The sequence below is a fragment of the Brucella sp. RRSP16 genome (genome assembly GCF_052246815.1).
GTDB classification, from domain to species: domain Bacteria; phylum Pseudomonadota; class Alphaproteobacteria; order Rhizobiales; family Rhizobiaceae; genus Brucella; species Brucella intermedia.
Window position 1 is genome coordinate 1 of record NZ_JBQQAM010000011.1, and the last position, 181,495, is coordinate 181,495.

Below are 181,495 nucleotides of genomic sequence, written 5' to 3' on the forward strand. Positions count from 1 at the left end.
TGATCCTGCCGGTTGCCGACAAGCTGGGTGCCGCAGTCGGCGCCAGCCGCGCAGCCGTCGATGCCGGCTATGCGCCGAACGACTGGCAGGTTGGCCAGACGGGCAAGGTGGTTGCACCGGATCTTTACATCGCGGTCGGTATCTCCGGCGCGATCCAGCATCTGGCGGGCATGAAGGACTCACGCGTCATCGTCGCCATCAACAAGGACGAGGAAGCGCCGATTTTCCAAGTCGCCGATTATGGGCTGGTGGCTGATTTATTCCAGGCTTTGCCTGAAATGGCTGACAAGGTTTGAGGAAGATCAACATGAAACGTTCAGTGGTTATTGCCTCCGGGGTTCGCACACCAATCGGAGATTTTGGTGGTTCTCTCACAGGTATTCCTCCGTGTGAACTGGGAGCCGCGGTGGCGCGCGGGGCGATCATGCGTGCTGGCATCGAGCCCGATCAGGTTGAGCAGACAGTCTTCGGCAATGTCATTCACACCGGACCGGAAGATATGTATATTTCGCGCGTCGTTGCGGTTCGTGTCGGGGTTCCTCACACGTCGCCTGCGTTGACTTTGAACCGCTTGTGCGGTTCAGGCCTTCAGGCGGTCGTTTCCGTTGCTGAGCAAATTGAGCTTGGCAAAGCCGATATCGTGTTTGCTGGCGGTGCGGAAAGCATGAGCCGCTCCGGCCGTTTACTGACACAGGCGCGCAACCGTCAGAAGATGGGCGATGTGACCGCGATTGATATGATGGTGGGCGCTCTGACCGATCCCTTCGGTCACGGTCACATGGGCATGGCCGCCGAGAATATTGCCAGCGGTCTGGCATAGATCGGGCAAAGCAGGATGCTTTCGCGGTTGAACCGCACCGTCGTGCGGCAGCTACAATCGCAGATGGCCGATTTAGCGGCTAGATACTGCCAATTACCGTCAAGCAAGGTCGGACAGAAAAACTGTTTGATACGAATGAACATGTGCGCAGGAATGTCTCTCTGGAGGATATGGCCAAGCTGCGCCCTGCTTTTAGCAAGAACGGCACCGTAACGGCGGCAATGCATCGGGTCTCAACGATGGCGCGGCAGCTCTGGTTCTTATGGAGGAGGGGTCGCTAAGGCCCATGGCGTCAAGGCATTAGGCTGCATTATCGCAACCGGACTTGGTGGCATCGCACCCGAGGTAATGGGTATGGCCCCGTTCCTGCCAGCCGACAGGCTTTACAGCGGGCCAGTCTGACCGTAACCGATATGGAATGTGATCGAATCCAACGAAGCGTTTGCGGTGCAGGCCTGTGCGGTCAGCGTGGAATTGGAGTTTCCGGAAGATAAGGTCAATCCGAATGGTGGCGCCGTTGCTCTCGGCCAGCCGGTAGGGGCGTTAGGAGGAAGCTTCCACTCAACGGCGGCCGTTCCGGGCTGAAGGCAATCCATGAAAGAAAAACGTTCTCGTCGCGGGCTTGCTGCTGCGATCATGGCAAGCATGGCTGTGATCGCCGTCGAAGCAACGATTGGGGCAACCGCAATGCTACAGATCGCGGCGCAGCCGGGTCACCTCAATCTTTTCACGTAGTCCTTGCCAGTGCGCTTCAACTTGTATACTAGAATATATCAAGCCAGAAGGAGTGCTGGCCATCGTATGGGAGGAGTGATTTCAATGAAAAAGTTGTTATGGGCGGTGGTAGCCGCCACAGCTATGAATATAGTGCCTCTGGCTGGCATGGCGCAGGCGCAGGAAGTTCCAGCACCCGGTAAGAGTGCGCGTATCGACGCGATCAAGAAGTCGGGTGAATTGCGAGCTGGCGTTCTCGCCAATCCCCCGTGGCTTGTGGAAGACACCACCGGTTCCGGCCAGCCATGGCGCGGACCGGCCTGGACACTTGCGCAGACCTATGCCGAGAAGCTTGGTGTCAAACTGGTTCCGGTTCTCGTTTCGCACGAAACCAAGGTGCCGGTTCTGGCTGCCAATCAGGTGGACATGACGATTTCGCCACTCTCCATGACGAAACAACGGCAAGAAGTCGTTGATTTCGTCACTTATTCGCGCACGGCTCTGTGCGTGTTCGGCAAAGCGTCCAACCCCAAGGTTTCGGGCGCCAAGTCGGTTGATGACTTCGACAAGCCGGAAGTGACCATTGCCTATTTCACGGGTGGCGGCGAGGAAAACTGGGTCAAGGAACGTTTCCCCAAGGCTACACTTCGCGGCGTGACGAGCGCTGGAACAGCAGCCCCAATGGAAGAAATCATGGCGGGCCGTGCGGACGCGGCGCCGATCAATCGCATTCCCTTCGTGGCTCTCAGCCGCAATGTGAAGGGCCTTGAAGCGCTGCCGCGTGAAAATAACTGTCAGGACAGCACCGAGGCCGTCAATGAAATCGGTCTGGCTATAGATAAGAACCAGCCAGAATATCTCGCATGGCTGAAAGCCGTGGCCGAGCCTATGCTCCCAGAACTTCTCAAGGAAGAAGAAGCAGAAGTCTCCAAAATGTAAGCCACATGGACTTTGCGCGCGTCGGGATTTGGTGCGCGCAAATCATGTTCTGTTCAGGCAGAACTTTCAGGGTCCCGGATCTCTGGATATTGACACATGGAATTCAATTTCAGCGCTATTTTTGATAGCTGGCAGTTTCTGCTCAGCGGCTTGGTGGTGACGCTTTTGCTGGCCGCCAGTGTGAGCGTGTTGAGCTTCTTTCTAGGGCTTCTGCTCACCGTCGCCCGCCTTTATGGACCGAAATGGCTGAGCCGCATCACGATCTTCTATATCGATACCATGCGCGCCATTCCGGTTCTGGTGGTTCTCGTCTGGGTTTATTTCGCCTTGCCGATCACTACTGGAATCAATCTGCCGCCATTCTGGTCGGCGCTGTTCTCGCTGTCGCTGCATCTGGCCGCGTATGTTGCCGAAGTGATGCGCGCTGGCATCCAGTCCGTGCGCCCCGGTCAGGTTCGCGCCGGTCTTGCGCTCGGCATGTCGCAGGCGCAGGTCCTGCGCAAGATCGTGCTGCCGCAGGCTTTCGTGCGCATGCTGCCATCATTTGGATCGCTGCTGTCGCTTGCGGTCAAGGATACGGCTATAGCCACCGTGATCGCCGTGCCGGAACTCATGCGCCGCGCCGAAGCCATTGCCGGTCAGAAATACGCGCCTGTCGAGGCCTATACCACTGTCATGATCCTCTACTTCATCATCATCTTCCCGCTCACCCGAGGCGTCGACATGCTCTATCGCCGCATTTCCTTCCTGGGGCGCTCATGAGTTTCGACTGGTCTATCATATGGACAAGCCTGCCCGCATTGGGTCATGGCGCCTTGATCACCATCGCGCTGACCGTGCTGACGATGCTGCTCGCAACGCCTTTGGGGATTCTGATCGCGGTCATGCGTGAATCGCGCTTCAAAATCGTCGCGCTGATTGCGACTTGCTATGTGGAACTGCTGCGCAATCTGCCAATCATTCTGGTCGTCTATTGGGCGTTTTATGTGCTGCCCATGATGAGCGGTCTTGCACTTTCGCCATTCCTGACCGGACTTGTCGCGCTGGTCGCCAACAATGCCGCCTATAATTCGGAAACATTCCGCTCTGGTATCCGTTCAATCCGTAGGGGGCAGACCGAGGCAGGCCTGGCTCTGGGAATGAGCGAATGGACGGCTTTCCGCAAGATCGTACTACCGCAAGCTTCGCGCCGCGTTTTGCCGGTGCTGGCAACCACATGGGTCACGCTGTTCAAGGACACGTCGCTGGTATCGGTGATAGCCGTCGGTGATCTGGCGCATACAGCGCTGCAAATCCGCTCGCAGACTTTCCGCGTGATCGAACTTCTGACCGCAATGGCCGCGATTTACTGGCTACTGGGCTATCCGCAGGCCAAAATTGTTGACTGGATTCACCGCAAATACGGGGTTACCGAATGACATCTTCCACCATAGCACCCGTAAAGACTGGCGACGTTGTCATTGAATATCGCAATGTCCGCAAATCCTATGGCACATTTGAAGCTCTCAAGGATGTCAGCCTGAAAGTGCATCGCGGCCAGGTGGTGTGTCTCATCGGCCCGTCCGGCTCTGGTAAATCCACGCTATTGCGCTGCACCAATGGTCTGGAAGCCATCAATGGCGGCGAGATCAGGATTGATGGCATCGGGCTTACGCAGGACCCCAAACAGGTTCGCGCCATGCGTCAGCGTATGGGGATGGTATTTCAGAACTTTGAGCTTTTTCCGCATAAGAATGCGCTCGGCAACATCATGATGGGGCCGACCACCGTTCTGGGCTTGTCGGAAGTAAAAGCAAAGGAACGCGCACTGGCTTTGCTCGCCAAGGTGGGGCTTTCAGACAAGGCGGAAAATTTCCCGTCCAATCTGTCTGGTGGGCAGCAGCAGCGTGTCGCCATCGCCAGAGCCCTTGCAATGGAACCGGAAGTCATGCTCTTTGACGAACCGACATCGGCGCTCGACCCCGAGACGATCGGTGAGGTGCTCAATGTCATGAAACGGCTGGCGGATGACGGAATGACTATGATTGTCGTGACCCATGAAATGACCTTCGCCCGGCGTGTTGCCGATCAGGTCGTGGTCTTTGCCGATGGCCAGATCATAGAACAGGGGCCACCGGAGCAGATTTTTGAAAATCCGAAAACTGCGCGCACGAAGGATTTTCTGAGCCATCTCGGCTGGGACGGCTGACGTATGGCGGTGCTTCCCGGATCGACGCATAATCCTGAAAAGCCGGTGCCCGGCGCGGGTGCTCCCCCCACGGTGGGGAGCATTCTCGACGCCATTCGCAACGATATCATCACACTGCGCCTCATGCCGGGCAAACGGGTTTCGGAAAACGAACTCGCCCGACATTTCGGTACGAGCCGCACACCGGTCCGCGAGGCCCTGTTGCGCTTGGTCGATCAGGGACTTGTGGAAGTCTGGCCGCAACGCGGCACCTTCATCATGCCTATTTCACTGGCCGCCGTGCAGCGCGCGCGTTTCGTGCGCAATGCGGTGGAAGTTGCGGTTTTCAAACGCGCAGCAGAGGAAGGGCTTGCTGCGCCCATCATGGCCGAACTTGACGCGATTATCGCGATGCAGGAAGGTTCGAAGGGTTCTCCTGAGGATTTTACCATCGCCGACGATGCCTTTCACCGCACTGTCGCCAATGGCATTCGGATGGGCGACATATGGAGCCTGCTGGAGCGGGAAAAAGCGCAGTTTGATCGCTTGCGCTTTCTGAGCCTGCCCAATGTGACCCCCGTGGAATTGCTCATCGAGCAACACAAAGCCATGCTATCAGCCGTCAAACACCGCGATCCGGTTGCTGCGGAAGCCGCCGTGCATGTTCATCTTTCGGAAGTTTTGAAAGTTACCGAACACCTGGCGCAACGTTATTCCGATCTCATCGTCAACGACCTTTGAACGGCCTGGTCAACAGGTCGCTGCTTCATGTTGGATAGCGGCGACTACGCCATCGGCAAGCATTCGATTGAGACGTGAAACTACCTCGTCGGCAAATGGCGCTTTTTTCAATGCGGGCGGCAGAAGACCCTGCAACGCGGCATAAGCGGCAAATATATCCGATGCGGACTTTGTATTGGCCAGTGCTGTGGTGATTTCTTCACCACGTGGATCATTCAAAGGATATCGCTGGCCGTTCTCATGATGGCCCAAACCGTAACGCATCCATGCCGCTGTGGCGAAAGCGAAAGGCGTGGTGTCACCGCCTCGTTCAATCAGTTCGACGGCTGGCGCAAAGATGCGCTGCGGCATTTTTTCTGTGCCGTCTATGGCGATCTGGCGCGTTTCGTGCGCGATGGCCGGATTGGCAAAGCGAATGGCCAGTGCCTGGGCATAAGCGTCCAGATCGGTGTCCATTGCGGGCAGGGTCTGTGCCGCCGCGAGCAAATGGCGCTGCACCAGCCTGCTCAGCGCCGCGTCCGCCATTACATCGCGCACATAGGTCTTGCTCGAAAGAAACCCGGCATAGGCCAGCATTGAATGACTGCCATTGAGCATGCGCAGTTTCATTTTTTCAAAAGGGCGGACGTCTTGCGTAAAGGTCGCGCCCATCGCCTCCCATGCCGGACGTCCAGCAGGAAAATGATCCTCGATCACCCATTGCGAAAAGGCTTCCGTCTCAATTGCAGCCTCGTCTTCGTAACCGATGGCTCGTGCGGCGTCGGCGTGGGTCCGGTCGGTTGATTGCGGCGTGATGCGATCCACCATCGTTGCCGGGAAAGCAACCTTTTCCGCGATGCGGTTCGCCAGTTCAGGGCCATGCGCGCGCGTCGCAAAATCAATGATCGCGGAGCGCAACAACGCGCCATTATCCGGCAAGTTATCGCAGCTTAAGACGGTAAATGGCGGCCGGTCCAATTCGAAGCGTCGTTTCAGACCCAATGTGATGAGGCCAAGCACGCCTCTGGGGTGGTCAGGTGTTGCGAGGTCGGCCTTGACTGCTGGATGCGCTGGATCGCAACCACCGTTGCGTAATAGACCATAACCTTTTTCCGTCACTGTGATACTGACAATCCGGCACTTAGACTCTGCCATGAAAGTCAGCGCTTCAGTGCTGGCGGTCGGCCCGGCAAGCACCTGTCTCACGGAACCGATGACGCGGCTTTCCTCACCACGCACGATCAGTGTGTAATAGCCATCCTGCGGATTAAGCGCTTCGGCCACGTCGGTTCCACGCAACGAGACGCCGACGATCCGCCAGTCAGACGGTACTTGCGTCAGGGCAGCGTCAGTGTAAGCGGCCAGATGCGCACGGGCAAAAGCGCCCAGGCCGAGATGCAAGATACCTGCACCAAGAGCCTGTGGATCATAAGCAGGCCACGTGGCCCCATCCGTTGGAGTGCTTTTGCCCGACAGTCTCATCACGCGTTCCCCGTCGTCAGCGGATGCTCTAGCGCGGTCATGATTCCCCGCAGTTCCGCCAAACCTTTCAGGCGACCGATGGACGGATAGCCCGGCTGCCCGCGTCGTCCAAGATCGTCCAGAATATCCTGCCCATGGTCGGGGCGGAACGGTATTTGCCAGTCTTTGCGACCTGCTGCCTTGCGGCGGCGTTCTTCGGCCAGAATGGCAGCGACCATAGCGACCATATCCGTGCCGCCTTCCAGATGGCCTGCCTCATGGAAAGAGCCGTACTGGCCCCCATCTTCAATGGTGACATTGCGAAGATGCAGGAAATGGACGCGACCGCCAAGACGCTGCATCATTCCGGGCAGGTCGTTGTCGCGCCGTGTGCCAAGCGAGCCGGTGCAAAGCGTGATGCCGTTGGCTGGAATATCGACGGCCTCCATGATCTGACGGTAGTCCTCCTCTGTGGACATGATGCGCGGCAGGCCCAACAGTGGGAAAGGCGGGTCGTCCGGGTGGCAGCACAGACGCATGCCAAGTTCCTCCGCAAGCGGAGACACTTCCGAAAGAAAATCAATGAGATGACCGCGCAGCCTGTCCGGGCTGATATTGTCATATTTGGCCAGATGGTCCCGTACATCGGCAAGAGTGAAGTTTTCAGCCGCTCCCGGCAGACCGTAAACGGTATTGGCGCCAAGTTCCTCCCGCCGTGCGTCGCTCATCGTTGCAAAGCGTTCTTTCGCAGCAAGCACCACATCGGCGGGGAAGCTCTCGGCAGCGCCTTTGCGTTGCAATATGTGAATGTCGAAAGCGGCAAAATCGATAAGATCGAAGCGCATACATGTCGCGCCGCTATCCAAACGAAAGGCAAGGTCCGTGCGCGTCCAGTCCAGCACTGGCATGAAATTATAGCAGATCACCTCTATGCCAGCGCGGCTTAGATTGGTCATGCTGGTTTTCCAGTTGGTGATATGTGTCTTCCAGTCGCCGGTTTGCCGTTTGATGTCTTCGGATACTGGAAGGCTTTCGACTACTTCCCAAGCGAGTTGGGAAGATGCGCCGTCATTCATGCGAGCGATTTGAGCCTGCCGCAGCGCAATCTCATCCGTAGTCCAAACCTCGCCGGTCGGCACGTGATGCAGGGCTGAAACAACCCCCTCCACGCCTGCCTGTCGCATATCGTCAATTGATGTCAAATCCTTTGGACCAAACCATCTCCAAGTCTGTCGCACGTTTTGCCTCCATATAATAAGCTCTGATTACCAGATGGTGGACTAGTATGGAAGATGAAATACGTCGAGACAGCCTAATGAATGGCAAAGTGAGCTACCTGGTGTTGGTGGTCCGGGTGGAGGCCCGAATGTGAATTCACTGCGTATCAAGCGGAAAAAACGATTCATCTTGCTATCATGGCTATCACGCCAGCATATCAAGGTTACGCGTGAGTTGGGTATGAACCCAATCGGCTTTCTGATGATGTCGCGCATGGCCGAGCCGGAAGAGCTGGCCGAACAGACGAAGCTGACGGAAAGCTATGGCGAGGAACTCAGCAGGCGCGCTATTGCCGGAGCAATATATGCTTCGCGTGCAGGCGCTGCGTCCGGAAACCGAAATCGGCGTTCACTGATCGATTCGAGAATTGGCATTTGCGACTGTCTATGATGTTCCATATTGACACGCGGGCCTGATTTATTCAAAGGCCTCCTGCTTGCGCCCAGTGGCTTTCATGTAACTTAAGTCTAATAAGGCTTTCAATTCTGCTATTTGCGGTTGACTTCCCCGGATCTATTTTGCAATCCGCTCCTATTATTTTGATTGAGGTGCCTGCTTCCCGGCGAGGGACGGCAGGAGAAATAGGGCGTGGCGATTTAGCCATGGCATCAGCATTTTATTGAAGTCGTTTGCTCACCGACTTCATGACCAACTCTATCACAGGGTCCATCCTACAAGGTTTGGGTGGAGTCACCGGAGGAACAGGCGCAGCGTATGTGGGCAATTCATATCAGAACAATTATCTCAAACGTGAAGAAATCCTCGCTTACAACGACGAAATGAGGCAATGCGGCGAGAATTCGAATTGCCAGTATCGAGTCTTCTCAGGGCATTTTCGAGATTTCGGCAAATCGAAATGACGAAATCGCAGCCTGCGAGACTGAGGAGTGTCGTAAGAAGCACTATGACGAATTCGTGAAGGCGAAAGAAGTCGCTAATCTGATCTTGAACCCTTTCAATAATAGAAACGAATCATATTACACAGCGCTGTTTGCGCTGCAGTCGCATGAGTTCAACTCTGCGGTCAATGAAATTGCGATGGCGCGTACTCAGGCGCGAAATGACGCAAGGGATGAGTGCGGCGCTGGTGATAGTTGCACCCAACGCAAAGCCGTCGAGTATTTTCAATTATGGAGTGATGAGAAAGACAATAAACAACTTCTTGGCTTCATAGCAGGCGTTGTGCTTGGTCTAAAGACTGGGAGCAGTTCCGGTAACGACCAGATCAAGCCACCGTCTAGCTGTTTGGTCCCAGCATGTGATGGTGCGGTTTGACGATAAAGGCCTCTGGCTTTGATTTCCAGAGTTCGTGAACCGCTTCATAGGGTGTCTTGAACTTCAAGGCTTTGAGTTGTTTGGCAAAGTTGTATGCAGTCAGCCAATCCCGCACATGCCGGCGCATTTCGTTGATCGAGCTGCAGTGAAAGGATTTGACGTTCAGCGGGGAATTGTTCGCCGGATCAATTCCTGTTCCGCTTCACTTTCCTTGATCGTCCGCACCATCCGCTCGGCCTGACCATTGGTCCACGGATGATAAGGTTTTGTCAGCCGGTGCTCAATGCCGTTTTCAAGAGCTACCCGCCCAAAGATGTGCGGGAAAGTGAGGCTTGTAGCTTGCTCCTGCTGAATAAATTGCACGCCATTATCCGTCAGGATTGTTTGGATCCTGTAAGGGACGGGACGGTTCTAATCAATGACTTCAGGAACCCGGCTGCCGCCAATTTTGTGGCCTTCCGATATATCCGGGCGAACACCAGCTTGCTGGTCCGATCAACCGCAACAAAGAGAAAGCCTTTGCCGCCTTCATGGCGGAGCTCGGCAATGTCAATGTGGAAGTAGCCAATCTCGTAGTCTTTGAACTTCCTGGGCTTTTCCCAGTCGCCTTTCGGCGGACGAGATATGCTGCGGCGCTCTTTCGGACCCATTGGCATATCTTCGACAGAACGCCTCTTGCGCCACTTCAGGACTGTTTTCTCGTTGACCTAGAACCGCGCGGCGAGCTGCGCGGCCGGAGCTTTCGATCGCTGTAGCTCGAATGGCGTGCGTGGTCTTGGGGCCGCCGTAGAATTTGGCCCATAGCTCCCTCCGCTGTGCCGGTGACAATTCTACACCATCACATGCTGGGACCAAACAGTACGAGTGGCCCTTTGTGGTAAAAGGGCCGTTGCCAGATTTGAACATGAGCGCTTTTCGAGCTTCTTCGCGAAGTTGGGACAGGTACCCATGGCACGAGCCAGGGCAGAATGACCTTCCGCAGGACATAGCCGCGCGGAGCTTTCACACTTCGCGCGCAGGTAAGGATTATCCGTGGACGCCACTATTCTACCTCTCTCATCCGTGTTCAAGCGCGTTCGGGACCGGTTGCGACCGGGCGTGTCGGATCGGCGCTCCACGCCGACCAGGAACCTGGAAACAGTAATGTGTCGTAGCCGGCGAGGGTAAGGGCAGCAATTTCATGCGCCGCTGCGACACCGCCGCCGCAATAAACGCCGATGGTCTTGTTTTCAGGCAGTCCCTCTGCCGAGAAGCGGGCGAGAAGGGCGGCCTCCGGCAGGAATTTTCCTGTTTCTGGATCGATGTTGCCACCGGTCGGCAGGTTGACCGCACCCGGAATATGGCCGCCGCCATCCGCCCCACTATAAGCCTCCTTCCCGTGCGCATCCACCAGAATACCGTCGCGGGCAAGGGCGGCCGAACTGTTGGCGTCGAGTGTACCGAGCTGTCCGCCGGTCAAAACGATGTTTCCACGCGGCGGCAGGGGCACGTCTGTCGTCACCTTGCCGCCCGCGTCGCGCCATGCGCCGAGGCCGCCGTTGAGAAGCCGCACGTGTTGTGCGCCGCCCCAGATCAGCGTCCACCAGCCACGAGCGGCTTGCCTGCCGGCGTTGTCATCATAAAGAACAACCAGGCTGTCGTGACGGATACCCCAGCGTTGCGCATCGCGGGTCAGATCTTCGGGCCGGGGCAGGGGCCGCTTTCCTGCAGTACCCCCCGCCTTTCCGGCAAAATCCGTCGCAAGATCAGCGAAAACGGCATTTTGCGCGTGTGCGTCAAGATAGGCAACTCGCCCCTCGTCGCCCAGCCGGACATCGATGAGGACAACATGACGCGTTTCCACCTTCAGAAGCGCCAGCAATTCGGTAGCTTCGATCAAAACTTCCGTGGGCTTTATGCTTACCATGGTGCTACGCCTACGCCGCGCCGACGATTTGGTCGGGTTTGCGTCGTGGAGCCTTCGGCCTCAGTTCTCCTGCAAGCCGAAGTTTCCGGAAACTATTCTCGGGCTTTTACTTTTGTCGCGACGTGTTCCGGCTCTCAGCCCAAGGTTTTCCCGTAATGTCGGGCCATCATAATCTCTGCGGGCAATCCCGCGGCGGCGTAGCTCCGGCAGAACCAGCTCGGCAAAATCTTCAAGACCGACTGGAAAGATCGGTGGCATGACATTAAACCCATCTGCGCCGTAGGTTTCAAAACGCTCTTCGAGTGCGTCGGCCACGTCTGTTGCCGTGCCCACGATTTGCAGATGACCACGAGCGCCTGCAACCCTCAGATATAGTTCGCGGATGGTCAGGTTTTCGCGCCGCGCCAGTTCAAACAGGAGCTCCTGTCTGCTTTTGCTGCCTTGGTTTTCTGGTAATTCGGGCACGGGGCCGTCTAGATCAAATTGGGAGAGGTCCGGACCAGACCAGCCTGAAGAAAGAATATTGAGCCCCACTGATGGGTGAATGAGGTTCTGCAATTCGTCAAATTTATCCTGGGCCTCCTGCCGGGTGCGGCCAACGACCGGAAAAATGCCCGGCATGATTTTGATGTCGTCGGCATCACGGCCATAGTGCGCTGCACGCTGTTTGACATCCTTATAAAAGGTGGCGGCTTCTTCAACTGTCTGCTGTGCCGTGAAAACGACATCCGCACTTTTCGCCGCCAGTTCCTTTCCAGCCGCTGATGAACCAGCCTGCACCGTCACAGGATGTCCTTGCGGCGAACGAGGTACATTCAACGGTCCTTGAACCGAGAAGTACTTTCCCTTGTGATTGAGCACGTGCCGCTTGCTGGGGTCGAAGAAACGCGCCTCTTCCTTATCATAGAGGAAGGCGTCCTCTTCCCAGCTGTCCCATAGACCCTTGACGACATCTGCAAATTCTTCTGCCCGCTCATAACGGTCAGCATGTTCATAATGCCGGTCGAGATTGAAATTGCGCGCCTCAAAATCGCTCGCGGAAGTCACAAGGTTATAGCCCGCACGTCCACCGCTTAAATGATCAAGTGACGCAAATTTTCGTGCGATGTGAAAAGGCTCATTGAAGCTCGATGAGGCGGTTGCAACTAAACCGATATGGCTAGTGACAGCCGAGAGCGCGGACAAAAGCGTAAGGGGCTCGAACTGTGCTACATAGCTATGCGCGGTGCGGCTCAGAATTTCGAGATTGTCGCCGCGAGTTCCCGCACCATCGGCGAGAAACAGCAGATCGAATTTGGCTGCTTCTGCCAGCGAGGCAACGTTGCGGTAATAGTCGAAATTGATGCCAGCATTTGCGACAGCATCCGGGTGTCGCCATGCCGCAATATGGTGGCCGACAGGATAGACGAACAAACCAAAACGCAGAAAACCCTCACGCTTTGCCATTTCAGGCGCTCCGGGCCTGAGACGGTGTGCTAACAGATAAGGGCGGCAGTTCCAGATTGGCGCGGAAATCTGCTCCGATGTAATCTGCATCAATCAGCGACCGGCGTCGAAGCTCCGGGATCAGACCATTTAGAAGCAGATCTTCCTGATCGGGATTACCAATGCCGTGCAGCGTGAGAACGTCAACGGCACCCGTATTGAAGCGTTCTTCAATCGCATCGGCGAGTTGTTCTGGCGTACCTGCAATCGACCAGTGGCCGGTTTCCTGCGCCTCGATGATCAACTGACGCAAGGTCAGGCCTTCACGTGCATAACGGCGAAACACTTCGACACGGCCCCGGCGACGGTTAATGCTGGTGATTTCCGGCAAGAGGTTTTCTGGCAGCGGCTTGTCAAGCGGCAGATCGCCCAGATCGATATGCCCGCCGAGCATATCAGCAAGCTTGATCCGTCCCTGATCATAGTCGATTGCCTCGTGCTTGTCTTTCAGGCGGCGGGCAACATCCGCTTCAGAAGAGCCAATCAGCGAATGAAGCGAATTCATGATGAATGGCAGATTGTTACCGCGGCCAAACTGTGTCGCGCGGCGGCGCAGCTCGGTGGCAAAAGCCCCTGCATCTTCAAGCTTTGGCTGTGACGTGTAGACGACTTCAGCATAGCGCGCGCCAACCGTGATACCGGCATCGGATTGACCAGCCTGAAACTGAACCGGACGACCCTGCGGCAGAGGTGGCACATTCAGGGGGCCTTCGACGCTGAAATGCTTGCCGTGATAGTTGATAGGGTGAAATTTTTTCGGATGGACAGAGATATTACCTGACGCTTTGCGAGTGATTGCATCGCGTTCATTGGCATCATAGAGGGCGTTGACGATCTCAATAAATTCTGCAGCCCGTTCATAGCGTTCTTCCGGACTTGGCAGATCGCCGCCGAAATTCTCTTCGCCGACCGAAGAGGTCACGGCATTCCAGCCTGTTCTGCCACCGCTCAAATGGTCCAGCGTTCCGATCTGGCGTGCAAGATTGTAAGGATGCAGAAATGTCGTTGAGACGGTCGCAATAAGCCCGATATGCGATGTGGCATGTGCCAACGCTGCAAGGGCGATAACCGGGTCCTGTGTGCCGGTGGTGCCTGCAAGACCCACCGGATCAAGTTGCAGAAGGTCGGCTGTAAAAAGGCCGGTGATTTTCTCGGCTTCAGCCTTCTTTGCCAGCTCTATTGCGCGTTTGAACCCAAAGGTCTTGTCCTGGTCATTATCCGCGGAAACAACGTTGCTGGCACCAAACAGGGTTTTCAAGCGGCGGGTACGTGTTCTGGTCATTGTGTTATCCTCGTAAATCAAGCGGCGCTTATTGTTGGAACGGCATCCAGCAATGCGCGTGTGTAATTGTGTTGTGGTTGGGAAAAGACGCGTTCAACAGCGCCGCTTTCAACGATGCGACCGTCCTTCATCACCAGAACACGGTCTGTCAGATGATGGACGACGCCAAGGTCGTGGGAAATGAACAGAAGCGACGTGCCGGAGGCAGCTTGTAGCTCAGCCAGAAGGTCGAGTACCTGAGCCTGCACCGATACATCAAGCGCGCTCACAGGCTCATCAGCGACCAGAAGTTTCGGACGAGGTGCGAAGGCACGCGCGATGGCAACACGCTGGCGCTGACCGCCAGACAACTCGCGGGGATAGCGTTTAAGAAACTGCGATCCCAAACGCACGGCATCCAGCACTTCTACCACGCGCTTGCGGCGTTCATCACCATAGACATGAACCGAGTCAAGGCTTTCACCGACGATCTTTTCAACCGTATAACGCGGGTCGAACGAACTGAGCGCATCCTGCGCAATCAGTTGCATATGCTTACGTTGCGAGCGGCGTTGTTCCTCGCGCAGATTGCTCCACAGCTCGCCATCAATATACACCGTGCCTTGATCGGGTTCTGTAAGCCCGAGAACAATCTTGGCGACGGTGGTTTTACCTGAGCCGGATTCCCCAACAATGCCAAGCGCTTCACCCGCTTTTAGCGAGAACGAGACATCATTGATGGCCAAAGGCGTGTTGGCCTTACCATAATGTTTAAAAAGCCCTTTGGCTTCCAGAACATTGGTGCTTTCATCGATGCGCTTTGCTGGCAGGGCCACCCTGACTTGCGGGTGGTGCGGCTGTACGGGCGAGAGGCGATAGCCGCGCGATCCCGCCGACGGTACGGCTTCAAGCAAATGTCGCGTATAGGCTTCCTTCGGTGTGTTGAGTATCTGCCTTGTTGGGCCTTCCTCAACTATCCGCCCATTGTGCATGACCAGAATGCGATCGGCCATCTGTGATACAACCGCCAGATCGTGGCTGATCAGAAGAAGCGTCTCGCCAGCCCGGCGGCGCTCCGCAAGAAGATCAAGAATCTGCTTTTGAACCGTTGCATCAAGCGCTGTGGTCGGCTCGTCGGCAATGAGCAGCGAAGGCGAACGCGCAACCGCTGTTGCGATCAGCGCACGTTGTCGCAAACCGCCCGAAAGCTGGTGTGGATATTGCAGCAATCTGCGATCAGGGTCGGGAATGCCGACCGAGCGCAGCAATGCCTTGCTGCGGTCCGTGACATCCGGCCTTCGGAAGAAGCCCTTGACGCCGAACGCATCGGAAAGCTGTTGCGAGATACGACGTAGCGGATCGAGCGAAACCAGCGCGTCCTGCAGGACAAAGCCGATTTTGTTGCCGCGCAAACCCCGCCATTCCTTATCGCGGTAATCAAGGACACTCAGACCATCGATCTCGAAAAGGTCAGCCTTGACGACAGCGCTTGGGCCTGAAAGTCCGATCAGTGCTCGTGCCGTCACCGATTTGCCCGAACCGGACTCTCCGACCAGCGCCACCGTCTCTCCTGGATGTATGGTCAGATTAATGCCTTCAACCGCCTTCACTGATTGATCGTCACGCCGAAAGCTGATGGACAAATTACGGACTTCGACAAGGGGCGTTGTCATGACTGCCTCCGGCCTTCAAAGGCAAGCTGCCAACGGCGTCCGAGAATGCTGATGGAGATAACGGTGAGTGTGATGGCGAGACCGGGCCAGACGCCAATCCACCATGCAACACGCAGATAATTGCGTGCTTCTGAAAGCATCGCGCCCCATTCGGGAGCTGGCGGTTGCGGTCCCATACCAAGAAAGCTCAAGCCCGCAGCGCTGATGATTGCTGTGCCAAGTCCTATTGTTGCAAGGATCGGCACTTGTGCGATTGCGTGAGGCAATACGTGCCGCAGCACGAGGATGTGACGCTTCAGCCCAAATGTTTTGGCCTGCTCGACATAACCGCTCTGCGCGACGACAAAGGTCTGCGCACGCACGACGCGGGCAAAACGCGGAATGATGGCCACGCCAAGCGCAAAAATCAGATTGACGGTGCCCGGCCCCGTGAATGAGATGAAAACAAGAGCCAGCAGCAGATCGGGAAAGGAAGACACCACATCGAGAAAACGGGAAACTGCTTCATCAATCAGGCCGCGCGATAATCCAGCAAGCAGCCCGAAAAAGGAACCGGCGACAGCACCGATTGCCACAGCGCTAAAGCCTATCAGAACGGAATAACGCGCACCGTGAACCACGCGTGAAAACACGTCACGGCCCAGATGATCAGTACCAAACCAATGATCTACCGAAGGCGGCAATTGTGCCTGTAGAGGATCCGCTAGCAATGGATCGGCTGTTGTAAGTAAACCCGGCCAGAGCGTTGCAACGGCAATTAGCGTTAGGAAGAGCGTTGGTAGTGCCAGTGTCGGGCGCGAAAGGACCAATCGGACCTGTTTAGGTAAGCTAGTGGCAGCCGGCTTTGCCGCCGGGCGTGGTTCAAGTGCGGGGGTGACACTCATGGCTTATCTCCGGCCTTCGGTTCTCAGGCGCGGATCAATCAGCAGGTAGAGAACATCAACGATGGTGCTCATCACCACATAGATAAACGCTGAGAAAATAGCGACAGCCAGCACGACCGGCAGGTCGTGATAAAGCACTGCATCAACCGTGATGCGGCCAAGACCGGGACGCCCGAAGACGGCTTCGGTGATAACAGCACCTGAAAGAAGCCCACCAATCAGCCAGCCGGTGAGTGTTACGGCTGGCAGCGACGCATGGCGCAAACCGTGCCTCAGCCGCAACACAAGATTGCTGGTCCCCCAGCTGCGCACCGTGAGGGCAAAGGGCTCCTCCAGCGCGCGCTCCAGGCCTTCGCGTAGAACCTGTCCAATGACAGCGCCCAAGGACAAGCCCAGCGAAAGCGCTGGCAGGATGAGTGCCGCAAAATTCCTGTCCCCTGACACCGGAAATAGCTTGAGCGTGAAGGAGAAGACGAAAAGGAGGACAATACCGAGCCAGAAGGATGGTGTTGAAATGAGCACCAGTTCAACGCCTGCCGCGATTGAGCGCGGCAGCTTTTTGCCGGCTGTCAAAACAGCGCTAACAGTTGCAAAGACGATTGCGACGACAAGTGCTGCACCGGCAAGTTTCAAGGTGGGCCACATCTGAGAAAACAGAAGCTGCGAGACATCCGTCTGCAGGTAGTAGGAGCGGCCAAAATCGCCATGCAGAATACGTCCGAGATAGGACAGGTATTGCACGAAGATCGGATCATCCAGCCCCCATTCTGCGCGGATGGCCGCTTCAACTTCAGGCGTGCGCAGTTGCTCGCCAATCAATATGCTGACAATGTCGCCGGGTGCGAGATGGACGCTTGTGAAGCTCAGGGTGATTGCCGCCCAAAGAACCAGCAGGCCTGAGCTTATGCGAAGAAGGATTTGTCCCATAAGACTGTTACGCGGGACTCCGAAACGCCGGGGCAACCAGCTCGCAGGTGCGCGACCGATGGTCGTGGTATTTTCAGCTTCCATGATCTGTAAGCTCCTCTGTGCCGAAATCCGCGGGAAGACGTAGCTACTCGCTGCGCCATACGTCGTACGCGCTTTCAGGAAGTTGCTTGAAGGGACGGAAGCTGATGCCCTTGACATAGCTTGCAGCAGCAATCTGATCCTCTGGCTCATAGAGCGGCAAGGCATAGGCTTGATCCAGAATGGCGAAATTCTGCAGCTTGCTGTAAAGTTCAAACCGCTTGGCCTGATCGAGCGTTGAGGCGGCTTCATTCAGCCATCGCGCCAATTCAGGTGCTGAAGCGCGGCTGTAATTGATATAACCACCTTTATCGAGTGGCAGGTAGTGCAGTTCTATGTCGATGGCGTCGGTTGGCGTGTTGGAATTGGCAATCGAGCCAAAGTCACCTGTCTTGCGGCGGTCTGTGTAGGTCCCGGCATCAACATAAACAATCTTCAGATCGATACCCGCGCTCTGGCGCGCCTGTGCCTGCAAAGCCTGCAAGAGAACATCGCGCTGGTCACGCACCGTTGCCTGCGCCTGAATAACTTCAATCGTCAGCGGCTTACCATCCTTGGTGCGGAAGCCTTCCGCATTGCGTTCGGTCCAGCCCGCTTCATCGAGAAGTTTGTTGGCAAGTTCTGGATTGGCCCCGTATTTTCCTTCGATGCTTTTGTCGTAAAACTGCGGATCAATCGGCGAAGTGATGCCCCATGCGCGAGTGCGCTCACCCCGATAGACGGATTTGAGTACGGCATCGACGTCGATCGCAGCAATGAGCGCTTTGCGGACATTGAGCTCCTGCGTCGGACCCCGTTCGACATTGAGGAAAAGCGAATAAGGTGTGCCGGTGTTCAACGCTGTCTGATAGGTGAAATCAGGATTGTCCTTGAACAGCGCTGCATCATTGCCGGATACACCTTCAATGACATCAACCTGACCAGAGGTAAGCGCGCCGGTTCTGACCGATGACTCGCCCAAGAAACGGTAGGTCACTTCATCAAGGTAGGCTGGACCCTGATGACCCGCATTCGCCGGTGCCCAGTTGTATTCCGGGTTCTTTACGAAATTGAGTTCCTGTCCTTTGGCATAACGCTTCAAAATGAAAGGACCGGTTCCTGCAATCTCAGGTCCGCCGGATTTGATTTCTTCGGATTTGAATGCAGCAGGCGAGAGAATTTCCAGGCTGGCAATATAATCGAGAAATGGCGCGTAAATGCCTTTGAGCGTGAAACTGACGGTATTTTCGTCAAGCACCTTCGCTTCTGCAATGCGCGAAACAGGCCCGGTGCTTGTGCTGCCTGAATAAGCCGGGTCTTTGAGCGCCGTAATGTTGGCTACCACGGCTTCCGCATTGAACTTTTCGCCGTCCGTAAACTTTACATCGTCCCGCAGTGTGAATGTGTAGGTTTTACCGTCTTCCGAAATCTCATGGTCTTTCGCCAGCCAGGGCACGTAACCGCCTTCAGCGGTGCGCGCAAGCAGCGATTCATATGAATTTCGCAGCAGGAGTTTGGTCTTGTCCTGACCGTTGAGCTGCGGGTTAAGGGTCGCTGGCTGGGTTTCAACACCCCAGACCAGCTTGCCGCCTTCAACGGGTTTGGCATCTTGCGCGAAAGCGATTTTTGGCAGTGCGACTGCCGCAAAAAGTGCAGTTCCGAGCGTGAGAAAATAACGGCGATTGAGCATGTATCGGTTTCTCGTAAGCAGGGTGAAATTAATCTTGAAGCCAGATGTCGTAGGCGTTTTCCGGAAGCCGCTTGAAAGGGCGGAAACCGATGCCTTGAACGCGAGATGATGCGACGATCTGATCGGCAGGCACATAGAGCGGCAGGCCATAAGCCTGATCGAGCAGCGCAAAACGTTGCAGTTCTGCGTAAGTTTCAAAGCGCTTTTTGGAATCGAGCGTGGAAGCGCCTTGGTCCAGCCATTCGGAGACTTTCGGGTCTTCTGTCCGGCTATAGTTGATCGAACCGCCCTTATCGCGGGGCAGATAGTGGAAGTAGATGGTGACGCCGTTTTCCTGCGTCGTCGTCGAATTTGGAATGATGCCGTATTCGCCGTCTTTCTGGCGGCTGGAATAGGTTCCCGCATCAACATATTGCAGCGCAATATCGATGCCGGCATTCTGCCGGGCCTGCGCCTGTACGGCCTGCAAGAGAATATCACGCTGATCGCGCACGGTGGATTGCGACTGCACGACCTCGATTGTCAGGCGCTTGCCGTCTTTGTTGCGAAATCCATCGGTATCGCGCTCTGTCCAGCCAGCATCATCAAGAAGCTTGTTGGCAAGTTCTGGATTAAAGCCGTAAGTACCTTCAATCGACTTGTCGTAAAAGTCAGTGTCGGCGGGAGTGAGGATGCCCCAGGCGCGTTCACGTTCTCCGCGATATACCGACTGAATAATGCGTTCTACATCAATTGCAGCCAGCACGGCCTTGCGCACGTTGACATCAGAAGTGGGCGCACGATTGACGTTAAGGTAGAGCGTATAAGGCGTTCCGGTGTTGATCGAAGTTTGGTAGGTAAATTCCGGGTTATCCTGGAAAAGTTGCGCGTCATTGCCGGAAATGCCTTCAGCTGCGTCGATCTGGCCGGAAGTGAGTGCGCCGATACGCACCGAAGATTCCGGCAGGAAGCGATAGGTCACATCATCCAGATAGGCTGGACCTTGATGGGCCGCATTTTCAGGCGCCCAGTTATAGTCCGGGTTTTTGACGAAGCGGATTTCCTGACCCTTGATATAACGGTCGATTATGAATGGCCCGGTTCCCGCGACTTCTCTTCCACCGGCCTTTAGCTGCGCAGACCCGAATGCTTTGGGTGAGATCAATTCAATGCCAGCCGCACCATCCAGGAAAGGTGCGTAAACGCGGTCAAGCCTGATGACGAGTGTGAGCGGGTCAACGGCGGTGACTTCGCTGACACGCGCGACGTGGCCCGCACTGATGCTTCCCGAATAGGTAGGTTCTTTGAGTTTGGTAAAGTTGAGCGCAACGGCTGCTGCATCGAATTTCTCGCCGTCCCAAAATTTCACGCCATCGCGGAGCTTGAACGTATAGGTCTTGCCGTCTTCTGATACTTCATAGCTCTTGGCGAGCCAGGGCACGTAACTACCGTCCGGCGTGCGTGCCAGAAGGGATTCATAGCTGTTACGCAGGATGAGCTTGGCTTTGGCCTGACCGTTCAAATGGGGATTGAGGGTGCTTGGCTCCGACTCGACGCCCCATGTGAGCGAACCGCCCCTCACGGGTTCGGCACGCGCTTCCGTCAAAGCGATTTCAGCTCCGGTGGCGATAGTTAGAACAATACCGCTTGCGCCAGCCAGAAAATCTCGTCTCGTAATCACGTTGAATATCCAGTGTCGGGAATTGGGAGAGTGTTATGCCGCGATTGCAGGGCGACTATTGGCAAGCAGCTCAATGGTTTTGAGACGTTGGCTGCCTTCGGAAACAGGGCAGTCGATAACGAACTCAGCGATACTCAACTCGCGGTGCAGACGTTGAAGTTCCGTGTGAACTTGCGAGGCTGTTCCACGAATGACACGGGGCGTGCGCTCTTCGATGCTGTATTGTGTGGCGCCGGCCTGTCGCACATATTCGAGCGCCTGTTCGTGACTCCCCACATTGACCGGCTGCAGGCCTTCGACCGCAACACGGAAGCGGCGAATATCACCTGCCAGTTTTTCTGCCTCAGAGTCGCTCTCAGCAACGATAACGCTGACCGCTAACACGGCAGGACGGTTCGCGATTGCCCGATAGGCGTCAACCGCTTCTTTGATCGCTGCCGGATCGCCCTGAATATGGCCGGCATAGACGAAGTTCCAATCAAGGTGAGCCGCAAGTTCAGCACTTTCGACACTCGCACCCAGCAGGAAACGTTCAGGTTTTTGCGGCGGCACCGGATATGCGGCGATGCCCTTATCATCATCTGATTTTTCAGAACCATGATCGAGAAAGCCATCGAGCTCTGCGAGTTGCTTTTGGAAGGATGGTTTTCGGTCCGGGTCATAAGCGCCTTGCAAGGCGCGGGTTGAAAGCGGCAGACCTCCGGGCGCTTTTCCGACCCCCAGATCGACCCGTCCAGGGGCAAGCGAAGCAAGAAGGTTGAAGTTCTCAGCGACTTTATAAGCGCTGTAGTGCTGCAGCATCACACCGCCCGAACCAATCCGGATATGCTGGGTGTGGGCCAGCAAAAAGCCGATTAGTACCTCCGGTGACGAACTGGCAAGCCCCGGTGAGTTGTGGTGCTCTGCCACCCAGAAACGGTGAAAGCCTGCAGCTTCTGCTTTCTGCGCAAGCTTTATCGTGCGGGTCAGCGCCGCCTGGGCTGCTTCGCCATCATGAATGGGACTTTTATCGAGAAAACTGAGCGCGTAGGGCATTTGATCCTCACCAACAACTTCAATGAGGAGATAATCTATGTTTTTTATAGAATATTAATCGAGCAACGATCTTCCAATATTTGCACGCTCATTAAACGTTCATGCCGTGCAAACGGGCGAGCAACGAGGCACCGTTAAAGGAGACCCTGTTCGATGGCGGCCTTTGCCTCCACACAACACAGGTTGGACAGGATTTGTTTCAGCGGAGGCTTTCTATGGTTGATATTATCGTCCAGTCTTCTCTTTTGGACCCTGCCGCACAGCCGCTTATTGACGGTCTGGTTCATGAATATGATAGCCGTTATGCGAATCTGGATCGGCCGGGCGGGGCGCGCAGTGAAATTCTGCGCTATCCCGCGGAGGTGTTTGCGCCGCCACTTGGCGGTTTCCATTTGCTGCAGCGCGATGGTGAAACCATTGCCGGTGGCGGCTATATGAGCCATGACGAAGAAACCGTCGAACTCAAGCGAATATGGACCGCACCGCATTTGCGCAGACAGGGGCTGGCGCGCCGTATCGTTTTGGCGCTTGAAAAAAGTGCCGGTGATCTGGGTTACACGCGCGCCTATCTCTCGACCGGCTTTCGCCAGCCCGAGGCAACAGCGCTTTACATTTCACTCGGTTATCGCCCGCTCTTCGACACATCGTTAGATGTTCAGCAATATCGCTCGCTGCCTTTTGAGAAGCACATTGGTGCCAAGCTGGGCCAGCCGATATCGTCGCCGCTCTATCCCGCATCGGCTTCATTTGAAGAGGCAACGCAGCGCGTGCAAGAACGCAAGGCGGAGCAGGAAGCAAAAATTCTTGCGCGACTTCAGAGCTATCGGGAAACCGCTGCGTGAGAAGGGAATCAAGCCATGCCCCTTTCACATATCGAACATTTCGCCTTTCTCATTCCGGGCAGTCATCAGGAGAATGATCCCGCAAGGGGGCTAGAGGATACGCTCCAGCTTTTCGAACATGGAGAGCGACTGAGATATAACAGCGCATGGGTGCGTCAGCGCCATCTGGAGCGTGGTATTTCTTCTGCTGCTACCTTTCTCGCTGCCGCCTCGCAGCGGACGAAACGCATTGGTCTTGGCACTGCCGTTATCCAGCTCGGCTATGAAAACCCGTTCCGGCTCGCCGAAGATCTTGCAACTGTGGACCTGCTGTCCAACGGCAGGCTGAATGTTGGGGTTTCAGTGGGTGCGCCGCCTTTCGCTCATCTTATCGCAGATTTCGTCGATGCCGCACCCATTGCCGATTACAGCCATACGCGCGCAGAAAAACTGGCACAGGCACTGCGATCAGAACCGCTTTCGGGCGAAACCGAAGCGGGCAATGCCGCCAGTGCGCAAATTCCCCGTTTGAGGCCTTTTGCCGAAGGGCTGACCGACCGCTTGTGGTATGGAGGTGGATCACAGAATTCCGCACGCTGGGCGGGTCAGGCTGGGTTCAATCTCCTGACAGGAAACATTGTCAGCGGTGAGAACACGGATGATTTTCTGACGGCTCAGAAAGCACTCATAGAAAGGTTCCGTCAGGAATGGGTGCATGAGCGTGCACCGCGTGTCGCACTTGGCCGGGTGATCCTGCCCACGGACAGCGCAAGTCCCGATGCGCGCCGTCGCTATGCGGAATTCGCCTCCGAACGCGACAAGCGAACGGGTTTCGCCCATGGTCCGCGCCGCACTTTGTTTCTGCCCGATATTGTGGGCAAGACAGAACAAATTCTGGAAACACTCGCAGCCGATCCTGTTTTGCCGCTTGTCTCCGAATTTCGGTTGGAGCTGCCCTATGAGTTTCATGCCGAGGATTATGCGCAAATACTCACGGATTTTGCGCGGCTTCTTCCTGCGTCGGCCCCAAGCAAGCCAGAGCTGAGCGTTGTTCGCGCTGGCTAGGTATCCAAACCATTCAACTACGATCGGAATTCAATCATGACGCAGTCTAAAGCCCTGCTTCTGGGTGTGGGTCTCAGCGCCGCAATCGCACCTCAAACCAGCCTCAAGCAATCGCCGCAGTTCTGGACGGAGCTGACAAAATCGTTCGATGGTGCCGTTACATTTCTGACACTGGAAGATGAGTTTGCACACAAGGGCGGCGATGGGCTGGACGCCCTCTTGCTGGCAAACTGGCTTGCACCGCGTCTTAGCAATATTGGTGTCATCGCCGGTGCTCCGGTGAATTTTCTGGAACCGTTTCACGTTTCGACCGCCATTGCGACGCTCGATTATGTCAGCGAAGGGCGTGCTGGACTTCTTGTCCAGCAGCTCGCAAACCAGCGCAATCTGGAAGCCAGCAAAGCGCTGGGTGCATTGAATGGTTATCCTTCGCTTGATCAACAGGCGCTTAAAACGGACACTCAAGACGCAATCGAAGTTATTCGGAGGCTTTGGGATAGCTGGGAGGATGATGCCGTTATCCGTGACAAGAAAACGCAACGTTTTCTGGATGCATCCAAACTGCACTACATCAGCTTTGAAAGCGACAATTTCCGGGTTCTTGGGCCTTCAATCACCCCGCGTCCACCGCAGGGCCAGCCGATTGTAGCGGCCGCACTTTCAAACCTTGATGAGCTGAACATCGCTCGCAGTGCGGATGTGGTTTTAGTTCCAGCAGATGAACAGCTTATCAGAGCTGCGGGCGCATCCGTGCATGATCGCCCGGCGCCGTTTGTCGTCACCGACATCACGCTTTCTGACAAACCGAGTGTTCAGCAAATAATTGATGCGGTTACTGAGAGCCAAAAGTTGGGCGCTTCAGGCATACGGTTGCTCTTGTCTGATCCGCAATCGCAAAGCGATTTCGTTCTCAAAGAACTGCTGCCCGCATTGCAGGTTCACAAGCTCGTTCACAACGGCGAAGGCACTACGCTGCGAGCGCGGTTCGGTTTGCCGGAAGCAATCAATCGTTACTCCACAGCCGCATGAGCGAAGGAACCGGGAAAATGACAAAGCTGAAGCAGGTTATTCTTGGAGCGCAATTTCCGGGCGTCAACAATTTCATTGTATGGAGTGATCCGGCAGCGGGTAGCCAGATCGAGTTCTCGTCGTTCAAGCATTTTGCCGAAACGGTTGAGCGCGGGAAGTTTGATTTCATCTTTCTTGCGGAAGGCTTGCGCGTGCGCGAGCAAAAGGGAAAGCTTCACGAGCTTGATGTTGCTGGCCGTCCCAATACGCTGGCTATTCTTACCGCGCTCGCTGCGATCACCGAAAATGTGGGGCTGATCGGCACACTGACGACCACGTTCAACGAGCCTTATGCGCTTGCGCGGCAGCTGGCGACCTTTGACACTCTCTCCGGCGGGCGGGCTGGCTGGAATGTGGTGACATCGCCAGGCGCGTTTACTGGCGCAAACTTCCGGCGTGGCGATCATTTGCCTTTCAAGGAGCGCTATGAGCGCGCGCGAGAATTTATCGACGCCGCGCAGAGAATATGGGCTGGCGGCGATTTTGCTTTTAAGGGCAAGCATTTCGACATCGCCGGTCGCTCAGATCTGGTGCCGCCACAAGGCGCGCCGGTCATTGCGCAGGCGGGCGACTCGCAGGAAGGGCGGGAACTTGCCGCAAGCCACGCTGATGTCATCTACTCCCGTCACGGAACGCTGGAAGCAGGGCAGGCGTTCTACCGCGATGTGAAGAAGCGTTTGGCTGGCTACGGGCGCAGCCCGAATTCACTCAAAATTCTCCCGGGAGCAACCTTTGTCCTTGGTGACACGCAAGAGGATGCGGAGGAAAAGCTGCGCGAAATCCGTTTGCAGCAGGTCAGCCCGAAATCCGCGATCACCTTTCTGGAGCAGGTGTGGAACCGCGATCTTTCCGCTTACGATCCAGATGGGCCGTTGCCGGAACTGGAGCCGGATGTTGCGCATGAGCAGCTGGCTTTGGGTCGTGCAGCACGCTACGATGACCGCATTGAAACCGCTCGAACATGGCGCGAGTTGGCAGAGCGGGAAAAGCTCAGCATTCGTGACCTTATTATCAAAGTAACAGCGCGTCAGCAGTTTGTCGGCACCCCGCAGACAATTGCCGAGGAAATCAACGCCTATGTGCAAGCGGATGCGGCAGATGGGTTCGTGTTTGCGCCCCATCTCACGCCTGGTGGCTTCGACGAATTTGTCGAGAAAGTCGTTCCAATTCTTCAGGAAAAAGGCGTGCTTCGTGGCGAGTATACCGGAGAAACACTGAAAGAAAATCTCGGCTTGTCAGCGTGATCACCAAATGCAATTGGTAGCAGCGCAATCGCGTCACCCTACATTCATAGTATTGCCAGCAAAAGGGCGAAGCGCACGGACGGGAAACCAGTTCACCGGACTGATTTCTGGTCCTGCTTCGATGCGTCGGATAATGCGTAAAACGATGAATTAGAGCGGTTCCCGTGAACCTGTTTTTTGACCGGGCCCGCTTTCATTCTGTTTTAGCTGTAGGCTTTAATTTTCTACAAAGTCAGTAGAATATAGAAAGTGCATTCTCGGCCAATCTTCCGGTCGCTGCTACCGTGCAGGGAATGGTAAATCGGGAGTAAAATACAGACATGGGATCAACGGTTACATATCTCCGCGAAAGTATTGAGCAATATATCGAAGAACCGGTAGATATCGAAGTTTCTCCAGGTGAGCTCAAGGCAGCAATGCGTCAGCTTGCAGGCGGCGTGAGTGTTGTTACAGCGGGTTTCGATGAGGGGCGCACCGGGGCGACTGTAACGTCAGCCACTGCGCTTTCGGTTGAGCCGCCTACGATTATCGTAAACATTAATCGGGGTTCGTCGGTCTGGACGGCGATTAGTCGCCATAACCATTTCTGCGTGAATGTGCTGTCTTCCGGCCAGCAGTCCATTGCCGATCGTTTCGCTGGCAAGGGTGGCATCAAGGGCGTTGAACGCTATGCGGATGCTGATTGGTATGCGCTCGAAAGCGGTGCGCTGGCTCTTGCCGGTGCGTTGGCTTCGGTTGATTGCGCCGTGGAAGATGTCATCGAGCGGCATACCCATGCGATCTTGATCGGGCGCGTTCTGAAGATCGTTACCGGCTCAGGTGATCCTCTCCTCTATCACAATGGGGGCTATCGCCTTCTCGATGCGCTCTCAGGCACTTAGCTGCGCCCATGCGGGTGCAGAACCGTCATCTTCCAGCCCGCCATTGCGTGCAAACTGTTCCAGCGTCATTGTGTCAAGAACGCCAGCTATTGCTTCGCGCACAAGCAGCATGGAACGGCGAACCTGACAAGCGCGATGATCCTCGCAATCGTCGCATGGCTCGTAGGCCGTGCGGCTGGCGCAGCGGATTGGCGCCAGCGGCCCATCGAGAACGCGGACGACTTGCCCGATGGTAATTTCGGACGCCGGTTTGGAAAGACTGTAACCGCCGCCGGGACCTTTCTTCGACCGCAGAATCCCATCATTGCGCAACTCCAGCAGGATGGCGTCGAGAAACTTCTTGGAAATATTGTTCCGAGTGGCAATTTCCGCGACAAAGGCGCTTTCACCCGGCGCAAGCGCCGCGAGGTGAGCCAGAGCCTTCAAACCATACTTGCCCTTCTTGGTGAGCATGTGCACTCCGCCGATGTTTCGCCAGGCTGCTTTTGCATGAAATCGAGAGAATTAATAGCCTACCGTAATTGGCCGAGTGTCGCAGTAGCGCGGGTTTGGCCGATTTCGCACGGTGAGGGCGACATATAATAATAAAGCAGAGACGATGATTATCGCGCTTCAATGATGAAACGGAGCAACGCGATGATGAAGATGCAGGTATAGCTCGTATCGATGTTTGAAAGGGGCGCTGAGCGCTCTGCCTCAAGGATGAGACGCCTCGATATCCGCGTTTTTCAGTCTGCTTTTCCTGAACCCGTTACCCCGCAAAAAAGAACGATCTCACAATCTCTCTCCCAGATTGGCTCCATTCTATTCTGCACCGCACCGCTTCAGGCTGCCTCGCAATTTCAAAGTATATAAAAATTATAGAATTACTTTTCTTACGGATGCGCGAGTGTGTGTTTAGGCTGTTTTAGATGGAAAACGGCAAGCCGCGCGGTGCGATTGCGGCGCCACCGGAAGCCCCGAGATGGACGCCTGGCGTCGGAACAATTCCTTGGAGAAACGACATGAGTGGACGAAAACAAATCACGTTTGGCGTCATGCTGCAGGGACCTGGCAGTCACATGAACGCATGGAAGCATCCCAGCGGCCCTGCCGATGCGAGCACCAATTTCGAGTTTTTCGTCAATGCCGCACGCAAGGCGGAGGCAGCAGGGATCGCTTTTGCGTTCGTTGCTGATGGACTTTACATCAATGAGCAGTCGATACCGCATTTTCTCAATCGTTTCGAACCGATTTCGATCCTTTCGGCACTCGCGGCCTCCACATCGAAAATTGGCTTGGTCGGTACCGTATCGACGTCCTACAGCGACCCGTTTACCATTGCACGCCAGTTTGCGTCACTTGATCTGATCTCTGGCGGACGCGCCGGATGGAATGCAGTCACGTCACCGCTGGAAGGCTCAGGCCGCAATTACGGGCGCCCGCATCCCGAGCATGAATTGCGCTATGAAATAGCAGACGAATATCTCGACGTCATCAAAGGGCTATGGGATTCCTGGGATGACGATGCCTTCGTCCGCGATCGCGAAAACGGTGTCTATGTCGACAAGAATAAGTTACATCGCATCAATCACAAAGGGCGTTTTTTCAATGTCGAAGGCCCGCTGAATATCAGTCGCTCCAGGCAGGGGCAGCCGGTGGTGTTTCAGGCTGGATCGTCGGATTCCGGCATCCGGCTTGCCGGTAAACATGCCGATGCAGTGTTTACGAACGGCACCAAGATTGAGGACGTGCGATCCTTCTACAGGCAGGTAAAGCAAAGCGCGGTCGCTCAAGGCCGCAGTTCTTCTGATGTTGGGATTTTCCCCGGTATCGGCCCAATTGTCGGGCGTACGCAGGAAGAAGCAGAGGAGAAGTATCAAGCCATCCGTAATCTGGTTTCGGTTGATGAGGCGCTGCTTTATCTCGGTCGCTTCTTCGACCATCACGATTTCAGCATCTATCCGCTCGACGAGCCTTTCCCTGAACTCGGTGAAATCGGCAAGAACAGTTTCCGCGCCACGACAGATCGCATCAAGAAGACGGCAAGGCAAACCGGTGCCACATTACGCGAGATCGCACTCGATGTCGCGACACCACGCACTGCCTTCATTGGAACTGCGGACGCTATCGCCAATGAACTGATCGATTGGGTGGAAAGCGAAGCTGCCGATGGTTTCATTCTCGGCTTTCCCGTCATTGCGGAAGGTCTCGACGATTTCATTCAACATGTACTCCCGATCCTGGAAAAGCGCGGCTATTTCAACCCGGAACTGCCCGGTGAAACGCTCCGCGATCATCTGGGGCTGCCGTTCCGCGAAAGCCGTTATTCGTCGGCTGTGGATCAACCGGTAAACAAGGCTGCGCGGGCCTGAGGAGCCGGTTTCATGGATGTTACCTCCCGACCCCGCAACAGGCTTGATGCCGCGAGAGAAGCCATTGCCGCGCATCTCGATGAATTCATAGCGCTTCGCCATGATATTCATCAGCACCCGGAGCTCGCTTTCCATGAGCATCGCACGAGCCGTCTCGTTGCGTCAAAACTCGCCTCCTGGGGTTATGACGTCACGACGGGAATTGCGGGAACCGGCGTGGTAGCGACCTTGCCCCGGGGGGAAGGTCGGCGCCGTCTCGCGATCCGGGCAGATATGGATGCTCTGCCGATAGAAGAGGCGACGGGGCTTGACTACGCCAGCCGAAACAAGGGTGTGATGCACGCTTGCGGCCATGACGGGCACACGACGATCCTGCTTACGGCTGCGCGATATCTGGCCGAGGCGGGGAATTTCAGCGGTACGCTCGATCTTGTTTTTCAACCGGCAGAAGAAATCGGTGCCGGAGCACGCAAGATGATAAGCGAAGGGCTTTTCGAACGGTTTCCCGCCGATGCGGTGTTCGGATTGCACAACTGGCCGGGTGTCACCGGAGGACGTTTCGGGTTTGTCGCCGGACCGGCGATGGCATCTGTAGACAAAGCTGTCATCAAGATCGTCGGCAAGGGTGGTCACGGGGCTGAACCGCACAATGCTGTCGATCCTATTGTCGCCGCTGCGTCTCTCATTACTGCCTTGCAGAGCATTGTTTCGCGCAATGTCGATCCGCGTGAAATGGCGGTTGTCACGGTTGGCTCCATCCATGGCGGCGAAGCTTCAAACGTCATTCCTGGTTCGGTGGAACTGCAACTGACGATCCGTTCCTACAGCGAAGAGGTGCGGCGCGGATTGCAAGTACGTATCCCGGCGCTTGCTCGCGCTCAGGCTGAAAGTTTTGGTGCCGTTGCGGAGGTCGACTATAGGTTGGGCTTTCCTTCTGTCATCAATCCGGTTGAGGAGACCGCATTCGCCCGCAAGGTTGCAGCCGATGCGTTCGGGGATGATGCCCTGGAGGGCGCATTTGCGCCGCGCACTGCCAGCGAGGATTTTGCTTTCTTGTTGCAGGCAAAGCCTGGCAGCTATCTCTTCATCGGTAACGGCGACAGCGCGCCGCTGCACAGTGCCGAATACAACTTCAACGATCAGATCATCGCGCCAGCCGCTCTCTATTGGGTGCAGCTCGCCGAAGCCTTTCTCAATGAAAACAGACGGTGATGATGATGAGCGATGTCTTTCTGTATACCAGTTCTCTTGATCCGCGTGCAAAGCCGCTCATCGATGAACTTCTGTATGAATATGACAGCCGTTACGGCACATATTTCAACGCGGAAGGTGCAGCGGCGGAAATGAACCGCTATCCGCCCGAAGCATTTGCGCCACCCAGCGGTAATTTTTTGCTGTTGATCCGGGACGGTGAAACCATCGGCGGCGGTGCCTTCAAGGCTTTTGATGCACGTACTGCGGAGTTCAAGCGTATCTGGACCCGGTCGGATCTGCGGCGACAGGGGCTGGCGCGCAAGCTTCTCGTGGAACTGGAAGAGCAGGCAGCAAGACAGGGCTATTCCCGCATCTACCTGACGACGGGCTTTCGTCAGCCGGAAGCCGTAGGTCTCTATCTCAACAACGGGTATACGGCGCTTTTCGACACGAGTGCAGATCCTGAAATTTACAAGACGCTGCCCTTTGAAAAGGAGATCGGCCATCTGTGCGCTCCGCTGGGGCGCGGCACTGATCATCGCATCACGGACCGTCAACAAATCGCCAACCCGTGAATTTCATCACAGGGCTGAAGGCCAAGGAACGACCAGATGGCAGTAACGACAGAATTCACAAACGTGCAGATTGCAACCCGTTCGGTGGAGCGCAAGCAGGACTATTCGCGCTACAGGATCGTTCCGGCAAAGCATCCAGCACGCTTTGCCGGCAGCGTGTTCGCGGCCATCGTGATCGGCCTTGTGCTCTATTCGATCTTTACCAATCCACAGTGGGGCTGGAACGTTTTTGCGGAATGGTTCTTTGCCGAACCGGTACTGGTCGGCCTCGGGCGAACACTGCTGTTAACAGCGCTCGCGGCCGTATCAGGTTCCATTCTCGGTACGCTGCTGGCATTAGCCCGTGTATCGAGGTCGCCTCTGCTTTCGGGTCTGTCCTGGGGCTATATATGGTTGCTGCGCTCCATACCCCTTATTGTATTGCTGCTCATCCTGAATAATCTCGGCTACCTCTATGCGAACATCACGCTGAGTGTGCCTTTCACGGATCGCGTATTGTTCGATTACCCGACGGTGCAATTGTTGACGCCGTTTGCAGCTGCCTTTCTCGGTCTGACGCTGAACCAGTCCGCCTTCTTCGCCGAGATTGTGCGCGGCGGCATCCTTTCCGTCGATCAGGGGCAACATGAAGCCGCTGCGGCGCTTGGCCTGCCGCGCACCCGTCAAGCCTTGCGAATTGTTTTGCCACAGGCGATGCGCTCCATCCTTCCGACGGGTTTCAACGAGATTATCGGTCTCGCCAAGGGCACTTCCATGGTCTATGTGCTCGCCTTGCCTGAGCTGTTCTACACGGTCCAGGTGATCTACAGGCGCAATCTGGAAGTCATTCCGCTGCTGATGGTCGCGACCGTCTGGTATCTGGTCATCATGACCGTGCTTTCTGGGGCGCAGTATTACATCGAGCGCTATTTCGCGAAGGGCGCGGTTCGCAATCCCGTTCCCCTGCCATTCCAGGCCTTCTTCAATCGCTACAAGCGCTCCTTGCCGTTGACCTCGGGGCTGTCGGGACAAGTACACAGGACGGTTCCAGTCGCCGGTTTCCGCGATGCCGGCACAATGTCTGCGGGCGCACCTATTCATATCCACGATATTTCCAAGCGCTTCGGTACGAACACGGTGCTGAACCATGTGGAACTGTCCCTTCCGGCAGGCAGCGTGACGGCAATTCTCGGCCCGTCCGGTTCCGGTAAGTCCACGCTACTACGCTCGATCAATCATCTGGAGCGTGTGGATGAGGGCTTCATTTCCGTTGATGGGGCACTGGTCGGTTACCGTCAAGATGGAGATACGCTCTATGAGCTGAAGGAAAAGGACATTCTAAAGCGTCGTGCCGATATCGCGATGGTGTTTCAGAACTTCAATCTATTTCCGCACATGACGGTCCTGGAAAACATTATCGAAGCGCCGATTCAGGTGCGCGGCCTTGCACGCGATGCAGCGATCCGGCTGGCGCTTGATCTGCTGGCGCGCGTTGGCCTCGGTGACAAGGCTGAAGCCTATCCACGCCAATTGTCAGGAGGGCAGCAGCAGCGCGTGGCGATTGCCCGGGCGTTGGCGCTTCGTCCGAAGGTTATCCTGTTCGACGAACCGACGTCGGCGCTTGATCCGGAACTGGTTGGCGAGGTGCTCGACGTCATCAAGGAACTTGCCCGTACCGGGACCACGCTTGTGATCGTCACCCATGAAATCGGCTTTGCGCGCGAAGTTGCGGACACGGTTGTCTTTATGGAAGCCGGACAAATTGTGGAGGCCGGTCCGCCGTCCAGCATTTTCAACGACGCGCAGCATCCGCGCACACGCGAATTTCTGGCCAAGGTTCTTTGAACCGGTGCCGGAAGAACTGACACAACAAGGAGACGGGAAATGACATTTATCAGAACGGCACGCTACTGGACCGCCGGGATTATCGCGATCGGGCTGTTTGGTTCCGGTATTGCGCGAAGCGAGGGGAAATTCGATCTCAGCCCGGAACAACCGAACCGGCTGCGTGTCGAAAAGATCGACAAGCGCATTGAGGAGATCAAGGACTTCAAGTTCGTCAAGGATGGTGTTCTGACCATCGGCATCAGCACCAGCGGACATCTGCCGTTACATGACTATGCGTCGGATTCAAAGACCGTCATCGGTTATGACGTCGATCTGGCGCAGATCATCGCCGATAGTCTGGGTCTCAAGCTGGAACTGGTTTCTGTCGCATGGGCCGACTGGCCGCTGGGGCTTTCCTCCGGCAAGTTCGACGCGGTGATTTCGAATGTGACGGTGACGGAAGAACGCAAGGAGAAGTTCGATTTCTCCACCTATCGCAAGGATGAGCTTGGCTTCTACGTGAAGTCGGACAGCAAGATCAGCGAGATCAAGTCTCCGGCAGATATTGCGGGCCTCAAGGTTATCACCGATGCTGGCACCAATCAGGAGAAAATCCTGCTGGAATGGGATCGCCAGAATGTCGCTGCCGGTTTGAAGCCCATCGAGGTTCAATATTACGATGACGATGCGGTCAAGGATCTCGCCGTCCAGAGCGGACGCGCCGACGCCGTTTTCAGCGTAAATGCGACGCAAGCTTACTCTGCAGGCATTAACGGCAAGACGAAGCTCGTCGGCACTGTGAGTGGGGGCTGGCCAATTACGGCTGAAATCGCTGTCACGACGCGCAAGGGAAGTGGCCTTGCCCAGCCGCTGACCGACGTTCTCAACGATCTGATCGCCAGCGGGGCATATCAGAAGGTTCTGGAAACCTGGAATCTCGGACCGGAAGCAATCACCGAAGCCAAAACCAATCCGCAAGGACTGCCAAAGAGCGGCTCGTAAGTTGAAAGGTGAGGGGCGGGTTGGTTTGAGGGGACGCGAACCGACCCGCATATTTCTGCGATATTGGAGAAATTTACATGAGAGCAGGAGCTCTGTTAATCGCGGCCCTTGCGTGGGTGGCATTTCCGGTTCTGACGGCAATGGCAGGGGACGGTTTCGACCTCTCTCCAGAGCAACCGGGTCGTATTCACACGAAGAAAATTGTGGAGGCCGGTCCGCCGTCCAGCATTTTCAACGACGCGCAGCATCCGCGCACACGCGAATTTCTGGCCAAGGTTCTTTGAACCGGTGCCGGAAGAACTGACACAACAAGGAGACGGGAAATGACATTTATCAGAACGGCACGCTACTGGACCGCCGGGATTATCGCGATCGGGCTGTTTGGTTCCGGTATTGCGCGAAGCGAGGGGAAATTCGATCTCAGCCCGGAACAACCGAACCGGCTGCGTGTCGAAAAGATCGACAAGCGCATTGAGGAGATCAAGGACTTCAAGTTCGTCAAGGATGGTGTTCTGACCATCGGCATCAGCACCAGCGGACATCTGCCGTTACATGACTATGCGTCGGATTCAAAGACCGTCATCGGTTATGACGTCGATCTGGCGCAGATCATCGCCGATAGTCTGGGTCTCAAGCTGGAACTGGTTTCTGTCGCATGGGCCGACTGGCCGCTGGGGCTTTCCTCCGGCAAGTTCGACGCGGTGATTTCGAATGTGACGGTGACGGAAGAACGCAAGGAGAAGTTCGATTTCTCCACCTATCGCAAGGATGAGCTTGGCTTCTACGTGAAGTCGGACAGCAAGATCAGCGAGATCAAGTCTCCGGCAGATATTGCGGGCCTCAAGGTTATCACCGATGCTGGCACCAATCAGGAGAAAATCCTGCTGGAATGGGATCGCCAGAATGTCGCTGCCGGTTTGAAGCCCATCGAGGTTCAATATTACGATGACGATGCGGTCAAGGATCTCGCCGTCCAGAGCGGACGCGCCGACGCTGTTTTCAGCGTGAATGCTACCCAAGCTTACTCTGCGGGCATTAATGGCAAGACGAAGCTCGTCGGCACTGTGAGTGGGGGCTGGCCAATTACGGCTGAAATCGCTGTCACGACGCGCAAGGGAAGTGGCCTTGCCCAGCCGCTGACCGGCGTTCTCAACGATCTGATCGCCAGCGGGGCATATCAGAAGGTTCTGGAAACCTGGAATCTCGGACCGGAAGCAATCACCGAAGCGAAAACCAATCCGCAAGGACTGCCGAAGAGCGGCTCGTAAGTTGAAAGGTGAGGGGCGGGTTGGTTTGAGGGGACGCGAACCGACCCGCATATTTCTGCGATATTGGAGAAATTTACATGAGAGCAGGAGCTCTGTTGATCGCAGCCCTTGCGTGGGTGGCATTTCCGGATCTGACGGCCGTGGCAGGGGACGGTTTCGACCTCTCTCCAGAACAACCTGGTCGTATTCACACGAAGAAGAATGAGACCGCTGTGACAGCCGTTCCCCCCGGCTTTAAATTCGTTGCGCCGGGTAAATTTACTGTAGCCGTGGCTCCGGGTGGCCCGCCCCTGGCCACTTATGCCATTGATGCGCGAACGGTCGTCGGCGCGGACCCGGAATATGCTTCTGCGATCGCTGAAAGTCTGGGTCTGCAACTGGAGCTCGTTCCGGTGGCATGGATTGACTGGCCGCTGGGGCTGGCTTCCGGCAAGTATGATGCCGTCATCTCGAACGTTGGCGTGACCGAGGAACGCAAGGAAAAATTTGACTTTTCGACTTATCGGCAGGGCCTGCATGGGTTCTTCGTCAAGTCGGACAGTCCGTTCACCTCCATCAAAGAACCAAAGGATGCTGCTGGTTTGCGCATCATCGTTGGGGCGGGGACAAATCAGGAGCGCATTCTCGTAAAATGGAGCGAGGAGAATGTGGCGGCGGGTCTGAAGCCTATTGATCTTCAATATTACGACGATGAGGCAGCAAGCCTGCTCGCGCTCCGGTCGGGCCGCGCGGATGTGATCGTGCAACCCCACGCCCAACTCGTTTTCATTGCAGCACGTGACAAGAACATCAAAAGGGTCGGGACGTTGAGCGCCGGGTGGCCGGATCGTTCTGATGTTGCGATCACAACCCGCAAGGGAAGTGGCCTGGCTGACGCGCTGACAGTCGCCACCAATGGGCTGATTGAAGATGGGACCTATGCCAAAATTCTCAAACGCTGGCATTTGGAGGAAGAAGCGCTTCCCCGTTCCGAGACAAATCCGCCTGGATTGCCGAAGTTCAACTGAACCGGGACATTATTTCCCTGCAATTGAAGGATCGAAAGTGACAAAAACTATTGAGTATTTCTTTTCCGTCGGGTCGCCGTGGTCCTATCTCGGACTAGATACACTGGAAGAGCTGGCCGCAAGGCATCTGGTCGAGATCAAGCCGTATCTGACTACTATCATTGAGGAGAATGGCGGGATTTTCGCCAGAAACCGTCCCGACGCGCGCCGTGCCTACGGCTCTCGTGATCTGAAACGATGGGCGAAGTTTCGCGGTAAGCCCTTGCTGGTGGAAAATCGTCCTGCGCTGGGAGACCCGACGCCCGCATCTTATCTAGTAATAGCTGCTTATCTTGACGGCCAAAACTGGTTGCAGCTAGCGCGGGCACTGCAACAGGCCTTCTGGGAAGAAGCGAAGGATATAGGGCAATCAAATGTGCGAGGCGCGGTGGCCGATGCCTTGGGCTTCGACGGTGATCATCTCTTGTCACGGGAGCAGGATAGCGACGTTCAGGAAAAATGGCGAAACGATCGTGAGATCGCAACCCAAAAAGGCGTCTTCGGATTTCCGACCTACATTTATGACGGCGAAATTTACTGGGGCCAGGATAATCTGGGTTTCCTGTCGAGCCATCTGCGCGGCGAGGCGCCCTAGATTTTCAGATCAGTTCACGCATGTGGGAAACGGGATTGCGTTGTGAAGCATCTTCGCGATCCTTCCTGGTGCTTTTCCAGACGGCGATTAGTGATAGATGGCCTTATGAAGATGGTTCCGATAAAGATACCGACGTTTGAAAATATAAATTCAGATTATACGATAGCGAAAGTCGATTATATTTAAAAACAATTTCCAATTGATCTGGAGATTTTAAATATAAATTTCTGACATATTTTTAATTGTATCAATAAGATAAAATATATAATTTTAATTGGGGTGAATTAATGGCTTCCGACAGTAAGAAATATCATCTTTCCCGGCGTTCTTTTCTGGGAATTTCTGCGGCTGGCGTTGGTGCGGTAGCAATTGGCGGTTCCGGTGGCCTGGTGCGCAAGGCCTTTGCACAAAGCACTTCATCATCACCGAGAGTGATCAAGCTGGCGTGGGGGCAGACCGCTGTTTGTCAGTCGCCAATTTCGGTTGCGCTCAAACAGGGGCTGTTTGAAAAATATGGTCTGACTGTTGAGCCGGTGAATTTCTCCGGTCCGACAGATCAGTTGCTACAGGCAATCGCGACCGGCAAGGCGGATGGCGGCATCGGCATGGCGCTGCGCTGGCTCAAGCCATTGGAGCAGGGTTTTGACGTGTCGCTGACAGTCGGTACGCATGGAGGCTGTATGCGCCTTCTCGCAGCGCCGGATTCCGGCATCAATTCGATTGCGGACTTGAAGGGCAAGAAGGTTGCTGTCAGCGATCAGGCAAGCCCGATCCGCAATTTCTTCGCCATTCAGGCCGCCAAGCAAGGCATTAATCCCGATACCGAAATCGAATGGCTGCAATATCCTGCCGACCTCTTTGCAGAGGCCTTGAAAAAGGGCGAAGTGCAGGCGGTGGCTGGCGATGACCCTCATGCCTTCCTACAGCGCGAACGCGATGGTCTGAAGGAAGTCGCAACCAATCTTGATGGACAATATGTCAACTCGGCGTGCTGCGTGCTTGGCCTGCGTGGCAGCCTCGTCCGCGATGAACCGGAAGTCGCTGGAGCGCTTTCGCGTGCCATCGTGGAGGCTCAGGCATGGACTGCGGCCCATCCTGATGAAAGTGCGGAAATCTTCGCTCCGTTCGTTCCGGGCAATGTCTCTGCAACTGATGTGGCGCGTATCCTGCGCAGCCACACGCATGATCACCATTCAACAGGTGACGCGCTGCGTAAGGACGTCGCTTTGTTCGTGGACGAACTCAAGATCATCAATGTCATCCGGCCAAATACCAATACGGATGCATTTGCCGAAAAGATCGTCGCCAATGTCATCACCTGACACAGTCTATATCTCGTCCAAGGGCGATGCGCGGGAGGCTCTGCCCTCCGCACTTCGCCGCTCGCTATGGCCGTTTGTGGCGGTGGTCGCCTGGGCTATCGTCAGCGCGATTTCCTTCTTCCTTCCCAATGTGGTGGTTGGCTTTGCAGAGCCGCTTTACGTTCGCGAAACCAATGGCCTGTTCATCGGCTGGACGATCCTTCTGGCAGTCGGTGCGGCATTGGTTGCGGTCCATCCGGTATTTGGCAAACGGCTGGTTTACTGGTCGCCATGGCTGACGGCTCTGGCGATATTTTTTGGTGTATGGGAATTGCTTACGGCCAAGTTTGCAGTGCTCCCGGTGCCGTTCTTCCAACCGCCATCATCTCTGCTGGAGGTCTATCTCGATGACTGGCCGCGTCTGCTCGACAGCCTGTATAACTCGTTCAAGCTGCTGGCCTCCGGCTTTGTGCTTGGTGCAATTGCCGGCTTTCTGACGGGTGTTTCCATCGGCTGGGTCCAGGCAATCGGTTATTGGGTTCATCCGGTGTTACGGTTTCTGGGGCCAATTCCATCGACTGCACTGTTACCAATGGCATTTTATTTCTTTCCATCGGGCTTTTCAGCCGCTGTCTTTCTCATCGCGCTTGCAACATGGTTCCCGCTTACGGTTCTGACATGGTCGGGTGTGGCGAGTGTCGATAAAGCCTATTACGATGTTGCCCGCACTTTGGGCGCCAGTCAGTTGTTCCTGATCCTGCGCGTCGCAATTCCCGCAGCATTGCCGCATGTTTTTGTCGGTCTTTTCATGGGGTTGGGTGCATCTTTCTCGGTGCTGGTCGCCGCCGAAATGATGGGCGTCAAGTCCGGTCTCGGCTGGTATCTGCAATGGGCGCAAGGCTGGGCGGCCTATAACAATCTCTATGGCGCGCTTATCATCATGGCGATTGTGTTTTCCGGTCTGATTACGCTGCTCTTTACTGTGCGTGATCGCGTTCTGACATGGCAGAAGGGGGATGTGAAATGGTGAATGCTGCCCTCAAACAAACGCCCGCCACTTCCGTTAATGAAAGCCGTGGCTTTCATATCCAGGTTGAAAAAGTAAGCCATCGCTTTGGTCTTGAAGGCAAGTCATTGCCAGTTCTCAACCACATCGAGCTTGATGTGCAACCGGGTGAGTTTGTCGCCATTCTGGGGCCGTCGGGCTGTGGTAAAAGTACGCTTTTGCGGCTCGCTGCCGGGCTGGAACCGCCAAGTGAAGGGCGGATTCTGGCCGATGGCGAGGAAATCCTCGGTCCTAATCCGTCGCGCGTGGTGGTCTTCCAAGACCCTACACTTTATCCATGGCGCACGGTGCGGGACAATGTGGCTTTGGGGCTTCAGGCGCGTGGCGTGCTTAAAACTCAGGGACACCGCATCGATGAAGCAATTGAGCTGGTGGGATTGTCGGCTTTTGCCAATGCCTATCCGCGTCAGCTTTCGGGCGGCATGGCGCAGCGTGCAGCCTTGGCGCGTGCGCTCGTCAATGATCCGAAATTGCTCATTCTGGACGAGCCATTGGGGAAACTCGATTCCCTGACGCGGCTTGCCATGCAGGCTGAGCTTCTCGATCTTTGGCAACGCAACGGCTTTACCACACTGCTCGTCACGCATGATGTCGAGGAAGCGATTTTCCTTGCGCAGCGGGTCATCATCTTTGGCAACCGTCCGGCAAGCATCGAAGCCGAACTTAAAGTGGATCTCAGCTATCCGCGCCATCGCGGCGATCCGCGACTGGCGGAACTGCGCAGGCAGGCGCTTGCGCATCTTGGGCTGGATGCAGACTGGTAAAATCAGGAAAGAAAAATGTTCAAAAAACCAATTCTTACAGCGGCCCTTTTATTGGGGTCGATGACGCAACTTTATGCTCATGCTCATCTCGCGCAGTCCGAGCCAGCCGAAGACGCTGTGCTCAATAAAACGCCTGCCACTGTTTCCATAGAATATACCGAAGCGCTGGAACTCGGCCTTAGCAAACTTGTCCTCAAGGATGAGAGCGGGGCAACTATCGAGACCAGTAAGCCTGAACATATTGACGGCAACACCAAGACACTTTCCGTCACGCCGCCGGCATTGAAGCCGGGTACTTATACGGTCGAGTGGGGCGCTGCATCGGTCGATACGCACCGCACCGAGGGCTCGTTCAAGTTTAAGATCATTAATTAAGGTTGCCGGGCGCAATGACTGGAATTGATATTGTCATTGCGCTTGTGCGATGCCTCAATCTTGCTGGCCTTGCCACGTTCGCAGGCGCGGTATTTTTGCGCATATTGGTCGTTCCAAGCGTAAAAAGCGAAGGCAAACCGACGGCTTTTTTGAGAATGTGGTGCCGATTTTGTGGCTATTTCGTGGCGGTCAGCGCTTTCGGACTGGCCCTGTGGGTACCACTTCAGTTCTCACTGCTATCTGGTGCGAATAGTTTTTCTGATGCATTAGCTTTTCTCCCAAGCGGACTGTTGGGCACAGCGTTCGGCATCGCATCGTGCCTGCGGGCCTTGGCAATCGTGCTCCTGGTTTTGCTTCTGCCTCATGCAGAAAAATCTCCGACCATACGCATCCTGTTGTTTTTGATAGCTGTTTTGGCGTTAGGCCTTCAGATGCGCATGGGTCATGCCGCTGCCGCCGACGGCCTTTGGCTGCCATCAGCCGTAGCAGCCCATGTTATTGCCGGATCATTATGGTTCGGATCGCTGCTGCCGCTGTATCTGCTTCTGCGCGTTTCGCGTGATTCAGGTCTTCAGGTCGCGCGGCGCTTTTCCCGGTTCGGCATTGTTTTTGTTACATTTCTTATTGCCGGAGCCGCCATTGCCGGATGGGTGCTGACCGGTGGAGTTCCGGGATTGATCGGCACCACTTACGGCAAGATCATTATTATAAAAGTCGTTCTGCTCGCCTTCATGCTTATGATTGCAGCGCTTAATCGCTTCCGGTTGAGCGCCGATGGACGCAGCGGGCAGGGACTTCGTTATGCTCTGATCTTTGAGATGATAATCGGCCTGGCTGTGTTTTTCGCCGCCTCTCTTTTGGCAACGCAGCCGCCTGCTGTGCATGAGAATATAATCTGGCCGTTTGACTATCGCCTGCGCGACAATATTCTCAGCGATCCGTTTCTTGCCGATGCAGCGTGGCGCAGTTTCAAGCCGCTGCTGGTGGCGTTATTGATCGGTATTGGCTGTCTGTTTCTGCCCAAATGGCGGTGGCAGGCGCTTATCGTTGTGGCATTTGCCGGTCTGATATTTTTCCACCCGCCACGAGCCGAATTGTTTCTTCAGGATGCCAATGAGGCGAGTTTTCTGCGCTCGCCCACATCCTATACCTCCATTGCTATTTCGCGCGGCGCCGCGGCCTTCAACATGCGTTGCGCGTCCTGTCATGGCAATGATGGGCGCGGTCGCGGGGACAAGGCCACTGGTGATCCGGTGTGGCCGCCTGATCTCACAGCGCCATTTTTTGCGGATCGAAGCGATGGCGAAATCTTCTGGATGATAATGCATGGCAAGGAGTTGCAAGATAGTCGGCAATCCATGCCCGGTTTTGAATCGGTGCTGGATGCAAAAACCGCTTGGTCGCTTGTGGACTATATTCGCACGATTGCGTCTGCCCGGACAATCAGCCTACCAGCGCCGGATGGCGCGGTTTACCCGGCATCCAGCCCGCGGATTGCGGTCTATTGCGGGGGAAAGCTCCATGAAGTCGGGCGGCAACGCGACAATTTCTGGCTGCTTCTTCTTGAGGACAAACATCTTGAAGTCTTTGCTCTCGATAGCAATGGCATCACGACAGAATGTGATGTTTCCGACCAGACTGCGGCTGTGGTCATGCGGCTTCTGACACCTACTACCGATGGGGCGAGCTTTCTCGTGGATCAGAACGGCTGGATACGGTTCCGATGGTCGGGGCGTGAAAAGCCGGAACCCTCGGTTCTTAAGGCAGCGGTCAGCAAGGTTCGTACTAATCCGGTCAGTCTATCGAATAGGAGACATCATTCTTGATGATCCAAGTAGCGTCGACACGTGAATATCAATGCAAATTGGCTGTCCGCAATGGGTTGCAAATCTACGCGCCTGGCAAACTAAATAAATAATTTTCTTAATAAAATTCATTGGATGGTGGAAATTAGGCGCCGAATATTGATGTTAGTCACCTAAAGGGAGTGGAGCGTGGGTAAGATATATAATGGCATTTCGGAGCTTGTCGGTGATACACCCCTTGTTTCATTCTCGCGGCTGCAAAAGAGCAATGAAATATCAGCGCGGCTTCTTGCAAAGATCGAGTATCTCAATCCAGCTGGTAGCATCAAAGATCGTACAGCGTTGGGGATCATTCGGGATGCGGAACGTGCCGGTAAAATCAAACCGGGTGATCTTCTGGTCGATCTGACAAGCGGCAATACCGGCATTGGCATTGCGGCCATTGCCACTGCAAAGGGCTACCGGGCAAAGTTTTATCTGCGCGATACGATCAGCGAAGACAAGATTAATATTCTCCGTCAGTTCGGATCTGAAATCGTGCTGATCGATAATGATGAGTTGCTGGAGCCGGGAGCGCTGCAAAGGGTGCTTGATCGCATTCGCAGCGAAAATCCCGACGCATATTATACTGGCCAGCGTTCCAATCCTGCCAATCCGGCGATCCATTTTGAAACCACGGGACCCGAGATCTGGCGTGATACGGATGGGGCGGTGGATGTTCTGGTGAGTACGGTCGGTACGGGCGGCACCATTTCTGGTACGGGTAGATATCTCAAGGAAAAGAAATCATCCCTTCGTGTTATCCTTGTGGAGCCGACTGCGGATTCCGTGCCCTCGATCGATAATCCGCGCGCTGAAACCATCGAGGGTGTCCATAAAGTCACCGACATCGAAGAAAACGTTCTGCCTGAAAACTACGACAGGACCGTTGTTGATGAAATCATCGCTGTGACCACGGAACAGTCCCGCCGGGCGGCCGTGTCGGTTGCGCGTGAAGAGGGCTTTCTGGTCGGTACGTCTTCAGGTGCAGCGATTGCTGCTGCGCTTCAAGTTGCAAAGCGGCACGAGAATGCGGGAAAGACCATAGTCGCTGTGTTGCCCGATAGTGGAGAACGCTATTTGTCGCTGTTTCAAAGCCCGATCATTGCGGAGTAGGACCGCTGACGGCTGAGGGTGAAAAGACGTCAAGAAGATCCGCTGCGAACTGACGCTGACAAGGCGCTGGAGAGAGCTTTTGTTTATAGCTAGGGCAAGGAATTTCCCAAAACGGGCAAGAAAGCGCAACATGTCCTCTCTGGGCAACGTTGTCTGTGCGGAAGGGGCGGTAATTGCGTGAGCCATCACTCAGTTCCGGGCGGGCATGATCGAGCTCATCGCAAGGCTGATGCAACCAGCGCGGCTGCACGGCGGTCGAAAAACGCTCGTATTTCGCGTTGAGCACAGTAGCCTACCTGACCAGTTTGTCTGCTTAAGAAATGAATTCTCAGCGTACATGTATCATAGTGCAATTTAAATCTCTGATTTTCGAAATCAAATGGTTAGCGAGACGAGGGTCATCGTCTGTTTTCATTATGCGGATCGATCGTTGGCTGGTAGGTGCGCGGATTCTGACTGGCAATCGGTTCCTGACGGCCTTACAGAACACCAGCATCTAAGGTCATCAATGCACGCTTGTCTGAATCGAGATCCCTTTTACCGCACATAGCTCCGATACACACAATGGTCAGGAGTTGGCTAAAACCGCCACGTTGCTCCCAGAATCGGGCCATTCAAACGCGAATCGAATACATAATCGTTGCGGTCATAGTCAACATGCAGCGCCTTATAACCCGCCGAGACCGACAGGTGATCGGTGAGCAGATAATTGACCGTACCAAGCACCGACCAAGTCAGCTCAGATCCTGCACCGAAGCCGCCAATATCCGCCTGTGCCTGCATGGAGAGCTTGTCCGTGAGACGCAGATGCGCCCGCGTACCCACCACCGGATCGACCCAGTTGAAGCTTTCGCCATAGCTGCGCGACAGGCTGAGCGCGCTGACCGTCACATCGTTGGAAATATGCCAGAAGCGGATGCCGCCCAGCGCATCGAGCGTGAATTTGGGCGTATCGACCACGCGATAGCCAGCTTGCAGCGTGGCCATGAACTGTTTGCTGTCCACATCGCCCTTGACGACCGTGCCCTCCGGAATGGTGATGGGCAGCGGCGGCAGGTTGCCATAAGCGTGGCTTTCAGTCGTATCGACATACATCATGTCGCCGGAGATGACGAAACGGTCATAGCGGCCCCAGACATTGACGAAGCCGCTGAAATTGAGATCGCTCAACACATCGGAAAAGGACTTTTCAATGCCGATGGTCGGTGCGCGCTGGAAGGGCGAAATATCACCCTTGAGACCCGCAGCCCAGACATAGGGCGTGATTTGCAAGGCCCAGCGCTGACTTTCCACCCCGGATGGCGCTTCCGGCGGAACGGTAACCGCATCGGCAGCACTGGCGGCCTCTACGCCCCAAAGGGATAGGGCGACAGCAAAAGCATAGGTGTTCAGTCTATTCAAAAGCGCCCCCTCAGGCCGAAAGCGTGTTTTTGTGAATGCGCCCATCCTTCATGATGAGCTTCATGGTGCGATCTGGATCGGCAATCAATGAAATATCGTCGAGTGGATTGCCTTCCAGCACGAGAATATCGGCATAGGCTCCCGCTTCGATACGGCCCAGCTTGGCGGGATAAGGATTGCGCGGCCCCGAAAGCGCAACCAGATCGGCATTGCCGCTGGTCAGCATGCGCAGCACCTCGGCATTGTCATACCAGCGCGCAAATTTCGCCAACTGCCTGCCTTGGGTCGCAGTGCCCTTCGGGTTGAACAAAATGTCGGTCCCGAGCGCCATCTTGACCTTGTACTTCCGGCCAAGCTCGATTGCGCGCACGGTGCCGTCAGAAATCTGCTGCTGTTGCTGACGCTGCACCGGGTCTGATTTCGGATTGGCATCCTCGTCGGAAAGAAACGGCTGAATGCTCCACCACGCATCGGCATCGACTATGCGCTTGACGGTTTCCTCATCGGCAAGCTGGCCATGCTCGATGGATTTCACGCCGCAATCCAGCGCCCGCTGAATGCCGGCGGATGTATAGGTGTGGATACAGACATAGGTGCCCCAGTCGGAGGCGGCAGCGACAGCCGCCTTGGTCTCGGCTTCGGTGAACTGGATACCGTCGATCGGGTCGTAAGATGAGGAAACACCGCCGCCGCCCATGATCTTGATCTGGCTCGCGCCGAGCATCAGCTGCTCGCGCACGCGGCGCAGCACTTCCGCCTCGCCATCGGCAATGGCCGATATGCCTGCCCGTTCCGCCACGCTTAGATCGCTCTGCGCACTTCGCGGCAGATCGGTGCGCATGCGGAAATCGCCGTGACCGGAGGTCTGCGAAATCATGGCGCCCGATGGGTAAATGCGTGGGCCCACCACGCCACCCTCGTCGATGACGCGCTTGAGCGCGAAAGATGGCCCGCCAACATCGCGCACCGTCGTGAACCCGCGCAGCACCGTGCGTTCGGCTTCCTGCGCGGCCACCAGATGTACATAGGGAATATCGGCGGTCATGGCCGCCATCTGGGAAATTCCGGCCAGAATGGAATGCCAGTGCGCTTCGATCATGCCCGGCATCAGCGTGCGACCACCGCAATCTATAACGTCCGCGTCTGCGACCGTTTCCTGCGCGCCGACTAGCGCCTTGATGAGATTTCCTTCCACCAGAACGTTCTGGCCTTCGATGAGCTTGGCGCTGGTGCCGTCGAAAATCTTCACATTGGCCAGGAGAACTGGTTTGGCCGGGGCTTTGGTCTGCGCCAACGCCGTGCTGGTCAGGCCCAGCGCCGATACGGTGAGCGTTGCGGCGGCAGCCTTGAGCAGATTGCGGCGCGACAGCTTCTTTTCCATCCGTGCCATCAGTTGCAGGGCTTGCGCGCTATGGCAGGCGCAGCTCCATCCGTGAACAAGGTGTCCGTATTTTTGACCAATCCGTATCGACAAGACGCACCTCTTCTTTTCGTTTGCGAAATATAGCCCGCGGAAAGCTTCAGGAAACCGAAGCGATGACTTTCATGCTAGAGGATTCTTCAAAAAAAGCACCTCGAATTTGCCGATTACTTCCGGAAAATAAATCTTTCGTTTGTGCTACTCGATTAGAATGCGCATTGAATTCCCGGAAAGTCACGGAAATAAGTATCACCACCGTCCTTACTCAGCACTTGCAAATATATTATCAATAATATCCGTTTGGTTTCCTTGACAGGGGTTTCTCAACTGCATCATTATGCCGTTCTGTTCGACTGGGAACCTTTTTGAGGGAGTGTTTGATGGGCAGCTCAATTGATAATCGGACCAAACGGATTACCCCATCACCAGGCTCCAGCGCCTTTCGGTTCAAAATGCCCATACCGGTCATCGCGTTTCTTCTTCTCTTCCCATATACAGAAACGGCGCTTGCTGATTGCACACCTGCCGCGCCTGCGTCGGGCGACACAGTTGTCTGTAACGGCAATCCGAACGGGTACAGCACCAGTGGGCTCGGCAACCTTAATGTCGTGATCGAGCAGAACACCAATCTGAATGGCCCGTTCACGGCCAGCAGCATGGGGGCGCTGACGGTTGATCATTCGGGCAATATGCAGAGCGCTGTCGTAACCGATGTGAGCAGCCTCGTCTTCGACAATCATGCCACGATCAACGGTGGCCTGACGGTGAGCGGCAACGGCACCTATGTCGTTCACAATTACGCGAATTCACATATCAATTCGGCGTTCAGCTTCACCGGCAACAGCACAAATATCATCACCAATGATGGCACCTTGAACAATGGCGTCACCATCAATGGCGATGGCGCGTCCAATATCCTCAACACCACGGGCGCTTCGTTTAACAATGGTATTTTCGTCAACGGCGCCAGCCAGACCTATGTGCAGAATTACGGCACGATCCAAAGCACGATTGCGCTTGGCTCCGGCAACGATACAATCATTAATTATGACCCCGGCCAGATAAATGGCAGCGTTTCGCAAGGGGCTGGCGACGATCTGTTAGACATGCGCGGCGGTCGTGTCAGTGCGACGGTCAATCAGGATGACGGCAATGACCGGTTCCTGCTGTCCGGCGGCGAAGTCACCGGCTCGCTGATGGCAGGCACGGGCGCCGACTATATGCTATGGACCGGTGGTCTGATCGGCCGCATCGATATGGGCTCGGAAAATGACGTAGCCGTGTTTCGAGGGCTGACTGACACGCAGTTGAAAAGCATCCAGATCGATGGCGGCCTTGGCTCAGATCGCCTTACCTGGCAGAATACCAGGGGCAGCAATCCGCAGCGTCTGGTGAACTGGGAACTCATCGAGCTTCAGAACGCGTCGGAATTGACGATGAACAACAATCTGACGCTTGGTGACAGCAGTACCTCAACCGGTGCGCTCGCCATCGATTCGACCAGCTATCTGCGCGCGGGCAGCGGCACCTGGACCATCAGCCCGGCTGTCGGCGGCAGTCTCACGCAGGTGGTGAATGCAGGAGTCATCGATCTGACGAACGGCTCCGGTTCTACATCGGACAGCCTCACTATCGTCGGTAGTTACCAAGGAAATTCCGGTCAACTCTGGTTGAATACGGTTCTGGCCAGTGACAATGCGCCATCCGACAAGCTGGTCATTTTAGGCGGCGCGGCGACCGGCTCAACCGGCATCGTGGTCACCAATGTCGGTGGGACGGGTGCGCAAACCAAGCAGAACGGCATCCTCGTGGTGGAGGCAATCAATGGCGGCACCACAGGAGACAATACTTTCTATCTCGCAAAGCGCGCCTCTGCCGGTATTTACGAATATCAACTGGTTCATGGCGGCGTGACGGACGGTACAAGCAACTACTGGTATCTGCGCAACAATTTTGAGGGCATTGATGCGACAAATCCGGACTTGCCTGACTGGTTGTTGCCAAGCCCCGGAGATGGCGACGAAGACGGCAATACCGGCGGCGGTTCCTCAGGTGGAGGGTCAGGTGGCGGAACTGGCGGAGGTCCCGGAGGAGGTACTGGTGGCGACGACGGCGGCAGTGTCACGCTGGTTCGTCCCGAAGTTCCGATTTTGGGCGCAACGCCAACCGTCGTGCGCGGATTGTTGCGCGTGGCCCTCGGCACATTCCACGAACGCCACGGCGAACAATCCTGGTTCGGTGACGAAGCAAACAAACATGTCATCTGGGGGCGCATGTTTGGGGATCAATATCGCCAGAATCTGAGCACCTTTGCCGATCAGCGCTTTAAGGGCAATCAGTGGGGCATGCAGTTCGGCGTGCCGGTCTATCGCGCTGAACATGATGACGGGCAGTTCGATACGCTCGGCCTGATGGCCGGTTATGCGCGAGGCTGGGGCGATATGCGAGCACGCAACATCTACGGCAACAATATCGAGATCGGCAACATCGATGTCGATGCATACAGTCTCGGCGCCTACTGGATCCATACGTGGGAAGACGAAGCCTATATCGACGCCATCGTCATGCATTCATGGCTCAGCATCGATACGGAATCGGTCGCGAATTATAGTTCCAGCTTCCATGGCAAGGAATGGACGGCCTCTCTCGAAGCAGGCAAGAAATTCGCGATCAGCGAAAAATGGGTGATCGAACCGCAGGCGCAAATTTATTGGCAGTATCAGAATTTCGATAAAGCCACCGATCCCGGGGGCACGATCCGTTACGACAATAACGATTCATGGACAGGCCGTGTCGGCGCACGCCTGCAAGGCAATTACACGTTCAACGAACGACCTTTCAATCCGTTCGTGCTGGCCAACGTCTGGCACCAATTTAAGGCGAGCGATACGATTTACTTCAATAATGACAAGCTTCGCCCCTCCTGGGAAGAAACCAGCCTAGAGCTCGGTGCAGGTTTCACGACCAAGGTTGCCGACAATACCTCGCTCTATGCCAATGCGTCCTACGAATTCAATCTCGGCGGTGAACGCTTCAGGCTTCTTTCCGGTTGCATGGGCGCACGCGTTTCCTGGTAAAGGATAATTGTCTGACCGGCAATCTGGAATGAAGTGGCGCTCCTTTGTCGGAACGAGTCATCTTGCTTTTGTATTTGAAACAAAAGCTCAATAAATTGGCCTGTACCCCCCTCTGGGCACTTGGCTAGTGAATTGTCGGCACTGATATCACCTGCGTCGGTTCCATAGTGATGCCGCTACAATCTGCTTCTCGGGGAGACCGAAATCACGTTTTTTTGTCAAACGGTTGCTGGCGAAACGACCCAAATAACCTCACAGGTACTGTCGCCCAACGTCCAGAACCGAACCATAGATCGCGCCGGAAATGCGAAACTGTCGCCCGCATTGATGACGAATTGCCGTTCATCAAGTTCAAGTCCAAGGGTTCCCTGGAGAACGAGACCGCATTTGCCTCCCTCTGTATTGGAATAGGGTTCGCCAGAATCTGCGCCCGGCTCCATCAGAAAGCGAAGCATCTGGATTTGTGGCTGCGTGTCCGGGGTTAGCAATTCCTTGATCAGCGCGCCGTCATTATAGGAGAGGGAGCGCCTGCTACTCCGCTGCACGATAAATTCGTTAGCCTGATTTTCGGGGTCTTTGTCGCGATGGAAAAGCCAGTTGACCGGCATATCCATCGCAGAGCAGATAGCCCTCAGGGTCTTGATCGATGGGGCAGCCAAACCGCGCTCCACCTGACTCAACATCCCGACGGAAATTCCCGCAGGCTCGGCCACCTGCTTCAGCGACATGCCCCGCATCTGACGCCGGAGGCGCAATGTCTCGCCCACCTGAATAGCATCGCTTTGCGGATCAAGGACATTCAGTTCCGTCGACATTCGCCACCCTCTCAGAGACTCAACTTGAACGATTATAAACCAAGCAAAACAATTTAATAGTATTAAAAATAATTGACAAATTTTTTAATGTAGCCATAATTTTATTCAGACGCGTGCAGATCGTTATCAAAAAACATGCCTATCGGGGCGATCAAGCGTGGAACAGATCTCGGGATTTTGGGAGGAATCACCATGAGAGCTATCAGGATTGCAACACTTTGCGCGATCATGACATCCGTTGCCGCAGTTGCTATAGCAAGAGACTTCACTATCGCTGGCTGGGGTGGCAATTATCAAGATGCCCAGCGCGAAGCCTATTTCAAGCCGATCGCAGAAAAACTGGGCGTCAACATTGTCGAGACAACCTATCTGGGCGGGTTGGCTGAAATCAAGGCCATGGTCGATACCGGCAACGTCACATGGGATTTTCTCATCATGGGCGGCTCGGAGCTTCAGCTGGCCTGCGACGAAGGCTTGCTTGAAGAACTCGACTGGAAAGCGATAGGGCAGGATAATCTGTTGCCGGGCGCTGCAACCCCTTGTGGTGTTGGCAACGTGGTGATCGGCAATGGCTATGCCTATAATTCCAAGGCGTTTCCGCAACCACCCCAGGACTGGAAAGACTTTTTCGACCGCGAAAAATTCCCCGGGAAACGCGGTATCCGCAATAGCCCCAGCATGAATCTCGAATATGCGCTCATGGCCGACGGCGTGGCTCCTGACAAGGTATACGAGGTATTGGCAACACCGGAAGGTGTCGATCGGGCATTTGCGCAATTCGACAAGATCAAGGATTTGCTGCAATTCTGGGAATCCGGTGCGCAGCCCATCGAATGGCTCGCCAGCAACAATGTCGCCATGTCCACTGGCTATAATGGCCGCGCAGTTATGGCAAAGCGCGAAGGCAAGCCTATCGAATTCGTCTGGAAGAACCATCTGGTGAATATGGATGGCTGGGCAATGGTCAAAGGCTCGCCTTATAAGGACAAGCTCAACCAACTATTCAAGATCGTCAACGACCCCGAAAATCAGGCGAAGTTTTCTTCTCTGATGCCCTATGGTCCATCCAATACCAAGGCGGCAGAATCCTTGACTCCTGAAATGCTCAAAGAGCTGCCGGCTGCTGACAATATCAAGGATGCAGCCTTTTATTCCGACGCTTTCTGGGTGGAGCATCTGGATGATTTGACCGAGCGCTGGAACCGCTGGGCAACCCAGTAAGATTTGGTCAAAATCCCCTATTGAGTTCCTCCGGCGAAGTGTCTGCCGGAGGAAAAAATCCCAAAGGTAGCAGAATGATCGCAGTGTCCCGCAAGCCGGGCGGCAGCGGATTGGCAGCACTTGTCTGCCTGGCTGTGCCGCTAATCATCTACATATTTCTCTATCTGGTGCCGATAGGATCAATCATTTCGCTCAGCCTCGACAATCGGGAACTGTCAGGCAGCCTCGTGAACTTCAGCAATGCAGACAGCAAGGACCGCAATGCACAGGCTGCCGCTCTGGTGGCCGATATGCGGTCGATGGATAGTAGCCAGCAGGCAGCTGTGGCGCGCGAACTCAATCAAGAATTAAGCGGCTTCCGAACACTTTTCCTCAAGACGGCCCGCGCCGTCGATACGATAGAGCCTGATCTCACTGGGCTGACAGGTTTTGATCCGCGTTGGAATGAAGAAAAATACTGGGCGGTCATTGCTCAGAATTCTGACCGGATCAGCTTTCGTCACTTCGAACGGGCAACAGGCTTCAAGGTGAACGAGGAGGGCAGGCTCACAACTGGCGGCGATGACATATATCTTCAGATCATGTGGCGTACGCTGGCTATCGCCATTCAAGTCACTCTCGTCACATTGCTGATCAGCTACCCTTAGCTTATGCAGCCTTGCACGCACCACGCAAAATGGCGGCTTTCATTCTGGTTGCCGTGCTGATGAGCTTTTGGACCTCCATCCTCGTGCGCACGACCGCATGGGTGATCTTACTTCAGACATCGGGTGTCTTGAATACGTTTCTGCTCTGGACTGGCCTGATAAAGGAGCCGTTGCAGCTGATTTTCAATCGTTTCGGCGTGATCGTGGCCATGACGCATGTTCTGCTGCCATTCGCCATCATCCCGATGATGAACGTAATGCGAACAATCCCGAAGTCGCAGGTGGATGCATCTCGCAGTCTTGGTGCCGGCCCGGTGGAATCTTTCCTGCGTGTCTATTTTCCGCAAAGCCTGCGCGGCGTTGGCGTGGCTGCTGGAACGGTGTTCATCCTCGCGCTTGGCTTCTACATTACACCGGCGCTTACAGGCGGACCGAAAGACCAGATGCTCTCCTTCTATATCGCGGACTTTGTCAAACGCGCGCTCAACTGGGGTATGGCCTCAGCGCTGTCCGTACTGCTTCTATGCATTGTTCTGATACTGGTTTCCCTTTTCGGCGCACTTCGCTGGCTTGCAAACCGCAGAGGAGGCACCGCCTGATGTCCCGCATCATCTTCTGGACCTCGACACTATTCGCCCTGGCTTTTCTGATCGTCCCTCTGGTGTTGATCATGCCACTCGCTTTCAATGAAAGCTCGTTTCTGACCTATCCCATTGAGAGCTTTTCGCTCAAATGGTTTCACGAGGTTTTTGTGCAGGAGCAATGGGCGCGATCCTTCCTGAACAGTCTGAACGTGGCGATAGGCACCACGTTTGTGGCGCTACTGGTCGGCGGACTGGCTGCAGCCGGCGTCGCGCTACTTAACCGATGGTTGCAAACCGTGTTGACGGCGCTGTTCGTGTCGCCGATGGTTGTTCCCAGTATCGTCATTGGCGTGGCCTTTGCCTACTCGTTTGGCCGTATGGGTCTATCCGGCAGTTATTGGGGACTGGTGCTCGCCCACTCCATTCTTGCCGCACCGCTGGTTTTCCTTTCGGTCATGACGTCTTTACGCGGGCTCGATCCCGATCTCGACCGGGCCGCGGCCTCGCTCGGGGCCTCACGCCGTAACCGCTTCATTTCCATTACGCTGCCGCTTGCCGCGCCCGGCTTTATGGCCGGCGCACTCTTTGCCTTCACGACTTCTTTCGATGAGGTGGTGGCGGCGCTTTTTCTTGCGTCGCCGGAATCCACCACTTTGCCGGTCATGCTGTTTTCGGGCCTGCGGGATCGTCTTCAGCCGACATTGGTCGTGGTGGCTTTACTGCTATCGCTCGTCAGCTTTGCGTTGCTCGCGCTGATGCACTGGTTACAGCAGCTCGGCAAGCCGGCAAAACACTGAAATTCCGATAAAACGGAGCGATACCATGGCTTTCATCGATATCAGGAACATCAACAAGTTTTACGGGAACATGCAGGCCCTGCATGACATATCATTGAGTATAGCCAAGGGGAGTTTTGTTACGTTGCTCGGACCGTCCGGCTCCGGCAAAACCACGTTACTGAAAATCCTGGCGGGGTTCGAGGATGTGTCGAGCGGAGATATTCGGCTTGAAGGACGGGACATCACATCACTCAAGCCGGAAAAGCGTAACTTTGGCCTCGTTTTTCAGGGCTATGCGCTGTTTCCGCATATGAGTGTCTTTGACAATATTGCCTATCCGCTGAAAGTCCGCCGGAGAAGCCGGGAACAAATTTCAAATCAGGTGAATGCCCTGCTTGATTTGGTTCAGCTGACCAAATTTGCCCGGCGGAGACCGCATGAACTGTCAGGCGGCCAGCAGCAGCGCGTGGCGCTGGCGCGGGCATTGGTCTTCGAGCCTGATCTTCTGTTGCTTGATGAGCCTATGTCTGCGCTCGACAAGAAGCTGCGGATCGACTTGCAGGATCAGTTGCGAGACATTCACCATCGGCTTGGGACAACGTTCATCAATGTCACGCATGACCAGGAAGAGGCCATGCATATGTCCGATGGCATTGCCGTCATGAATCATGGTCGTATCGAACAATACGACACCGGGCATCACCTCTATCGCAAACCGGGTTCGCGTTTCGTAGCCGACTTCATTGGAAAGTCGAACATATTTGAGGGTTCGGTGATCCAAACCTCTACCGGACCACAGTTCAACGTCACCGAATTCACAATTGCCGCTACTGATCTGGAATCGGCTCATGACCGGATCGGCAGGGCCGAACTGGTCGTGCGGCCCGAAGACATCCGGCTCGCTTCAACAGCCGGCGCTGCGAAAACCATCGGAGACATCGTGCTTTCCGGTGTGGTGGCGACCTCGACCTATTCGGGGGATCGGGTCCTTTACACGGTTTCCCTTCCAAACGGTCGAACAATCGCAGCTTACGGCAGCGCGCGTGACGGTGCGCTGTCATCAGACACACCCGTACAGATCGCCTTCGATGCCAGAGACTGCATCTTGCTCAATTAAACAGGGATTAAATCGTGAATAAGCTTAAATCCGCCGCGACCGGAAACCTAGGAACCGGTGAACCCAGCTATCCCAACCCCGCCATTGTGCTTGAGGGATCACCGGAGTTTTGGTCCTGGCCATTGCTCAACGGGCCAACAGCCAGCGGAGTCTGGTCGGCGACGCCTGGTCATCACCGCGTCGTGCGCGACACAAACATCCTCGAGACCTTCTATATCCTCGAAGGAGAAATCACGCTCTTTGAGGATGGCGTTGAGCAGCCAAAACATTTTGGCCCCGGCGATCTCGTCGTGCTCGAACCGGGATTTACCGGCAGCTGGAAGACCACCAGCACAGTCAAAAAAGTCTATTTCACAACAAACCTGTGACGCTCCAGCCCTGCACGGCAGCGTTGTGCAGCCCAGGTGCGGATGTCAGGTCACGATGGAGGGGATACTATGAAAACGACACCTTTCTGGTGGGAAGAAGCCGAACCGCAACATGGCGAGCGGAATTTCGACACCACATCCTGCGATGTTCTTATCATAGGGTCGGGTTATACGGGCCTATCGGCCGCGATCACTCTGGCTGAAGCCGGGCAGACCAATATCATGGTTGTCGATGCCATGCGTATTGGCGAGGGGGCCAGCTCGCGCAACGGTGGGCAGATCGGCAATGCGCCGAAATTCACACTCGCTCAGGCAACCGCCCGTTTCGGCGAAAAGCGCGCACGGGAAATCATGGATGATTATGGCTCTTCCATGAAATTCATGGTGCAGCGTGCGCGAACTCTTCAGGACCCGATAGACCTGAACCTCGCCGGAAGCGTTGCTGCCGCTCATTCACGCAAGGATTTGGCTAAGCTGCGCGCATTCCGCGAAGGTCTCTCACCACAAGATCGAGAGAAATATGAAATACTTGATGAGACACAGATCCATAGCGTCCTCAAGACAGATATATACCGTGGCGCCATGGTTCGCCATGACCAGGGCACTATCCATCCGGCCAAATATGTTCGCGCTCTGGCCAACCGCGCCCGCGCCTTGGGTGTGCGCATTTTTACCGGTTGGCGCTATGCGGGTGCTCGCAAAAGTGCCGAGGGGTATGTGGCATCTCTGGATAATGTCGAGAGCAAGACGACTGTGGAAATCCAGTCGGAAAAGATTCTGTTGGGTTTGAACGGATATGTCGGGCCGGAAGTGAAGTGGCTTCGCCAGAGGACCATTCCGGTGCAAAGCTACATGATCGCTACGGAGGAGATGTCCTTCGACTTATTGGAACGCCTGATCCCCAACAACCGTGCCGTGGGCGATACCAAACATATTCTCTATTACTTCCGTCGTTCTCCAGATGGCAAACGTATCCTTTTTGGAGGCCGGGCACGGTTTCGCAATTCTACCGAAGAACAGGGAGCCGCCGGTTTGCGCGCGTTCATGGAACACACCTTCCCGGAAACGCGCGGCGTTAAATTAAGCCACGGTTGGCTTGGCAATGTCTGCTTCGCCTATGATTTCTGCTCGCATGGCGGAAGGATGGAGGACGGCATCTATTATCTGTCTTGTTGCAATGGTGGTGGCATTTCCAATCAGACCTACCTTGGCCATAGAATGGCGGAATATATGCTGGGGGTCCCAAATTCGGATCGAGGCACAATCGGAAGCCATTTCCCGCGCATCTATTTCTACAACGGCAACCCTTGGTTTCTGCCTGTGGTGGGTACCTGGTATCGCTTTCAGGACAGGACAGCACGCTGGTTCGAGTGATGACCGGCGATCATCTTCGCTGGGCAAAATCAGAACGTGCGACGGGGCGGGGTGTTTCGAAAGCTCGATAGCGTCGGCTTAGCGAAAAATGCCCGAGGGGGTTAGGTAACATCATGTCGTCGGATGCGGTTATCGCGCATCGGAGCAATACGAACGGGTCCGGCATTCTGATGATGGTGCTGGCGATGACGCTTGTTCCGATGATTGACGTGCAGGCAAAATATCTCGTGAGCAGTCAGATACCGGCCCTGCAGGTCGTTTTCCTGCGCATGCTGCTCGGCACACTATTTTTGACGCCTCTTATGATCGTTGGTCGTCAGCCGATCTTCCCGCCGCTGCAAGGCTGGCGAAATGCTTTCGCATTGGGCTGTTTCAGTGTTCTGGCCGGTATCTGCTTCTTCGGCTCGTTGAGATATTTATCAATTGCGGATGCGGTGGCGATCAGCTTTGTTCAACCGCTGTTTGTGACCTTATTCTCGCGCTTGTTCTTGAAGGAAAAGGTCCATCTCGCCCGCTGGATTGGCCTTGTGATTGGCTTCACCGCTACTTTAATCATCATCCGACCAACCCATCATGCGCTTGAAATGGGAAGCCTATTGGCTTTAGCCGCGGGTGCGGCAATGGCCGGATATGTCATTGCCATAAAAAAGGGTTCAAGCGGCGTGCGAAGTGTGCCGCCGATTGCTTTGACCTTCCAGACACATTTCTCGGCGCTCATCGTGGCAGCACCTTTGATGTTCATCTTCTGGCAGGGGCTTGATCTGTATCAATGGACGATGGCGGTCGGTATGACACTGGTCGGTCTTGCAGGCCAATATCTGATTATCAAAGCCTATCATTATGGCGACGTGTCATTGCTTGCGCCGTTTGCTTATATTGAAATTATTACGTCGACATTCTTCAGCTGGATGTTTTTTGCACAAGTGCCCGATACCGTTACGTTTTTAGGTGTCAGCATTTTGATCGGCAGTTCGGTATACGTCGCGTGGCGGCGCTAGTTTGAGAGTTGGCTTGGAAAAACTGCACAGCCGGTATAAGTGGAATTTCTGCCTGACTTCGGCTTAGATGCCGGGAACAGGAGATACCATGACGAGACGACCACGCCGGAACCATAGCCCGGCTTCAAGGCAAAAGTGGCGCTCGCCGCCATTCGAGGCGAGCAGATGCTGGTGGAACTGTCCCAACAGTTTGACGTGCACGCCAACCAGATCAAGCAATGGAAAGACCAGCTCCTTGAGGGGGCGACAGGCGTTTTCGGCGATGAAGCGAAGGCGGAACCGACGGGGCCAACCGTCGATGTCAAAACGCTGCACGCCAAGACCGGAGAGCTGACGCTGGAGAATGATTTTTTAGCCGGAGCGCTCGGCAAGGCGGGATTGCTGAGCGGAAAGAAATGATCGACCGCGAGCACAAGCTGTCCGTCGTGCGTCAGGCGAAGCTTCTCGGCTTCAGCCGTGGCAGTGTCTATTATTCGCCGCGCCCTGTGTCAGACGGCGATCTGGCCCTGATGCGGCGGATCGACGAACTGCACCTCGACTACCTGTTTGCCGGAAGTCGGATGCTGCAAGCTTTTGAAGGCGGAAGGGCTTCAGGCAGGGCGGCTTCACGTCGCGACGCTGATGAAAAAGATGGGCATTGAGGCGATCTACCGTCGTCCGAATACGTCGAAACCAAGCACCTGGTCATAAGGTCTATCCCTATCTGCTCAGGAAGCTGGCGGTCATCAGACCCAATCAGGTCTGGGCAATGGACCTGACCTACGTCCCCATGGCGCGGGGCTTGTCGAAATCGGCTCTAAACGGTTTCGTTGAAACTGTCCCGCATGGAGCGCAGGATGATGACGGCTGAAGCAGCACCGGGATCGACATGACCAAGCGAGCGCTCACCCAAACGAGCAGCGCGGCCGCGTGCGGCCACCATAGAACGGGTTGAATCCGCACCCTTTTCTGCTGCTTCGAGAATTCTGTTCCACATTTCCAGGCTGCTCAAGCCGTGCGTTTGCGCGTCAACAGCCGTTTCCATCGCCGGTATCCATGCATCCAGCATGGTTTTATCGCCACGTTGTCCCTTTCCGCGTTCCTGAATGCCTCGTGTCATCGCCTCGACGATGCCGGCCTGGTCCTCGGCGTCGAGGCTTTCGCGCGGTTTAAGGGCCTTGGAAGCGTGGCGAAATGCCGTCGCATAGAGGGGGCCGGTGGAAGCGCCCACGGTGTCGAGAAAAGCGGCTGCAGCTGCGGCGAAAATCTCGGAAGGGAGTATGTGCTCCAAATCCAACTTGGCAAGCGCGCTGTTGATGGCTGAAAAGCCCAGCACCATGGTGATGCCGTGATCCGCATCGCCAATTGCTCCGTCGAGATCGGAAAGTCGCTCTTTTTCCTCCTTCATCGAAAAGGCGATGAGTTGGAACATTCGGCTTAGACGACGCGCTGCAGTTTCCTGCATTTGTACCTCCCAGACAATCTGGAATTCATGTAACCGCCGAAAGCGGCTTTAATCAGTTGACCCGCAGAAAAGCCGTATCGCAAGGATGCGACAAGAGATCGGACAATTCCTGATCGAGGTGCATGACGGATATCGATGCTCCGTTCATGTCCAGCGATGTGCAGTAGTGGCCTACCCAATTGGCTTCGATTGTTATTTGCTTGGCGCTCAGGCGTTGTTCGACGCGTCGGAACAGAATGTAGAGTTCCATCAGCGGTGTTGAGCCGAACGAATTTACCAGTACCGCCACCCGATCTCCCGGCGATGCATTCATCTCACTGAAAATCCGGTCCATGATGTGATCGACAATGGCATCGGCGGACATCATTTTCTCGCGAACAACGCCGCGTTCACCGTGGATACCCACGCCGATCTCCATTTCTTCAGCGCCGATTTCGAAATTGTGGCGCCGTGTCTGGGGCAGGGAACAGGGCTCCAGCGCAACGCCCATCGTAAAGGTTCTTCGGTTGGCCTTGCGCGTCACCGCTTCGCATGCCTCGAGCGACATGCCGCTGTCACACGCTGCACCGGCTGCCTTGAAGATGAAGAAATTTCCCGCTACGCCGCGCCGACCGTCGCGATCCTCCACGGGGGACGACGATATATCGTCTGTTGTCAGAACGGTGCGTGTGGGAATGCCAGCTTCCTGCGCCATTTCGGCCGCCATCTCGAAATTCATGACATCCCCGACATAGTTGCCATAGACGAAGAGGACGCCTTCTCCGCCGGAGGCAGCCTTGGCGCATTCGAGGATCGGTGCAGGGGGAGGCGAGGAAAAGACATTCCCGATCGCTACCGCATCGGCAAGCCCTTTTCCGACATAGCCCAGAAAGCACGGTTCATGCCCCGACCCGCCGCCGATCACCAGACCTACTTTTCCCGGTCGGGGCCCGGTCCGTGCGACGAGGGCGCGTTTCGATCCATTGATAGGAGCGAGATAGGACCGGTGCGCTCTGGTGGCGCCATCAAGCATTTCCTCCACGACATCGTCGGGACTGTTCAGAAACTTCTTGATATGCGTGCGGTAATGGCTGGACACGTGGGCTGGCTCCGCACGCAGCTTCTGCGAAAGCTTGCTGTCGATTTCAGTCACGCCATCCGCGTTGAGGATGCCGCGTCCTGTCGCGGCATCGGTAATCAGAATGTTGATATAACCGCCCCGCAAGGCGGCGAGAATTGCAGGTACTTTGTCGAAACCACCTGCCACTGCGATGCGCATGTCGATGTTGCGCAACCTGTCGAGCGTAATACCGATAGTCCTGTCGTCAAGCGGGCCTGATACAGGCTGTCCATAAGAATCGATGAAGCGCCCGGCGACGACGCCGACGGCATTCTTGGCCAGATATTCCTGTATGGAAACGTTCTCGAAAAAGCCGCTGGTATGAATCGTGGAATTCGGTCGGAGCGAAGAAATGCCGAACAAGGCCTTGTTCGCGTGGTCCAATGCCTGGAATTGCTCCGCAATAATCGGTTCTCCGACTATTGCTGCCTTGACGTGAGCGCTGGACACGATAGCTGGCGCTGTGATGTTGACGAGATGCGCATTTGTTGCCCGTGCCATGGCTGCCGCGCATAATTCGGGGGTGTAAGCGAAACTGGCGCGTGTTCCACCGGTAGCCTGAACGACGGTCACATCCTGCAGATTGGCTATGCGGGTGTTCTCAGCGATAGCGAGGACCGTCCGCCCCCAGGCGACAGCGAGCGTATCCCCGGATTTCAGAAGCTTGGCGATCGCTTGCGCAGCTGCGGTTCCAAGCCGGTCGATAAGCGCCTGCGCGCCGTCATCATTTGGCACTACCAGACAGTCGTTCAATCCGAAATGGCGCTTGAGTTCCTGCGCGATTGCAAGGGAACCGAGGCGCGCGGGTTCGATCGAGATGTTGACGATGCCACGGCTACGGGCATCCGCCAGATAGCTGTTCACGGTAGCCCGCGAAATCCCCATGATTTCAGCGATTTCACCCTGGGTACGCCCATCTTCATAATAGAGCCAGCACGCCCAAACGTACGGATCGTCCCCATAGCGCAGCGGAATGCCGTGGGTCGGTTCCACCTGTCCAATCTTGCTTGCGGTTGTTTTTCCGTTTGGCGCCATGTTCTCTGCACTGAACCTCTTGTTTCCTTCTAAACACATCCAACAAAAGTGCGAAGCGGTTTTGTGTTGGATAATGCGTAAAAACAGAAGATTGAGCGGTTCTGCTGATCCTGTCTTAACCGGACTGCTCTATCGTCGGGTTGCCTGGCAATACAACGGTTTTGCTTGGAGTTTTTTAGAATGCGCGGAAACGGCAGGCCCGGTTCCTGGCTTTACACCGGGCCTGCTGATCGTCGGTAATGTCTACTGCAACCGCACCCGTGCGCCGTCGGAAAGTTCCTTGAGGATAATGGCGCAGGATGTCGCTCCGGCATCCAGAACACCCAGCGACCTTTCGCCAAGACGGCTGGCGCGACCGATCTTCGCCACCAGATCGATCGTCGAATCCCGGCCTTTCTCGGCGGCTATGACGAGAGCTTCGAGGGCCTCGGCAAATGACTTTCCGGCAGCGGTGGCTTCATCGAAGGCTTCGATGGCAGGCACGAGCGTGTCCAGCAATGTCTTGTCACCGACCTTTGCAGAGCCGATTGACTGGATACCTTCAAGCCCGGCGTGGAGCATGCGGCTGAACGCAGCTGCATCGATATTCTCGATCCCGTCTATTTTTTCCGCAAATTCGGTGAACATTACGCCGTAAAGCGGTCCCATCGAGCCGCCGATCTCGGTCATGAGCACGGTGCCAAGCGTATCGAGCGAAGCGGCCAGTGCCTCATTCTTCCCCTTCAGTCGCTCGGCGGCCATGTTGAACCCCTTGGCCATGTTGACGCCGTGATCGCCATCACCGATCTTGCCGTCGATCTCGCTGAGATAGGCGCGGTTCTCGACAATCCGGTCGGCCATTGCCAGCACGATGTCTCCGGCTTTTGCGTTATTGAGTGTTTGCACAGGTCTCTTCCTTACAGAATGGTGGTGCAGCGCACTTCCACGTCGAGCAATTCTTTCAGTTCGTTGTCCAGCGCCATGATCGTCAGCGTTGCGCCGACCATTTCAAGCGAAGTGAAATAATTGCCGATATAAGTGCGATGGATTGTCAGTCCGCGTGCCCGGATCTCGGATTCAATCGTGTCGTTGAGGATATAAAGCTCGTTCAGCGGCGTTGCGCCCAGACCCGAAATAAGCACGGCGACTTCGGTGCCTTCAGCAAGTTCATGGTCATCGAGCACGATCTGGCACATATCTTTTGCGACTTCGGCTGCGGGCTTGAGCGGCTCCACCCGCACCCCAGGCTCGCCGTGATGCCCGATCCCGACTTCCATCGTTCCCGGCGCGATCTCGAAATTCGGATGACCGACGGCAGGCAGCGTGCATGGACCGAGCCCCACACCGATCGAACGGCAGTTATCGATGGCCTTCTGCGCTGTGGCGCGAACCTCCTCCAGGGCGGCTCCAGTTGCCGCTTTTGCGCCGCCAACCTTCCACATGAAAATCTCGCCGGCAACGCCGCGCCGCTTTTCGCGTTCGTCGGCAGGGGCTGAACAGACATCGTCGTTCGCGACGACTGTCGCAACTTCGACCCCGTCCTTGGCGGCCAGCTTGGTCGCCATCTTCACATTCATGTTGTCGCCCGCGTAGTTGCCATAAAGGACGACAACGCCCTTGCCGCCATCTGCTTCGCGTATGGCATCGTGAAAACTCTTGGCGGTTGGCGAGGAAAACAGTTCCCCCACCGCTACCGCATCAAGCATGTTCTTCCCCGTGTAACCGATGAAAGCGGGCTCATGACCGGAACCGCCACCTGTAACGACACCGACCTTGCCGGCGACGGGGGCGTCTTTCGCAGCAATGACACGCGGGTTTTCCGCGAGCCGGACGATGTCGGAATGAGCTTTGACAAAACCCTTCACGGTATCTTCCACGACTTCGTCCGGATTGTTGATGAAGCGCTGCATGATATCTCCTGTAAGATGAATGAGCGCTGGGCTCAAAGAATGGTATAGCCGCCGTCGATCAGGAGATCGGCACCAGTAATCATGTCGGCTCCTGCAGATGCGAGGAATACGGCTGCTGCGGCAATCTCTTCGGGATAGGCAAAACGCCCTGCGGGGATACGCTTCTTTGCGGCCTCGCCCTTTTCACCGGCCCAGGCCTTCTTGCCGAGTTCCGTGAGCACGATGGTCGGTGAAAGTGTGTTGACGCATATCCCATGCTTGCCCCATTCGGCTGCGAAGGTCTTCGACATGCCGATGACGCCGAACTTCGACGCGCAGTAGGCGACGTGTTCTTCAATAGCGACTGTGCCTGCCTGAGAGGCGAGATTGATGATCTTGCCGCCCTTGCCCGCAGCGATCATGGCGCGACCGACCGCCTGGGTAACGAGGAAACTTCCTTTGAGATTAATGGAGATGGTCCTATCCCATTCATCGAGCGAAATTTCTTCCGCAGGAGCCAGATAGACGACACCTGCGCTATTGACCGCAATGTCGATTGTGCCGAACTCATCATTGACCGCTGCGATTGCGTCATTGACCGACTGCTGGCTCGAAACATCGCAAACGAACGGCTTTGCGTTTTCGCCGAGTTCCGCGGCTTTGGCTTTCGCAATATCAGCGCTTATATCGAGCACTGCGACTTTGGCGCCTTTGGCGATGAAAGCTCTGGATATTGCAGCACCAATCCCGGAAGCGCCTCCGGTCACGATTGCAATTTTTCCGGAAAGCGGGAAGTTCAGGTCAATTTGGGGAGCTTGATCGGACATTTTTTGCCTCGGGAGTCTGGATTGTGAGCCTGGCGGCCCGGCATCCCTATCACGACTTTCACGATAAGTGGCGGGGCCGCCCAGGCAGCGTTACTTGCGGCTTTCCAGGAGCTTGTCGACGTTTTGAGCGGTCACCGGCGTCCATGGAACATTGTAGTTCTTGTCCTTGCCGTCGTTGAACGGCATATCCGGATACTGCGCCCAGATATCGGATTGAGGCTTGTACTCGCCCTTCTTGGCGTGGAAGATCGCAAGGTCGAGAGCGCCTTGTGCCTGCGCATTTGCATCCTGCAGAATGGAGGTCATCGTGCCTTCCTTGACCGCATGCAGTGCATCGGTAATACCGTCGATGCCAGCGATTGCGAAATCACTCACCTTGAGGTTGGCGGCCTTGATCGCCTCGATCGCTCCGAGCGCCATTTCGTCATTCTGGCCGATCACGCCCTTGATCTGACCAGGATGGGCGGTCAGCCAATTCTCCATAAGGGTCTGCGCTTCAGCGCGAGACCAGTTCGCAGTCTGGTCTTCAAGAACCTTCACGTCGGGGCATTCGGCAAGCGCTTTCTTGTTGCCTTCCAGACGGGAAATCTGTGCGGATTGGCCGATTGGTCCTTCAAGGATGACGACATTTCCCTTGCAGCCGATCTTGTCGAGCACGTCCTTGGCTTCCATATAGCCCGACACCGTATCGTCGGAGCCGACATAGGCCGCGAGCAAATCGGAGTTGACGCGTGTGTTCGAACCTACAACCGGGATGCCTGCGTCACTGGCGGCCTGAACGGCGGCAGCACCTGCCTCGATATCAATAGGGACGAAGATGATCGCATCGAACTTCTGCGTAATCATCGTATTGAACTGTTCCTGCTGGACCAGCGCATCATAACGCCCGTCGAATATGGTCAGGTCAACCTCGCCGTTCTTGACCGCCGGATGCTTTTTCAGGGCTTCCGACCAGACCTGCATGAACTCGGCATTCAATCCGTAAGGCGCCGCGCCGATCTTGAGCTTCTTGTCTTGCGCCAGTGATGGCGTAACGATTAGTGCGGACGCCGCAGCGAGCGCGATCAACAGTTTTTTCATTGCAATCTCCTCCTTGTTGATTTGGCATACCGATCAGTATGCCGTTCTTGAAAATGGGGGCGGTGCGGCTAGGCCATTTCCCGTTTGAATTGAATCGGTAGAAATGCCCTTTTCGTTTGCTTTTGCGCATGTCCTTACCCCCGAAACCGTTTCCTGCTTTCGGGGGGGCCTGCTCTAGGCGCCCTGGTTGCGTTTCTGATCAAGCATGACCGCGCCTACGATGAGTGCTCCCTTCAAAACCTGCTGGTAGTAGGACTGGATACCCATCAGATCGAGACCGTTGTTCATGACACCGATGATGAGCGCGCCGATGAGTGTTCCCGTGATGCGCCCGACGCCGCCCGAAAGGCTGGTGCCGCCAATGACGACCGCTGCGATGGCATCGAGTTCATAGCTGATACCCGCTTGCGGCAGCGCCGATCCGGTGCGGGCGGACAGGACCATGCCTGCAAGGCCAGCCAGCCCGCCGGAGATGACGTAAACTGAAAAGCGCACCCGTGATATGTTGATGCCAGAAGTATTAGCAGCGTGGGGATTGCCGCCAACAGCGTAGATATAGCGGCCGAACCGCGAGCGGTTCAGAATCCACCATGATACCAGAAACACGATCGCGAGCAGAATGACAGGAACCGGAACGCCGAGAATGTTGCCAGTTCCGATCCAGCGAAAATCCGGGACAAGGGCGGGTACCGGCTTGCCGCCGCCGTAGATCAAGGTCAGGCCGCGCGCTGCGGAAAGCATGCCGAGCGTGGCCACGAATGCCGGAACCGCGAAGCGTGAGACGATCGTGCCGACCAGCGCGCCGCAGCTGATGCCTACGAGCAGACCGACGGGAATGGCTATGAACGGTGAATATGGAGCGCCCGCAATGCCTGCCGTCGCCGACGTGGTTGCAAGGCTGGCGCTGACGATACCGGCCAATGCGACTACAGAGCCAACGGAGAGGTCGATGCCACGCGTCAGAATGACGAAGGTCATGCCGATGGCGAGAATGCCGTTGATGGAGGTTTGCAGCAAAACGTTGGAAATATTGCCTGCCGTCAGGAAATACTCGTTGGAGAACGAGAGGATCGTAGCCAGAAGCAGGAAGGCGATGAATATACCGTATTCCTGAACGACGAGCCTGCGACGTTCGGAGCCAAACCAGCTGGTTGGTGAATTATTCTCTGTGGTGGACACTGTTTTACCTCTCCAGAACCGGCCGCAAGTGCTGATGCAGGCGACTGTTCTATCTCCTTGGTCTCAACCGATACGCGGTGCTTCCGGGTCAATCTTCATGTCGAAAGATGCACCAGCGACTGCGCGTTCGTTTCCGCCCTGCGATAAATGCCAACCGATTTTCCCCCGCGCATGACCATGATGCGATCGGACATGCCGAGAACCTCATCGATCTCGGATGAGACCATGACTACAGTTCCGCCTTCGGCGGCAAATTCGCAGATGACGCGGTAAATTTCCTGTTTTGCGCCGACATCGACACCGCGCGTGGGTTCATCAAGCAGCAGAACACGCGGGCTTCGCAGGAACCATTTTCCAAGCACGACTTTCTGCTGGTTGCCACCCGAAAGGCCGGAAACCGCCATCGTGTCATGCGCGACCTTGATCCTGAAACGCTCGATCATTGCCCTGCTGGCTGACGATTCCTCGCGTCGGTTCATTGCAAAATGCGGGCTCATCTCGGGCAGGCTGGCAAGGCAGATATTGTTGCGAACGCTGTCGCCAAGATTGAGACCGGTGAGTTTTCGGTCCTCCGTCACGAAGGCGAGCCCGAGCGCCATAGCATCCGAGGGACGCCGAATGCTTATCGTCTCACCTTCCAGACGGATTGCGCCTTGGGAGGCTTTATCCAGTCCGAAAAGACAGTTGAATATTTCCGAACGACCCGACCCCATCAATCCGTAGATGCCAAAGATCTCACCCTTGTGCGCGGTGAAGGAGATATCGGTTATCTTGCCTGGTGCGCTGAGGCCCAAGACCTCGAGGCCTGGAACTTCTGTCGGGACATTCGTCTTGATGTATTCGTCGCCCAATTCCCGTCCGACGATCAAACGGATCAAGTCTGCCCGCGTGATAGCTCCGAGATCGCCGCTGTCGATATAGCTGCCGTCGCGAAACACGGTATAGGTGTCGGCAATCTGAAAAATCTCCGACAGTCGATGCGAGACGTAGACGACCCCTTTGCCGCTCGCTTTCAGCCGTCCGATTGCGGCAAAAAGCTGCTGCGCTTCCTTTTCGCCAATGGCCGACGTCGGTTCGTCCATGAAAATGACTTCGGCGTCGTGACTGAGCGCTTTTGCGATCTCAACCAGTTGAATCTGCGCGACGGACAGATTCATCATGAACTGATTGGCGCGAATTTTGAATTCGAGTTGGTCGAGAAGTTTTTGAGCATTCCGATTCATCGTCTTGAAGTCGATGCCGCCGAAACAACGAAGCGGTTCTCTGCCCAGATAGATGTTTTCCGCCACGGTCATGTGCGGGATGGGGCTCAACTCCTGCTCGATTATGGCGATGCCCGCCTGCAACGCTTCAGCAGGGCTGGAATATGTGACTTCTTTTCCGCGCCGCCGGATGTGACCTTCGTCACGGGCGTGAATGCCCATCAGAATTTTCAGAAAGGTGGATTTGCCCGCGCCGTTGCCCCCGCAAAGTGCATGCACCGAGCCGGGCCGCAACCGGAGGCGTCCGTTCCGCAAGGCGGCAACGCCGCCGAAGGACTTTTTCAGTCCCTCCACATCCAGCAGAAGTTCCAATGCATTTCCTCCGCTGGCGGCAGTTGTTCTGCCGCCGGTTTCAACGGTCTCGCCGTCGTTTTGACAATATTCGATTAATGATCGACAAATGTCAACATTTCATATAAGAAGGATAAATAGAGTAGGAGGAACATCTGTCATGCTGGTCGCTGGGAGGCGACAATGACCTTTTCATTCAATGGGTTAGTACAATCATGCCTGTCGACAGGTTTTCATGGCGGGTTTTGTCCGCGATTGTGCCGTCAGCTGTTGGCCCCCTTTTTTTGAGAAGATTTTGGTGTTGGGGGAAATGTGTTGACAAGAGACAAAACTATCTGACAAATGTCAAAAGTGGAGGCGGTCTTCAAACTATCACCTGTCAGGAGGCGGCAGGGTTTGAAGAACGAGAAATGCTTCGATAGCGGGAGGATGGACGTGTCATCGAACAGCCTGGATCGACAGACGCTATTTCTGGCGTTGATCAATGTCGCCGTTCTGGCGGCGGGCGGCTTTCTGGCCGGTTCAAATTTCATGGACAGCTATAACCTGCAATCGATGGCGTCGCAGGTTCCCGAATTGGGACTGCTGGCCTTCGGTGTCATGCTGGCGATGATTTCAGGCAATGGCGGTATCGATCTTTCGGGCATCGCGCTGGCAAATCTTTCCGGCATCGTCGCGTTTCTGCTGACACGCCATTATATTCCGGCTGCCGATGCACCGCTGCTTTTCTCGTGGGTATTTGCCGGCCTGGCGCTGGTCGTCGGGTTGATCGGCGGTGTCATCAATGGGATCGTGATTGCCTATGCGCGCCTGACGCCATTGATCGCAACGCTCGGAACCCAGCTTCTTTTTACTGGCATTGCCGTATTCCTGACCAACGGCTCCGCCGTCAGCATGGGCTTTATCGAGTCACTCGACAATTTCGGCAACATGCCCGTTCTTGGCGTTCCGATGTGTTTTGCGCTGTTTATCGCTATCGCTCTGGCGCTGTCATTCCTGCTCAAATACACGCCTTTCGGCGTGAAACTGATGCTACTTGGCAGCAATGCCAAGGCGGCTCGCTATGGCGGTATCAATGAAAGGCGCATGCTTCTCATCACCTATACGCTGTGCGGCCTTCTTGCTTCAGTTGCGGGGATCATCATTGCTGCGCGCAACTCTTCGGTGAAGTGGGACTATGGCGGGTCTTACGTCCTGATTGCGATCCTGATTGCCGTCTTGGGCGGTGTGAAGCCGGAGGGCGGCTACGGGAAGATACTCTGTGTGCTACTGGCCGCTACGGCTCTGCAGATACTCTCAAGCCTGTTCAACTTCATGAACATCTCGAATTTCTTCCGCGATCTTGCCTGGGGTGTTCTGCTGCTGGCGCTTCTGGCATCGGCACGCATGCACTTCAGCTACTGGCTGCGGCCCAGAAGACAATAGCGACAAGGCTGCGGTTCCGGGATGAAGCCGCCAGCCGAGGACCCAAAAAACAATCTGCTTATATTAATGGAGGAGTCTTATGAGCATGTTTTCCAAACTGATAGCGGGCACGATGCTTGCGGGAACAGTCATGGCCGGCGCCGCACTCGCGGCAGACAAGCCGACCATCGTGACGGTAGTCAAGGTTACTGGTGAAAACTGGTTTACCCGCATGAACGAAGGGGTTGATGCTTATGGCAAGGACAATGCCAATGTGAGCGCCAGCCAGGTGGGCCCGGCAAAGGCTGATGCCGCGCAGCAGACCCGCATCATCGAAGACCTCGTTGCCAAGAATGTCTCGGCGATTGCCGTTGTGCCGATGGACCCTTCAGCGCTTGAAGGCGTGCTGCGCCGCGCTTCACAGCGCGGCATCAAGGTCATCACCCATGAGGGTGACAGCCTCGTGAATACAGATGTCGATATCGAAGCCTTCGACAACAAGGCATTCGGCGCGCGTATCAATGAAAAACTGGCCGAATGCATGGGCAAATCGGGCAAGTGGACCTCGTTCGTGGGATCGCTTGGCAGCCTCACGCATAATCAATGGGTCGATGCCGGTGCCGAAAACGCCAAGCAGTATCCGGATATGGAACTGGTGGCAGAGAAGAACGAATCTTTCAATGATGCCAACCGGGCCTATGAAAAGGCCAAGGAAATCCTCCGTAAATATCCGGATATCAAGGGCTTTCAGGGATCGTCCGCTATCGATGTGATCGGCATAGGTCGTGCGGTGGAGGAAGCGGGACTGCAGGACAAGACCTGCGTGTTCGGTCTCGGGCTTCCGAAGGATACCGGTCCGTATCTCGAAAGCGGTGCTGTCGACCAGATTTTCTTCTGGGACCCGAAGGATGCTGGCTACGTCATGAACAAGGTCTCCGATCTCGTTCTCAAGGGCGAGGAAATCAAGGATGGCATGGATTTGGGTGTTCCGGGTTACGAGAAGATGACCGTCATCAAGGGACCGGGCAAGGGCATCATCATCCAGGGCCAGGCCTGGGTTGATGCGGACAAGTCCAACTACAAGAACTTCCCGTTCTGATTACGAAGCAACGCGCCACGCTGACCTCCAGGGCCGCCCTCACCACAGCGGCCCTGGAGGAACAATCCGGAATTTCAGGAATTCGCCATGCTCGCCACCGATACAACGACACATTCTGCGCCGCCGTTTCTAGAGGTCAGAAACGTCAAGAAATCCTTTGGCGGCGTAAAAGCACTCAAAGACGTCAGCCTGACAATTGAAGCCGGACAAATCTACCATCTGATGGGAGAGAACGGTTGCGGCAAGAGCACGCTGATCAAAATCCTCTCAGGCGCACAGCCCGCCGATGAGGGGCAGATACTGATCGACGGCGAGGCGACCGGTGCAACGGCTGGCGATCTCGGCGCTATTGGGGCGCTTCGTGCAGGAATAGAAACTGTTTATCAGGATCTGTCGCTGCTACCCAATCTCTCCGTGGCTGAAAATGTAGCATTTACCGAACAGCTCGTTGAAGCTTCCGGGCGTCTTGCCCGCCGGTTGAATATTTCGCTTCTGAACGAAACTGCGCGGCGGGCGCTTGCCGAAGTGCATTTGCCTACAGACAATGCGTTTCTTTCGCGCCGAACCGACACGCTGCCGCTGGCAACGCGCCAGTTGATCGCCATTGCGCGCGCGGTCGCTTCCGAGGCACGCCTTGTCATCATGGACGAGCCCACGACATCGTTGACTCGCCAGGAAGTTGAAAACCTGCTGCATGTGGTGGAACGCCTTCGTAGCAAGGGTGTGGCCGTGCTGTTCGTCACGCACAAACTCGATGAGTGCAAGTCTCTTGGCGGGCGTGCAATCATCATGCGCGACGGACTGAAGGTTGCCGAGCTTGATGTCGCCTTGCACAGCAAGGCGGAGTTCAGTCATTGGATGACCGGTCGTGAAATCAGCGAAACACGCTATCGCACTGATCCGAAACTTGGCGAAGTCATGCTCGAAGTCGAAAAGCTTGGCGATGGCAAGGCATTTCGGGATGTTTCACTCAAGCTTAGAAAAGGTGAAATCCTCGGTATCACTGGCCTGCTGGATTCGGGCCGCAACGAGCTTGCGCTCGCTCTTGCTGGTGTCAAAACAGCAACAACCGGAAAGATGCGCTTGAACGGGCAAAAGATCGCACCGCAGTCGACGGCGCAAGCCATTGAATATGGGATCGGTTACGTGCCGGAAGACCGGCTGACCGAAGGTCTTTTCCTCGAGAAACCGATTCAGGACAACATTACCCTTCCGATCCTCGACCGGTTGCGCAATGCGCTTGGCGTGATCAGCGCCCGGCGTGCGCGTCGCGTCGCCGAGCAAAGCGTTGCCGACCTGCAGATCGTCGCGCCGGACGTAACCATACCGGTGCAGTCCCTGTCCGGAGGCAATCAGCAGCGCGTTCTGATCGGCCGATGGCTGACGATCAACCCTCAGCTTCTGATCCTGCATGGTCCGACGGTGGGGGTGGATGTAGGCTCGAAGGACACGATTTTCCGTATCATCCAGCGTCTGGCTGATGATGGTATGGGCGTCATTATCATCAGTGATGATTTGCCGGAGCTTTTGCAGAACTGTGACCGCATTCTCGTCATGCGTCAGGGCCGTATCGTGGCTACGCATGCTGCCGAGGGCCTGAGCGAAGATGCCATCTACCAATCCATGGCCAGCACGTCGAAGGAGGTGGCACAATGACTGAGATCGCATCTGCTTCTGTTGCGGATAAGGGCCAGGGCGGCATTGGCTCGCGTCTCTGGGATCTGCTGGGGCGCCGGCCAGAAATCTTCACGTTGCTTCTGATAATCGTCACCTGTCTGGTGGTTATCGGTGCCAATCCTGATTTCCTTCAGATGAGCAATATCGTGGATATTCTACGCGCTTCCGTCGTGCGAGGATTGTTTGCGATGGGCGTGCTGGTCGTGCTCGCTTCCGGTGGGATCGACGTTTCATTCACGGCTATTGCGGCCTTCGTGATGTATGCTCTGACCATGCTGGTCACGAACTGGTTTCCTGAAATGCCGATGACGATCATCCTGATCCTTGCGGCTCTGGGCGGCGCGGCGTTTGGCGCTCTGAACGGCCTCCTCGTCCAGAAACTGCAAGCCCCCTCGCTGATCGTCACCATCGGAACGCAATATGTGATCCGAAGCTTTCTGCTGACCTTTGTCGGCACTGCGCTGTTCATGAATATTCCGGCGGCAATGGATGCTTTCGGCAAGGCCTCGCTCTTTACCCATCACGCATCGAACGGCGTCGTTTCAGTACTACCAGCCACGGTTCTGGTTCTCGTTGCCGCCGCGCTGGTGACATGGTTCATCCTTGAGCGGACATTGATGGGACGGGCAATCTTCGCTGTCGGCGGCAATCCGGGCATAGCCGAACGACTTGGCATCAATCTCTTCCGCGTGCGTATTTTCGTCTTCGCCTATGCGGGGCTTCTGGCTGGTATTGCGGGCGTGGTTCACGTCTCAAGCAATCGTCTCGCCAATCCATTCGATCTTGCCGGTATGGAACTTGAAATCATCGCTGCTGTCGTGCTCGGCGGTGCGCGGATTACGGGTGGTTCCGGTTCGGTGATTGGAACACTGTTGGGGGTGCTTTTGATCACGATCGTCAGCAATGTTCTGATCTTCGTGGGAATTCCGAGCACGCTGCAGCTTGCCATTGTGGGCATTTTCATCCTGCTTGCCGGTACGATCTTCGCCTTGCGCAATCGCAGTTGAAATCAAATCGGCCGCGCTTTTCTGTCACAGCACAGGTGCGGCCTCACGTATTTTCTGGGAGGGTTTCATGTCACACGATGTGTCGGTCGTAGGGCTTTATATTCTTGATGTGCTCGGTCGGCCGGTCGATGCAATTCCACCGGGCGGGAATGTCGAATTCATTGATGAAATCCGGTTGACCGTCGCGGGTACCGCTGGCGGCACGGTTGTCGATCTGGCCAAGCTCGGCCTCAACTGCTTGGCCGTCGGCGCGGTCGGCGACGACGAGAAAGCCGAATTCGTCATTGCGACCTTGCAGCGTTTTGGTGTTGATGCAGCGCAGATGCAGCGTCTCAAAGGCGTGCCGACCTCAGCGAGCATCCTGAATATTCGCCACAACGGCGATCGTCCGGCTCTGCATGCACGCGGGGCATCGGACCATTTCGAGATTGCGGACAGTGCGCTCGATGCAGTGCTGGCGCCGCCGATCATTCATCTTGGTGGAACCGGTCTTCTGGCCAAGCTTGATGGCGAGCCCAGCCGAAAGCTTCTTGCTGAAGCGAAGGCACGCGGAAGAACGACGACCTTCGATCTTCTCGGCGCAAATGATGGCACTCTCGACCTGATCGCTCCGCTTTTCCCGCATATCGACTATTTCATGCCTTCCATCGAGGAAGCGAAGCAGATTTCGGGCGCTGAGGATGTTGAGGGCGCAGGCGCCTTCTTTCTTGAGCGTGGCGTGAAGCATTGTGTATTCACGCTCGGCGGTGACGGCGTCTGTTTCATGGACGCATCAGGCCAAATCGTGCGCCAGCCTGCTTTCCAGATCGAAGTCGTAGATACCACCGGATGCGGCGATGCTTTCGATGCCGGTTTCATTACGGCCTTGCATCACAAGATGGATTTGAAAACGGCCTTGAACTTCGCTCAAGCGTCGGCCGCGCTCGTTGCAACAGGCCTCGGCTCGGATGCGGGTATTCGCTCCTTCGACGAGACGCTGGCGTTCATGAACACCGTGCCTGTCCGGCAATAGTTTAATAGGGGCGGGCGGGTTTAGAAGACCGCCCCGCCTTCTAATCAGCAAGGAGCCGTTCGGCAGCCTCCATATCGGTCACCAGATGCGTGGCATACCCGCCCGCCAGAACAGCGCGAATTGCTTCGACCTTGTGCGCGCCACCTGCAACGCACAACCTATGCGGGACGCCACGCAGTTCATCAAGCTCAATGCCGATGACGCGCCGGTCGAGCTCGCGGACAATCTGCTTTCCGTCACGGTCAAGGAAGCGGCAGATCAGAACCGCCGCCGCCCCTTCACGTGCATAAGCGTCGATTTCCTCATTGCTGGTCACATCGGCAATGCGCATCGTGCTTTCGGCAGCAAGACCGCCGACGCCGAAAACAATCATGTCGGCCTGGCCGATCAGTTCGAACTGGCGCTGGAGTACGGGTTCGCCCATCAGCGCATCTCGTAGTTCAGCCGTGCTGAGCACGGCAGGGGCCAGCATGTTGATGCTGGTTGCGCCCATGTTGCGCGCCATGATGGAGGTGCAAAGCTCAGCGGAAAACTCCCGTTTGCCGATGGATGAGCCTGTGACCTGTACTATCGTGATCCCTTCCATCGGCTGCGGCAGCGAAATTGCATCGGCAATGGCAAGTACTGTGCGTCCCCATGAGACGCAGATGGTCTCGCCGGGCTTCACCATACGCTCCATCAATCGCGCTCCGCCCGCGCCCAGTGCTTTCAGGCGAGCTTCGACGGTGATTGATTTTTCCGATGGAATGACGAGTGCCTCCGCCAGCCCGAACCGCGTCGCCAATTTGCGAGCGATATGCGTGCGTGTTGCTATTTCAGGGTTCATCAGGATCCGCACGACACCTCTCTGCCTTGCCTCCTGCAGATAGTTGACGATGGTTGCGCGCGAAACACCGATCATCTGCGCGATTTCGTTCTGGGTCAGCTGATTCTCGTAATAAAGCCAGGCTGCCCAGACAACGGCGTCATCGAACTCGGCCGGGATAGCATGCGTAGACGATGTTTGGGCGCCCGATGTCATACTCGTTTCCTGTTGTCTCTGTTGTTCCTGAGTTGCACAGAAAAACCTTTCGATCAACAAGCCAATCAATCGAGTTGACTAATGTCAGTTATTGGTGTCAATTGTATATGAGAGGAAGAGGAATCTCCACAAGTCTTTGTTGCGCCGCGGAAAATGCGAGGTTTTCCACGAAGGCGCCTTTGTGTCTGCACTTCAATGCGCAGGCTTGCAGCTAAGGGAACGGCGGATGAAATCGAATTGGTCACAAGCGGATTTCGACAGGATTGTCGGTGCGTATGAACAGGCAGGCGTGAACCGCGATGTCGCGATCCGCACTTATACCACGCGTCTTCTCGGTTCCGAGCCCAAGCTGGTTTTGCACGGCGGCGGCAACACCTCGGTCAAGACCAGGCTGATTGATCATGACGGCAGTGAAGTTTCCGTGCTGTGCGTCAAGGGCAGCGGCTGGGACATGGGCAAGATAGAGCCAGCAGGTCTCCCCGCTCTGCATCTGGAACCGTTGAAAGCGATGGTGAACTACGAAACCTTGTCGGATGACGATATGGTCATGCTGCAACGCCGCTTGCTGCTCGATCCGGCAGCGCCCAATCCATCCGTGGAAGCCATCCTTCATGCGATCCTGCCATTCAAGCATGTCGACCACACGCATGCCAACGCGATCGTGGCGCTTACCAATCAGCCACGGGGTGAAGAGATCATCCGCGAACTTTTCCCGGAGATGATTATCGTGCCTTATGTCATGCCGGGTTTCGATCTTTCGAAAGCGTGTCTGAAGGCATTTTCCGCAAAGCCCGATGCACCCGGCATGATCTTGCTGAAGCACGGTATTTTCACCTGGTCGGAGGACCCGCGTGAAGCCTATGAAAATATGATCGCCGGGATTGATCGTGCTGAAAAGCGCATCGCGGAAGGCAGGCCACGCCCATTCGGAACGGCAAGCGCCACACGATCGGCTAAAGCCATGGCCTCGGCGGCGGAAATCGCACCTATATTGCGTGGAGCGATTGCACTCCCTGGCAGGGGAGAGGGACGGCCGCGCCGCTTCATTCTCGAGCACCGCTCTAATGACGATATTCTTGATTTTTGCGGTGCGCCGAACATCGCGGATCTGGTGCGGCGCGGGAATGCGACACCGGAACATGTCATTCATATCAAGCGCTATGGCGTGGCACTACCAAGGCCGGAAGCCGATAACCTTGAAGCATGGACAGTCGGCGTAAAAGAGGCGGTGGCCGCCTATGCGGCCGACTACACGGCCTATTTCGAGCGTAACAATGCGCGTGTCGGCGGCGGCAAGAAGATGCTCGATCCGATGCCGCGCGTTTTCTATGTCGAGGGCGTGGGACTTTTTGCGGCTGGAAACACGCAGAAATCCGCTGGCATCTGCGCGGACGTCGCCGAAGCGACGATTGAGGTCATTCGCGGTGCCGAAGGTATCGACCGTTTTGAAGCACTTTCCGAAGAAGACCTTTTTGACATCGAATACTGGTCACTGGAACAGGCAAAGCTTACCAAGCAGACCGAAAAGCCGCTGACGCGGCAGGTGGCGGTCGTGACAGGCGGAGCAGGCGGTCTCGGTCTGGCTATCGCGGAGCAACTGAAAAATCAGGGTGCGGAACTTGCGCTGATTGACATCGATGGGGAGCGCGTAGCTGCGGAAGCGAAGCGGCTGGGTGGCTTCGCCCTTGCATGTGACCTGACTGATCCCGTTGCGGCTGACGATGCACTTGCACAGATCGCGGCAAAATTTGGCGGGGTCGATATACTTGTCTCCAATGCGGGTGCAGCTTTTCAGGGCGCTTTGACCTCTGTCGAGGACGATCTGTTCAAGGCTGCGTTCGATCTCAATTTCTGGAGCCATCATTATATTGCGCGGGCTGCGATCAAGGTCATGCAGAAGCAAGGCACCGGCGGTGCCGTCGTGTTCAATGTCAGCAAGCAGGCCGTAAACCCGGGGCCTGATTTCGGCCCTTATGGCACATCGAAGGCGGCATTGATGGCACTGATGCGTCAATATTCCCTGGAGCACGCCGCTGATGGCATTACGGTAAACGCGGTCAATCCCGATCGAATACGAACAGGCCTGATGACCGACGAAATGGTCGAGGAGCGTGCGCGGGCACGCGGTGTAACGCCGGAAGTCTATATGCGCGGCAATTTGCTGAAGCGGGAAGTCTCTGGCGAGGACGTTGCCGAGGCGGTTCTGCATCTGGTGCAGGCACGCGCATCCACTGGCGCTGTCATAACCGTTGATGGCGGCAACGTGGCGGCGATGATGAGGTAAACAGGTGCCAGTCGGGGTCCCGCCCGTTTCACCCTAAGCTTGATAGTTCGTTGTGATCGGGCGGTGTAAGGGAACCTTGTCGCCTGTTACGCCACTCCACGCCAGTTATCATCCGGATGTGGAATATCAGAACATAGGCTAGTGGCCCTCATACGTGCTGAAGAACCCGATGGATTTACGGCTCCCAAAACTAGGAACCGCCAATTGGGTTTTCCAGTCGCCAAGCATCCTGCATGGGCTTTCTGAGCAGGGTCCCCACTAGTACTAAGCCAATAAATTACATTTATCTAATATTTCAATCATAAGTCATAAACAATAATCAGTTAGTAATTTTACGATTAACCAAAACATGCGTTCTGGCTTGTTCCGGTAATACTTGGTGCGTATAACCACGCTGGCTGATTCAGTTTCGTTAAGGGGAGGCAATCATTACTTTTGGTTGCATTTTTCTCCCTGCACGGCACTTATTTTTTAAGGCACCGCTGGTGCGAGGAGAAAGCATGTCTGGCAGTTATTCAATCTGGAAATCTTCCCGTCGAATGTTGGCGCGCGGCGTTGCTGTCGCGCTTGTGACTGCAGGTCTTATCCTGCCTCAGGCTGCTTATGCATGCACCAGTTTCATTCTTCCAACAAAAGACGGCAGTTTCGTTTACGGGCGCACGATGGAGTTCGGTTTTAATATCGATTCCAAAATGATCATGATCCCGCGCAACTTCAAAATGACTTCGCAGCTTTCGGCCGATACCGCAGGGAAGACGTGGAATGCCAAGTATGCGGCTGTAGGCATGAACGCCTTTGGCCTCCCGGCACTGATCGATGGCATGAACGAAAAAGGTCTTGCGGGTGGCATCCTCTATTTCCCGGATTTTGCGCAGTATCCTGATCCGTCCTCTGTAAAGCCGGAAAACAGCCTCGCCCCATGGGATTTCCTGAGCTGGGCGCTGGGCAATTTCTCGACAGTGGCAGAAGTGAAAGCTGCGCTCGAAACGGTAGCCGTCGTGGGCGTCAAGCAGTCTGATATGGGCTTTGTCCCACCGGTCCATTACACGCTGCACGACACAACCGGCGCGTCGATAGTGATTGAACCGGTCGATGGCAAGCTGAAGGTATATGACAATCCGCTAAGTGTCTTGACCAACGCGCCTACATTCGACTGGCATATGACAAATCTGCGCAACTACGTGAATCTGTCGCCAAAGAATGTCAAGGCGCTGAAAATCAACAATGAAACCATCAAGCAGTTGGGCGAGGGATCTGGCATGCTCGGCGTACCGGGCGATATGACGCCACCGTCGCGCTTTGTTCGTGCCAGCGCCAATCTTCTATCGGCTCGCAGTGTAGCAAGCGGCATCGAGAGCGTGCGCCTGGCGGAACACATTTTGAACAGTTTCGATATCCCGATCGGCCTGGTTCAGGGCGAAGCGGGTGAGGAAGACAAGCCTGTTGATTATACGCAGTGGTCAACGGTCGCCGACATGAAGAATGACGTGTACTATGTCAAGACCTATGAGGAACAGATCCTGCGGGGAGTTTCTCTCAAGGACCTCGACCTTGATGCCAAGGAACTTCTGACGATCAAGATTCCGACAGCAGTGGAGTCACTGCCGGTCTTGAAACAGAAATAAGGAAAAAGGAGCGGCGCGAGCCGCTCTTTTGCTTCTCGCGCGGTTAATTTTCTTCGAGCCGCGATCAGACGTCAGTACTTTGTCTTTGAAACTTGTGCACCGACGCCGGTGGGATATTGCGGAATGAGCGGCCGATCTCTTCCGATTTGAGTCCGAGTGCAGCGAGCAGCTCTGTATGGACCGGACAACGCATGGCGTAGGTGAACTGATAGAATGAACCGAGCTGCGCGAGATAGTGGAAGCTCCCCCGCAAGACCGCTTCCACCTGCACTTTATCCATCGCCAGAAGGCCGAGGCCGCTGACGATGTTCTTGCAGGACCCCGGCGGTAAAAGGTCGAGCGCGGCGAGTTGTGTCGCGTCGGCCTGAATGACAGTTGAACGCGGAAAGCGTTTGCGTAACATACTCACAAAATCCGGATTGAATTCGATCAGTATCAGATCGCGCGGATCGACGCCTCGTTTGAGCAGAGCATAAGTGAATACGCCCGTTCCAGGGCCCAATTCGATGACGGGGCCGGTGCCCGGGCTGATTTCGCGCGTGATCAACCGGGCAAGAGACGGGCCGGACGGTGCTATTGCGGCAGTTAGCAGCGGATTGCGCAGCCATGCAGCAAAGAAGGGAACGAAATCTGCAATTGGCATTCGGCGACTCCTCGTGAAAACTGTTCTCCGATTCGTCCGGCAGAACCGCTGCAATTTCGAAGCTTCACCTGTCAAAGACCTGTCGTCCCGGTCGCGTGTAATCGTAAAATAGGCTGGGGCTTCGGGAACCGTTGGCCAATGCCAGCCTGATGCCAGACACGATGGGTACACTGAGCAAATTCGAGCAGGAAAAGGCACGGCAGATGCGAATTCTGGTGGTTGAGGACGAACGCGAACTGGCGTCGATGTTGGAACAGGTTCTAACGTCGCAAAACATGGTGGCGGACACTGTCGCCACCTGTGGCGAAGCCGAACATATGCTCGCGGAAGATTGCTACGATGCCGTCATTCTGGATCGCCGTCTGCCCGACGGGGATGGATTGTCCGTGCTGCGAAGATTGCGTGGCCGCGGCTGTTCGATCCCGGTTCTGGTTCTGACTGCAAATGGCGATTTGCCGGATCGCATTCACGGCCTCGACAGCGGTGCTGACGACTATCTGGGCAAACCCTTTGCCTTCGATGAACTCATGGCGCGGTTGCGGGCGATCTTGCGCCGCAATGGCGATGTTCGCCCTGACATTGTCCGACTTGGCCGTGTGTCCTTTGATTTCACCGCCCGTGAGGCTTTTGTTGACGAGGTTCCGCTTTCGATGCCGCGCCGGGAACTGCTTGTGCTTGAGGCCTTGATGCGCCGAAAAGGACGTATGGTGCAAAGGCCAGTTCTGATGGAAGCGGTTTTCGGCATGAACGATGAAGTGGAACCAAACGCTCTCGACACGCATGTCTCGCGCGTGCGTCGAAAGCTGGCAGCGGCGGCTGCGGGCGTCACATTGAACGGTGTGCGGGGTGTCGGCTATCTCTTGCGCGAGACCGTTAATTGAGAAAACTACCCTCTTCCCTGAAGTGGCAGCTTGTTACTCGGATCGTCCTCGCACAGGCGTTTATCGTTGTATCGGCGCTGGCGCTTTTCGTTGCATTTCTCTGGCTGTCGGGTTTTGTTCACGAACGCTACGATCGAGGCGTAATAGACGTCATCAAGGAGGCGGTGAGCCGTGACGGGGACGGGCATCTAACCCTGCAAAACACGGCTGGATTGGCGGCGTTGCGTCGAAATGAAAAATCACTCTGGTTTATCATTCACGATGCTTCCGGCAATCAGCTTATTGAAGGCACCGTGCCCGACGCCTACCGGACAATGACCAACGCCTTGTCGAACGTGCTGGAAGCCCGTCTTGGCGACGATAAGGCCGGGGCTTCCCGGCCCGATGCCGTCATAAGACGGGAAGACACATCTGTGGGGCGCATTCTGATCATGGCAAGCACGGGAGGTGGTCTCACCTTCGGGCGGCTGGCCGAAGCGGTCGGGGAAGGGTTCAAGATGCTCGTTCTTCCGGGCCTTCTCCTTGCTGCCATGGCAGCCTTGCTGGTCATTCCGCTGGTTGTGCGTATGACATTGAGGGGAGCCTCGGCAATCGCTGAGAAAGCCTCGCAAATCGAGCCTGAGCGGCGTGGAATCCGTCTGCCTACTGAGGATGTTCCTGCCGAACTTTCACCATTGGTGGACGCGTTCAATGGCGCACTGGAGCGCCTTGATCAAGGATATTCGCGTCAGCAGCGTTTTTTGGCACAGGCGGCGCACGAATTGAGAACCCCGATCGCAATCCTTTCCGCCCGACTGCATGCCCTGCCGGAAAACGAAGTGAAATCTGGCCTCACGCGCGACGTGGCCCGGCTTGGAACCTTGGCGGGCCAGCTTCTCGACCTTCAGCGACTGGAAGGGCAGTCAAACAAGTTCCATGCGGTAGATATTGTCTCCGCTGCCCGGCAGGTGATTTCGGATATGGCGCCGCTCGCATTCGCTGCTGGATACGACGTGGTTTTCGATAACGATGCCGAAGTCATTAACGTCCGTGGTGATCGTCAGGCGATAGAGCGTGCCATTACCAATCTGTTTCAGAACGCGATTGATCATGGAGATAAGCAAGGGACGATTGCAATAAGCGTTCTGAGGCCAGCCGTGATTGAAGTTGCTGACGAGGGCAAAGGTATTCCTTCGGATATGAGAAAGAGCATCTTTGAGCCCTTTAATCGCCTCGATGACCAAGGCCCCGGGGCGGGCCTTGGGCTTAATCTTGTCCAACAGATCATGGCGCTTCACGAGGGAACCATTGAAGTGGGGGAAGCCAGCTCGGGCGGCGCACGCATGAGACTGGTCTTTCCTCAAACTGCTTCATCTTCAAACCGATAAGCGATCAGCGGCAGGCATGTTAATTATTGCCCTTGCGCGTGATCAGGTTCGCTCCAATTTTCCAGAAAGCGATTTTTGTGTTGCTACGTCGGCTGCCGCACCCGTCGTTAATTGCGGGATCGGCGGGAATCCGAAACCCAAACGGGGGAAAGGGAACTCCGCCACGATCAAGCCAGTACGCATCCAGATCCGGCAGCTTTCTTTTTCGCCGTTTCGAGGTGCGGTGATTGATCACATGGTTGGAGTTGCTGACTGCAATCAGATAGGAAGTGGCGCCGTGCGCTATCAATCCTTTCAGCACCAGCATGATCGCATCTTTCGGTCGCAAACCGCCGAGATCACGGGTTGCGGAAATTACCGCGCGTTTGGCGTCTGCACGGGCCGACCCTTGCAATCCGCCGACAATGAGACTGTATGATTGGCCCGGACGACGCACGAACACGAAGCTCGCCATGCAGAGAAGTGCGTCATCCGTCGCATCCACCAAGCGCACCGTAAACACGCCTTCGTGCCGGCTGCCGCAATGATCGGAAAGCAGCAATTGGAGGCGATACGCGCGTTCCCGGCCACAAATCGTCCCAAGCTCGATCTTTTCGCCTCGCCAGAGCGCTTGCAATACGTGCGGGCACAATAACTGGCGTGCCAGTTCGAAATGCTGGGTGAGAATGTTGAGCCGGGTTTTCCACGCCATCCGATGCATGAGGAATGACGAGAGGGATTTGCGGATAAGATCGTCGTGAGGCGGAGCGAAAGTGTGCTGCTCCGTGTATTCACCGAGAAATCTAAGCCAGCGAAGAGTGAGCCTAGGCGAAAGGCTGCTTCTAAGCATGAAAGCCAGAGTTTTGCGGAACTTCAGTCGCGAAACAATGCTGACCGTCTGCCGCAACATCGAATGGGAAGCAGCCAGATGCTTCAGGGGCACATTCTGGTTGCTTGGCTCGGCACAATGATGGGGTTGGCCTGGTTCAGGCCTTCTTGTGGCGGACGTCGAATGGGAAAGTTGTTCAGCCAGCATGATCATTGTCCGTTACGGCGGGTAGGATGCGTGCCGGAATTTTCGTCAGCTTTGTCAAGGTTCGATGGAGAATTGTCGTGTGCTCGGCCAGCGTAAAACCGCGTGCCGAATTGCTTTACGCCGTTGTCGATCGCGATCGCCTGGCTGGAAACTCGTCGCCAGAGCCACATCATCAGGCACAGGACCAGCCCCCAGGCCACTATGACATCGGACAGGAAATGAGCACCGAAGATGACCCTGTTGAAGGAAACGAAGAACAGGATCGGAACTGCGACTACAGTTGCGACGGATCGCCATTGCAGGGGAACGAAGACGATAAGCGACAGGGTTGCGGCGGCTACCGCGGCCTCGCCCGAGGGAAAGGAACAACTGTGCCTGCAAGCCGCCGCATATTGCCATACGGGCGTAAAATCGGCCGTTCCGCCGAATTCGACGATTTCGCGCGGACGAGCTCTTCCAATGGTGTTCTTCAGAAACTGTACTGTGACGAGCGGGCCGATTAAAAAACTCAGCAGTACGAACAGGGCTTTATGCGGCGGGCAGAAGGAGAATTTGCGCGGCAGGAAAGCATGCAGGCCGATTGCGAGCACCATGAACAGCAGAAGGTAGATCAAGCCGTGCCGGTTTATATCGCGCACAGCTTTCAAAAACGGATTCTCCGACAATGGAAATCCATGGCCGTCCGCAAAAACGCGCGAGATGGTGAGGTCGACCGACGGAAACACCACGAGGATGAAGCTTGCAGCAAGAATAGAGCGAACCATAAACTGCGTCGGCCGGGACGCAGGCTTGTAATGTTCGGGAACGCTGGCTGCCGAAGGAGAATCGCTTGAGCCAAGGACAGTTTCCTGCATGTCGACACCTCGAAAGAGTTGAACGACCGCGATTTGAAGGCCGATTATCAAGACTCTGCGAAGATCGAACCGGCAAAGTGTCTAAAACCGGTCTCCGGATGGCGCGCATATTGTTTGGAAATTGCACGTTGAGGATTTGCCGGTCATAGTCCGCGCAGATTCACCGGGATTTTATCAACGACCTATATCTGGAGCCGCCAGTGGACAACAGTCTCGTTCTTATTGTGGAGGATGAGCCGGAAATTGCGCAAATCCTGGATGCCTATCTCGTGCGGGAGGGCTATCGCACGGTGCGGGCCGCCGATGGCGAAACGGCGCTGCAACATCACGCGCTGCTGTCGCCGGATATCGTTCTGCTCGATGTTCGCATTCCCAAGCTTGATGGTTTTGCCGTGCTTGCACGTCTGCGACAAACCAAAAACACGCCGGTCATCATGGTGACCGCGCTGGCCGAAGACATAGACCGGCTCAGCGGACTTCGTCTCGGTGCGGACGATTATGTCGTCAAACCCTTCAATCCGCAGGAGGTCGTGGCTCGCGTCAAGGCAGTGCTCCGCCGTACAAAAGGCGATCAGCAGGAGACGCTCCGCCGCTTCAGGGCGATCGAAGTGGATTTCAATGCCTACTCGGCTTTCGTCAATTGTAACGGAGAACGGATTGCTCTCCAATTAACACTCAGCGAATTCAGAATTCTTGCTTACATGGTGCGACGTCCCACGCACGCCTTCGACCGTGCGGATATTCTCGATGCCTGCCTGCCGGAAAGCGATGCGCTGGTCCGCACGGTGGATACGCACATATCCAATCTGCGAAAAAAGCTCGAAGCCCTTGGGCAGAAGGATTTCTTCCCCGCAGTCCGTGGCATCGGTTATCGCCTGGCAGACCCCAAATGAAGCTACCAACGCTCCCTCTTGCCACACTGACTGCCATCATAATTGCTGCCATGCTGGTGCTCAGTGTCGGACTGGCCTATCTGGGGGTGACCTCTTATGCCGCTTATCTGGAAGAGGGCGTAGTAAAGAGCCTGCCCGCCAATGCGGCGCAGGCTTACCGCGATATGAATTCCGGCATCGTTCCGGAACCTGCCGCGATCAGGGAACTGTTCGACCATCTTGATGGTCTTTCTGATCCGGTCGATTTTCAGCTCTACTTGTCCGTGCTCGTCTGCGGCCTGTTTTCGGCGCTTATTTGCAGTGTCATCGGAATATATCTGGCGCGACGGATCGCTCGGCCTCTGGAGCAGCTGACCCAGGTAGCAGAAGGGCTGAAATCGGGGGACTTTACCGTCCGACTGGCGGAATCTCATACGAGCACGGTGGAGGTCAAGAGCCTTATCGAAAGCTTCAATGCATTGGCAACCAGCCTTGAAACTATGGAAGAACGTCTGTGCTTCAACAATATGGCTGTAGCGCATGAGTTGCGCACACCATTAACCATATTGCGTGGCTCCATGCAGGGCATGGTGGACGGCGTATTTCCGATGGACACGAAGATGGTGGCGAGCCTTTTGCTGCAGGTCGAGGGGTTGTCCCGTCTTGTCGAGGATCTGCGGACGCTGTCGCTGGCGATAGGACAAAAACTTGTCATGGATCGCGAGCGCTTTGAGGTGGCGGAACTGGTAGAAGCCGTAATCGATTCAGCCAAGCCGATGCTCGAAGCAAGCAAGCTTACTGTCGAAAAGGAATTGTCGCCAAGGATAGCGATAGCCGATCGCCAGCGTATTCGGCAGGCCATACTCGCGCTTCTGGAAAACGCCTGCCGTTATGCTGCAGGGGGCGGAGTGTTGCGATGCCAGACCGAACTGACCGCTGATGGCTTAATCGCCATACGCGTCCTGGATCGAGGTCCCGGCTTTCCTGAAAATATGGGCGACATAAACGTCAATCCCTTTTGGCGAGGGGACGCGTCTCGTTCGAGGGCTACCGGAGGAACGGGACTGGGCCTCTCGGTAGTGCAGGCGATCGCAGCTGCCCATGGTGGAAAGCTCGAACTCCAAAACCGGCCCGGCGGGGGCGCCGTCGTATCCATTCTGATTCCCGAGGATGCTACAGAGCGCTGCTCCTGAGTACCGCACCGCACCTCAGAGGGCTTGGCGCGCGCTTCGCACAAAGGTGGTTGTTTTCCAAACCCTGCTCGCCGAATCCTCAACCCCATCAAATTCTCGAAAAGTTTGCAGTCATGCCGGAACTGAAGGCGGCTGCCGGAGCACGTGCGGCGCAGCGCTTTACCACGGACGACAAACTGGCCCTGTTGACGGCCCATGACGCACGCGCAAATTCAGCGAATAGCGAGGATACAGACCGCTATTATTGCGATGATGAGCAGTTCCATAGGGTCATCTACGCCGCCAGTCATTGCGGCTTCCTTGCCGAACAATGCCTAATGCTGCACAAACGCCTGCGACCTTAACGGCGTTTACAATTGCGTATCCATAATCGTATGCGTACTTCAATTCAGGAACACACAGAAATCGTTGATGCTATCCTTGCAGGCGACGCCTCTGACGCTCGTGAACTGCTTCGCAATCATGTCGCAATTCAAGGCGACCGCTTCAATGATCTGATGTCAACAATAGCAAGTGTATTGAGTCGGAAAGAGTAATTTTCGGAGATGAACTGGGAGTCCTGCTTAGACCTTTTACAGGGTGATGAGTTTGATCGCTGTCGCAGTTACTCAGTGCGAAAGAGTGACATATCATCGCAATCGGCTCGTTCATTTGGTAGCATGTGGGGGAGAATGGCAATACTTCATGCAACGACCTGATGAGCCACACCCTCCCATTTTCGGCGCGAGTTCCTATCGAAAGGTGGGCCCATCACGCTATGCCGTTATAGAATAGCTATCAGGGCCTCGGCTGCGTCTCCGTCTATGATCAGGCCGTTCACGATTCCGCTCTTGAGCAGTGCTTTGGCGGCAACGGCCTTCTCCTGCCCGGCGATGAGCAGGACCACCTGAACCTTCTTTAACTCGGCGAAGCTCAGAGCAATCGTGCGCTGGTTCATCTCGTGTTCGACTTGCTGCCCGTTCTCGTCAAAGAAGATGCCGTTGGTGTCGCCGATGGCACCGGCAGCACGCAGGCTCTCCAGTTCGGATTTGCTCAACATGTTCTGGCGGCGCAGCAGCGAATCCTCTGTCAGTTCACCGGCACTGATGAAGCACACGGAAGCGGTGCGGGCAATTTCCAGCGCGCGTGCCACAGAGCGTTGGGAGATGAGAACTTTTCGATCTTCGGCGGAATCGGCAATGAAGGGGACAGGAAGGAAGAAGCCTTGTCCGCCGGTCCGCCGCGCCAGCATATGCACAACTTCGAACGGATTATAGGCGGAGTTTGCGGTCAGCGACCCCATCACGGAAATGAAGCGCGCCTGCGGTGCACGTACACCGGCAAGTTGCAGCGTCATCTGTTCTATGGTTCGCCCCCAGCCGGTGCCGATTGTTGCGTCCTCATGGTCGGCCAGAAAGCTTTTCAGATAGGTGGCGGCTGCAACACCTACAGCTCGGAACGATACCTGTTTGCGGATTTCAGAGGCAGTGTGATCATCGGATTGAAAGCCAAATGGCGGTGTTGAAATACAAAAATCCAGACCGTACTGATGCATCAGCTCATTTTCCATGGGCAATGTGCCAGCGTTTTGATGGTCGATGGAGATGCTGACGAGACCGCTTTCGCGGGCTTCGCCCAGTATCTTATTTACACGTGCCCGGGTCAGGCCCAGTCGGGATGCTGTCGCCTCCTGGTTGAATCCTCCAACATAGTAGAGCCACGCCACGCGCACCTTGAGGCTGTCTTCGGATTCGCTCATCTGTCTCTCTTTCGATTTTTCACTCACCCAATTACAAATGTATTCATGTTTGACATTTGTAATTGGGTGGCGCTTAATACCAATCGTTCCGGCGGACAAGAGCGCGAAAGGGCAGTGAGGTCAATCGGAAACGAAACTGGCGCAAGGCGACGGAATGTTGGTTCTGGAGGAGCAGAAACAGGCATTCGCCGATGCGACAAAGGGGAGAAACGGCGAAGCGCCGATAGCGCTTTTCGCGATGGTGACTGTCCAGTTCGACGTCAAGCGAACTGAATGTGCCTGCAAGCAGCAATCAAAGTCGGATGTGGAGCCAACCACATGGCTTTTGGGAGGAAAAAATGGGTTCTGGATTTTTCAAGAAAGCAGTGGCTGTCACGGTCCTTGCCATGCTTATGGGCACGGCTAGCGCTTCGGCTACAAATGTAGCCTGGGTGCATTCCAACGCTGCTGCGCAGTCCGAGCAGCGTGCAAAGGCGGGCTTTGATGCCTGGCTCAAGGAGACGAACAAGGACTGGAGCATAAGCGTGCTTGATAGCGGTGGCTCCGGTGAGCGCACGGCGTCGAACATTCAGGATGCGGCCTCGCGCGGGGTGGACGCGATCATCGTCAGCATGTCGGATTTGCGCGCGTCACGCGCTGCCATCGATTCCGCTGTTGCAGCCAAGATTCCAGTTTTCGCTATCGATAGCGGCCAGGTTGACGGTGTGGTGGTGGATGTGACCACCAATAACTGGGCAATGTCGGCCGATGTGTCGCCCTTTTTGCTCAATGAGATGGGCGGCAAGGGCAATCTTGTCTTCCTGCGTATGGCTGAGCACCATGGCACGCGCAAGCGCGGCGACGTGATGGAGACCGTGCTGAAGGAATACCCGGAAGTAAAGGTAATCGCCGAGCATAATATCGACTACACGGCGTTCTTCGAAGACACGACCAAGACCATCCAGGACTATGCGTCGCGCTTTGGCGAGGAGATCAACGCGGTCTGGGCCCCATGGGATGAGCCTGCACAGGCCGCGATCAACGCGCTGAATGCCGCTGGTCTGAAGAACGTCAAAGTGATTGGCATTGACGGCCATCCGCAGGCTATCGAAGAAGTTTGCAAGCCCGACAGCCTGATGATCGCGACGGTCTCGCAGCCATTCGAAAAGATGGGTGCGCAGACTGGCGAATGGATCGAAAGCATCGTGGTCAAGAAGGAAGACGCCGCGAAGGTCATTCCGTCCAAGACCGTTTATCTCGATGCGCCGCTTGTCACCAAGCAGAACTGCAAGGACTTCCTCCCGAAGAAGTAGGCAAGCCCCCAACGTTGCCTGCATCTGGCCGGAGCGTGATCGTTCCGCGCTCCGGCCAATTTTGGAATAGATTGAATTCATGGGAGTTCTCCGATGGCGGTAAGTCTGTCGCAGATCGTTATGTCCTATCCCGGAACGCTGGCGCTGGATCAGGTGAGCGCGGAGTTTCGGTTTGATGAGGTGCATGGACTGATCGGAGAAAACGGCGCGGGAAAGACCACTCTGGTCAGCATTCTCGGCGGTAGCAAAAGCCCGACATCCGGCACAATCACCATTGATGGTGCGCCGGTGAAGCTGACTAGCGCCGGGGATGCGCTGCGCAAGGGCATCGCGCATGTATCGCAGGAGGGCAGTCTGGTGCCCGGGTTGACCGGTGCACAGAATATTTTGCTTGGCGACGAGCCCCGGCTCGGGCTCGGTGTCATTGACAAGCGCAAAGTGCTGTCGCGTGCCCGCGAACTGCTCGGGCGCTGGTTTCCGCAAGTTTCCATTGATCTCGACCAGCAGGTCGACATGCTGCCCATGGCTGACCAGAAGATAATCGAGATTGTTCGCGCACTGCGTGGCGATGTCCGGCTGCTCATCCTTGACGAGCCCACGGCTACCTTGCCTGCACGCGAAAAGGAAAGTCTCTGGGAGATTATCAGGACTTTGCCGCAGCAAGGGGTCGGCATCGTATTGATCAGCCATTTCCTCTCGGAAATAAAAGCACTGAGCGGTAGAATTACGGTCCTGCGCGACGGCCGTCATGTTGCCACGCTACAGGCTGCTGAAGCAAGCGAAGCCGGGCTGATTGATCTGATGCTGCAACGCACTGGCGGCAAAACGGCGATGGCGTCGGAGAGCAGCCGAAGTCGCAGTTTCGGCCCCGTGGTTCTGGAAGTGAGTGACTGGCGTGCAGGCAATGTCGAAGTTGACAAATTTTCAATCCGCGCCGGTGAAATCGTCGGCCTGATCGGTTTGACCGGTGCCGGCCATTTTGGCTTCGCCCGTTCGCTCTATGCGGGGAGTGGCGTCACCAGCGGCATCTGCCGTTTTCAGGGCGACGGCATCGCCCGGATCAATGCGCGTACCATGCAGAAAAAAGGCGTCGCTCTGGTCCCCGATCATCGCATGGAATACTCGCTGATCGGCGATTGGGATGTGCGTGAAAACCTTGCCATGGTGCATCCGTCATTTGCGGTCATGGGCGGCACGGGCGTGTTGTCGATGCGCCGTGAAGCACAGGAAGCCGACCGCACCATGCAGCTTTTGAACGTGAAGGCGCATTCGCGCAATCAGTTCGTAAAGGACCTGAGCGGCGGCAACAAGCAGAAGGTTTCTATCGGCAAGTGGCTGTACGGCGCAGACGACCACTACCGGCTGATGATTTTCATCGAACCCACCGAGGGTGTCGACATCGGGGCCAAGCGTGAAATTCATGCCCAGATGCGCCGGCTCGCCGACAAGGGCGTGGCAATTCTGGTCACTTCGTCTGACCTGCTGGAAATTGCTGACGTGGCAGACCGCGTCATCCCCTTCGTGAACGGTTCTCCGGGTGCTGAAATTCCGCGTGAGGCCTTTTCCGAAGCGAAGTTCATTGCCGCAATGGCAGGAGTTATCCAATGAATACACAAAACCCCGCCGTTGCCCCGCAATCGTCGCGTCACGCGCAGAGCTTTGGCAAGAAGCTCAAGGGAGAATGGCTGCTGAAATATTCAACGCTCTTCGTGTTGCTCCTGCTGTTCATGGGCTTTTCGCTGACAGTGGACCGCTTTCTGACGGCCAACAATCTGCTCAACATCCTCCAGCAGATCGCCATGCTCACTATTGTCGGTGCAGGCCTGACCTTCGGCTTCGCTGCGCGCGAAATGGACCTTTCGGTCGGCTATATGGTCGGCATGGCTGGTATTGTGGTGCCGCTGCTGCTGGTTGCGGGCACGCCTTTGCCATTGGCGTTGCTGGCCGGATTGGGGGCAGGATTTGTTGTCGGCGCCGTCAATGCGGCGCTCGTCACCCTGGTCGGCGTACCCTCATTGATTGCGACGCTGGCAGTAGGCTCCATTCTTTATGGCATCAACTTTCTGATGACGGGCGGACGCGCGATCTATGGCGGCCTTCCGGCCAGCTATCTCTGGCTGGGACAGGGGCAGCTCTTCGGGGTTCCAGTGCTTGCCTATGCCATGGTCGTTGTGGTGTTCGTCGCCTGGTTCCTGATGGAGCGCACTGTCTTCGGTCGTTACATTTACGCTGTGGGCGGCAATCTCAAGGCTGCGGAACTCTCGGGCGTGAACGGTCGCTTCTATCGCGCCGCTGCCCTGATCGTCTGCTCGATTTTCGCAGCCGTTGCAGGGGCGCTTCTGGCAGCGCGCCTTGGCTCCGGCCAGCCGAATGCCGGCGAGCGCTATCTCCTCGACGGTTTAGCGACGGTATTTATCGGCATGACTATGTTCCGTCCCGGTACGGCGACGGTTGCCGGAACTTTCTTCGGCGCGCTGTTTATCGGCGTCATCAATAACGGCCTCAATCTGATTGGCATGGATACGTATATCCAGAGCATCGTGAAGGGCCTCATCATCCTCGTAGCGGTCGCGGTTGTCTCGCGTACCACCAAACTAAAGCTCCTGTGAGGGCATTGAACCGGACATCATGAAACATTTGCAACAGACAGGTCTGTCGGAGGCGCACGTGCAAAATCCGAGTAACTCCAATCTTCTCGAACTCTATCGAACGATGCGCCGCATCCGCACCTTTGAAGAACGCGTTGGCGAACTCTTCGTGCGCGCCCAGACGGCAGGTTCGATGCTTCATCTTTCCATTGGCGAAGAAGCTGCTGCCGCCGGTGTATGTGCGGCCATGCAGCCACAGGACACATTTACGACGCATCATCGCGGCCATGGCATCTTTCTCGCCCGCGGCGCCGATCCCAGACAGATGATGGCCGAAATCGGCGGCAAGGAAACCGGCTATTGCCATGGCAAGGGCGGCTCCATGCACATTGCCGACATGGCACTCGGTCATCTGGGGGCCAACGCTATCGTGGGCGGCGGTATCCCATCTGTTGTCGGTGCTGGCCTGTCTAGCAAATACCTGAAGAAAAATTCCGTCTCGCTCGCATTCTTTGGCGACGGCGCAATGCAGCAGGGCATTCTCTATGAGAGCATGAACATGGCCGCCCTGTGGGGCCTGCCGGTGGTTTTTGTCTGCATCAACAACCAGTACGGCATGGGAACGCGCGTCGATCAGGCGACCGCCAACACCGCCTTTGATCAGCGAGCCCACGCATTCGGCCTCAATGGAAGGGTTGTCGATGGCATCGATGTCGAGGAGGTCAAGCATGCGGCCCAGGGATTGATCGATGATGCGCGGCTCGGCAAGCCGGGCTTCCTGTCGGTCACCTGCTACCGGTTCTTTGGTCATGCGCGCATGGATAAGAGCCCATACCGCGCAGAGGCAGAAGAACTCGAAGGTCGCAAGAAAGACCCTGTAAAATTCACGCGCGACCAGCTCTTATCCTCCGGTTTCGCGCAGGAAGCCGCACTTGACGCCATGGATAGCGACATTGCGGCTGAAATGGACGCCACCATCGACTTCACGGTCGAATCCAAGGCGCCGCCGCTCACTTCCATGTTCAAGGATGTTTATGCGGTAGGAGAGCCTGAGCCCGAACCTGTCCGCACCCGTATCGACCGCGTACTTTTCAAGGATGAAGCATAATGGTTGCCATGACTTACCGCGACGCGCTGCGCAAAGCGCTGGATGACGCCATGGCGGAAGACAACACCATCGTCGTGATCGGCGAGGAGGTCGGGCGCTATGGTGGTGCCTATGGCGTTACGAAGGACCTTATCGGAAAGTACGGTCCTGAACGCCTGATCGATACGCCAATATCCGAACCGGCTATTGTTGGTGCGGCGGTGGGGGCTGCGATGACCGGGCTGCGGCCAGTGGCCGAGCTGATGTATATCGATTTCCTCGGAATGACGATGGACCAGCTTGCCAATCAGGCAGCAAAGATACGCTACATGTTCGGTGGGCAGATCGGCGTGCCGATGGTGCTGCGCACCCAGGGCGGTACCGGACGTTCCGCCGGTGCCCAGCATTCCCAGAGCCTTGAAGCGTGGATAATGCATACACCAGGTCTGCGCCTTGCCATGCCCGCCACAGTCCAGGATGCCTATCATCTGCTGCGCCAAAGCCTGACGAAGCCTGATCCCGTGGTCTTCATCGAGCACAAGGCGCTTTACACCCGCAAGGAAGAAGTCGATCTCGACGCCGAGCCGCTTGAATGGGGCAAGGCTGCGGTGCACTGCACCGGCAAGGATCTCGTCATCGTCACCTATTCACGCCAGCTTCATTATGCACTCGATGCCGCCGAGAAACTTTCCGCGAAGGGCATCGAAGCGACCGTCATCGATCTGCGGACGCTTAATCCGCTCGATTTCGACACAGTGCGTGAACATGTCGAGCGTGTCGGCAAGGCAATGGTGGTTTCCGAAGGCGTCATGACTGCCGGTGTGGCGGCCGAGCTTGCCGCTCGCATTACCGAGGAATGCTTCGACTATCTCGAACAGCCCGTTGTACGTGTCGCCGGTGAAGATATTCCGATTTCGGTTTCGCAGGAGTTGGAAACCGGAAGCGTTCCAACGCCCGAGTTCATTCGTTCCGTTGCCGAGAAGATGCTGTCATGACCGAACGGATCCTCAAAATGCCACGTCTTGGCGAGACGATGGAGGAAGGCAGGATCGTCGGCTTCCTCGTCAAGCCGGGGGACAGTTTCAAGCGCGGCGATTCCATAATAGAAATCGAAACGGACAAGACCGTGGCTGAGTTTCCTGCCTTGGGTGACGGTACGTTGAACGAATGGATCGGAGCTATTGGCGATCAGGTGATGGTTGGTGCGCCATTGGCGCGTATCGATATCGGCGATGGTCCCGACTGGACGGATGAAGGTGGCGAAAGCGCGCCTTCTCCTGAAGAACCGGCTGCGTTGCACCTCGCACGCGCAGCCGGTTCGCAGAACGAGCGCGTTGTCACCGACCTCGCTATGCCGCGTCTTGGTGAAACGATGGAAGAAGGCCGTATCGTTCGCTGGCTGAAGAACGCAGGCGAGAGCTTCGAGCGCGGCGAGGCCCTGCTTGAGATCGAGACAGACAAAACTGTTGCGGAGTTTCCGGCGCTGGCGAGTGGAACGCTTGTCGATATCTTGCGCGAGGAAGGCGAGATGGTCACGGTTGGCGAGACCATTGCCCATATCGAAGTGGCCGCTGCAGATGCGGCAACGCCTGAAGTGGCGGTTCAAAAGGCTGAACCCATTCGGTCTGAAGCCAAAGCGTCGGCCGCCAAGCAGACGGCTCCGGCAAGTCAGGGCGATCGGGTCCGGGCCACGCCGCTTGCTCGCAAGGTTGCCCGCCAGAACGGCATCGACATCAATTCGCTTTCGGGTAGCGGACGCCGGGGGCGGATCGAGAAAGAAGACGTGCTGGCGGCGTCGAGCAATTCGAAATCGAACAGCGCTGTGCACTTTTTCGATCTGGCGAATGGCCGTGTCGCCTATCTGGATCAGGGTCCGAAAAATGGTCGCACAATCTTGTTGCTTCACGGTTTCTCTGGTGACCGGACGACCTGGACCGGTATTGCATCGGGTCTGCGCCGGGCGAATTTCAGGGTAATTGCGCCCGATCTTCCTGCTCACGGACTAACGACCATCAATGCGGCGAACGCGGATGAACTCGGCGCATTCCTGCCCGCATTCCTCGACGCTCTGGGCATTGCCAAGGTCGATGTCGTTGCGCATTCTCTTGGAGCTGTCGTAGCTGCACAATTTGCAGCTGCGCATGTGAGCCGTGTTTCGAGCTTGACGCTGATCGCTCCTGCCGGCCTCGGTTCTGAGGTGGACGTCGGATTCATTTCCGGCATGGCCCATGCAACAACGGCAGGCGAAGTCAGCCATCTGCTGCGTCGTATCACTGCCAAGCCCGTAGAGCTTTCGCCGGAACTGGCGGCGGAGTTTGCAAAGACCATGGCCCAAGGGCGTCTCAAGGCGCTGGCAGCAGCGATTGTGGGCCCTTCAGGGCAAATGATCGACATTGTTCTGCGACTGGAAAAGCTTTCCCGCGCAAAACCGGTACGTGTTCTGGTCGGTCTTCTGGATCGCATCATTCCATGGCAACAGGCGACGACACTTCCGCCTTCCATTGGGGTGCATTTTCTCGGCCAGTCCGGCCATATGCCGCAATGGGATCAGTCGAAGGACGTTCTCGATCTGATTTTGAGTTCCATCGGAGGTTCCTATGACTGAGGACATCAGACTTCGTCTCAAGGAAGCGCAGGCTCGGCTCGGCGCTTTTGCGAAAGCTGCGCCCGAATTGATGACTGGTTTCGCCAAGGTCAGTAAAACCGCAACCGCTGCCGGCGCGTTTTCGTCCGCCCAGCGCGAATTGATCGCTGCCGGTATTGCCGTCGTGAAGGGATGCGAAGATTGCATCCTTTACCACGTGGATGCAGCGGTCCGGCACGGAGCAAGCGAGCAGGAACTGATCGAGACACTTGAGGTAGCCGTTGAAATGGGCGGTGGACCGGCTGTCATGTATGCGGGCAAGGCGCTGGAAGTGTTTCGGGACCTGAGTTGAAACATGCGCGATGAGGTATGCGAAGACTGGAGGAGTTTTCGCATCTGCCTCGGGAGGAGTTGAATGGCTTATTTTCTCACCGCCGATGGAGGAACGGAAAGTGTCCGCGCGCGGGTTTACGATCTTTCGGGCACGTGCCTTGCAAGTGCCGCAGTTCCTTATGAGACCAAGTTTTCCAGCGGCGCTCGTGCCGAGCAGAACCCCGAAGACTGGTGGTCAGGCTTTGTAAAGGCTGCGCGCAAGGCGATTGCAGATTCGTCCGTCGACCCGTCGGCGATAGAAGCGATCACGCTGGCGACGACGAGCTGTACCGTCGTGGCTCTGGACGCGAGCGGTAAACCGCTGCGTCCATCGATCATCTGGATGGACGTTCGAGCAAGTGCCGAGGCCGATGCTGTCCTTGCCACTGCGGATATTGCCTTGCAAGCCAATGGCGGCGGCCGGGGACCGGTTTCGGCGGAATGGATGATCCCGAAAGCACTGTGGCTCGCGCGGAATGAGCCGGAGATATTCGAAAAAGCAGATGCGATCTGCGAGTATCAGGATTTCATGACACTGCGCCTGACCGGTGAAAAAGCCGCCAGTCTGAACAACGTGTCGCTCCGTTGGCACTATTCGACGGATCGCGGCGGTTTCCCGGTCACTCTTCTGGAGAAACTCGGCCTCAGTGATCTATTGCAGAAATGGCCTTCTCGCGTGGTCGCACCCGGAGAGGTCATCGGCGGGCTGTGTGCAACCGCTGCTTCCGAACTCGGCCTCTCGCAGAGCGTAAAGGTAGTGCAGGGGGGCGCTGATGCACTTATCGGCATGATAGGACTGGGCGTGGCCAAGCCCGGTCAGCTTGCGCTGATAACCGGCTCGTCCCACTTGCAATTTGGTGTTGCGGACAAACCTTTGCACGCGCCGGGCATATGGGGCAGCTATCCCGACATGGTCTATCCGGGACGCTATATTATCGAAGGCGGGCAGACTTCCACCGGCTCGATCATCGCATGGCTCGGACGCCTGATGAACGGGACCATGGACATGGAAGCGCTCAACGCCAAGGCGGCTGCGCTGGAGCCGGGCGCTGAAGGGCTTCTGGTGCAGGATCATTTTCAGGGCAACCGCACGCCCTATACCGATGCCTTGTCTCGTGGTGCAATCGTCGGACTGACGCTGGCGCATGAACCGCATCATATCTTCCGTGCCATAATGGAAGGTATCAGTTTCGGCACCCGTACTATTCTTGATGCCATGGCTGAAGCCGGTTATCGAGGCCAGGAAATCACCGTCGGCGGCGGTGCGAGCGCGTCCCCGCTCTGGCTGCAAATCCATGCCGACACTGCGGGCTTGCCTGTCTGTGTGCCGCAGTCACGCGATGCGCCTTCCGTGGGAGCTGCGGTGCTCGCTGCGCATGGAGCAGGCCATTTCGCAACCATCGATGAGGGTATTGCCGCCATGGTAAAGCCCGGCAAGCGCATAGAGCCGCGTCCGCGCGAGATGGCTCTCTACAATGAAATCTATCAGCAATATCGGGCGCTTTATCCGGCATTGAAAGCCGTTCGGGCTACCTGAAACATTGTCGCGGGAGGACTGAATGCTCACTGATTTTCAACTGACCGGCAAGCACGCCGTTATTACAGGTGGCGCGCGGGGTATCGGGCGGGCGATTGCCGAGCTTTTCGTTGAAGCCGGCGCGACGGTCATCATCACCGACCGCGACGAAGCGGCTGCCAGGCAGGCGGCTGCGGAACTCAATGCCCGTCGTCCTTCTTCTGCGAGCATGTACATTCTGGACGTGACCGACCGCGATGCGGTGGAGCGAACCGCCGATGCTATTGCCGCGGAGTTTGGCGTCCCGGACGTCCTCGTCAACAATGCGGGCATCGTTCGCAACAGTCCCGCGAGCGAAACATCCGAAGCGGACTGGCACGCTGTAATCGACATCAATCTTAACGGCGTCTTTTATTGTGCCCAATCCTTCGGCAAGCGCATGGCCGCTGTCGGACGCGGCACTATCGTCAATATTTCGTCGATGTGCGGCGAGATCGTCGTCTATCCGCAGCCGCAGGTTGCCTACAACGCCGCTAAAGCCGGAGTAAACCTCATTACCAAGTCCTTGGCTGTGGAATGGGCAAAGCAGGGCGTTCGCGTCAATGCGGTTGCACCCGGCTACACCGCGACGGAACTGACGCTTGCTGGCCGCAGCAATGAGGAATGGTTCTCAACCTGGATGCGCATGACGCCACAGGGACGGCTGGGAGAACCGAGAGAGATCGCGAATGCCGTTCTGTTTCTGGCGTCCGATGCTGCAAGTTTTGTGACCGGCACCGTGCTTGCCGTGGATGGCGGCTATACCGCGCTTTGATTTTGGGAGAATGAAATGACAGAACAGGCAAAAATCGCCCTCGTTACCGGTGCAAGTCGCGGTATTGGCCGGGCCATTGCAATCGGCATGGCCAAACGTGGCTTCGATGTTGCTATCAACGACATCGAGCGCCAACAGGATGCCTTGCAGGAAGTGGCGCGCGCAATCGAGGCCACAAGCCGGCGGGCTCTGACCGTCTATGCTGATGTGAGCAACAAAGCCCAGGTAGAAGCGATGGTCAGCAATGTCGTTGATGTGTTCGGCCGCATCGATGCTCTCGTAAACAATGCCGGGATTCTGATCGCCGGTGATGTCGAGCACCTGAAGGAAGAGCACTGGGACAGTGTGCTTGATGTCAACGCAAAGGGTACGTTTCTGGTCGTTCAAGCAGCGCTTCCTCACATGAAGCGGCAGAAATACGGTCGCATCGTCAATATCGCCTCCATCGGCGGCAAGCACGGTGCGCTTGGACAGGCCCATTATTCCGCATCGAAGGCTGCCGTCATGGGCTTCACCCGCGTTCTGGCCCTGGAGGTCGGCACGTATGGGATTACGGCCAACTGCATTTGCCCTGGAATTATTCTGACGGACATGGGGCGGGTCAATCTGGATGATGCCGCCGTGCGCCAGGCGTGGCAGGAAAAGACGGCGATGCGTCGTATCGGCGATCCGGAGGACGTTGTTGGGCCGGTCGCATTTCTGGCATCTGATGATGCCGCTTTTGTTACAGGACAAAGCCTCAACGTCGATGGCGGTATCGTGTTGAGTTAGAGGGGGATTGGAAACGGGAAGCTTCTTGAGGCAGTCAGCAGGCCCCTATCGCGAAATGATCGACCTTGGCTCAATCTTCGGAAAGAGAGGTGTCCAGAACCTTTTCGATCATTTCTTTTGCAAGCTGCACAAACATATCCGTTTTCTCGCGCCTCTGATCGAGGCAAGCTTCGAGCCACAGACCATCCAGTATGGCGTGCACACAAATGGCGGCGCGTTCGATTTCCGCAGGGGTGAACGCGCGTCCTTCGGCCGCGAAAACTTCGGCGAGAAGCGGCTCGGTTGCCCTGCGAAGGTTTGCATAGCTTTCATCGCGCACCGCCATGATCATCGGATCCACGCGATTCTGACTGATAAACGTGGCCCAAAGCGACAGCATCCGATCATCGGAAGCTTGCCCTTCCAGTGTTGCCTTGATGAATTGCAATAGCCGCTGATGCGGTTTCCCCTCTCGCCCTTCCAATATCGCCATGCTGGAAGCGGTGATCAGCTCCATTGTACGACGATAAGCTTCGACGATGAGATTGGCCTTGTTCTCAAAGTGATGGCGTATCAGCCCGTTTGTTACCCCCGCACGAGCGGCAACGGCACGCACGGTCGTGGCCTGAATCCCGACCTCGGATATACATTCCAATGTCGCTTCAATCAGTTCACGTCGGCGTTCGCTTTCTGGGGCGCGTTTGAACAGGCTCGTCATGAAGCGCAACTCTCCTTTGGATTATCTCTCGCATATATGAGGGCAAAGGCAAAGCATGGCGACGCACTATTATGCACTTGCATAATAGTGCGTCTGTGTATAGCTTTCAGCATAAAGAACTGCTCAGGGAGAGTTTCAACAGGGCGGCAGGGATATCTCTTTGGCCCCCGCTTGCAGAGCGTTTTTAGGCTCCGAGTGTGTCGAGCGGAGGCTGAAGACTTTGCGTGAAACACAAACCAATAGTGATTAACCGGCAAAGCGAAGCTGCGCTTTCCGGAACAATGGAATTATGCCCATGCGCGACCCGCGTTACGACATACTTTTCGAACCCATCAAGATCGGTCCGGTCACTGCGCCCAACCGTTTTTATCAGGTGCCGCATTGCAGCGGCATGGGTCATCGCTATCCCGATGCTGATCGGTATATGCGGCGTATGAAGGCGGAAGGCGGTTGGGGTGTCATTGCCACACAGGAAACCGAAATCCATCCCACTTCCGACATAACGCCGTCCAATCAGGGCAGGCTGTGGGACGACAAGGACATTCCTCGTCTCATCCAGCTCACGGAGGCTGTGCATGAGCAGGGAAGCCTCGCAGCCATTCAACTCGTGCACAACGGCATCCACATCGCCAACCGACTGACGCGACTTTCACCGATCGGACCGTCCGACATTATGGTCGATGTGGAAGATCCGGTTCAGGCGCGCGCCATGGATAAAAGCGACATAGCCCAATTCCGCAAATGGCATCGCGATGCGGCCTTGCGCGCCAAGCGTGCGGGCTTTGACATCATCTATGTCTATGCCGGTCACGACATGACGCTTCTGCAGCACTTCCTGCTTAACCGTTATAACAAGCGCACGGATGAATATGGCGGCAGCTTTGAAAACCGCCTGCGTCTGTTTCGCGAGGTGATTGCCGATACGCGCGACGCAGTAGGCGATAAATGCGCCATTGCGGTGCGATTTGCCGTAGAGGAGTTTTTGGGCGCGGAAGGTCTGACCCATGACGGTGAAGGACGCGATGTTATAACAGCGCTGGCCGACGAACCCGACCTGTGGGACGTTAACCTTTCAAATTGGTCGAACGACAGTCAGACCTCCCGGTTCTCGCAGGAAGGCTTTCAGGAGGAGTTTGTTTCCTTCGTAAAACCTCTCACCTCGAAACCCGTCGTCGGGGTAGGGCGTTACACTTCCCCCGACGCGATGGTGCGTGCAATCAAGAAGGGCATTTTCGATCTGATCGGCGCAGCGCGGCCGTCGATTGCCGATCCCTTCCTGCCAGCGAAAATTCGCGATGGCCGTATCGACGATATCCGCGAATGCATCGGCTGCAACATCTGCACGGCAAGCGATAACACGGTTGCCCCGATGCGCTGCACGCAAAATCCGACGATAGGCGAAGAATGGCGCAAGGGCTGGCATCCGGAAATCATTCCGCCCCTGCAGAAGCAGCAATCGGTGCTCATTATTGGCGGCGGCCCCACCGGGTTGGAAGCGGCGCGCGCCATGGCGCAGCGCGGCGCGGAGGTGGCGCTGGCTGAGGCTACACAAGAGTGGGGTGGTCGCGTTACGCAGGAATGCCGCCTTCCCGGGCTTGCTGCTTGGGGCCGTGTGCGGGATTGGCGCCTTGGCCAGTTGCGGCAGGCATCCAACGCGCAACTTTATCTTGATAGCCGGCTTAGCGCGGAAGATGTTCTTTCCTATGGCATCCCGCACATAGCAATCGCCACAGGGGCGCGCTGGCGTAACGATGGTGTGGGGCGGGTTCATCGTGACCCGCTCGATTATCTCGCAGAGGGGACGACAGTCGGCGTCAATGCACTGCTCGAAAACGGCGTGGCTGCGCTTGCGAACGATGGTCCGGTCGTCGTCTTCGATGACGATCGTTATTATATGGCGAGCGTTCTTGCAGAGCTTATCGCTTCATCAGGGCGATCCGTGACTTTCATCACTCCTGCCTCGATTGTCGCGCCATGGACAGAACACACGCTCGAACAGATTCGCGTGCAGCGTCGCCTGATTGAAAAAGGCGTCGAGATTATCCCGCTGCATCAGCTTGCAGGACGGACGAACGATACGCTCAATATCGCCTGCTCCTATTCCGGAAAAATACGGACGATCGACTGTGCGACGCTGGTTCCGGTCACCTCACGCCTGCCAAACGACCAACTCTGGCATGATCTGGTAGCCTTGAAACATCAGTGGATGGATCATGGTTTGGAAACCGTCGAACGCATTGGGGACTGCCTTTCTCCCGGTATCATCGCGACCGCAACCCATGCAGGGCATGGCTATGCGAGAAGCCGAGGTTCCCAACCAATGGAAGCTGATTACGATATTTACCGGTGAGGATTGCTAGAGTTGGCGCTGCGCTTTCCGGCTTTTTATTGGTGAGAACAAAACCGTGGGAGAACGTCCTGATGATTTTGGCGGACTTCCTGTTAGTCGCACCGGAACTCTATTCATCGGTGCTGGCTTGATATTGTTAATTCCGCCGGAATTCGACCATATTCCGGATTGAACGCTTCGAAGATGCTGGAAGCTCGCTGAAATTGTGCTAGCCAATGCCAACTGCGAAACCCAATGTTGTTTGTCAGCCGGAGCGTCCGCGTAGTGGCGCTGGCATAATGACTATGTAGGTTGCACTTCATCCAGGTAATCAGAACTGGTGACGGGACAGTGTGGTGTCAGAGCCAGCTGATGGGAGTCTACCGGATGCTCGCTTGGTGAGGTTTCCTGACAATTTGTCTCCTGGCCTCATAACTTCTTGGCGGGAATACTTGCTTGCGCGTGTGTCGCGGCGAACATCCTGCTAAAGGCTGCCGAGACACTTCAGTGTTCAACGATGGCGCATCACTTGCTTCGCTGCTCGAAATTCCAATCGCAGCCACCAGAACCGGGATGCGGCACGAGTGATACGGTGTGGGTGCAAGTTGACTGGAAATCTCGCTCCAAGGTGCCACATCGCCTGACAAAAGGATAGCACCGTGCGGCTCCGAGTATCGGCGTCATCCAATCCAATATGCAAGCGCAGATCGGCGCTGCATCGCATAACCCAAATTGCTTCCTAGCAAGACCGCTCCGCCTCCAGCGTGGTGTTCAATTTGCCACAAAAAACCTCGGCGCGGGGGCTGCCGAGGTTGCGCCGGAAAAGCGGGGGCTTCAACAGCGCGTTTTCATCATGTCACAATCCAGGGAATATGCAACCAGCTGCCACATCGCTTAAAGCGTCCAGCCGTAAACCGCGAGAGCTGCCCCACCAACGGCACCAATCACCGACCACCCAATCATGCTAATACCCATGAAGCTGTGATAAGTGTCCGCTGAAATTTTCTTGAAAGCTGCGGCCACAAAAAGGTTTGCAGCGGCACCGACGATCAGACCGATACCGTTGGCGACGTAAGCGGCTGGATGAAGCGCCATGCTCTGCATGAAATACGGCCGCAGTAGGAAAGTCGCTCCAAGCATCCCTGCAATCAGCACAAATATCGATACCATTCCGAAGCCTGACCATCTTACGAGCATTTACTGAATTACCTTTGTCTTGAGGGGACGTATGGCGGTAATGACGCTTGCTCGTTGGTCGAGCAACCCACCGCTAGACGTTTCCTCAAGAAAAACCGTTCGTGTCCTCACTCCATCATCGAGTTTCAGGCACGCAATCCAACAGACAAAATAAGGAGAATACAACGGCCAAGGAACCTTTGCTAAAGCGATGCCGCCTGTCTCCTCGGAAGAGAACGGATACGTCGCCCGTCCGAAAGAGCCGGCGGCGCGACGAATATGGGCATCACGCTCTCTACGCTGTCCGCCTGGAGGGGCGAAAGGTATCGAAAGTCGAGGTGAAGGCTCTGGCCAAATCCAAAGCAATGGATATCTACCGTGAGAACTACTTCAGAAGATTGTCCGCGTCGATCAGGACAGCGTCGTCGGTCGCGCCCCTGTTCGGCCTGTTCTAACCTCAGAAGTAGGTCCAAAAACTGATCCGCACTCTCATCTGAAAAGTCCGTTGCCAAACGCAATTCCAAAGTTTGGGCAATTGCTTAGACAGACTGGAAGGTCCCCGGTATCACGCCGATTGCGCGCCGTGCTTTAAATGGTATTTTCTTTCATAACCTGTGACGTTAAAGACGGTTGAAACTCCGCGAAGTTGGGCGGTGGGATGGACTTAACCGTTATAGCTAGCGAACTTACGGATTTCGCTGCAATTTGCAGCGCGAGCACCTGTTTGATCTTAAGCCGACTGATCTAAAAAGGGGGCTCCGGATTCTTCCGAAGCCCTTGTTGCGTAAGGTCGATCTTACCTGCGATAGGCTAAACCACCCCAGATGCGGCCTTCGTCACGATGACGACCGCCATGGACCGCACCGATGTACGCGGCCACGGCTGCAACGAGCGCAGATGCCGCAAGGAGGAACGCCGTCAGAATACCAGTTATTCTGGCCTTCTCAGCTGCGTCGGCTGCCTTTGCTTTGACTTCTTCCGCGGTTTTTGCAGCCTGGGCCTGAACGTCAGCAATCGCCTTTTTCGCTTCTTCCACTTTCGCCTCAGCTTCGGTGCGTAGTGCCTGCACACGCTCTACGGACTGGTTTACACGCGCCTGTGCGTCGGTTTGACTAAGGCCAGTTCGAGTAGCTACCTGGCTAGTGAGCCAGGCACGATCCGCATCGGAGATTGCACCCGTACTAAGGAGATTTCCGAGGATACCACTTACTTGACGTTGGAAATCCGCCATATTCTGGGCTTCCTGGCCAACCACCGAGCTACCCTGGCCATCCGTGCGCAGGAGACTATCCGTGAGGTAGTCCAACGGGTTTGTTTTCAAACCCTCTGGCAACATTTGTTCAACCGATGGAGCAGCCGCTTGACCTGCGCCCTGGGCTAATCCGGACACCGCTTGCCCGGCGCCTGAAGCAAGTCCACCAGCTAACTGACCAGCACCCTGCGCAGTTGCACCAGCCACAGTTCCTGCGGTCTGCGCAGCGGTTTCAGCGGCACTTCCAACTGCTCTTGCACCGCCGGAAATAGCGCTGACGAGCAACAGCGTGGATATGATTGTACCAAGACCCCATACGACGAGGCCGTTTAATCCGTCTCGCACGGTCAATTCATCACGTGTAGCTGTCCCAGCAGGTCGCCGCATTCTTCCGGTGATGTAGCCACCCAGCATGTAGGAAGCGACCATTGATATGATCATAAAAAGCGCAGTCACCACGAGCCAACCTACGCTTATGTCTCCCCCTTCATCGACGGAGAATGAACTTAGACCGAGACCACTGGCAAAGGTGGTGAGGACAGCCATAACACCAGAGGCGACTGTGGCGCCAGCGAAGATGGCGCCCCAGTCAACGTAGCCGCGATCATTCGTGTTTTCTACAATAGTTGGATCTACCATCAGCGTAATCCCAGAAAAGAGAGGATGAACAACACGATAACGACTAGACCGACTAAATAGATAATGGAGTTCATGTTGAGTATCTCCTTTCGACAAAGAAGCAACCGGCTTGCAATTATTAATTGCGGCGGGTTTTTCTATCTTTGACAACTCGCCAGCCAGCAAAAAGTTTCAGTGAAAGGCGATTATTGGTTTGATCAATCTTTCGATCGGTCAGGGTAGGGCTCTTTGGGTGCCCGTACATTAGGATTGCCCGGCGCGTTTGTTTGCTCGTGCGTGGGTTTCTCCTGATGGTCTCTCGGTTCGACCGGTGATGGGTCGGTTGTGTCCTTTTCCCGTACCAGATCGGGATCGGACCATGGATTTTTCTTCTGGGCCATTAGTCTCGCTCCAAAACCTATTTCGTCTTGCGGCTTTTCTTCAGAGAATTCCGCAGTGCATCCATGATATTAATGACATTGCCGGTTGCTGGTTCCGTTTCGGCCTTTTTGGACTTGGCTTTTACCGGTTTCTTCAGCGACTTCTTTTTGTCTGCGATTATGTCGAGGAGGCGTTCCTGCACTGGATCGTGAACCAGGTCGGGGCTCCAATCTCGTGTTTGCTTTTTTATGAATTTCTCAATCAGAGGAAGCGCATCGGAGCCGGCTTTTTCATTGCCGATCCTTTCAAAATATAAATCCTCGTCGGGTACTTCATCGCCATAGCGCAGCGTCCAGAGAACGATCCCTTTGCCTCTGGGCTCCAGCATTACAGCCCGCTCACGACGAGACAGGACCAGCGGGGATATACCCACCCTGTTCTCGGCTTTCATCGCCTCACGAATGCCAGCAAACGCCTCCTCGCCGACGGGATCGCTCGGGATCAGACAATAGGGAGTATCCAGCCATGTCCATCCAATGCCCTCGCGTGAGGTGCACCCCGCACGCGCCGATACCCGTAAAGAACCCGTGTCTGACAGATGTTCTTGTTCCCGACCTTCAGTTCAGCCTGCTCGCCGCGCCTTGACTTGTAGAGATAAAGTGACCAGTCAATCTTGAGCACCGAACAGGCGCGTCGTACCGAGACTTTCCAATCCGACTTAATAGTGTCGACAAGCGCTCGCCTTAATGAGATGGTCCGCCTCGTCCTTCCACCCCACATAAGGGAGACGAACAAAAAAGGGAGGATCGTCATGAGCGTTCGTAACAAACCCCGAGAAGCAGCCGTATTCGGCGTCGACATTGGCAAGAACGTGTTCCACGTCGTCGGATTGGACCCTGCTGGTCATTATCCAATACAAAAGGCGACTTTCCGGCGTGACACTGTCCTCCAATTCTTTGAAGGAGCTACGCCGACAATCGTTGGAATGGAGGCATGCCCCGGTTCACAGTGGCTGGCGAGGAAGCTTCAAGGCTTTGGCCACACAGTTCGAATTGTTGCTGCAAAATTTGTGAAGCCCTCGTCAAATCCAACAACAGTGACATCATTGATGCCGAAGCTATAGCCGAGGCTGCGTAGCGACAATCAAGGTGAGATTCGTATTGCCTCATCAGAGAATGCTCCCGAACGGATAGCACATTGCCTCACCAGAATGCTCCCTATCCTCCGGTGAACTCTGGTAGCTGTTCAGCTTCGCCAGGTTCGATTCCGAAGATCATTCTATGCGCGCGATCGCGGCGCCAGCCTTTCACCCGTCGTTGCACCGTACGGATTAGTCCATCAGGATATTCACTTGGATGAATGGTTTGAAGCCGCTCCAGTAGCTCCCGACCGGTTCTCCATGGCTCAGGTTCAAACCAACTGTAAAGATCATTCGTGATGTTAATCAGCGGGTCAGGCCGCCGTCGCTCTCGTTTTGGTTTTGACTTCGCTTTCGCTGTCGGACGAACTTCGCCCTCCGTCCACGCGATACGCAGGCTTCGCAAAAAGCTCTCGACATCGGGAGCCTCAGTTGAAGGTGTTCCCTGGTGCGCGATGTCGGCAAGCCGCTGTTGTCCTGCACGAATGTCGCGGAGGAGCTTTACAGGATCGAGTTGTTTACTCATGTGCAACAAGCGGTCGCGTACCTCCACCGCCGTCCTTGCATCCGACAAAAGCCGTTGATGTGGCGTCGCGGGAGAAGAGTAGAGCTTCTTGACCATCGCACCATCTCGCTGCTTTCCCCGCAATTTAAACGATGGTTGAAAGAAGTTCACGAACAAGCGTACCGAACGATAAAGTTCCGCGAGCGTCGCCGCAGCTTCGACACCTTCATACCGATGATAGCCAACAATACGGCGGACGACCGATCCGTTTTTCTGCTCTACATAAGCCTGATCATTTTTGCGATATGGTCGACAGCGAGTGAATTCGATATCTGAATCAATGCAATAATCCCTGATCGTCTCGTTGATGAATAAGCTATCGTTATCTGTATCAAAGCCAAGCAGCGGGAACGGCATTACGCGGCGAAGCTCGGTCAAAACTTCCGTCAAGAGCTTCTGTTCGCGAACAAGCAGAGGCGCGCATTCGGTCCAACCGGTCGCAATATCGGTAAGGACAAGAGTTTGAATAAAGCTGCCGCGTGCGTTTGGACCGGAGTGCGACACCAGATCGGCCTCGATGAAGCCAGGTGCGGGATCACCCCAGTCGGAGAACTTTCGAATTGGGACACTCCGCTTCAATGCCGATGAAGCAACGGAACGTCGACGTCGACGGCCGCCCGCTGTTTCGCGCACGCTTTTCAATGCACGATCGATGGTAGCCGCACTCATCTGTAGCAAAAGTGTGCGGACCTGATCGTCTAACTTCAAATGGCCATGCTGTTCCATCAATGAGATCAAAATTGGCAGCAAGGGCTTCAATCGCTTGCTACAGATTCGGTCGGAGGCTTCCCATGCTACGATCAAAGCCTGCCGGGTCGCCTCGTCATAAATCTGCGCTCGCCTTCGCGACTGCGACTGATTGTCGGTCCCGCGCAGCAGCCGCATCGCATGTTTGCGATGCATTCCACTTATCGAAACAAACTGGTCGAGGATCTGCGATTTTTCCTGCCGCTTTCCAGCCGCATAGCGCTTTGCCAGAGCAGCAATCAATTCATTTTTCGTCGTCACGCTGATCAACCTCATCTGATTTGCTCCGCACCCACAAATGCCGGGAGCAAATCAGATGAGGCAACAGCCAACAATCAGGGAGCATTTCTCGTGAGGCAATGCGTCTTCTGTGCGGATTGGCTGCAGGCGGCGCTGGCGAAAAGAAAAGAGGCCGCAAGCAGAATTGTTCTTCGGGTCATCGACATGGCGTCTCCTGTGCGCGCGCCTTCCATTTGCTTTTCTCCAGCGAATGCTCCGTTTGACGCATGATCGGAAACACTGGCGGAAGTCTAACAATCAAAACCTTTGCTGATTAGCAGCCGCAATGTTCATGCGGTTTTGAGCAGCACTCACAAACCCACCCGATTGCGTGCGGGGTGCCGAAGCTTCTGGCCGCGCCACCCCCTATCGCATCAGCCGCGGCGCTTCTCGAAGGTGGTCTTCGCCACCGGCAGCGCCGACATGGCTTTGGGCCAGCCGGCGTAGAAGGCCAGATGGGTGATCGCTTCGGCGGCCTGCTCTTCGGTGAGCCCGTTATCCATCGCTCGATTGAGATGGTAGGTGATCTGCTCGACCTGGCCACTGGAGATCAGCGCAGCAACCGTGATCAGGCTGCGATCGCGCGGCGCAAGGTCCGGGCGCAGCCACAGGTCGCGGAACAGATAGTCCGTGGTGTACTGGACGAGACCCGGTGCGACCTTGCCGAACTGGTCTCCGACGCGCGTCGCGCGATCGGCCTCGGCCTTCTCGTCGAGCGGCAGGGGCTTGGGGTCGACCTTCGGGAGCTGGTCCGCGCCGATATTGCGCCCGGCGAAGACGTCGCTAACGGGGCCGATGGCGGCCATCGCCTTGCCCCAGCCGGAATAATAGGCGAGGTGCGTGATGGTTTCCGAGATCTCGGCGGGCTTCACGCCGTTCTCAAGCGCCTGATCGGCATAGCAGGTGAGCGCACCGGCCTCGCCGCGCGCGATGAGCGCCGCGATCGTGACGAGGCTGCGATCGCGCGGGTTCAGGCCCGGCCGCTTCCAGACGTCGCCGTAAAGTCGGTCCTGCGTGTAGTGCTCGAGCGCCGGCGCGGCCGTGTGGCTTCAACAAGAAACCGATTCAAGCCCCTTCTTACTGATAAACACGCCGCTTTGCTTACCGACCTCAAGTACACCATTTCCAGACGGAAACGCTTCGGCGATCGTATTCCGAAACGCGGCAAGCTGCGCTTCCCCGGCCGCGTCTCCCGACGGATAGGAAGTGAGAGGCAAGAATACGTCCCTCCGGCTTCGTCATTCGCAGATGTGCCGGATGCTCCGTCATGGTCACATTGCCGAACTGAGCCTGCATGTTGATCGCATACCGGCTATTCGTCTAGGTCTCGCCGCTCATCTCCGATTGCCGTTTCCGTGAGATAGCGCGCTGGAGTCGTCCCGAGCATCCGCCGGAACATCGCGATGAACGCGCTCGAGCTTGCATATCCCAGATCAATCGCAATATTCGTCACGGATTTACAAAACACTTCAAGGCGAGCGGCTTACGCTCCGACGACAGCCACGTTTCTTGACTGGCATTCAATGTTGTCATCCATTTGAATAACTGAACGGTACAGTTCAAAAACCGTGAAACGCCATATCGAGCGCGGATACGATCTCGTCATGTGAAGCGGAAAGGTTTGTGATTGGGTTCTTTAATGCGGACACCGGAATTGCTGACATGAATTGTGTAACCAACACATGTTCCTCTCCTTCAATCTCGTAGATCGGATTGAGCCGCTTCGCCGGGATGGGGGCGAACGTTTTATGTATTAGGGGAATGACAATACGTGTTTTCAGCTCATCCAGTAGATCAGCCTGTACGTCGAGCACATAACCCCCGCCCGGATTGGGGTAAACGTCATATCTTGCCATTAGAATTGACGGTAACTTTCAAGAGGCAAGCCATTCGCTTCGACGTAAGCATTAGAGCTTTGTATAGCTGGACGATTTTCTTCTTTCCAAAGTGCTGACTTGGCGGCAGCGAGCGCCTGCGCAATTCCGCTCTCGGCCGCACGGGAAATATTTATTTTATGTCGGCGCGCTTCGGAAAGAAGCTCAATATCGATTGAGAGATTGGTTGCGCGCTTGAATGTCCGGGCGGATTCCTGTTGTGGCATAAGACATGCTCCTTTGGTAAGCAGAATATGCGCATATTTATGTGCATTCAACTAAAAACTGTATGGAACCCGAAGGCAGATAATGCTGCCGAACTGGTCGCATTTATGTGCATGGTCACGGTCTTACGATGTATAGCCCCGCGTTCCATTAAAGACGCTGGGTTGAGCGATACACGAACAACTGACACGATCCGGTCTCGAACGAGATATGCGAAACTCTGACTGGCAACAGGCGTCTGTTTGAAAAGACACGCGTATGGGCAACTCCCCAGCTGGAACCGAAGCCAATCTGACCTATCAGTTTGCTATAGTTTTCATGCGGCCACGCTTCGCCATCGGCTGACGTGACTATGATTTCGCCTGCCAAATTCTGCTCCAAAACCCACAGCAAGAAAACACAAGATGGGCCACGAGCGTCACATTAAACAGGGCTACGCTCCGCTCCGCGCACGGTTGCATCTTCTACCAGCGCAAACCCCTCGCCACGCTACGCGAGCGAATGATTGTCATGCTGGCGCGCAGAGCCGAGACAAGGAGCCTGACGTTCTGCGCGACCACGTATGACGAGAGCGTCATCGGCAAGTTCGCCGTTGTCGAGCAGAGCCACGCATTCGCCGTTGTTCTGTGGCGGTGGGCCATTGATCATTAGCTCGACCGAAATGAAATGTCTTCCTGCACCGTTACATATTGCTCTTTGTCAACCGGCGCTCGACTTTGGCGCGCAGAACCAGACTAGCCGTCAACAGGAGCGTTCCGTTGAACGGGTAGAATGCGAGGGACAGCGAATTCGCGTCCGCCGCCAATACGAACTGGACGATATAGAGTGTGCAAACCAATCCTGCCCACCAGTTAAAAGCACGCAGGCGCGGCATGAAAAGCACACCGCCGCACAAGACTATTATCGGCAAAGACAAGGCTCCTCCAATTGCCTTGTGGATTTACCAATCCCATGCACCGATGAAGAGCGCCGCTCCCGCACTCAAGAACTGACTGACAATGCCCAACGGAAGCAGTCGCGCGGACAAGACGAACCAGAGAGGCGTGCCGAGGTGGAGGTCGGTCAACGTGTCATGTACCTTTGTCATCGCTCATCCCCTCTTCGAACCGGAATTGGCGATCCAGTTTGTGAGGACAGCGACATAGTCATGGCCGGCGATTTCGATCTCGCAGGCGTAGAGCCTGTCGGCACGGTATATGACGAACGGTTCCGTCCAGGTCAGCCCGCATCGGTTCGCCGTGGCACGCAGGGGTGTGAATATGTCTGATATCGCGAACATGTTGGTCCCGCCGGGCCGATAGGCTTCGACGGTGTTGCCGGCGGTTGCGGTGATCATCAGCGGCGTACCCTCGAGGCGGCGCCCCTCCGCCTCATAAGCGATATAGAACATGCGCGTGAGCACGGCATCCTGCTAGGCTTTCAGAAGAGGCGGTGTCGAATACCATTGAACCGGGAACTGCAGGACGATCCGGTCCGCTTCGAGCAACCGTGCCGCCTCCTGTTCGCCGTCACGGTACAGGTCCATCCCGTTGGGATAAGTCTCTTGCATATCGACCACCTCGACATCTGGCAGCGCTCCCGCCCGTCCGGCGAGTGCGGCGTTTGCCTTGGAACGGCTGAGATCCGGATGGAAAAGAAGCACAAGAGTCTTGGTCATCATCAACTCCAATATTCTGTTGGAGAGACCATGCCGAAAGCCAGAAAATTATTCCAATTGATATATTATCTAGCTTATTATTCGCGACATGAATTTGAGATCGATCGACCTGAACCTCCTTGTGGTCCTCGATGCGCTGTTGGACGAGGCCCATGTCGGCCGGGCTGCCAACCGCGTTGGACTTTCGCAGCCCGCCGCTTCGGCAGCCTTGCAGCGATGCCGCGAATTGTTTGGTGACGAACTCCTCGAACGCGGACGCGGAACGATGCGGCGGACGGTCAGGGCGGAATCTCTTCGCGGTCCGCTCAAATCCCTGCTTGCCGGGATCACGGAACTCGTCGATCCGCCTGACCACCGCTTGAGGAGATCAGGCAAAGCTTACGTCTTTCAATGGCGGATTACCCGGCGCTCTTCGCGTTGCCGCCGCTTCAGCGGGCTTTGCAGACTTCAGCGCCAGGCATAGATCTGGTGATCCTGCCCTGGAACGGAGCGGACGCCGCACGGACTGCACTGATCGACGGCACGATCGACATCGCTGTTTCTGTCTTTCCAGGTGACGATAACGATATCCATCGCGATATTCTGCTGAACGAGCACTACGTCGTTGCGTTTCGAGAGGGTCATCCGGCGGCGGACGACTTCAATCTCGACTGATGGTTGGACTTTCCGCACATTCTCGTTTCAGGCAGAGGCGAAGGATGGGGTCCGTTGGACATGGAATTTGCCCGGATCGGGCGATCGCGACGTATGGGCTTGGTGGTTCCATCATTTGGAATGGTTCCTGAACTGCTGCGTGGCTCCGACATGATCGCCATGCTGCCCTCGCGTGTTGCCCTGCTGGCCGACGACCTCACCATTTTGCCGACGCCGATCACTGTGCCGGGATTCGCTCTGCATCTTGCGTGGCACCGACGGCGGGCAAAGGATACGGGATTACAGCACGTCGTGGATTTGATGAAAGGATTGCTCTGCGATTAAATTGGCCGCGTCGAACGGTTTTCTGTCCTTCTCGCAAGCGCAAAGAATCCGCGTCTGTCGAAATATCCTTCTCAACAAACGTTAGAATCCGAGTTGAGAAGTTTTATGTCCAGCGCCGCAGCAACAACCGCCACATCCGCTTCAGCATCCCATAAGCAACCGCGCATTGGGCATCTCAAACTAGCCCCGTGGCTGGCGTGCGCCGTCGTGATAGGCGCGGTCATTTACACTGTTTCGAGTTGGGATGCGTGGACAAGTAATCGACCGACGCAATCAACCCAGAACGCCTTTGTCAAATCCGAGCCTGCGGTATTGAGCGCACGCGTTGGCGGCTATGTCAGGGGTCTTCCGGTCGCGGATTACCAGACGGTCAAAGCCGGAGATATCATCGCCGAAATCGAGAGTCATGACTATGCCGTGCGCGTTCAAGCGGCGGAAGCATCGCTCGCAAAAGCGCAAGCCGTGCTCGACAATCTCGGCAATGAGGAGGCCCAACAGCGCGCCGCGATCGAGCAGGCCGTGGCGTCGCTTCATGCTTCGGAAGCCCGCCTAACACAATCCCAGCAGGATTTCGACCGCAAGAGCCGGCTCGTGACCAATGGCACTGTCTCGGGAAAGTCTTTTGATGACGCGAAGGCGGAACTGGCCTCGGCAAAAGCCTCCCGCGAGGCGGCAGTGGCGGCCCTGACTTTCTCGCGAAGACAATTGGATACGCTGGCAGGGCAACGCGCTGAGCGCAGGGCGGATCTCGATGCCGCCACAGCCGCCCTTGCGTCGGCAAAGCTCGAATTCGGTTACACCCGGATCATCGCACCTTTCGACGGTGTGCTTGGCCGGCGTAGCGTCCAGATCGGCAGCCTTGTGGGGTCAGGAACGCAAATCGTCACGATCGTACCTCTCACCCGGCCTTATGTGATTGCAAACTACAAGGAAACGCAGCTCAAGAACGTCCGGGCCGGACAACCGGTGGAAGTCGCGATCGATGCCCTTCCCGGATATCGCTTTCAGGGGCGCGTCGAGCAGATTGCCCCGATGAGCGGGAACGAGTCGTCATTGATCCCGACAGACAACGCAACGGGCAACTTCACCAAGGTCGTTCAACGTATCCCGGTGCGCATCGAACTTGAGCCGGGGCAGGCGGACCTTGATCTCTTGAGGCCAGGCATGTCCGCCGAGGCGCGGATCGATACGCTCGGGGCGAAGGTGGCCGCCTATACCCGTGAAATTCGTACCGTGACAAAAGAGACCTACGCCGATGCAGTTCGATAAGGTCCCTTCAATCTCATATGTCTGGCGCGGCGCCCAAGCGCCAAATCCTGCACTGACAGTGGCGGTCGTTTTCATGGGCGCGTTTCTCACCACATTGCAGGGCCGGCTTTTTTCCATGTCTCTCGCAGACCTGCGGGGAGCGTTCGGTCTCGACGTCATTGAAGGGGCGTGGCTAAGTACGGCGATGAACGCAGCGCAATTTTTGACCATGCCTGTCACCGTCTGGCTGTCGCTGATTTTCGGGCCAGCCCGCGTCATCATCGTAGCGAGCGTGACGATCGCACTGACCACCCTGACGATACCCTTCGTGCGCGGCTACGATCTGCTCGTTTTCCTGCACGTCATCATGGGACTGTGCCTGGGAACCTATCTCCCGTTGACGATTTCGCTGGCGCTGCGCAGCCTGAAACCTCACTTCTGGCTTCTGGCGATGGCGGTCTACAGCCTCCGGGCCTCGTTCGGCACCGACGCCGGTGTTGGACTGTCCGGAATCTATGTCGATGTCATCGACTGGCGGTGGGTCTACTGGACTGCCTCACTCGCCGGGCCTCTCATCGCATTTACGGCCTGGAAAGCGCTTCCCCTGACGCCGATTGATCACGACAGGCTGAGGAACAGCGACTGGGGCGGCATGGCGATGTTTTCCTTAAGCCTAGCCATGTTGTTTGCAGGATGCTCTCTCGGCGAAACCTTGGGATGGTTCGATTCCGGCGTGGTGGCGGCCTGCCTGGCCGGTGGCGCGATTCTGCTGGTGATGTCCATTGTGAATATCGCTTTGAACAAGGACGCGTTCGTCGATTTCAGCGCGCTTGGAAACCACAACGTCCGCACCGCGCTCCTGATTGCCTGTCTTTATGGGGTACTGATGGCGCCGACCTCGGTTCTGATCCCGAATTTCCTTGCCGCGATCGGCAAGCTGAAGCCGCTCCAGACCGGATCGGCCGCCATCATCGTCTTCGGCACTTACCTCGCGGTGACCCCGGTCGCTGTGTGGCTCGCACGGCGTGTGGACGCACGTCTGCTGCTGATCGCAGGCTTGGGCATTATTGTCTTCACTTCAGCCTGGTGCGGCTCCAGCATCAACAACGAATGGCGGGCCGACCAATATCTCCCAGCCCTCATTCTCTTCGCCATCGGGGAGTGCCTGACGCTTATGGGCATTATCCCGACCATCGTCGTCAACATGAATCCGGCGCACGCGGCGGCCATTGGGGTCTATGCTCCTCTCGCGCGCATCTTCGCACCGGGTGTGGCGAGCGGCGTCATAGCGCTCGTGCTGCGGCTTTCGTCGGATACCCACAGCGTCCTGCTGAAGGCGGGTGTGGAGGCTGGACAGTCAGCTATTGTCCAGCGCGTCGCCACCGGCGTGTCAGGCGTCGCTTCCGTCATTGCGCGCGAGGCGGCTGTGCTATCCTATGTGGATGGGTTTTATCTCGTCTTCTGGGTGGGGATATTCGCTCTGCTCCTCGCCGCCACCCTGCAACGGGCGCCGGTTAACCCCTTGATGCCACCGAAATCCGCATGATGCGTGGCCGTTTCTCTGCAAATCATGGCCGGTTCGCAGCATTCAAACGATTTGGACTGTGCTATGTTACGAAACTTGGGGATGGAAGGAAAGTGTCTATCAGGCAAAAGCGTCGAGGTTTTATCCATGAGCATTCCGGTTCTTCCTCCTCATGATTATCCAGACACTATCGCGCGCCCTGTCGTCGGTCTGAAAGTCGAACTCGCCTTTGTCGGCGAGATGGAGCCGCACAAGCATCGCAAGGACCAGTTGCTCTATGTCATCGAGGGGCTTATCACGGTCGAGGCTGCTCAAGGCGTTTGGACCGTCCCGCCGCACTGCGCCATCTGGATTCCAAGCGGCGTGCCCCATTTTGCGCGGGCAACTGGGCAGATGTCGATCGCTAATCTGTATGTCGAGCCGGACGAAAGCCGCAGCCAGCGCGCCGACTGCGGCATTCTGTTCGTCCAGCCTTTGCTGCGCGAGTTGATCCTGCGCTTCGTCAACGAGCCGCACAGCTACCCGGAGGGAGATATCCGGGAGACACATCTGGCCTTAGTCCTTATGGACGAGCTTGAGAGAGCGCCCGTGGAGCCGTTGCGGCTCCCCATGCCTGCCGACCGGAGATTGAAAAGGCTGGTCGATACGCTGATCGACGACCCGTCACTCAGGCTGAATCTGGAGGAGTGGGGTGCTCGTGTCGGTGCGAGCAACCGCACCCTGACAAGGCTATTCCAGCGGGAGACGGGCATGTCGTTCGGTCGCTGGCGGCAACAACTCCATGTCGGTCTTGCGCTTCAAAGACTGGCGGACGGCGAATCCGTGACGAATATTGCGATTGATCTGGGATATGAAAGCCCGAGCGCGTTCATCGCGATGTTCCGGCGGAAGCTCGGGACGACTCCGGCACGCTATCTCACGGAAACGGCAACCGAGATGAGCGGCGGTTGTAAAGAGGATGTCATCCATATCTGCGGTGACCGATGCCTTCACAACAAGGTACCGCCAGCCGGTAATGTGGTGCCGCTCTCTCGCCAACGCGGCACCATTTAACGCTCCAATCCAGCAGCAGGCCGATTTGCATTCGCGATCAAAGGTCGCCATCTGGGCCAGGTGGTGCAGGGGTCCGCAAATGCTAACTGAACTGCTTAGGCAGATGCCCGCTTCAACATTCCTGCATCGATGGCTTCCAAATAAATGTCGACGCGTCCCTTACCGGAAGTTATCTTCGGATTGGTCTGTCGCATGTTCATCACATTTTGATCCCTCCGATCGCGTTCAGTTTAAGCATCGCCCCAAGTTCACGTCAGTGGGTTTTTCGGTGATCGCTATTCATGGGCCTATGCCCACTGTAATGCGTGCGATCACTTCTCCGCTTCTCCGGCGGTTCAACAATGCTCGATCAAACCAGCTGATTGTCCGATGAAATAGGAGCACGCGACAGTTTCCCGTCGGAGATACCCCGGTCGAAGAAATTTAGAAGAACGAACAACGTGGCCGTCATGCACCACGTATGGAAGGAGCAGCCCGCTCGTTGTCGATTGGAGCCACGAGCGTTGACGTTGCGGGCTCGTTTTGCGAAACATGAGGGATGCAGACCGCTATCAAAATTGATCAGGACTATCTCGTAACACGACTGAAGGCGCTTCTTGCCATCCCGAGTCCCACCGGATTTACTGACGAAGCCGTGCGTTACGTTGCGCGAGAGCTGGAGCATCTTGGGCTTGAGGTTATGCTGACGCGCCGGGGTGCTATTCGTGCGCGCAGGGCAGGCCTGACGGAGAAACCAGCGCGCGGGATCGTATCGCATATCGATACACTCGGTGCGCAGGTAAAATATCTGAAGGAAAACGGACGGCTGGAGCTGGTTTCTATCGGCAACTGGTCGGCACGTTTCGCCGAAGGTGCTCGCGTTTCCATCTTCTCGTCCAAAGGAATCTATCGCGGGTCAATCCTGCCGTTGAAAGCTTCCGGGCATACTTTTAATGAGGAAGTCGATACGCAACCGGTCGGCTGGCCTTATGTTGAACTCCGCGTCGATGCACTCGCCCGAAATCGCGATGATCTGCTACAACTCGGTATCGACGTCGGTGATATTGTCGCCATCGATCCGGCGCCAGAATTCATCGATAATGGCTTTATCGTCTCGCGTCACCTCGATGACAAGGCAGGTGTCGCCATAATGCTTGCAGCCCTTGAGGCAATGCAGATGGCCAATATGGAAACGCCGGTCGATAGCTATTGGCTGTTCACCATCGGCGAGGAAGTTGGAGTGGGTGCCTCTGCGGTCGTGGTGCCGGATATTGCCTCACTGGTAGCCATCGATAATGGAACGACTGCACCAGGCCAGAATTCATCGGAGTTCGGCGTCACGCTTGCCATGGCGGATCAGACCGGACCGTTCGATTACCATTTGACGAAGAAACTCTACGAACTTTGCGCAGAGCATGACATTCAAGCCCAGAAGGACGTGTTTCGTTATTACCGTTCCGATGCTGCGTCTGCGGTTGAGGCGGGGCATGATGTGCGCACGGCTTTGCTGACCTTCGGTGTCGATGCCTCGCATGGCTATGAGCGCATTCATCTGAGCGCGCTCACTTCCATTGCAAAACTTGCTGTTCATTATGCAATGAGCGAAGTCGAGATCAAACGCGATGCCGAGGAAACCGCCAAGGGCCTCAAGGGTTTCACGCATCAGAAATCGACCAAGGCAGAGCAGGATTTGAGACCCGAGGATACGCCTGCGGAATAGCCTTTGAACTTTTTGAAATCACGAGCGGGCTCAGGCCCGCTTCTTTGTCTCGCAAAAAATTAATTATGATAATTCATTGATGATTGTTGATTTATGCCTATAAATTAGAGTCTGACGGATTTGACAAATGAAGGGGAACCCCATGAGAAGGTTATTCCGTGCCGTCCTGACTGCTATGGCGCTTTCGGTCGCCGGGGCGGGCACAGTCGCGCTGGCCCAAACGCCGCCCAATGTGCTGATTGTCGGGCAGATTGCTGAGCCGCAATCGCTCGATCCGCATACAGTCACGGCCACAAATGATTTCCGCATCCTTGTCAATATTTATGACGGCCTTGTGCGCTACAAGGACGGAACGCTGGACGTAGAACCGGCACTGGCGGAAAGCTGGGCGGTTTCGGACGACGGCAAGACCTATACGTTCAAGCTGCGTCAAGGTGTGAAGTTCCATGATGGTTCGGATTTCAATGCCGAAGCGGTCAAGTTCAACTTCGATAGAATGCTAAAGGAAGACCATCCGTTCTATAACACCGGCCCATTTCCGCTTTCGTTCAATTTCTCGTCCATTGATGCAGTCAATGTGCTCGATGAACACACTGTCGAGTTCAAGCTGAAGGAGCCTTTCGCTCCATTTCTTTCCAATCTGGCCTATCCGACCGGCCTGGTCGTGTCGCCGGAAGAGGTCAAGAAATACGGTAAGGAATTTGGCCGTCATCCATCTGGAACCGGTCCGTTCAAGTTCGCGGAATGGCAATCCGGCCAGCGTGTGGTGGTGGAGCGTAATCCCGACTATTGGGACACAGCGCCAGCATTGGAAGCAGTTGTGTTCCGCCCGATCACGGATGCCAATACACGCGTCGCGGAGATGATGGCAGGTGGGCTGGATGTCATGGTGGAAGTGCCGCCAGATAATCTTGCCACCTTCAAACAGGACGCGAATTTCGCGGTTGCCGAACAGGCGGGCCCCCATGTCTGGTTTACCATCCTGAACGCGAAGAGCGGCCCATTCGCGGATAAGAAAGTGCGTCAGGCGGCGAATTATGCGGTTAACAAGCAAGGCCTTGTAGATAATGTGTTGCAGGGTTCCGCAACTGTTGCTGCGGGGCCGATCCCACCCGCCTTCAACTGGGTCGAGAACAAAACCGAACCCTATCCTTATGATCCGGAAAAGGCCAAGGCGCTCCTTGCCGAAGCTGGTGCAAGCAATCCTGAAATTAGGTTCTATGTGACCGAAGGCGGTTCGGGCATGCTTGATCCAATCACGATGGGCGCCGCAATCCAGGCCGATCTTCAGGCTGTGGGCTTCAAGGTCAAGATAGAAACCTATGAGTGGAACACGTTCCTTGGTCGGGTCAATCCGGGGCTGGGGGGCAAGGCCGATATGGCCGAGATGGCGTGGATGACCAATGATCCGGACACGGTGCCTTATCTGACGCTCCGCAGTGATGCATTGCCGGACAAGGGCGGCTTCAATTCCGGTTACTATTCCAACCCCAAAGTGGATGAGCTTCTGGAAAAGGCGCGGTCATCGACCGATCAAACCGAGCGCGGCAAGCTTTATGGCGAAGTGCAGAGCATTGTCCATGACGATGCACCATGGCTGTTCGTGGCGAACTGGAAGCAAAACGCAGTCACGACCGCTGCCGTCGAGGGGTTCAAGTTGCAGCCGTCCTTCCTGCTGCATTTGAAAGACGTAACCAAGGAATAAGCAGGGAGGGCATTCATGCCAGCCTATATCCTCAAGCGACTTTTGGCCGTTGTTCCTGTGTTGCTCGGGCTCTCGATCATCGTTTTTCTCGTCATGGCGATGATCCCCGGCGATACGGCCACCGCGTTGCTTGGATCATACGCAACACCGGAAAATGTAGAGCGGATCAATCGCGATCTCGGTCTCGACAAGCCGTTGCTGCAACAATATTCCATCTGGATGGGTAATCTCCTGCACGGGGATTTCGGGCGTTCCTTCGTGCTCAATCGTCCGGTGCTGGATGAGGTTATGGAGCGCTTTCAGGCGACACTCGTGCTCGCGGGCGTAGCACTGGTACTGTGTTCAGTCTTCGGACTGCTCGCTGGCATCCTTTCGGCGTTACGTCAGTTCGGCTGGGCAGACAGGACGATCACTTTCATCGTGCTTGCCGGAATTTCCATTCCCTCATTCTGGCTGGGGTTGCTTCTGATCTATCTCTTCGGGGTCCATTGGCGCATTCTGCCAGCCTCCGGCATGTATGCGGTCTATGGCGGCGGTGACCTGAAAGATCTGCTCTGGCATCTGATTCTGCCGGCCACGACGCTGGCCGTGGTGGCGGCAGGCGTGATCGCACGTCTGACCCGCGGCGCGATGCTGGAAGTGCTTCGCCAGGACTATATCCGGACAGCCCGGGCCAAAGGTCTCAGCGAACCTCGCGTGATATACGGTCATGCGTTACGCGCCGCACTTGTCAGCGTCATTCCTGTGATCGGTATTCAGGCGGGATTTGTGCTGGGCGGCGCCGTCTACATCGAAACCGTGTTCCAGTGGCCCGGTATTGGCGCCATGCTGGTGAAAGCCATTTCCACCCGCGATATCTTGCTGGTGCAGGGTGGCGTACTTGTGGTTGCCGCGAGTTATGTCCTCTTCAATCTACTCGCTGATGTCATCCAGACTATGCTCGATCCAAGGATACGCTCATGAGCGCGCTTCCAGAAATTTCTGTCGCGCCAACGGCGGTCCGCATGTCATCATGGCGGCTCCTGATGAGCAATCGACTGGCGGCTTTCGGTTTTTTTATGCTGGTCCTGTTCTGCCTCGTCATTCTGCTGGCCCCGGTTCTCCCGCTTCCCAATCCTGACGCGACTTCTCCCGCAATGCGATTGAAACCCGTTTTCAGCGAAGAACATCTTCTTGGAACGGATCAGCTCGGGCGCGATATATTGAGTCGTGTCATATGGGGTACGCGGGTGTCTGTCGCAGTAGGATTTGCAGCGACGCTGATCGCAGCGATTGTTGGCTCGGCGATCGGTCTCGTGGCCGGCTATGCAGGCGGACGAACCGACAATTTGATGATGCGCGGCATCGATATGCTGATGGCATTTCCTTATATCCTGCTGGCGCTGGCTATCGTGGCAGTGCTCGGGCCGGGCCTGATGAATGCGCTTTACGCGATTGCGGTGGTCAATATTCCGTTCTTCGCGCGTAATGTTCGCGGGGTTACGCTCGGTCTCGCGCATCGTGAGTTTATTGATGCTGCCCGGCTCTCCGGGAAAAGTCCGGTTTCGATCCTGTTAAGCGAAGTGCTGCCCAATGTGCTGCCGGTTATCGTCATTACCATGTCGACCACGTCGGGCTGGATGATCCTCGAAACGGCGGGCCTGAGCTTCCTCGGTCTTGGCGCGCAGCCGCCGCAGGCCGATCTCGGCTCCATGCTCGGCGAGGGCCGCGCGCAACTGTTCAATGCCCCGCATGTCTCCATCGTGCCGGGATTGATGATCTTCCTGTTGGTCATCAGTCTCAACGTATTGGGAGATGGGGTGCGCGATGTTCTCGATCCGCGATTACTGTCAGGTGCGCTGGGGCGGCCAGGCGCGATAACCGATATTGCCAAGGACCGGTCATCGCCCATGATCAAGGATAGCCAAAAAGCTCTTTCTATCGCCGGTCTCGAAACGGGCTTCGTCAATGGCGGGCATTTCACCCCCGCTGTCCGCAGCGTTTCACTGGAACTTGAACGCGGCGAATGTCTCGGCCTGATCGGGGAGAGCGGATCGGGAAAAAGCGTGACCGCCCTGTCAGTAATGGGCCTCGTGGCGTCCCCGCCCGGACGTATCCGCAACGGCGCGATCTATCTGGGCGACCGGGACGTGCTTTCAATGTCTGAAACCGAGTTGACGGCGGCACGGGGCGCAAGAGTTGCTTATGTGTTTCAGGACCCACTGACGACGTTGCATCCTATGTATCCAGTCGGTCGGCAGGTCGAGGAAGCAATTGCAGCGCATCGGCGGATTGGAGCCAGTGAGCGGCGAGAACAGGTGATTGTGCTTCTTGACAAGGTTGGCATTCCGGATGCAGCGGAACGGGCCAATCACTATCCGCACCAGCTTTCAGGTGGCCAGCGTCAACGTGTCGGCATTGCCATGGCTCTGGCCAATGATCCCGATATCATCATTGCGGACGAGCCGACCACGGCGCTTGATGTCACCGTACAGGCGCACATTCTTGAACTGCTGCGCGATCTCCAGCGCGAGCGCGGCATGGCTCTCCTGTTTATCACCCATGACTTTGGAGTGGTTTCGGAGATTTGTGACCGCGTGGCAGTGATGAAAGACGGCGAGATTATCGAGACGGGTACAACTTCGGCAGTTCTGTCCAATCCGCAGCACAGCTATACGAAACGCTTGATAGCTTGCGTTCCCCAACTTGGGCAGGGCGCCGACTTTCTGGAACGTGTGGCTGGTCTCTTCAAGCGTGAAAACGGGAAGGCGGTAGGATGAGCGGAAATGCGATCAGCGTTCGCGATCTCACCAAAACGTTCGGTGGCGGACGAACACTTCTGGGGAAAGAGCGTCACAAGGTCGAGGCGGTTAAAAATGTTTCGTTCGATCTTGGAAGCGGTGAGACACTGGCGATTGTCGGTGAAAGCGGATCGGGCAAAAGCACGCTCGCCAGAATGCTCGTCGGGCTGACAGAGCCGACGGGCGGTACGATGACAATTGCTGGACGCGATGCGCATGAACTGCGAAATTCCGGTGCTCGGGCATTCGGCAAGGTCATACAATATGTGTTTCAGGACCCTGTCGCTTCACTCAATCCCAGAAAGACGATCCGGCAGATACTGGAAACACCACTGAAGCTTTTGAGCGGGCTGGATTCAGCTCAGTGCCAGCAACGCATGATCCAGTTGCTGGACGCCGTTCAGATGCCCAAGGATACGCTGGAACGCTATCCGCACGAATTCTCCGGCGGGCAGGCGCAGCGTATCGCCATTGCGCGCACGCTGGCCGCTGAAGCGGAAATCGTGGTGCTCGATGAACCAGTTAGCGCGCTTGATGTCTCAGTTCAGGCACGGGTTCTTCTGCTTCTGGATCAACTGAAGAAAGAGTTTGGTCTCTCCTATCTCTTCATCAGTCATGACCTCGCCGTGGTGGAAGCCATCTCCGACAGGGTTGCGGTTATGTATTTCGGGGAGATCGTTGAAGAAGCAGCCGCAAGCGCTCTTTTTGCCCGACCTGAACATGCCTATACACGACAACTCGTGGAAAGCGCGCCGCGCATAAGGAGAGAGTAGCAAGATATGGTCAGAATGGGCCGGAATTCCGATCACGAACCGCAATCGCGCGCGAGGGTGGCAAAGGTCCGTCGGCGACCGGAAGAGATTGCCGACCGTATCAAGGATGTTATCCGTTCCGATGCATTGAGGCCGGGAGATCGACTGCCACAGGAAAAGGAACTGATTGACCAGTTCAGGGCCGCCAAGGGCACTGTGCGCGAAGCGATGAAGGCGCTGGAGACGCAGGGTCTGATTTTTACGCGCAGCGGTCCCGGCGGCGGGGCTTTTGTGGCCGAACCTTCCGCCCAGCACGCAATGGAGATGCTTGGAAGCTATTTCTTTTTCGATCAGCCGAGCCTTGCCGAAGTTTACGCTATCCGCAAGCTTCTCGAACCGGAGGTTGCTGCTCTCTTGTCCGGCAGATTGACTGGTGACCACATTGCTCGGCTGGAAAATGCGATGCGGGTCTACGATCGCCCGCCGGTCGATCTTGATGATCAATATCGCCAGCGCATTGCGGAACTGGATTTCCATTCCTTGTTGGCACAGCTTTGTCCGGACCGTCTGTTGGGCTTCATCTGCGGATTGACCCACAATCTGTTGCGAAGCCTGCCAATAGCGCGCGCGATCTATGCGGACCCGACGCCAGCCTCGCGCGAAGAAGGACTTATCTTCCAGCACCGACTGCTAGCAGCGCTTGTCGAAAATCGCACCGAAGATGCGCGACGTATCGCGTTTGAACATATGGTTTCCGCCGAAAACTATATGCTTTCCAAAGCGGAAACGGCCGGAAAGCTCGCGTAACGGAAACTAAAAAAGTTGGGAACCATCCCGGCGCTCCCGCATTTGCAATTAAGCAGGCCGTCGCCATAACAAATGCGACGGCCTCATTTGTTTATGACTGGCAATGGAGGTTTCGACCCTTTTTATGTGTGGTATTTGCGGAGAAGTCAGGTTTGACGGTGGTTCGCCGTCAGTTTCGGCAGTCTCAAGAATGGCGGATGTACTCAGTCCTCGCGGGCCCGATGCATCCGGGATTGTGATCCGGGGCAATATCGGCTTCGGGCATCGAAGATTGAGAATCCTTGATCTTTCCGAAAAATCGCAGCAACCGATGATCGATGCCGACCTCGGTTTGACGCTTGTGTTCAATGGCTGCATCTATAATTTCCGCGAATTGCGCATAGAGCTGGAACAGAAGGGCTACAAGTTCTTCTCCGATGGTGACACAGAAGTCATTCTCAAGGCTTGGCATGCATGGGGCGAAAGCTGCGTTACGCGTTTTCTTGGCATGTTTGCTTTCGCCATTCACGAACGTGATACCGGCAGGGTTATCCTGGCGCGTGATCGGTTCGGCATCAAGCCGCTCTATATCGCCGAGGTGGCCGGTGCCTTGCGGTTCGCCTCTTCCTTGCCTGCTCTGGTTAAGGCAGGCGGCATCGACACCTCGATAGACCGCGCGGCCCTGCACAATTACATGAGCTTTCATGCCGTCGTGCCGCCACCGCGCACAATCTATAACGGTGTTCGAAAGTTCCCCCCAGCGACAATCCGTGTCTATGAACAGAATGGTCGCTTTGCTGACCGCATCTATTGGCAGGCGCCTTATTGTCGTCTGCCCGGCGACGGCGCGATGAGCCGCGAGGAATGGCAGGAGCAATTGCTCGATATGCTGCGTGTCGCTGTCAAGCGACGGATGATTTCCGACGTGCCAGTCGGCGTGCTTTTATCCGGCGGGGTGGATTCCAGCCTGATCGTCGGTCTGCTTGCTGAGGCAGGCCAATCGGGCCTGATGAGTTTTTCTGTCGGCTTTGAAGAAGCCAACGGGGAGAAAGGCGACGAATTTGTCTATTCCGATCTGATCGCCGAGCATTTTGGCACCGAACATCATAAGATCTTTGTGCCCTCGGCAGACCTCATGGACGCCTTGCCGGGAACGATCGCGGCAATGTCCGAACCAATGGTGTCCTATGATAATGTCGGCTTCTACCTCCTTTCCAAGGAGGTTTCGAAGCATATCACGGTTGTCCAGTCGGGACAGGGGGCAGATGAAGTTTTCGGCGGCTATCACTGGTATCCACCGCTAGTCGATTCCAACGATGTCGTCAGCGACTATGCCAAAGGGTTCCGTGACCGCTCGCACGATGTTTTGGCGACACAGCTTGCGCCTGAATGGATGCCCGAACGCGATTACAGTCAGGAGGTGCTGGAAGAACATCTGCTGCAGGATGGAGCGGATACGCCTGTCGACCGTGCGCTGCGGCTCGATACGAATGTGATGCTCGTGGACGATCCGGTCAAGCGCGTGGACAACATGACGATGGCCTGGGGGCTTGAAGCGCGGGTGCCATTTCTGGATCATGAACTGGTCGAGCTCGCCGCCCGCATTCCGCCGGAGGAAAAACTTCGTGACGGTGGCAAGGGGATTCTCAAGGATGTGGCGAGGAAGGTTGTTCCAAGCGAAGTGATTGATCGCAAGAAGGGATATTTCCCGGTCCCGCAGCTCAAATATATCGATGGCCCTTATCTCGATATGTTGCGAGACGCCCTCTCTTCACAAAAGGCGAGGGAGCGCGGGCTTTTCCAACGCGATTACCTTGAACATCTGTTTGCAAACCCGTCCGAACATATAACGCCGTTACGCGGTTCTGAACTTTGGCAGGCTGGCCTCCTTGAAATGTGGCTGCAGACACAGGAGGCAGGAAATGCGTAAAATCGGTGATGAGGATATGACCCGACAGAAAGCGAGAGGCCGCACCGCTTTTTCGCACCGTCTTACGCGCTTGCGGACGCCTGAAAGCGCAGGCTTTTATCAGGAACATGCGCACGGCCATGACAAGGCGGGAAGCGAAGATCGCAAGCAGGATGTGGTTGTCGATTGCGGCTGGGGTCGGCTGCTCTTCGCGCAGACCTTCGAGACCAATGAAGCCATAGTGGAAGCATTGCGGGGGGAAGCGCCAGCGAGCCGCGATATCGTCTTTTACGTCAGCGATCCTCATGTACTGCTGTCACTCGCACCACATGAGATATTTCTCGATCCGTCGCATACATACCGGATTGAACTAGCGACCTATCGACCGGGCGGGCGACGGATACGTGGCATCACCATACGCCGCGCAGTCTCCGAAGTGGACGCGGAAGGCATTAACGCCGTCTATGCCGCCTGTGGGATGGTTCAACTGCGTCCCGACTTTTTCTCATCGGAGCAAGACAACCGAGCTGTTACCTATTTTGTGGCTCAGGACGACGCTACCGGAGAAATTATTGGCACTGTAACTGGCATCGACCATCAGCGCCTTTTCGATGATCCTGACCGCGGTGCTTCTCTCTGGTGTCTCGCGGTCCATCCGCAAGCACGACAACCGGGTATTGGCGAAAAACTGGTGCGCAAACTTGCCGAGCATTTTCAGGCTCGCGGTTTAAGCCATATCGATCTCTCGGTTCTGCACGATAATGAGATTGCCATAAGGCTCTATGAAAAGCTGAAATTTCGTCGCGTTCCGCTCTTCGCGATCAAGCGCAAGAACGCAATTAACGAGAAATTTTTCGCCTCGCACCTGGAAACCTTCGATGCGCTCAATCCCTATGCTCGCATAATCGTGGATGAAGCGGTGCGTCGTGGTATTCAGGTTGAAATAACCGATGCCGAAGGCGGCTTTTTCCGCCTCTCCTATGGCGGGCGTTCCGTCCATTGCCGTGAGAGCTTGTCTGAAATGACATCGGGTGTCGCAATGTCAATCTGCGACGACAAGGCCGTGACGCGGCGCGTTGTCGAGAAGGCTGGTCTGACAGTGCCGGAGCAGATTGCCGCCGAAGCGGGCGATGATGCGCTGGAAGCTTTTCTAGAACGTCACAGCAAGTTGGTGGTGAAACCAGCCCGGGGCGAACAGGGAAGAGGCATTTCCGTCGGCATATCGACGATGAAAGACCTGCGAATGGCGATCAAACAGGCGCGAACCGTGTGCGACCGCGTGCTGCTGGAGGCGTGTTTTGAAGGTGAGGACCTTCGGCTGGTGGTTATTGACTACCAGCTTGTTGCCGCTGCGGTTCGTCGCCCCCCACGCGTTGTCGGTGATGGCAAGGCAACGATCCGCAACCTTATCGAGATACAATCACGCAGACGCGCGGCGGCTACAGGCGGAGAGAGTAGCATTCCTGTCGATGCCGAAACGAAAAGATGCTTAGAGGAACAAGGTCTGTCGCTCGATTCTGTTTTGGAGGATCATCGTGAAGTCACGGTGCGCAAGGCGGCCAATCTACATACAGGCGGTACGATCCACGACGTGACAGCGTCTGTTCATAGAAACCTTGTCGATGCTGCCCGTAAGGCTGCGCGTGCAATAGGCATTCCCGTTGTCGGGATCGATTTCATGGTCAAGCAGCCCGAAAAGCCAGACTATATTTTCATCGAAGCCAATGAGCGTCCGGGGCTTGCTAATCATGAGCCTCAACCGACTGCAGCAAAATTTCTCGATTTGTTGTTTCCTGGATCAAGATAATCGTAATTTAGCGAAATTAGATTAATTTATTCGTCGGAGAGGCACTCGGGCGACAGCTGCATTTCTTGACTAGCAATCAGGTGGTTATGCCGACAGCTCATTATGCCCCCTTCAGCACATTTTTTGGCCGAAGCGGACTTTCTGCTTCCGGTCCCCTTCAAGACCGTGTCACCCGTTCGAGCTCATCAAAATGGTGGATCAAGCGGATGGCATTATACTCTTTTTAACTGTGAAAGGGCTGATAAAGAGCAGCGCCGGCTTTGAGGGCCGCTAGCTTGAGCCGCTTGTCTCGGGTCCAAAGTGATGTGCGCTGATCAAGTAGGACAGAAGCGAGCAAGTGAGCATCCGTGTAGCCAATACCCATGCTAAAAACGCTATGCCTCTCAATGAGAGTCATAACTTCGTCGTGGGTTGCTACGATAGACTCACGCTGTGCACGGAGAAAAGTTAACACAGCGGTCCTGTCGCGTAGGCTGCCCAAAGCGAGTTCGCCAATGACTGCCGGATGGCAAAGCAGAAGATCGTTACTAATAATTTTTACAAGATCGTTATCACCTCGGCGGAAATGATCAATCCAAATGGAAGTATCTGCTAATATCACTTATTCACTGAGCTCCGACGGCGGGGGGCGGCTTCAGCGTCCGGCATGGTACCTCCAAGAGCGATAAGCCGTTTACCAGTCTCGACGCGCACGAGTGCTTCTAACGCTTGGCGGACCAAAGCAGCTGTCTCCTTTGTGCCCGTCAGGGATCTGGCTTTTTCCAAGAGATTATCATCAAGATTAATGGTTGAACGCATAAAACTACCCTCCTGAAGGTGAGTCAATTTATCACCAAATGGTGCTAATTTCAACACCTTGGTGTCACTCTGATTAACATGACGTGGCTATCGTAACTTGTTAGGAGGAGGGGCTCGGCATTCTCACACTACTGACTGGCAATCTGGTAACGTCATCGAACGCTTGAGTTTCATTCCTGGTTGTCATTGTTTCTTCTAGAAACATGAATCAAAACAAGGAACTGTGGTTCGTTATTCGTTGGCATCAGAATCGGCACAGTTTCGGTGCTTTTTTATTTGAGATAGTGAATATGAGGCCGTCCGCTATATGGAGAAAGTGCCACACATGCATCAATCGAGAAGACTTGCTTGAGAATATTCTCGTTGATTACTTCCTCTGGTGTTCCCGAAGCGACAATCTTTCCAGAGAGCATAACGATCAATTCATCGCAAAACATGGCAGCATGATTAAGGTCGTGTAGTGCAATGATACTCGTGATCGGTAGCCCTGAAACCAGCTTCAGCAAGCTCATCTGGTGTTGAATATCCAGATGATTGGTTGGTTCATCAAGGATGAGCTCTTTCGGCGTCTGGGCCAAAGCCCTTGCAATATGCGCACGCTGTTTTTCGCCACCTGACAGACTTTGCCACGTGTCGTTTTTCTTGGCCGTCATACCGGTGCGTTCAATCGCGTTTTGTACTGCTGCCTCGTCAGCGCTTGTCCAGCCAGAGAACATTGATCTATGCGGAAAGCGCCCAAGTCTTACGACGTCCATTACTTTAAGATTGGCATTTGTCGTCGCGTGCTGCTCGACAAAAGCCACACGTTGCGCGACGCTGCGCCGGGCAACCGAATTGACATCCTTCTCGTCAAGCAGGACGCGTCCGGAATGGGGCCGTTTCAATCCGGCGATCAGGCGCAGTAACGATGTTTTTCCGGAACCGTTTGGTCCCAGAAGCCCCAGCATCCTGCCGGGCTTCGCTTCGAAAGACACATCGTCGATTACGGCCTTTTTGCCGATTTTCCAGACAAGATTTTCGGCTCTGATCGTCATGATGGGCGCTGAAACTGGTAAAGAATAATTGAGAAGAATGGTACGCCCACAAGTGCAGTCACCACACCGATGGGCAGGACTTGTTGGGGTATCAGTGCGCGCGAAGCGATATCGGCCAGCACCATGAATATCGCGCCGATAATGGCGCATGCAGGCAACAATCTTACGTGTAGCGGTCCGACTATGAAGCGTGCAGCATGCGGGACGACGAGCCCGACGAAGCCTATGGAACCGACCATGCTGACAATGGTGGCGGTCATCATTGCGGTGAGTGCAAAGAGGAAAATGCGCGCGTGGCCGACATTCACGCCGAGCGAGGAGGCGGCCTCATCCCCGAAAGCAAATGCATCCAGAACATGGGCATAGAGAAGACAGGCGATAAGACCGAGGGTGATGACGACAGACACGAGCATGAATTCTGGCCAACGAACGCCCCCGAAGCTGCCAAGCAACCAGAACATCACGTCGCGCGCCTGCTGTGCATTACCGGATGTGGTGACGATATAGGAGGTTGCGGCGTTGAAAAGCTGCGATGCAGCGACGCCCGCCAGAATGGTACGATCCGCGCCGCCGCGCGTACCATTTGAGAGAAGGGCAACGAAGAAAAAGGCCGAAAACGCGCCAACGAATGCGCCTGCCGACAAGGAAACAGCGCCAGCGCCTATGCCGAGAATTACAACCGTTACAGCGCCCGTAGACGCTCCCGCGGAAATGCCCAGAACGTATGGCTCCGCCAGGGGATTACGCAAAAGCGACTGCATGATCGCGCCGGAAAGAGCGAGGCCTGCGCCGCAAAATGCTGCTACCAATGCGCGGCTGAGACGGTAATCCCAAATTACCGTCTCATGAATGCGATTAAGTTCGACAGTACTCCATCCAAGACGATTGGTTATCGCTGCAAAGGTTGTCGATAAAGGGATCGGCAGATCCCCAATGCCGACGCTGATCCCCACAGCAAAACCAATAGCGACAAGCGACACCAGCAACACCATGCTGACTGCGCCCCATTGCCTTAAAGCCTGGCCGGAAACACTCACTTGAGAATACCGAATGCCTTCAACTGTTGCGCGACCTGTTCGGCACCGTAAATCGTACGAACGGTCGGGTTCATGGCTTGACCATCCATGACGGCAATGGCCTTGTTCTTGACAGCTGGCATTTGGCTGACCGCAGGATCTGTATTGAGAAACTGAACCTTCGCTTCAGGCTTGTCGAGCTCCCAACGATTACGGTCGAGATTTGCAACAACAATCACATCTGGGTTCGCGGCAATAATGCTTTCCCAGCCAAGCGTGGGCCATTCAGCCTCTGCCTTGATGGCATTTTCGCCACCCAGGACATCAGCGATGAAACTCGAGGCGCCATTTCCGCCGCCCAGATAGGCGTCTGCAGATGGCGACGGGCTCGAGAACCAGAAGACGTAAGCAAGTTTCTTACCGCTTGCAGGAACCCTTGCGCGCAAGGCCGTTTCGCGTGCCTTGAAATCAGCGATGAGTGCCTGGCCGCGATCTGAAACATCGAAAATCTGTGAGAGTTCGTCGATCTCCTTATACAGAAGCTCCATGTTCCATAGTTTGTCGCGGCTGCCATACTCATCCTTGACTTGCTCTGTGCTCAAGCATGTGCTCGGCGAAAGATAGGTTGGAACGCCAACCTTGTCGAAATCGCCGCGCTTTGCGACCTTGCTGTTGGGCCCGACGAGACTTGGAAGAGCTGCCGCTACGAAATCCGGATTTTCGGCGAGGATCGATTCAAAAGTCGGGAACTCAACGGTCAGGAGCTTCACTTTGGAATTGGCGGGCTCAAGCTGCGGCAGAACCTTGCTTGGCCAGAACGCTGTTCCCGCCATTTTGTCTTCAAGGCCTAGAAGCAACATGATCTCAGCGCTGTTCTGTCCAAGGCCGATCGCGCGTTCCGGTGCCTTCGGAAACGTAACTTTCGTACCGCAGTTTTCGAGCGTCAGCGGATATTGTGTGGCGGCATCTGCTGCATTGTTCTGAAGCGCGAACAGAGCAACAAGGCCTGTAGCGGCCAGAAGAGTTTTCATTGCGGTCACTGATGATATCCTGAATTGCGAGTGGCGGTTTGCCGTTAGCCGAGTGAAGCCAGCTTCTCTATAATCCGAATGATAATTTTGAAACAAGAGTTAACTAGTCTTGTTTATGCCTTTCTTGTCGAAGCAAGGCACTAAGAGATAACGATTTCGTATTTGCGGTGAAAGCAGGCCAAAAGGGGAGGACGCGCGGTTCATACCCTATCAGAAAGCGAAGTGTTTTTGCCACCTCAAGAGGAGTTTTTAACCGGCAATCAGCACATCCCCAAGGGAAATAGGTTAGCGGTTCATAGCCTTCGCGGCGAAGGAAGCGTGTTTTCAGGACCTATCTCTTGATCTGACTTGTCTTGCGCGAAGTCTGGCTGAACAATTCCCGCGATTAGACTGCGAAGCCACCGCAGAGCAGGGTCTGATTGTCTGCGTCGGTGGGAGATTTGCATGAAAGGAATCGGTGATAATTCAACTGGACAATCCATGACAGCCAATTCCTTGTTTCCTCGCATCGCTTCCAGGCTCCTCGCAGCGACGGTCAGAATGAGGTCGGTACCCACGATTGTTGTTGGAGCGACACTCCAATGCGGTAGCACGAGTGCCACACGACGACTGAATCCGGCTGCGTGGATGGCCTCGTCGATTTCGGTAGAGGCGTCTCCATGCACGGCCACCAGCACATGCGGTCGATTGAGATAGTCATCGAGTTCCAGCTTTATGGCCCGGGAGGGAAGCGACCTGCGATCAAGAAGGCAGGAATATCGGTCCGATAATAAATGTTCGGGGAAAATCTGGGCAGGCAATTGTGAAAATACACCCAGTCCTATGTCGATATTTCCGTCAACCACTCCGGCGATCATTCCCTCCCTGCTTAACTGAACGACGGAAAGATCAATTCCCGGCGCCGCTCGCCGCAACTGTTTCACGAGATGGGGAAGAATGATGTTGGCGCCATAGTCCGACATTGCAAGTCTGAATACGTGACGACTGCGTGCGGGATCGAAGCCGTCGGGACCCAGCACGGAACGTATTTGCGCTAGCGCTTCTGTCAACGGCTGGCAAAGTTCAAGTGCTCGGACGGTCGGCGATAGGCCACCACCGTGACGGGTAAAGAGAGGATCATCGAGAAGGATGCGCAATCTGGCAAGTGCGTGACTGACGGCTGGCTGGCTCATGTTCAGTCGAAGCGCCGCACGTGAAACGTGCCGCTCGGAAAGCAGCGCATCAAGAACCACAAGGAGATTTAGGTCAACGCCACGCAAATTATTCATTTGGCGAATAATAATCGGAGAAGGATGAATTTCAAATAGGCAAGGATAATAATTAGAAGATGAGTCCGATCCACTTAAGAAGGGACTTTTCTCATGCAGTCATTCGCTTTCCTTGTCGTTGCGCTGGCTTCCGGGACTCTTGTCCCCTTGCAAGCTGGTGCAAACGCCGCACTCGGTCGCGCTCTGGGGCACCCGCTCTGGGCCACGATAGCATCGCTTGCAGTGAGTGCGGCTTGCGTATTGCCAATTCTCATCGCATTCCGCGTTTCCGCACCAGCTGTTGCCAATCTATCGGCGCAACCGAAATGGATATGGGTCGGCGGCATAGCCGGAGCAATCTACATTACGACCGCGCTATTACTCGCTCCGAAACTCGGGGCTGCGAGCCTTATGACGGCAGTCATTGCAGGGCAAATTCTGGCCTCGATAGCGATCGACTATTTTGGCTTGGTCGGTTTCGTCCCACGCCCGATTTCCGGGCCTCGCCTTTTGGGGGCGTTACTGGTCGTGACTGGCGTCCTGGTTATGCAGGGGCCAGCTATTTGGCAATCTATACAATCCGTCACCAAGTTCTCAACGCAGCACTGATTGGAAAGGAAGCAGAAACATGGACAATCCGGAAAAGACTTTGTCGTCCGCCTGTTCACTGGGTGGAAACGCCATACCGGCACAAGTGCGTATTGCAAGGCCAACGGACAAGCTGGCTTATACCATGAGCTTTTATGATCGAGCGTTACGCCAAGCCGGCCCTGATGGCTGTCGCCCTGACCCAAGGAGACACCGGTGTTGAAGACATCGTTAAAGTCATCAAAATCGACGCTTGAGTAAAGCAACTGGGCTTGCGGCGTGACGGACCAGCCATCGTTGTCTGCGTCATAGGGCGAGGAAATATCGGCCGAACCACGGACATAGTGCACGGTGACACCGCCGATGAGCGGGCCGTTTACGCGTATGGCCATTGTGATTTGTGTTAAAGGCTAAAAGCGCGCAGTCTTATTGGACTGTTGCGGTGGCTTCTACGAGCGCAAGCTAAAGGGAGGCCGACATGCCGCTTTTCAATGAAGCGAGCCGAATTTATCATCCTTTGGAAGTCAACTTCATGCGAAGCTGCTTCAGTCACGCAGCTATCCTGCTTGAAGAAAGCGATCAGGATTATTCCGCGGCCGACCTGACATCATACATCATTATGCTATACCAAAGCGGTCTTAGAGACCAATCGTACATCTGTGAGATCGCCGCGCGCCTGGCTCGCCAACGGTTCGAGAGACATCAAGTGTTAGAGCACTGCGGGGTTGCGAACAATAATGAACCGACTCGAAAAGCTACAAACCAACCCATTGAATACGATCCTCTCGCCTAGGGGGAACAAAAGATCGAAGGTAGAGTTTCGCACGAGGCAATTTAACAAATTGCCCTAGCGCCAGCACAACCTGCAGAAGCAGCCAAGGCAGCGGGGCTTACAGTCTGGCCCTGCCGGTGGCACTGAGATCGTTCAGGCTATCCGAGACGCTCTGAACGATAGCGCGAGGCTGAGTAGGCCCCTTGTGCCAAGCGCGGCCCCGACTACTCCGGGAGAGAGTCGGGGCTTTTTCAAATCAGCTGACTCAGGATCAGGCAAGTGATAGCGCTACAAGTTGCAGCAAAGACCATGAATTTGGCTACCGATAACTGTTCGATCCAGCGAACAGTCCATAACCGCGGCGTTTCTACCCTCTCTTTATTGTTCATTCTCCCTCCCTTTCCTGGAGGGGGTTTTTATCATGCGATCAAAAACTGTCACCACCCTCTTTAGTGTATGAAGCCCGCATCCAACGATCTAAGTCCCTTCGCGAAATCAATGGTCTTGTTTAAAGCATAGCGGCTGGCAGCATCTTTTTCCCCACACCTGTAGAGAGCGCGTAGATGCTAACCTGGAGACCAACTATCTGCTTCTTCAGCGCGGGACCCTCCAATTCGGCTACGCCTTCCTCGACAGCGTCGTATAATTTCATTAGTCGCAGATTCGATTCTGTGGCCTGTCGTTCCAATTCATCAATGTGTTGTTCTCGGCGCTTAGCCTGTTCAGAGCGCCTGAAGAAATCTTCCGCGGCCGGTCCGTCCGCGCCTGCTCGATTGGAAATAAACCCGGCCGGAAGGTGGGGTTTCTGGATCATGTGGCCGGTCGTTTCCCGAGAAGGCCGACAGCTGAGCCGGCACTCGGAACATCAGCGCCGCGGTCGGCGCGCGCCGATCCATCCGGCCATCGGGAGGCGGATGATGAGGCGCAGATACACGGACAAAGTCTGGCGCGAGCCTCATGTCCGTCTCCGATCTACGCTTTGCTGATGACCGCTCCCGAGACGGGAGCGGTCACTTCAGCGCGAGATGATCAGAAGTCCATGCCGCCGGTAGGCATCGCCGGGGCCGCTTCCTTTTTCGGCTTCTCCGCGATCATGGCCTCAGTGGTCACCAGCAGGCCGGCAACGGAGGCAGCATCCTGCAAGGCTGTGCGCACCACCTTGGCCGGGTCGATCACGCCTTGCGCGAACAGGTCGCCATATTCGTCGGTCTGGGCATTCCAGCCGAAGGCGAAGTCGGCCTTCTCGCGCAGCTTTCCGACGATGATGGAGCCTTCGGCGCCGGCATTCTCGGCGATCTGGCGTACCGGGGCCTCGATGGCCCGGCGCACGATCTCGACGCCGTGCTTCTGGTCGGGGTTCTCGGTCTCTACGGCATCGAGTGCCTTCTGTGCGCGCAGCAGCGCCACGCCGCCACCGGGCAGAATGCCTTCCTCGACCGCCGCGCGAGTGGCGTGCAGCGCGTCGTCGACGCGATCCTTCTTCTCCTTGACCTCGACCTCGGTCGCGCCGCCGACGCGGATCACCGCGACGCCGCCAGCGAGCTTCGCCAGGCGCTCCTGAAGCTTCTCGCGGTCGTAGTCAGAGGCCGTCTCCTCGATCTGCGTCTTGAGCTGCTGCACGCGGCCGTCGATCTGGGCCTTTGAGCCGGCGCCGTCCACGATGGTGGTGTTCTCCTTCTCGATCACCACCTTCTTGGCCCGGCCGAGCATTTCCAATGTGACGTTCTCGAGCTTGATGCCGAGGTCCTCGCTGATCGCCGTGCCGCCGGTAAGGATCGCAATATCCTCCAGCATGGCCTTACGACGGTCACCGAAGCCGGGAGCCTTCACCGCCGCGACCTTCAGGCCACCGCGCAGACGGTTGACGACGAGCGTGGCCAGAGCCTCGCCCTCGACGTCTTCGGCGATGATGACGAGCGGCTTGCCGGACTGGACGACCGCTTCAAGTACGGGAAGCATGGCCTGAAGGTTGGAGAGCTTCTTTTCGTGGATGAGGACATAGGGATCCTCGAACTCGACCCGCATCTTGTCCTGATTGGTGATGAAGTAGGGCGAGAGATAGCCGCGGTCGAACTGCATGCCCTCGACCACCTCCAGCTCGGTTTCGGCAGTCTTGGCTTCTTCGACAGTGATGACGCCTTCATTGCCGACCTTCTGCATCGCTTCCGCGAGAAAACGGCCGATCTCGGAATCGCCGTTGGCCGAGATGGTGCCGACCTGGGCGATCTCATCATTCTTCGAGATTTTGCGGGCATTGGCCTTTAGTTCGGCGACAACAGCATCTACCGCCTTGTCGATACCGCGTTTCAGGTCCATCGGGTTCATGCCCGATGCGACGGCCTTGGCGCCTTCCTTAACAATCGCCTGCGCCAGCACCGTCGCGGTCGTGGTGCCGTCGCCGGCGAGATCATTGGTCTTACTCGCCACCTCGCGCACCGTCTGGGCGCCCATATTCTCGAACTTGTCCTCGAGCTCGATTTCCTTCGCAACCGACACACCGTCCTTGGTAATGCGCGGCGCGCCGAACGACTTGTCGATGACGACGTTGCGGCCCTTCGGCCCGAGCGTCACCTTGACGGCATTGGCGAGAATGTCGACGCCGCGCAGCATTTTCTCGCGGGCTTCGGTATTGAACTTTACTTCCTTGGCAGCCATTGGATCACTCCTTCAATAGGCAGCTTTCATTGACTGGTTGATGATCGAAGAATTCGTCAGGCGACCTTCTTCAGTGTGGCGGTCTGCTCGATTACCCCCATCACGTCGCTTTCCTTCATGATGAGCAGGTCTTCGCCGTCGAGCCGAATCTCGGTGCCGGACCATTTGCCAAACAGGATGCGGTCCCCGACCTTGACGTCGAGCTCAATGATCTTGCCCGCATCGTCGCGGGCGCCGGGGCCGACGGCGATGACTTCGCCTTCGCTCGGCTTTTCCTTTGCGGTATCGGGGATGATAATGCCGCCGGCCGTTTTTTCCTCGGCTTCAATGCGGCGAACCAGGATACGGTCATGCAATGGACGGAACGTCATATCGTTCTCCTCAAGGACAAACAGATTTTGAGAGGTCCCTCCGCTCCGGCCCGGTGAGAACTGGAGCGGGGCCGCGCAACCCTTGTCGGCGTCGCGCGCGTATCGATCTGGTTTTGGCGATTTTCGATTTCAAGAGGGGAATGCAAAATTTTTAGCACTCGCAACCATTCACTGCTAGTGCGATGTAATCGCAGACGAAATAGGCACTATCGAACATCCGGGCACTTGAAAAATTCGCGCGATTAACCAAACTTCCTTCTGTGCCGTGCCGGGAGGCGCGGTCCGGAGTCCTGATCGAAACGGAGTTTTTGGAACGGCTGAAAACGGAAGGAGGACAGCAATGCGCCGAGCCGATTTTTCGACGATCATTCCCTCTCTCGCACCACGAGCCGAAGACATTGCGCTCGACCGGCTCCTGTCGCCGGCGCGCCACTACAGGCATCCCGAAGATGTGCTGCGCGACGACACGCTCGAACGCAGCGAAAAGCGCGCCATTCTCTCGTCATGGGCATCCGACGCGTGCGCGGTCGAATCGATGCCCGCACTGCGCCAGCCGCCGGGCGCGCATAGCCCCATCCCATTCGATGTCATCATGGATGCGCTCAGGCGACTTGATCGCGGCGACACCGGGGCGAACTATGCCGTATGCGGATCCGCAGACCATCGCCATCGTCTTCACGCATGAAACGACAAAGGAGAGACATATGCCACCGATCGTCAGTCGTGAATTCCGGATGCAGATGGAAGGCTATGGCCTGACCACTGCCGAAATCCACTATCGTCTTCCAGATCACCCGAGCCTGTTGCAGGTCTATGTCTGGCAGGAATACGACCTTGCTCCAAAGTTTCCCGAACTGCGCGGCTTTCTCGACTATTGGGCCGAGACGCTGGAGGGCGCGCTGCACTCCGTGCGCGTCGCCCACCATCGTCTGATCCAGCCCTCGGAATGGAAAGCAGTCGACGGGGTCATATCCGTTCACTGAAGCCCGGCGGGAATTCCCTGTAGGCTACCGAAGGTATCCCGAACTCGCGTATGTCTTGCTCCCTGAACGAGGCCCGCTCGCATTGCAGCTTTCATGAAGCTCCGGCGTGCCTCCTTCGCAGAGCGCCATCCATCGAGTGCGTCCCGACAGGCAATCATGGCGTTCCGCCAACGGCGGCCACGCGCCCAGTCCGGCCATTCGCGCTCAAGGCATTCCAGTGCTTCAAAAGCTGTCGCCACCTTTCGGAGGCCATTTTTGGGCATGCGCAGAATTACGGGCTCGTTGAACACGATCTCGGACATCACTTCCTCCTTGTTTTCTGATCGTCTTTTAAGAGCAAGTAACTGATCGTTTTGTACGATCTCATGTGATCTGGGCATACCGACGCGTCTCTTCAACCCTCCTTCCGTAGCTCAGTCCACGCCGTCATCATCAGGTTCAAGCAGATCGATGAGTTGGCTGACGCGTGTGTCCGGGAGCGGTCGCCCTTCGCCCATCAGCGCCTCATCGTTGTTGAGCCAGTTCCACGCTTCTCGCAGTTCATCAACGCTCGCCCCCGTTGCGATAATTTCCGTCGCCAGATCATCGTCTATGGAGCCGAGCACTGAAACGATATCGTCATAGGTCATGTCTGGTCTCCTTTCGTATTGCCAACCAACTCATTAGATGGTCAAGTTTTTCTCAAATTCCAACAGTCGGAAATCGCTGTATAAATTTTCTGCCGTCACCCTCTTGAAACTCAGAAATAACGGAACCAGATCGATTGTGCGCCGCTGCCATGACGGGGCGGCGCCGGCCAAAAGCCGTACAATCTTGTACCCATGTTGCTTCAAGGAGGATGTGGCTATGAGAACCACTTTTGATTTTTCTCCCCTGTTCCGGTCGAGCATTGGCTTCGACCGTCTGGTCAATGCGCTGGAGGCAGCCAGCCGCGTCGAGAGCATCGACAATTGGCCTCCCTATGACATTGCAAAGACTGACGAAGACGAATACCGCATCACCATGGCGGTGGCCGGCTTTAGCGAAGACGAGCTTTCCATCACGCAGGAGCAGAACATGCTTCTCGTAGCGGGCAGCAAAACCACCGACGAGAATACGCAGTATCTGCATCGCGGCATTGCCGGACGCTCGTTCCAGCGTCGCTTCCAGCTCGCCGACCACGTGCGAGTCGAAGGCGCAACTCTCGTCAACGGCCTTCTCACAATCGATCTTCGACGCGAGATCCCGGAGGAGATGAAGCCTCGTCGGATTGCGATCTCGCCGCAGGAGAAGATGATGGAGATTGAAGCCGCTTCGCACACCAACGAGCAGACCGCAGCCTGACCCTTTTATCAGTATACGGTTCGCTGGCGCCGGGCCACGCGTCCGGCGCCAGCGGCGAAGCTGTGTCCAATTGTTCAGAACAGAAGGAGAGTAACCATGAGCGTACGTGACCTGATCCCCTGGGGCCGTGACACGAGCAGCAGTCAGGCTCCCGCTGTCTATCGTGAAGAAGACCGGAATTCGTTCCTGTCGCTGCACCGGGAAGTCAATCGCCTGTTCGATGATGTCTTTCGCTCATTCGATCGAAACCTGCCAGCATTTGACTCTCTGGCATCCTTCGGGCGGTGGTGGCCAAGCGTTGAAATCACCGAGACTGAAAAGGAGATCCGCATAACCGCGGAAGTGCCCGGTGTGGAGGAAAAGGACATCGAACTGGTTCTTGATGACGGTGTGCTGACACTGCGCGGCGAAAAGCGATCTGAGACTGAGGACAAGGACAAGGACAAGCAGTTCTCGGAACGCTTCTACGGCCGTTTCGAGCGCCGTATCCCGGTTGGGAGGGAAATCGTCGAGGACGAGATAAACGCCAGGTTCAGAAATGGCGTGCTGAGCCTCGTGCTTCCCAAGACCGAAAAGGCTCAGTCGAAGGTAAAACGCATAGCGATCACGAGCTGACTATGGTTTCGGCGTCGGCCGGTTCGTTGCGCCCGCCGGCGCCGATCTTCACCGCTTACGGAGGAAGAACCATGAACATTGCTGCAAGAAGGACATCCATGGCAGATGGTCTTATCGGCCGGGCTGTGCCTGGAGCCAACGGCATTTGTTATACGACGTCTTCAATGAGACGTTCCTTATTCCCCAGCGATGCCGTGGCACGAATCTACCGCCCATCTCGCTCGGCGGCTACCAGTGCTCCGTCGCGCGATCAATGGAAGCTCGTGTTCGAGATGCGCAGCCCATCTTTTATTGAACCGCTCATGGGTTACACCGGCAGCCGGGATACACTGAAGCAGGTTGAGCTTAAGTTCCCGACGCTGGCGTCTGCGATCCGTTACGCGCAGCGGCAGGGTCTTTGCCACGTCGTGGAGGTACCAAAGGATAAGGCGAGGTTTACCATGGATAAGTCTGAAGAACGGCGAAGCACATTCTCCGATGCGACGCTCGGCAAGCTTGGCCTCGCCGGGCTTCCGGACAAGTACCGTCGAGCCATGTCGATTGAGGCCAATCGCGATGATTGGGATGGCGGCTGGGCTTCGCCGATGGATGTCGTGACCGACAACCGGCTCCCGTTTGATGCGAGGCGGTCGATCCTGATGAACTGGGCCTGGACGGAATTCCTGATCGATAAGGCCACAAACGAGGGCATGCCTGAGAACGGCCGCCCCTCGCGCATTGATGAGGTCGAGCAGGCCCTACTCGCTCTCGAAAGAGGTGTGGATGCCAAGTCGGCCAGTCCGGGACATCTCGAAGCAGCGTAAGGTGATCCCATGAATCCATTTGTCACAATCGATGCCCAATAGGTTATGCCTAACAGGTCCGGGCTGACTCTCGCCGCGGCCATGCGTTGTCGGGGTTGAGGCGAGGCGATGGGCCTCGACTGGCGCTGGAAGAAATGACAACGCAGGATCTTGCGCTGCATGAGATTGCTGCGGGCGCTTTCACAGATGCGGAGCTTGCTCCGTTCCGTATCGGGCAGCAGCCTGTGGAGCGTCTGCGCACTCCTAAGTTGCCTGCTTCCCATAATAGTCGATGTGTCTAGTTTCTATAAAATAGCACTCTTCCAGAGGGACCGAGCTGATTGCAGAAGTCGTAATCCGAAATGTTACGGGTCAAGACTACGAGGCCATGCTTCAGAGCCAGCAGATATAAAGTGGGCAGCGGAACCTTTGACTGTTTTTGTACCCCTGAATGCGACACATGATGCCGTTAAGAACCGCAGCGCGGCCCAGTACATCAACATCCGGCGTGAGAATGCGATGTCCGGGCATCGAACTGATGACCTCGTTGATCACCTTCACAACAGATGGTGTCCGTGGATCGGTGGGATCCAGCACGCCAATTGTGTGCGCCAGCTCCTGGATCGCAACAGAGCTGTGATTATTGAGGCGGGTGGCCATCAGTTCCTTGACGCGATCCGTCGACCGCCCCTGCATACGATCTATGAAGACACATGTATCGAGGAGGAGCGGCTGACCGCCAATCGTGGCATTATCGACAAAGGGAAACCGTGCGACAGGCCGTCGGGCCAGCGATTTGGCCGGAAAACTCCGAACTCATCGAATGGGATGCATCGACATCAAACTTCGTCAAGTCAGAAACCAAGTTTGATGTCTGAATCGACGGTGCCGTCTACCTTTGCCATGGTTTCAACGAAGCGATCTTCGAGAGCCACGCCTGCAAGCGCGAGACGGTGCACTCGATCTGATCAATCGCACCTGTGACAACTATCCCGCTGTGAAGAAACTCTTTGCCGATGGCGGATATGCTGGCGAAAAGCTAACAACTGCTGTGGCACATATCGAAGCACTGGCAATTGAAATCGTCAAGCGCTCCGATCAGGTCAGGGGCTTTGTAGTTTTGCCCAAACGGTGGATCGTCGAGCGAATCTTCGCCTGGTTCAATCGCTGCCGCCGTCTGGCAAAAGACTGGGAGGCCTCAGTTGCATTCGCAGAGGCATGGATGTTCATCTCGTCAATCAGGCGAATGACACGGCGTATCGCAAGGCTCGAATTTTGAGTCGGGCACTAAGAAACTCTAGGGGGGCTGAATGCGGGAAGTGGATAAGTCCGCCCTAAAACAACTCCCGCTTCACGCAAAACCGCCGGGGGCGCCGCAAATGGCTTATGGATCCAGCGATCCGGTAATGCTGCAATCTCGGGCACCCATTTGCGCACATAAACGCCTTTTGTATCGAATTTTTCTCCTTGCAGGACCGGATTGAAAACACGGAAATAAGGGGCGGCATCCATCCCGCAACCGGCTACCCACTGCCAGCTCCCCGGATTGCTCGCGACATCCGCGTCCACTAAGGTATCCCAGAACCATTTTTCCCCTTCGCGCCAATCGATTTGCATGTTCTTGCATAAAACCGATGCCACCAACATTCTCACACGGTTGTGCATCCAGCCTGTCGCCCAGAGCTGACGCATACCAGCATCGATTATCGGGATGCCCGTTTTACCCTTCCTCCAGGAATTGATCACCTCTAAATTGCTTTGCCAGCGGATATTTGCCAGAGTGTCGCGCATGTCGATTTCAGCAATATCTGGACGATAATAAAGTTGATGATAATGGAAATCTCGCCAGATCAGTTCAGAAAGAAATTTTTGACCGCCAGGCACAGTACTATGATCTTGATCCATAAGTGACACAGTGGCATGCCAGACTTGTCTCGGGCTAATTTCGCCGAAGCGCAGATGGGCCGAAAGTTTTGATGTGCCGTCAAGGTCGGGACGATCTCGATCCCCGGCATAACTTCGAATAGTCGTATCAAAGAAATGATATAACTGGCCGATGGCAGCCGTTTCGCCTATTTTCCAAAAACCACTCATCTTTCGAGCCCAGTTGGGCTCTTTGTAAGCGTCCCGCTTGGGCTTGTGTTTGACGGTCGATGGCTCGACCCTTTGGTCTGGCGAGGGTAGTGGTTTGCTCACGCCCTGCCTTCGCAGCGATTTGGCATATGGTGTAAAAACTTGATAAGAACCGCCCTGCCCGGATTTAATCTCCCAAGGCTCTGCCAGTAGATTACCCGCAAAAGACTGAACGTGTATACCTTGTTCCATTAAGGTGGATTTGATGAACGCGTCGACTCCACGTTCCTGAGGAGCATATCGACGGTTCCAGAAAACGCTATCAAAACCGTCTTCCTTGATTAATTGTTCAATGATGTTGAGCGCATCGCCATCGGCAACAATCAATTCGACATTTCGTTCATTGAGACTTTTCTGAATCAAGTCCAGGCTCTGCTCTAACCACCAACGGACAGCACCGCCGGGTGCGCGCAATTGTGGATTGGTTTCATGCACAAAAAGGGCGGAGACCGCGCCTCCTCGATGGAAAGCGGCATAAAGCGCAGGATTGTCGGCCACACGTAAATCGTTGCGCAACCAGATAAGCGCTTTCGCGGTCATTCAATGATCCTCGGTTTATGTGTTGCAGAACGCATTTTCGAACGCACGGAAGCCACCATATTCATGTCAAGCCCCTCGATCTTCCGTTGCCTTTCCTTGGCCCGAGAAAGAATGCATTTACGCGATGTTGCAGGGCACGGAATTTTTCACCGCGCGATTTCAGCATATGCTCCTCAAGCAACGGGATGCCAGAGACATGCACCAGCAGCCAATACATCTGGATCGGAGCAAGAAGCGACAGCCAACTCCATGGCGATCCGGTAATTGCCATCAACGGCCACGCGCACCAGAACAGCCATTCAAAGAAATAGTTGGGATGTCTGGAATAAGCCCAAAGACCGGTTTCGCAAATTTCTGTTTTGGCTTCTGGAGTCATGCGAAACTGCGCAAGCTGCGCATCAGACAGCGCTTCACCAATCAACGCTATGGCGATGATTGCAACCCCGACCATATCCCAGACATATGGAAAACCGGGGCGACCAACCACAGCGAGATAGACAGCCAGAACCAAAATGAAGGCTGCGAGAGCCTGTATCTGCAAAAACCAATATAAGCGAACGGAAGCGTTTTCGCCCCATTCTTTTAGCAGCTTTGCATAACGCGGGTCTTCGCCATGGCGCATGCTACGCTTGGCGATATGAAAGCCAAGACGCAGCGACCACACCAGAATGAGGATCATTATAGCTAAGCGCCGTTGCCATGTCGCATCTGCAAGAATAATGGCTATGACTGAGCCCACCCCCACTGAAAACGACCAGATAGCGTCGATCCAGCCGCTTTTGCCGGTCTTTCGTTCAAGCGCCCAGGCAAATGCCATGATGGCAGACAGGCTGATGGCAACAACTAAGAGCAGACCGGGTTGCATGGCGGACCTTTATTGGGAGTTCGCTTTTCCTCATGCAATACGTTCTGTTTGTCTGCTTGGTTTCTTAAGCGGCTCAAAAAAATAAAAAAGTTTCGTCGCGGATTGAACCAAACTTCTTCTCAAAACGTAAAACGATGAAAATGCAACACACACGCAGCTCAACCCGCGGTAAAGAGAGGGACTATGGATATCACGAACAGTCCGGGCAGCCATAAGCATCTCAGCGTCGCGATTATCGGTAGCGGGATTTCCGGATTGTCTGCTGCATGGCTGCTTTCGCAACGCCACGATGTGACTTTATTTGAAGCATCGGACCGCATCGGCGGCCATTGCAACACCGTAGAATTTGAGAGCAGTCACGGTCCTGTGGCCGTCGATACCGGATTCATTGTCTATAATGAAGTGACTTATCCCAATCTGACCGCCCTGTTTCGCGCGCTTGAAGTGCCAACCGCCGCGTCGAACATGTCGTTTGCCGTTTCAGTCGGAAATGGCGCTTTCGAATATTCCGGCGGTACCGGGCTCGGCCTCTTTGCCCAGCGCTCCAATCTGGTCAGCCCGCGCTTCTGGTCGATGATCCGCGATCTCTTGCGATTTTATCGCAATGCACCAAAAGACCTGAGTATCATGGGCGGTATTTCACTTGATGATTATCTTGAACGCAATGGTTATGGCCGGGCTTTTCGTGATGATCATCTTTATCCGATGGCAGCAGCGATCTGGTCCACCCCTGCCATGGAAGTCGGGCAATATCCGGCTGCAAGCTTCGTCCGCTTCTGTTGCAATCACGGTCTTCTTGCTCTTCGTGACAGGCCAATCTGGCGTACGGTAACTGGCGGCAGTCGGGAATATCTAAGGCGGATCATAAAGCCCTATGCGGACCGGATCAGGCTCTCAACACCGATCAAATCCGTGCGACGTGCCGAACATTCTGTCGAGTTGATCGACGGAAACGGCATTTCCCATGTGTTCGACGATGTTGTGATTGCCACGCATGCCGATCAGGCTTTGCGGATGTTGGCCGATCCGAGCGGGGATGAAAGCCGCATTCTTGGCGCCTTTCAATATTCACGAAATGAAGCGGTGCTGCACAACGATATTTCGCTGATGCCCAATCGTCGTGCGGCGTGGTCCAGCTGGAATTACCTTACCAACGCAGCCACTGGCCCGACGCAACCATCCATTACTTACTGGATGAACCGCCTGCAACCGCTGGGCAACGCGCCTGAGACTTTTGTTACGCTCAATCCTTGTCGTGCACCGCGCGAGGAACTGGTGATCCGTCGCGAGATCTATGAACATCCGATTTTCGACATGGCAACGGATCGTGCGCAGAAAGAAATCTGGTCCTTGCAAGGGCAGCGCCGGACATGGTTTTGCGGCGCGCATTTCGGCTCCGGCTTTCATGAGGACGGTCTTCAGGCCGGTCTCGCCGTGGCAGAAGATCTGGGCGGTATGCGCCGCCCATGGCTGGTCGAGCAGGAAAGTGGGCGCATCGTTCGCCAGAGTTTGACTCTCCGGGAAAGGGCACTGGCATGACCGAGAGCTTCCAGTCGGCACTGTTTCCCGGTCATGTGACCCATGCGCGGTTACGACCGAAGGTTCACAAACTGGCCTATAAAATCTACTCGCTCCTGCTCGACCTTGATGAACTGGAAGCCCTCGATCGCAAATTGAAGCTGTTTTCACTTGACCGTTTCAATCTGTTTTCTTTCTACAGGAAAGACAGAGGCGATGGATCGGCTCTGCCGCTGCGTAAGCAGGTGGAACGTGCCATGGAGGCAGCCGGAATACTGCCTGATGGCGGTGCGATCCGCCTGCTCACTATGCCGCGTATTGCGGGCTGGGCATTTAACCCGCTCAGTGTTTTCTTCTGCTATAATTGTGGCGGTGAGCTTGTGGCAATCCTTTGGGAAGTTGATAATACTTTCCGCCAGCGCCACGGCTATATGATCCCGGTCCATAACTGCGTTAACGGACGCATCGTACAAAGCTGCGACAAGGCTTTTTACGTCTCGCCCTTCATGGACATGAAGCTGCGATATGAGTTTGAAGTCACGCCTCCCGCAGACTGGCTTTCCATCCGCATCAACAGTTTTGACGATGAAGGCCTGCTTTTGACTGCCCGCCATCTGGCGCGCCGGGTTGAATTGAGCGACGCCGCCTTGCTACGCGCCTTTCTTACAATTCCGTTTCTCACCTTGAAAGTGATTGGCGGCATTCACTGGGAGGCGCTGAAAATCTGGTTGAAGGGCATTGGTTTACGCAAACGACCTGCAGCGCCAGATATTTCCATCACATCTGTTCGTAACGAGACCGCCCAGCAGAGGAACAAGGCCGCATGAGCCAGCTCGACGAATATCATCAACTATCGGCATCAAGCCGGATCCAACGGCCTCCTTTCAGCCCTTCGGCTATCGTGTTGAAACGACTGCTGAAGCAGATTCAGCATGGACGGTTGGTACTTTCGCTGCCCGGCGGTGAGGTCATTGCCGTTAATGGTCCATTGCCTGGACCGGAAGCCAGAGTCACGATTGCCAAGTGGAACAGCCTGCGTCGCCTGCTGACGGGCGGGGATATCGGCTTTGCGCAATCCTATATCGAAGGCGAATGGACGTCGCCCCATCTCACATCGGTCATCCGTTTTGCGGCGCGCAATCGCGATACGCTTATATCCACATTGCGCGGATCTGGTTGGACGCGAGCGCTGAACCGTATCTGCCATTTGCTCAATGCAAACACGCGTCGCGGCAGCCGGCGCAACATCGAAGCCCACTACGATCTCGGCAATGATTTCTATGCCCGGTGGCTCGACCCTTCGATGCTGTATTCATCAGCGATCTGGACTGAGACGACCCATAGCCTTGAAAGTGCCCAGGAGCAGAAGTTGCAGTATATTTCTGAAAAACTGGCGCTTGAGGGCGGCGAAAGAATTCTGGAGATCGGTTGTGGCTGGGGCGCCTTAGCTGGCTATCTCGCAAACTGTCGTAATGCCCATGTGACAGGAATAACCCTGTCGCCGTCGCAGCTCACCTGGGCAAAAGCCGCAGTTGAAAACGGGGGCCTCAGCGAAGCCGTTGACCTTCGCTTGCAGGATTACCGCGATGTTCAGGGCCAGTTTGACCGCATTGTATCAATCGAAATGTTTGAGGCCGTTGGCGAAGCCTATTGGCCGGAATATTTCGCAACCCTGAAACGCTGTCTCAAGCCCGGCGGCAGAGCAGTCCTGCAGGTCATTTCAATAGAAGAAGCGCGCTACGAAAATTATCGCCGCAAGGCCGATTTCATCCAGAAATTCATCTTTCCGGGGGGCTTTCTGCCGTCAGATAAAGTGCTTGAGCGCGACCTTGCGAAGGCCGGTCTGGTTTTAAAGGAGACCGAGCATTTCGGCCATTCATACGCGCTTACACTCGCCGAATGGCGTCAGCGCTTTATCGCCAACTGGCCTGAAATCGCGAAGCTTGGCTTTGACGATAAATTCCGACGGCTTTGGGAATACTACCTTTGCTATTGCGAAGGTGGGTTCGAGGAAGGAGCAATCAATGTTGGGCTCTACACGATTGAACATGCTTAGACTCCACACCTACTAACGAAGGAAGCGTCGATGAAATGGATACTGACGGTCGGCATGATGACGGTGTTGTTTCCCTTCTCGGCGCAGCCGGCTGAGATCAACGGTAACTGGGCGCGCGGAGATGGCAACGCGCGGGTGAGAGTTGCGGGATGCGGCAAGGATATCTGCGCGACCAACACCTGGATCAAGCCCGGAACACCAAAAGAGAAAACCGGCGACCGGCTGGTGATGAGCATCAACGAAACTGCGGACGGGCAATATTCTGGTACGGCTTTCGATCCGCAACGCAACCTGACCTACAAGATCAGGGTGAAAGTCGACGGCGACACTATGACGACCAATGGCTGCGTTCTGGCTGGCCTCCTGTGTCGCAATGTGGGCTGGACCCGCATCAAGTAAGAGGAGCGAACTATCGATGAAAGATTATCTCATAGCCTATTTAGTGACAGCGGTTGCATTTCTGGCAATCGACTCCGTTTGGTTGTCCAACATGGCGAACGTGTTTTACCGCCCTGTCATGGGTGACATGCTTGCGCCGGGTTTTCGTCTCGCACCAGCTGTCGTTTTCTATGTGATTTTCGTGTTTGGACTGGTTTTCTTTGCGGTCAAGCCCGGACTTCTGGCCGGTAGTGGTACAGTCACGTTCGTTCGCGGTGCGCTTCTCGGATTCGTCGCTTATGCGACTTATGATCTGACCAATCAGGCCACTTTGAAAAACTGGTCATGGACCCTGACAATCGCAGACGTGGTCTGGGGCACTGTCCTGTCTGCCGCGTCAGCCTATATTGGCTATTGGGTTACGTCGCGGATCGGCGGCTAGGTTGGAGTAAGCATATGCAAAAATGGGGTCTTCTGGCCGTCTTCGTCTTCGTCATCATTGTTGTAGGAATGGCAATCGGTATCGGTCTCCCGCCGGGCGAATGGTATGCAGCGCTTCAAAAGCCTTGGTTTACCCCGCCTAACGCAGCCTTTGGCCCCATCTGGACGATACTTTATATCTTCATTGCCGTTGCAGGCTGGCGCACATGGATAAGCGATCGTGGGTGGAAGCGGCGCGGACCGTGGTTTGGCCAGATGGTATTGAATTTCATCTGGACGCCTATTTTCTTCGGCGCTCACATGACCGTGCTGGGGCTTGTCGTAATCATCGGCGTCTGGTTTTGCGTGCTTTTGTTTATTATTCGCGCATGGCAACCAGATCGCATCTCGGCGCTGCTATTCGTGCCATACCTCATATGGCTATCGCTGGCGACAGCGTTGAATGCGGCAATTGTCGTGTTGAACTAATCAAAACGGCGGCAAATATGCCGCCTTTTCTTTAGATGCCGATCAATGGCTGCACGAGCCGCATAAGCCAGCTCTGGAATTTGAGCGGTGCGTCAGTCACCGCAAGACAGATGCAATCGCCATCCGGTGAGGCAATCGGCTGATGCACAAGATCAGCATCCGCTTCCTCAATGTCACCGCGTGTAAAAAGCCAGGTTCCATCATGGAAACTGCCGCTCAACACCAATGTCAGTTCGCGACCGCCATGCCCATGTTCTGGCACCGGCTTCCCCCCTGGAATTCGCAAAAGGCGAACCTGCGTTTCGCGGTCGCCAGTCTCGATTGGCAGCTGATAGGCGCCCCGGCCAAGCGATTTCCATTTCAGGTCCGGCAAATCGCCACCGACATAGAATCGCAGCGGTTCGGGTATCACGGCAGGCTGATCTATTTCGAAGCGCGGTGCCGAATGTTCCATTAATTGTGGTGTCTTCTGCAACCTGTCTTTGAAACTATCCCAATTGGATGCTTCGAGTTTCTGCGGCTCAATCGCGTCAAGAAGCTGACCGCCAATCTGTTCAAACTGCTTGAGCCTTGAACGGCAGGCCGGGCAGAGCGCAAGATGAGTGGCGATCGCGATGCTCCAACCCTCGGCCAACGTGCCCGCAGCATAGCCTGAAAGGAGTTCGTCGCTCAGATGATGCTTGATATTCATCAGTGCGCTCCCGAATTATCGAGCGCTGCGCGCAATTTGTTGAATGCAAGCCGCAAGCGAGATTTAACCGTCCCAAGCGGGAGGTTCAGCTTCTTTGCGATGGCGCTATGCGTGCTTTCCTCGAAATAAGCGAGTTCAAGCAAGGCGGATTGCTCCTTCGGCAAGTCGGCCATTGCAGCGCGCAACTGGCTGGCGGTTTGCCGCTCGGCGATCATCAAGTCAGCGGGCTGTTGCTCGTCGGGCACAAAGGCCGGATCGGTTGGGTCGAACTCCGGGCGCCGGGCGCGTCGCACTGCATCGATGCGCTGGTTTCGTGCAATGGTGAAAATCCAGGTGGACAAGGCTCCTTTGGCAACATCAAACTGATCAGCCTTGTTCCAGACGGCAATCATGGTTTCTTGCATTAGTTCTTCCGCTGTATGCGTATCAACAGACAGTTTAGCCATATAAGCCTTCACCCGGGGTGCAAAATGCTTGAAAATCACCTCGAACGCGTCCACGTCGCGTAGCGAACTGACCGCCAGCATCAATTCCTCCATCGAGGGCTGATCTTCGGGTGCGGTCTGTCCATTCATTCGTATTAAACCCCATCCGCTCAGATGTAGCGAAGCCAGATCCTGTAAATTATGCTGAGCTCCCATGTGCCACTGTTGTGAGAGGAACGAAACTATTGTGTTCATCAGCGTTATACGCAAACAGATTTAATCTGGATCACCCCAGATTTCAAATGTAGGGCGGCATCGCAAGCAGCACTCTCGAACTCTGATTATTTAGCAATAAATCATGCATCAGCTAAGCGAATTCATAACAGCTGAACAAGCTCTTATTTTACTCGCGATCTTATTGCTCACCAGATGCTTTCTCGTAATTGATCTCAAACGTACGAAAGCTGTAAATCGCCGCCTCAATGCACCGCTTTTCATCCTCTTTGTCGAGCGGTATGGATTCCAGCAAAGAAACGGTCTTCTTCCATTCAGCTAAATTTCCGACCTGTTTTGCTAGATGACGCGCACCATAAGCATTTTCATTGCCACGTACTGAAGAAAACATCGAACCGGACAGCCTGATTTGTCCTTGCGGTTGTGGCGTAATGCATAAGATCGGTGAAGACCGAAGCGAGCGGCTGGACATCGTACCGGCGCGGTTGCGTGTCATCGTTACAGCGCGGCCAAAATATGCCTGCCGGGCCTGCACCGACGGGCTAACCCAGGCGCCAGCTCCGGCACATCTGATCACCGTTTGCCTGCCCCCGGAAGCAACACTGGTCTATGTTCTGGTCAGCAAGTATCCGGACTATTTGCTATTATATCGCCAGAGCCAGGAACGAGCAGGACTTGATCTGCACCGGGCCGTTCGGCCGATTGGGTCGGCAAGGCCGCGTTCCACCTGAGGCCTATGGTTGACCGGCTGGCCGATCAGCTAAAGCGGTCTGGTGGTTGCGGCGCAGCCAATCACCCTGTAGGGAGTTTGATGTTTCGCATTTTTATCCGTGTAGCCATGGAGATGACACTGCACGGGCTTCCGCTGTTTGCGGCTGTTACGTGCGCCGTTTTTGGGTTGGTTTCGATCTTCATGCCGATCACGAGCAAGGTTTCCGTGCAACGGTCGAGCCGTTAACATAGCATAGAGCGGCTTGATGCTCTGTTTATGGGGCATGCAGTCTGCATTTGCTAAAGGCGGATGACATAGACGAAACAATTCGCCGGCCTGACCACGCCGCTCCGGTAGAAACGCGTAGACGAAGCAAATTGGCAGCTGCCTGACGGCATCGCAGAATCGTTGGCACGCGCGATCAGGACTGCAGCAGTTCGGTGTAGATAAGTTCGATACGCGTAGTCTCCTCTTCAGTCAGGGCTGCAAACTCCCTTTCGCGGGCACGCTTCGACAGCTTACCGCCGTTCTGGCTTAAGAAGCGGAACAGGAGATCGAACAGCCTGTCCGGCATGTCGATCATGCGCGAGACCTCATTCTTAAAACTATCGTAGGTTTTCAGGAAGGCGGTCTCTGCGGGCAGGTCGACATCGATGGTGCGCGCCACGCATTCGAACAGAAATTCCGCGTGGGGTGTCGCGTCGAAATAACGATAGAAATCGGCCGTTTCGTTTAGCACCTCGACATTGCCCCGATCGGTCGGGCGCCAGCGAATGTGGGGCAACAGGCGACGGGAATAGGTCTCCAACACATGGCGGTACTCGTCAATGCGGTCGAGAATGACCGCCGAGACAGGAAACACCAGCCCAGGTGGATTGAAACCGCGTTCGGCCAAAACATGATGGATGAGATAGCGATGCAGGCGCCCATTTCCGTCCTCGAATGGATGGATATAGACAAAGCCGAAGGCGAGCGTGGCTGCCGCAAGAACCGGATCAAGCCGCCGCCCCGCGCCGCGGTCGAAGGCAGTCAATCCATCGATCAAAGCCGACAGATCGTCATGCCGGGCGCTGACATGATCCGGAATGGGCGCACCGCTCAAGCGATCATGCTCTCCGACAAAACCGCCATCAGCACGCAAACCGAGATGCACGAAACGCGCATCGCCAATGACAATGCGCTGCAATCGCTCCAGTTCGGCACGGTCGATTGGATGGCGACCGGCCTCTCCAATGATCTGTCCCCAGCGCTGAATTCGCTTCTGCGGGGGGTGCTCGCCCTCAATCTGAAAGCTTGACCGTGAATCCTTGAGGAGCAGGAAAGCCGCGGTACGGGCAAGCAAATCCGCCGGCACCTCAGCTATCAGGCGCCGCGCTTCCTCGCCGAGATCTCGTGCGATGAAAGCATCCAGTCTGGGTGTGCGGAAGATCATCGGGCAGAAGGCCGGCGTGCCCGGCAGATTATTCTTCACCCGATGGCGGGGGGATGTCGTTCCATCGATCGCCCATTGCAGATCGGGATCGACGACAGAGGCGTAAGTGCCCTGAACCGCATCGTCGAGCGCGAGCCTGGCGTCGAGCAGCCATTCATAAAGAAACCAGAGACGCCGCGCATAAGCACCTGTTGGTGCTGCACGCACGATCTCGATAAGCGGCTCTGGCCCAGTCGCCCGAAACAGGGCCTTGAGGACGGCCAAATCCAGACCTTCGTAACGTAATGCGAAGGTCAGATGACCTGTGAGACTAGCATCTGGTTGATGGCGTGGCGTATAGAGCTTCCAGCCGCCAGCTTGATAGACTTTGTGGCGCGCACCGATGGCGGAGAGGTTGATCGGCACCGGAACAGCTAATTCGAAAGCGTCGATCAGGGTGGCGTATCCGACTGGGATTGCTCGTTCCGGCAGTCGACGGTCGTGAAAAACGCTTACTGGGCCTGAAAATGGCTTCTTTTGCCCTTGAAGCATGAATTTTGATACCTGTCCATGAAGTTATCCGGCGGGCACAATGTCATGAAAACCAATCCTGTTCAATGAAATTCGGTCCTAATCCGAGCAGATTTGTGAAAATGAATAACCCCTGGTGCTGAAGGAGATCAACGGCCGCCGATCCAGCCTTTCCCGAACGAGCGCCAAGGTGTCGATCATCATCAGGCTGATGCATAAAAGAGAGCCGGAACTGGCCCAACGGAGAAGGGCCAGTTCCGGCTCACCGATTCTGATGTTCCGCAAAACTGGGGCTGGATAGTCGGGAAAGATATCCATCTGGGGACCGACGCGGTTCGCCACATCACCGAACTTCGGAAACAGGCCAAGCATTGCTTCATGTGCCGGGGTGATGTTGTAAAGATTGCACATGCGATCCCCCTGGTCGCCAAGAAAATAGCGCGCCTACTGTTGGCGTCTAGGTTGCCTTCTCTCTCGCTGTAATGCGAAGCTGCGGAGGCCGTATCGCATCTCATGTTGTCAGGCTGATCAATTCAGGGTTTTGCAATGCGAATTGTTGATATCAGAGAAAGGTCGATTGATCTCAGCCGTTTTGCGGATTGTAGCATTCATCAGTCGCGGCTAACGACGAGTATTGTCGGTGTCGTGACTGATGTTTTGCGTAACGGGATCCCTATTGTCGGATATGGCTTCGGTTCTGTGGGTCGCTTCGCCCAGTCAGGATTGATCAGAGAACGGTTTGCTCCTCGCCTGCTTGCAGCCGATACTGATCAATTATCCAATTCTTCAAACGATAATATCGATCCGTTTCGCGCTTGGAAGCTAATGATGTCTGACGAAAAGGCCGGCGGCCATGGCGAACGATGCGTTGCGGTCGGAGCCTTAGACATGGCAATCTGGGATGCCGCGGCAAAAATCGAAGACGTCCCACTATTCAGCTTTCTCGCCCAAAGCTTGGGCGGTAATTCCGAGCCAAGGTCTCAAATTAACTGTTACGCTGCGGGCGGATATCCCTATCCCATCGACGACCTTTCTGCGTTGCGCGCCGAAATTCGACTGATTGTTGACCGGGGCTTCACGCATGCGAAAATCAAGATCGGTAAAGGTGAAATATCGGAAGATTTACGGCGGATCGATATAGCTGCAAAAGAATTGCCATATGGCTATTCCTGTTTGGCTGCGGACGCGATGAACGCCTACAGCCATGAAAGTGCAATACAGGCTGCTACCGCGCTCTCGGCAAAGGAACTGTGGTGGTTCGAAGATATCTGTGATCCGTTGGATTTCGATACTCAATCTGACGTTGCCGAAATTTACGCGCCGCCGCTTGCTGCCGGCGAAGCATTATTTTCTCTATCTGAGGCTAGGCTGTTGGCGCGCCACGGTGGTTTAAGACCCGATCACGACATTTTGGTATTTGATCCAGTTCACTGTTACGGGCTGCCTGTCTACCTCAAAATCGTTGACCTTTACGTCAAACACGGATGGTCGAAAAAGGCATTCTGGCCACATGGTGGCCATCAATTTTGTCAGCACGTAGTGGCAGCGCTAGGCCTTGGAGGCGCGGAGGTGAACCTCAGCAGTTTTCAGCCGCTTTGTGGGCTTGCGGACGACACTGTTGTGGCAGATGGACGCATCAGTATGTCTGACCGCCCTGGCATCGGTTTTGAACACCGCAACGTACTGCGCCAACTGTTTCATAGCCTTCTGGAAACGCGGTAGATACCCATTCGCGGTGACGTGGCGCTGGCGACCGAAAGCGCCATCCTTATCTATGCTGTCGAGCCAGCGCGGGCGCAGCACGCAGTTCCTGCAAACTTTGCGGCCGCAACAGATGACTTTCACGTTCTCTCACAATTTGCCGTAATAGCGGACCCACCTGCAAATGACGATGACACATTGTCGCTCGTTATCGAATGGATTTGCTTCTACGGCGAAAATCCTTCTTCTTACCCGAGAGCCTGCTTAGTATCGTAGAAACGGGCGCCATAGGAAACGTCATAGCGTCCATATGCAAATAAAATTCTTGGCTGGCAGTCTGAACGAAGTTGGCTTCGTGTAACTTGGGCTAAATTTCGGAACGTTCTTTATTTGGAATCTGAAGCGAGCTTAGGGAGCGGATGAAAACTTGGACTACTAAGCAGGTAGCTCGTTTATTCACATAAAGACATACGCAAGCGGCTGAGCCCTTTATCAATATCGGCAACGTTTCAAACCGGCGATTTATCAGCTTGATTGGCCGGGCAAGAATGCGTTGAAGAGTCGATGCCGAGAAATAACATTTGTACGGAGATCAGATTAAATGTCTTCAGCGCCCGAACGACTTATATGGCGTTTGAGCAGAGCGGCAGCAAATTCAAAATCATTGCTCTCGATGGCTTCCAGGATGCCCAAGTGATCTCTACAAGCCCCGCGGATGCGTTCTTCGCCCAAACGGTCAAAGTCAGAGTATTCGGTCATGCGGCGAAGATGGTTCTGCCACCGGACTGATTGGGTGAAAAACCGATTATTCGCCCACGAAACAATGGTTTCGTGAAAGTTTGCATTGGCGTTGAACCAGAGATCCCGTGTGAGCCTCTGGATCGGCAGGGCCGATATTTCATTCTGCTCGCGTTGCAGAGCTGTGAGCTGGCTGAGTTCAGGCGCGTAGCCGGGCTGCAAAAGCGCCCCGCATTCGATCACAAGACGGAAGGCGTAGCTCTCATTGACCGCGCGTTCATTATCGAGCGACTCCGCAAAGCGCCAGCCATGGCCCGGAAGACGCTCTGCGAGACCTTCGGTGGCAAAACGCATCAGAACCCGGCGCACCGCGCCGCGCGTTGCACCGAGCTGATCGGCAAGTTCAGCTTCAGATACTTCGTCACCAACAGCGCCAGAGGCGCGCGCACTCATCAGGCGCCGGTAAAGCTCTTCCGCCTCCGATGGCGGCAGCAGATTGTCGTTGAGTTCGTCCGGCTCTGGTATGCGTTGCAGCTGATATCCGCGATTGGGTGTCTGGTTGACAATACCCCGCTGCACAAGGAGATTGAGCACCTGGCGCACAGGCGACCGCGATACACGGAGTTCTTTTGCAATGGCAACATCCGACAGCCGGTCGCCGATATTCCAGCGTGCAGCTGATATGAGCGAGACCATTTTATGTGCGACTTCAGCCTGAAGATTGCTCAGACCAGATTCGCCTTCCGTTGATCTCTTAACGTCCATATTCACGCGCAGCACCCCTTGCATGTGGGTTTTCCCATGAACCTATGCTCCAAGAATACGGATATTTCGCAACAGGCCATTTGTTTCTCCTATAGCCTATCCCATTGGAATGACAGACCGGCTACCTGCGGAAGGGCTTAAATCGAATTGTTCGATATTTTAGCAAAAAACTGTTGACTCTGCAATGTTTGAATTTGATTTGTATTAAACAGATACAAAATACAAAATATGGATCGAGTATGTCAGTTGCCCCATTTCCATTCATTACAGTTTCGGGCGTACCGGAAGAGCGCGGGCGCCAATATGGGGTGCTGGCAGCAGAACGCATCCGGCGCAGCGCTGGTCTTTATTCCGGCACGCTCGACGCGTTTGGTCTTTCGCCTGAACGCAGGCAAAGCCTCATCGAAGAATTTGCCGGTCGGATCGAGGAATTCGACGCGTCCTATGTCGAGGAAATGCGCGGTATCGCCAAGGGCGCGGATGTGCCGTTTGAGCAGATCGTCATGATCAATGCACGAACGGAAGTCGTTGCGATGGCGCGTGCGGAAATGGGTTCGCCTGATCCCGAAGAGCAGGATGATGGCTGTACCGGTGCTCTCATCATGCCTGCAAAAAGTGCTACTGGTAATCTGGTTCATGGTCAGAACTGGGACTGGCGTTCTGAATGTGTGGAAACCGGTATTGTGCTGCGTGTTCGCAACACTAACGGTCCCGATTTTGTGACGTTTGTCGAGGCTGGTGGACTGGCGCGCAGCGGCTTCAATGAAGCAGGAATTTCGATCACCGCCAACTATCTTGAATGCGAACGCGACTATAAGAAGCTGGGCGTTCCTCTCGGCCTCGTGCGCCGAAAGGTGCTTGAACAGGAGCATTTTGCAAAGGCAATCAAAGCTGTGGCTTCGACACCAAAATCCTGCTCCAACAATATCATGATTGCGACGAGTGCCGGTTTCGGCATCGATTTTGAATGCGCGCCGGATGAATCCTTCCCGATCCTGCCGGAGAATGATCTGATCGTTCATGCCAATCATTGGGTCAACCCGATCGCGTTGACGAAGTTGCGCGACACCGGCATCCCGTTTGTACCTGAAAGCTTCTACCGCGATTGGCGCGTTCGCCAGTCACTTGAATCGCATGTTGGAAAAATTGGCCGTAAGGAGCTGAAGGAAGCTCTGTTTGACGACTTCCTGACACCTTATGCTGTCTGCCGCCCGCCACGTCCTGGCAATCACGACAATATCACGGCCACAGTTGCTATGGTGGTGATGGAAGCAGCGCTTGGCATGATGGAAATCGCGCCGCTGCCTGCCTTGAACCGCCAGTTTGCGACTTACTGTCTGCAGGATTATACGCCGCTACCCTCCGATGCCGCGCCCCGCGCGAAGTCCCTTTTTATCGAAGGCTAAAGAAATGCTGCGCTTTGCGCTTTCCAGAATAGGCATGGCCATTCCAACATTGCTGATCGTGGCAGTGGCTGTGTTTGTGATTGTCCGGTTGATACCGGGCGATCCTGCAGCCCTGATGCTGGGTGATTCTGCAGACGCTGCGACGCTGGCCGCGCTGCGCGAGCAGTTGGGCCTCAATCACAGCATCTTCACCCAGTTTCTGATCTGGGGAGGCAATGTTCTGCATGGTGATCTCGGTGTCTCCATTGCCAACCAGCAGCCGGTTCTTTCGCTGGTTCTGGAGCGCTTTTCGGTCAGTGCGCGTATCGTCTTGTCAGCGGTGGTGCTTTCTACGCTCGTTGCTGTTCCGCTTGGAATGATCGCAGCCTGGAAGCAGAACAGCCTGACTGATCTGACGCTTGTGACCTGTGCCACCTTGCTGCTTTCGATTCCGGCATTCTGGATGGGCTTGCTGTTGTTGCTGGCCTTTGGCCTCAAGCTCGGTTGGTTACCGGTTGTCGGCTATGTCAGCTTTGGTGAGAACCCATGGAAAGCGCTACTCTATCTGGTTTTGCCGATCATCACACTGTTTCTGCATGAAGTTGGCGTCATTCTGCGTATGGCGCGCGCCTCGACCCTTGAAGTGCTGAACCTTGATTACATCACCCATGCCCGCGCCAAGGGGCTGTCGGAAGCAACCGTGATGTGGCGTCATGCTTTCCGTAATGCGTTTGGCCCAACCTGGACACTGTTGGGGCTGATCCTTGGCAATCTGCTTGGCGGTATTGCAGTTGTGGAAACGGTTTTCACGATTCCCGGACTTGGCAGGCTTCTCGTTGATGCAATCTTAGCTCGCGATTATCCCGTCATTCAGGGCTGCTTGCTGTTCACAGCCTGCGTTTATGTGCTGGTCAATCTGATCGTGGACCTCCTCTATCCGCTCTTCGACCCGAAGGTGACGGCGAAATGAAAAATCCCTCTCTCAACGCGATTATTGGCGGAATTCTCACCGCAACGCTTCTTGCGATGGCGGTGGTAGGTTCCTTCTGGACGCCTTACAACCCGCTGGCGCTGGACTTTACCGCGCGCCTTGCGCCGCCAAGCGCTGTGCATTGGCTAGGAACGGATGAATTTGGGCGCGACCAGCTGAGCCGTCTTATGAGAGGCTCATCGGCCAGTGTTTCAATCAGCGTGTTCACAGTCTTTCTCGCCACCCTCGGCGGAGTGCTTATCGGGGCGATCAGCGGCTTCTTGCGTGGCTGGTTCGACCGGCTGTTGATGACGGTCAATGATGCCTTGCTGGCATTCCCCGGCATATTGATGGCGCTTGGTTTGCTGGCCGTCTTTGGCGCCAACAAGAATGGCATCATCTTGGCACTTGCTCTGGCCTATATGTCTTCGGTGATCCGCGTGGTCCGTGGCACGGTTTTGAGCTTGCGTGAACGGGAGTTCGTTGAGGCTTCCCGCGTCATGGGAAATTCGGAAATCTATACGATGGTGCGCCATATTCTGCCCAACTGTCTGACACCTGTTCTGGTCATGGCAACGTCCATGTGCGGCTGGGCAATTCTCGCTGAAAGCTCGCTCAGCTTTCTGGGGCTGGGTGTGCCGCCGCCAGCCCCGACTTGGGGCAATATGCTGGCGGGAAGCCGCAATTTCATTGAGCAGGCTGTTTGGCTTGGTATTTTCCCCGGCCTCGCAATTTCGCTGTCGCTGCTTGGTATTAATCTTCTGGGAGACGCGTTGCGCGATCGCCTCGACCCACGCATGAGGAAGCGCTCATGACATCCGCACTCCTGCTTGAGATCGACAATGTCAGCCTGCGTGTTGGTGATAGTGCGCTGGAGATCGTCAAGCGCGCTTCCTTCTCCATAAAGGCCGGCGAAATTCTTGGCATCGTTGGTGAATCCGGCTCCGGCAAAACCATGCTCGCACGGGCCATCATGGGGCTGGTTCCGGCGTCCATTAAAACAAGTCATGGTGCGATCCGCTTCAAGGGGCAGAACGTGTCAACGATGTCGCCGACCGCTTTGCGCGGGCTGCGTGGCGATGGCATTGCCATGATCTTTCAGGAGCCGATGACATCGCTCACCCCGTCACTGACCATCGGGCGGCAGCTTGAAGAAGGGCTTGAACTGAACTTTCCAGCCGAGAAGGCGCAACATGCCGAATGGATCAAAGCCATGTTGTTGCGTGTTGGTATTGCCGATCCTGATCGGGCAATTGAGGCGTTCCCACATGAGTTCTCAGGCGGAATGCGCCAGCGCATCATGATCGCCTGCGCGATGCTCATGAAGCCAGATCTGCTGATCGCGGACGAGCCGACCACTGCGCTTGATGCAGTTATCCAGCGCGAGGTTATGGAGTTGCTGGTCGATCTCACGCGGGAACGCGGCACGACCGTTTTGCTGATCAGTCACGATCTTCCAATGATTGCGCGCTATTCCAATCGTGTGGTTGTGATGCGCCATGGTGAAGTGGTTGAAAGGGGCGATACCGCTGATGTTCTGGCAAAGCCTCGGCATGATTACACCCGCAAACTACTCTCGACATTGCCGGTTCGTGGACCTTCGCGCGTGGTTCCAAAGGCTGATCCGTTGATCAGCGTGCGCGATCTTGTTGTCGATTTTGAAGGCCGGGGTGGCTGGTTCAAGAGAACTGGCGGCAAGCGAGCTCTGCATGGGGTTACGATTGACGTCCTGCCAAACGAGGTTGTCGCCTTGGTTGGCGGCTCCGGTTCGGGCAAGACCACAGCAGCACGCGTGATGGCAGGACTAATCAAGCCGAGCGAAGGGAAGTTGCTGTTCAAGGGACAACCTGTCGAGAGGCGTTCATCCCATTATCAGGATTATCGTTATCACACCCAGATGGTGTTTCAGGACCCTTATTCATCACTCGACCCGCGTATGAAAGTGAGCGAGTTGGTCGGTGAGGCGCTGCGCTTCTCGAAAGAGCTTTCGTCAAGCCAGAAAGTGGATCGTGTTAGCGAAACACTGGAGGACGTTGGCCTCGGTGGAGATTATGCCGATCGTTATGCGCATGAAATGTCGGGTGGTCAGCGTCAGCGTGTGGCGATTGCGCGTGCGCTCGTGCGCCGTCCCGCTTTTGTCATTGCCGATGAAGCAGTCTCGGCGCTTGACGTAACGGTGCGTGCGCAGGTTCTCGATCTCTTTGCGAAGTTGCAGCAGAGCTATGGCTTCGGTTGCCTGTTCATTACCCATGATCTGGGCGTGGTTGAACAAATTGCCGATCGTGTGGTCGTGATGAATGACGGTCGCATTATCGAGCAGGGAACGCGCGACGAGATTTTCGACGCGCCGCAAAACGACTATACCCGCCGTCTTTTGTCAGCCATTCCGATGCTCGAACTGATGGGCGAGGGCGGCGTCAGACTCAAATGGCGCGGCGATAGTGCAAATACGAAGTCCGGAGAGGAGGGCGGTCATGTCCATCACTGAGGAAAAGCCTGTCACCAAGCGGCAGGGCCATGGCAAAAAACTCAGCTTCTACGATTTCGGAGCGACTGCGTTTTTTGCAAGCCAGTTCGATCAGCGTTTCAGTTACTGCCTTTATGTCCCAGAGGACTATGATGAAGACGGCACCGAGACGCACGAACTGATCGTCATCATTCACGGGACAGGAAGGACGGCGGCACAATACCGTGATCACTTCGCAAATTTTGCGCGAGAGAACCGCTGCATTGTACTGGCACCGCTGTTTCCAGCCGGCATCGTCGTGAAGGGCGATCTTGCCAATTACAAGCGCATTGAGTTCCAAGGCATTCGCTTTGACCATATTCTGCTATCGATGATCGACGAGGTGGCCGCCAAATATCGCCTTAAAAGCAATCGCGCCCTCATGTACGGCTTTTCGGGCGGCGGGCAGTTCTGCCAGCGCTTTTTCATGCTGCATCCTCATAGGCTGAAGGCGGTCTCTATCGGAGCGCCGGGCATCGTAACTCTGCTCAATTCCAATTATGACTGGTGGGTTGGTGTTCGCGATGTTGAAGCACGTTTTGGCTGCCGCCTCGATCTTGAGGCGATGAAGACCGTGACGGTTCAAACAGTGATCGGTGAGGAAGACACCGCAACCTGGGAAATCGGCATCCCGCGTAACAGCGCGCTTTGGATGGACGGAGCTGATCTGCAAGGCGAGTGTCGCATTGACCGTATTGAAGCACTGGCAAAGTCGTTTGAAGCGAGTGGCATCGCGGTTCGCCGGGACAGGGTGCCGGGCGTAGCTCACGAGCCTTTCAAAGTGTTGGAGCCTGTCGAAGCGTTTTTCGCGGATATGCTCAGATCACAAAGCTGACCCATGCTGCAAAATGAAAAACAAAAGGGGAAACAAAATGTTCAATTCAATCTCACTAGGCTCTGCACTTAGCATTGCGCTATTTGGGCTCAGCATCACATCCCACCAGGTACATGCTGCAGACGAGGAAACCTTGCGTGTCGCCATTCACTCTGATGTTGCGAGCATCAATCCGGGCGTTAATCGCGATGCAAATGCCGATATGGTTGTTGCCCACATTGCCGAAGGTCTGGTCGCTTATGGCGACGATCTCGCAATCAAGCCGATGCTGGCTGACAGCTGGACCGCGAATGCCGATCATACGGTCTATGAATTCAAGTTACGCAAAGGCGTCAAGTTTCAGAATGGCAAAGACCTGACCGCCAAGGAGGTCGTCTGGAATTTCGAGCGATATCTCAAGCCGGATACAGCGTTTCAATGCGTCAATCGCTACAATGGTAAGGTCGATTCCGAGTTGAAGTCGGTCGAGGCCATCGATGATAGCACTGTGCGCTTCAGCTTTGCAGCACCTGCGCCAAACTTCGTTATCACCATGGCTACCATCCAGTGTACCCCCTGGATATTGAGCCCGGAATCCGTTGATGCAGAGGGCAAGTTTGTAAAGCCGATTGGCACCGGTCCCTATGCTTTTTCCAAATGGGAGCGTGGTCGTTATCTGGACCTGACTCGGTTCGAGGATTATTCGGCTCTGTCCGGCGATGTCGACGGTCTGGGAGGGAACAAGAAAGGTCATGTAAAGACCATCCAGTTCATGACTGTTCCGGATTCAAGCACACGCACAAATGGTCTGCTTTCCGGTGAGATCGACTTCATCGATGAAGTGGAGCCGACTGGCGTCAAGGATCTGGAAGCGAAAGGTATGAAGATCAATGTGCAGCAGACGCCTGCATGGATGGTGCTTCAAATTCAGTCAACTTCCGATAAGCTAAAAGATCCGCAGATGCGTCGGGCGATTGCTCACGCCATCGATCTTAACCAACTGGCAGCGGCGATCGGTGAGGGCATGTACGCGCCAAACCCGTCGGTCATTGCACCAAACACCATCTATTCGGATAATCAGGCGTCTGCCTGGCCGGCATATGATCCAGCCAAAGCGCAGGATCTGCTGACCAAGGCAGGCTATAAGGGCGAACCGATCAGCCTTCTGGTCGCCAACCGCCAGAACCGCGTGCAGGTTGCCACGATCGTTCAGGCATTCCTTGCAGCCTCCGGGATAAATGCGCAGCTCGAAGTGCGTGACTGGGCGACCCAGCTCGATCAATATCGTCGTGGCGCATACGAACTTGCCGTTTTCGCTTATTCGGCTCGCCTTGATCCGCTGTTGTCTTTCCAGTCGATGATCGGTGACAAAAAGGCCGATGCCGCGCGCCAGTGGGATGATGCTAGGGCGGAAGACCTTCTCAAGCAGGTTTCAGCGAAGAGTGATGTCGAAGAACGCAAGAAGCTCTTCAACGAACTCAACACACTGATGGGCGAGCAGGTTCCGATCCTTGGTCTGGTAAACTTGCCATCGATCACGGCTGCTGGCCCAAAAGTGAACAATTTCAAGGGCTGGGCTGGTGATACGCTTCGTTTCTGGACAGTCAGCAAGACACAGTAAAACGCTCCGCTTTGCGAGCTTAGCATTGGGATAACCCCATGACGTCTACATCCTTTGACTACACCCGCACCGACGCTTTCGGTCTGGGAGAGGCCATTCGCGCAAAAATTCTGTCTCCGCGTGAGGCTGTTCATGAGGCATTTGCAGCGATTGATCGGTGCAATCCCAAGCTGAATGCTGTGATCCATGAGATGCGCGATCAGGCGGAAGAACAGCTTAAATCGCTGCCAGCGGGTCCGCTCAGCGGTGTCCCGGTTTTGTTAAAGGATGATTGCCCTTCCTATGCCGGTGCAGCAATGTCCTTTGGATGTCGTGCGGCCGAGGGAAATATCTCGCAACGCGATCACGAGCTCGTCAAACGGTACAAATCTGCTGGTCTGGTGGTGGTAGGCAAGACCAATTTGCCTGAGTTTTCCTGCAATATCGCAACGGAATCCTCGCTGCATGGTCCTGCACTTAATCCCTGGAATGTGACACGCAGCATTGGCGGTTCTTCCGGCGGCGCTGCAGCGGCAGTTGCCGCGCGTATGGTGCCTGTAGCCTATGGCAATGACGGAGCAGGCTCGATCCGTATCCCCGCATCTTGTGGGGGGCTTTTCGGGTTGCGTCCGTCGCGTGGGCGTGTCCCATGTGGTCCGGTCTCGACAGAAAACTGGGGTGGAATGGTCAGCCATCATGTGCTGACGCGTTCGGTTCGCGATTCCGCAATGATGCTTGATTTGACAGATGCGCTTGAACCAGGTTCGCTTTACGCAGCCCCAGCCAAAACGGACCTGTTCGTCAACAGTGTCAAAATGGCGCCGCGGAAGCTTCGTATTGGTGTCTGGCAGAAGTCCGACCTTCGTCGTGATGTGGACGAGCAGACGGTCGCAGCACTGGAGGCGACGATCGCGCTGTGCGAACAGCTGGGACATAGCATGGTTCGGGTGAAGCCTGATTTTGACGGCGTTCAGCTTGCAGATGTCGTACAAAAACTGATCGCCGTTTACACCGCAATTGAAGTGACGGATGTTGCCGCGACGATGGCAAAGCCTGCCAATGACCTCTATTTTGAGCCTTCAAATCTGGGGTTGGCCGCTTATGGCGATGGCTTGACTGCGACAGAGGTTATTCAAGCGCGTTTGATCGCGAACGGTACGGCGCGCAGCTTTGGTCGTCTGTTTGAAGAATGCGATGTGGTGCTAAGTCCGGTGATGCCGGTTGGATCATTTCCGCTTGGCATGCTCGATGTGCGCTCATCCGATTGGAAGGGTTTTGCCCGGCAGTTTCTGGAGCTGACAACCTTCACCCATCCGGTCAACGCTGCTGGCTTGCCAGCCATGAGTGTTCCACTTCACGAAACGTCTGATGGCTTGCCAATCGGCAGCCAGTTCATTGCCCCTTATGGGGCTGAAAATCTTCTATTTGAACTTGCAGGTCAGTTGGAAGCCATGTGCCCCTGGTCGGATAGAATGCCCGCCGTTCACGCCTAAAATCAAGAGACAAGCGATGCTTTATACAAAGCCCTATTTCCAGCCGTCCGATATGACCGAGGTTTTCGATCTCGTAGATAGAATGGTGCTTGGTACTTTGATCACCAGTCATGAGGATGGTGTTGCAATATCGCACCCGGTCTTCATAATGGATCGGACACGCGGCGAAAACGGCACGCTGGTCTCGCATGTTGCTGCATCCAACGATCATGTTGAGTTTCTGAAACGTGGCCTGCCATCAATTGCAATCCTGATGGATGCTGGTCATTATGTGTCATCGTCTTGGTATCCGGGTTGTCCGGAAAGGGACAGCGCGCCGACCTGGAGCTTCATGGTTGCTCATATCCATGGCACGCCCAAAATCTTATCGGAAGGAGCGACTGCAAAGCATCTCCACGAACTCGTCAAACATATGGAGAAGGGTCGTGACAACCCCTGGCAGATGAAGGAACTCGGCCCCGGTGGTCTGGAGCGGCGTCTGCGCAATATTGTCGGCTACGAAATGCCTATTGAGAAGATGGAAGTCAAGTTCAAGCTGGGACAGGATGAGCGGGCAGCAGATATGAGTGCAGCGATCAAAAAGTTGCATGAAGAGGGGCGGGAACACCTCGCCGAAATGATGGCCCGTCACTGCAAGCTTTGACCAACGAAATGAAGGGGTCGAGGTCTGACGGAGCGAAGCGCATTGACCATGCCAAACATGGAATCCAGTATCGACTGGCAATCAACACATCGCCTATTGGCAGAGGCAAGCGGCGCTCCATTCACGGCAAAGGACGTTGTCGTTGGACAAAGTATTTCATAACCTACGTCATCATGTAGATCGAGGTTAAATTGAGAAGAGATCTTTCTCCAAATTCGTATTGTCCCATTGAAGGCTGGTGTCCGGTTTCAGTGGCTATAGGGGGTATCATTTACTTTACTGAATAATCCCCTTTGCCGTTTGATAAACAAGTTAAGCTGGCAAGTAGATTTCACGCACGCGCGCATCGCCGGACAACTTGTCAGCCGGGCCGGAGACGTGGATCTCGCCATGTTCGAACGCATAAACATAATCGGCTATTTCGAGGGACAGATCGACATTCTGTGCGACCAGAACAATGGAGACACCCGCCTCGGCGAGCTTGATCATGATCTCGAAAATCTGGTGAATGATAATCGGCGCCAGACCCAGCGAAGGTTCCTCGAGCAGCAGGAGTTCGGAATTGCCCATCAGTGAATGGGCAATGGCCTGACGCGTTACATCAGCGACGGCAGGATGCCGATCGATAACAATATTTTCGAATGTGACATCAGAGTTTTGCGACCAGAAGAAAATCATGGCTGTTCAGCGACACTGCTGACGGAGCCAGGGCCAGCGCAGTGATCTATAGTTTGATGCTGACATGCCGCGCCTGTGGACACTCTGATCTGGCTGCGGCACGTGCTCACGGAGTGCCGCAGCGAGACGACGACGCCGACATCGGCGACCTGCTACCGATCAACTTCTCGAAAACCTCCGCCGCCTAACGGAGCCGGATATCGCTTCCGATGCAAGGCGGCTCTAGCGGTGCCACAGCCGTCAATCCGCATCGAAAATCGCGCTTACGTTCAAAATCCTCAGGTCGTCAACAGGGTATCACGCACTTCATCGGAACAAGGGGGCTATCACTGCCTTCAAATCGATGGATACAGTGGAGCACAAGGGTATGTGACCTAATCTGGCTCGTGGATGATCCAAAACTTCTGCAGATCCGTAGGATTGCTCCACGCGGCGATAGCGCCGGGGCGAATAAGGAAAATGTCCCCTGCCGCAAAAGACACGCTCCCCTCGTCTGGGTTGGATAAGGTAACGTCGCCCTTGCGCAGCATCATCAGTTCAGAGAAGGAATAGTTGATGGGATGGCGGGCGTAAGGCGTAGTCGCCCAAATGCCCCAGGAAAGTGGATCGTCACTCTGGAATTCGTGACGATGAGTCGTCGGAGCGGGCGTGGTAAGCAGCGCTGCATTGGGCGCGCCACCGGGAACCATGGGATGGTCAAGGTCGAGTTTGGTGAACGACACTGGCGCGGTCCCCTGATGAATCGTGAGGATTACGCAATCGGCCGCCTGTGCCTTCCATGCAAAACTGGACGCGGGTAGGCTCGCGGCCTCACCCTTGGCCAGCACGATTTCGAAACCGTTACTGTCCACGAGCGATAAAGAGCCCTCACGAACCATTACAATAGAGGGGAACAGGCTTTTCGTCCCCTTTCCTTCTCCTGAAAGAACAGCGCGTCCGACGCCGAAGGGTTCAGTAGACTGTCCATTCAAAGTGAGGGCTTGGAAAGCTGCTTCCAAATCCGCGGCGCAAGAGGGCGCAATTCCCAGATTGATTACGTTTTTCAACAAGTCCAGTACTTTCTGCAGAGGGTTTATTTCGATGCGAATCCAAGACTGTCCTTGACCCAATACCAGCGGATGCCAACATCCATGACGGGTTTGCGGATCGAGTGCCAGGAAAGGCGCGGTATCTGCGTGGTGGGATAAACCATGGGGCGGCCTTCGGCGATGTATTCGGCATACATCTTGCCAAAAGCGGTCGCCATCGCTACGCCTCGGCCGTTATAGCCAAGCATTGCGTGCAAACCTGGAGCGGGATTGTGAAGATGAGGCAGGCCATCCATCGTTAGCGCCACATGACCGGACCAGTGATAGTCGATGCCAATGCCATCCAGTTGCGGAAACAGCCTAACCATTCCGGCCTTCAGCGCTTCCATGAGTGCCTTCTTTTCGTTCATTCCCACGGCGCCGCGTCCGCCAATGAGAAAACGCCCGTCTACTGATTGACGCATATAAAAAGCAATCTTGCGCGTTTCGGAAAGTACCACACCCCCCGGCATGATTTCCCCGCGTTGCTTTTCTGAAAGGGGCTCTGTCGCGATCAGCATGCTTTGCACAGGAAGAATGCTTTGGGCGAGATTCGGCACGAGTTTGTCGGTGTAGGCGTTGGTTGCGACGAGGGCCTCTCTCGCGCGAATTGCTCCACGCGCCGTCCGTGCCACCCAATCGCCGTTTTCGTGCGTGAGAGACGTGACGGACGAATCTTCAAAAATCTGAACGCCGCGTGCCGAAGCGGCCCGCGCCAGCCCTCGGGCATAATCCAGCGGTTGCAAGGCGCCGGCGCGTGGATCACGCCATCCACCGAAATAGCGCTCCGTGCCGGAAAGTCTGGCAATCTGTTCGCGGTCCAATATCTCGACTTCGACGCCTTGCGCCTGCCATTGTCGGGCACGCTTGTGAACGGCAGCGGTTGCAAGCTGAGAATGGGCGGCCTGAATCCATCCGGCGCGAACGGGCGAGCATAGGATAGCGTGTTCGCGCACAAGGCTAAAGACAAGATCGGCTGCGCCCCCTACAAGGTCGATCATGCGCTTGCCATGTTCGAGCCCATAGGTCGCAATAAGATCTTCCGGATCGTGCTTCAAGCCGGGGATCACCTGTCCGCCATTACGTCCAGATGCACCGAAGCCGACATGACGCGCTTCAAGGACCACGACCGTCTTGCCACGCTCGGCAAGGAACAATGCGCTTGAAAGACCCGTAAAGCCGCCGCCGATAATAACGACGTCCGCATCGTGTACGCCGTTCAGTTTGGGATGGTTCGGCTTTGCTTCGCCAGCCGCGTTCCACCAGAGCGAGCGCGAGAAGCTCTCAGGACTGCTTGCCATTTTCATCTTTCTCCAGCTTTTTTTGGCCTGCCAGGTGATTTCACTCGGGTTTGTTCACCCAGAGAACGAAAGCTTCCGCTTCACTATTATTGAAGAATCTGTGGCGGGTCGTTGAAGGCAAGGCAAATCCGTCACCTGCTGAAAGCAGATATTGAGCATCTTCAATCTGCAACGTGAAACTGCCCGAAATGACATACCCTAGCTCCTCGCCGGAATGGGTATAGCACTCCTCACCGGAACTCCCTCCCGGAACGATCCGCACCGCGAAGGACTTCATGGTTTCAATGAGTTCTGGCGAAGCGCGGTGCTTGATGACACCGCCACCGTTCAACACTTCGGGCTGTTCGCTTGCCCGCAATACGTAGGGATTGGCGCGAGCTGCAGCTGCGAACCCCTGCGGGTCAATGAGCTGCGCCGGACTCATGGAGAGCACATCGGCAATAGTATAAAGGGTGCGAACCGTTGGCGACACCAGACCGCGTTCGATCTGGGACAGCGCCCCTGTCGATAGGCCTGACACTTCCGACAGATAGCCAAGAGTGAGGCCCAGTGCCTGCCTGCGCGTACGGATACGTGCTCCGATATCCCCCGCATCGTTCGGTGTGGGTTCGCTGATAGGGGCGATCCGCGATATCTCTGCCTTGTTCACTTTTGGCATCTTTTAATGGCTCTCGCTACGAACTCGAATGAATCGGGGTTGATTAGTTTTTAGTATTCTGCTTCATAATCGTCATACATTCAATAAACTAAAAACAAAATCCATCCAGAACATGGAGGGGACATGTCAGAAATGGCTCACAAGGATACGCCCTACTGGTGGGAGGCCGCCCCGCCGCGAAGCGTCGGACAACGTGCCATCGAGCCGGACTGCGATGTGGCCATCGTTGGCGCCGGTTATGCGGGCCTTTGCGCTGCACTTTATCTGGCGAGAGCCGGGCGCAAGGTTCAGGTTTTCGAGCGGGAACAACTTGGCTTTGGTGCTTCCAGTCGTAACGGCGGGTTTACCAGTGGCAATATTCGTCCCGATGACAAGACGCTGATCCGCAAATTCGGTATGGAACGGGCGGCAAAGATTGCTTCTGAAGGCCATGAAGCGCGTCGCTTCATGATCGATTTTCTGGCCAATGAAGGCGTTGACGCGGATTTCAAGCTTGTGGGTCGATTCAGCGGTGCGATGACGGGCGCAGAATATGATGCCATGGCGCGAAGCGCTGAAGCTATCCAGCGAGCAACCGGTGTCGAATCCTACGCGGTTCCTCTTAGCGAGGTCCACCGGCATATCGCGACTGACCTCTATGCGGGCGGCAGTGTTCGTATGGATATTGGTGGCCTGCATCCCGCAAAGTTTCATGCAGAACTGGTACGGCTGGTCGTTGCTGAGGGAGTATTGATCCACAGCGAATGTCGCGTGGAAGGCATCGACCAAGCAGCTGATAGGAAAACGGTAGTAACCGCACGCGGTCGTGCCCGGGCGCGCGATGCCCTTGTTTGCACGAACGGATATACCGATCATTCGGACCGCTGGCTGCGTCAGCGACTGGTGCCATTGCGTTCCCGAATAATCGCAACCGAGGATCTGGGCGAGGAACGTGTAAGCGCGTTGGTGCCAGGATTGAAAATGCTCACCGACACCCGGGCGATGACCTACTATTTCCGCCCGTCGCCGGATGGGCGACGCATCTTGTTTGGTGGTCGGGATGTTACGAGCCGCGGCGATCCGGATAGCGCTACGCAACGTAACTATACGGAAATGTGCAAGGTTTTTCCGCAACTGGAAGGTGTCGGTATTTCGCATAGCTGGTTCGGCTATGTAGCCATGAACAGGGACATGGTTCCGCGAATTTTTCAGCGCGGGGCAGTGCATTATGCAACAGGATTCTGTGGCTCGGGTGTTGTCTGGGCACCATGGCTCGGCTTCAAGGTCGCGCAGAAAATACTGGGGGTGCCGAACAGCGAAAGCAGTTTCGATTTTCGCGCGCCGCAGTTTGTGCCGACCTGGCGCGGAAAAGCCTGGTTCATGCCGCTGGTTTTTGCCGACCTTGAACGAAAGGATCGCAAGTTGGAAGCAACAGCATCCAATGAACGGGCGTTGAGAAACAGTGCCAGCTTCCAGGGTGAACGCAATTGAGAAGCTGCACCGTGAACGCTGGTCACAACAAATTTCACTTTATCAAACGTGGTTTCACGACCGGCGTTTCGAATAGAAAACTTATCGCTGCATTTAGGAAGGAGAATGCCATGCGTCTCAAGAAAATTTTTGGTTTGGCAGCTACGGCGATCATCATGTGGGGCGCAATGCCTGCCTTGGCTCAGGAAGCGGTCAAAGTAGGTTCGTCTCCCACCGGTTTGCCGTTTACCTTTGTGAACACGGAAACCAAGGCCATGGATGGCGTGTTGATCGATGTGGTCAAGGCCATCGAACCCGATATCGGTATCAAGGCGGAATTCGAGGCCGTACAGTTTTCGGCGCTCGTGCCGTCGCTCACCGCGAACAAGATCGATATGATTGCTTCGGCAATGTTCATCACTGAAGAGCGCGCAAAAATCGTGGACTTTTCCGATCCGGTCTATGGCTATGGTGAAGGCGTTTTCGTGCCGGTTTCCGATGATACGGCCTACAAGACCTATGCGGATCTCAAGGGTAAGACCGTCGGCGTACAGGTGGGAACCACCTTCGTTGATCTGTTCAGGAAGAGCGGCCTGTTCAGTGATGTCAAGGTCTACAAAGGCATTCCCGATATCATTGCTGACGTGAATGCCGGGCGCATCGATGCCGGCTTCGGGGATGGACCAATGGCTGCCTACTACCTCTCGCAGGGCCGCTACCCCAAGGTGAAGATGGTCGAGAGCTATGAAGCGTCGGCCGGGGGCGAGTTCGGTCTGGCCCTCCGCAAAGGCGACGAACGTATGCCCAAAATCAATGCAGCCATCGCCCGCATCAAGTCGGACGGCACGCTTCAGAAAATTCTTGCCAAATACGGACTGAAATAATTCCGGTGTGAGCATGGGGATTGATCCCCATGCTCACAATTCAGGTGTGCTCCACGCGCGTCCAAGCAGAAGCTCTTTGTGCTTTTCGGCCTGCGCCCGAAACGGGGCTTACCGGCCGCAGCGCCTCATCCACGTTTGATCGCGCCAAATAAATAGAGTTAAAGTCAATGCAAAACTTCCTTATGGACATCCGCGAGTTCTTCCCGATCTTGCTGGAAGGCGTGAAATATACACTCCTCGTGACGCTGGGCTCACTTGTCCTTTCGACCCTTCTGGGGCTTGTCTGGGCGCTGATGCGGGTGTCGGGAATCGGCTGGCTGTCGGCTGTTGCCGGAGCTATCGTCAATGTGATCCGTGGCATTCCTATCCTGGTGCAGCTCTTCTATATCTACTTCGTTCTACCGGAATTCGGCATTGCGCTTTCCGCTCTTCAGGCCGGTATCATAGGCCTCGGAATTGCCTATTCGGCCTACCAGGCAGAGAATTTCCGTGCCGGCATCGAGGCCATCGATCACGGGCAGACAGAAGCCGCGCAATCCATCGGTATGGGCTGGTTCATGACGATGCGCCGCGTGATCCTGCCGCAAGCCGTTCGAGTGATCCTGCCGCCCTATGGCAACATAATGGTCATGCTCTTGAAGGACAGTTCGCAGGCGTCTGCCATCACGGTTGCCGAACTGACCCTGCAAGGCCAGCTGCTCGCTGCTTCGACCTTCAAGAATATGAGCGTCTATACGCTGGTTGCCATGTTCTATCTCTGCCTGAGCTTGCCGCTGATGATGGCTGTCGGGCGTCTTGAAAAGCTCTTTGGTAAAAGAAACGGACATTGATCATGGCGATGATTGAAATAAAGAACGTCACCAAATCCTATGGTCCGCTTCAGGTCCTCAAAGGCATCAGCGCTGACGTGCAGAAGGGTGAAGTCGTTTGTCTGATTGGCCCTTCTGGGTCGGGAAAGTCGACGATGCTGCGCTGCCTGAACGGGCTCGAAACCTATCAGGGTGGCGACATTTTGATCGAAGGTCAGCGGGTTGACGCGCAGGATCGATCGATCCGCGATCTCCGCACGCGGATGGCGATGGTTTTCCAGCGGTTCAACCTGTTTCCACATCGCACGGCCCTCGAAAATGTCGTTGAAGGACCGGTTTACGTCAAAGGCGAAAACCCAAGTGAAGCTCGTAAATACGGCCAACACCTGCTTCAGCGCGTAGGTCTAGGAGACCGGGCCGACCATTACCCGGGCCAGCTTTCCGGCGGTCAGATGCAGCGTGTTGCGATTGCCCGTGCCTTAGCAATGCGCCCGCAGGCGATCCTGTTCGATGAGCCGACGTCAGCGCTCGATCCTGAACTGGTGGGCGATGTGCTCGATGTCATGCGCAGCCTTGCTGACGAGGGGCTCACCATGTTGGTCGTAACGCACGAAATGGGCTTCGCCCGCGACGTGGCTGATCGGGTACTTTTCCTTGATGGCGGCGTCATCGTGGAACAGGGCAAGGCAAAGGAAGTGCTCGGCGCGCCACAGCATCCGCGTACGCAGGACTTCCTGCGCCGCGTTCTTAATCATTGATTTATATGGATGCGCGACGCGGGTTGCGTGTCGCGCAAGGGGAGGCGTTATGGCTTTCTATTGTTCCCTCGATCCGGCCCGCGCCGGAGTAATCCGCGGGGTATTTGCGCGCGAATTGCCGGAAGTGGAGTTCCTCTCAGGGGAGTTGGATGCCGATGCTTCGGCAAGGGTGCGTCATTTGCTATGCTGGCAGGTTCCTGACAGGCTGCAGGATCGGTTCCCTGCGCTTGAGATTATTTTCTCAAGCGGGGCGGGTGTAGAGCAATTTCTCCAGGCGGAGATCCCTGCTCATATCCGCATCGTCCGCATGACCGAGCCGGGTCTTGCCCGTATGATGCAGGAATACGTGACACTCGCCGTGCTGGCTCTATTCCGACAATTGCCCGCTTATCTGGAACACAGTCGTAGGGAGATCTGGCAGACGTTGCCCCAGCCAAGCGCCCGCTGCCGTCGGGTAGGTGTAATGGGGCTTGGATATCTGGGGCAGGCTGCGTTGTCGGCCCTCAAGCCTTTCGGCTTCCCTCTGTCCGGCTGGAGCCGAAGCGAGAAGAATGTCGAGGGCGTACGTTGTTTCTCCGGGGCAGAAGGGTTTAGGACATTCGTTGCGCAAACAGACATTCTGGTCTGTCTGCTACCGCTCACGGCAGAGACGGAAGGCTTGATCAATGCCCAATTTTTGGCCTGCTTGCCCACAGGGGCAAGCGTAGTTCTGGTCGGTCGCGGGCCGCAGACGGATTACGACGCGCTTCTTGCAGCGCTCGATAGCGGCCAGCTTTCCTCCGCCTTCATTGATGTAACAGCACCGGAACCGCTCCCCTCCGGACATCCACTCTGGGCTCATCCAAAGGTGATCGTTACCCCGCATATCGCTTGCATGACTGACAGCCAAGGCGCGGCAGACGTACTGGTTGAAAACCTCAAGCGGCTGCATAGAGACGAAGCGCTTATTGGAGAGATCGACCGCAGGCGAGGATATTGAAGCATAGGATGCAGTGGTGTGACTGATTATTGGGCCTCATCCGTTGCCATAGGCTTAACGCATTTCCGGGAGAGGGTTGGAACTCATGCAACTGTGGGGCGGAAACTAATACTCGTGGACGAGGGATCCCGCTGTCGCCGATGATCCTCCCGAGGCCTGCGCTGCGCTTGCGATGGCGAGTCTAACCGCCCGCAGTGAGTCTTCCTGCAGCCGCGTGAGATGGTACGGCCTCGATCTCCGCTATGCGACCGGTGCCGCCACTCCCGAAAGCCGATGGGTCGCTTGACGAAAGGCACCGTTGCTTTTACTCCAGTTCAGGATGCTGGTTCACCAGGTCGCGGCGCCGCGCCTCCAGCTCCGCGAGCTGGGCACGGACCGCTTTGATCTCGGCGTCGATATCCTCGACGCGTTGCTCGATATGGTCATAAGCGTCCTGCAGCAGTTCCTTCGCCTCCGCATGGCTGGAAGCGTTGGGCGTATCGCCACGCAGCGGGCGGTTAGCTGTTTCCTTCATGATGAGTGCCGTTACAAACCCCACCACAGCCACGGCCATCAGATAGTAGGCCGGCATCATCAGGTTGTCGGTGCTTTCGACCAGCCAGGCGGCAAGCGTGGGAGTAAGGCCCGCCACGATGATCGATACGTTGAAAGCACTTGCAAGAGCGCTGTAGCGGATGCGTGTCGGAAACATGGCCGGCAGGGTGGATGCCATTACACCGGTAAGGAAATTAAGCAGCACCGCCAGAAGCAGCAGACCCAGGAAAATGAAACCGATATTGCCGCTGATGATGAGCCTGAAGGCGGGCAATGCCATAACGAACAGCCCGATGCTGCCCGCCATGATGAACGGCCTACGTCCCAAGCGGTCGCTCGCAAAACCCACGACCGGCTGCACGAACAACATACCGATCATCACCACAATGATGATGAGCACGCCGTGGTCCTCGGAATAATTCAGGTTGTGGGACAGATAGCTCGGCATATATGTAAGCAGCATGTAATAGGTGACATTGGTTACCAGCACGATGCCAATGCACACGACGAACGCGTGCCAAAATTTGCGCAGAATGACCCGGATGGAGATACGCGGTGGATTCTGGACTGCATCTCTGTCCTCCTGCTCCATCTTTTCCAGCTGTTCTTGGAACGCCGGCGTTCCTCCGCCGCGCGCGCAGATAAAGCCCCACTAAGCCAAGCGGGGCCGCAAGGAAAAATGGAAGGCGCCAGCCCCATTCCAGAAGACGTTCTTCGCCGAGAATAGTCGAAATCAGCACCACCACCCCCGCGCCAAGCACAAAGCCCGCTATGGAGCCGAAATCAAGCCAGCTTCCCAAAAACCCCCGTCGACGTCGGGCGCATATTCAGCGACATAAATGGCGGCACCGGTATATTCGCCGCCGACTGAAAAACCCTGCGCCAGCTTGCACAATAAAAGCAGAATCGGCGCCCAGATCCCGATCTGCGCGTAAGACGGAATGAGTCCAATGCAAAGCGTGCTGACGGCCATGATAACGATGGTAAGCGACAGCACTTTCTGACGACCAAATCGGTCGCCCATCACGCCGAAAAACACTCCACCCAACGGACGCACCAGGAAGGGCACCGAGAACGTGCCGAGCGCAGCAATCATCTGAAGGCCGGGCGAAGCGTCGGGAAAAAAGACCTGTCCGAGCGCATAGGCCACGAAGCCATAGACACCGAAATCGAACCATTCCATGGCGTTCCCGAGCGCGGCCGCCGTGATGGCTTTTTTCAGCTTGGCATTATCGATGATTGTCACGTCGCCGATCGCGAGCGAGCCGCTCGCGGCTGGCTCGGAAGGTACAGTGTCGGGACTGGCCATGGATACTCCTGCTCACCAACCGGTCGTCCAACGCCAGAGCGACGAGACGAAGCGAACGGCCTTTATCTGGAGTAAATGGGAGGCGAGGCTATCTCGTCAACAGTCTGCGTCAACAGGTGCCCGGCAAGCCGCACCGACCGAAGAACGCAGACTGAGCGCGCGCAATCCAAGCTATTGGTTGCGGCGGTTGTATTTCCTGAGGTTCCCCCGCTGATGGCCATGTGTGATCGCGAAGGACAGGTTGTCGTCGCGGTTCCCGCCGCCACCACGGCATTGACCACGCGAGCGCCGTCGCATGGATCAACGGGTCCCTCTCGTCGTTGGAAACGACTTTGGCTGTCGCATTCTTCTCGCGGCTGAAGCCCCTTCGTTGGCGGTGGAAAAGGCAATGAAGATATCGCCGCTGCCATTGCCACCAAAGCCACCCACGCGGCCGATACCGATCGGCACGGGCCGCGCAAGACGCTTCAATTGATGAAGCAGGAGCCGGGTATCGGTCCGCCGCTTGCCGAAATTGCTCTGCACAAGAACGCCCACCTTATAGCCGCCGGCTTCCTCCGGCAGTCTACGCCCGTGCGCCCCAAGAGTCCCCGAAAGCTGACATATACTGCGGAATGGCGGAGCGTCAGTCGAGCGCGCCCTAAAAGTTCGAATCCCGCCCGGCCTGCCAGTTTCGCCGATCACTGCCGATGGCCGCAACACTCAGCAAGTAACATCCACCCAGTCGATCGCCGCCGTTTCTACGGTAAGGTCTGACATCTCCCCCCCTGTCTACGGCAATGAATGATCTTATGGCTGACTCGCTATCTGTTGGTTTTCAAAAGCCCAGTTCGACCGCAGCATAAGCGGCAGCACTGGTTTATTTCGGTGAGCAGGATCGCGCGGCCAGCAATTATTGACATTGTCATTCAGCCAAATGATGTTCGCTTCGAAACTTTGCGTGCTGGTGGTCCAGGCGGTCAGCACCAGAACACAAGCGACAGTGCCGTACGTGTTGTTCATATTCCAACGGGCATCCAACTGATCGCGCGCAATGAGCGATCTCAGCATAGAAACAAGGCAACGGCGCTGGAACGTCTGGAAATGGTCCTGAAACATCTGCAGGAAGACGAAATTGAAAATGCAGAGGCTGTCCGTCATCACGAAAACCGAAATATCGAGCGCGGAAACGAAGTGAAGACATTTCGTTTCTGATCGACATAAATGAATGGCCCGGATATCCGGGCCATTCATTTATTCGGGCTTCTTTAGCGCTTTTTCTTGTTACGCCAGGGTGCGTTCTTCTGCAGCCGCTGGCCATGATCGAGCCATAGAGAATGACCTTATCGACATTCTCGGCCAGTCCGTATTCACCTCTCTGCGCCTTGACCTGTGCGGCGTTCTTACAAGCGTCGGGAGTTCCAAGACATCAGCGTTACCGAAGAAACGAACGTCAATCCCGCTCGTTTCCTTTACCAGAATATCTGCGATGTTGTTGGACCTGCCGCGGTCCTTGACAGGCAACTTGGCTCGATTCGTTCTTTTTATGATTAGAGTTCTCCTCACGCCACCTAACGCACCGCGAGCCCAGGACTCACCCTCGCCTCGATCGTTGGGCCAATTTCTACTCGGCGTAACTCCGACTAATCAACGCGATAAATGCGTACACTTCGGCCTCGCTTTGCCGACAATGGTTTCGGACACGGCAAGGTACAATCTCGGATGTTACAATTGTTTGCTAGCGTATGCTTAGTTGGATAAACGAAGCCCATTTATCTGAATTCCCACGATCTCCTTAGCTAAGGTGATTTTGTCGTTTTCGGTTTCTGCGCTTCTCGGTTGATACCAAATGGACAACCAGTTGATCGCGCCGAGCACCGCCTTGGCAGCTATTGATATATCAACTTGCCGAATGCTGCCGTCCTCTATTCCATCGCGAATAGCCTGCTTGAATAAACCTTCGAAACGGCGCCGGATGGAAATAAGTTCGTTCAGTGTGCGGCGCTGATCTGGCGTGGTTGCTGCTAGCTTGTGCATATGGACGCCTTGCACCACGACGGCTTCGAAAGCGACGTTGGTCATCATGGCGAGCGCATGCGCCATGAGCATCTCCTCAAGTCGGTGCAGGCCCGAGCTGTTCATCGTCATGACCGGTTCGACAGCCTTGAACAGCCGATCCATACCTTCGCGATGCACGTCGAAAAACAAATCCGTCTTCGACGAGTAGTAGTGATAAATGCGCCCTTTGGTCGAACCCATCCTGCGCGCCACATCATCAATGCTTGTTGTGGCGAAGCCTTGCTCCATGAAGCACTGAGCGGCGGTTTCCAGGATTACGACATTCCCGGTACTGTCCGTTCGGTTATTACGGCGGCTTTCAGCCATCTGCTTCTCCGATTTATGCATAGGTAAGCGGCAGCTTAGCAAATTTCGATGTCAGAATGCCACTAGACAGAGCTACGTTCAAGTGCATACTACTCAGTATGTTGTTAAGTAATGGGCTACTGTCCATTTCTCGACGCTTGGAGGATGTAATTTGGAAACTAGCCCTAATTCTGTTGCGTGTGCACGCCCAGCAGACGCACAAAGCCAGCCCCTTTATTCGGACTGGATCAAGATCGATCAGCAGCTTGTGGATCGGTTTGCAGATGTGATTGACGATCATCAATTCATTCATACCGACCCGGCACGCGCAGCGGCGGAAAGTATTTTCGGCGGAACTATCGCCCACGGTTTTCTCCTGCTGGGTCTGTTGACCAAGCTCAGTCGCCAGGTATTGCCGGAGGTTGCAAGTGGCACGATTGAAGTCAACTATGGTTTCGACAAGGTTCGCTTCCTTTCACCAGTAAAGGTGGGAGCTTCCATTCGAGGTGTGTTCAGCTCCAAATCGGTTCAACCAAAGGGTAATGGTCAGCTCCAGTCCCTTGCAGCGACTATTGAAATCAAAGACGAAACCAAGCCAGCACTCGCCGCTGACTGGCTCATACTGACAGTAGGTTGAGGACCACATGGCTATTTCTTTCGAGAATCGTGTTGCAATCGTAACGGGTGCAGGCGGTGGACTTGGGCGTGCTTATGCCCTTGAGCTTGCAGGGCGCGGCGCAAAAGTCGTCGTGAACGATTTTGGCGGCAGCCGTGATGGCACCGGCGGCACCTCTGAAGCGGCGGAAAAGGTCGTTGCGGAGATACGCGCCAGGGGCGGCGTCGCCATTGCTGATGCGGGCAATGTCACGAAGTTGGAAGATATGCAGGCGCTGGCAAAGCGCACAGTCGAAGAATTCGGTCGCATCGATATTCTCATCAACAATGCCGGGATCTTGCGTGACAAGAGCTTCGCGAAAATGGAAATGGCTGATTTTCGCGCGGTGGTGGATGTGCATCTTATTGGCTCGGCCAACGCCAGCCGTGCCGTCTGGGACATTATGAAAGGCCAAAACTTTGGCCGCATCCTGATGACGACGTCCACGTCGGGCGTCTATGGCAATTTCGGCCAGTCCAATTATGGTGCGGCGAAGGCGGGGCTCGTCGGTCTGATGAATGTGTTGCATTTTGAGGGTGATAGATATGACATTCATGTCAATGCGATTGCCCCGACAGCGGCAACCCGTATGACAGGCGATGTGCTGGACGAGGAAATGCTGGTGCGTCTCGCACCCGAAAATGTGGTTCCTGCGGCTCTCTTCCTTGTCAGCGATCAGGCGCCAAGCCGCACCATGCTTCTGGCAGGCGCGGGCACTGTAGCCCGTATGGCGATTGTGGAAAGTGAAGGCGTTTATCTGCCGAAAAGTGAGCGGACGCCAGAAGCCGTTGCTGCTGCTTTCAAAAAGATCGGCGACATATCCAACTTTATCGAGACCGATGCCGGTTTGGCGCATGTTGATCGCATTATCGCGACCTCCCGCGCACATGAGGTCATCGAATGACGGCCTCAAAACCCCGCCCCAAGGCTGAACCACGGTCAGCCTATCGGGAGTTTTATCAGATGCAGACGCGTTGGAGCGACATGGACATTTATGGCCATGTCAACAACGTCGTCTATATGCAGTATTGCGATGCCGCACTGAACCGATCGCTTATTGCGGCGGGTGCACTGGATCTGCTTGGCTCCACGCCCATTGGTATCGTTGCGCGCAATTCGACGAATTATTTCGCCGAGATTTCCTACCCGGACAATGTCGCTGTTGGGGTTCGTGTCGAGCATATCGGCAATACCAGTCTGCTGTGGGGATTTGGCATTTTCAAGGATGGCGAAGAGCTGGCCGCAGCTAAAAGCGAATATGTGCATGTCTATGTCAACCGAGACACGCGACGCCCGGTTGCGCTGACCCCGGAGCTGAGACAATTGGCCGAAAGGCTTTACGTGCCCGCGTCAGCGGAGGAGATCTGATGAGAGAAGCTGTAATCGTATCAACTGCACGCACGCCGATTGGCAAAGCCTATCGCGGAGCCTTCAACGATACGACCGCGCCAACCCTGGCAGGCCACGCGATTGCCGCTGCAGTGGAGCGCGCCGGTATTGATAGCGCGGAAGTGGAGGATGTCGTCCTTGGTGCGGCACTTCAGCAAGGCTCGACCCACATGAATATCGCCCGTACATCCTTGTTGCGGGCTGGCCTTCCGGTTTCCGTTCCGGGCCAGTCTATGGATCGCCAATGCGCGTCCGGCCTGATGGCTATTGCCACAGCGGCCAAGCAGATTACCGCCGATGGTATGACGATTGCCATTGGCGGTGGCGTGGAGCAGATATCGCTGGTGCAAAACGAGCATATGAACGTCTATCGCTGGCGCGATCCGTGGCTGACGGAGCATCTGCCCGCCACCTATATGAGCATGATCGAAACAGCGGAGATCGTTTCGGCGCGTTATGGCATATCGCGTGAGGCGCAGGACGAATATGCGTTGCAATCGCAGCAGCGCACTGCCGCCGCGCAGGTCGCAGGTCGCCTTAACGCCGAGATCGTCCCGATCCGCTCCACCATGCTGGTCAAGGACAAGACCACCGGAGAAGTCTCCGCGAAAAACGTTGAGCTGGCTATGGACGAAGGCAATCGTTCCGAAACGACTCTGGAAGGCTTGCGCGGATTGAAGCCTGTCTTTTCCGATGGTCAGACGATAGCACAGGGTCACTTTATCACTGCTGGCAACGCCTCGCAATTATCGGACGGCGCCTCGGCATCGGTGCTGATGGAAGCGAAGGAGGCTGAAAAACGGGGGCTTTCGCCGCTCGGTATCTATCGCGGAATGGCTGTAGCCGGATGTGAACCGGACGAGATGGGTATCGGCCCTGTTTATGCCGTGCCGAAACTGCTCAAACAGCATGGCCTGACGGTCGATGATATCGATCTGTGGGAATTGAACGAAGCCTTTGCGGCGCAGGTGCTTTATTGCCGCGACAAGCTTGGCATCGATAATGAAAAGCTGAACGTGAGTGGCGGCGCTATTTCGATTGGCCATCCCTATGGAATGTCGGGCGCGCGAATGACCGGGCACGCCCTCATCGAAGGCAAACGGCGCAATGGACGCTATGTGGTGGTAACCATGTGCGTCGGCGGTGGCATGGGTGCTGCGGGCCTGTTTGAAATTTGTTGATGGAAACGAAAAAGGCCGGTGAAAACCGGCCTTATACATTTGAGGCCGGAACGGTAAACTTCGTTCCGGCCTCGTTTGTCATTGGGGTGAATGCAACACCGCACTGACGGCTGCAAAGAGGTTGGGTCATGCCCGGCAGGAACTTT

The 181,495-nt window shown here is 55.6% G+C and carries 172 protein-coding genes and 13 pseudogenes; 115 read left to right on the top strand and 70 right to left on the bottom strand.

Annotation, left to right across the window (positions count from 1 at the left end; genetic code table 11):
- The 10 genes from ACS5UA_RS17090 to ACS5UA_RS17135 form a co-directional block, all read left to right on the top strand.
- Positions 1-296 (top strand): FAD-binding protein (locus ACS5UA_RS17090; RefSeq protein ID WP_443101533.1); only part of this gene is annotated, 296 nt, incomplete at its 5' end.
- An 11-nt stretch (positions 297-307) separates the two neighbouring features.
- Positions 308-820, top strand: coding sequence for a thiolase family protein (locus ACS5UA_RS17095; RefSeq protein WP_273772421.1), 513 nt, complete (start codon positions 308-310; stop codon positions 818-820).
- Positions 821-963: 143 nt separating this feature from the next.
- Positions 964-1,101, top strand: coding sequence for a thiolase family protein (locus ACS5UA_RS17100; RefSeq protein ID WP_273772423.1), 138 nt, complete (start codon positions 964-966; stop codon positions 1,099-1,101).
- A gap of 139 nt (positions 1,102-1,240) precedes the next feature.
- Positions 1,241-1,405, top strand: coding sequence for a hypothetical protein (locus ACS5UA_RS17105; RefSeq protein ID WP_241084570.1), 165 nt, complete (start codon positions 1,241-1,243; stop codon positions 1,403-1,405).
- A gap of 9 nt (positions 1,406-1,414) precedes the next feature.
- Positions 1,415-1,555, top strand: coding sequence for a hypothetical protein (locus tag ACS5UA_RS17110; RefSeq protein ID WP_162718875.1), 141 nt, complete (start codon positions 1,415-1,417; stop codon positions 1,553-1,555).
- An 84-nt stretch (positions 1,556-1,639) separates the two neighbouring features.
- Positions 1,640-2,473, top strand: a complete 834-nt coding sequence (locus ACS5UA_RS17115; protein WP_112702218.1) for a substrate-binding periplasmic protein — start codon at positions 1,640-1,642, stop codon at positions 2,471-2,473.
- A 96-nt stretch (positions 2,474-2,569) separates the two neighbouring features.
- On the top strand, positions 2,570-3,235 hold the full coding sequence (locus ACS5UA_RS17120; protein ID WP_100648497.1) for an amino acid ABC transporter permease: 666 nt from the start codon (positions 2,570-2,572) through the stop codon (positions 3,233-3,235).
- Positions 3,232-3,891 carry an amino acid ABC transporter permease gene (locus tag ACS5UA_RS17125; RefSeq protein ID WP_112702217.1) on the top strand — a complete coding sequence of 220 codons (660 nt, stop codon included), beginning with the start codon at positions 3,232-3,234 and terminating at the stop codon, positions 3,889-3,891. The genes ACS5UA_RS17120 and ACS5UA_RS17125 overlap by 4 nt, the downstream gene beginning before the upstream one ends.
- On the top strand, positions 3,888-4,661 hold the full coding sequence (locus tag ACS5UA_RS17130) for an amino acid ABC transporter ATP-binding protein (RefSeq protein WP_241084569.1): 774 nt from the start codon (positions 3,888-3,890) through the stop codon (positions 4,659-4,661). The genes ACS5UA_RS17125 and ACS5UA_RS17130 overlap by 4 nt, the downstream gene beginning before the upstream one ends.
- A 3-nt stretch (positions 4,662-4,664) precedes the next feature.
- Positions 4,665-5,381, top strand: coding sequence for a GntR family transcriptional regulator (locus tag ACS5UA_RS17135; RefSeq protein ID WP_112702215.1), 717 nt, complete (start codon positions 4,665-4,667; stop codon positions 5,379-5,381).
- Between the two features lie 9 nt (positions 5,382-5,390).
- On the opposite strand, the gene ACS5UA_RS17140 is transcribed toward ACS5UA_RS17135, so the two are convergent.
- Together ACS5UA_RS17140 and uxuA are read right to left on the bottom strand one after the other, a co-directional pair.
- Complete coding sequence (locus ACS5UA_RS17140; RefSeq protein WP_112702214.1) at positions 5,391-6,842, bottom strand: mannitol dehydrogenase family protein; 1,452 nt, start codon at positions 6,840-6,842, stop codon at positions 5,391-5,393.
- Positions 6,842-8,059 carry a mannonate dehydratase gene (gene uxuA / locus ACS5UA_RS17145; protein WP_112702213.1) on the bottom strand — a complete coding sequence of 406 codons (1,218 nt, stop codon included), beginning with the start codon at positions 8,057-8,059 and terminating at the stop codon, positions 6,842-6,844. The genes ACS5UA_RS17140 and uxuA overlap by 1 nt, the downstream gene beginning before the upstream one ends.
- A 220-nt stretch (positions 8,060-8,279) precedes the next feature.
- On the opposite strand from uxuA, the gene ACS5UA_RS17150 reads away from it, so the two are divergent.
- Both ACS5UA_RS17150 and ACS5UA_RS17155 read left to right on the top strand, forming a co-directional pair.
- Positions 8,280-8,489: a hypothetical protein gene (locus tag ACS5UA_RS17150; protein ID WP_112702212.1), complete on the top strand. Its 210-nt coding sequence runs from the start codon at positions 8,280-8,282 to the stop codon at positions 8,487-8,489.
- 525 nt (positions 8,490-9,014) lie between these two features.
- Positions 9,015-9,374: a hypothetical protein gene (locus ACS5UA_RS17155; RefSeq protein WP_162718874.1), complete on the top strand. Its 360-nt coding sequence runs from the start codon at positions 9,015-9,017 to the stop codon at positions 9,372-9,374.
- On the opposite strand, the pseudogene ACS5UA_RS17160 reads toward ACS5UA_RS17155, so the two are convergent.
- From ACS5UA_RS17160 to ACS5UA_RS17205, 10 genes and pseudogenes are all read right to left on the bottom strand, one after another.
- Positions 9,337-10,176 (bottom strand): annotated as a pseudogene (locus ACS5UA_RS17160) (DDE-type integrase/transposase/recombinase). The gene ACS5UA_RS17155 and the pseudogene ACS5UA_RS17160 sit on opposite strands and share 38 nt — an antisense overlap.
- A gap of 264 nt (positions 10,177-10,440) precedes the next feature.
- On the bottom strand, positions 10,441-11,280 hold the full coding sequence (locus ACS5UA_RS17165; RefSeq protein WP_112702211.1) for a sulfurtransferase: 840 nt from the start codon (positions 11,278-11,280) through the stop codon (positions 10,441-10,443).
- Positions 11,281-11,340: 60 nt separating this feature from the next.
- Positions 11,341-12,726 carry an LLM class flavin-dependent oxidoreductase gene (locus ACS5UA_RS17170; RefSeq protein WP_241084567.1) on the bottom strand — a complete coding sequence of 462 codons (1,386 nt, stop codon included), beginning with the start codon at positions 12,724-12,726 and terminating at the stop codon, positions 11,341-11,343.
- A gap of 1 nt (position 12,727) precedes the next feature.
- Positions 12,728-14,047 carry an NtaA/DmoA family FMN-dependent monooxygenase gene (locus tag ACS5UA_RS17175; protein ID WP_112702210.1) on the bottom strand — a complete coding sequence of 440 codons (1,320 nt, stop codon included), beginning with the start codon at positions 14,045-14,047 and terminating at the stop codon, positions 12,728-12,730.
- Positions 14,048-14,064: 17 nt separating this feature from the next.
- Positions 14,065-15,699, bottom strand: a complete 1,635-nt coding sequence (locus ACS5UA_RS17180; protein WP_241084566.1) for a dipeptide ABC transporter ATP-binding protein — start codon at positions 15,697-15,699, stop codon at positions 14,065-14,067.
- Complete coding sequence (locus tag ACS5UA_RS17185) at positions 15,696-16,382, bottom strand: ABC transporter permease (RefSeq protein ID WP_241084565.1); 687 nt, start codon at positions 16,380-16,382, stop codon at positions 15,696-15,698. Before ACS5UA_RS17185 ends, ACS5UA_RS17180 begins: the two co-directional genes overlap by 4 nt.
- 204 nt (positions 16,383-16,586) lie before the next feature.
- Positions 16,587-17,594, bottom strand: a complete 1,008-nt coding sequence (locus tag ACS5UA_RS17190; RefSeq protein ID WP_241084564.1) for an ABC transporter permease — start codon at positions 17,592-17,594, stop codon at positions 16,587-16,589.
- Positions 17,595-17,637: 43 nt separating this feature from the next.
- A complete protein-coding gene (locus tag ACS5UA_RS17195; protein ID WP_112702206.1) occupies positions 17,638-19,260 on the bottom strand; it encodes an ABC transporter substrate-binding protein in 1,623 nt (540 codons plus the stop codon).
- A gap of 28 nt (positions 19,261-19,288) precedes the next feature.
- Positions 19,289-20,920 (bottom strand): ABC transporter substrate-binding protein, encoded by a 1,632-nt coding sequence (locus tag ACS5UA_RS17200; RefSeq protein ID WP_112702205.1) that lies wholly within the window; start codon positions 20,918-20,920, stop codon positions 19,289-19,291.
- Between the two features lie 33 nt (positions 20,921-20,953).
- Entirely contained in the window at positions 20,954-21,955 is a 1,002-nt protein-coding gene (locus tag ACS5UA_RS17205; protein ID WP_112702204.1) for an LLM class flavin-dependent oxidoreductase, read from the bottom strand.
- Positions 21,956-22,170: 215 nt separating this feature from the next.
- Here ACS5UA_RS17205 and ACS5UA_RS17210 point away from each other — a divergent pair, with 215 nt between their 5' ends.
- The 5 genes from ACS5UA_RS17210 to ACS5UA_RS17230 all read left to right on the top strand — a co-directional run bounded on the left by ACS5UA_RS17210 (position 22,171) and on the right by ACS5UA_RS17230 (position 27,034).
- Positions 22,171-22,797, top strand: a complete 627-nt coding sequence (locus ACS5UA_RS17210) for a GNAT family N-acetyltransferase (protein WP_100650366.1) — start codon at positions 22,171-22,173, stop codon at positions 22,795-22,797.
- A gap of 15 nt (positions 22,798-22,812) precedes the next feature.
- Complete coding sequence (locus ACS5UA_RS17215) at positions 22,813-23,841, top strand: LLM class flavin-dependent oxidoreductase (RefSeq protein WP_112702203.1); 1,029 nt, start codon at positions 22,813-22,815, stop codon at positions 23,839-23,841.
- 66 nt (positions 23,842-23,907) lie between these two features.
- Complete coding sequence (locus ACS5UA_RS17220) at positions 23,908-24,870, top strand: LLM class flavin-dependent oxidoreductase (protein ID WP_241084562.1); 963 nt, start codon at positions 23,908-23,910, stop codon at positions 24,868-24,870.
- Between the two features lie 17 nt (positions 24,871-24,887).
- On the top strand, positions 24,888-26,153 hold the full coding sequence (locus ACS5UA_RS17225) for an LLM class flavin-dependent oxidoreductase (protein WP_112702219.1): 1,266 nt from the start codon (positions 24,888-24,890) through the stop codon (positions 26,151-26,153).
- A gap of 320 nt (positions 26,154-26,473) precedes the next feature.
- Complete coding sequence (locus ACS5UA_RS17230; RefSeq protein ID WP_112702201.1) at positions 26,474-27,034, top strand: flavin reductase family protein; 561 nt, start codon at positions 26,474-26,476, stop codon at positions 27,032-27,034.
- Here ACS5UA_RS17230 and ACS5UA_RS17235 read toward each other — a convergent pair.
- A complete protein-coding gene (locus ACS5UA_RS17235; protein ID WP_112702200.1) occupies positions 27,023-27,487 on the bottom strand; it encodes an RrF2 family transcriptional regulator in 465 nt (154 codons plus the stop codon). The genes ACS5UA_RS17230 and ACS5UA_RS17235 overlap by 12 nt on opposite strands.
- 551 nt (positions 27,488-28,038) lie before the next feature.
- Here ACS5UA_RS17235 and ACS5UA_RS17240 point away from each other — a divergent pair.
- The 15 genes from ACS5UA_RS17240 to ACS5UA_RS17310 all read left to right on the top strand — a co-directional run bounded on the left by ACS5UA_RS17240 (position 28,039) and on the right by ACS5UA_RS17310 (position 43,340).
- Positions 28,039-29,388, top strand: a complete 1,350-nt coding sequence (locus ACS5UA_RS17240) for an LLM class flavin-dependent oxidoreductase (RefSeq protein WP_112702199.1) — start codon at positions 28,039-28,041, stop codon at positions 29,386-29,388.
- Between the two features lie 12 nt (positions 29,389-29,400).
- Positions 29,401-30,600, top strand: coding sequence for a M20 aminoacylase family protein (locus tag ACS5UA_RS17245; protein ID WP_443101534.1), 1,200 nt, complete (start codon positions 29,401-29,403; stop codon positions 30,598-30,600).
- Positions 30,601-30,605: 5 nt separating this feature from the next.
- Complete coding sequence (locus ACS5UA_RS17250) at positions 30,606-31,157, top strand: GNAT family N-acetyltransferase (protein ID WP_031346277.1); 552 nt, start codon at positions 30,606-30,608, stop codon at positions 31,155-31,157.
- A gap of 36 nt (positions 31,158-31,193) precedes the next feature.
- Positions 31,194-32,981, top strand: coding sequence for an amino acid ABC transporter permease/ATP-binding protein (locus ACS5UA_RS17255; protein WP_112702197.1), 1,788 nt, complete (start codon positions 31,194-31,196; stop codon positions 32,979-32,981).
- Between the two features lie 39 nt (positions 32,982-33,020).
- Positions 33,021-33,965, top strand: coding sequence for an ABC transporter substrate-binding protein (locus ACS5UA_RS17260; protein WP_443101535.1), 945 nt, complete (start codon positions 33,021-33,023; stop codon positions 33,963-33,965).
- 77 nt (positions 33,966-34,042) lie between these two features.
- A complete protein-coding gene (locus tag ACS5UA_RS17265) occupies positions 34,043-34,249 on the top strand; it encodes a hypothetical protein (RefSeq protein ID WP_241084560.1) in 207 nt (68 codons plus the stop codon).
- A 39-nt stretch (positions 34,250-34,288) separates the two neighbouring features.
- Entirely contained in the window at positions 34,289-35,233 is a 945-nt protein-coding gene (locus ACS5UA_RS17270; RefSeq protein ID WP_113387984.1) for an ABC transporter substrate-binding protein, read from the top strand.
- Positions 35,234-35,310: 77 nt separating this feature from the next.
- A complete protein-coding gene (locus tag ACS5UA_RS17275; RefSeq protein ID WP_112702452.1) occupies positions 35,311-36,240 on the top strand; it encodes an ABC transporter substrate-binding protein in 930 nt (309 codons plus the stop codon).
- 37 nt (positions 36,241-36,277) lie between these two features.
- Positions 36,278-36,874, top strand: a complete 597-nt coding sequence (locus tag ACS5UA_RS17280; protein ID WP_112702451.1) for a 2-hydroxychromene-2-carboxylate isomerase — start codon at positions 36,278-36,280, stop codon at positions 36,872-36,874.
- A 287-nt stretch (positions 36,875-37,161) separates the two neighbouring features.
- The gene (locus ACS5UA_RS17285; RefSeq protein WP_112702450.1) at positions 37,162-38,196 is read left to right on the top strand and encodes an ABC transporter substrate-binding protein; all 1,035 of its coding nucleotides are present in this window, start codon (positions 37,162-37,164) and stop codon (positions 38,194-38,196) included.
- Positions 38,183-39,205, top strand: coding sequence for an ABC transporter permease (locus ACS5UA_RS17290; protein WP_100650376.1), 1,023 nt, complete (start codon positions 38,183-38,185; stop codon positions 39,203-39,205). The genes ACS5UA_RS17285 and ACS5UA_RS17290 overlap by 14 nt, the downstream gene beginning before the upstream one ends.
- Positions 39,199-40,005 carry an ABC transporter ATP-binding protein gene (locus ACS5UA_RS17295; protein ID WP_151661625.1) on the top strand — a complete coding sequence of 269 codons (807 nt, stop codon included), beginning with the start codon at positions 39,199-39,201 and terminating at the stop codon, positions 40,003-40,005. Before ACS5UA_RS17290 ends, ACS5UA_RS17295 begins: the two co-directional genes overlap by 7 nt.
- 15 nt (positions 40,006-40,020) lie before the next feature.
- Positions 40,021-40,380 carry a copper resistance CopC family protein gene (locus ACS5UA_RS17300; protein WP_112702448.1) on the top strand — a complete coding sequence of 120 codons (360 nt, stop codon included), beginning with the start codon at positions 40,021-40,023 and terminating at the stop codon, positions 40,378-40,380.
- Positions 40,381-40,811: 431 nt separating this feature from the next.
- Complete coding sequence (locus tag ACS5UA_RS17305; protein WP_443101536.1) at positions 40,812-42,206, top strand: CopD family protein; 1,395 nt, start codon at positions 40,812-40,814, stop codon at positions 42,204-42,206.
- 168 nt (positions 42,207-42,374) lie between these two features.
- Entirely contained in the window at positions 42,375-43,340 is a 966-nt protein-coding gene (locus ACS5UA_RS17310; protein WP_112702447.1) for a PLP-dependent cysteine synthase family protein, read from the top strand.
- 579 nt (positions 43,341-43,919) lie between these two features.
- On the opposite strand, the gene ACS5UA_RS17315 is transcribed toward ACS5UA_RS17310, so the two are convergent.
- Positions 43,920-44,732: a hypothetical protein gene (locus ACS5UA_RS17315; RefSeq protein ID WP_443101541.1), complete on the bottom strand. Its 813-nt coding sequence runs from the start codon at positions 44,730-44,732 to the stop codon at positions 43,920-43,922.
- A gap of 19 nt (positions 44,733-44,751) precedes the next feature.
- On the bottom strand, positions 44,752-46,122 hold the full coding sequence (locus tag ACS5UA_RS17320; RefSeq protein ID WP_036592771.1) for a metal-dependent hydrolase family protein: 1,371 nt from the start codon (positions 46,120-46,122) through the stop codon (positions 44,752-44,754).
- Between the two features lie 419 nt (positions 46,123-46,541).
- Here ACS5UA_RS17320 and ACS5UA_RS17325 point away from each other — a divergent pair, with 419 nt between their 5' ends.
- Entirely contained in the window at positions 46,542-49,238 is a 2,697-nt protein-coding gene (locus ACS5UA_RS17325) for an autotransporter family protein (protein WP_443101537.1), read from the top strand.
- A gap of 218 nt (positions 49,239-49,456) precedes the next feature.
- On the opposite strand, the gene ACS5UA_RS17330 is transcribed toward ACS5UA_RS17325, so the two are convergent.
- Positions 49,457-50,053, bottom strand: coding sequence for a helix-turn-helix domain-containing protein (locus ACS5UA_RS17330; RefSeq protein ID WP_112702445.1), 597 nt, complete (start codon positions 50,051-50,053; stop codon positions 49,457-49,459).
- Between the two features lie 192 nt (positions 50,054-50,245).
- Here ACS5UA_RS17330 and ACS5UA_RS17335 point away from each other — a divergent pair, with 192 nt between their 5' ends.
- The 9 genes and pseudogenes from ACS5UA_RS17335 to ACS5UA_RS17375 form a co-directional block, all read left to right on the top strand.
- A complete protein-coding gene (locus ACS5UA_RS17335; RefSeq protein ID WP_162718892.1) occupies positions 50,246-51,274 on the top strand; it encodes an ABC transporter substrate-binding protein in 1,029 nt (342 codons plus the stop codon).
- A gap of 83 nt (positions 51,275-51,357) precedes the next feature.
- The gene (locus ACS5UA_RS17340; RefSeq protein ID WP_443101538.1) at positions 51,358-51,921 is read left to right on the top strand and encodes a hypothetical protein; all 564 of its coding nucleotides are present in this window, start codon (positions 51,358-51,360) and stop codon (positions 51,919-51,921) included.
- 29 nt (positions 51,922-51,950) lie between these two features.
- Positions 51,951-52,520 carry an ABC transporter permease gene (locus tag ACS5UA_RS17345; protein WP_443101539.1) on the top strand — a complete coding sequence of 190 codons (570 nt, stop codon included), beginning with the start codon at positions 51,951-51,953 and terminating at the stop codon, positions 52,518-52,520.
- Positions 52,520-53,302 carry an ABC transporter permease gene (locus ACS5UA_RS17350; RefSeq protein WP_162718891.1) on the top strand — a complete coding sequence of 261 codons (783 nt, stop codon included), beginning with the start codon at positions 52,520-52,522 and terminating at the stop codon, positions 53,300-53,302. The genes ACS5UA_RS17345 and ACS5UA_RS17350 overlap by 1 nt, the downstream gene beginning before the upstream one ends.
- A gap of 25 nt (positions 53,303-53,327) precedes the next feature.
- Positions 53,328-54,401 (top strand): ABC transporter ATP-binding protein, encoded by a 1,074-nt coding sequence (locus ACS5UA_RS17355; RefSeq protein WP_112702441.1) that lies wholly within the window; start codon positions 53,328-53,330, stop codon positions 54,399-54,401.
- Positions 54,402-54,415: 14 nt separating this feature from the next.
- Positions 54,416-54,769, top strand: a complete 354-nt coding sequence (locus ACS5UA_RS17360) for a cupin domain-containing protein (protein WP_162718890.1) — start codon at positions 54,416-54,418, stop codon at positions 54,767-54,769.
- A 69-nt stretch (positions 54,770-54,838) separates the two neighbouring features.
- Complete coding sequence (locus tag ACS5UA_RS17365) at positions 54,839-56,143, top strand: NAD(P)/FAD-dependent oxidoreductase (protein ID WP_162718889.1); 1,305 nt, start codon at positions 54,839-54,841, stop codon at positions 56,141-56,143.
- A 113-nt stretch (positions 56,144-56,256) separates the two neighbouring features.
- Positions 56,257-57,141, top strand: coding sequence for a DMT family transporter (locus ACS5UA_RS17370; protein WP_112702438.1), 885 nt, complete (start codon positions 56,257-56,259; stop codon positions 57,139-57,141).
- An 88-nt stretch (positions 57,142-57,229) separates the two neighbouring features.
- A pseudogene (locus ACS5UA_RS17375) lies at positions 57,230-57,922 on the top strand (IS3 family transposase); the annotation flags it as partial.
- A 15-nt stretch (positions 57,923-57,937) separates the two neighbouring features.
- Here ACS5UA_RS17375 and dhaL (ACS5UA_RS17380) read toward each other — a convergent pair.
- From dhaL (ACS5UA_RS17380) to ACS5UA_RS17415, 8 genes are all read right to left on the bottom strand, one after another.
- Positions 57,938-58,585, bottom strand: a complete 648-nt coding sequence (gene dhaL, locus ACS5UA_RS17380; RefSeq protein ID WP_112702437.1) for a dihydroxyacetone kinase subunit DhaL — start codon at positions 58,583-58,585, stop codon at positions 57,938-57,940.
- A gap of 52 nt (positions 58,586-58,637) precedes the next feature.
- Complete coding sequence (locus ACS5UA_RS17385) at positions 58,638-60,719, bottom strand: bifunctional sugar-binding transcriptional regulator/dihydroxyacetone kinase subunit DhaK (RefSeq protein WP_112702436.1); 2,082 nt, start codon at positions 60,717-60,719, stop codon at positions 58,638-58,640.
- 243 nt (positions 60,720-60,962) lie between these two features.
- Positions 60,963-61,604 carry a dihydroxyacetone kinase subunit DhaL gene (dhaL, locus tag ACS5UA_RS17390; RefSeq protein ID WP_112671585.1) on the bottom strand — a complete coding sequence of 214 codons (642 nt, stop codon included), beginning with the start codon at positions 61,602-61,604 and terminating at the stop codon, positions 60,963-60,965.
- An 11-nt stretch (positions 61,605-61,615) separates the two neighbouring features.
- Complete coding sequence (locus ACS5UA_RS17395; protein ID WP_100651889.1) at positions 61,616-62,608, bottom strand: dihydroxyacetone kinase subunit DhaK; 993 nt, start codon at positions 62,606-62,608, stop codon at positions 61,616-61,618.
- Between the two features lie 32 nt (positions 62,609-62,640).
- The gene (locus ACS5UA_RS17400; protein ID WP_025092222.1) at positions 62,641-63,414 is read right to left on the bottom strand and encodes a GolD/DthD family dehydrogenase; all 774 of its coding nucleotides are present in this window, start codon (positions 63,412-63,414) and stop codon (positions 62,641-62,643) included.
- Positions 63,415-63,504: 90 nt separating this feature from the next.
- Positions 63,505-64,494, bottom strand: a complete 990-nt coding sequence (locus ACS5UA_RS17405) for a substrate-binding domain-containing protein (protein WP_025092221.1) — start codon at positions 64,492-64,494, stop codon at positions 63,505-63,507.
- 174 nt (positions 64,495-64,668) lie between these two features.
- A complete protein-coding gene (locus tag ACS5UA_RS17410; RefSeq protein WP_025092220.1) occupies positions 64,669-65,673 on the bottom strand; it encodes an ABC transporter permease in 1,005 nt (334 codons plus the stop codon).
- A 95-nt stretch (positions 65,674-65,768) separates the two neighbouring features.
- Positions 65,769-67,247: a sugar ABC transporter ATP-binding protein gene (locus ACS5UA_RS17415; RefSeq protein ID WP_025092219.1), complete on the bottom strand. Its 1,479-nt coding sequence runs from the start codon at positions 67,245-67,247 to the stop codon at positions 65,769-65,771.
- Between the two features lie 414 nt (positions 67,248-67,661).
- On the opposite strand from ACS5UA_RS17415, the gene ACS5UA_RS17420 reads away from it, so the two are divergent.
- The 5 genes from ACS5UA_RS17420 to ACS5UA_RS17440 all read left to right on the top strand — a co-directional run bounded on the left by ACS5UA_RS17420 (position 67,662) and on the right by ACS5UA_RS17440 (position 73,425).
- Positions 67,662-68,651 (top strand): ABC transporter permease, encoded by a 990-nt coding sequence (locus tag ACS5UA_RS17420; protein ID WP_025092218.1) that lies wholly within the window; start codon positions 67,662-67,664, stop codon positions 68,649-68,651.
- Positions 68,652-68,730: 79 nt separating this feature from the next.
- Complete coding sequence (locus tag ACS5UA_RS17425; RefSeq protein ID WP_006469741.1) at positions 68,731-69,729, top strand: autoinducer 2 ABC transporter substrate-binding protein; 999 nt, start codon at positions 68,731-68,733, stop codon at positions 69,727-69,729.
- Positions 69,730-69,816: 87 nt separating this feature from the next.
- Complete coding sequence (locus tag ACS5UA_RS17430) at positions 69,817-71,385, top strand: sugar ABC transporter ATP-binding protein (protein ID WP_025092217.1); 1,569 nt, start codon at positions 69,817-69,819, stop codon at positions 71,383-71,385.
- On the top strand, positions 71,382-72,413 hold the full coding sequence (locus tag ACS5UA_RS17435; RefSeq protein WP_112702434.1) for an ABC transporter permease: 1,032 nt from the start codon (positions 71,382-71,384) through the stop codon (positions 72,411-72,413). Before ACS5UA_RS17430 ends, ACS5UA_RS17435 begins: the two co-directional genes overlap by 4 nt.
- Before the next feature lie 67 nt (positions 72,414-72,480).
- Positions 72,481-73,425, top strand: coding sequence for a carbohydrate kinase family protein (locus tag ACS5UA_RS17440; protein ID WP_112702433.1), 945 nt, complete (start codon positions 72,481-72,483; stop codon positions 73,423-73,425).
- 40 nt (positions 73,426-73,465) lie between these two features.
- Here the strand turns inward: ACS5UA_RS17440 and ACS5UA_RS17445 are convergent, their stop codons facing one another.
- Positions 73,466-74,446 (bottom strand): sugar-binding transcriptional regulator, encoded by a 981-nt coding sequence (locus ACS5UA_RS17445; RefSeq protein WP_025092214.1) that lies wholly within the window; start codon positions 74,444-74,446, stop codon positions 73,466-73,468.
- Between the two features lie 226 nt (positions 74,447-74,672).
- Here ACS5UA_RS17445 and ACS5UA_RS17450 point away from each other — a divergent pair, with 226 nt between their 5' ends.
- Positions 74,673-76,730: a bifunctional aldolase/short-chain dehydrogenase gene (locus tag ACS5UA_RS17450; RefSeq protein ID WP_025092213.1), complete on the top strand. Its 2,058-nt coding sequence runs from the start codon at positions 74,673-74,675 to the stop codon at positions 76,728-76,730.
- Between the two features lie 500 nt (positions 76,731-77,230).
- Positions 77,231-78,355 carry a linear amide C-N hydrolase gene (locus ACS5UA_RS17455; RefSeq protein ID WP_025092212.1) on the top strand — a complete coding sequence of 375 codons (1,125 nt, stop codon included), beginning with the start codon at positions 77,231-77,233 and terminating at the stop codon, positions 78,353-78,355.
- A 64-nt stretch (positions 78,356-78,419) separates the two neighbouring features.
- Here the strand turns inward: ACS5UA_RS17455 and ACS5UA_RS17460 are convergent, their stop codons facing one another.
- Positions 78,420-78,998 (bottom strand): class I SAM-dependent methyltransferase, encoded by a 579-nt coding sequence (locus tag ACS5UA_RS17460; protein WP_025092211.1) that lies wholly within the window; start codon positions 78,996-78,998, stop codon positions 78,420-78,422.
- A 203-nt stretch (positions 78,999-79,201) separates the two neighbouring features.
- On the opposite strand from ACS5UA_RS17460, the gene ACS5UA_RS17465 reads away from it, so the two are divergent.
- Together ACS5UA_RS17465 and ACS5UA_RS17470 are read left to right on the top strand one after the other, a co-directional pair.
- A complete protein-coding gene (locus tag ACS5UA_RS17465; RefSeq protein ID WP_025092210.1) occupies positions 79,202-79,879 on the top strand; it encodes a response regulator transcription factor in 678 nt (225 codons plus the stop codon).
- Entirely contained in the window at positions 79,876-81,246 is a 1,371-nt protein-coding gene (locus ACS5UA_RS17470) for a sensor histidine kinase (protein ID WP_112702431.1), read from the top strand. Before ACS5UA_RS17465 ends, ACS5UA_RS17470 begins: the two co-directional genes overlap by 4 nt.
- A gap of 19 nt (positions 81,247-81,265) precedes the next feature.
- Here ACS5UA_RS17470 and ACS5UA_RS17475 read toward each other — a convergent pair whose 3' ends face one another.
- Together ACS5UA_RS17475 and ACS5UA_RS17480 are read right to left on the bottom strand one after the other, a co-directional pair.
- The gene (locus ACS5UA_RS17475; RefSeq protein ID WP_235694473.1) at positions 81,266-82,261 is read right to left on the bottom strand and encodes a DUF535 family protein; all 996 of its coding nucleotides are present in this window, start codon (positions 82,259-82,261) and stop codon (positions 81,266-81,268) included.
- Positions 82,262-82,263: 2 nt separating this feature from the next.
- Positions 82,264-83,115: a phosphatase PAP2 family protein gene (locus ACS5UA_RS17480; RefSeq protein WP_025092207.1), complete on the bottom strand. Its 852-nt coding sequence runs from the start codon at positions 83,113-83,115 to the stop codon at positions 82,264-82,266.
- A gap of 200 nt (positions 83,116-83,315) precedes the next feature.
- Between ACS5UA_RS17480 and ACS5UA_RS17485 the strand changes: the two genes are divergently transcribed.
- From ACS5UA_RS17485 to ACS5UA_RS17495, 3 genes and pseudogenes are all read left to right on the top strand, one after another.
- A complete protein-coding gene (locus ACS5UA_RS17485; RefSeq protein ID WP_025092206.1) occupies positions 83,316-84,008 on the top strand; it encodes a response regulator in 693 nt (230 codons plus the stop codon).
- Positions 84,005-85,180: an ATP-binding protein gene (locus ACS5UA_RS17490; protein WP_025092205.1), complete on the top strand. Its 1,176-nt coding sequence runs from the start codon at positions 84,005-84,007 to the stop codon at positions 85,178-85,180. Before ACS5UA_RS17485 ends, ACS5UA_RS17490 begins: the two co-directional genes overlap by 4 nt.
- Positions 85,181-85,293: 113 nt before the next feature.
- Positions 85,294-85,716: pseudogene (locus ACS5UA_RS17495) on the top strand (FCD domain-containing protein).
- Between the two features lie 227 nt (positions 85,717-85,943).
- On the opposite strand, the gene ACS5UA_RS17500 reads toward ACS5UA_RS17495, so the two are convergent.
- Positions 85,944-86,945 carry a sugar-binding transcriptional regulator gene (locus ACS5UA_RS17500; RefSeq protein WP_241084554.1) on the bottom strand — a complete coding sequence of 334 codons (1,002 nt, stop codon included), beginning with the start codon at positions 86,943-86,945 and terminating at the stop codon, positions 85,944-85,946.
- Between the two features lie 311 nt (positions 86,946-87,256).
- Between ACS5UA_RS17500 and ACS5UA_RS17505 the strand changes: the two genes are divergently transcribed.
- From ACS5UA_RS17505 to ACS5UA_RS17550, 10 genes are all read left to right on the top strand, one after another.
- The gene (locus ACS5UA_RS17505; RefSeq protein WP_112702427.1) at positions 87,257-88,210 is read left to right on the top strand and encodes a sugar ABC transporter substrate-binding protein; all 954 of its coding nucleotides are present in this window, start codon (positions 87,257-87,259) and stop codon (positions 88,208-88,210) included.
- A gap of 93 nt (positions 88,211-88,303) precedes the next feature.
- Entirely contained in the window at positions 88,304-89,818 is a 1,515-nt protein-coding gene (locus tag ACS5UA_RS17510) for a sugar ABC transporter ATP-binding protein (RefSeq protein WP_025092201.1), read from the top strand.
- Entirely contained in the window at positions 89,815-90,819 is a 1,005-nt protein-coding gene (locus ACS5UA_RS17515) for an ABC transporter permease (protein WP_025092200.1), read from the top strand. Before ACS5UA_RS17510 ends, ACS5UA_RS17515 begins: the two co-directional genes overlap by 4 nt.
- 58 nt (positions 90,820-90,877) lie before the next feature.
- Positions 90,878-91,906, top strand: coding sequence for a thiamine pyrophosphate-dependent dehydrogenase E1 component subunit alpha (locus ACS5UA_RS17520; RefSeq protein ID WP_112702453.1), 1,029 nt, complete (start codon positions 90,878-90,880; stop codon positions 91,904-91,906).
- Positions 91,906-92,880 carry an alpha-ketoacid dehydrogenase subunit beta gene (locus tag ACS5UA_RS17525; RefSeq protein WP_025092198.1) on the top strand — a complete coding sequence of 325 codons (975 nt, stop codon included), beginning with the start codon at positions 91,906-91,908 and terminating at the stop codon, positions 92,878-92,880. Before ACS5UA_RS17520 ends, ACS5UA_RS17525 begins: the two co-directional genes overlap by 1 nt.
- Positions 92,877-94,490, top strand: a complete 1,614-nt coding sequence (locus tag ACS5UA_RS17530; RefSeq protein ID WP_112702425.1) for an acetoin dehydrogenase dihydrolipoyllysine-residue acetyltransferase subunit — start codon at positions 92,877-92,879, stop codon at positions 94,488-94,490. The genes ACS5UA_RS17525 and ACS5UA_RS17530 overlap by 4 nt, the downstream gene beginning before the upstream one ends.
- On the top strand, positions 94,483-94,821 hold the full coding sequence (locus tag ACS5UA_RS17535) for a carboxymuconolactone decarboxylase family protein (protein WP_025092196.1): 339 nt from the start codon (positions 94,483-94,485) through the stop codon (positions 94,819-94,821). Before ACS5UA_RS17530 ends, ACS5UA_RS17535 begins: the two co-directional genes overlap by 8 nt.
- 63 nt (positions 94,822-94,884) lie before the next feature.
- Positions 94,885-96,378 carry an FGGY-family carbohydrate kinase gene (locus ACS5UA_RS17540; RefSeq protein ID WP_025092195.1) on the top strand — a complete coding sequence of 498 codons (1,494 nt, stop codon included), beginning with the start codon at positions 94,885-94,887 and terminating at the stop codon, positions 96,376-96,378.
- A gap of 22 nt (positions 96,379-96,400) precedes the next feature.
- Positions 96,401-97,171, top strand: coding sequence for an SDR family NAD(P)-dependent oxidoreductase (locus ACS5UA_RS17545; RefSeq protein WP_006469767.1), 771 nt, complete (start codon positions 96,401-96,403; stop codon positions 97,169-97,171).
- A gap of 15 nt (positions 97,172-97,186) precedes the next feature.
- A complete protein-coding gene (locus tag ACS5UA_RS17550) occupies positions 97,187-97,942 on the top strand; it encodes an SDR family NAD(P)-dependent oxidoreductase (RefSeq protein ID WP_006469769.1) in 756 nt (251 codons plus the stop codon).
- A 70-nt stretch (positions 97,943-98,012) separates the two neighbouring features.
- On the opposite strand, the gene ACS5UA_RS17555 is transcribed toward ACS5UA_RS17550, so the two are convergent.
- Positions 98,013-98,639, bottom strand: coding sequence for a TetR/AcrR family transcriptional regulator (locus ACS5UA_RS17555; RefSeq protein WP_025092194.1), 627 nt, complete (start codon positions 98,637-98,639; stop codon positions 98,013-98,015).
- A 289-nt stretch (positions 98,640-98,928) separates the two neighbouring features.
- On the opposite strand from ACS5UA_RS17555, the gene ACS5UA_RS17560 reads away from it, so the two are divergent.
- A complete protein-coding gene (locus ACS5UA_RS17560; protein ID WP_021586472.1) occupies positions 98,929-100,989 on the top strand; it encodes an oxidoreductase in 2,061 nt (686 codons plus the stop codon).
- 873 nt (positions 100,990-101,862) lie between these two features.
- On the opposite strand, the gene ACS5UA_RS17565 is transcribed toward ACS5UA_RS17560, so the two are convergent.
- The 3 genes and pseudogenes from ACS5UA_RS17565 to ACS5UA_RS17575 all read right to left on the bottom strand — a co-directional run.
- The gene (locus ACS5UA_RS17565; RefSeq protein WP_025092193.1) at positions 101,863-102,138 is read right to left on the bottom strand and encodes a hypothetical protein; all 276 of its coding nucleotides are present in this window, start codon (positions 102,136-102,138) and stop codon (positions 101,863-101,865) included.
- Positions 102,139-102,940: 802 nt separating this feature from the next.
- A complete protein-coding gene (locus ACS5UA_RS17570; RefSeq protein WP_025092192.1) occupies positions 102,941-104,035 on the bottom strand; it encodes a hypothetical protein in 1,095 nt (364 codons plus the stop codon).
- Positions 104,036-104,432: 397 nt separating this feature from the next.
- Positions 104,433-104,948 (bottom strand): annotated as a pseudogene (locus ACS5UA_RS17575) (Ku protein); the annotation flags it as partial.
- Positions 104,949-105,206: 258 nt separating this feature from the next.
- Between ACS5UA_RS17575 and ACS5UA_RS17580 the strand changes: the two are divergent.
- A pseudogene (locus ACS5UA_RS17580) lies at positions 105,207-105,529 on the top strand (IS110 family transposase); the annotation flags it as partial.
- Between the two features lie 83 nt (positions 105,530-105,612).
- Here the strand turns inward: ACS5UA_RS17580 and ACS5UA_RS17585 are convergent.
- The 6 genes and pseudogenes from ACS5UA_RS17585 to ACS5UA_RS17610 all read right to left on the bottom strand — a co-directional run bounded on the left by ACS5UA_RS17585 (position 105,613) and on the right by ACS5UA_RS17610 (position 109,225).
- Complete coding sequence (locus ACS5UA_RS17585; protein WP_443101540.1) at positions 105,613-107,121, bottom strand: transposase; 1,509 nt, start codon at positions 107,119-107,121, stop codon at positions 105,613-105,615.
- Positions 107,122-107,498: 377 nt separating this feature from the next.
- A pseudogene (locus ACS5UA_RS17590) lies at positions 107,499-108,167 on the bottom strand (carboxymuconolactone decarboxylase family protein); the annotation flags it as partial.
- Between the two features lie 6 nt (positions 108,168-108,173).
- Positions 108,174-108,420: pseudogene (locus ACS5UA_RS17595) on the bottom strand (class I SAM-dependent methyltransferase); the annotation flags it as partial.
- A 16-nt stretch (positions 108,421-108,436) separates the two neighbouring features.
- Entirely contained in the window at positions 108,437-108,592 is a 156-nt protein-coding gene (locus ACS5UA_RS17600; RefSeq protein ID WP_420703419.1) for a helix-turn-helix domain-containing protein, read from the bottom strand.
- A 91-nt stretch (positions 108,593-108,683) separates the two neighbouring features.
- Positions 108,684-108,980, bottom strand: coding sequence for a CcdB family protein (locus tag ACS5UA_RS17605; RefSeq protein ID WP_021587240.1), 297 nt, complete (start codon positions 108,978-108,980; stop codon positions 108,684-108,686).
- Positions 108,980-109,225: a type II toxin-antitoxin system CcdA family antitoxin gene (locus ACS5UA_RS17610; protein ID WP_025090415.1), complete on the bottom strand. Its 246-nt coding sequence runs from the start codon at positions 109,223-109,225 to the stop codon at positions 108,980-108,982. Before ACS5UA_RS17610 ends, ACS5UA_RS17605 begins: the two co-directional genes overlap by 1 nt.
- Positions 109,226-109,733: 508 nt before the next feature.
- Here ACS5UA_RS17610 and ACS5UA_RS17615 point away from each other — a divergent pair.
- Entirely contained in the window at positions 109,734-109,874 is a 141-nt protein-coding gene (locus ACS5UA_RS17615) for a hypothetical protein (protein WP_155268890.1), read from the top strand.
- Positions 109,875-109,905: 31 nt separating this feature from the next.
- Here the strand turns inward: ACS5UA_RS17615 and ACS5UA_RS17620 are convergent, their stop codons facing one another.
- The 3 genes and pseudogenes from ACS5UA_RS17620 to ACS5UA_RS17630 all read right to left on the bottom strand — a co-directional run bounded on the left by ACS5UA_RS17620 (position 109,906) and on the right by ACS5UA_RS17630 (position 110,883).
- Complete coding sequence (locus ACS5UA_RS17620) at positions 109,906-110,163, bottom strand: DUF6220 domain-containing protein (protein WP_337961859.1); 258 nt, start codon at positions 110,161-110,163, stop codon at positions 109,906-109,908.
- Entirely contained in the window at positions 110,164-110,310 is a 147-nt protein-coding gene (locus ACS5UA_RS17625; protein ID WP_021587236.1) for a hypothetical protein, read from the bottom strand.
- Positions 110,311-110,313: 3 nt separating this feature from the next.
- Positions 110,314-110,883 (bottom strand): annotated as a pseudogene (locus ACS5UA_RS17630) (NAD(P)H-dependent oxidoreductase).
- Between the two features lie 85 nt (positions 110,884-110,968).
- On the opposite strand from ACS5UA_RS17630, the gene ACS5UA_RS17635 reads away from it, so the two are divergent.
- The 13 genes and pseudogenes from ACS5UA_RS17635 (at position 110,969) to ngg (ending at position 127,122) form a co-directional block, all read left to right on the top strand.
- Positions 110,969-111,343 carry a LysR family transcriptional regulator gene (locus ACS5UA_RS17635; RefSeq protein WP_155268889.1) on the top strand — a complete coding sequence of 125 codons (375 nt, stop codon included), beginning with the start codon at positions 110,969-110,971 and terminating at the stop codon, positions 111,341-111,343.
- A pseudogene (locus ACS5UA_RS17640) lies at positions 111,271-111,858 on the top strand (LysR substrate-binding domain-containing protein). Before ACS5UA_RS17635 ends, ACS5UA_RS17640 begins: the two are co-directional and overlap by 73 nt.
- Before the next feature lie 105 nt (positions 111,859-111,963).
- The gene (locus ACS5UA_RS17645; RefSeq protein WP_080697290.1) at positions 111,964-113,127 is read left to right on the top strand and encodes an HlyD family secretion protein; all 1,164 of its coding nucleotides are present in this window, start codon (positions 111,964-111,966) and stop codon (positions 113,125-113,127) included.
- The gene (locus ACS5UA_RS17650; RefSeq protein ID WP_025090411.1) at positions 113,114-114,652 is read left to right on the top strand and encodes an MFS transporter; all 1,539 of its coding nucleotides are present in this window, start codon (positions 113,114-113,116) and stop codon (positions 114,650-114,652) included. The genes ACS5UA_RS17645 and ACS5UA_RS17650 overlap by 14 nt, the downstream gene beginning before the upstream one ends.
- A gap of 126 nt (positions 114,653-114,778) precedes the next feature.
- Complete coding sequence (locus tag ACS5UA_RS17655; protein WP_025090410.1) at positions 114,779-115,684, top strand: AraC family transcriptional regulator; 906 nt, start codon at positions 114,779-114,781, stop codon at positions 115,682-115,684.
- A gap of 538 nt (positions 115,685-116,222) precedes the next feature.
- Positions 116,223-117,383 (top strand): osmoprotectant NAGGN system M42 family peptidase, encoded by a 1,161-nt coding sequence (locus tag ACS5UA_RS17660; RefSeq protein ID WP_025090409.1) that lies wholly within the window; start codon positions 116,223-116,225, stop codon positions 117,381-117,383.
- Between the two features lie 142 nt (positions 117,384-117,525).
- A complete protein-coding gene (locus ACS5UA_RS17665) occupies positions 117,526-119,088 on the top strand; it encodes an ABC transporter substrate-binding protein (protein WP_025090408.1) in 1,563 nt (520 codons plus the stop codon).
- 15 nt (positions 119,089-119,103) lie between these two features.
- Complete coding sequence (locus ACS5UA_RS17670; RefSeq protein ID WP_112702420.1) at positions 119,104-120,051, top strand: ABC transporter permease; 948 nt, start codon at positions 119,104-119,106, stop codon at positions 120,049-120,051.
- Positions 120,048-121,847, top strand: coding sequence for a dipeptide/oligopeptide/nickel ABC transporter permease/ATP-binding protein (locus tag ACS5UA_RS17675; protein WP_025090407.1), 1,800 nt, complete (start codon positions 120,048-120,050; stop codon positions 121,845-121,847). Before ACS5UA_RS17670 ends, ACS5UA_RS17675 begins: the two co-directional genes overlap by 4 nt.
- Positions 121,844-122,641, top strand: coding sequence for an ATP-binding cassette domain-containing protein (locus ACS5UA_RS17680; protein ID WP_021586736.1), 798 nt, complete (start codon positions 121,844-121,846; stop codon positions 122,639-122,641). Before ACS5UA_RS17675 ends, ACS5UA_RS17680 begins: the two co-directional genes overlap by 4 nt.
- 6 nt (positions 122,642-122,647) lie before the next feature.
- Positions 122,648-123,427 carry a FadR/GntR family transcriptional regulator gene (locus ACS5UA_RS17685; RefSeq protein ID WP_025090406.1) on the top strand — a complete coding sequence of 260 codons (780 nt, stop codon included), beginning with the start codon at positions 122,648-122,650 and terminating at the stop codon, positions 123,425-123,427.
- Positions 123,428-123,551: 124 nt separating this feature from the next.
- Complete coding sequence (locus tag ACS5UA_RS17690; RefSeq protein WP_025090405.1) at positions 123,552-125,336, top strand: N-acetylglutaminylglutamine amidotransferase; 1,785 nt, start codon at positions 123,552-123,554, stop codon at positions 125,334-125,336.
- A complete protein-coding gene (ngg, locus tag ACS5UA_RS17695) occupies positions 125,329-127,122 on the top strand; it encodes an N-acetylglutaminylglutamine synthetase (protein ID WP_112702419.1) in 1,794 nt (597 codons plus the stop codon). Before ACS5UA_RS17690 ends, ngg begins: the two co-directional genes overlap by 8 nt.
- 223 nt (positions 127,123-127,345) lie before the next feature.
- Here ngg and ACS5UA_RS17700 read toward each other — a convergent pair whose 3' ends face one another.
- The 6 genes from ACS5UA_RS17700 to ACS5UA_RS17725 all read right to left on the bottom strand — a co-directional run bounded on the left by ACS5UA_RS17700 (position 127,346) and on the right by ACS5UA_RS17725 (position 132,269).
- Positions 127,346-127,723, bottom strand: a complete 378-nt coding sequence (locus ACS5UA_RS17700; RefSeq protein ID WP_021586732.1) for a type II toxin-antitoxin system VapC family toxin — start codon at positions 127,721-127,723, stop codon at positions 127,346-127,348.
- On the bottom strand, positions 127,720-127,920 hold the full coding sequence (locus ACS5UA_RS17705; protein ID WP_010660355.1) for a type II toxin-antitoxin system VapB family antitoxin: 201 nt from the start codon (positions 127,918-127,920) through the stop codon (positions 127,720-127,722). Before ACS5UA_RS17705 ends, ACS5UA_RS17700 begins: the two co-directional genes overlap by 4 nt.
- Positions 127,921-128,192: 272 nt before the next feature.
- Positions 128,193-128,954, bottom strand: coding sequence for an ABC transporter ATP-binding protein (locus ACS5UA_RS17710; RefSeq protein ID WP_112702574.1), 762 nt, complete (start codon positions 128,952-128,954; stop codon positions 128,193-128,195).
- The gene (locus tag ACS5UA_RS17715; RefSeq protein ID WP_277402870.1) at positions 128,951-129,946 is read right to left on the bottom strand and encodes a FecCD family ABC transporter permease; all 996 of its coding nucleotides are present in this window, start codon (positions 129,944-129,946) and stop codon (positions 128,951-128,953) included. The genes ACS5UA_RS17710 and ACS5UA_RS17715 overlap by 4 nt, the downstream gene beginning before the upstream one ends.
- A 41-nt stretch (positions 129,947-129,987) precedes the next feature.
- Positions 129,988-131,010, bottom strand: coding sequence for an ABC transporter substrate-binding protein (locus ACS5UA_RS17720; RefSeq protein WP_025090391.1), 1,023 nt, complete (start codon positions 131,008-131,010; stop codon positions 129,988-129,990).
- 284 nt (positions 131,011-131,294) lie between these two features.
- Positions 131,295-132,269: a LysR family transcriptional regulator gene (locus tag ACS5UA_RS17725; protein WP_112702572.1), complete on the bottom strand. Its 975-nt coding sequence runs from the start codon at positions 132,267-132,269 to the stop codon at positions 131,295-131,297.
- Positions 132,270-132,362: 93 nt separating this feature from the next.
- On the opposite strand from ACS5UA_RS17725, the gene ACS5UA_RS17730 reads away from it, so the two are divergent.
- On the top strand, positions 132,363-132,857 hold the full coding sequence (locus ACS5UA_RS17730) for a DMT family transporter (protein WP_025090389.1): 495 nt from the start codon (positions 132,363-132,365) through the stop codon (positions 132,855-132,857).
- Positions 132,858-133,030: 173 nt separating this feature from the next.
- On the opposite strand, the pseudogene ACS5UA_RS17735 reads toward ACS5UA_RS17730, so the two are convergent.
- A pseudogene (locus ACS5UA_RS17735) lies at positions 133,031-133,228 on the bottom strand (autotransporter outer membrane beta-barrel domain-containing protein); the annotation flags it as partial.
- A gap of 86 nt (positions 133,229-133,314) precedes the next feature.
- On the opposite strand from ACS5UA_RS17735, the gene ACS5UA_RS17740 reads away from it, so the two are divergent.
- On the top strand, positions 133,315-133,629 hold the full coding sequence (locus ACS5UA_RS17740; protein WP_025090388.1) for a hypothetical protein: 315 nt from the start codon (positions 133,315-133,317) through the stop codon (positions 133,627-133,629).
- 487 nt (positions 133,630-134,116) lie between these two features.
- Here ACS5UA_RS17740 and ACS5UA_RS17745 read toward each other — a convergent pair whose 3' ends face one another.
- The 3 genes from ACS5UA_RS17745 to ACS5UA_RS17755 all read right to left on the bottom strand — a co-directional run bounded on the left by ACS5UA_RS17745 (position 134,117) and on the right by ACS5UA_RS17755 (position 136,634).
- Entirely contained in the window at positions 134,117-134,422 is a 306-nt protein-coding gene (locus ACS5UA_RS17745) for a hypothetical protein (protein ID WP_025090387.1), read from the bottom strand.
- Positions 134,423-134,637: 215 nt separating this feature from the next.
- Positions 134,638-136,263, bottom strand: a complete 1,626-nt coding sequence (gene groL, locus ACS5UA_RS17750; protein WP_025090386.1) for a chaperonin GroEL — start codon at positions 136,261-136,263, stop codon at positions 134,638-134,640.
- Positions 136,264-136,319: 56 nt separating this feature from the next.
- Positions 136,320-136,634 carry a co-chaperone GroES gene (locus tag ACS5UA_RS17755; RefSeq protein WP_021586786.1) on the bottom strand — a complete coding sequence of 105 codons (315 nt, stop codon included), beginning with the start codon at positions 136,632-136,634 and terminating at the stop codon, positions 136,320-136,322.
- Between the two features lie 340 nt (positions 136,635-136,974).
- Here ACS5UA_RS17755 and ACS5UA_RS17760 point away from each other — a divergent pair, with 340 nt between their 5' ends.
- Together ACS5UA_RS17760 and ACS5UA_RS17765 are read left to right on the top strand one after the other, a co-directional pair.
- Positions 136,975-137,319: a hypothetical protein gene (locus ACS5UA_RS17760; protein ID WP_025090385.1), complete on the top strand. Its 345-nt coding sequence runs from the start codon at positions 136,975-136,977 to the stop codon at positions 137,317-137,319.
- Positions 137,320-137,338: 19 nt separating this feature from the next.
- Positions 137,339-137,617, top strand: a complete 279-nt coding sequence (locus tag ACS5UA_RS17765; RefSeq protein WP_025090384.1) for an usg protein — start codon at positions 137,339-137,341, stop codon at positions 137,615-137,617.
- Here the strand turns inward: ACS5UA_RS17765 and ACS5UA_RS17770 are convergent.
- Both ACS5UA_RS17770 and ACS5UA_RS17775 read right to left on the bottom strand, forming a co-directional pair.
- Positions 137,611-137,919, bottom strand: coding sequence for a DUF982 domain-containing protein (locus ACS5UA_RS17770; protein WP_025090383.1), 309 nt, complete (start codon positions 137,917-137,919; stop codon positions 137,611-137,613). The genes ACS5UA_RS17765 and ACS5UA_RS17770 overlap by 7 nt on opposite strands.
- 111 nt (positions 137,920-138,030) lie before the next feature.
- On the bottom strand, positions 138,031-138,246 hold the full coding sequence (locus tag ACS5UA_RS17775; RefSeq protein WP_025090382.1) for a hypothetical protein: 216 nt from the start codon (positions 138,244-138,246) through the stop codon (positions 138,031-138,033).
- 217 nt (positions 138,247-138,463) lie between these two features.
- Here ACS5UA_RS17775 and ACS5UA_RS17780 point away from each other — a divergent pair, with 217 nt between their 5' ends.
- The 3 genes from ACS5UA_RS17780 (at position 138,464) to ACS5UA_RS17790 (ending at position 140,358) form a co-directional block, all read left to right on the top strand.
- Entirely contained in the window at positions 138,464-138,940 is a 477-nt protein-coding gene (locus tag ACS5UA_RS17780; protein WP_025090380.1) for an Hsp20 family protein, read from the top strand.
- 96 nt (positions 138,941-139,036) lie between these two features.
- Positions 139,037-139,555, top strand: coding sequence for an Hsp20/alpha crystallin family protein (locus ACS5UA_RS17785; RefSeq protein WP_025090379.1), 519 nt, complete (start codon positions 139,037-139,039; stop codon positions 139,553-139,555).
- 164 nt (positions 139,556-139,719) lie between these two features.
- Entirely contained in the window at positions 139,720-140,358 is a 639-nt protein-coding gene (locus ACS5UA_RS17790) for an NADH dehydrogenase ubiquinone Fe-S protein 4 (protein ID WP_241084550.1), read from the top strand.
- A gap of 372 nt (positions 140,359-140,730) precedes the next feature.
- Here ACS5UA_RS17790 and ACS5UA_RS17795 read toward each other — a convergent pair whose 3' ends face one another.
- Positions 140,731-140,997, bottom strand: coding sequence for a hypothetical protein (locus ACS5UA_RS17795; RefSeq protein ID WP_235694379.1), 267 nt, complete (start codon positions 140,995-140,997; stop codon positions 140,731-140,733).
- A 238-nt stretch (positions 140,998-141,235) separates the two neighbouring features.
- On the opposite strand from ACS5UA_RS17795, the gene ACS5UA_RS17800 reads away from it, so the two are divergent.
- Complete coding sequence (locus ACS5UA_RS17800) at positions 141,236-141,616, top strand: transposase (RefSeq protein ID WP_162718905.1); 381 nt, start codon at positions 141,236-141,238, stop codon at positions 141,614-141,616.
- 8 nt (positions 141,617-141,624) lie between these two features.
- On the opposite strand, the gene ACS5UA_RS17805 is transcribed toward ACS5UA_RS17800, so the two are convergent.
- Positions 141,625-143,010, bottom strand: a complete 1,386-nt coding sequence (locus ACS5UA_RS17805; RefSeq protein ID WP_112702528.1) for a cryptochrome/photolyase family protein — start codon at positions 143,008-143,010, stop codon at positions 141,625-141,627.
- Between the two features lie 61 nt (positions 143,011-143,071).
- Positions 143,072-143,875, bottom strand: coding sequence for a DUF1295 domain-containing protein (locus ACS5UA_RS17810; RefSeq protein ID WP_025090375.1), 804 nt, complete (start codon positions 143,873-143,875; stop codon positions 143,072-143,074).
- Positions 143,876-144,058: 183 nt separating this feature from the next.
- Here ACS5UA_RS17810 and ACS5UA_RS17815 point away from each other — a divergent pair, with 183 nt between their 5' ends.
- Genes ACS5UA_RS17815 through ACS5UA_RS17840 form a run of 6 tightly spaced genes read left to right on the top strand, consistent with a single transcriptional unit; the run spans position 144,059 to position 148,736 of the window.
- On the top strand, positions 144,059-145,414 hold the full coding sequence (locus ACS5UA_RS17815; protein ID WP_112702529.1) for an NAD(P)/FAD-dependent oxidoreductase: 1,356 nt from the start codon (positions 144,059-144,061) through the stop codon (positions 145,412-145,414).
- Positions 145,411-146,220 carry a DUF1365 domain-containing protein gene (locus tag ACS5UA_RS17820; RefSeq protein ID WP_112702530.1) on the top strand — a complete coding sequence of 270 codons (810 nt, stop codon included), beginning with the start codon at positions 145,411-145,413 and terminating at the stop codon, positions 146,218-146,220. Before ACS5UA_RS17815 ends, ACS5UA_RS17820 begins: the two co-directional genes overlap by 4 nt.
- Positions 146,217-147,449, top strand: coding sequence for an SAM-dependent methyltransferase (locus ACS5UA_RS17825; RefSeq protein WP_025090372.1), 1,233 nt, complete (start codon positions 146,217-146,219; stop codon positions 147,447-147,449). The genes ACS5UA_RS17820 and ACS5UA_RS17825 overlap by 4 nt, the downstream gene beginning before the upstream one ends.
- A gap of 30 nt (positions 147,450-147,479) precedes the next feature.
- The gene (locus ACS5UA_RS17830) at positions 147,480-147,848 is read left to right on the top strand and encodes a DUF2147 domain-containing protein (RefSeq protein WP_025090371.1); all 369 of its coding nucleotides are present in this window, start codon (positions 147,480-147,482) and stop codon (positions 147,846-147,848) included.
- Between the two features lie 16 nt (positions 147,849-147,864).
- Positions 147,865-148,269 carry a DUF2177 family protein gene (locus ACS5UA_RS17835; protein ID WP_025090370.1) on the top strand — a complete coding sequence of 135 codons (405 nt, stop codon included), beginning with the start codon at positions 147,865-147,867 and terminating at the stop codon, positions 148,267-148,269.
- Between the two features lie 14 nt (positions 148,270-148,283).
- Positions 148,284-148,736 carry a TspO/MBR family protein gene (locus ACS5UA_RS17840; protein WP_025090369.1) on the top strand — a complete coding sequence of 151 codons (453 nt, stop codon included), beginning with the start codon at positions 148,284-148,286 and terminating at the stop codon, positions 148,734-148,736.
- A gap of 31 nt (positions 148,737-148,767) precedes the next feature.
- On the opposite strand, the gene ACS5UA_RS17845 is transcribed toward ACS5UA_RS17840, so the two are convergent.
- The 3 genes from ACS5UA_RS17845 to ACS5UA_RS17855 form a co-directional block, all read right to left on the bottom strand.
- A complete protein-coding gene (locus ACS5UA_RS17845) occupies positions 148,768-149,427 on the bottom strand; it encodes a ChrR family anti-sigma-E factor (RefSeq protein WP_025090368.1) in 660 nt (219 codons plus the stop codon).
- On the bottom strand, positions 149,427-150,002 hold the full coding sequence (locus ACS5UA_RS17850; RefSeq protein WP_025090367.1) for a sigma-70 family RNA polymerase sigma factor: 576 nt from the start codon (positions 150,000-150,002) through the stop codon (positions 149,427-149,429). Before ACS5UA_RS17850 ends, ACS5UA_RS17845 begins: the two co-directional genes overlap by 1 nt.
- 265 nt (positions 150,003-150,267) lie before the next feature.
- Positions 150,268-150,477 carry a biliverdin-producing heme oxygenase gene (locus ACS5UA_RS17855; RefSeq protein ID WP_162718906.1) on the bottom strand — a complete coding sequence of 70 codons (210 nt, stop codon included), beginning with the start codon at positions 150,475-150,477 and terminating at the stop codon, positions 150,268-150,270.
- Here ACS5UA_RS17855 and ACS5UA_RS17860 point away from each other — a divergent pair.
- Positions 150,455-150,858 (top strand): annotated as a pseudogene (locus tag ACS5UA_RS17860) (IS66 family transposase zinc-finger binding domain-containing protein); the annotation flags it as partial. The gene ACS5UA_RS17855 and the pseudogene ACS5UA_RS17860 overlap by 23 nt on opposite strands.
- Before the next feature lie 361 nt (positions 150,859-151,219).
- Here ACS5UA_RS17860 and ACS5UA_RS17865 read toward each other — a convergent pair.
- Both ACS5UA_RS17865 and ACS5UA_RS17870 read right to left on the bottom strand, forming a co-directional pair.
- Positions 151,220-152,761, bottom strand: a complete 1,542-nt coding sequence (locus ACS5UA_RS17865; protein ID WP_112702531.1) for a Fic family protein — start codon at positions 152,759-152,761, stop codon at positions 151,220-151,222.
- Positions 152,762-152,839: 78 nt separating this feature from the next.
- The gene (locus ACS5UA_RS17870; RefSeq protein WP_241084548.1) at positions 152,840-153,151 is read right to left on the bottom strand and encodes a hypothetical protein; all 312 of its coding nucleotides are present in this window, start codon (positions 153,149-153,151) and stop codon (positions 152,840-152,842) included.
- Between the two features lie 135 nt (positions 153,152-153,286).
- Here ACS5UA_RS17870 and ACS5UA_RS17875 point away from each other — a divergent pair, with 135 nt between their 5' ends.
- Positions 153,287-154,462: an enolase C-terminal domain-like protein gene (locus ACS5UA_RS17875; protein ID WP_025090599.1), complete on the top strand. Its 1,176-nt coding sequence runs from the start codon at positions 153,287-153,289 to the stop codon at positions 154,460-154,462.
- Between the two features lie 576 nt (positions 154,463-155,038).
- Here ACS5UA_RS17875 and ACS5UA_RS17880 read toward each other — a convergent pair.
- Positions 155,039-155,968 carry a GntR family transcriptional regulator gene (locus ACS5UA_RS17880; RefSeq protein ID WP_235694385.1) on the bottom strand — a complete coding sequence of 310 codons (930 nt, stop codon included), beginning with the start codon at positions 155,966-155,968 and terminating at the stop codon, positions 155,039-155,041.
- A 215-nt stretch (positions 155,969-156,183) separates the two neighbouring features.
- Between ACS5UA_RS17880 and ACS5UA_RS17885 the strand changes: the two genes are divergently transcribed.
- From ACS5UA_RS17885 to ACS5UA_RS17920, 8 genes are all read left to right on the top strand, one after another.
- The gene (locus tag ACS5UA_RS17885; protein ID WP_025090601.1) at positions 156,184-157,350 is read left to right on the top strand and encodes a C45 family autoproteolytic acyltransferase/hydolase; all 1,167 of its coding nucleotides are present in this window, start codon (positions 156,184-156,186) and stop codon (positions 157,348-157,350) included.
- A 4-nt stretch (positions 157,351-157,354) separates the two neighbouring features.
- Positions 157,355-158,299 carry an ABC transporter permease gene (locus tag ACS5UA_RS17890; RefSeq protein WP_241084547.1) on the top strand — a complete coding sequence of 315 codons (945 nt, stop codon included), beginning with the start codon at positions 157,355-157,357 and terminating at the stop codon, positions 158,297-158,299.
- Positions 158,296-159,114 (top strand): ABC transporter permease, encoded by an 819-nt coding sequence (locus ACS5UA_RS17895; RefSeq protein WP_025090603.1) that lies wholly within the window; start codon positions 158,296-158,298, stop codon positions 159,112-159,114. Before ACS5UA_RS17890 ends, ACS5UA_RS17895 begins: the two co-directional genes overlap by 4 nt.
- The gene (locus ACS5UA_RS17900) at positions 159,111-160,787 is read left to right on the top strand and encodes a dipeptide ABC transporter ATP-binding protein (RefSeq protein ID WP_025090604.1); all 1,677 of its coding nucleotides are present in this window, start codon (positions 159,111-159,113) and stop codon (positions 160,785-160,787) included. Before ACS5UA_RS17895 ends, ACS5UA_RS17900 begins: the two co-directional genes overlap by 4 nt.
- The gene (locus tag ACS5UA_RS17905; protein WP_025090605.1) at positions 160,774-161,640 is read left to right on the top strand and encodes a hydrolase; all 867 of its coding nucleotides are present in this window, start codon (positions 160,774-160,776) and stop codon (positions 161,638-161,640) included. The genes ACS5UA_RS17900 and ACS5UA_RS17905 overlap by 14 nt, the downstream gene beginning before the upstream one ends.
- A gap of 133 nt (positions 161,641-161,773) precedes the next feature.
- Positions 161,774-163,240 (top strand): ABC transporter substrate-binding protein, encoded by a 1,467-nt coding sequence (locus ACS5UA_RS17910; protein WP_235694386.1) that lies wholly within the window; start codon positions 161,774-161,776, stop codon positions 163,238-163,240.
- A gap of 38 nt (positions 163,241-163,278) precedes the next feature.
- Complete coding sequence (locus tag ACS5UA_RS17915) at positions 163,279-164,712, top strand: amidase (RefSeq protein ID WP_176056577.1); 1,434 nt, start codon at positions 163,279-163,281, stop codon at positions 164,710-164,712.
- 16 nt (positions 164,713-164,728) lie between these two features.
- Entirely contained in the window at positions 164,729-165,355 is a 627-nt protein-coding gene (locus ACS5UA_RS17920) for an FMN-binding negative transcriptional regulator (protein ID WP_025090608.1), read from the top strand.
- A gap of 312 nt (positions 165,356-165,667) precedes the next feature.
- Here the strand turns inward: ACS5UA_RS17920 and ACS5UA_RS17925 are convergent, their stop codons facing one another.
- Positions 165,668-165,988, bottom strand: coding sequence for a branched-chain amino acid ABC transporter ATP-binding protein (locus ACS5UA_RS17925; protein WP_235691721.1), 321 nt, complete (start codon positions 165,986-165,988; stop codon positions 165,668-165,670).
- On the opposite strand from ACS5UA_RS17925, the pseudogene ACS5UA_RS17930 reads away from it, so the two are divergent.
- Positions 165,944-166,221: pseudogene (locus tag ACS5UA_RS17930) on the top strand (IS66 family transposase); the annotation flags it as partial. The gene ACS5UA_RS17925 and the pseudogene ACS5UA_RS17930 overlap by 45 nt on opposite strands.
- A 186-nt stretch (positions 166,222-166,407) precedes the next feature.
- On the opposite strand, the gene ACS5UA_RS17935 reads toward ACS5UA_RS17930, so the two are convergent.
- Genes ACS5UA_RS17935 through ACS5UA_RS17945 form a run of 3 tightly spaced genes read right to left on the bottom strand, consistent with a single transcriptional unit; the run spans position 166,408 to position 169,059 of the window.
- Positions 166,408-167,082: a cupin domain-containing protein gene (locus ACS5UA_RS17935; RefSeq protein WP_006473189.1), complete on the bottom strand. Its 675-nt coding sequence runs from the start codon at positions 167,080-167,082 to the stop codon at positions 166,408-166,410.
- A 23-nt stretch (positions 167,083-167,105) separates the two neighbouring features.
- A complete protein-coding gene (locus ACS5UA_RS17940; RefSeq protein ID WP_006473188.1) occupies positions 167,106-168,401 on the bottom strand; it encodes an NAD(P)/FAD-dependent oxidoreductase in 1,296 nt (431 codons plus the stop codon).
- 40 nt (positions 168,402-168,441) lie between these two features.
- Positions 168,442-169,059: a cupin domain-containing protein gene (locus tag ACS5UA_RS17945; RefSeq protein ID WP_006470013.1), complete on the bottom strand. Its 618-nt coding sequence runs from the start codon at positions 169,057-169,059 to the stop codon at positions 168,442-168,444.
- A 132-nt stretch (positions 169,060-169,191) separates the two neighbouring features.
- Here ACS5UA_RS17945 and ACS5UA_RS17950 point away from each other — a divergent pair, with 132 nt between their 5' ends.
- The 5 genes from ACS5UA_RS17950 to ACS5UA_RS17970 all read left to right on the top strand — a co-directional run bounded on the left by ACS5UA_RS17950 (position 169,192) and on the right by ACS5UA_RS17970 (position 173,938).
- Positions 169,192-170,529, top strand: coding sequence for an NAD(P)/FAD-dependent oxidoreductase (locus ACS5UA_RS17950; protein WP_112702510.1), 1,338 nt, complete (start codon positions 169,192-169,194; stop codon positions 170,527-170,529).
- 110 nt (positions 170,530-170,639) lie between these two features.
- Positions 170,640-171,392, top strand: coding sequence for an ABC transporter substrate-binding protein (locus tag ACS5UA_RS17955; RefSeq protein WP_006473186.1), 753 nt, complete (start codon positions 170,640-170,642; stop codon positions 171,390-171,392).
- Between the two features lie 167 nt (positions 171,393-171,559).
- Positions 171,560-172,222, top strand: coding sequence for an amino acid ABC transporter permease (locus ACS5UA_RS17960; RefSeq protein ID WP_006470016.1), 663 nt, complete (start codon positions 171,560-171,562; stop codon positions 172,220-172,222).
- An 8-nt stretch (positions 172,223-172,230) separates the two neighbouring features.
- Complete coding sequence (locus ACS5UA_RS17965) at positions 172,231-172,959, top strand: amino acid ABC transporter ATP-binding protein (protein ID WP_006473184.1); 729 nt, start codon at positions 172,231-172,233, stop codon at positions 172,957-172,959.
- A 49-nt stretch (positions 172,960-173,008) separates the two neighbouring features.
- Positions 173,009-173,938, top strand: coding sequence for a 2-hydroxyacid dehydrogenase (locus ACS5UA_RS17970; RefSeq protein WP_112702505.1), 930 nt, complete (start codon positions 173,009-173,011; stop codon positions 173,936-173,938).
- 304 nt (positions 173,939-174,242) lie between these two features.
- Here the strand turns inward: ACS5UA_RS17970 and proP are convergent.
- Positions 174,243-175,781: pseudogene (gene proP / locus ACS5UA_RS17975) on the bottom strand (glycine betaine/L-proline transporter ProP).
- Between the two features lie 300 nt (positions 175,782-176,081).
- On the bottom strand, positions 176,082-176,483 hold the full coding sequence (locus ACS5UA_RS17980) for a P1 family peptidase (protein ID WP_081255592.1): 402 nt from the start codon (positions 176,481-176,483) through the stop codon (positions 176,082-176,084).
- A gap of 81 nt (positions 176,484-176,564) precedes the next feature.
- Here ACS5UA_RS17980 and ACS5UA_RS17985 point away from each other — a divergent pair, with 81 nt between their 5' ends.
- Positions 176,565-176,975 (top strand): peptide chain release factor-like protein, encoded by a 411-nt coding sequence (locus ACS5UA_RS17985; RefSeq protein WP_112702506.1) that lies wholly within the window; start codon positions 176,565-176,567, stop codon positions 176,973-176,975.
- A gap of 534 nt (positions 176,976-177,509) precedes the next feature.
- Here ACS5UA_RS17985 and ACS5UA_RS17990 read toward each other — a convergent pair.
- On the bottom strand, positions 177,510-178,145 hold the full coding sequence (locus ACS5UA_RS17990; protein ID WP_006473182.1) for a TetR/AcrR family transcriptional regulator: 636 nt from the start codon (positions 178,143-178,145) through the stop codon (positions 177,510-177,512).
- A 151-nt stretch (positions 178,146-178,296) separates the two neighbouring features.
- On the opposite strand from ACS5UA_RS17990, the gene ACS5UA_RS17995 reads away from it, so the two are divergent.
- The 4 genes from ACS5UA_RS17995 to ACS5UA_RS18010 are packed head-to-tail and all read left to right on the top strand — an operon-like array spanning position 178,297 to position 181,349.
- Positions 178,297-178,761, top strand: a complete 465-nt coding sequence (locus tag ACS5UA_RS17995) for a MaoC family dehydratase (RefSeq protein ID WP_006470023.1) — start codon at positions 178,297-178,299, stop codon at positions 178,759-178,761.
- A 7-nt stretch (positions 178,762-178,768) separates the two neighbouring features.
- Positions 178,769-179,683 carry an SDR family NAD(P)-dependent oxidoreductase gene (locus ACS5UA_RS18000; protein WP_006470024.1) on the top strand — a complete coding sequence of 305 codons (915 nt, stop codon included), beginning with the start codon at positions 178,769-178,771 and terminating at the stop codon, positions 179,681-179,683.
- Between the two features lie 59 nt (positions 179,684-179,742).
- Positions 179,743-180,147: an acyl-CoA thioesterase gene (locus ACS5UA_RS18005; protein ID WP_006473181.1), complete on the top strand. Its 405-nt coding sequence runs from the start codon at positions 179,743-179,745 to the stop codon at positions 180,145-180,147.
- Positions 180,147-181,349 (top strand): acetyl-CoA C-acyltransferase, encoded by a 1,203-nt coding sequence (locus tag ACS5UA_RS18010; RefSeq protein WP_006470026.1) that lies wholly within the window; start codon positions 180,147-180,149, stop codon positions 181,347-181,349. Before ACS5UA_RS18005 ends, ACS5UA_RS18010 begins: the two co-directional genes overlap by 1 nt.
- Positions 181,350-181,495 lie beyond the last annotated feature (146 nt).

Coding starts and splice junctions, on each gene's coding strand:
- ACS5UA_RS17095 (WP_273772421.1), top strand. CDS start 308: ATGAAACGTTCAGTGGTTATTGCCTCCGGGGTTCGCACACCAATCGGA.
- ACS5UA_RS17110 (WP_162718875.1), top strand. CDS start 1,415: ATGAAAGAAAAACGTTCTCGTCGCGGGCTTGCTGCTGCGATCATGGCA.
- ACS5UA_RS17115 (WP_112702218.1), top strand. CDS start 1,640: ATGAAAAAGTTGTTATGGGCGGTGGTAGCCGCCACAGCTATGAATATA.
- ACS5UA_RS17120 (WP_100648497.1), top strand. CDS start 2,570: ATGGAATTCAATTTCAGCGCTATTTTTGATAGCTGGCAGTTTCTGCTC.
- ACS5UA_RS17125 (WP_112702217.1), top strand. CDS start 3,232: ATGAGTTTCGACTGGTCTATCATATGGACAAGCCTGCCCGCATTGGGT.
- ACS5UA_RS17130 (WP_241084569.1), top strand. CDS start 3,888: ATGACATCTTCCACCATAGCACCCGTAAAGACTGGCGACGTTGTCATT.
- ACS5UA_RS17135 (WP_112702215.1), top strand. CDS start 4,665: ATGGCGGTGCTTCCCGGATCGACGCATAATCCTGAAAAGCCGGTGCCC.
- ACS5UA_RS17140 (WP_112702214.1), bottom strand. CDS start 6,842: ATGAGACTGTCGGGCAAAAGCACTCCAACGGATGGGGCCACGTGGCCT.
- ACS5UA_RS17150 (WP_112702212.1), top strand. CDS start 8,280: ATGAACCCAATCGGCTTTCTGATGATGTCGCGCATGGCCGAGCCGGAA.
- ACS5UA_RS17165 (WP_112702211.1), bottom strand. CDS start 11,280: ATGGTAAGCATAAAGCCCACGGAAGTTTTGATCGAAGCTACCGAATTG.
- ACS5UA_RS17170 (WP_241084567.1), bottom strand. CDS start 12,726: ATGGCAAAGCGTGAGGGTTTTCTGCGTTTTGGTTTGTTCGTCTATCCT.
- ACS5UA_RS17175 (WP_112702210.1), bottom strand. CDS start 14,047: ATGACCAGAACACGTACCCGCCGCTTGAAAACCCTGTTTGGTGCCAGC.
- ACS5UA_RS17180 (WP_241084566.1), bottom strand. CDS start 15,699: ATGACAACGCCCCTTGTCGAAGTCCGTAATTTGTCCATCAGCTTTCGG.
- ACS5UA_RS17190 (WP_241084564.1), bottom strand. CDS start 17,594: ATGGAAGCTGAAAATACCACGACCATCGGTCGCGCACCTGCGAGCTGG.
- ACS5UA_RS17195 (WP_112702206.1), bottom strand. CDS start 19,260: ATGCTCAATCGCCGTTATTTTCTCACGCTCGGAACTGCACTTTTTGCG.
- ACS5UA_RS17205 (WP_112702204.1), bottom strand. CDS start 21,955: ATGCCCTACGCGCTCAGTTTTCTCGATAAAAGTCCCATTCATGATGGC.
- ACS5UA_RS17210 (WP_100650366.1), top strand. CDS start 22,171: ATGGTTGATATTATCGTCCAGTCTTCTCTTTTGGACCCTGCCGCACAG.
- ACS5UA_RS17215 (WP_112702203.1), top strand. CDS start 22,813: ATGCCCCTTTCACATATCGAACATTTCGCCTTTCTCATTCCGGGCAGT.
- ACS5UA_RS17225 (WP_112702219.1), top strand. CDS start 24,888: ATGACAAAGCTGAAGCAGGTTATTCTTGGAGCGCAATTTCCGGGCGTC.
- ACS5UA_RS17230 (WP_112702201.1), top strand. CDS start 26,474: ATGGGATCAACGGTTACATATCTCCGCGAAAGTATTGAGCAATATATC.
- ACS5UA_RS17235 (WP_112702200.1), bottom strand. CDS start 27,487: ATGCTCACCAAGAAGGGCAAGTATGGTTTGAAGGCTCTGGCTCACCTC.
- ACS5UA_RS17240 (WP_112702199.1), top strand. CDS start 28,039: ATGAGTGGACGAAAACAAATCACGTTTGGCGTCATGCTGCAGGGACCT.
- ACS5UA_RS17245 (WP_443101534.1), top strand. CDS start 29,401: ATGGATGTTACCTCCCGACCCCGCAACAGGCTTGATGCCGCGAGAGAA.
- ACS5UA_RS17250 (WP_031346277.1), top strand. CDS start 30,606: ATGAGCGATGTCTTTCTGTATACCAGTTCTCTTGATCCGCGTGCAAAG.
- ACS5UA_RS17255 (WP_112702197.1), top strand. CDS start 31,194: ATGGCAGTAACGACAGAATTCACAAACGTGCAGATTGCAACCCGTTCG.
- ACS5UA_RS17260 (WP_443101535.1), top strand. CDS start 33,021: ATGACATTTATCAGAACGGCACGCTACTGGACCGCCGGGATTATCGCG.
- ACS5UA_RS17265 (WP_241084560.1), top strand. CDS start 34,043: ATGAGAGCAGGAGCTCTGTTAATCGCGGCCCTTGCGTGGGTGGCATTT.
- ACS5UA_RS17270 (WP_113387984.1), top strand. CDS start 34,289: ATGACATTTATCAGAACGGCACGCTACTGGACCGCCGGGATTATCGCG.
- ACS5UA_RS17275 (WP_112702452.1), top strand. CDS start 35,311: ATGAGAGCAGGAGCTCTGTTGATCGCAGCCCTTGCGTGGGTGGCATTT.
- ACS5UA_RS17285 (WP_112702450.1), top strand. CDS start 37,162: ATGGCTTCCGACAGTAAGAAATATCATCTTTCCCGGCGTTCTTTTCTG.
- ACS5UA_RS17290 (WP_100650376.1), top strand. CDS start 38,183: ATGTCATCACCTGACACAGTCTATATCTCGTCCAAGGGCGATGCGCGG.
- ACS5UA_RS17295 (WP_151661625.1), top strand. CDS start 39,199: ATGGTGAATGCTGCCCTCAAACAAACGCCCGCCACTTCCGTTAATGAA.
- ACS5UA_RS17300 (WP_112702448.1), top strand. CDS start 40,021: ATGTTCAAAAAACCAATTCTTACAGCGGCCCTTTTATTGGGGTCGATG.
- ACS5UA_RS17305 (WP_443101536.1), top strand. CDS start 40,812: ATGCGCATGGGTCATGCCGCTGCCGCCGACGGCCTTTGGCTGCCATCA.
- ACS5UA_RS17320 (WP_036592771.1), bottom strand. CDS start 46,122: ATGGAAAAGAAGCTGTCGCGCCGCAATCTGCTCAAGGCTGCCGCCGCA.
- ACS5UA_RS17325 (WP_443101537.1), top strand. CDS start 46,542: ATGGGCAGCTCAATTGATAATCGGACCAAACGGATTACCCCATCACCA.
- ACS5UA_RS17330 (WP_112702445.1), bottom strand. CDS start 50,053: ATGTCGACGGAACTGAATGTCCTTGATCCGCAAAGCGATGCTATTCAG.
- ACS5UA_RS17335 (WP_162718892.1), top strand. CDS start 50,246: ATGAGAGCTATCAGGATTGCAACACTTTGCGCGATCATGACATCCGTT.
- ACS5UA_RS17345 (WP_443101539.1), top strand. CDS start 51,951: ATGGCGGCTTTCATTCTGGTTGCCGTGCTGATGAGCTTTTGGACCTCC.
- ACS5UA_RS17350 (WP_162718891.1), top strand. CDS start 52,520: ATGTCCCGCATCATCTTCTGGACCTCGACACTATTCGCCCTGGCTTTT.
- ACS5UA_RS17355 (WP_112702441.1), top strand. CDS start 53,328: ATGGCTTTCATCGATATCAGGAACATCAACAAGTTTTACGGGAACATG.
- ACS5UA_RS17365 (WP_162718889.1), top strand. CDS start 54,839: ATGAAAACGACACCTTTCTGGTGGGAAGAAGCCGAACCGCAACATGGC.
- ACS5UA_RS17370 (WP_112702438.1), top strand. CDS start 56,257: ATGTCGTCGGATGCGGTTATCGCGCATCGGAGCAATACGAACGGGTCC.
- dhaL (WP_112702437.1), bottom strand. CDS start 58,585: ATGCAGGAAACTGCAGCGCGTCGTCTAAGCCGAATGTTCCAACTCATC.
- ACS5UA_RS17385 (WP_112702436.1), bottom strand. CDS start 60,719: ATGGCGCCAAACGGAAAAACAACCGCAAGCAAGATTGGACAGGTGGAA.
- ACS5UA_RS17395 (WP_100651889.1), bottom strand. CDS start 62,608: ATGCAGCGCTTCATCAACAATCCGGACGAAGTCGTGGAAGATACCGTG.
- ACS5UA_RS17400 (WP_025092222.1), bottom strand. CDS start 63,414: ATGTCCGATCAAGCTCCCCAAATTGACCTGAACTTCCCGCTTTCCGGA.
- ACS5UA_RS17405 (WP_025092221.1), bottom strand. CDS start 64,494: ATGAAAAAACTGTTGATCGCGCTCGCTGCGGCGTCCGCACTAATCGTT.
- ACS5UA_RS17425 (WP_006469741.1), top strand. CDS start 68,731: ATGAGCATGTTTTCCAAACTGATAGCGGGCACGATGCTTGCGGGAACA.
- ACS5UA_RS17430 (WP_025092217.1), top strand. CDS start 69,817: ATGCTCGCCACCGATACAACGACACATTCTGCGCCGCCGTTTCTAGAG.
- ACS5UA_RS17435 (WP_112702434.1), top strand. CDS start 71,382: ATGACTGAGATCGCATCTGCTTCTGTTGCGGATAAGGGCCAGGGCGGC.
- ACS5UA_RS17440 (WP_112702433.1), top strand. CDS start 72,481: ATGTCACACGATGTGTCGGTCGTAGGGCTTTATATTCTTGATGTGCTC.
- ACS5UA_RS17445 (WP_025092214.1), bottom strand. CDS start 74,446: ATGACATCGGGCGCCCAAACATCGTCTACGCATGCTATCCCGGCCGAG.
- ACS5UA_RS17450 (WP_025092213.1), top strand. CDS start 74,673: ATGAAATCGAATTGGTCACAAGCGGATTTCGACAGGATTGTCGGTGCG.
- ACS5UA_RS17455 (WP_025092212.1), top strand. CDS start 77,231: ATGTCTGGCAGTTATTCAATCTGGAAATCTTCCCGTCGAATGTTGGCG.
- ACS5UA_RS17460 (WP_025092211.1), bottom strand. CDS start 78,998: ATGCCAATTGCAGATTTCGTTCCCTTCTTTGCTGCATGGCTGCGCAAT.
- ACS5UA_RS17465 (WP_025092210.1), top strand. CDS start 79,202: ATGCGAATTCTGGTGGTTGAGGACGAACGCGAACTGGCGTCGATGTTG.
- ACS5UA_RS17475 (WP_235694473.1), bottom strand. CDS start 82,261: ATGCTGGCTGAACAACTTTCCCATTCGACGTCCGCCACAAGAAGGCCT.
- ACS5UA_RS17480 (WP_025092207.1), bottom strand. CDS start 83,115: ATGCAGGAAACTGTCCTTGGCTCAAGCGATTCTCCTTCGGCAGCCAGC.
- ACS5UA_RS17490 (WP_025092205.1), top strand. CDS start 84,005: ATGAAGCTACCAACGCTCCCTCTTGCCACACTGACTGCCATCATAATT.
- ACS5UA_RS17505 (WP_112702427.1), top strand. CDS start 87,257: ATGGGTTCTGGATTTTTCAAGAAAGCAGTGGCTGTCACGGTCCTTGCC.
- ACS5UA_RS17510 (WP_025092201.1), top strand. CDS start 88,304: ATGGCGGTAAGTCTGTCGCAGATCGTTATGTCCTATCCCGGAACGCTG.
- ACS5UA_RS17515 (WP_025092200.1), top strand. CDS start 89,815: ATGAATACACAAAACCCCGCCGTTGCCCCGCAATCGTCGCGTCACGCG.
- ACS5UA_RS17525 (WP_025092198.1), top strand. CDS start 91,906: ATGGTTGCCATGACTTACCGCGACGCGCTGCGCAAAGCGCTGGATGAC.
- ACS5UA_RS17530 (WP_112702425.1), top strand. CDS start 92,877: ATGACCGAACGGATCCTCAAAATGCCACGTCTTGGCGAGACGATGGAG.
- ACS5UA_RS17535 (WP_025092196.1), top strand. CDS start 94,483: ATGACTGAGGACATCAGACTTCGTCTCAAGGAAGCGCAGGCTCGGCTC.
- ACS5UA_RS17540 (WP_025092195.1), top strand. CDS start 94,885: ATGGCTTATTTTCTCACCGCCGATGGAGGAACGGAAAGTGTCCGCGCG.
- ACS5UA_RS17545 (WP_006469767.1), top strand. CDS start 96,401: ATGCTCACTGATTTTCAACTGACCGGCAAGCACGCCGTTATTACAGGT.
- ACS5UA_RS17550 (WP_006469769.1), top strand. CDS start 97,187: ATGACAGAACAGGCAAAAATCGCCCTCGTTACCGGTGCAAGTCGCGGT.
- ACS5UA_RS17555 (WP_025092194.1), bottom strand. CDS start 98,639: ATGACGAGCCTGTTCAAACGCGCCCCAGAAAGCGAACGCCGACGTGAA.
- ACS5UA_RS17560 (WP_021586472.1), top strand. CDS start 98,929: ATGCCCATGCGCGACCCGCGTTACGACATACTTTTCGAACCCATCAAG.
- ACS5UA_RS17565 (WP_025092193.1), bottom strand. CDS start 102,138: ATGGTATCGATATTTGTGCTGATTGCAGGGATGCTTGGAGCGACTTTC.
- ACS5UA_RS17570 (WP_025092192.1), bottom strand. CDS start 104,035: ATGGTAGATCCAACTATTGTAGAAAACACGAATGATCGCGGCTACGTT.
- ACS5UA_RS17585 (WP_443101540.1), bottom strand. CDS start 107,121: ATGAGGTTGATCAGCGTGACGACGAAAAATGAATTGATTGCTGCTCTG.
- ACS5UA_RS17605 (WP_021587240.1), bottom strand. CDS start 108,980: ATGGCAAGATATGACGTTTACCCCAATCCGGGCGGGGGTTATGTGCTC.
- ACS5UA_RS17610 (WP_025090415.1), bottom strand. CDS start 109,225: ATGCCACAACAGGAATCCGCCCGGACATTCAAGCGCGCAACCAATCTC.
- ACS5UA_RS17615 (WP_155268890.1), top strand. CDS start 109,734: ATGCTGGCGCGCAGAGCCGAGACAAGGAGCCTGACGTTCTGCGCGACC.
- ACS5UA_RS17625 (WP_021587236.1), bottom strand. CDS start 110,310: ATGACAAAGGTACATGACACGTTGACCGACCTCCACCTCGGCACGCCT.
- ACS5UA_RS17635 (WP_155268889.1), top strand. CDS start 110,969: ATGAATTTGAGATCGATCGACCTGAACCTCCTTGTGGTCCTCGATGCG.
- ACS5UA_RS17645 (WP_080697290.1), top strand. CDS start 111,964: ATGTCCAGCGCCGCAGCAACAACCGCCACATCCGCTTCAGCATCCCAT.
- ACS5UA_RS17650 (WP_025090411.1), top strand. CDS start 113,114: ATGCAGTTCGATAAGGTCCCTTCAATCTCATATGTCTGGCGCGGCGCC.
- ACS5UA_RS17655 (WP_025090410.1), top strand. CDS start 114,779: ATGAGCATTCCGGTTCTTCCTCCTCATGATTATCCAGACACTATCGCG.
- ACS5UA_RS17660 (WP_025090409.1), top strand. CDS start 116,223: ATGCAGACCGCTATCAAAATTGATCAGGACTATCTCGTAACACGACTG.
- ACS5UA_RS17665 (WP_025090408.1), top strand. CDS start 117,526: ATGAGAAGGTTATTCCGTGCCGTCCTGACTGCTATGGCGCTTTCGGTC.
- ACS5UA_RS17670 (WP_112702420.1), top strand. CDS start 119,104: ATGCCAGCCTATATCCTCAAGCGACTTTTGGCCGTTGTTCCTGTGTTG.
- ACS5UA_RS17675 (WP_025090407.1), top strand. CDS start 120,048: ATGAGCGCGCTTCCAGAAATTTCTGTCGCGCCAACGGCGGTCCGCATG.
- ACS5UA_RS17680 (WP_021586736.1), top strand. CDS start 121,844: ATGAGCGGAAATGCGATCAGCGTTCGCGATCTCACCAAAACGTTCGGT.
- ACS5UA_RS17685 (WP_025090406.1), top strand. CDS start 122,648: ATGGTCAGAATGGGCCGGAATTCCGATCACGAACCGCAATCGCGCGCG.
- ACS5UA_RS17690 (WP_025090405.1), top strand. CDS start 123,552: ATGTGTGGTATTTGCGGAGAAGTCAGGTTTGACGGTGGTTCGCCGTCA.
- ngg (WP_112702419.1), top strand. CDS start 125,329: ATGCGTAAAATCGGTGATGAGGATATGACCCGACAGAAAGCGAGAGGC.
- ACS5UA_RS17705 (WP_010660355.1), bottom strand. CDS start 127,920: ATGCGTTCAACCATTAATCTTGATGATAATCTCTTGGAAAAAGCCAGA.
- ACS5UA_RS17710 (WP_112702574.1), bottom strand. CDS start 128,954: ATGACGATCAGAGCCGAAAATCTTGTCTGGAAAATCGGCAAAAAGGCC.
- ACS5UA_RS17715 (WP_277402870.1), bottom strand. CDS start 129,946: ATGGTGTTGCTGGTGTCGCTTGTCGCTATTGGTTTTGCTGTGGGGATC.
- ACS5UA_RS17725 (WP_112702572.1), bottom strand. CDS start 132,269: ATGAATAATTTGCGTGGCGTTGACCTAAATCTCCTTGTGGTTCTTGAT.
- ACS5UA_RS17730 (WP_025090389.1), top strand. CDS start 132,363: ATGCAGTCATTCGCTTTCCTTGTCGTTGCGCTGGCTTCCGGGACTCTT.
- ACS5UA_RS17740 (WP_025090388.1), top strand. CDS start 133,315: ATGCCGCTTTTCAATGAAGCGAGCCGAATTTATCATCCTTTGGAAGTC.
- ACS5UA_RS17745 (WP_025090387.1), bottom strand. CDS start 134,422: ATGATCCAGAAACCCCACCTTCCGGCCGGGTTTATTTCCAATCGAGCA.
- groL (WP_025090386.1), bottom strand. CDS start 136,263: ATGGCTGCCAAGGAAGTAAAGTTCAATACCGAAGCCCGCGAGAAAATG.
- ACS5UA_RS17755 (WP_021586786.1), bottom strand. CDS start 136,634: ATGACGTTCCGTCCATTGCATGACCGTATCCTGGTTCGCCGCATTGAA.
- ACS5UA_RS17760 (WP_025090385.1), top strand. CDS start 136,975: ATGCGCCGAGCCGATTTTTCGACGATCATTCCCTCTCTCGCACCACGA.
- ACS5UA_RS17765 (WP_025090384.1), top strand. CDS start 137,339: ATGCCACCGATCGTCAGTCGTGAATTCCGGATGCAGATGGAAGGCTAT.
- ACS5UA_RS17770 (WP_025090383.1), bottom strand. CDS start 137,919: ATGTCCGAGATCGTGTTCAACGAGCCCGTAATTCTGCGCATGCCCAAA.
- ACS5UA_RS17775 (WP_025090382.1), bottom strand. CDS start 138,246: ATGACCTATGACGATATCGTTTCAGTGCTCGGCTCCATAGACGATGAT.
- ACS5UA_RS17780 (WP_025090380.1), top strand. CDS start 138,464: ATGAGAACCACTTTTGATTTTTCTCCCCTGTTCCGGTCGAGCATTGGC.
- ACS5UA_RS17785 (WP_025090379.1), top strand. CDS start 139,037: ATGAGCGTACGTGACCTGATCCCCTGGGGCCGTGACACGAGCAGCAGT.
- ACS5UA_RS17790 (WP_241084550.1), top strand. CDS start 139,720: ATGAGACGTTCCTTATTCCCCAGCGATGCCGTGGCACGAATCTACCGC.
- ACS5UA_RS17795 (WP_235694379.1), bottom strand. CDS start 140,997: ATGGCCACCCGCCTCAATAATCACAGCTCTGTTGCGATCCAGGAGCTG.
- ACS5UA_RS17805 (WP_112702528.1), bottom strand. CDS start 143,010: ATGACCGCGAAAGCGCTTATCTGGTTGCGCAACGATTTACGTGTGGCC.
- ACS5UA_RS17810 (WP_025090375.1), bottom strand. CDS start 143,875: ATGCAACCCGGTCTGCTCTTAGTTGTTGCCATCAGCCTGTCTGCCATC.
- ACS5UA_RS17815 (WP_112702529.1), top strand. CDS start 144,059: ATGGATATCACGAACAGTCCGGGCAGCCATAAGCATCTCAGCGTCGCG.
- ACS5UA_RS17820 (WP_112702530.1), top strand. CDS start 145,411: ATGACCGAGAGCTTCCAGTCGGCACTGTTTCCCGGTCATGTGACCCAT.
- ACS5UA_RS17825 (WP_025090372.1), top strand. CDS start 146,217: ATGAGCCAGCTCGACGAATATCATCAACTATCGGCATCAAGCCGGATC.
- ACS5UA_RS17830 (WP_025090371.1), top strand. CDS start 147,480: ATGAAATGGATACTGACGGTCGGCATGATGACGGTGTTGTTTCCCTTC.
- ACS5UA_RS17835 (WP_025090370.1), top strand. CDS start 147,865: ATGAAAGATTATCTCATAGCCTATTTAGTGACAGCGGTTGCATTTCTG.
- ACS5UA_RS17840 (WP_025090369.1), top strand. CDS start 148,284: ATGCAAAAATGGGGTCTTCTGGCCGTCTTCGTCTTCGTCATCATTGTT.
- ACS5UA_RS17845 (WP_025090368.1), bottom strand. CDS start 149,427: ATGAATATCAAGCATCATCTGAGCGACGAACTCCTTTCAGGCTATGCT.
- ACS5UA_RS17850 (WP_025090367.1), bottom strand. CDS start 150,002: ATGAATGGACAGACCGCACCCGAAGATCAGCCCTCGATGGAGGAATTG.
- ACS5UA_RS17855 (WP_162718906.1), bottom strand. CDS start 150,477: ATGTTTTCTTCAGTACGTGGCAATGAAAATGCTTATGGTGCGCGTCAT.
- ACS5UA_RS17865 (WP_112702531.1), bottom strand. CDS start 152,761: ATGCTTCAAGGGCAAAAGAAGCCATTTTCAGGCCCAGTAAGCGTTTTT.
- ACS5UA_RS17870 (WP_241084548.1), bottom strand. CDS start 153,151: ATGTGCAATCTTTACAACATCACCCCGGCACATGAAGCAATGCTTGGC.
- ACS5UA_RS17875 (WP_025090599.1), top strand. CDS start 153,287: ATGCGAATTGTTGATATCAGAGAAAGGTCGATTGATCTCAGCCGTTTT.
- ACS5UA_RS17880 (WP_235694385.1), bottom strand. CDS start 155,968: ATGCAAGGGGTGCTGCGCGTGAATATGGACGTTAAGAGATCAACGGAA.
- ACS5UA_RS17885 (WP_025090601.1), top strand. CDS start 156,184: ATGTCAGTTGCCCCATTTCCATTCATTACAGTTTCGGGCGTACCGGAA.
- ACS5UA_RS17890 (WP_241084547.1), top strand. CDS start 157,355: ATGCTGCGCTTTGCGCTTTCCAGAATAGGCATGGCCATTCCAACATTG.
- ACS5UA_RS17895 (WP_025090603.1), top strand. CDS start 158,296: ATGAAAAATCCCTCTCTCAACGCGATTATTGGCGGAATTCTCACCGCA.
- ACS5UA_RS17900 (WP_025090604.1), top strand. CDS start 159,111: ATGACATCCGCACTCCTGCTTGAGATCGACAATGTCAGCCTGCGTGTT.
- ACS5UA_RS17905 (WP_025090605.1), top strand. CDS start 160,774: ATGTCCATCACTGAGGAAAAGCCTGTCACCAAGCGGCAGGGCCATGGC.
- ACS5UA_RS17915 (WP_176056577.1), top strand. CDS start 163,279: ATGACGTCTACATCCTTTGACTACACCCGCACCGACGCTTTCGGTCTG.
- ACS5UA_RS17920 (WP_025090608.1), top strand. CDS start 164,729: ATGCTTTATACAAAGCCCTATTTCCAGCCGTCCGATATGACCGAGGTT.
- ACS5UA_RS17940 (WP_006473188.1), bottom strand. CDS start 168,401: ATGGCAAGCAGTCCTGAGAGCTTCTCGCGCTCGCTCTGGTGGAACGCG.
- ACS5UA_RS17945 (WP_006470013.1), bottom strand. CDS start 169,059: ATGCCAAAAGTGAACAAGGCAGAGATATCGCGGATCGCCCCTATCAGC.
- ACS5UA_RS17950 (WP_112702510.1), top strand. CDS start 169,192: ATGGCTCACAAGGATACGCCCTACTGGTGGGAGGCCGCCCCGCCGCGA.
- ACS5UA_RS17955 (WP_006473186.1), top strand. CDS start 170,640: ATGCGTCTCAAGAAAATTTTTGGTTTGGCAGCTACGGCGATCATCATG.
- ACS5UA_RS17960 (WP_006470016.1), top strand. CDS start 171,560: ATGCAAAACTTCCTTATGGACATCCGCGAGTTCTTCCCGATCTTGCTG.
- ACS5UA_RS17965 (WP_006473184.1), top strand. CDS start 172,231: ATGATTGAAATAAAGAACGTCACCAAATCCTATGGTCCGCTTCAGGTC.
- ACS5UA_RS17970 (WP_112702505.1), top strand. CDS start 173,009: ATGGCTTTCTATTGTTCCCTCGATCCGGCCCGCGCCGGAGTAATCCGC.
- ACS5UA_RS17985 (WP_112702506.1), top strand. CDS start 176,565: ATGATCTTATGGCTGACTCGCTATCTGTTGGTTTTCAAAAGCCCAGTT.
- ACS5UA_RS17990 (WP_006473182.1), bottom strand. CDS start 178,145: ATGGCTGAAAGCCGCCGTAATAACCGAACGGACAGTACCGGGAATGTC.
- ACS5UA_RS18000 (WP_006470024.1), top strand. CDS start 178,769: ATGGCTATTTCTTTCGAGAATCGTGTTGCAATCGTAACGGGTGCAGGC.
- ACS5UA_RS18005 (WP_006473181.1), top strand. CDS start 179,743: ATGCAGACGCGTTGGAGCGACATGGACATTTATGGCCATGTCAACAAC.
- ACS5UA_RS18010 (WP_006470026.1), top strand. CDS start 180,147: ATGAGAGAAGCTGTAATCGTATCAACTGCACGCACGCCGATTGGCAAA.